Source organism: Nonomuraea soli (assembly GCF_013761175.1).
GTDB classification, from domain to species: domain Bacteria; phylum Actinomycetota; class Actinomycetes; order Streptosporangiales; family Streptosporangiaceae; genus Nonomuraea; species Nonomuraea soli.
Map to the genome: position 1 here is coordinate 153719 of NZ_JACDUR010000005.1, position 228718 is coordinate 382436.

Annotated in this window: 208 protein-coding genes, 2 tRNA genes, 1 pseudogene and 1 riboswitch (1 of these 212 only partly in view); of the genes and pseudogenes, 93 read left to right on the plus strand and 118 right to left on the minus strand. The window is 70.8% G+C overall.

Annotation, left to right across the window (positions count from 1 at the left end):
* Window positions 1–379: 379 nt before the first annotated feature.
* A tRNA-Arg gene (locus HNR30_RS24305) sits at window positions 380–453 on the minus strand.
* Window positions 454–569: 116 nt separating this feature from the next.
* Here HNR30_RS24305 and HNR30_RS24310 point away from each other — a divergent pair.
* The 5 genes from HNR30_RS24310 (at window position 570) to HNR30_RS24330 (ending at window position 4853) form a co-directional block, all read left to right on the plus strand.
* Window positions 570–1172 (plus strand): PadR family transcriptional regulator, encoded by a 603-nt coding sequence (locus HNR30_RS24310; RefSeq protein ID WP_181612344.1) that lies wholly within the window; start codon window positions 570–572, stop codon window positions 1170–1172.
* Between the two features lie 130 nt (window positions 1173–1302).
* Window positions 1303–2247, plus strand: coding sequence for an ATP-binding cassette domain-containing protein (locus HNR30_RS24315; protein WP_181612345.1), 945 nt, complete (start codon window positions 1303–1305; stop codon window positions 2245–2247).
* Window positions 2244–3035 carry an ABC transporter permease gene (locus tag HNR30_RS24320; protein WP_181612346.1) on the plus strand — a complete coding sequence of 264 codons (792 nt, stop codon included), beginning with the start codon at window positions 2244–2246 and terminating at the stop codon, window positions 3033–3035. The genes HNR30_RS24315 and HNR30_RS24320 overlap by 4 nt, the downstream gene beginning before the upstream one ends.
* Before the next feature lie 80 nt (window positions 3036–3115).
* A complete protein-coding gene (locus HNR30_RS24325; protein ID WP_181612347.1) occupies window positions 3116–3898 on the plus strand; it encodes a phosphotransferase in 783 nt (260 codons plus the stop codon).
* On the plus strand, window positions 3873–4853 hold the full coding sequence (locus tag HNR30_RS24330; protein ID WP_181613024.1) for a cobalamin biosynthesis protein: 981 nt from the start codon (window positions 3873–3875) through the stop codon (window positions 4851–4853). Before HNR30_RS24325 ends, HNR30_RS24330 begins: the two co-directional genes overlap by 26 nt.
* Here HNR30_RS24330 and HNR30_RS24335 read toward each other — a convergent pair.
* Window positions 4831–5574 (minus strand): SAM-dependent methyltransferase, encoded by a 744-nt coding sequence (locus HNR30_RS24335; protein ID WP_181612348.1) that lies wholly within the window; start codon window positions 5572–5574, stop codon window positions 4831–4833. The genes HNR30_RS24330 and HNR30_RS24335 overlap by 23 nt on opposite strands.
* Window positions 5561–6412 (minus strand): helix-turn-helix domain-containing protein, encoded by an 852-nt coding sequence (locus tag HNR30_RS24340; protein ID WP_181612349.1) that lies wholly within the window; start codon window positions 6410–6412, stop codon window positions 5561–5563. Before HNR30_RS24340 ends, HNR30_RS24335 begins: the two co-directional genes overlap by 14 nt.
* Before the next feature lie 94 nt (window positions 6413–6506).
* Between HNR30_RS24340 and HNR30_RS24345 the strand changes: the two genes are divergently transcribed.
* From HNR30_RS24345 to HNR30_RS24355, 3 genes are all read left to right on the plus strand, one after another.
* A complete protein-coding gene (locus tag HNR30_RS24345) occupies window positions 6507–6908 on the plus strand; it encodes a DnaJ family domain-containing protein (RefSeq protein WP_181612350.1) in 402 nt (133 codons plus the stop codon).
* A 175-nt stretch (window positions 6909–7083) separates the two neighbouring features.
* Window positions 7084–7431, plus strand: a complete 348-nt coding sequence (locus HNR30_RS24350) for an RNHCP domain-containing protein (RefSeq protein ID WP_181612351.1) — start codon at window positions 7084–7086, stop codon at window positions 7429–7431.
* A complete protein-coding gene (locus HNR30_RS24355; protein ID WP_181612352.1) occupies window positions 7431–7796 on the plus strand; it encodes an RNHCP domain-containing protein in 366 nt (121 codons plus the stop codon). Before HNR30_RS24350 ends, HNR30_RS24355 begins: the two co-directional genes overlap by 1 nt.
* 24 nt (window positions 7797–7820) lie before the next feature.
* Here HNR30_RS24355 and HNR30_RS24360 read toward each other — a convergent pair whose 3' ends face one another.
* Window positions 7821–8852 carry a phosphotransferase gene (locus HNR30_RS24360; RefSeq protein ID WP_181612353.1) on the minus strand — a complete coding sequence of 344 codons (1032 nt, stop codon included), beginning with the start codon at window positions 8850–8852 and terminating at the stop codon, window positions 7821–7823.
* Window positions 8853–8973: 121 nt separating this feature from the next.
* Here HNR30_RS24360 and HNR30_RS50270 point away from each other — a divergent pair, with 121 nt between their 5' ends.
* Window positions 8974–11430: a helix-turn-helix transcriptional regulator gene (locus HNR30_RS50270; protein WP_181612354.1), complete on the plus strand. Its 2457-nt coding sequence runs from the start codon at window positions 8974–8976 to the stop codon at window positions 11428–11430.
* Between the two features lie 7 nt (window positions 11431–11437).
* Here the strand turns inward: HNR30_RS50270 and HNR30_RS24370 are convergent, their stop codons facing one another.
* A complete protein-coding gene (locus tag HNR30_RS24370; RefSeq protein ID WP_220134040.1) occupies window positions 11438–12076 on the minus strand; it encodes a hypothetical protein in 639 nt (212 codons plus the stop codon).
* Window positions 12077–12096: 20 nt separating this feature from the next.
* Between HNR30_RS24370 and HNR30_RS24375 the strand changes: the two genes are divergently transcribed.
* Window positions 12097–12273, plus strand: coding sequence for a hypothetical protein (locus tag HNR30_RS24375; RefSeq protein WP_181612356.1), 177 nt, complete (start codon window positions 12097–12099; stop codon window positions 12271–12273).
* Here HNR30_RS24375 and HNR30_RS24380 read toward each other — a convergent pair.
* Window positions 12256–13809, minus strand: a complete 1554-nt coding sequence (locus tag HNR30_RS24380) for an ABC transporter substrate-binding protein (protein WP_181612357.1) — start codon at window positions 13807–13809, stop codon at window positions 12256–12258. The two genes, HNR30_RS24375 and HNR30_RS24380, sit on opposite strands and share 18 nt — an antisense overlap.
* Window positions 13810–13940: 131 nt before the next feature.
* Between HNR30_RS24380 and HNR30_RS24385 the strand changes: the two genes are divergently transcribed.
* Together HNR30_RS24385 and HNR30_RS24390 are read left to right on the plus strand one after the other, a co-directional pair.
* Window positions 13941–15764 (plus strand): sensor histidine kinase, encoded by a 1824-nt coding sequence (locus tag HNR30_RS24385; RefSeq protein WP_246379140.1) that lies wholly within the window; start codon window positions 13941–13943, stop codon window positions 15762–15764.
* Window positions 15757–16113, plus strand: a complete 357-nt coding sequence (locus tag HNR30_RS24390) for a DUF742 domain-containing protein (protein WP_181612359.1) — start codon at window positions 15757–15759, stop codon at window positions 16111–16113. The genes HNR30_RS24385 and HNR30_RS24390 overlap by 8 nt, the downstream gene beginning before the upstream one ends.
* Here the strand turns inward: HNR30_RS24390 and HNR30_RS24395 are convergent.
* The 7 genes from HNR30_RS24395 to HNR30_RS24425 are packed head-to-tail and all read right to left on the minus strand — an operon-like array spanning window position 16100 to window position 23640.
* Window positions 16100–16939 carry an ABC transporter ATP-binding protein gene (locus tag HNR30_RS24395; protein ID WP_181612360.1) on the minus strand — a complete coding sequence of 280 codons (840 nt, stop codon included), beginning with the start codon at window positions 16937–16939 and terminating at the stop codon, window positions 16100–16102. The genes HNR30_RS24390 and HNR30_RS24395 overlap by 14 nt on opposite strands.
* Window positions 16926–17630 carry an ATP-binding cassette domain-containing protein gene (locus HNR30_RS24400; protein ID WP_181612361.1) on the minus strand — a complete coding sequence of 235 codons (705 nt, stop codon included), beginning with the start codon at window positions 17628–17630 and terminating at the stop codon, window positions 16926–16928. The genes HNR30_RS24395 and HNR30_RS24400 overlap by 14 nt, the downstream gene beginning before the upstream one ends.
* On the minus strand, window positions 17627–18427 hold the full coding sequence (locus HNR30_RS24405) for an ABC transporter permease (protein ID WP_181612362.1): 801 nt from the start codon (window positions 18425–18427) through the stop codon (window positions 17627–17629). Before HNR30_RS24405 ends, HNR30_RS24400 begins: the two co-directional genes overlap by 4 nt.
* On the minus strand, window positions 18424–19440 hold the full coding sequence (locus tag HNR30_RS24410; protein WP_181612363.1) for an ABC transporter permease: 1017 nt from the start codon (window positions 19438–19440) through the stop codon (window positions 18424–18426). The genes HNR30_RS24405 and HNR30_RS24410 overlap by 4 nt, the downstream gene beginning before the upstream one ends.
* The gene (locus tag HNR30_RS24415) at window positions 19440–21056 is read right to left on the minus strand and encodes an ABC transporter substrate-binding protein (protein ID WP_181612364.1); all 1617 of its coding nucleotides are present in this window, start codon (window positions 21054–21056) and stop codon (window positions 19440–19442) included. Before HNR30_RS24415 ends, HNR30_RS24410 begins: the two co-directional genes overlap by 1 nt.
* 11 nt (window positions 21057–21067) lie before the next feature.
* A complete protein-coding gene (locus HNR30_RS24420; RefSeq protein ID WP_181612365.1) occupies window positions 21068–22597 on the minus strand; it encodes a hydantoinase/oxoprolinase family protein in 1530 nt (509 codons plus the stop codon).
* Complete coding sequence (locus HNR30_RS24425; protein WP_181612366.1) at window positions 22594–23640, minus strand: S-methyl thiohydantoin desulfurase family protein; 1047 nt, start codon at window positions 23638–23640, stop codon at window positions 22594–22596. The genes HNR30_RS24420 and HNR30_RS24425 overlap by 4 nt, the downstream gene beginning before the upstream one ends.
* 121 nt (window positions 23641–23761) lie before the next feature.
* Between HNR30_RS24425 and HNR30_RS24430 the strand changes: the two genes are divergently transcribed.
* The gene (locus HNR30_RS24430; protein ID WP_181612367.1) at window positions 23762–25465 is read left to right on the plus strand and encodes an alpha/beta hydrolase; all 1704 of its coding nucleotides are present in this window, start codon (window positions 23762–23764) and stop codon (window positions 25463–25465) included.
* Between the two features lie 65 nt (window positions 25466–25530).
* Window positions 25531–25911 (plus strand): hypothetical protein, encoded by a 381-nt coding sequence (locus tag HNR30_RS24435; protein WP_181612368.1) that lies wholly within the window; start codon window positions 25531–25533, stop codon window positions 25909–25911.
* Here HNR30_RS24435 and HNR30_RS24440 read toward each other — a convergent pair.
* Window positions 25881–26756, minus strand: a complete 876-nt coding sequence (locus tag HNR30_RS24440; protein WP_181612369.1) for a DNA-3-methyladenine glycosylase family protein — start codon at window positions 26754–26756, stop codon at window positions 25881–25883. The genes HNR30_RS24435 and HNR30_RS24440 overlap by 31 nt on opposite strands.
* Before the next feature lie 550 nt (window positions 26757–27306).
* Between HNR30_RS24440 and HNR30_RS24445 the strand changes: the two genes are divergently transcribed.
* Both HNR30_RS24445 and HNR30_RS24450 read left to right on the plus strand, forming a co-directional pair.
* A complete protein-coding gene (locus HNR30_RS24445) occupies window positions 27307–28488 on the plus strand; it encodes an amidohydrolase (RefSeq protein ID WP_181612370.1) in 1182 nt (393 codons plus the stop codon).
* Between the two features lie 57 nt (window positions 28489–28545).
* On the plus strand, window positions 28546–31188 hold the full coding sequence (locus tag HNR30_RS24450) for a Tex-like N-terminal domain-containing protein (protein ID WP_181612371.1): 2643 nt from the start codon (window positions 28546–28548) through the stop codon (window positions 31186–31188).
* 662 nt (window positions 31189–31850) lie between these two features.
* Here HNR30_RS24450 and HNR30_RS24455 read toward each other — a convergent pair.
* From HNR30_RS24455 to HNR30_RS24510, 12 genes are all read right to left on the minus strand, one after another.
* Window positions 31851–33632 (minus strand): hypothetical protein, encoded by a 1782-nt coding sequence (locus HNR30_RS24455; protein ID WP_181612372.1) that lies wholly within the window; start codon window positions 33630–33632, stop codon window positions 31851–31853.
* A 427-nt stretch (window positions 33633–34059) separates the two neighbouring features.
* Complete coding sequence (locus tag HNR30_RS24460) at window positions 34060–34644, minus strand: dihydrofolate reductase family protein (RefSeq protein ID WP_181612373.1); 585 nt, start codon at window positions 34642–34644, stop codon at window positions 34060–34062.
* A 123-nt stretch (window positions 34645–34767) separates the two neighbouring features.
* Window positions 34768–35922, minus strand: a complete 1155-nt coding sequence (locus HNR30_RS24465; RefSeq protein WP_181612374.1) for an ROK family transcriptional regulator — start codon at window positions 35920–35922, stop codon at window positions 34768–34770.
* Window positions 35923–36165: 243 nt separating this feature from the next.
* Entirely contained in the window at window positions 36166–36588 is a 423-nt protein-coding gene (locus HNR30_RS24470; RefSeq protein WP_181612375.1) for a hypothetical protein, read from the minus strand.
* Window positions 36589–36659: 71 nt separating this feature from the next.
* On the minus strand, window positions 36660–37541 hold the full coding sequence (locus tag HNR30_RS24475) for a sigma-70 family RNA polymerase sigma factor (protein WP_181613025.1): 882 nt from the start codon (window positions 37539–37541) through the stop codon (window positions 36660–36662).
* Between the two features lie 10 nt (window positions 37542–37551).
* The gene (locus HNR30_RS24480) at window positions 37552–37941 is read right to left on the minus strand and encodes an STAS domain-containing protein (RefSeq protein WP_181612376.1); all 390 of its coding nucleotides are present in this window, start codon (window positions 37939–37941) and stop codon (window positions 37552–37554) included.
* Between the two features lie 17 nt (window positions 37942–37958).
* The gene (locus HNR30_RS24485; RefSeq protein WP_181612377.1) at window positions 37959–38936 is read right to left on the minus strand and encodes a phosphotriesterase family protein; all 978 of its coding nucleotides are present in this window, start codon (window positions 38934–38936) and stop codon (window positions 37959–37961) included.
* A 43-nt stretch (window positions 38937–38979) separates the two neighbouring features.
* Complete coding sequence (locus HNR30_RS24490; protein WP_181612378.1) at window positions 38980–40359, minus strand: methionine--tRNA ligase; 1380 nt, start codon at window positions 40357–40359, stop codon at window positions 38980–38982.
* A gap of 114 nt (window positions 40360–40473) precedes the next feature.
* The gene (locus tag HNR30_RS24495; protein WP_181612379.1) at window positions 40474–40875 is read right to left on the minus strand and encodes a nitroreductase family deazaflavin-dependent oxidoreductase; all 402 of its coding nucleotides are present in this window, start codon (window positions 40873–40875) and stop codon (window positions 40474–40476) included.
* 26 nt (window positions 40876–40901) lie between these two features.
* A complete protein-coding gene (locus HNR30_RS24500; RefSeq protein ID WP_181612380.1) occupies window positions 40902–41414 on the minus strand; it encodes a TrmH family RNA methyltransferase in 513 nt (170 codons plus the stop codon).
* A 58-nt stretch (window positions 41415–41472) separates the two neighbouring features.
* Window positions 41473–42711 (minus strand): APC family permease, encoded by a 1239-nt coding sequence (locus HNR30_RS24505; RefSeq protein WP_181612381.1) that lies wholly within the window; start codon window positions 42709–42711, stop codon window positions 41473–41475.
* A 37-nt stretch (window positions 42712–42748) separates the two neighbouring features.
* Window positions 42749–43204 (minus strand): universal stress protein, encoded by a 456-nt coding sequence (locus HNR30_RS24510; RefSeq protein ID WP_181612382.1) that lies wholly within the window; start codon window positions 43202–43204, stop codon window positions 42749–42751.
* A 60-nt stretch (window positions 43205–43264) separates the two neighbouring features.
* Here HNR30_RS24510 and HNR30_RS24515 point away from each other — a divergent pair, with 60 nt between their 5' ends.
* On the plus strand, window positions 43265–43600 hold the full coding sequence (locus HNR30_RS24515) for a hypothetical protein (protein ID WP_246379141.1): 336 nt from the start codon (window positions 43265–43267) through the stop codon (window positions 43598–43600).
* Here the strand turns inward: HNR30_RS24515 and HNR30_RS24520 are convergent.
* From HNR30_RS24520 to HNR30_RS24530, 3 genes are all read right to left on the minus strand, one after another.
* On the minus strand, window positions 43561–44181 hold the full coding sequence (locus HNR30_RS24520) for a DUF998 domain-containing protein (RefSeq protein WP_181612384.1): 621 nt from the start codon (window positions 44179–44181) through the stop codon (window positions 43561–43563). The genes HNR30_RS24515 and HNR30_RS24520 overlap by 40 nt on opposite strands.
* Window positions 44182–44317: 136 nt before the next feature.
* Window positions 44318–45439 carry a low temperature requirement protein A gene (locus HNR30_RS24525; protein ID WP_181612385.1) on the minus strand — a complete coding sequence of 374 codons (1122 nt, stop codon included), beginning with the start codon at window positions 45437–45439 and terminating at the stop codon, window positions 44318–44320.
* Window positions 45436–46365: an anti-sigma factor RsbA family regulatory protein gene (locus HNR30_RS24530; protein WP_181612386.1), complete on the minus strand. Its 930-nt coding sequence runs from the start codon at window positions 46363–46365 to the stop codon at window positions 45436–45438. The genes HNR30_RS24525 and HNR30_RS24530 overlap by 4 nt, the downstream gene beginning before the upstream one ends.
* Before the next feature lie 204 nt (window positions 46366–46569).
* On the opposite strand from HNR30_RS24530, the gene HNR30_RS24535 reads away from it, so the two are divergent.
* The gene (locus HNR30_RS24535) at window positions 46570–47091 is read left to right on the plus strand and encodes a DUF1707 SHOCT-like domain-containing protein (protein ID WP_181612387.1); all 522 of its coding nucleotides are present in this window, start codon (window positions 46570–46572) and stop codon (window positions 47089–47091) included.
* On the opposite strand, the gene HNR30_RS24540 is transcribed toward HNR30_RS24535, so the two are convergent.
* Both HNR30_RS24540 and HNR30_RS24545 read right to left on the minus strand, forming a co-directional pair.
* Entirely contained in the window at window positions 47058–48155 is a 1098-nt protein-coding gene (locus HNR30_RS24540) for an aromatic ring-hydroxylating oxygenase subunit alpha (RefSeq protein ID WP_312894609.1), read from the minus strand. The two genes, HNR30_RS24535 and HNR30_RS24540, sit on opposite strands and share 34 nt — an antisense overlap.
* Window positions 48156–48209: 54 nt before the next feature.
* Window positions 48210–49361 carry an FAD-dependent oxidoreductase gene (locus HNR30_RS24545; protein WP_181612388.1) on the minus strand — a complete coding sequence of 384 codons (1152 nt, stop codon included), beginning with the start codon at window positions 49359–49361 and terminating at the stop codon, window positions 48210–48212.
* A 25-nt stretch (window positions 49362–49386) separates the two neighbouring features.
* On the opposite strand from HNR30_RS24545, the gene HNR30_RS24550 reads away from it, so the two are divergent.
* Window positions 49387–49935 carry a TetR/AcrR family transcriptional regulator gene (locus HNR30_RS24550; protein ID WP_181612389.1) on the plus strand — a complete coding sequence of 183 codons (549 nt, stop codon included), beginning with the start codon at window positions 49387–49389 and terminating at the stop codon, window positions 49933–49935.
* Window positions 49936–49971: 36 nt separating this feature from the next.
* On the opposite strand, the gene HNR30_RS24555 is transcribed toward HNR30_RS24550, so the two are convergent.
* Complete coding sequence (locus tag HNR30_RS24555; protein ID WP_246379142.1) at window positions 49972–51291, minus strand: APC family permease; 1320 nt, start codon at window positions 51289–51291, stop codon at window positions 49972–49974.
* Between the two features lie 131 nt (window positions 51292–51422).
* On the opposite strand from HNR30_RS24555, the gene HNR30_RS24560 reads away from it, so the two are divergent.
* The 3 genes from HNR30_RS24560 (at window position 51423) to HNR30_RS24570 (ending at window position 55574) form a co-directional block, all read left to right on the plus strand.
* On the plus strand, window positions 51423–51788 hold the full coding sequence (locus HNR30_RS24560; protein WP_181612391.1) for a DUF8711 family protein: 366 nt from the start codon (window positions 51423–51425) through the stop codon (window positions 51786–51788).
* A gap of 306 nt (window positions 51789–52094) precedes the next feature.
* Entirely contained in the window at window positions 52095–53552 is a 1458-nt protein-coding gene (locus HNR30_RS24565) for a DUF2079 domain-containing protein (protein WP_312894610.1), read from the plus strand.
* A gap of 606 nt (window positions 53553–54158) precedes the next feature.
* Window positions 54159–55574 carry a DUF2079 domain-containing protein gene (locus HNR30_RS24570; RefSeq protein ID WP_312894611.1) on the plus strand — a complete coding sequence of 472 codons (1416 nt, stop codon included), beginning with the start codon at window positions 54159–54161 and terminating at the stop codon, window positions 55572–55574.
* Window positions 55575–55683: 109 nt separating this feature from the next.
* Here the strand turns inward: HNR30_RS24570 and HNR30_RS24575 are convergent, their stop codons facing one another.
* Window positions 55684–56796, minus strand: a complete 1113-nt coding sequence (locus HNR30_RS24575; RefSeq protein ID WP_312894612.1) for a glycosyltransferase family 4 protein — start codon at window positions 56794–56796, stop codon at window positions 55684–55686.
* Window positions 56797–56835: 39 nt separating this feature from the next.
* Between HNR30_RS24575 and HNR30_RS24580 the strand changes: the two genes are divergently transcribed.
* Window positions 56836–57648: a PIG-L deacetylase family protein gene (locus tag HNR30_RS24580; RefSeq protein WP_312894613.1), complete on the plus strand. Its 813-nt coding sequence runs from the start codon at window positions 56836–56838 to the stop codon at window positions 57646–57648.
* A 68-nt stretch (window positions 57649–57716) separates the two neighbouring features.
* On the opposite strand, the gene HNR30_RS24585 is transcribed toward HNR30_RS24580, so the two are convergent.
* The 8 genes from HNR30_RS24585 to HNR30_RS24620 are packed head-to-tail and all read right to left on the minus strand — an operon-like array spanning window position 57717 to window position 68000.
* The gene (locus HNR30_RS24585; protein ID WP_181612393.1) at window positions 57717–59750 is read right to left on the minus strand and encodes an ATP-binding protein; all 2034 of its coding nucleotides are present in this window, start codon (window positions 59748–59750) and stop codon (window positions 57717–57719) included.
* Window positions 59751–59795: 45 nt separating this feature from the next.
* On the minus strand, window positions 59796–60083 hold the full coding sequence (locus HNR30_RS24590; RefSeq protein ID WP_181612394.1) for a DUF2218 domain-containing protein: 288 nt from the start codon (window positions 60081–60083) through the stop codon (window positions 59796–59798).
* Window positions 60077–63841 carry an AMP-binding protein gene (locus HNR30_RS24595; protein ID WP_181612395.1) on the minus strand — a complete coding sequence of 1255 codons (3765 nt, stop codon included), beginning with the start codon at window positions 63839–63841 and terminating at the stop codon, window positions 60077–60079. Before HNR30_RS24595 ends, HNR30_RS24590 begins: the two co-directional genes overlap by 7 nt.
* Window positions 63834–64016 carry a phosphopantetheine-binding protein gene (locus HNR30_RS24600; RefSeq protein WP_181612396.1) on the minus strand — a complete coding sequence of 61 codons (183 nt, stop codon included), beginning with the start codon at window positions 64014–64016 and terminating at the stop codon, window positions 63834–63836. The genes HNR30_RS24595 and HNR30_RS24600 overlap by 8 nt, the downstream gene beginning before the upstream one ends.
* A complete protein-coding gene (locus HNR30_RS24605; protein WP_181612397.1) occupies window positions 64013–64627 on the minus strand; it encodes an isochorismatase family protein in 615 nt (204 codons plus the stop codon). The genes HNR30_RS24600 and HNR30_RS24605 overlap by 4 nt, the downstream gene beginning before the upstream one ends.
* Before the next feature lie 2 nt (window positions 64628–64629).
* Complete coding sequence (locus HNR30_RS24610) at window positions 64630–66153, minus strand: (2,3-dihydroxybenzoyl)adenylate synthase (protein ID WP_181612398.1); 1524 nt, start codon at window positions 66151–66153, stop codon at window positions 64630–64632.
* Complete coding sequence (locus HNR30_RS24615; RefSeq protein ID WP_181612399.1) at window positions 66146–67291, minus strand: isochorismate synthase; 1146 nt, start codon at window positions 67289–67291, stop codon at window positions 66146–66148. Before HNR30_RS24615 ends, HNR30_RS24610 begins: the two co-directional genes overlap by 8 nt.
* Window positions 67292–67307: 16 nt before the next feature.
* The gene (locus HNR30_RS24620; RefSeq protein WP_376771758.1) at window positions 67308–68000 is read right to left on the minus strand and encodes an SDR family oxidoreductase; all 693 of its coding nucleotides are present in this window, start codon (window positions 67998–68000) and stop codon (window positions 67308–67310) included.
* Between the two features lie 98 nt (window positions 68001–68098).
* Between HNR30_RS24620 and HNR30_RS24625 the strand changes: the two genes are divergently transcribed.
* On the plus strand, window positions 68099–69055 hold the full coding sequence (locus tag HNR30_RS24625) for a FecCD family ABC transporter permease (protein WP_181612401.1): 957 nt from the start codon (window positions 68099–68101) through the stop codon (window positions 69053–69055).
* Entirely contained in the window at window positions 69052–70077 is a 1026-nt protein-coding gene (locus HNR30_RS24630; RefSeq protein ID WP_181612402.1) for a FecCD family ABC transporter permease, read from the plus strand. The genes HNR30_RS24625 and HNR30_RS24630 overlap by 4 nt, the downstream gene beginning before the upstream one ends.
* Here HNR30_RS24630 and fepB read toward each other — a convergent pair.
* Window positions 70031–70993: a Fe2+-enterobactin ABC transporter substrate-binding protein gene (gene fepB, locus HNR30_RS24635; RefSeq protein ID WP_181612403.1), complete on the minus strand. Its 963-nt coding sequence runs from the start codon at window positions 70991–70993 to the stop codon at window positions 70031–70033. The genes HNR30_RS24630 and fepB overlap by 47 nt on opposite strands.
* A gap of 89 nt (window positions 70994–71082) precedes the next feature.
* Between fepB and HNR30_RS24640 the strand changes: the two genes are divergently transcribed.
* Window positions 71083–72120, plus strand: coding sequence for a lysylphosphatidylglycerol synthase transmembrane domain-containing protein (locus tag HNR30_RS24640; protein WP_181612404.1), 1038 nt, complete (start codon window positions 71083–71085; stop codon window positions 72118–72120).
* An 81-nt stretch (window positions 72121–72201) separates the two neighbouring features.
* Entirely contained in the window at window positions 72202–75618 is a 3417-nt protein-coding gene (locus HNR30_RS24645) for an ATP-binding protein (RefSeq protein WP_312894614.1), read from the plus strand.
* Here the strand turns inward: HNR30_RS24645 and HNR30_RS24650 are convergent.
* Entirely contained in the window at window positions 75615–76562 is a 948-nt protein-coding gene (locus tag HNR30_RS24650; RefSeq protein WP_181612406.1) for a CU044_5270 family protein, read from the minus strand. The two genes, HNR30_RS24645 and HNR30_RS24650, sit on opposite strands and share 4 nt — an antisense overlap.
* A complete protein-coding gene (locus tag HNR30_RS24655) occupies window positions 76555–77142 on the minus strand; it encodes an RNA polymerase sigma factor (protein ID WP_246379143.1) in 588 nt (195 codons plus the stop codon). The genes HNR30_RS24650 and HNR30_RS24655 overlap by 8 nt, the downstream gene beginning before the upstream one ends.
* Window positions 77143–77226: 84 nt before the next feature.
* Here HNR30_RS24655 and HNR30_RS24660 point away from each other — a divergent pair, with 84 nt between their 5' ends.
* Together HNR30_RS24660 and helR are read left to right on the plus strand one after the other, a co-directional pair.
* A complete protein-coding gene (locus HNR30_RS24660) occupies window positions 77227–77730 on the plus strand; it encodes a GNAT family N-acetyltransferase (protein WP_181612408.1) in 504 nt (167 codons plus the stop codon).
* 198 nt (window positions 77731–77928) lie between these two features.
* The gene (gene helR / locus HNR30_RS24665) at window positions 77929–80064 is read left to right on the plus strand and encodes an RNA polymerase recycling motor ATPase HelR (protein ID WP_246379145.1); all 2136 of its coding nucleotides are present in this window, start codon (window positions 77929–77931) and stop codon (window positions 80062–80064) included.
* Between the two features lie 21 nt (window positions 80065–80085).
* On the opposite strand, the gene HNR30_RS24670 is transcribed toward helR, so the two are convergent.
* Window positions 80086–80598: a hypothetical protein gene (locus HNR30_RS24670; protein ID WP_181612409.1), complete on the minus strand. Its 513-nt coding sequence runs from the start codon at window positions 80596–80598 to the stop codon at window positions 80086–80088.
* A gap of 166 nt (window positions 80599–80764) precedes the next feature.
* On the opposite strand from HNR30_RS24670, the gene HNR30_RS24675 reads away from it, so the two are divergent.
* Entirely contained in the window at window positions 80765–81271 is a 507-nt protein-coding gene (locus tag HNR30_RS24675; protein WP_181612410.1) for a DedA family protein, read from the plus strand.
* Window positions 81272–81293: 22 nt separating this feature from the next.
* On the opposite strand, the gene HNR30_RS24680 is transcribed toward HNR30_RS24675, so the two are convergent.
* On the minus strand, window positions 81294–81485 hold the full coding sequence (locus HNR30_RS24680) for a YegP family protein (protein WP_181612411.1): 192 nt from the start codon (window positions 81483–81485) through the stop codon (window positions 81294–81296).
* A gap of 85 nt (window positions 81486–81570) precedes the next feature.
* Here HNR30_RS24680 and HNR30_RS24685 point away from each other — a divergent pair, with 85 nt between their 5' ends.
* Entirely contained in the window at window positions 81571–82389 is an 819-nt protein-coding gene (locus tag HNR30_RS24685) for a D-alanyl-D-alanine carboxypeptidase family protein (RefSeq protein ID WP_246379147.1), read from the plus strand.
* Between the two features lie 48 nt (window positions 82390–82437).
* Here HNR30_RS24685 and HNR30_RS24690 read toward each other — a convergent pair whose 3' ends face one another.
* A complete protein-coding gene (locus tag HNR30_RS24690) occupies window positions 82438–83250 on the minus strand; it encodes a TrmH family RNA methyltransferase (protein WP_181612412.1) in 813 nt (270 codons plus the stop codon).
* Window positions 83243–84010 carry a DUF4184 family protein gene (locus tag HNR30_RS24695; RefSeq protein ID WP_181612413.1) on the minus strand — a complete coding sequence of 256 codons (768 nt, stop codon included), beginning with the start codon at window positions 84008–84010 and terminating at the stop codon, window positions 83243–83245. The genes HNR30_RS24690 and HNR30_RS24695 overlap by 8 nt, the downstream gene beginning before the upstream one ends.
* Window positions 84011–84079: 69 nt before the next feature.
* On the opposite strand from HNR30_RS24695, the gene HNR30_RS24700 reads away from it, so the two are divergent.
* The 10 genes from HNR30_RS24700 to HNR30_RS24745 all read left to right on the plus strand — a co-directional run bounded on the left by HNR30_RS24700 (window position 84080) and on the right by HNR30_RS24745 (window position 97687).
* Complete coding sequence (locus HNR30_RS24700) at window positions 84080–84700, plus strand: cation efflux transmembrane domain-containing protein (protein ID WP_181612414.1); 621 nt, start codon at window positions 84080–84082, stop codon at window positions 84698–84700.
* A gap of 225 nt (window positions 84701–84925) precedes the next feature.
* Complete coding sequence (locus HNR30_RS24705) at window positions 84926–86605, plus strand: substrate-binding domain-containing protein (protein ID WP_312894615.1); 1680 nt, start codon at window positions 84926–84928, stop codon at window positions 86603–86605.
* An 84-nt stretch (window positions 86606–86689) separates the two neighbouring features.
* Window positions 86690–88648 carry an RNA polymerase sigma factor gene (locus HNR30_RS24710; RefSeq protein WP_181612416.1) on the plus strand — a complete coding sequence of 653 codons (1959 nt, stop codon included), beginning with the start codon at window positions 86690–86692 and terminating at the stop codon, window positions 88646–88648.
* A 308-nt stretch (window positions 88649–88956) separates the two neighbouring features.
* Window positions 88957–89370, plus strand: coding sequence for a hypothetical protein (locus HNR30_RS24715; protein WP_246379156.1), 414 nt, complete (start codon window positions 88957–88959; stop codon window positions 89368–89370).
* Entirely contained in the window at window positions 89367–90479 is a 1113-nt protein-coding gene (locus tag HNR30_RS24720; protein WP_181612417.1) for a GNAT family N-acetyltransferase, read from the plus strand. Before HNR30_RS24715 ends, HNR30_RS24720 begins: the two co-directional genes overlap by 4 nt.
* Before the next feature lie 127 nt (window positions 90480–90606).
* On the plus strand, window positions 90607–91440 hold the full coding sequence (locus HNR30_RS24725) for a glycosyltransferase family 2 protein (protein WP_181612418.1): 834 nt from the start codon (window positions 90607–90609) through the stop codon (window positions 91438–91440).
* A gap of 16 nt (window positions 91441–91456) precedes the next feature.
* The gene (locus HNR30_RS24730; RefSeq protein WP_181612419.1) at window positions 91457–92389 is read left to right on the plus strand and encodes a glycosyltransferase family 2 protein; all 933 of its coding nucleotides are present in this window, start codon (window positions 91457–91459) and stop codon (window positions 92387–92389) included.
* Entirely contained in the window at window positions 92386–93180 is a 795-nt protein-coding gene (locus HNR30_RS24735; RefSeq protein WP_181612420.1) for a polysaccharide deacetylase family protein, read from the plus strand. The genes HNR30_RS24730 and HNR30_RS24735 overlap by 4 nt, the downstream gene beginning before the upstream one ends.
* 10 nt (window positions 93181–93190) lie before the next feature.
* Window positions 93191–94477, plus strand: a complete 1287-nt coding sequence (locus tag HNR30_RS24740) for a lipopolysaccharide biosynthesis protein (RefSeq protein WP_181612421.1) — start codon at window positions 93191–93193, stop codon at window positions 94475–94477.
* Window positions 94478–94522: 45 nt separating this feature from the next.
* Window positions 94523–97687 carry an ICP22 family protein gene (locus tag HNR30_RS24745; RefSeq protein WP_181612422.1) on the plus strand — a complete coding sequence of 1055 codons (3165 nt, stop codon included), beginning with the start codon at window positions 94523–94525 and terminating at the stop codon, window positions 97685–97687.
* 6 nt (window positions 97688–97693) lie between these two features.
* On the opposite strand, the gene HNR30_RS24750 is transcribed toward HNR30_RS24745, so the two are convergent.
* Entirely contained in the window at window positions 97694–98152 is a 459-nt protein-coding gene (locus tag HNR30_RS24750) for a pyridoxamine 5'-phosphate oxidase family protein (protein WP_181612423.1), read from the minus strand.
* 122 nt (window positions 98153–98274) lie between these two features.
* Between HNR30_RS24750 and HNR30_RS24755 the strand changes: the two genes are divergently transcribed.
* Complete coding sequence (locus HNR30_RS24755; RefSeq protein WP_181612424.1) at window positions 98275–99336, plus strand: NAD(P)-dependent alcohol dehydrogenase; 1062 nt, start codon at window positions 98275–98277, stop codon at window positions 99334–99336.
* Here HNR30_RS24755 and HNR30_RS24760 read toward each other — a convergent pair.
* From HNR30_RS24760 to HNR30_RS24775, 4 genes are all read right to left on the minus strand, one after another.
* Window positions 99314–100081, minus strand: a complete 768-nt coding sequence (locus tag HNR30_RS24760; RefSeq protein ID WP_181612425.1) for a pentapeptide repeat-containing protein — start codon at window positions 100079–100081, stop codon at window positions 99314–99316. The genes HNR30_RS24755 and HNR30_RS24760 overlap by 23 nt on opposite strands.
* 142 nt (window positions 100082–100223) lie before the next feature.
* Window positions 100224–101597: a xylan 1,4-beta-xylosidase gene (locus tag HNR30_RS24765; protein ID WP_312894616.1), complete on the minus strand. Its 1374-nt coding sequence runs from the start codon at window positions 101595–101597 to the stop codon at window positions 100224–100226.
* A gap of 66 nt (window positions 101598–101663) precedes the next feature.
* Window positions 101664–102416, minus strand: a complete 753-nt coding sequence (locus HNR30_RS24770) for an SDR family oxidoreductase (RefSeq protein WP_181612426.1) — start codon at window positions 102414–102416, stop codon at window positions 101664–101666.
* A gap of 1 nt (window position 102417) precedes the next feature.
* Window positions 102418–103437 carry a phosphotransferase family protein gene (locus tag HNR30_RS24775; RefSeq protein ID WP_181612427.1) on the minus strand — a complete coding sequence of 340 codons (1020 nt, stop codon included), beginning with the start codon at window positions 103435–103437 and terminating at the stop codon, window positions 102418–102420.
* Window positions 103438–103521: 84 nt separating this feature from the next.
* Between HNR30_RS24775 and HNR30_RS24780 the strand changes: the two genes are divergently transcribed.
* Both HNR30_RS24780 and HNR30_RS24785 read left to right on the plus strand, forming a co-directional pair.
* Entirely contained in the window at window positions 103522–104589 is a 1068-nt protein-coding gene (locus tag HNR30_RS24780) for a GNAT family N-acetyltransferase (RefSeq protein WP_181612428.1), read from the plus strand.
* Entirely contained in the window at window positions 104586–105782 is a 1197-nt protein-coding gene (locus HNR30_RS24785; RefSeq protein ID WP_220133973.1) for a DegT/DnrJ/EryC1/StrS family aminotransferase, read from the plus strand. Before HNR30_RS24780 ends, HNR30_RS24785 begins: the two co-directional genes overlap by 4 nt.
* Here HNR30_RS24785 and pdxR read toward each other — a convergent pair.
* A complete protein-coding gene (gene pdxR / locus HNR30_RS24790) occupies window positions 105709–107148 on the minus strand; it encodes a MocR-like pyridoxine biosynthesis transcription factor PdxR (RefSeq protein ID WP_181612429.1) in 1440 nt (479 codons plus the stop codon). The genes HNR30_RS24785 and pdxR overlap by 74 nt on opposite strands.
* A 68-nt stretch (window positions 107149–107216) precedes the next feature.
* Here pdxR and HNR30_RS24795 point away from each other — a divergent pair, with 68 nt between their 5' ends.
* The 9 genes from HNR30_RS24795 (at window position 107217) to HNR30_RS24835 (ending at window position 116437) form a co-directional block, all read left to right on the plus strand.
* The gene (locus HNR30_RS24795) at window positions 107217–107855 is read left to right on the plus strand and encodes a pyridoxamine 5'-phosphate oxidase family protein (protein ID WP_181612430.1); all 639 of its coding nucleotides are present in this window, start codon (window positions 107217–107219) and stop codon (window positions 107853–107855) included.
* A gap of 60 nt (window positions 107856–107915) precedes the next feature.
* Complete coding sequence (locus HNR30_RS24800) at window positions 107916–110210, plus strand: protein kinase domain-containing protein (protein WP_181612431.1); 2295 nt, start codon at window positions 107916–107918, stop codon at window positions 110208–110210.
* A gap of 137 nt (window positions 110211–110347) precedes the next feature.
* A complete protein-coding gene (locus HNR30_RS24805) occupies window positions 110348–110905 on the plus strand; it encodes a hypothetical protein (RefSeq protein ID WP_181612432.1) in 558 nt (185 codons plus the stop codon).
* Window positions 110906–111016: 111 nt separating this feature from the next.
* A complete protein-coding gene (locus HNR30_RS24810) occupies window positions 111017–112723 on the plus strand; it encodes a serine/threonine-protein kinase (protein ID WP_181612433.1) in 1707 nt (568 codons plus the stop codon).
* A gap of 19 nt (window positions 112724–112742) precedes the next feature.
* Complete coding sequence (locus HNR30_RS24815) at window positions 112743–114065, plus strand: protein kinase family protein (RefSeq protein ID WP_181612434.1); 1323 nt, start codon at window positions 112743–112745, stop codon at window positions 114063–114065.
* 59 nt (window positions 114066–114124) lie between these two features.
* Window positions 114125–115225 carry a DUF2510 domain-containing protein gene (locus HNR30_RS24820; RefSeq protein ID WP_181612435.1) on the plus strand — a complete coding sequence of 367 codons (1101 nt, stop codon included), beginning with the start codon at window positions 114125–114127 and terminating at the stop codon, window positions 115223–115225.
* Between the two features lie 62 nt (window positions 115226–115287).
* On the plus strand, window positions 115288–115905 hold the full coding sequence (orn, locus tag HNR30_RS24825; RefSeq protein WP_181612436.1) for an oligoribonuclease: 618 nt from the start codon (window positions 115288–115290) through the stop codon (window positions 115903–115905).
* Window positions 115906–115972: 67 nt separating this feature from the next.
* Window positions 115973–116045: transfer RNA gene (locus HNR30_RS24830), tRNA-His, on the plus strand.
* 161 nt (window positions 116046–116206) lie between these two features.
* Window positions 116207–116437 (plus strand): helix-turn-helix domain-containing protein, encoded by a 231-nt coding sequence (locus tag HNR30_RS24835; protein ID WP_181612437.1) that lies wholly within the window; start codon window positions 116207–116209, stop codon window positions 116435–116437.
* Here HNR30_RS24835 and lat read toward each other — a convergent pair.
* Genes lat through HNR30_RS24850 form a run of 3 tightly spaced genes read right to left on the minus strand, consistent with a single transcriptional unit; the run spans window position 116434 to window position 119864 of the window.
* Complete coding sequence (gene lat / locus HNR30_RS24840) at window positions 116434–117696, minus strand: L-lysine 6-transaminase (protein ID WP_181612438.1); 1263 nt, start codon at window positions 117694–117696, stop codon at window positions 116434–116436. The two genes, HNR30_RS24835 and lat, sit on opposite strands and share 4 nt — an antisense overlap.
* 60 nt (window positions 117697–117756) lie before the next feature.
* On the minus strand, window positions 117757–118302 hold the full coding sequence (locus HNR30_RS24845) for an HdeD family acid-resistance protein (protein WP_312894617.1): 546 nt from the start codon (window positions 118300–118302) through the stop codon (window positions 117757–117759).
* A gap of 17 nt (window positions 118303–118319) precedes the next feature.
* Window positions 118320–119864, minus strand: a complete 1545-nt coding sequence (locus tag HNR30_RS24850; protein WP_181612439.1) for a penicillin-binding transpeptidase domain-containing protein — start codon at window positions 119862–119864, stop codon at window positions 118320–118322.
* Between the two features lie 35 nt (window positions 119865–119899).
* Here HNR30_RS24850 and HNR30_RS24855 point away from each other — a divergent pair, with 35 nt between their 5' ends.
* On the plus strand, window positions 119900–120721 hold the full coding sequence (locus tag HNR30_RS24855) for a spermidine synthase (RefSeq protein ID WP_181613036.1): 822 nt from the start codon (window positions 119900–119902) through the stop codon (window positions 120719–120721).
* A gap of 8 nt (window positions 120722–120729) precedes the next feature.
* Here HNR30_RS24855 and HNR30_RS24860 read toward each other — a convergent pair whose 3' ends face one another.
* The 12 genes from HNR30_RS24860 to HNR30_RS24915 all read right to left on the minus strand — a co-directional run bounded on the left by HNR30_RS24860 (window position 120730) and on the right by HNR30_RS24915 (window position 134648).
* Complete coding sequence (locus HNR30_RS24860; RefSeq protein ID WP_181612440.1) at window positions 120730–121131, minus strand: hypothetical protein; 402 nt, start codon at window positions 121129–121131, stop codon at window positions 120730–120732.
* A 78-nt stretch (window positions 121132–121209) separates the two neighbouring features.
* A complete protein-coding gene (locus HNR30_RS24865) occupies window positions 121210–122088 on the minus strand; it encodes a hypothetical protein (protein WP_181612441.1) in 879 nt (292 codons plus the stop codon).
* Window positions 122089–122150: 62 nt separating this feature from the next.
* Window positions 122151–123413, minus strand: a complete 1263-nt coding sequence (locus tag HNR30_RS24870; RefSeq protein WP_181612442.1) for a proprotein convertase P-domain-containing protein — start codon at window positions 123411–123413, stop codon at window positions 122151–122153.
* Between the two features lie 137 nt (window positions 123414–123550).
* Window positions 123551–125038: an amylo-alpha-1,6-glucosidase gene (locus HNR30_RS24875; protein ID WP_181612443.1), complete on the minus strand. Its 1488-nt coding sequence runs from the start codon at window positions 125036–125038 to the stop codon at window positions 123551–123553.
* Window positions 125038–125859 (minus strand): carbohydrate ABC transporter permease, encoded by an 822-nt coding sequence (locus tag HNR30_RS24880; protein ID WP_181612444.1) that lies wholly within the window; start codon window positions 125857–125859, stop codon window positions 125038–125040. The genes HNR30_RS24875 and HNR30_RS24880 overlap by 1 nt, the downstream gene beginning before the upstream one ends.
* Entirely contained in the window at window positions 125849–126778 is a 930-nt protein-coding gene (locus HNR30_RS24885; protein ID WP_181612445.1) for a carbohydrate ABC transporter permease, read from the minus strand. Before HNR30_RS24885 ends, HNR30_RS24880 begins: the two co-directional genes overlap by 11 nt.
* Before the next feature lie 2 nt (window positions 126779–126780).
* On the minus strand, window positions 126781–128055 hold the full coding sequence (locus tag HNR30_RS24890; RefSeq protein WP_181612446.1) for an ABC transporter substrate-binding protein: 1275 nt from the start codon (window positions 128053–128055) through the stop codon (window positions 126781–126783).
* 15 nt (window positions 128056–128070) lie between these two features.
* A complete protein-coding gene (locus HNR30_RS24895) occupies window positions 128071–128802 on the minus strand; it encodes an SDR family NAD(P)-dependent oxidoreductase (RefSeq protein ID WP_312894618.1) in 732 nt (243 codons plus the stop codon).
* On the minus strand, window positions 128799–129875 hold the full coding sequence (locus HNR30_RS24900) for an ATP-NAD kinase family protein (protein ID WP_181612448.1): 1077 nt from the start codon (window positions 129873–129875) through the stop codon (window positions 128799–128801). The genes HNR30_RS24895 and HNR30_RS24900 overlap by 4 nt, the downstream gene beginning before the upstream one ends.
* Window positions 129872–131413, minus strand: coding sequence for an aminomethyl-transferring glycine dehydrogenase subunit GcvPB (gcvPB, locus tag HNR30_RS24905; RefSeq protein ID WP_181612449.1), 1542 nt, complete (start codon window positions 131411–131413; stop codon window positions 129872–129874). The genes HNR30_RS24900 and gcvPB overlap by 4 nt, the downstream gene beginning before the upstream one ends.
* Window positions 131410–132720, minus strand: a complete 1311-nt coding sequence (gene gcvPA / locus HNR30_RS24910) for an aminomethyl-transferring glycine dehydrogenase subunit GcvPA (RefSeq protein ID WP_181612450.1) — start codon at window positions 132718–132720, stop codon at window positions 131410–131412. Before gcvPA ends, gcvPB begins: the two co-directional genes overlap by 4 nt.
* A complete protein-coding gene (locus HNR30_RS24915) occupies window positions 132717–134648 on the minus strand; it encodes a beta-galactosidase (RefSeq protein WP_312894619.1) in 1932 nt (643 codons plus the stop codon). The genes gcvPA and HNR30_RS24915 overlap by 4 nt, the downstream gene beginning before the upstream one ends.
* 81 nt (window positions 134649–134729) lie before the next feature.
* On the opposite strand from HNR30_RS24915, the gene HNR30_RS24920 reads away from it, so the two are divergent.
* Together HNR30_RS24920 and HNR30_RS24925 are read left to right on the plus strand one after the other, a co-directional pair.
* Complete coding sequence (locus HNR30_RS24920; protein WP_181612451.1) at window positions 134730–135371, plus strand: GntR family transcriptional regulator; 642 nt, start codon at window positions 134730–134732, stop codon at window positions 135369–135371.
* Between the two features lie 45 nt (window positions 135372–135416).
* On the plus strand, window positions 135417–136379 hold the full coding sequence (locus HNR30_RS24925; protein ID WP_181612452.1) for a pirin family protein: 963 nt from the start codon (window positions 135417–135419) through the stop codon (window positions 136377–136379).
* Window positions 136380–136467: 88 nt separating this feature from the next.
* Here the strand turns inward: HNR30_RS24925 and HNR30_RS24930 are convergent, their stop codons facing one another.
* On the minus strand, window positions 136468–137226 hold the full coding sequence (locus HNR30_RS24930; RefSeq protein ID WP_181612453.1) for a TetR/AcrR family transcriptional regulator: 759 nt from the start codon (window positions 137224–137226) through the stop codon (window positions 136468–136470).
* A gap of 69 nt (window positions 137227–137295) precedes the next feature.
* Between HNR30_RS24930 and HNR30_RS24935 the strand changes: the two genes are divergently transcribed.
* Window positions 137296–138225 carry an ATP-binding cassette domain-containing protein gene (locus HNR30_RS24935; protein WP_220133974.1) on the plus strand — a complete coding sequence of 310 codons (930 nt, stop codon included), beginning with the start codon at window positions 137296–137298 and terminating at the stop codon, window positions 138223–138225.
* A complete protein-coding gene (locus HNR30_RS24940) occupies window positions 138222–139013 on the plus strand; it encodes an ABC transporter permease (protein ID WP_181612455.1) in 792 nt (263 codons plus the stop codon). The genes HNR30_RS24935 and HNR30_RS24940 overlap by 4 nt, the downstream gene beginning before the upstream one ends.
* Here HNR30_RS24940 and HNR30_RS24945 read toward each other — a convergent pair.
* The 9 genes from HNR30_RS24945 to HNR30_RS24985 form a co-directional block, all read right to left on the minus strand.
* Window positions 139002–139322: a nuclear transport factor 2 family protein gene (locus HNR30_RS24945; RefSeq protein WP_181612456.1), complete on the minus strand. Its 321-nt coding sequence runs from the start codon at window positions 139320–139322 to the stop codon at window positions 139002–139004. The two genes, HNR30_RS24940 and HNR30_RS24945, sit on opposite strands and share 12 nt — an antisense overlap.
* Window positions 139319–140245 (minus strand): low temperature requirement protein A, encoded by a 927-nt coding sequence (locus tag HNR30_RS24950; protein ID WP_181612457.1) that lies wholly within the window; start codon window positions 140243–140245, stop codon window positions 139319–139321. Before HNR30_RS24950 ends, HNR30_RS24945 begins: the two co-directional genes overlap by 4 nt.
* Before the next feature lie 29 nt (window positions 140246–140274).
* The gene (locus HNR30_RS50275) at window positions 140275–140787 is read right to left on the minus strand and encodes a superoxide dismutase family protein (RefSeq protein WP_220133975.1); all 513 of its coding nucleotides are present in this window, start codon (window positions 140785–140787) and stop codon (window positions 140275–140277) included.
* Window positions 140788–140804: 17 nt separating this feature from the next.
* A complete protein-coding gene (locus tag HNR30_RS24960) occupies window positions 140805–141047 on the minus strand; it encodes a 4a-hydroxytetrahydrobiopterin dehydratase (RefSeq protein WP_181612458.1) in 243 nt (80 codons plus the stop codon).
* Between the two features lie 5 nt (window positions 141048–141052).
* Window positions 141053–141886 carry a carbohydrate ABC transporter permease gene (locus tag HNR30_RS24965; protein WP_181612459.1) on the minus strand — a complete coding sequence of 278 codons (834 nt, stop codon included), beginning with the start codon at window positions 141884–141886 and terminating at the stop codon, window positions 141053–141055.
* Window position 141887: 1 nt separating this feature from the next.
* On the minus strand, window positions 141888–142802 hold the full coding sequence (locus HNR30_RS24970; RefSeq protein WP_181612460.1) for a carbohydrate ABC transporter permease: 915 nt from the start codon (window positions 142800–142802) through the stop codon (window positions 141888–141890).
* A 6-nt stretch (window positions 142803–142808) separates the two neighbouring features.
* The gene (gene ngcE / locus HNR30_RS24975; RefSeq protein WP_181612461.1) at window positions 142809–144260 is read right to left on the minus strand and encodes an N-acetylglucosamine/diacetylchitobiose ABC transporter substrate-binding protein; all 1452 of its coding nucleotides are present in this window, start codon (window positions 144258–144260) and stop codon (window positions 142809–142811) included.
* 188 nt (window positions 144261–144448) lie between these two features.
* Window positions 144449–145663, minus strand: a complete 1215-nt coding sequence (locus tag HNR30_RS24980; protein ID WP_312894620.1) for an aminotransferase class III-fold pyridoxal phosphate-dependent enzyme — start codon at window positions 145661–145663, stop codon at window positions 144449–144451.
* Window positions 145660–146535, minus strand: a complete 876-nt coding sequence (locus tag HNR30_RS24985) for a carbohydrate kinase family protein (protein WP_181612462.1) — start codon at window positions 146533–146535, stop codon at window positions 145660–145662. Before HNR30_RS24985 ends, HNR30_RS24980 begins: the two co-directional genes overlap by 4 nt.
* Before the next feature lie 49 nt (window positions 146536–146584).
* Here HNR30_RS24985 and HNR30_RS24990 point away from each other — a divergent pair, with 49 nt between their 5' ends.
* The 4 genes from HNR30_RS24990 to HNR30_RS25005 all read left to right on the plus strand — a co-directional run bounded on the left by HNR30_RS24990 (window position 146585) and on the right by HNR30_RS25005 (window position 150049).
* Window positions 146585–147175, plus strand: coding sequence for a TetR/AcrR family transcriptional regulator (locus HNR30_RS24990; protein WP_181612463.1), 591 nt, complete (start codon window positions 146585–146587; stop codon window positions 147173–147175).
* Entirely contained in the window at window positions 147172–147801 is a 630-nt protein-coding gene (locus HNR30_RS24995; RefSeq protein WP_181612464.1) for a class II aldolase/adducin family protein, read from the plus strand. The genes HNR30_RS24990 and HNR30_RS24995 overlap by 4 nt, the downstream gene beginning before the upstream one ends.
* 26 nt (window positions 147802–147827) lie before the next feature.
* On the plus strand, window positions 147828–148730 hold the full coding sequence (locus HNR30_RS25000) for a phosphotransferase (protein ID WP_181612465.1): 903 nt from the start codon (window positions 147828–147830) through the stop codon (window positions 148728–148730).
* Window positions 148731–148804: 74 nt separating this feature from the next.
* Window positions 148805–150049: an ATP-binding protein gene (locus HNR30_RS25005; RefSeq protein ID WP_181612466.1), complete on the plus strand. Its 1245-nt coding sequence runs from the start codon at window positions 148805–148807 to the stop codon at window positions 150047–150049.
* 93 nt (window positions 150050–150142) lie between these two features.
* Here HNR30_RS25005 and HNR30_RS25010 read toward each other — a convergent pair whose 3' ends face one another.
* Window positions 150143–151711: a DUF885 domain-containing protein gene (locus HNR30_RS25010; RefSeq protein ID WP_312894622.1), complete on the minus strand. Its 1569-nt coding sequence runs from the start codon at window positions 151709–151711 to the stop codon at window positions 150143–150145.
* Window positions 151712–151733: 22 nt separating this feature from the next.
* Here HNR30_RS25010 and HNR30_RS25015 point away from each other — a divergent pair, with 22 nt between their 5' ends.
* The 5 genes from HNR30_RS25015 to HNR30_RS25035 all read left to right on the plus strand — a co-directional run bounded on the left by HNR30_RS25015 (window position 151734) and on the right by HNR30_RS25035 (window position 154953).
* The gene (locus tag HNR30_RS25015; protein ID WP_181612468.1) at window positions 151734–152930 is read left to right on the plus strand and encodes a DUF4032 domain-containing protein; all 1197 of its coding nucleotides are present in this window, start codon (window positions 151734–151736) and stop codon (window positions 152928–152930) included.
* Between the two features lie 111 nt (window positions 152931–153041).
* Entirely contained in the window at window positions 153042–153413 is a 372-nt protein-coding gene (locus HNR30_RS25020; protein ID WP_181612469.1) for a roadblock/LC7 domain-containing protein, read from the plus strand.
* A 3-nt stretch (window positions 153414–153416) separates the two neighbouring features.
* Window positions 153417–154172 carry a transcriptional regulator gene (locus HNR30_RS25025; RefSeq protein WP_181612470.1) on the plus strand — a complete coding sequence of 252 codons (756 nt, stop codon included), beginning with the start codon at window positions 153417–153419 and terminating at the stop codon, window positions 154170–154172.
* Between the two features lie 29 nt (window positions 154173–154201).
* Window positions 154202–154582: a roadblock/LC7 domain-containing protein gene (locus HNR30_RS25030; protein ID WP_181612471.1), complete on the plus strand. Its 381-nt coding sequence runs from the start codon at window positions 154202–154204 to the stop codon at window positions 154580–154582.
* On the plus strand, window positions 154582–154953 hold the full coding sequence (locus HNR30_RS25035; protein WP_181612472.1) for a hypothetical protein: 372 nt from the start codon (window positions 154582–154584) through the stop codon (window positions 154951–154953). The genes HNR30_RS25030 and HNR30_RS25035 overlap by 1 nt, the downstream gene beginning before the upstream one ends.
* Before the next feature lies 1 nt (window position 154954).
* On the opposite strand, the gene HNR30_RS25040 is transcribed toward HNR30_RS25035, so the two are convergent.
* Window positions 154955–155809, minus strand: a complete 855-nt coding sequence (locus tag HNR30_RS25040; RefSeq protein ID WP_181613040.1) for an alpha/beta fold hydrolase — start codon at window positions 155807–155809, stop codon at window positions 154955–154957.
* A 98-nt stretch (window positions 155810–155907) separates the two neighbouring features.
* Window positions 155908–156741, minus strand: a complete 834-nt coding sequence (locus HNR30_RS48080) for a hypothetical protein (protein WP_246379161.1) — start codon at window positions 156739–156741, stop codon at window positions 155908–155910.
* 178 nt (window positions 156742–156919) lie between these two features.
* Window positions 156920–157056, minus strand: a riboswitch (cyclic di-AMP (ydaO/yuaA leader).
* Between the two features lie 141 nt (window positions 157057–157197).
* On the opposite strand from HNR30_RS48080, the gene HNR30_RS25050 reads away from it, so the two are divergent.
* A complete protein-coding gene (locus tag HNR30_RS25050; protein ID WP_181612473.1) occupies window positions 157198–158142 on the plus strand; it encodes an NADP-dependent oxidoreductase in 945 nt (314 codons plus the stop codon).
* Between the two features lie 6 nt (window positions 158143–158148).
* On the opposite strand, the gene sigJ is transcribed toward HNR30_RS25050, so the two are convergent.
* The 10 genes from sigJ to HNR30_RS25100 all read right to left on the minus strand — a co-directional run bounded on the left by sigJ (window position 158149) and on the right by HNR30_RS25100 (window position 166259).
* On the minus strand, window positions 158149–159069 hold the full coding sequence (sigJ, locus tag HNR30_RS25055; protein WP_312894623.1) for an RNA polymerase sigma factor SigJ: 921 nt from the start codon (window positions 159067–159069) through the stop codon (window positions 158149–158151).
* A 4-nt stretch (window positions 159070–159073) separates the two neighbouring features.
* Window positions 159074–159454: a hypothetical protein gene (locus HNR30_RS25060; protein ID WP_220133976.1), complete on the minus strand. Its 381-nt coding sequence runs from the start codon at window positions 159452–159454 to the stop codon at window positions 159074–159076.
* A 90-nt stretch (window positions 159455–159544) separates the two neighbouring features.
* On the minus strand, window positions 159545–161341 hold the full coding sequence (locus HNR30_RS25065; protein WP_181612476.1) for an FtsX-like permease family protein: 1797 nt from the start codon (window positions 161339–161341) through the stop codon (window positions 159545–159547).
* Window positions 161342–161345: 4 nt separating this feature from the next.
* The gene (locus tag HNR30_RS25070) at window positions 161346–162092 is read right to left on the minus strand and encodes an ABC transporter ATP-binding protein (RefSeq protein WP_312894624.1); all 747 of its coding nucleotides are present in this window, start codon (window positions 162090–162092) and stop codon (window positions 161346–161348) included.
* On the minus strand, window positions 162089–162616 hold the full coding sequence (locus HNR30_RS25075; RefSeq protein WP_246379163.1) for a PadR family transcriptional regulator: 528 nt from the start codon (window positions 162614–162616) through the stop codon (window positions 162089–162091). The genes HNR30_RS25070 and HNR30_RS25075 overlap by 4 nt, the downstream gene beginning before the upstream one ends.
* A gap of 270 nt (window positions 162617–162886) precedes the next feature.
* Entirely contained in the window at window positions 162887–163090 is a 204-nt protein-coding gene (locus HNR30_RS25080; RefSeq protein ID WP_181612477.1) for a DUF5302 domain-containing protein, read from the minus strand.
* A gap of 72 nt (window positions 163091–163162) precedes the next feature.
* Window positions 163163–163861, minus strand: a complete 699-nt coding sequence (locus tag HNR30_RS25085; RefSeq protein ID WP_181612478.1) for a class I SAM-dependent methyltransferase — start codon at window positions 163859–163861, stop codon at window positions 163163–163165.
* Entirely contained in the window at window positions 163854–164795 is a 942-nt protein-coding gene (locus HNR30_RS48085; protein WP_246379331.1) for an NUDIX hydrolase, read from the minus strand. The genes HNR30_RS25085 and HNR30_RS48085 overlap by 8 nt, the downstream gene beginning before the upstream one ends.
* A gap of 1 nt (window position 164796) precedes the next feature.
* Window positions 164797–165942: an alpha-hydroxy-acid oxidizing protein gene (locus HNR30_RS25095; RefSeq protein WP_181612479.1), complete on the minus strand. Its 1146-nt coding sequence runs from the start codon at window positions 165940–165942 to the stop codon at window positions 164797–164799.
* Window positions 165939–166259 carry a nucleotide pyrophosphohydrolase gene (locus HNR30_RS25100; protein ID WP_181613044.1) on the minus strand — a complete coding sequence of 107 codons (321 nt, stop codon included), beginning with the start codon at window positions 166257–166259 and terminating at the stop codon, window positions 165939–165941. Before HNR30_RS25100 ends, HNR30_RS25095 begins: the two co-directional genes overlap by 4 nt.
* A gap of 92 nt (window positions 166260–166351) precedes the next feature.
* Between HNR30_RS25100 and HNR30_RS25105 the strand changes: the two genes are divergently transcribed.
* Complete coding sequence (locus HNR30_RS25105; protein WP_181612480.1) at window positions 166352–167722, plus strand: MFS transporter; 1371 nt, start codon at window positions 166352–166354, stop codon at window positions 167720–167722.
* On the plus strand, window positions 167722–168315 hold the full coding sequence (locus HNR30_RS25110) for a TetR/AcrR family transcriptional regulator (protein WP_181612481.1): 594 nt from the start codon (window positions 167722–167724) through the stop codon (window positions 168313–168315). The genes HNR30_RS25105 and HNR30_RS25110 overlap by 1 nt, the downstream gene beginning before the upstream one ends.
* Here HNR30_RS25110 and HNR30_RS25115 read toward each other — a convergent pair.
* Window positions 168306–170114, minus strand: coding sequence for an ABC transporter ATP-binding protein (locus tag HNR30_RS25115; RefSeq protein ID WP_181612482.1), 1809 nt, complete (start codon window positions 170112–170114; stop codon window positions 168306–168308). The genes HNR30_RS25110 and HNR30_RS25115 overlap by 10 nt on opposite strands.
* A gap of 99 nt (window positions 170115–170213) precedes the next feature.
* On the opposite strand from HNR30_RS25115, the gene HNR30_RS25120 reads away from it, so the two are divergent.
* The 7 genes from HNR30_RS25120 to HNR30_RS25150 are packed head-to-tail and all read left to right on the plus strand — an operon-like array spanning window position 170214 to window position 176206.
* On the plus strand, window positions 170214–171455 hold the full coding sequence (locus HNR30_RS25120; protein WP_181612483.1) for a rod shape-determining protein: 1242 nt from the start codon (window positions 170214–170216) through the stop codon (window positions 171453–171455).
* Complete coding sequence (gene mreC / locus HNR30_RS48090; RefSeq protein ID WP_181612484.1) at window positions 171452–172189, plus strand: rod shape-determining protein MreC; 738 nt, start codon at window positions 171452–171454, stop codon at window positions 172187–172189. Before HNR30_RS25120 ends, mreC begins: the two co-directional genes overlap by 4 nt.
* Window positions 172186–172656: a rod shape-determining protein MreD gene (locus tag HNR30_RS25130; RefSeq protein WP_181612485.1), complete on the plus strand. Its 471-nt coding sequence runs from the start codon at window positions 172186–172188 to the stop codon at window positions 172654–172656. The genes mreC and HNR30_RS25130 overlap by 4 nt, the downstream gene beginning before the upstream one ends.
* Window positions 172649–174466: a penicillin-binding transpeptidase domain-containing protein gene (locus tag HNR30_RS25135; protein ID WP_181612486.1), complete on the plus strand. Its 1818-nt coding sequence runs from the start codon at window positions 172649–172651 to the stop codon at window positions 174464–174466. Before HNR30_RS25130 ends, HNR30_RS25135 begins: the two co-directional genes overlap by 8 nt.
* Window positions 174463–175554: a rod shape-determining protein RodA gene (rodA, locus tag HNR30_RS25140; protein WP_181612487.1), complete on the plus strand. Its 1092-nt coding sequence runs from the start codon at window positions 174463–174465 to the stop codon at window positions 175552–175554. Before HNR30_RS25135 ends, rodA begins: the two co-directional genes overlap by 4 nt.
* Entirely contained in the window at window positions 175533–175856 is a 324-nt protein-coding gene (locus HNR30_RS25145) for a fluoride efflux transporter FluC (protein WP_181612488.1), read from the plus strand. The genes rodA and HNR30_RS25145 overlap by 22 nt, the downstream gene beginning before the upstream one ends.
* Window positions 175853–176206 (plus strand): fluoride efflux transporter FluC, encoded by a 354-nt coding sequence (locus HNR30_RS25150; RefSeq protein WP_181612489.1) that lies wholly within the window; start codon window positions 175853–175855, stop codon window positions 176204–176206. The genes HNR30_RS25145 and HNR30_RS25150 overlap by 4 nt, the downstream gene beginning before the upstream one ends.
* 5 nt (window positions 176207–176211) lie before the next feature.
* Here HNR30_RS25150 and HNR30_RS25155 read toward each other — a convergent pair whose 3' ends face one another.
* From HNR30_RS25155 to HNR30_RS25180, 6 genes are all read right to left on the minus strand, one after another.
* Window positions 176212–177552 carry a sulfatase family protein gene (locus HNR30_RS25155; RefSeq protein ID WP_181612490.1) on the minus strand — a complete coding sequence of 447 codons (1341 nt, stop codon included), beginning with the start codon at window positions 177550–177552 and terminating at the stop codon, window positions 176212–176214.
* An 8-nt stretch (window positions 177553–177560) separates the two neighbouring features.
* The gene (locus HNR30_RS25160; protein WP_181612491.1) at window positions 177561–178367 is read right to left on the minus strand and encodes a carbohydrate ABC transporter permease; all 807 of its coding nucleotides are present in this window, start codon (window positions 178365–178367) and stop codon (window positions 177561–177563) included.
* On the minus strand, window positions 178367–179215 hold the full coding sequence (locus tag HNR30_RS25165) for a carbohydrate ABC transporter permease (RefSeq protein ID WP_181612492.1): 849 nt from the start codon (window positions 179213–179215) through the stop codon (window positions 178367–178369). Before HNR30_RS25165 ends, HNR30_RS25160 begins: the two co-directional genes overlap by 1 nt.
* A complete protein-coding gene (locus HNR30_RS25170) occupies window positions 179212–180468 on the minus strand; it encodes an ABC transporter substrate-binding protein (protein ID WP_220133977.1) in 1257 nt (418 codons plus the stop codon). Before HNR30_RS25170 ends, HNR30_RS25165 begins: the two co-directional genes overlap by 4 nt.
* A 46-nt stretch (window positions 180469–180514) precedes the next feature.
* Complete coding sequence (locus HNR30_RS25175; RefSeq protein ID WP_181612493.1) at window positions 180515–181495, minus strand: LacI family DNA-binding transcriptional regulator; 981 nt, start codon at window positions 181493–181495, stop codon at window positions 180515–180517.
* Between the two features lie 165 nt (window positions 181496–181660).
* Window positions 181661–184591, minus strand: a complete 2931-nt coding sequence (locus HNR30_RS25180) for an AfsR/SARP family transcriptional regulator (protein ID WP_181612494.1) — start codon at window positions 184589–184591, stop codon at window positions 181661–181663.
* A gap of 95 nt (window positions 184592–184686) precedes the next feature.
* On the opposite strand from HNR30_RS25180, the gene HNR30_RS25185 reads away from it, so the two are divergent.
* Window positions 184687–185595, plus strand: coding sequence for a M23 family metallopeptidase (locus HNR30_RS25185; RefSeq protein WP_181612495.1), 909 nt, complete (start codon window positions 184687–184689; stop codon window positions 185593–185595).
* Between the two features lie 11 nt (window positions 185596–185606).
* Entirely contained in the window at window positions 185607–186653 is a 1047-nt protein-coding gene (locus HNR30_RS25190) for a hypothetical protein (protein WP_181612496.1), read from the plus strand.
* On the opposite strand, the gene HNR30_RS25195 is transcribed toward HNR30_RS25190, so the two are convergent.
* Complete coding sequence (locus HNR30_RS25195; protein ID WP_181612497.1) at window positions 186589–187131, minus strand: RNA 2'-phosphotransferase; 543 nt, start codon at window positions 187129–187131, stop codon at window positions 186589–186591. The genes HNR30_RS25190 and HNR30_RS25195 overlap by 65 nt on opposite strands.
* A 170-nt stretch (window positions 187132–187301) precedes the next feature.
* Between HNR30_RS25195 and HNR30_RS25200 the strand changes: the two genes are divergently transcribed.
* Window positions 187302–187721: a winged helix-turn-helix transcriptional regulator gene (locus HNR30_RS25200; RefSeq protein ID WP_181612498.1), complete on the plus strand. Its 420-nt coding sequence runs from the start codon at window positions 187302–187304 to the stop codon at window positions 187719–187721.
* 88 nt (window positions 187722–187809) lie between these two features.
* Complete coding sequence (locus HNR30_RS25205; RefSeq protein WP_181612499.1) at window positions 187810–189675, plus strand: primary-amine oxidase; 1866 nt, start codon at window positions 187810–187812, stop codon at window positions 189673–189675.
* Between the two features lie 8 nt (window positions 189676–189683).
* Here HNR30_RS25205 and HNR30_RS25210 read toward each other — a convergent pair whose 3' ends face one another.
* From HNR30_RS25210 to HNR30_RS25230, 5 genes are all read right to left on the minus strand, one after another.
* Window positions 189684–190076, minus strand: coding sequence for a hypothetical protein (locus HNR30_RS25210; RefSeq protein WP_181612500.1), 393 nt, complete (start codon window positions 190074–190076; stop codon window positions 189684–189686).
* A 97-nt stretch (window positions 190077–190173) separates the two neighbouring features.
* Window positions 190174–191112 (minus strand): hypothetical protein, encoded by a 939-nt coding sequence (locus tag HNR30_RS25215; protein WP_312894627.1) that lies wholly within the window; start codon window positions 191110–191112, stop codon window positions 190174–190176.
* Entirely contained in the window at window positions 191109–194489 is a 3381-nt protein-coding gene (locus HNR30_RS49440) for an AAA family ATPase (protein ID WP_181612501.1), read from the minus strand. Before HNR30_RS49440 ends, HNR30_RS25215 begins: the two co-directional genes overlap by 4 nt.
* On the minus strand, window positions 194486–195616 hold the full coding sequence (locus tag HNR30_RS25225; protein ID WP_181612502.1) for an exonuclease SbcCD subunit D: 1131 nt from the start codon (window positions 195614–195616) through the stop codon (window positions 194486–194488). The genes HNR30_RS49440 and HNR30_RS25225 overlap by 4 nt, the downstream gene beginning before the upstream one ends.
* Before the next feature lie 17 nt (window positions 195617–195633).
* Window positions 195634–197379, minus strand: coding sequence for an ATP-binding protein (locus tag HNR30_RS25230; protein ID WP_312894628.1), 1746 nt, complete (start codon window positions 197377–197379; stop codon window positions 195634–195636).
* A gap of 158 nt (window positions 197380–197537) precedes the next feature.
* On the opposite strand from HNR30_RS25230, the gene HNR30_RS25235 reads away from it, so the two are divergent.
* The 5 genes from HNR30_RS25235 (at window position 197538) to HNR30_RS25255 (ending at window position 204444) form a co-directional block, all read left to right on the plus strand.
* Window positions 197538–199502, plus strand: a complete 1965-nt coding sequence (locus HNR30_RS25235) for a prolyl oligopeptidase family serine peptidase (protein WP_312894629.1) — start codon at window positions 197538–197540, stop codon at window positions 199500–199502.
* Between the two features lie 60 nt (window positions 199503–199562).
* On the plus strand, window positions 199563–200645 hold the full coding sequence (locus HNR30_RS25240; RefSeq protein WP_181612504.1) for a hypothetical protein: 1083 nt from the start codon (window positions 199563–199565) through the stop codon (window positions 200643–200645).
* Between the two features lie 61 nt (window positions 200646–200706).
* On the plus strand, window positions 200707–201435 hold the full coding sequence (locus HNR30_RS25245; RefSeq protein ID WP_181612505.1) for a peptidylprolyl isomerase: 729 nt from the start codon (window positions 200707–200709) through the stop codon (window positions 201433–201435).
* Between the two features lie 136 nt (window positions 201436–201571).
* Window positions 201572–202750: a cytochrome P450 gene (locus HNR30_RS48105; protein WP_181612506.1), complete on the plus strand. Its 1179-nt coding sequence runs from the start codon at window positions 201572–201574 to the stop codon at window positions 202748–202750.
* Entirely contained in the window at window positions 202747–204444 is a 1698-nt protein-coding gene (locus HNR30_RS25255) for an IlvD/Edd family dehydratase (protein ID WP_181612507.1), read from the plus strand. Before HNR30_RS48105 ends, HNR30_RS25255 begins: the two co-directional genes overlap by 4 nt.
* On the opposite strand, the gene HNR30_RS25260 is transcribed toward HNR30_RS25255, so the two are convergent.
* Entirely contained in the window at window positions 204441–205403 is a 963-nt protein-coding gene (locus tag HNR30_RS25260) for a nucleoside hydrolase (RefSeq protein WP_181612508.1), read from the minus strand. The genes HNR30_RS25255 and HNR30_RS25260 overlap by 4 nt on opposite strands.
* Window positions 205404–205450: 47 nt before the next feature.
* On the opposite strand from HNR30_RS25260, the gene HNR30_RS25265 reads away from it, so the two are divergent.
* From HNR30_RS25265 to HNR30_RS25275, 4 genes and pseudogenes are all read left to right on the plus strand, one after another.
* Window positions 205451–206356, plus strand: a complete 906-nt coding sequence (locus HNR30_RS25265; RefSeq protein WP_181612509.1) for a ribokinase — start codon at window positions 205451–205453, stop codon at window positions 206354–206356.
* The gene (gene deoC, locus HNR30_RS25270; RefSeq protein WP_181612510.1) at window positions 206353–207012 is read left to right on the plus strand and encodes a deoxyribose-phosphate aldolase; all 660 of its coding nucleotides are present in this window, start codon (window positions 206353–206355) and stop codon (window positions 207010–207012) included. The genes HNR30_RS25265 and deoC overlap by 4 nt, the downstream gene beginning before the upstream one ends.
* Window positions 207013–207070: 58 nt before the next feature.
* Window positions 207071–207238, plus strand: a pseudogene (locus HNR30_RS50280) (GntR family transcriptional regulator); the annotation flags it as partial.
* A gap of 9 nt (window positions 207239–207247) precedes the next feature.
* The gene (locus HNR30_RS25275) at window positions 207248–207760 is read left to right on the plus strand and encodes a GntR family transcriptional regulator (protein WP_312894630.1); all 513 of its coding nucleotides are present in this window, start codon (window positions 207248–207250) and stop codon (window positions 207758–207760) included.
* On the opposite strand, the gene HNR30_RS25280 is transcribed toward HNR30_RS25275, so the two are convergent.
* Genes HNR30_RS25280 through HNR30_RS25300 form a run of 5 tightly spaced genes read right to left on the minus strand, consistent with a single transcriptional unit; the run spans window position 207738 to window position 214462 of the window.
* Window positions 207738–209648, minus strand: a complete 1911-nt coding sequence (locus HNR30_RS25280; protein ID WP_220133978.1) for an Ig domain-containing protein — start codon at window positions 209646–209648, stop codon at window positions 207738–207740. The two genes, HNR30_RS25275 and HNR30_RS25280, sit on opposite strands and share 23 nt — an antisense overlap.
* 6 nt (window positions 209649–209654) lie before the next feature.
* Complete coding sequence (locus HNR30_RS25285) at window positions 209655–210473, minus strand: carbohydrate ABC transporter permease (protein ID WP_181612511.1); 819 nt, start codon at window positions 210471–210473, stop codon at window positions 209655–209657.
* Window positions 210470–211354, minus strand: a complete 885-nt coding sequence (locus HNR30_RS25290; protein ID WP_181612512.1) for a carbohydrate ABC transporter permease — start codon at window positions 211352–211354, stop codon at window positions 210470–210472. Before HNR30_RS25290 ends, HNR30_RS25285 begins: the two co-directional genes overlap by 4 nt.
* Window positions 211355–212707, minus strand: coding sequence for an ABC transporter substrate-binding protein (locus HNR30_RS25295; RefSeq protein WP_181612513.1), 1353 nt, complete (start codon window positions 212705–212707; stop codon window positions 211355–211357).
* A gap of 12 nt (window positions 212708–212719) precedes the next feature.
* A complete protein-coding gene (locus HNR30_RS25300) occupies window positions 212720–214462 on the minus strand; it encodes a glycoside hydrolase family 127 protein (RefSeq protein ID WP_220133979.1) in 1743 nt (580 codons plus the stop codon).
* A 140-nt stretch (window positions 214463–214602) separates the two neighbouring features.
* On the opposite strand from HNR30_RS25300, the gene HNR30_RS25305 reads away from it, so the two are divergent.
* On the plus strand, window positions 214603–215595 hold the full coding sequence (locus HNR30_RS25305) for a LacI family DNA-binding transcriptional regulator (RefSeq protein WP_246379165.1): 993 nt from the start codon (window positions 214603–214605) through the stop codon (window positions 215593–215595).
* On the opposite strand, the gene HNR30_RS25310 is transcribed toward HNR30_RS25305, so the two are convergent.
* Window positions 215583–218807 (minus strand): discoidin domain-containing protein, encoded by a 3225-nt coding sequence (locus HNR30_RS25310; protein WP_181612516.1) that lies wholly within the window; start codon window positions 218805–218807, stop codon window positions 215583–215585. The two genes, HNR30_RS25305 and HNR30_RS25310, sit on opposite strands and share 13 nt — an antisense overlap.
* Window positions 218804–220183, minus strand: a complete 1380-nt coding sequence (locus tag HNR30_RS25315; RefSeq protein WP_181612517.1) for a glycoside hydrolase family 43 protein — start codon at window positions 220181–220183, stop codon at window positions 218804–218806. Before HNR30_RS25315 ends, HNR30_RS25310 begins: the two co-directional genes overlap by 4 nt.
* 221 nt (window positions 220184–220404) lie before the next feature.
* On the opposite strand from HNR30_RS25315, the gene HNR30_RS25320 reads away from it, so the two are divergent.
* Entirely contained in the window at window positions 220405–222417 is a 2013-nt protein-coding gene (locus HNR30_RS25320; protein ID WP_181612518.1) for a cellulose binding domain-containing protein, read from the plus strand.
* Here the strand turns inward: HNR30_RS25320 and HNR30_RS25325 are convergent.
* The 4 genes from HNR30_RS25325 to HNR30_RS25340 form a co-directional block, all read right to left on the minus strand.
* Window positions 222298–223653 carry an MFS transporter gene (locus HNR30_RS25325; RefSeq protein WP_181612519.1) on the minus strand — a complete coding sequence of 452 codons (1356 nt, stop codon included), beginning with the start codon at window positions 223651–223653 and terminating at the stop codon, window positions 222298–222300. The genes HNR30_RS25320 and HNR30_RS25325 overlap by 120 nt on opposite strands.
* Window positions 223650–224504 carry a polysaccharide deacetylase family protein gene (locus HNR30_RS25330; RefSeq protein ID WP_220133980.1) on the minus strand — a complete coding sequence of 285 codons (855 nt, stop codon included), beginning with the start codon at window positions 224502–224504 and terminating at the stop codon, window positions 223650–223652. The genes HNR30_RS25325 and HNR30_RS25330 overlap by 4 nt, the downstream gene beginning before the upstream one ends.
* 9 nt (window positions 224505–224513) lie before the next feature.
* Window positions 224514–225746, minus strand: a complete 1233-nt coding sequence (locus tag HNR30_RS25335; RefSeq protein ID WP_220133981.1) for an ROK family transcriptional regulator — start codon at window positions 225744–225746, stop codon at window positions 224514–224516.
* 83 nt (window positions 225747–225829) lie between these two features.
* On the minus strand, window positions 225830–227062 hold the full coding sequence (locus HNR30_RS25340) for an MFS transporter (RefSeq protein ID WP_181612521.1): 1233 nt from the start codon (window positions 227060–227062) through the stop codon (window positions 225830–225832).
* Between the two features lie 87 nt (window positions 227063–227149).
* Between HNR30_RS25340 and HNR30_RS25345 the strand changes: the two genes are divergently transcribed.
* Window positions 227150–228028: a LysR family transcriptional regulator gene (locus HNR30_RS25345; protein WP_181612522.1), complete on the plus strand. Its 879-nt coding sequence runs from the start codon at window positions 227150–227152 to the stop codon at window positions 228026–228028.
* A gap of 141 nt (window positions 228029–228169) precedes the next feature.
* On the opposite strand, the gene HNR30_RS49445 is transcribed toward HNR30_RS25345, so the two are convergent.
* Window positions 228170–228718, minus strand: partial view of a M28 family peptidase gene (locus HNR30_RS49445; protein WP_181612523.1) — the final stretch only. The gene runs 948 nt beyond the window's last position; 549 of the gene's 1497 nt are visible here — the last part of the coding sequence; the start codon falls outside the window, past its right edge — the gene reads right to left on this strand; it ends in the stop codon at window positions 228170–228172.

The window sequence follows — 228718 nt, forward strand, 5'->3', positions numbered from 1 at the left end:
CTGACCCTACTGCCAGGCATGACCGCCTTCCCGCTCCGCTCGTACGTTCTCGGCGAGCGAGCACAGGCGCCGAGATCCCCATCTCACCCGTCCGCACGAGAAAGGCACCTGGCCGCATGCCGGCGACCCGACCCCGCAACCAGACCGCCACCGCGCCACCCGACCGGCAGCGACCGGTCTGTCACAACATCCGCTGCATAGCGTTGCTGACCGACTTCTCCAGAGTCACCGCAGCCGTTCCTGACTCCCCAACTGCGGGCGGACATTGGGCGAAGGCACTCGAAAACGATCATTGCCAGCCGTAGACGGCCGGATGCACGAAATCCCCACTCGACCACGAAGCAGCAGGCCAGTGGGATTCCCAGTGCTCACACAAAAGCGCGCCCTGCAGGATTCGAACCTGCGACCGTCGGATTAGAAGTCCGATGCTCTATCCAGCTGAGCTAAGGGCGCCCACGCATCATTGTGCATGATCCCACACCTAGCCACGAACTCGATTACCCATCCATCTTGCGATGTATCGCGTCTCCGTACATACTCGAAGTCGAGTATTCGACCAGGAGGCGCCCATGCGATCCAGGAGCAACCCCCTCGCCCTGGCCGTACTGGCCCTGCTGTTCGAAGGTCCGATGCATCCGTACGAGCTGGCCACCACCATGCGGGAGCGCCACAAGGAAGAGAGCATCAAGCTCAACTACGGCACCCTCTACTCCGTCATGCAGAGCCTCGACAAGCGGGGGCTGGTCAGGGTGAAGGAGGTGGTCCGCGAGGGCAGGAGGCCCGAGCGGACGATCTACGAGATCACCGAGGCGGGGCGCGTCGAGATGATCGACTGGCTGAGTTCCCTCATCGCGACGCCCGCTCAGGAGTTCACCGACTTCGAGGCCGGGCTGTCGCTGATCGGGGTGCTGGAGCCGGAGATCGTGCTGCGGCTCCTGGAGGAGCGGCTGATGCGGCTGACCCAGCAGGTCCAGGGGCAGGAGGCGATGTACGAGTCGGCGCTCAAGGACGGGCTGGCCAGGCTGCTCCTGATCGAGATGGAGTACGTGATCACGCTGCGCCGGGCGGAGCTGGCCTGGCTGCGTGAGCTGGTCGGGCAGTTGCGCGACGGCACGCTGGAGGGGCTGGAGCTCTGGCGGGAGTGGCATCGGGAGTCGGGCGAAACACCCTGACACACACGAAAGAAGAGCCCCGGCGCCGGTGTTGCAGCACCGGTGCCGGGGCGGAAGGTTCCGCGTGGAGGCGAAACCCTCGGGCAACCTCAGGATAGCTCTCCACGCCCTGACACCAGGAAGGGCGACCATGCCGGCGATTGCGGCACGGGGGCTGGTCAAGACGTACGGGAAGCAGCGTGCGCTTGACGGCCTGACCATCGAGGTGCCCGAGGGCACCGTGTTCGGCCTGCTTGGCCCCAACGGGGCGGGCAAGTCGACGACCATCAAGATCCTCACCACCCTGACCGCGCCCGACTCGGGCACGGCGCACGTGGTGGGGCACGACGTGACGAGGAACCCGGGCCGGGTACGGCTGGCGATCGGCTGCGTCTCGCAGAAGATCAGCGTCGACCCGTGGGCGACCGGCAGGGAGAACCTGGTCCTGCACGGCGGGCTGTACGGCATGCGCCCGCGTGACCTGAGGCGGCGGGCGGACGAGCTGCTGGAGCGCTTCGATCTCAAGGCGGCGGCCGACCGGCTGACCAGGACCTACTCCGGCGGCATGCAGCGCAAGCTCGACGTGGCGATGGGGCTGATCCATCGCCCGAAGGTGCTCTTCCTCGACGAGCCGACGACCGGGCTGGACCCGGAGGCGCGGGCGGCGATGTGGACGGAGATCGCGGCGCTCTCGCGTGACGAGGGGCTGACGATCCTGCTCACCACGCACTACCTGGAGGAGGCCGACAAGCTGGCCAGCACGCTGGCGATCGTCGACCGGGGCCGGGTGGTGGCGCTGGGCACCCCGGAGGGGCTCAAGAGCGAGCTGCGCGGCGATGCCGTACAGGTAGAGCTGGCCGAGGCCGGCGACGCGATGCGGGCTCAGCGGGCGCTGGAGCGGCTGACGACGGAGATCACCGCGGCGGGCAGGTCGCTGCGGGCCAGGGCGGACGACGGGGCCGCTGCCGTGCCCGCCGTGCTGGCGGCGCTCGACGCGGCCGGGGTGGCGGTGCTCTCGGTGACGGTCGCCAGGCCGTCGCTGGACGACGTGTATCTGCGCCACGCGGGCCGCGTCTTCGAGGAGGTGGCGGCATGAGCACGATCACTGCACGGCCCGAGCCGATGGTGCGAGGGCAGTTCGTGCGTCACGCCGGATATTTCATGACCAGGGGGTTGCGTGCCCTCCTGCGCCAGCCGATGTTCGTCGTCATCACCCTCATCCAGCCGATGATCTGGCTCCTGCTCTTCGGCCAGCTCTTCCGCCGCATCGTCGAGCTGCCCGGCTTCGGCGCCGGCGACTACCTCGACTTCCTCCTCCCCGGGGTCCTCATCATGACGGCCCTGTTCAGCAGCGGCTGGAGCGGGGCGGCGTTCGTCGACGACATGGAGCGCGGCATCATGGACCGCGTCCTGACCACCCCGGTCAGGCGCGGCGCGCTGATCACCGGCTCGATCCTCCACAACGCGATCGTCTACGTGGTCCAGGCGTGCATCGTCCTGGTCACCGCGTGGCTGATGGGCGCGACGATCGGTCCTGGTGTCCTGCTGGCGCTGGTCGCGGCGATCCTGATGGTGGCCGGGTTCGCGAGCCTGTCGAACGCGATCGCGCTGCTGGCCAGGACCACCGAGGCGCTCATCGGCGCCACGCAGTTGCTGGTGCTGCCGCTGATGTTCCTGTCGTCGACGATGATGGCGGAGCAGGTCATGCCCGGCTGGATCGCGACGGTGGCGGCCTACAACCCGGTGAACTGGGCGGTGGTGGCCGCCCGTGAGGCGATGGCGGGCACCGTCGACTGGCTCCACCTGGGCCTGCTCGCGGCGCTCACGCTGCTGCTGGGATTCGCCAGCACGCGGGCATTCAGGGCATACAACCGGTCTCTGTAGCAAAAGATAGATAACAACGGCTCGCGTCTGGCGGAAAACGCCAGGCGCGAGTCCCTGAGATGGCTTTATGCTCTTCTGCCATGGTCACGGCGCTCGTGCACGAGATCCCGCTGCGAGGCGGAGACGTGACGGACGGCGTGGTGCGGATCGGCGACACCGTCCGCAGACCGGCCTGCCCGTCGACCCCCAACGTGCACGCCCTGCTGGGCCACCTCCACCGCGCCGGCTTCGACGGCGCTCCGCGCGTGCTCGGCTTCGACTCGCGCGGCCGTGAGGTCGTCACCTACGTCGAGGGCGTGGCGGGCCTGACCGACGACGCCGCGAGCGACGAGGCGCTCAAGGGGCTGGCCGTCCTGCTGCGCGAGTTCCACGACGCGACCGCCTCGTTCCCGCTGACGTTCGACGGCTGGGAGGGCGGCTCCAACGACGACGGGCCGCCCGAGGTCATCGGCCACTGCGACCTCACGCCCGACAACGTGATCCTGCGCGGCGCGACCCCGGTGGCCTTCGTCGACTTCGACCTGGCCCGCCCCACGACCCGGCTGTTCGACGTCGTCACCACCCTGCGGCACTGGGCTCCGATCGCCGACCCCGTCGACCGGCCCGCCGTCCTGCGGGACATCGATCCCGGTCCTCGCATCAGGCTGTTCTGCGACGCGTACGGCCTGCTGCCCCGCGAGCGGCGCCGCCTCATCGAGCTGTCGCGCCTGCGTTTCCACCGCTCCTACGCGGTCATGCGCGAGCGGGCCGCGCGGGGCGGGGCCTGGGCCACGATGTGGTCGTCGGGCGCGGGCCAGCGCATCAGGCGGGCCGCCGCATGGCTGGATGTACACGAAGATGAACTTCGTGCACATCTCGTCTAGAGCACTCAGCGTCACGCAACACCCCGTTTCTTCCAGAGCGCTCGGCCTGGCCCTGGGGGTCGCGCTCGACGCCGCCTTCGCCGACCCGCGCCGCGGCCACCCGGTCGCCTTCTTCGGGCGCGCCGCCGCCGCTCTGGAGCGCAGGCTGTACGGCGACGCGCGCGCCAACGGCGTGGCCCATGTCGCGATCCTCGTCGGCTCGGCCACCGCCCTGGGGGTCGCCGCGGAGAAGGCCCCGCCGGTGGCCAGGACCCTGCTGACCGCCGCCGCGACGTGGGCGGTGCTCGGCGGCACGTCGCTGGCGCGTGAGGGCGAGCACATGGCGGGCCACCTGGAGTCGGGCGACCTCGGTGCGGCCCGCGAGCGCCTGCCGCACCTGTGCGGGCGGGACCCCTCGCACCTGGAGGCTCCGGAGCTGGCCAGGGCGACCATCGAGTCCGTCGCCGAGAACACCTCCGACGCCGTCGTCGCCCCCCTGTTCTGGGGCGCGGTCGCGGGCGTGCCCGGGCTGCTGGCCTACCGCGCGATCAACACGCTCGACGCCATGGTCGGGCACCGCTCCCCCAGGTACGAACGGTTCGGCTGGGCCGCCGCCAGGACCGACGACGTGGCCAACTACCTTCCCGCCCGCCTGACGGGGTTGATCACCGTCGCCGCCGCCCCCGATCGCCGCAACGCGCTGGCCGTACTGCGCAGGGACGGCCACCGCCACCCCAGCCCCAACTCGGGCCGCTGCGAGGCCGCCTTCGCCGGCGGGCTGGGCATCACGCTGGGCGGGACCAACGTGTACGGCACGCGCGTCGAGCACCGTCCGGAGCTGGGCGACGGCCGCAAGCCCGAGGTGGGCGACATCAGGCGGGCGGTACGGCTGGCGCGCAGGGTCTGCCTGGGCGCCGCCGCGGTGGCCGTGACGGTGGCGGCGCTTCGCGGGCTCACAAACGCGCGACGGCGGTGAGCCAGCCGCAGTGCTCGGGCACGATCGCCGGCCCGGTCCCGTCGGGCCGCCACTGGCTGACCCAGGCCAGCCCGGGTTCGACCAGCTCCAGCCCGTCGAGCAGCTCCTGGCACTCCCGCACGGTCCTGAAGGTCAGCCCGAGCCGCATGTCGCGCACCGTCGCCCGCACCTCCTGAGGGAAACCGTCCAGGGAGCAGAGCGTGAGCCACAGGAAGCTGCCCGGCGCGAGGGCGGCCCGGTAGGCGGGGACCGGGGAGTGGGCGACCTCGTGCATCGACAGCACCGCCGCGGCGACGGGCCGGTCCCAGTCGAGGAAGGGGTGGCCGAGGGCGTCCTCCGGGTGGCTGATGTCGCAGTCGGCGATGCGCACCCGGTCGGAGGTGAACAGGGCGCGGGCGTGGCCGAGGGCGAGCGGGTCGCGGTCGGCGTAGACGACGCGGGCCAGGGGGTTGAGCGGGAGGATGGTCGCGTGCGGCGGCAGGGCGCTGGGCAGGCCGCTGCCGACGAGCAGGAACTGGTCGATTCCCTGGACCGCCAGATAGCGCACCACCCGGTGCACCTGCTGGTGGTGGGCGATGAGCGCCTGCGCGGTCGTCGGGCTCAGCGCGCGGGTGCTGGCCAGGGCGGCACGATCGGCGCCGAGGTTCTGCTTGCCGCCGAGCGCGGCGTCGTAGATGCGTGCCGAGCTGGGCCGTGACAGCAGGTCCTCAGGTCTGTCCACTGAGCTGCTCCCTGATCTCGGTCAGCACCTCGACGGTGACGTCGGCCGGGTGGGCGGAGATGTAGAGGCGGGCGAAGGCGACGTGGTAGTCCTCGACCTGCTGACGGTCGGAGACCATCCGGGGTCCGTGCATCATGTGCAGCGTGAGCAGGTCGGCGCGCTGTGCCTCGGGGAAGCGGGTGAGGGTGAAGGGGGCGCCCTGGTAGAGGTACTGGGTGACGGCGCTGGGCCGGGTGATCTGCAGGGTGACGCGCGGCTCCTTGGCGGCCGCGATGAGGTGGTCGATCTGGGCCAGCCGTGCCTCCACGCCTGCCAGGGGCGGGTCGAGCAGGGTCTTGCGGTCGAGCACCACCCAGAGGGTCGGCGGCTCGTCGCGGCGCAGCACCTGCTGGCGCTTCATGATGAGATCGGCGCCGCCGCGGATCTTCTCGGGGGACGTGCCGGGATGCTGGAAGGCGCGTACCGCGGCCTCGGCGTAGGCGCGGGTGTGCAGCAGGGACGGCAGGTAGTGGGGGCCGTAGCTGTAGATGAGGCTGGCCCGGTCCTCCGCGTCGAGCGCGGCGGCCATCCAGAGCGGGATGGGCGGCTCGTCGAACCAACCGGGCGATCGTTCGCCGCGCACCAGCGACTGCAGGTGCTGCGCCTCGTGCCAATCGTGCACGCCGTACAGGGCCAGGAGCCTGCCCACCTCCTGCTCCCCCAGCGGGTGGCGGCCGTGCTCGGCGGCGGACAGCTGGGCCAGCGTCAGCCCCACGGCCGTGGCGGCCTCCTCCATCCGCAGGCCGCGGCGCGTGCGTAACAGCGCCAGGTGGCGGCCGACCAGTGTCTCTGCTTTCACTTCAACCTCCGCTGGACGAGCCATCGCAGCGTACGGCAGGCGCCACACAATAACCCGAGAATCCTTCAGTTTCCTGACTTTGTAAGCTGACCCCATGACGGACCGCAAGCCCCTGGGCATGCCTTTCGAAAGCTGGATCGACAAGCAGATACGTGAAGCGACCGAGCGCGGCGAGTTCGACGACCTGCCTGGCACGGGCAAGCCGCTGCCAGGGGCCGGTGAGCCGCTCGACGACCTGTGGTGGGTCAAGCAGAAGGTCCGCGACGAGGGGCTGAAGCTGCCCCTGCCCCCGACTCTCCAGCTGCGCAAGGACGCCGAGGTGGCGCGCGAGGAGGCGCTCGGCGCCCGCTCGGAGACCCAGGCGCGGCAGATCGTCGAGGAGATCAACGCGCGCATCTCCAAGGCGCTCAGGACCGCGATGTCCGGTCCCCCGCTCAACCTGATGCCCTTCGACGCCGACGAGATCGTCAGGGAGTGGCGGGCCCGCCGCAAATAATGGTTGGCCTCGCGCTCGGCCCGCTTGTTACGCTCCCGGCGTCCCTGCCGGAGCCGAAACGAGGAATGGTCTATGACCCAGCCCGCGCCGAGCGCGCCTTTCCACCACAGCTGAGAAACGCACGCTCGGCCTTCCTTGCCCCCTTTCTTCTTTCAGAGAGCAAGGAGCTCCGGCGTTGTCTGCCCATCTCATCGACACCTTCGTCTGCGAACGTTGCGGCCTGACCGTCTCGGCCGGCGCGCCCGGCGGAGGGCGTCGCGATCACTGCCCCACCTGCCTGCACTCCCTGCACGTCCTGGACCGGGTCCAGGGCGGCGCCTCGGAGTGCCGCTCGCGCATGGCACCCATCTCCATCGCGGTGCTGCGGGGCGGCGAATGGATGATCATCCATCGTTGTTCGCGTTGCGGAGAGCTGACGTCCTCGCCGGTCCGCGACGACGACAACCAGCTCATCCTGCTGCGCATGGCCGTACGGCCGCTGTCGAACCCGCCCTTCCCGCTCGAAGCGCTGGGCAGGTTGTGATGCCGCGCCGTAAGGACCGCGAACGGCGGCCGCAACGCAGCAAGATCAGTACGGGTCCCGACACCTTCAGGTGCGTCAGCTGCCGGCTGGACGTGCCGTTCGAGGCGCCGGGCACCGCACATCGCAACCACTGCCCGAACTGCCTGACCAGCCTGCACCTGGACCGCCGGGTGCCGGGCGACCGCCAGGCGGCCTGCCGGGGGCGCATGCACCCGCTGAGCCTGTCGGTACGGCACGACGGCGAGTGGATGCTCATCCACGAGTGCGTCTCGTGCGGCGAGCTCAGCGCCAACCGGATCGCGGGCGACGACAACGCGCTCGCGCTGGTGCGCATGGCCGTGGCCCCGCTGATGGCCAAACGCTGACCGTCAGACGCTGATGGCCAAACGCTAGAGCCCGCGCCCGAGATCCACGATGAACCTCGCCAGACCCGCGCGGCGGCGGAAGAACTCGTGGAGCTCGGGCGTGGGTGGCTCGCCGAGCCGGTCCAGGGGCAGCGCCATCCAGGCGCTGCGCAGGACCAGCGAGGCGACGTAGCCCTCATAGACCTCCTTGTCCGGAAATATCGCGGAATAGGAGTCGAGGATCGCCTCGTGGATCGCGGGCAGCTCCGCCGGATCGACCAGGCCGTCATTGGCCTGCCCGACCAGCAACTGCCCTAGATCGAAGCCGATCACCGTGGCGTACGGCCAGCTCCAGTCGATGGCCACGAACTCGGCCGACCCGTCCGACGGCACCAGCAGGTTCTGCGGGCAGGCGTCGCCGTGCGCGCGGAAGTGCGGCAGCCGCTCCGACAGGGCCAGCAGGTCGGGGATGCGGTCGGCCAGCGCCAGCAGGTCGGCGTGCAGCAGCGGATCGACCGCGGAGGCGACCAGCGGATGCCGCCAGAACCCCGGATCGCGCAACGCCGGCAGGCAGGCGTTCTCGACGGGACCGGACAGGTAGTACCGCATGCCCAGGTCGGCCTCCCCGGCCGGGCTGAGCGCGGCGAGCTCGGCCAGCAGCCGCGCCGCCCGGCGATATCGCGGCAGGTCCCACCCATCGGACGCCTGCTCCACGTCCTCCATCCAGATCCGCAACCGGTCGTCGCCCAGGTCCTCGATCAGATAGATCTCGGGCAGCCTGAGCCCCGGCGGCAGCGGCGGCGGATCCAGATACAGGTCGGCGTCGGCACGCCACGGGTAGTGCGCGACCGCCCTCTCCCGCTCCTCCACCGGGATCTGCCGCAACAGCGGGGCATGCTTCATCGACTCGATCGTCTTGGACATCACCGACCACGGCCGGCCGCCTGCGGTCACGCCGCTGAAGCGCAGCAGCTCCCGCGTTGACAACGCCGCGAACGGCAACGACTCCCGGTGGTGCCCGGCGATCTCCGCGCCAGGATCCCCCACGCACACCCTGACCACATCCCGCAGGCTCATGATCTGACGATCCCGTTTCTCGGCGTGCCCGCGCATGAGTAAGCCATACTCAAGTGTGTGGCCATTCTGCGGGCGTAGCAGCCAGGTCTCGGCGATCAGGTCGGCATCTCACGGCATCGTCGTGGCCGGTCCGCCCGGCGCGGGCAAGAGCCGTCTGGTCTCCCACGCGCTCGGACAGGCTCCCGTCCCCGCCGCCTGGGTGCGCGCCACCGAGGCCGCCGCCGCGCTGCCGCTGGGCGCCTTCGCCACGCTCCTGCCCGCCGAACCACCGCGGGGCAACCCTCTGGGATGGGCCGCCGCCGCGATCAAGGCGCCCCTCGTGGTCGTCGACGACGCCCACCTGCTCGACTCCGCCTCCGCCGCTCTGCTGCACCACCTCGTCGTGCACCGCCGTACGAAAGTCGTGGTGACCGTACGCACCGAGACGCCCGCCCCCGACGCGGTGCAGGCGTTGTGGAAGGACGACCTGCTGCCCCGCCTCGACCTGAGCCCGCTCACCGAGGAGGAGACCGCCGAGCTGCTGGCCGCGGCCCTGCGCGGCCCCGTCGAGCCCACGGCAGTCTCGCGGCTGTGGCGCGCCAGCGACGGCAACACGCTGTGGCTGCGCGAACTGGTGCTGTCAGGGCTGCTGGCCTGCGACGGCGGCGTGTGGCGCTGGCGCGGCGAGGCCACCATGACCCCGTCGCTGCGCGAGGCCATCGCCGGCCGCATCGGCGAGCTGACCGGCGACGAGCGCGAGGTGCTGGAGTTCCTCGCGTACGGCGAGCCGCTCGGCGCCGACCTGCTGGCCGACCTGGCTTCCGAGGCCGCGGTGGAGCGCCTGGAGGACCGGTCGCTCGTGGCCGTCGACCGCGACGGCAAACGCCTGCAGGTACGCCTCGCGCACCCGCTCTACGGCGAGGTGATCCGCTCGGGATGCGGGCTGCTGCGCGCTCGCGGCCTGATGCGCCGCCTGGCCGACGCCGTCGCGGCGGCCGGGCAGCGGCGACGTGAAGACGTGCTGCGCGTGGCCGTCTGGCGCCTCGACAGCGGCGCACCCGCCGACCCCGGCCTGCTGCTCGCCGGATGCGACAGGGCGCGGGTGACACGCGACCTGCGGCTGGCCCTGCGCCTGGCCCGGGCCGCCGTCGAGGCGGGAGGCGGAGCCGCGGCCGGCCTCGCCCTGGCCACCGTGCTCTTCTACAGCGACAAGTACGACGAGTCCGAGCAGGTCTTCGCCTCAGCCGACCGCCTCGGCCTCTCCCCCGAGCAGCGCATCGACTGCACCGTGCACCGGGCCTTCAACCTCTTCTTCGGCCTCGGCCGCGTCGACGACGCCTTCGCCCTCATCGACAGCGTGCGCCCCGGCGACCCCGAACTGGCCCTCGGCCTGCTCGGCACCCGCGCCTCCCTCACCGCCGCCGCCGGCGACCTGGCGGGCGCCGAGACCCTCATGCGGCGCATCATCGCCTACGACCTCGCCCACGGCTCGCGCGGCGCCCGCGCCCACGGCGTCACGCGCGCCGCGATCCTCCTCTACCAGGCGCGCCCGTCCGAGTGCCTGGAGCAGTCCGCCGCGACCGCCGCCGACATCGCCCGCGAGCCGCACGGTCTGCCCAGCCTCACCTCCAGCCTCCTCGACAGCGTCGCCCAGGCGCACCTCGTGCTCGGCGACCTCCAAGCCGCCGCCCGCGCCGCCGACGAAGGCCTGCGGCTCGGCGGCGAGTTCGGCGCCTGGCCCCGCGTGATCCACCAGTTCGGCGCCCAGCAGGCCCGCGTCCTGCGCATGCGCGGCCGGGTCCGCGAAGCGCACGACCGTGCCCGCGAGGTCTGCGCCTCCCTGCCCGAACGCGGTCCGCTCGCCGGACCCTGCCTCGGCGAACTCGCCCACGCCCAGGCCCTGCTCGGCGACGCCGCCGGCGCCGCGGAAACCCTCGAACGCGCCGACGCGATGGCCCTGCCCGTCGGGCCGCCGTACGTCTTCCCCCTGGAGAGCGCCCGCGTGTGGTCCCTGGCCGCACGCGGCGACCTGTCGGGCGCGGTGTCGGCGTCGCTGGCGCTCGCCTCCACAACCCTGCCGTGCTACGAGGCGTTCGCCCTGCACGACGTCGTACGGCTCGGGCAGCCGGCACTCGTCGCGGCCCGCCTGGACGCCTCGCGCGCCGAAGGGCCGCTGCTGTCCGCCTTCGTCCGGCACGCCCACGCGCGAGACGGCGGCGCCCTGGTGGAGGTCGGAGGAGAGTTCGAGCGGCTCGGCTGCGTGCTGTACGCCGCCGAGGCGTACGCCCAGGCGGCCGTCGCCTACCGCCGCGCCGGCGCCACCCGCGCCGCCCGCGCCGCCGAAACCCGCGCCTGGCAGGTGGCGCAGGCATGCCAGGGCGTGCGGACGCCCGCCCTGATGGGGCTGGAGCTGCCGGACCTCACGCCACGGCAGCGGGAGATGGCCCTGCTGGCGGCGCAGGGGCTGAGCAACCGGGAGATCGCCGAGCGGCTGGTGCTGTCGGTGCGGACGGTGGCCAACACCCTGGGGGCGGTGTACGAGCGGACGGGGGCGCGGGATCGGAGGGAACTGGCGGAGTTGTTGATGGGGAGGGAGTGAGTTCCTTTTACCGGGGAGGGACCATGCTGTGGGGGACGCCCACGGTGATCTCGTTGCCCAGCTTGTAGCCCCCCGTCAGTTCCAGGTCGTCTCCGCTCCAGAAGCGCCCCGGGTCGTACCAGTTGGCCTTGCGCCCGCCCTCGAGCAGCCCCATCGCCTCGTACGTCACCGCCACCACCTCCGCGCAGTAGGCGCTTTCCAGCACCCGCTCGCGCGGCGGGCGCCGGAGCTGGGGGAGGCGGCCGCGGGCCCAGCGGGTGGCGAGGCGGGCGGTGGAGGGGAACGGGGTGCCGTCGAGCCGGGCGACGGTGCGCAGCGCCGCGTCCTCCATCTCGGCGGTGGCGAGCGGTTCCAGTTGCCGCAGCCACGCGCGCTGGCCGTACCTGTTGCCCCACACGAGCACCGCCGAGCGCAGGTCGTGGAGTTGCACGCCGCGGTGGTGGGTGCCCGACCACAGGTCGAGCAGCGACTTGCCGAGCTCCGCATGCCACATCATGGGTGGCAGGTCCTCGACGACGATGGCCATGCCGACGTGGTTGACCGGGCTGTTGGTCATCGTCTGGATGGCGCGGTCGGGCACGGAGCGGCCACGGAAGATCCAAAGATCGCCGGTGCGGGTCTCGTTGACGGCTTCGTCGAGTGTCAGCACACCGCTAGCCTAAGCAGATGCGAGGTCGTTGGTGGAAGATACTCGGGCTGGCGGGGGTCGCGGGCGTGGCGGCGACCGGGGTGGTGATCGCGCGGGCCGAGCGGCGGCGCCGGGCGTACACCCCTGAGGAGATCCGGCTCAAGCTGCGTGAGCGGGCCGCGGACGATGCGCGGGAGTCAGGCGGAGGGGCGTAGGTCGTAGACGAAGACCACGTCCGGGTAGGCGGGGTTGTCGTGGTAGCCCTGCACTCCTGCGGCGTAGGACCGGTTGTAGGTGACGACCCAGGGCACGACGGCGACCGCTTTCACGTCGAGCAGCAGCCGTGTGAGCTCGGCGTAGGCGCGCTCGGCCGAGGCGGCGTCGACGGCGGTGAGTTCCGGAAGCGAGTCGATGAGCGCGTCGATCTGCGGGTCCTGCAGGTAGGTGAGGTTGAACACGGGCGGGTCGGCGCTGCGGAAGACAGGCCCGAAGTAGGAGTAGGCGTCGGCGTAGTCGGGCCACCAGTACATGACGAAGATGTCCTGCCCGCCCTGCTTGCCCTGTTCCCATTGTTCGAGCCAGGGCATGGCGCGGGCGTCGAGGGTGACGTTGAGTGCGCGCATTGTGCGGCGCAGCGAGGTGACGAGCTGCTGCTGGTCTTCGTCGCCTTCCGCGTAGGTGAGTGAGAGGGTGAGGGGTCGCCCGCCCGGCCCGTAGCCCGCGGCGGTGAGCAGCCGGGTGGCGGCCTGGAGGTTCTGGCGTGGTGCGCGGCGCTTGACGTGGCCGGGCAGGCCTTCGGGGATGATGCCGCTGGCCGGGGTGACGGCGCCGGCGAGTTTGCGTGTCAGGCCGGAGTAGTCGATGGCCCGCTGGAGCGCCTTGCGGATGCGCACATCGGTGAGCGGGCCGAGGCGGGTGTTGAACAGCAGCGTGAGCACCTGGTAGGAGGGCGCGCGGGAGGTGCGCAGGCCGCCCATGCGCGCGGCTCTGCCGTACCTGAATCTGTTGATGCGCGGCACGAAGGTGACTTCGCCGGTGAGCAGCCCGGTCCACTGGTCCTGGGTGCTGGGCACGACGCGGAAGGTGATCTTGCGGTAGTGGGGCCGCTCCCAGCCTCCCCAGTAGCCGTCGAAGGCGGTCAGGACGAGTTCGTCGGCGGCGCCCTTGGTCCAGGTGGAGACGGTGTAGGGCCCGGTGCCGCCGTCCTTCTTGCCTGCCGGGTCGATGCCGGCGGGGTCGTAGATGTAGGCGGCGTAGGTGGAGGCGACGACGAGGTCGAACGGCACGGCGTACTTGAGGACGAAGGTGACGGTGAGCGGGTCGTCGACGACGACGGAGGAGACGGGGCCCCAGATGTAGCCGGGTTCGCCGTTGCTCGACATGGTGCGTTCGACGGCTTCCTTGACGGCGGCGGCGTCGAGCGCTCTGCCGGTGTGGAAGCGTACGCCGGGGCGGAGTTTGAAGGACCAGGTCTTGCCGTCGGTGCTGGCCTTCCACGAGGTGGCCAGGCGGGGTGCGGCCTTCTTGGAGACGGGGTTCCAGAGGGTGAGCGTCTCGTAGATGTTCTGGAAGGCCACGATCTCGTTGGAGTAGGCGGTGGCGGGGTCCCAGTCGCTGATCACGTCGACGTTCTCGACGTACACGAAGGCGGGCGTGCGTGCGGTGGGTCGCCGCTGCGGCTCCACGGTGGGGGCGGCGCTGCAGCCGGCCATGAGGAGGGCGAGCACGAGGGCGACGAGGCGGGCCTTCATGATGTGCCGCAACCTACCGCACAAGTGCCGAAAAATCGGGACTTCTGGTGATCAACTTGCTATTCTCGTGAGGTCCAAAACTGGGGGTGCCCATGGGCCGTAGCCGAACGATCAGAACGAAGATCGTCGGCTTGCTCTTGGTCCCGATCGTTTCGATGCTCGTCCTGTGGGGTGTCCTGTCAGCGGTGAGCGCGCACGAGAGCCTGGAGCTGAGGGCCTACCAGACGCTCTGGAGCAACCTGCGCCACCCGGCCTACCGGCTGGGGGCCGAGCTCCAGCGTGAGCGCCTGGCCGCCGTCCGTCTCCTGCGCACCGGCCAGCCCGCCGCCCGCCAGGCCTTCCTGCTGCAGCACAGCGCCACCGACGAGGCCCGCGAGCGTTTCCTCACCCGCTCGGCGGAGTCCAGGAGCGCGTACGCCGCCGAGGTCGACGAGGTACTCATCCAGGTCGCCCGGCTCGACGTGCTGCGCGGCGAGGTGTCGGAGCGCCTCATCGGCAGGTACGCGGCGGTCGAGTCCTACAGCGACATGGTCGACGCGCTGTTCGGGCTGCACCGCAGCGTCGCGTTGATCAACGACATCCCCATCTACGAGCAGTCTCGGCTGGTCATCAACCTCGGGTTCGCCAAGGAGCTGCTCACCCGTGAGCAGGCGATCGGGGCGGGCCCGACGAGCGAGCAGGAGCGCACCGCCTTCACCCAGATCGTCGGCAACCGGCGGTTCCTCATCGACCAGTCGCTGGCCGAGCTCGACCCGGAGCTGCGCGACATCCAGGTGGGCATCATCGCCTCGCCGGAGTACCTGCGGCTGCGGGTCATGGAGGAGCAGATCATCGACGGGCGGGTGCCCGTCGACTGGCCGGTGGTCAGCAAGGAGCTGGTGGAGGCGTTCGGCGAGGCCGAGATGCACGCCAGCTCGCTGCTGGCCGGCCGCGCGGTGCCGGTGGCCGACGCCGTGATGATGCGCGCCTTCCTGCTGGGCGGCATCGGGGCCGTGCTCGTCATGCTCTCGATCTTCATCTCGCTGCGGCAGGCGAGCCGGCTGTCCAAGGAGCTGGCCGAGCTGCGCAGGGCCGCCCTGGAGGTGGCCGAGGAGCGGCTGCCGCAGGTCGTGGCCAGGCTCCGCGAGGGCGCCGAGGTGGAGGCGCCCGCGATCACGGTGCGCAGCACGACGACGGAGATCAAGGACGTCGGTACGGCTTTCGCCACCGTGCAGAGCACGGCCGTGGAGGCGGCCGTCGGCCAGGCGCAGCTGCGCGAGGGGGTGCGCCAGGTCTTCCGCAACCTGTCGCGCCGCAGCCAGGCGCTGCTGCACCGCCAGCGCATCCAGCTGGAGAGCATGCAGCACCGCGCCACGGAGCCTGGCACGCTCGACGACCTGTTCCGTCTCGATCACCTGACGACGCGGATGCGCAGGCACGCCGAGAGCCTGATCATCCTGTCGGGCGCCACCCCGGGCCGCGGCTGGAGCAAGCCGGTGCGGCTGCTCGACGTGGTGCGCGGCGCCACCGCCGAGGTCGAGGACTACCCGAGGGTCAACGTCGAGGAGATGCCAGGGCTGTGCCTCGACGGCGCGGTCGTGGCCGACACCATCCACCTCATCGCCGAGCTGATCGAGAACGCCACCGTCTTCTCCCCGCCGACCGCGCCCGTGACCGTCCGGGGCGAGAACGCCGCCCACGGATTCGCCGTCGTGGTCGAGGATCGCGGGCTGGGGATGGGCGAGGCGGAACTCGCCCATCACAACGCCCTGCTGGCCGCGCCGCCGGAGTTCGACGCTTTGCACGACGGCGACCAGCTGGGGCTGTTCGTGGTCGGCCGGTTGGCCGCCAGACACGATATCCGCGTGACGTTGCGCGGTTCACCATATGGAGGGACCACCGCCATCGTGCTGATCCCCGCTGCACATGTGATCATCCCCGTCCCCACCGAGGTCGAGGTGGTGGTCCATGAGTGACGAACGCTGGCTGGACGAGGACGCGGGTCCGATCGTCCCTGCCTACCTGCTGACGCGCGGCCGTACGGTACCGGCCACCGCCGCCATCGACCTCATCGCCGTGATCACGACGGTGGGCGGTTTCGCGCCGCCCGGAGGGCTCGGGCCTGAGCACCACATCATCCTGCAGAAGTGCATCAGGCCGACGCGGCTGGTCGACGTGGCCGCCGAGCTCGGCCTGCCCATCGGGGTCGTGCGCGTGCTGGTGGGGGATCTGCACGCCCAGGAACTGGTCAAGGTCGAGCTGCCCGCTCCCATGTCGGACCCGCACATCCTGCTCGACGTGATCAGCGGGCTCAGAGCTCTGTAGCCCGGTGGCAGGCGACCCGCCTGTCACCGATCGCGACCGGCTCCGGCCGTTCCTCGCAGGCGGGTACGGCCAGCGGGCAGCGCAGCCGGTAGGCGCATCCCGTGGCGGCGGTCACCGGCTCGGCCCCGGTGGCCGCGGGCGGGCTGCCGCCGAGCTCCGGCACGGCCTCGCGCAGCGCCCTGGTGTACGGGTGCATCGGCCGCGCCAGCAGCTCCGCGGTGGGCCCCGACTCCACCACGCGACCGGCGAACAGCACGTGGGAGGTACGGCACAGCCGTGAGACCACGGCCAGGTTGTGGGTGATCAGCAGCCGCTCGGTTTCCAGCCCGGCGAGCAGCTCCAGGATCCTGGCCTGGACGGTGACGTCAAGGGCGCTGGTCGGCTCGTCGAGGATGAGCAGCCTCGGCTCGACGGCCAGGGCCCTGGCGATCACCACGCGCTGCCGCTGCCCGCCTGACAGCTCGTGGGGGCGGCGGCCGGCCAGGGCGGGGTCGAGGCCGACGGCCTCCATCAGCGAGGCCACGGGCATCGCCGGGCGGGCCTCGGCGATGCTGCGGCCGACCCTCATGCGGGGGTCGAGCGATTCGGCCTGGAAGACCGGCTGCACCTCACGGCGAAAGGCGCGCAGGTCCGTCAACGGTCGCCCGCCGTACAGGATCACGCCCTTGACCGGCTTGAGCAGGCCCAGGAAGGCACGCGCGAGGGTCGTCTTGCCCGAGCCGCTCTCGCCGATGAGCCCGACGCCGCCCGGGGTGATCTCCAGGGTGACGTCATGGACCACGGGCGTACGGCCGTAGGCCAGGGTGACGTTCTCAGCCTTGAGCACCGAACACCGCCTCCAGCTCCTGTCGGGTGTAGGGGTGGGTGAGCGTGCCGACGACCTGCCCGTCCTTCATCACCACGATGCGGTCGGCGATCGTGGAGACCAGGGCCAGGTCGTGGGAGACCATCAGCACCGCCAGGTCCCGCTCGGCGCGCAGGCGCTGCAGCACGGCGATCACCTCGGCCTGGACGGTCACGTCGAGGGCGCTGGTCGGCTCGTCGGCGAGGATCACCTCGGCGCCGAGCGCGATGGCCAGGGCGATGGCGAACCGTTGCGCCTGGCCGCCGGAGATCTCGTGCGGGTAGCGCCTCAGCAGCGCGGGGTCCAGGAGTACGGCACGCATGGCCTCCTCCATCGACGCCCGCACGCCGTGCAGTTTGAGCGCGCGGCGCATGAAGGCGCCCAGGCGGGTGGTGGGCGGCAGGGCGGCCTGGGGCGACTGCATGACGAGGGCGGCCTTGGAGCCTCTGAGCCGCCGCAGCTCCCTGGGGCCCGCCCTGAGCACGTCGACGCCGCAGATCGTGACGTTCCCCGACGCCTCGGCCAGGCCGAGCAGGGCCATGAGGGTGGAGCTCTTTCCCGAGCCGCTCTCCCCCACGATCGCCACGCATTCGCCGGGCCGTACGGTCAGAGCGGGCACGCTGGCGGCCACGTGCGTGCCGTACCTGACCTCCAGGTCGCTGACCTCGATCATTTGATCACCGTCCTGCGCGGGTCGAGGGCGTTGCGCAGGCCTTCGCCCAGCACGTTGAAGGCGAAGGCGGTCAGCACGATCGCCAGGCCGGGGAAGGTGACCACCCACCAGTTCGTGGAGATGAGCGACTGGCCCTGCTCGACCATCAGCCCCCATTCCGCGATCGGGTCCTGGGCGCCCAGGCCCAGGTACGACAGGGCGGCGGCGGTCAGGATGACCCCTCCGGCGTCGAGCGAGAGCTGGACCAGGACGGGGGTGAGGGAGTTGGGCAGGACGTGCCGTACGACGATCAGCGGGGCGGGCACGCCCAGGCAGCGGGCGGCGTCGACGTACGGGCGGGTGGAGACGGAGGCGGCCACCGACATCGAGAGCCGGGCGTACCAGGGCCACCAGGTCGCGGCGATGGCCACGATCACCGTGGTCACGGTGGGGTCCAGGACGACGGCGAGCGCGACCGACAGCAGCAGCGCGGGGAAGGCGAGGAAGATGTCCGTGACACGCATGATCACGTCGCGCAGCCAGCCGCCCGCGTATCCGGCGGTCATGCCGAGCGCGACCCCGACCAGGGCGGAGCTGCCCAGGACGGCGATGGCGATCAGCAGGGAGGTCTGCCCGCCGTACAGCACGCGCGAGAAGATGTCGCGCCCGGCCTGGTCGGTGCCGAACCAGTGCTCAGGGCTGGGCGGCAGGAGGCTGCTGAGCGGGTCGACGGCGTCCTCGGGGTAGGGCGCCAGCCAGGGCGCGGCGAGGGAGGCCAGCACGATCAGGGCGAGCAGGAACGCTCCGAGCCGCCTCATCGCGCACGCGCCCGCGGGTCGACGACGCCTTGCAGGAGGTCCACCACCAGGTTGGCCAGCACGTAGACGACGGCCACCAGCAGCGTGACCCCCGCGATGGCCGGGGTGTCGTGGGAGCGAATGGAGGTGGTGGCGTAGCGGCCGAGCCCCGGCCAGTTGAAGATCGCCTCGACCAGGAAGCCGTTGACGATCGAGTAGGCGAAGACCAGGGCGATCAGCGCGAGCACCGGGTTGAGCGCGGCGCGTAAGGAGAAGCGGGTCAGGATCGTGCTCTCGCGGAAGCCCAGCGCGCGGGCGAGCCTGGCGTGGTCCTGCGTCGACTCCTCGATGAGGGCGGCCCTGGTCAGCTGGGCGATGACCCCGGCGGGGTAGGCGGCGACCACGAGGGCGGGCAGCACGAGGTGCCACAGGGTGCTGGTGAGAATCGGCCAGTTCCCGGTGATCAGGGCGTCGACGACGGTGATGTTGGTCCAGAGGGTGAGCGGGCTGGCGGTGTCGAGGTCGCCGTCGTACTCCCCCGCCACGGGGAACCAGCCGAGGCCGGTCGCGAAGATCGTCTGGACGGCCAGGGCGAGCCAGAAGACGGGGAAGGAGACGGCGAGCATCGAGCCCACCCGCACCACGAAGTCAGGAAATCTCGTCTTGAAGCGGGCGGCGAGCACGCCCACGGGCAACCCCACCGCGACGGCGATCACCAGCGCGGTCCCGACCAGTTCGAGCGAGGCGGGAAAGGCCAGCGCCAGGTCATCGAGCACCGGCTGCCGCGAGTGCAGGCTGGTCCCCCAGTCACCGGTCAGCAGGTCGCGCAGATAGGCGACCAGCTGGACGGCCAGCGGATCGTCCAGCCCGAACCGCTCGCGGGCGGCCGCGAGCTGCTCGGGCGTGGCCTTGGGGCCGGCGTAGGCGACCGCGGGATCGCCCGGCACCAGCCTCATGATCACGAAGGTGAGCGTGACCACGCCGGCCACGACCAGGAGGGCCTGGCCGAGCCGGCGGATCAGGTAACCGACCATCAGGGGGAGGTCACGTCGTAGAAGAACACCACGTTCGGATAGGCCGGGTTGTCCACGTACCCCTTCACGTCCGCGCCCAGCGCCCGCTGGTAGGTCTGCACGTACGGCACGGCCGCGGCGGCCTGCTCGTCGAGGATCCTGCGCTGCAGGTCGGCATAGGCCTCGTGCGCCTTGACCTGGTCGACAGCGGTCAGCGCGGGCAACCCCGCGATGAGCTTGTCGATCTCCTTGTCCTTCAGGTACGAGAGGTTGAAGCTGGTCTCCTTCTCCGTCCTGAACATGTTGTAGAACCACGAGTAGGCGTCGGCGTAGTCGGGGTACCAGTACATGACGAAGATGTCCTGGCCGCCCTTCTTGCCCTGGTCCCACTGGGCGCTCCACTGCATCGGCTTGGCCTTCACGGTCACGTTGACCTTCTTGAGCGCCGACGTCAGCAGGGTGACCAGCAGCTTCTGGTCGTCGTCGCCCTGGGCGTAGGTGAGGCTGAGCTCCAGCTCCGTGCCGTCGACGCCGAAGCCGCGCTTCTGCAGCAGCTCGTGCGCCTTGTCCATGTCGTACACCGGCTCCTTGCCGGGCGTGTGGCCCAGCAGGCCGGGCGGCACCAGGCCGCTCGCCTTGACCCCGGCGCCCTTCAGCGCCGCGACCAGGCCGTCGTAGTCGATGGCGTGCTGGAGCGCCTGCCGTACCTCCGGGTCGAGCTTCTCGGTGTTGAACAGCAGGAGCAGGTTCTGGAACGACGGCGTCGAGGCGGTCTGCACCCCCTGCGTGCCGGAGGCCTGCTGGAACAGCTGCGGGTTGAGGCGCGGCACGAAGCTGACCTCTCCGCTCTGCAGCAGCTGCCAGGCGGTGTTGACCTGCTCGGTGACCCGGAAGGCGACCTTCCTGTACTGCTCGGGCTTCCAGCCGCCCCAGTAGCCGTCGTAGGCCTTGAGGGTGAGCTCGGTCTCCTTGCCCTTGGCCCACTGGTCGATCGTGTAGGGGCCGCTGCCGCCGTCCTTGTCGCCGTCGGGCGAGACGCCGTCGGGGTCGTAGATGTAGGAGGCGTAGCCGGAGGAGGCGACCAGGTCCAGCGGGGCCGCGTACTTCAGGGAGAAGGTGAGCGTGAGCGGGTCGGGCGCCGCGATCGTCTTGACCGGCGCCCAGATGTACGCGGCGCCGCCGTTGAGCTTGATCGTGCGCTCGATGGCCTGCTTGGCGACCTCGGCGGTCAGCGGCTTGCCGGTGTGGAACGTCACGCCCTCGCGGAGCTTGAAGGTCCACTCCTTGCCGTCGGCCGACGCGGTCCACTCGGTCGCGAGTTTCGGCTCGGCCTTCTGGGTCTGGGCGTTGTACCTGGTCAGGCTCTCGTAGATGTTCGCCATGGCGATGATCTCGTTGGAGTACGAGGTCGCCGGGTCCCAGTCGGTGACGACGTCGAGGTTGGGGGCGTAGACGAAGGTCTTGTCGTTGGCCTGAGCCGCCGGGGTCGTCTGGGCGTTCTGGGTCGTCTGGGCCGTCGGCGCGGTGGTGTCGGCCGCGGGTTGGGGGCTCCGGTCGGCACCGCGCACCTGGCCGCCCGCGCACGCGGACAGGGTTAAGGCGACGACGCCGACGAGCAGTCCCTGGTGCCAGCGCATCGGGGGTCCTTTCACCGGTTCGGTTTCAGCGGGCCTGCCGCTTTCACGTGCAGGCGCACCGCGGGCTCCGACAGATAGCTGAGCGGGATCTCGTACAGGTCCACGATCTCGACCCCTCCGGGGTCGGCACCCGCCTGTACGGCTCTCGCGGCAGCTTCGGTTTTTGCCGCTTCGATGCGTTCTGCTCTGTTTTGGCCCGCAGGCAAGATCGTATCGACTCTCCCGCTCGCCAGGGCGATCGCCGCTCCGACGGCATTGGCCACTTCGGCGTGCCGCGGGCGGAGCACATCACTGACACCCGGGATCGACGCGGGCAGCAGGAACGCGCCGCCGCCGACCGCGACCAGCGGCCTGCCGGTACGGCCCAGCGTCATGCGGTCCACGGCGTCCTCGACCATGGCGTCGGAGATCTTGAGCGCCTCGGACAGGAGGAGTTCGAACTCCCCCGCCTTCCAAGCGCCTCCCAGCTCCTGGGCACGCCCGGCCAGGATGCCCGCGTCCGTCAACGTCGGCACGCCGCCGCCGAAGGCCAGGGCCAGCTCCGCGATCCGGTAGCCCACCGACTCCGGCCCCACGCTCGGGCCTGGGCCGACGATGCTGCCGCCGCCGAGGGCGATCGCCAGGATGTCGGGCATGCGGAAGTTGGTGAGCACGCCGCCGATCTCCGTCGCCGCGGTCGACTCTCGCGGGAACCCGCCGACGAGCACACCCAGGTCGGTCGAGGTGCCGCCCACGTCGGCCACGATCGCGTCCTGCGCGCCCGACAGGAACGCCGCGCCGCGCAGGGAGTTGGCGGGGCCCGAGCCGATCGTGGAGACCGGCAGCCTCCTGGCCTGCTCCAGCGTCATCAGCGTGCCGTCGTTCTGCGCCAGGTACGGCAGGGCCGACAGGCCCCTGGACTCCAGCGCGGAGGTCAGGGCGCCGGTCACCCGCTCCGCCACGCCGTACAGGGCGGCGTTGAGGACCGTGGCGTTCTCGCGCTCCAGGAGGCCGAGGGAGCCCAGCTCGTGGCTGAGGCTGACCGGCAGGCCGTACTCACGCGTCACGAGCTCGGCCACGGCCTGCTCCTGCTCGGCGCTCGCGGGGCTGAACACGCCGGTCACCGCGACCGCGCCGGCGTCACGGCCGTCGAGGAAACGGCGCACGGCGCCGAGGTCGAGCGCGCTGATCGGGTAGCCGTCCACGAAGTGGCCGCCCGGCAGCACCGCCTCGCCCGCCGAGACCGTCGCGCGCAGGTCGTCCGGCCAGTCCGACAGAGGCGGCACCGAGGTGGTCGCGGGGGCGCCCAGCCGGATCACCGCCACCCTGCCCAGGCCGCGGCGCTCCAGGATCGCGTTGGTGGCGTGAGTGGTGCCGAGCATGATCCGGGTGACCGCCGCCGGCTCGACCGCGCCCAGGACCGCGTCGAGGGCGGCGAGCAGGCCGACTGTCACGTCGGGGGTCGTGGGACGCTTGGCCTTGGCGACCAGGCGGTCCTCGTGGTCGAGCACGACCGCGTCGGTGTTGGTGCCACCCACGTCCAGGCCGATTCTGAGACTCATGCGCCGGCCCCCACGGGTCGATACTCCAGGTCGTAGCCGAACGCGCGTGGCCCGGCGACCTCCAGGCCGCGTGCCGTACGCCAGATCGGGTCGCACGCCCACGCCAGCACGGTCACCCGCTGGCCGTATCGCAGCGCCTCGGTCTGGATCGCGGCGGCGGTCTCGGTGTCGACCACCGCGATCAGGTCGGGGACCATCGCCCTGACCTCGCCGTCCTCGATGGCCACCAGGTTCTCGTTCTGCAGCTCCAGCAGCAGGCCGCGGCCCCTGTCGGCGCCGGTGCCCTCGATCGTGGCCGAGCCGCGCACGAACCCGCCCTCCGTGCGCCGCTCGATGTCGGTCAGCTTGCCGGTGATCAGCCTGATGGCGCCGAGCTCCTCCTGGAGCGCCTCCAGCACCTGGTGGCGGCCGATCCGCAGCGCCCTGCCGATCGTGCCCTCGATGACCGCGCCGCGCGCCCGCGCGGCGGTGAGCACGTAGTCGGCCATCAGCGCGCTGGACCCGGCGGCCACGCAGACCGCGCGGGCGATACGTTCCGACCACAGGCCGTCGACCGGGCGGATCGTCGTGACGTTCCCGACCACGTCCGCCATGATCACGAGGTCGGCGGGCAGGCCCTTCACGTACATCGACACCATCTGGACCTCGGGGAAGGCCCGGCCCATGGCGTCGGCGTCGAGCAGCGGCAGGCCCAGCTGCGCGGCCCAGGCCACCGGCGCGACCCCGTTGGAGCCGCCGATCTCGCTGGACATGATCGCGGCCGGGCGCCTTCCGAAGATCTTCTCGACCTCCTCGACGATCCGATGCGCCTCCGCCTCGCCGTGCGGCATCTCATGGCTCACCGTGGGCGCGCCGATGCCCGACAGCGGCACGATCAGCTCGTCATCGGCCAGATCCTGGATCCGCACGACCCGCACCGGCCCGTGCTCGCGGATCGCCCTGGTCGCGGCCAGCGCGCCCACGCGCACATCACCGCCGCCGCCCGTCCCCAGGACGGCACAACCACGCGCGAGGGCGGGAATATCACTCTCGTTGAGCTCCATATAGCTGCAAAACCAAGCACATCACCCACGCTTTCCGCTAGATCACATTCCCCCACGAACCGCCGTTCCGCTGCCCGGCCCGCGGACGCTTTGCGATGCTGAAGCGACCATGTCAGATGCTATGGAGGCCTTTCGAGCGGTTGCCGCGCTCGCCACCGAGCACGCCGCCGACCTCGACGCCGCGACCCGTGTCATGGCCGCCAGCGCGTGGGTGGGCGGCGGCGCGCCCCACTTCACCGCCTCGCTCGCCACCCATCGCACCTCGATCCAGTCCGCCTTCACGATGGCGCTCGCCGCCCTCGCCGGCGAAGTCGTACGGCGCGGCGGACCCACACCCGCCGCCCCCTCGATCGCCACCCAGGTCTCCATCGTCTCCGCCACCCACGGACCCTTCCGCGGCATCGACACCCAGGCCATGCGCGGCCTCGTCACCATGCTCGACCAGGCCGCAGAACGCCTGCCCGCCGCCGGAGCCCGCGTCCGCGCCCTGCTGTCCGCCACCGGCCAGCCCGCCTCACCCGGCTGGACCATCGCCGCGGCCGGCCAATGGTCCGGCACCCAGGCGCCCGACCTGCGCCGCCGCCTGGCCCGCATCCAGCGCGACACACCCTGGCTGCCCCCAGACTCCGTCGCCTTCGACCTGTTCGGCGGCTACGCCACCGCGACCGACCCCGACACCCTCCTGGCCAAGGTCGCCTCCGGCGACCCCGCCGCCCTCACCCAGCTCCTGGCCCGCCGCGACCCCGGCCTCGCCGCCCGCGTCCACGCCTGGTGGCACCGCCTGCCCGCCGCCGTCCAGGAACGCCTCACTCGCCTGCCGGGAATCGGCTCACTCAACGGCCTGCCCGCCGCCACCCGCGACCAGGCCAACCGCGCCTTCCTCGCCGCCGAGAAACGACGCCTCGAAGCAGAGCTGGAGCAGCTCACCGGCATCCTCGAAGACCTGTCGGCCCTAGCCGCCCCCCGCTCCCTGATCACCCGCGACCAGGCCGGCAGGCTCCTGCGCAACATCGCCATGATCGAACGGGCACTCGCCGCCGGCGGACGCGACGGCCACCCGCCCGCCCTCCTGCTCGCCTTCGACCTCCACGGCACCGGCCGGCTCGTCGTCTCCTGGGGCGACCCCGACGCCGCCGACACCATCGTCACCTACGTGCCAGGGCTGAACACCGAACTCGGCGGCTTCGCCGGCGACATCGACCGCGCCCGCGTCCTGTGGCAGCAAGCCCAGGCCACCGCCGGGAAACGGGCGATCGCCTCGATCGCCTGGCTCGGCTACGACCCGCCACAACTGGAGAACCTCCTGGACCCACCCGCCTCCGTCGCCTCCGACGCACCCGCCGAAAGGGGAGCCGTGGAGCTGGCGGCGTTCTCCGACGGCCTGCGTGCCACCGGGGGTGAGGGGGCGCGGTACGTGGTGCTCGGGCATTCGTACGGGTCCCTGGTGTCGGGCAAGGCCGCGCTGCTGCGGCCAGGGAGGCTCGCCGACGAGTTCGTGTTCGTGGGCAGCCCGGGGGTGGGGGTGGAGCATGCGCGGGATCTGAAGGTGGGAGCGGAGCGGGTATGGGTGGGGGAGGACCCCAACGATCCGGTGGCGATGCTGGGGCGATTCACCCGGGATCCGGGGGATGCGGGGTTCGGGGGGCGGGTGTTTTCGGCGGGGAGCCGGCACGTGGTGCAGGCTCATTCGGGGTATTGGGACCTGCACTCCCCCTCATTGCGAAATCTGGCCCGCATCACCAATGGGCAATACGACGCAATCATCGAGCCTCACCTGGACATCAAGCCGCAGTTGCTCATGCCCCAGATCCGGAGCTCCTCGTGATGTTCCGGTGGACTCTGGCTGCCTGCCTCACCATCGCGCTCGTCAGTTGCACCTCGGAGAATCCCATGACGACCCAGGCCGAAGCCGTCAACCGTGTCGAAGAGCTCATCCGCAAGACAGCGGACACCCTTCGCCCTCCGCCGAAGCTCGAGCTCATCCCCTACACCGTGACGCCCAACCCATGCGCCTTCTCCGCGGACGGTGTTCCGGAGCGCTACACCGTCAACCGTGCCTATTGGCTTCGAGGTGTCCCCACCGATCAGCTCAAACGCGTCGCTGACCAGGTGAAGGCCCATTGGCTGGCCGAAGGCCACGTGATCACAGCGAGCGGCCGTGCAGGACATCCCGACCTCGCCGGCGTCTCCCACCCCGACAACTACACCCTCGCCCTCGTCTGGGCCGAAGGCGGCTCCCTCTACCTGGCCGCCACCTCCCCCTGCCTGTAACCCAACGCCCGAAACAAAAACGCCCCCCAACTCCGATAAGGCCTCCACCCTTCCATCACCCCCCGATAAACCCCCACCCCCGCATCCTCCCGAATCCCATAAGCCCCCCGAAGCACCCCGAACAACCGCGGCTCCTCCCCCACGAACGCGTCCGGCGCCCCCGCTCCCCGGGTGAGTATCAGCCCCGCGGAAAACCCGCCCACCCCCGGCAGCCGCCGCAGTTCCGCGAGCGCCTCCTCCGGCTCCACCGACCGCAGGTACTCCCCCGTCAAAACCCCGTCCAGCGCCGCCCGGGCGAGCCCTCGCACCCATTCCTCCTTCCGTTCGGGCAGTCCGAATCCTCCCGCGTCCGCCAGCGCGGCGGGCGGTGGGAACGCGAAGTAGGGCCGCCCGTCCACCTCCACCTCGGCCCCGTATTTCTCGGCGATCCTCTGCTTGATCCGCGCCGCGATGTACATCGACGACCGCTGCACGATCACCGCCCAGCACGCCGCCTCCCACGCGCTCCAGAAGCACAGCGGCCGCAGCCCTGGCCGTTGCCGCTGCAGCTCTCCCAGCACCGGGTCCTGCTCGCCCACGGCCGCGAATCCGCTCCCGTCCACGTCGAGCGAGAGGATCCGCGCCACTTCCCCGCTCCGCACGGCTCGCGTGGTGGTTACCTCGACCCCGCCGGGTGCCGCGGTCACCGTCACGCCGACCGGCCGCCAGTCGGCTTCGGCGGCGTACGCGAACCGCAGCGCCCGCCCGTCGCTGTGCTCCAGCGCCCCGGTGACCGGCCAGTCCTCGACGAACCGCAGCGTGGCGTCGAAGTCGTAGGGCCCTTGGGCGGCGAGCGTGAATCTCATGCGTGCATCGTATGAACCCCCGCCTAGGATCGCTGGATGAAGGCGGCTTACCTCGACCTGGCGTCCCAGGTGATCTCCGGCGCCGTGACGGGCGACGCTCTCGTCGAGCTCGCCTGCGTCCTGTCGGATCTGGACCACGACACTCCGGCCGTCCGGGAGCTGCTCGAACGTCCGGCCGCCGACCTGACTCCCGAGGACGTGTCCCGCCTAGCGGAGGAGCTGACCGCCCCCTACCGAGCGTGGCGGGCGGCCATCGACCGGGTGGAGCACGACATGCGTGTCACCGGTGCGACGGGCGAGGTGGCGCTTGCCGTACCGGACTGGGATCCCGACGGCGTCCGCCTGCAGGTCGACGACCACTTCTCCCACGACCGCCTCCCCTTCGCGGGCGACGCTGCGACCTATGTCGCCGATGCCGTACAGGAGGCGGTCATGGAGGCGTCTTTCACCGTGTGGCCCCTCTGCCCCGTTCACGACCTGGGCCTGCCGTCGTGGTCACGTCGTCGCCAGGATCGGCCACCTGGGCACCCCATCGGATTAGGGTGCTTTCATGACAGAGGTGTTATTGCGTGGCGGCACCCCTTGGGGCGCCGACGGACCGGCCGATGTTCTCGTGCGCGACGGCCGCATCGCCACCGATCCCGTCGACCCGGCCGTCATCGACATCTCCGGCCAGTTCGTCCTGCCCGCCCTGGTCGAGGCGCACTGCCATCTCGACAAGACCCTGTACGGCGGCCCGTGGATCCCGCATTCCGCTGACGACACCCTGGCCGGCCGCATCGGCAACGACCTGTCGCGTCGCGCCGAGCTGGGCGTGCCGAGCGAGGCCAGGATCGCCGCGCTCCTGCGCACGATGCGCTCGTACGGCACGGCGCACGTCAGGTCGCACACCGACATCGACCCGGAGGTCGGCCTGCGGGGCGTCGAAGCGGTCAGTGCCGCGGCGGCCGAGGTGGGCATGCCCGTGCAGCAGGTCGCCTTCCCGCAGCACGGCGTCCTGACCAATCCGGGCACGCTCGACCTCTTGGAGGAGGCGCTGAAGAGCGGCGTCGCGGCGATCGGCGGCCTGGATCCCGCGGGCATCGACCGCGACCCGGTGCGCCACCTCGACCTGATCTTCGCTCTCGCGGACCGCTACGGCGCCTTCCTCGACATCCACCTGCACGACGGCGGCACCCTGGGCGCCTGGGAACTGGAGCTGATCGCCGAGCGCACCCGCGCTCTCGGCCTGGGCGGCAGGGTGACGGTCAGCCACGCGTACGCGCTGGGCCAGGTCGACGACGCCCACCAGGACCGCCTGGCCGCGGTTCTCGCCGACGCCGGGGTGGCGCTGGCGACGGCCGCCGTCTACAGCTTCCCCGTCCCGCCGCTGAAGCGGGTACTCGACGCGGGCGTGGTCGTGGCCTGCGGCCACGACGGCATCCGCGACCTGTGGGGGCCGTACGGCAGCGGCGACATGCTGGAGCGGGCGATGCACCTGGCCTACCGCAGCACCTTCCGCCGCGACGAGGACATCGCGCTCGCGCTCCGGGCCGCCACGTACGGCGGAGCCGAGGTGCTGGGCCTGGCTGATTACGGACTTTCCGTGGGCTGCCGCGCCGATCTCGTGGTCGTGCCCGTGAGCAGCGCGGCCGAGGCCGTGGTCACCCGTCCGCCGCGCACACTGGTCATGATCAGCGGGAAGGTTGTCCACAGCCTGGTCTCGGAGGGCGGCGGGGTCCTGCACAATTGACCGGGCAGGACCGTCGGGAGACCGTCGGGGGTCCTTCGAAGTCCTTCGAAAGGCGGAGTGGTGCTCTCTATCCAGCAGCGGATCGCGGACGAGCTCGGCGTGCGCGAGGGGCAGGTGAGCGCGGCCGTCGACCTGCTCGACGGCGGCTCGACCGTGCCGTTCATCGCCCGTTACCGTAAGGAGGTGACGGGCGCGCTCGACGACGCCCAGCTGCGCACCCTGGAAGAGCGGCTGCGCTACCTGCGCGACATGGAGGAGCGCCGCGCGGCGATCCTCGAGTCCATCGAGTCGCAGGGCAAGCTGACCGACGAGCTGCGCGAGCAGATCCTGGCCGCGGAGACCAAGGCGCGGCTGGAAGACATCTACCTTCCTTACAAGCCCAAGCGCCGCACCAAGGCTCAGATCGCCCGCGAGCTGGGCCTCGAGCCGCTGGCCGACGCCCTGCTGGCCGATCCGTCGCTCGACCCCGTCGCGACCGCCGGGCCGTACGTCGTGGAAGGCCTTGCCGACGCGGCCGCGGCCCTCGAGGGCGCCCGCGCGATCCTCATCGAGCGGTTCGCGGAAGACGCCGACCTGATCGGGTCGCTGCGCGAGCGCATGTGGTCCTACGGTCAGGTGTCCTCGCGCGTCAAGGAGGGCAAGGAGGAGGCGGGCGCCAAGTTCAGCGACTACTTCGAGTTCGCCGAGCCGTTCACCAAGCTGCCCTCCCACCGCATCCTGGCCATCTTCCGCGGCGAGAAGGAAGACGTCCTGTCGGTCGCGCTGGAGCCGGAGGAGGGCGACGAGTACGAACTCCGCATCGCCTCCCGTTTCGGCGTCTCCGACCAGGGGCGGCCCGCCGACAAGTGGCTGAACGAGACCGTGCGCTGGGCCTGGCGCACCCGCATCCTCGTGCACCTGGGCATCGACCTGCGCACGCGCCTGTGGCAGGCGGCCGAGGACGAAGCCGTGCGCGTGTTCGCCGCCAACCTCAAGGACCTCCTGCTCGCCGCCCCGGCCGGTGCCCGCACCACCATGGGTCTCGACCCGGGCCTGCGCACCGGCGTCAAGGTCGCCGTGGTCGACAAGACCGGCAAGGTCGTCGAGACCGCCACCATCTACCCCCATGAGCCCAAGCGCCAGTGGGACCAGTCGCTGGCCGTCCTCGGGGCGCTGTGCCAGCGCCACGGCGTCGAGCTGATCGCCATCGGCAACGGCACCGCCTCGCGCGAGACCGACAGGCTCGCCGCCGAGCTGGTCAAGCACATGCCCGGCATCACCAAGATCGTGGTCAGCGAGGCGGGCGCCTCCGTCTACTCCGCCTCGGAGTACGCCTCCAAGGAGCTGCCCGAGCTCGACGTCTCCCTGCGCGGGGCCGTCTCCATCGCCCGCCGCCTGCAGGACCCCCTGGCCGAACTCGTCAAGATCGACCCCAAGTCGATCGGCGTCGGCCAGTACCAGCACGACGTGTCGGAGACCAAGCTCTCGCGCTCGCTCGACGCCGTCGTCGAAGACGCCGTCAACGCCGTCGGCGTCGACGTCAACACCGCCTCGGCGCCGCTGCTCACCCGCGTCTCCGGCATCGGCTCCACCCTGGCGGCCAGCATCGTCGCCCACCGCGACGGCAACGGTCCCTTCCGCAGCCGCACCGCGCTCAAGGACGTCCCCCGCCTCGGCCCCAAGGCCTTCGAGCAGTGCGCGGGCTTCCTGCGCATCCCGGGCGGCGACGACCCGCTCGACTCCTCCGCCGTCCACCCCGAGGCCTACCCGGTCGTCCGCCGCATCCTGACGTCGGCCGCCACCGACCTCAAGACCCTGATCGGCAACACGGCCGCCCTGCGCTCGCTCAAGCCCGCCGACTACGTCGACGACACCTTCGGCCTGCCCACCGTCACCGACATCCTCGGCGAGCTCGAGAAGCCCGGCCGCGACCCACGTCCCGCCTTCAAGACCGCCACCTTCAAGGAGGGCGTCGAGAAGATCTCCGACCTGGCGCCGGGGATGATCCTCGAAGGCGTCGTCACCAACGTCGCCGCCTTCGGCGCCTTCGTCGACGTCGGCGTCCACCAGGACGGCCTCGTCCACGTGTCGGCCATGTCCCGCACCTTCGTCAAGGACCCGCGCGACGTGGCCAAGCCGGGCGACATCGTGCGCGTGAAGGTGCTCGACGTCGACATCCCGCGCAAGCGCATCTCCCTCACGATGCGCCTGGAGGACGAGACCGAGCAGCCGACCTCGGGCGGCGCAGCGGGCGGCGGCTCCGGCCGGGGCCCGCGCCAGTCCGGCGGCCGCCCAGGCGGCCCGCGCCCGGCCTCCCAGGACGGCCGCAGCACCGACACCCGCCCGGCCCGCGATGGCGCGGGTGGAGACGCCTCCGGTCGTGGAGGCTCGCGTGACGGCTCAGCACGGCAGGGCGCAGGCAGCGGCGGCGCAGGCAGCGGCTCCGGCCGCGACGGCGCGCGCGGCAACCGTGACAACCGCGGCCAGCGCGGTGACCGCTCCGGTGACCGCGCAGGTGACCGTTCCGGTGACCGCGCAGGTGACCGTTCCGGTGACCGCGCAGGTGACCGTTCCGGCGACCGCGGCAACGATCGCGGCAACGACCGTCGCGGCGGCCAGCGCTCGGGCGGCGACCGTCGCCAGGACCGGTCCGCCCCCTCCGGCGCCATGGCCGAAGCCCTCCGCAAGGCAGGCCTCGGCGGCGGCTCGGACACTCGCTGACACCCCACTGGGCTCCAGCTCACAAAGCTGGAGCCCAGCCCGTCGCCCGTCGCCCGTCGCCCGTCGCCCGTCGCCCGTCGCCCGTCGCCCGTCGCCCGTCGCCCGTCGCCCGTCGCCCGTCGCCCGTCGCCCGTCGCAAGGTCTTCACACGCGGGCGCTTCGCGCAACCCGGTTCAGGCCGTCTCCCAGTCGCGCCACAGCCGCGACCCCTGGCGGCCCTCGCTCCGCGAGGACGTCTTCCCGAGGCGCGGGCTGCGCCCGCGCACCCCATGGTCCTCCGCCTCGCCTCGAAAATTGGTCGCCAGGGAACGCCGCTCATCGAACCACCCAGGCTGAGCCGAGACGCGTCGAAGGGTTTCGTGGAGGGACTACAGGCCCTCGCTGCCGCTCATCGCCTTCGGTCTGTTCGGCATGGGGCTTCGTGCTGGTCGACGGCGCGCCCTTCATCTGCCGACGGCAGGCAACCCACGAAGGCGTCCGCCATCTCCACAAGGTCAGCCCGAGAAGACAGGCGGCCCTCTCGATGGGGTGAGGCACGGGAAGGCAACCCACCTGCTCGACAGGGTGACTGCTAAGAATGCCGCCCCACCCTCGACAAGGTGAGGCCGCGCCCGACAAAGCCGGAGACTCACCCACGACACCCTGTGCGCCACCACCCGCCCTCAGCCCTTCAACGTCACCCTCTTCCGCGACGCCCCAGGGAAGACAACAATCAGGTGCTCCTCCTCGCCCGCCTCGTCGACCCGCACGTAGACGCGGAGCCGGTAGCGGCCCTTGCCGGCGATGGCCAGGTTCGGCATCGGGGCGCCCGCGCCCACCTCTCCGCCCTCACCCATGTACGGCACGGTCAGGTCCCCGCTGCGGCTGAGGATCGGCACCTCGTTGACCTGGTCCCATCCGGCGGTACGAGCTGGTGGCGCGGTGCGGAAGGCCTTCACGGTGAGGCACAGATTGCTGACGTCAGCGACGTGCCCGATGAGCGCCCCGCTGCCGTCCACCCCGATGCCGGAAGGATCCTTGAAGACCTTGTCCATCAGCTCCTCGTCCGAGCCGCCGGTGGTCTCGTCGTTGGGGTCGTGGACCAGGTAGCCGGGGTCGCCGTCGACGAACAGGAAGTAGTTCGCCGTGGCCTGACGGACGCCCTTGGTGCGTGGCCAGGGGTCACGGCATCTGGCGTTCTGCTCGGCGATGTAGTCGGTCTCCGCTGCCTGCGATTCGGCGGTCGATCGCAGCAGTTCGGGCTGGGTCGCGCCGATGATCTCCGGGCAGATGTAGACGAGGTCCCACGCCTCGGCGCCCTGGGCGGCACGCTCGCTCCCGGCCCGCGTCAGGATCGCCTTCTGTTCATCGCGGTCTTTCGCACGGCACAACGCCCGGCCGTACGAGAGGACCTGCTGGTCCGACAGCGTGTCCGGGAACATGGGCGGGACACCGGCGAAGGTACGCCGTGCGAGGCACAGGAATTCGGCCTCCCGCTCGTGGGGTTTCAGGTCTCCGAAGGAGGATCGGCTGTAGCAGCCCGCGAACCGGCCGGTGAAGGTGAGGTGCGGGGACTGTTCCGGCTCGATCAGTCCGATGATCGGCAGGATGACTATGGCCGCCACCGTGACGCGGACAGCGCGCCGCGGTGCGCGTGGCGGGTCGGTCGGGTGGCCGCCGATCGACGACAGTTCACGGGCGGTCGCCGCGAGCCAGAGGGTGCCGATGAGTCCTACCGCGTCCATGACGATCGCCGGCATGGGGTTGGCGTGTCCGAGCAGGCCAGCGAGAAGGTTGTACGGGATCACCAGCAAGAAGACGCTCAGCGACAGCCACCCGGAGACGAGCGTGCCCCGGCTCCACCGGCCGTCGCGCCGCTGGCCGACGATGGTGAGGATGATCGCTGTCAGCGCGCAGAGTGTCAGGCCGGTGGCGAGGGCCTCGCTCATGGGAAGTTCCAGGACGTCGAGTTCGTCGAGCAGGTCGTTGGCCATGGCGGCCAGCCCGATCGCGAACATCGCTCCGGCCGCGGCGCGCAGCACGCGGGACCGCCAGCGGATGACGGTCAGGTAAAGGGCGTAGATGGCGGCCCACAGCACGAGGTTGAAGGCGCTGTCGCCCGCGTCTGGGAACAGTGCGATGGGGATCCACAGCACCAGGGCGTACGCCACCGCGAGATACAGCAGCCATCGCAGCAGCTTCGTTCTGCGGTTCAGGGCTCCTCGGGCAGGGGGACGCAGGATCAGCCACAGGAGTGCGGCCTTCACCAGGGCGGCTGCGAGGAGGGCCGCGGTGGTGAGGGTGTCGAATCCGTTCTGGGCGAAGAAGCTTGCGTGGGCTGGTGGCGCCCATTCGACGGCTACCCAGAGCCAGGCGTCGCCGAGCGCCAGGCCCGCGACGGTCGCGGCGAGGGCCAGACCTACTGATGCGATCCTGAAAAGTCGCCATAAGGTGTCCGCGGGCATGGGTCGCGATCTTAGCGTGACGCGGTTCGGGGAGGACGGGGTGAGATGTATCGGCTCGCGCCGGCTCCACCGACCGGGGGCGACCGATGCCCGCCCCGCCGTCCCGAGGGCGACGAGCGGTGGGAGGGCGACGAGCCATCGGAGGGCGATGTGACCGGCTCACCGATGACCGGTGGGCGATCCGGCGAGCTCACCCAGGACCGGCGGGCGACGCGGTGGGCTCATCCACGACCAAGGGCAGAGCCATACGCGCCCAGCGACCCGGGACGGTGGGATGGCGCACCGCATGCCGCCACGAGCAGCAGGGCTCGTGGACAAGGAGGCGGTCGCCCACCGGCCTCCGCCGCCCGCCGTACGACAAGCACGGCACGTACGGCGAGCGCCGGAAGAACGGCGGGCAGCGCGGCGCGGGCTCTACGGCGAGGGCTCAGGCGTGCAGGGTGGGCCGGTAGGTGAGTTCCTGGATGTGCCCGTCGAGCGTCCGGCTCTCGATCAGCTCCAGGTCGAAGTCCACCGCCCCCCGGAAGATGGGATCCGCCCCCGTTCGACCACTGATGACCGGAAAGACCGTCACCTGGACCCTGTCGACCAGCCCGGCGGCCATCAGTGCCCGGTTCATCGCCAGGCTGCCATGGGAGCGCAACGGCACCGCGGACTCCTGCTTGAGCCGGGCCACGACGTCGACGGCGTCGCTGCTGGCGAGGGTGCTGTCGGGCCAGGTGAGGGGGGCTTGGAGGGTCGTCGACACGACGGTGGTCGGCAGGTTCCTGAGCCGGGTGTTCACCGGGTCGTTGACCTGCGACTCCTCGTCGCTGGGCCCCAGTACCTCGACGAACTGCCGGAAGGTGTTGGCGCCGAGCACGAGCCGCTGCTTCTCGCTGTACAGGGCCAGGCGGCGGGCGAGGAACTCCGGGCCCTGCTTGCCCCAGTAGCCGCCCCAGTCACCGTCGCTGGTGTACGAGCCGTAGCCGTCGAGGGTGGAGAAGACGTCGAAGGTGTAGGTCGCGGTCATGCTGATCTCCTGGAGTGCTGTGGAGCGCCGGTCGGAGGGACAGACCGGCGGGCGGGGTGAAACTCATCGCCGTGCGCCGCCTCGTTCGGAAGCGCCGCGCGCAGCCCGGGTGCTGGGCGACCTCTAGGCGCCGGAAGTCAGCGGCGCCGGCATGCCGTCGGTGAACAGCACGGAGTCGACCTGGTCGAGCGCCACTCTCAACGCTCCCAGGGCGACGCTGTCGGCTCCTAAGGTCGAGGCCCTGATCTCCGGCACGCGCAGGCACAGCCGGTCGAGCTCGTGTGCGAGCGGGTCGACGATGAGGTCGGCCGAGCGCGACCATCCGCCGCCGAGGACGACGACCTGCGGGTCGAGGGCCAGGACCAGCGCCGCGGCGCCGATCGCGAGGTCCTTGACGTACCGGCGCAACGCGGCCCTGGCCTCGCGGTCACCGGCGCGGACCTGATCGAACACCCAGGCCGCCCGGTCGTCGGGGTGCACCTCGGGGGGCATGCCCGGGCAGTTGTCCAGGTGGGAGGGCGCGCTCAGCCACCGGACCGCCTTCAGGGCGCCGATCTCGCCCGCGGCCCCGCCGTACCCTCGGCGCAGCGTGCCGTCGAGGATGAGCCCGGCGCCGATCCGCATGCCGGCCAGCACGTAGACGATGTCGTCGGCGTCCTGGGCCACGCCTTTCCAGCGTTCGGCGACGGCGCCGAGCTTGCAGTCGTTCTCGACGAGGATCGGGCAGGAGAACCTGGTCGACAGGTGGTCGGCGGGCGACACGCTCGCCCAGCCGGGTAGCGGGGTGAACAGGGTGGTGCGCCCGGTGGCGTCGACCGGTCCCGTCACGCCGACGGTCACGGCCCAGATCCGGTCGTGGCGCATGCCCGCCGCGTCGAGGCACTCGGTGATCGCGGTGTCGACGGCGGCGAGCCGTACGGCCGGGTCGGCCTCGGGCTCGACGGGCACCCGGTGGCTGCGGACGACCTCGCCCTCGAGGTCGGCGAGCAGGACGAGGATCTTGTGCGCGCCGACGTCGACGCCGAGTACGTGGCCCGCGTCGGCGTTGAAGCGGTAGCGGCGGGCCGGGCGCCCCACGGTGCTGCCGTCGGGCTCGACGACCTTGACCCACCCGTCGGTGACCAGGCCGCGCACGACGACGTCGGTGCCGGGCCGCGACAGGCCCGTACGGCCGGCGAGTTCGGTGACGGTGGCGGGAGGCTGTCCGCGCATCGCCCTGACGATGCTGAGAGAGTTGTGCTCGCGGAGCTTGCTGACGTCCGCTCCAGCCCCATCCATGGCCACGGAACCCCCATTTTGTCAAAGGCTCATCATATATAAGCATCGTCCGGCACGCACTATGCTGCACTCTGACACCCGTGCGCCCTGAGGGAGTATTCGACGATGTACAAGGAATTCGCCGCCGAGGCCGTGGTCTGGCTGCTTCCCGTGGTGGTCCTCATCGGCCTGGCACTGATGATCACTGCCTGATCGTCGAATGGGCGGCCCCCGCGAGGAGAGCCGCCCATCATCGATGGCCTGTCAGCTGTAGTAGGTGTAGCTCACCACCGTACGCACGTCGGTGTACCAACGGCTGAGGTCCCCGTATTCCCAGCGGTCCCAGTAGCCGTCGAGCTTGTCCGTGCGGATCGTGCACCCGCCCCACTTCACGCGGCGCGCCCGGATGTCGCCGATGTGGTCGCGGCAGGTCCCCATCTTGTGGCCGTTGACCCGCAGCGTGACGGTGAGCCTGGCCCGGTAGAGGTTCGTGCGGGAGATGTTGGTGACGCGGACCCTGATCTTGCAGGTGTCCTTGCACCGGCCGATGTAGATCTTCTGGCGAAGGTGCTTGGGCGCCGACACCTCGGCGCTCTCGGAAACGGTTGCGGATGACGGCTGGCCTGCCAGCCCTAACGAGGTCGCCGCGCTGAGCGCGACGAGGACGCCGGCGAGACGTCGGTTCATGCGACATTGCCCCCAGATATGTGTGGCCCCCACCCTCGATTGACCTCCACGGCCGGGCCGAAGTCAACCGGTTATGACGCCCAGGCGAGCAAATCCCGGCGCTCGCGTAACCGCTTCAACGCCTGCTTCTCCAGTTGCCTGATCCGTTCGCGGGTCAGCCCCAGATGTTCGCCGATCTCGCGGTAGGTCTGGACCGGCCGGCCCGCCAGGCCGTAGCGGGCGTTGACGATGTAGGCCTCCCGGTACGGCAGGCGCTCGACCCAGCCGCGGATGGAGTCGCCGAGCACCCGCTGCTCCATGAAGTCCTGCACGTGCAGCCCGTCCTCCTCGACGATGAGGTCGCCGATGCTGCCCTCGCCGTCGGCGCCCACCGCGATGTCGAGGCTGACGGTGTCCTGGCCGAAGCGCCGCAGCTCGGCGATCTGCTCCGCCGTACGCCCCACCGCCTCGGCCAGTTCCTCCGGTCTCGGCTCGCGGCCGAGGTCCACCAGCAGCCTGCGCTCGGCGCGCAGCAGCCGGGTCAGCTCCTCCCCCACGTGCACGGGCAGGCGAACCGTTCTGGATTTGTCGTTGAGCCCGCGCTCGATCGCCTGGCGGATCCACCACATGGCGTAGGTGGAGAACTTGTAGCCGCGCGCGTAGTCGAACTTCTCGACGGCGCGGATCAGCCCGAGGTTGCCCTCCTGGATGACGTCGAGCAGCGGCAGACCGCGGTTGGCGAAGCGTTTGGCCGCCGAGACGACGAGCCGGAGGTTGGAGCGGATCAGCCGCTCGCGGGCGCGCAGCCCGTCGAGCCTGATGGCCTCCAGCGACGGATCGGGCGGGCCGCCTTCGATCAGGTGCGTGGCGTAGAGCCCGGCCTCGATGCGCCGGGCCAGCTCGACCTCCTCATCGGCGGTGAGCAGACGGGTGCGGCCAATCTCCGCCAGATAGGCGCCCAGCGAGTCCGACATGCATCGCCGACTACCCCGCAAAGGGCGGCGAATGCCCCGATTCGCCAAGTTCCGCGATGGCCAGCTCGGCGGTCGGCCTGAGGTCGAAGAACTTGTCGAGCGCGGTCAGCTCGAACAGGTGCTTGACCCGCCCGTGCAGGCCCGTGAGCAACAGCCGGCCGCCGGAGGCGGTCACCGCCTTGTGGAGGTAGACCAGGACCGACAGGCCGGAGCTGTCGCAGACGTCGACCGCCTGCAGGTCGATGACGAGCAGCGGCGGCTGGGTGAGGTCGAGGGCCTTGGTGACCCGTTCGCGCACCTCGGCGGCGGAGGCGAAGTCGAAGTCTCCGGAGAGCCTGGCGATGACGCTCGGCCCTTGCAGGCCAAGGCTGATCGACAGAGCTTGTTGCTCCGAATTCACCGACTCTCCTCCAGGGTTTAGGAGAAATAGTTCCGCGGGGTGTGCACCAGCATCTGCTCTATCTGCCCATCGCTCACGCCCGCGACACGCAGAGCAGGCAAGACGTCGTCGTGAATGTGATCGTAGCGCCAGTTCGGTGCCGCTGTCTGGAGTGCTTCGTCCCAGGAGCCGCCGAAGTAATCCATGAAACAGGCGCTGTCATGACTTAGCACCATACGGTCCGAGTACCCGCGGGCGCAAAGGGCCGCGACGGTCTCCACCCGCTGCGAGGTGGGGTTGTACAGGTCGAGCCCGAACCGGTCCATGCCCAGGATCGCCCCCTGGTCGGCCAGCTTCATCAGATAGTCGAGATCGTTGCTGTCACCGGCGTGTCCCACCACCACCTTGGTCAGGTCGACGCCCTCCTTGGCGAACAGGTCGAGGGCGAGCAGCCCGCTCTGGGTGAAGGAGTTGGTGTGCACGGTGATCGGCGCGCCGGTGCGCACGTGCGCCTGGGCGGCCGCCCGGCAGATGCGCTCGACGCCGGGCGTGAGCCCCTTCTGCTCCACCACGCACTTGATGAAGGCGGCCTTGACCCCGGTGTCGGCGATGCCCACGGTCAGGTCGCGCACGAAGTCGTCGACCATCGGGTCGGGGATGTCGAACAGCAGCCCCGGCCCCCGGTGCTCGTACTGGTGCGGGATCTCGTCATAGCTGTAGAGCCCCGTCGCCGGGATGATGGTGAGCTCGGGCACCTGCTCGTTGATGCGCTGGATACGCGGGATGTAGCGCCCGAGCCCCCACACCGTGGGGTCGGCGATCGTGGTGACCCCCTTGGCGACGAGGCCCCTCAGCTTGGTGACGGCGTCGGCGACCCGGAACTCCTCATCCCACCAGGAGCCCTGGCCGTAGTTGTCGAGATGCTCGGTGGCCACCACGAAGACGTGCTCGTGCATGAGCGTCTGCCCGAGCGAGTCGACGTCGACGGGTCCGCGGACGGAGTTGACGAAAGGCATGGCGAGTCCTCCATACCGGCTGGTCGGTGTGCCACACCGTACGTCACCGTCCCAGGCGAGGGAAGAGGGGCTCGGGCGTCAGCACCTCCAGCTGGGCCGCCACCCGCGCCGCCGCACGGGGCAGGAACGGCTCCAGCTGTACGGCAAGCGTGCGCAGGGCGTGCAGCAGCGTGCCCAGGCAGGCCGTGGGATCGGAGAGCTTCCACGGCTGCTCGCGCTCGATGAAGGCGTTGGCCTCGTCCACGATCGCCCACACGGCGGCGGCCGCCTGGCGGAAGTCGAAGTCCTCCAGGGCGGCGTGCACCCGCTCCCCCACGACCAGGCACGACTCCAGCGGCGCGGCCTCCTCGGCGAAGCCGTACCTCTTGATCAGCGTGAGCACCCGGTTGACGAGGTTGCCGAGCCCGTTGGCCAGGTCGATGTCGTGCCGGGCGACGAGCCGCTCCTCCGTGAAGTCGACGTCACCCACCCTCGGCACCTCGCGCAGCAGCCACCAGCGCAGCGCGTCGGCGCCGTAGCGGCCGACCACCTCGGCGGGGTCGGCGGTGAAGTCGCCGGACTTGCTGATCTTCCTGCCGCCGAAGGTCAGGTAGTCGTGGACGAAGATCTCCGTGGGCAGCGGCAGCCCCGCCGACAGCAGCATGGCCGGCCAGTAGACCGCGTGGAAGCGGATGACGCCCTTGCCGAGCAGGTGCGTCTTGCGCGGCTCGCGCACCCACCAGCGCTCGTAGTCCTCCAGCGCGGTCACGTAGTTGGCCAGGGCGTCCCACCACACGTAGACGACCTGACCGGGATCGCCGGGCACCGGGATGCCCCAGCCGCGCGCCCGTTCGGCGGAACGGGAGATCGAGATGTCCTCGATCCCGCCTCGCAGGAACGACAGCACCTCGTTGCGCCTGGCGACCGGCTCGATCCGCAGCCCGCCGCTCTCGATCAGCTCGATGAGCTGATCCTGGTAGCGCGAGAGCCGGAAGAACCAGTTGTGCTCCGACACGTGCTGCAGCGGCGCGCTGTGCTCGGCGCACGTGCCTTCGGGGTAGAACTGCTCGCACCCGACGCAGTACAGGCCCTCGTAGTGCTTCTGGTAGAGATCGTGCCCGGTCGCCGCCCACAGGCGCTCCATACCCTCGCGGTGCCGGGGGTCGGCGCTCGTCCTGATGAAGGAGTCGAACGACAGGTCGAGGACGGATCGCAGCTCGGCGAAGGCCGCGGCGTTGCGGTCCACCAGCTCGCGCACCGGCACTCCCGCGGCCTCGGCCGCCAGCACGTTCTTCAGCGAGTTGTCGTCGGTGCCGGTCTGGAACCTGACCTGCTCGCCGCGCGCCCGGTGATGTCGTGCGAGCACGTCGGCCTGCACGATCTCCAGCGCGAAGCCCAGATGGGGCCGGGCGTTGACGTAGGGGATCGTCGTGGTGATGTACATCGGGTGCCTCCCAGTGGGGCCCCGGCACGATGAGAGGCCCCGGTTCGCAGGGCCTCGTCGTCGAAGACGCGTCAGTGGAAGCCCCCTACGGGGCCATCATCACCTGATACGTCGTCATGCCTCCATGCTAGCGCGAGTCAGGCGAAAGACTCGCATCTCGCGCTCCACCTGGGGCTCGTACTTCTCGTAGACCTTGTTGCCCGCCTTGAGCGCCGGCCAGACGGCCGCCCGCTCCTCGCCGGAGAGCAGCTCGGCGGCCACCGGGAAGCGGTCGCCCGCGAAGCGCACCTGAGCCCCGGGGTTCTTTAGCAGGTTCGCGCTCCAGTCCGGGTGCCTGTCCTTGCCGAAGTTGCTGCCCACGACGAGCAGGCTGCCGCCCGGCTCCTCGTGGACGGCGAGCACCGTGGAGCGCGGCAGCCCGCTGCGCGCTCCCGTGCTGGTGAGCTCGGCCACCCGACGGGTCCACCCGGCCCCTATCAGGCGGCGGGCCACCCAGTCCATCGCCCTCATGATCATGGCGGGACTTTAGCGTGCCGGGCCGCTCAACTGAACCCCGCGAGCTTGTAGAGAACCAGCGATCCCGCGACGGCCACGTTGAGGCTGGCCGCCGTGCCGATCATGGGGATCTCGACGACGCCGTCGAGCAGGTCGAGCGCCTCGGGCGGGATGCCCTGCGCCTCGTGGCCGAGCACGACGACGGTCGGCTGCCTGGCCATGGGCAGGTCGGCCAGCCGTACCGACTCCTCGGCCAGCTCCACGCCCAGCACCCGATGGCCAGAGGCGCGGCACTCGGCCAGCCAGCGCAGCGGCCGTACCCAGTGCACGCAGGCGCCCGCGCGCAGGGTGTTGCCCTTGGCCAGCGCCTCGGGCACCCAGGGCAGGCGGGGTACGGCCAGGCACGCGCCGACGGCGTCGCAGGTACGCAGGAGCGTGCCCAGGTTGACGCCGTGCATCGGCCACAGCGGGGCGGCGATCAGGTGGCCCAGGCAGCGAGGCGGGCGGCGGCGCCGGGCGGAGCGGAGTTCTCGGTGGGTGCGGACCGTGATCCCGCTCATCGGCGGGGGCGGATTCCTTCCGCGGAAGTCTTCATGCGAGGTGACGCTTCGCGGTGCGTCAGGACCATCGTCGAAGGGACGAACCCATCATACGCAGCACGATGCCGACGGCGAAGACCACGAGCCCGGCCACCACCGACTGCCACGGCAGGGTGGCCGCCAGGACCAGGCAGAGCACGAATCCGGCGGCGGGCACGAGCTTGACCGGCCCGCCCTCCTCGCGGCTCATCGTGAAGGCCGCGGCGTCGGCGACCGCGTAGTAGACCAGCACGCCGAAGGAGGAGAACCCGATCGCGCCACGCAGGTCGGCGACGAGGGTGAGCACGATCACCGTGGCCCCCACCGCCAGCTCCGCCCGGTACGGCACCTGCCGTACCGGATGGACCGCGGCCAGGACGGACGGCAGGTCGCGCTCGCGCGCCATGGCCAGGACGGTGCGCGAGACGCCGAGGATGAGGGCGAGCAGCGCGCCCAGCGAGGCCACGGCGGCGGCGGCGACCACGACGGGCACGAGCCATCCGGCCTGGGCCGCGCGGGCGACGTCGGCCAGCGGCATCGCGGAGCCGGCGAGCACGACCGGGCCGAGCGTCGTCAGGGCGGCGGCCGCCACGAGGGCGTAGACGGTCAGGGTGACGGCCAGCGAGATGTTGATCGCGCGCGGGATCGCCTGCGGCTCGCGCACCTCCTCGCCGAGGGTGGCGATGCGGGCGTATCCGGCGAAGGCGAAGAACAGCAGGCCCGCGCCCTGGAGGACACCGGCGAACCCGGGGCCCGGGACCGGCCGCGCGTCCGTCACGGCCGGCGCTCCGAGGAAGGCGGCGGTGACGACGCAGGCCAGGACGGCCAGCACGAAGGCGACCAGGACCCGCGCGACCCGCGCCGACCGCTCGATGCCGAACAGGTTCAGCACCGTCAGGGCGACCACCGCGCCCACCGCCAGCGGCCGGGCCAGTGCGGGCGCGACGTAGGCGCCGAAGGTCAGGGCCATGGCCGCGCAGGAGGCGGTCTTGCCCACCACGAACCCCCACCCGGCCAGGTAGCCCCAGAAGTCGCCCAGCCGCTTCCTGCCGTACACGTAGGTTCCGCCGGAGGCCGGGTAGAGCGCGGCCAGCCTGGCAGAGGAGGTGGCGTTGCAGTAGGCCACCACCGCCGCCAGGGCCAGCGCTGCCGGCATCCAGGAGCCGGCCGCGCCCGCCGCCGGAGCGAACGCGGCGAAGACGCCGGCCCCGATCATCGCGGACAGGCCGACCGTCACCGCGTCGGAGGTGTTCAGCCGGCGGGCCAGGGCGTCAGACATGGGGGCGATTGTGGCGGAGGAAGATGAACGGCGGGGGTCAGCTGCCCGTATCGGGCGAGGGCACCACCAGCACCGGGCGCTTGGCGTGGTGCAGCACCCGGTCGGAGGTGCTGCCCAGCAGGAGCGAGCGCACCCCGCCCAGGCCACGGGTACCGGTCACGATCATGGTCGCGTCGATCTCGTCGGCCACGTCGACAATCGCCGACCAGACCGCCAGCGAGTCGCCCTCGTATCGGGGGGTGGCATCGAGACCGGCCTGCCTGGCCAGCTCGGCGCCCTGCTCGGCCAGCTCCTTCATGGCCTGCCGCAGCGCCTCGTCCTCGGCGGAGGTGTCGGCGACCGGCATCATGCCGATCGTGGTGCGCATCGAGACGGTGGACAACCGCTCCCAGACCGTAAGAACCACGGCCGACTGCCCCTTGAGCAGCGCACCGGTGAAGGCGATCGCGGCCTTGGAGTCGTCGGAACCGTCATAGGCAATCAGAATGCTCATAGTGCCCACCTACCCGGGTAGGGGCATGGAATGACTGTTACCCGATTCCAAGATCTGCCCATGGCCGATCGCGACCGCGAGTGGGACGCCGAAGCGGCCGACAAGCGTGTCCGCAAGTGGGCGGGGGCCGAGGACGGGCCGAACGCCCGCTACCGCGAGGCGCACGTCTGGTACAACGCCGACGAGGCCGACGAATGGGGCTCCTACAAGCTGCCCATCGCCGACATCGTCAACGGCGAACTCAAGGTGGTGCCCAGAGCCGTCATGGCCGCGGGCGGCGTCATGCAGGGCGCCCGCGGCGGGGTCGACATTCCCAAGGGCGACGTCGATCGGGTCAAGTCGCACCTGGCCAAGTACTACGCCAAGATCGGCGACACCGCTCCCTGGGAGCGCTGACGCAGCAGCGACAACCCGGCCAGGGCGAGCACGGCCACCTCGGTCACCACGACCACGCGCTGCGTGACCCCCGCGGGGATGTCGTCGTTGGTGAGGTCGATGCCGAACATCCTGATCACGTACGGCACGACCACGGCCAGGAGCGCGGCCAGCGCCACACCGCTCAGGGCCCGCAACGCCCCCGCGTAGCGGGTCCTGGCCCTGGCGAGCAGCAGGCCCGCCACGGGCATCACCAGGAAGGCCACGAACGCCGCGTAACGGTGGATGCCGCCCGACAACGACAGCGGCACACCCGGCCGATCGGTCGGAAAGGCTCCGATCAGGAACATCGAGACGCCCCACGCCACCATCAGCAACACCACGCGCCGGTCCGCCCCGGCCCGCGCCAATGCCCCGGCGATCAGCGCGGAGCCGACGGCGAACAACGTCAGGGAGAGCGGCAGCAGCCAGCCGATCGACTGGAAGGCGTACTCACTGATCACGCTGTGCACCGGGTCGAGCCCCGCTCCCGCGTGCAAGGTGAGCATGGAACCCGTTCCGGCGGCGATGGCCGTGAATCCGCTGATCAGCAATCCCTTCATGCTTCAACGGTGTCGAAAACGCCGCCTGAGCAGTATCGGAGATCGACCCTGGAAGTTCCTTGCCCGACCCTTACTCCCAAAGTCGGACCGCCCGCGCTGACCTGCGGGGAGACGGACCCTGGTAGGGCTGACCCCATCAGGGTCGGGTGGTTGACGCCACCAGACCGATCATGACGACGCCGATGGCGAGCGACTGGAACTGCGTGGGAAGCGGGGCCGTGGCGAGGATGAGCGCCGCGGCGAGCGGGAAGGCGATCCTGCCGTAGCCGTGCGGCCTGACCTGGACCACCCAGATCGACAACACCGCCAGCGCCACCGGGACGGCCAGCGCCAGCCCGGCGGTCAGCAGCGAGATGTGCGCGTGGCCGCTCTCGTAGCTGACGGCCGACTCAAGACCGGCGCCGATCGCGGCGATCGAGGCCAGGACCACGTAATGTCCGTATCCCCAGACGAAGGCGCTGCGACGGTTCTCCAGCGCGTGCGCGGTGTCGGGGCGGAAGTACAGCCACCAGATCGAGAACACGATCACCAGCCCGCCCGCAGCCAGCCAGAGCGGTCCCGAATGCAGCTCGTGCTCGGCCGTGCCCTCCCGCACGGCGTTGACCACGGCCAGGGCGTTCTCGCCCATGACGATGATGGTGAACAGGCCGTGCCGCTCGGCGATGTGGTGCGGATGCCACGGGGTACGGCCGGCCCGCTCGGCGAAGGCGGGCACGGTCATGTCGGCCAGGATGCCCACGATCAGCCACGGCAGCTTCAGCGGCTCGGGCACGAACAGGAAGCTCACCCACACGCACTGCGCCAGCGTGGTGCCGACGGCGTACCTGATCGCCGTCGGCCGCCGCTCCGGATCGCTGCGCGCCACCCGTACCCAGAAGGCCACCAGGGCCAGGCGCATCACCACGTAGCCCGTGACGCCGAGGGTGAAGTCCTGCTCGAACATGCGCGGGATGCCGGCGGCCAGGATCACCACCCCGGCCATGACGACCAGGGTCAGCAGCTTGAAGACGATGTCGCCGGTGTCGTAGGCCGAGGCGAACCAGGTGTACTGCAGCCAGGCCAGGAAGATGGCGTAGAAGACCAGCGCGTACCCCAGCACCCCGGCCAGGACGTGGTTCTCGGCGATGCGCTCGTGCAGCTGCACCCCGGCGGCGGCCACCGCGACGACGAAGAACAGGTCGAAGAAGAGCTCCAGCGTCGTCGCCACCCGATGGGACTCGGCGACATCGCGCGGCCGCATCGGGCGCAACCAGGTCATGCCGACAGGATGCCCGAGGGAACCTCAAAATAGGCGCGGATGGTGGTCAAGCCCTCACGGGTGTGCACCCTGACCAGGTCGCTGAGCAGGTTGACGATCAGCAGGCCGCGCGAGCCCGCGGTGCGGGGGTCGACAGGGCGGCGGCCGACCAGCGGGTCGACGATGTGGCCGGTGTCGGCGACCTCGCACACCATGCGGTCGTCGTCGATCCACAGCCGCAGCTCGCCCGCGCCGCCGCCGTGGTCGAGGCTGTTGGCGCCGAGCTCGGCCATCACCAGGCGGACGTCATGGAGCCGGGGTTCGGAGAAGCCCAGCCGTACGGCCAGCTCCGCGGCCAGTTGCCTGGCCTCGCCCAGGTTCGAGCGGTCGAAGCGCAGCCTGGTCGCGTCGTCAGGCACAGGGAGCGGCCGGTTGTGGCGGGCGACGACCTCGTCGGGCGCGTAGGGAGCGGTGCGCTCGCGCCCCCAGAGCACGGGATGGTTGCGCTCGGCGTCGGCGAGCATCTCGGGGGTGAGCACGTCGGCGTCGTACGGGCACAGGATCGTGGCGCGCCTGCCCGCGAAGGCGCGGTTGATCAGCGCCTCGTGCTGCGCGCAGGCGGGATACTCGCTGTCGCTGCGCCCCGCCCACACCGGCTCGCCGATGATGCGCACGCGCATACCCCGGTGACGGTCGGCGAAGTCGCGCAGCACGGCGGGGATGATCCGGCCCGGATTGCGGCCCGCGACCGTCATGTCGATCAGCTCGACCCGTTCGGCCTGCGGCCCCAGCTCGTGTTCGAGCAGCTTGAGATTGGCCGGCGGCACCGCGACGGCCACCGGCTCACCGGCTGTCAGCCCGGCGCGGACGAAGGGCACCGTGACAGCGGCGTACTCCCGGCCGCCTCGGTAGAAGAACGCCGGGTGCACGAAAGGGTCGGCCAGCATCACTGCCCACGTTACCTTTCCTACGGCGTGTCGAGACCGGTGACATTCATCTGTCGTGTCCGGGTATACAGGAGGCAATCCCTCAAACGGAGGTCCCCGGTGAAGAGAGTCCAGGTCATCCAGCGGCCCCGGCCCCCGCGGCGCCCCCCGCCCATCGACCTTCGCACACCTTCAGGGCGTGTGCTGCCGTATTAGTCTGAAAGTGTGCGCGCCTCCGATCACGACCGCGATCTGACCGTCGAGCGCCTGCAGGTGGCCTTCACCGAAGGGCGGCTCACACCGGTCGAGATGGATCAGCGCCTGGAGCGGGCCCTGGCGGCCCGGACGCACGACGAGTTGGAGGGACTGCTCGCCGATCTCCCGGCGCCGGCCAAGCTGGTCCATCTGGAGTCCAAGAACGGCTCGCTGCAGCGCGCCGGAGACTGGGAGGTGCCCAGGACGCTGCGGGTCGTGTCCAAGTACGGCAGCGCGGACCTGGACATGTCCGAGGCCCGCTGCCTCCATCCCATCGTCGAGGTGCGGTTCGAGCTGGCGTACGGCTCGGCGAAGATCGTGCTTCCGGTGGGCGCCTCCGCCGACGCCGACGAGTTGCGCACCGGGTGGGGATCCGTCTCACTGGAGGTGTCCCAGCATTCCGGGATGCCGCACGTGCGCGTGACCGGGGAGTTGTCGTACGGGAACCTGGTCGTGCGCTATCCGCGCAAGCGCTGGTTCACCCAGTCATGAAATTTCTGGATGTGGTGCTCGCTCGGGACGAGCACGCCGCCGTCGCGGTAGGCCCGTGACGACATGCCCGGCTGGGTCTGTTCGCAGGCTTCGAAGTCCTGCTCGTTGACGCGGTGGAAGAGCTCCACCGACTTGTCCAGATTTTTACTGACAACGTCGGGGTGGTAGAGCCAGTCGCACTCCACGATCGTGCGGTCGGCCTCCAGCGGGAACATGCGGTGCAGGATGACGTGGTCGGGCACCAGGTTGATGAAGACCTGCGGCTTGACGGTGATGGCGTAGTAGCGGCGGTCCTGCTCGTCGCTCACGTCGGGGAGCTTGGCGAAGCCCCTGGAACCGTCGATGGTGAAGCCCTCGGCCTTCTCGGCGAACAGGGCGCCGTGGCCGACGTAGTACTGCGCCGCGAAGCCGCCCGCGAACTCCGGCAGCACCGCCGTCAGCTCGGGGTGGATCGTGGCGCAGTGGTAGCACTCCATGAAGTTCTCGACGATCAGCTTCCAGTTGGCCTTCACGTCGTAGACGATGCGCCTGCCCAGGGCGAGCTTGTCGACGTGGTATCGGTCGATGGCCGCCGGGTCGCCCAGGCGCTCGGTGGCGGCGCCCTTGACGCTCTCCTCGAAGTCCGGCGGCTCGTCGGCCAGGCAGAGCCAGGTGTAGCCGAGCCACTCGCGCAGGTGCACGGGGAGCATGCCGTACCTGACCCGGTCGATGTCGGGCATCTTGACGAGGTTGGGCGCGGCGACCAGGGTGCCGTCGAGGTCGTAGGCCCAGGCGTGGTAGCTGCACCTGATGGTCCGCTTGACCTCGCCCGACTCCTCGGGGCACAGGCGCGCGCCGCGGTGGCGGCAGACGTTGAGGAAGGCGCGTAAACGATCGTCGCGGCCCCTGACGACGATCACGCTCTCGCGGCCGATTCTGACGGTCTTGAAGGCTCCTGGCCTGGTCAGCTCGTCGGATCTGACGGCGCAGTGCCAGAGGGATTCGAAGATCCTGCGCTGTTCCTCGGCGAAGATCTCGGGGTCGGTGTAGGAGCGGCCGGGCAGGGTGGGGATCAGACTCGACACAGATGGCTCCACAGTTTGTTGCGTAATACGCACTGCGTTGCTCAATATGCGTCTTTACCGGGACGTGGTCAAGAGGTAGGTGCTCGACCTGCGCAGGAACGTGGTGAACACCGAGCTCATCACGGCATCCGGCATGGGAGGAGCCGGATAGTTCGACATCTCCAGGCCCGCCATGAGCGCGGGCAGGCGCACCACCTTCGTGCGCTCGCGCTCGTAGCGGCGCAGGTCGCCGATGCCGCGGGCCAGGGCCCAGGCGTCCTCCAGCGCCTGGTTGGCGCCCATCGCCATCGCCGGCGGCATGCTGTGCGCGGCGTCGCCGGCCAGCGTCGTCGGCCCCCTGCCCCAGACCTTCGGCACACGATGCTTGACGTGCGCGAACGACGGAGGCGCCGAGACCAGGCCCAGCAGCGTGGAGACCGGGTCGGCCCAGCCGCCGAACAGGCCCTTCAGCGCGGGCATCGGGTCGGTCTCGTCGGTCCAGAGCCGGCGGCCGGGCCTGGAACGCACATCGAACCACCACAGCAGGCGGCCGGAGCCGGCGGGCGCCAGACCGAACAGGCCGGCGCGGCCGACCATCATGGTGACCGTGTGCTGGACGCCCTCGCCGAGACGGCCCCTGACCTTCGGGCCGGCCACGCCGTCGAGGAAACGCCACCTCGGCTCTCCTTGCAGGTAGCCCTGCCAGGTCACCCAGCCGCTGGGACGCGCGGGATCCTCGTCCCGCAACGCCCGCCGTACGACAGAGCGGCGGCCGTCGGCGCCCACCAGCACGTCGCCGCCGACCGTCGTGCCGTCGGCGAGCCGCACCTGCGCCCTGTCGGGGTCGGCCGAGGCGATGGTGGCGCCGTAGGTGACCTCGACGTCCTCGGCGAGCAGCTCCACGAGGTCCTGGCGGGCGATGTGCCAGGAGGGGGCGCCCAGGCGCCGCTCCGCCACGGCGAGGTCGACGCCGGCGCGGCGGGGGCCGCGTGGCGAGAGGGTCTGCATCTCGCGCAGCCTGCTGCCCTTGCGGCCGGGGTCGACGCCCAGACGCTCCAGGATCGTGCTCGCTCCCGGCCAGATGCTGATCGACCCGCCCGTGGCGCGCGGCTCGGGGGCCTCCTCGAAGACCTCGACATGGTGGCCCTCGGATCTCAGGGCCCTGGCCGTGGCGAGTCCCGCGACTCCGGCGCCGATGACGACTACTCTCTTTGTTTTGATACCCACAGTATCTGATACTAGGAGTCTCACTATGCCTCGTCAACCCGACCCGGACGTGGATCAGCGGATCCGGCGCGCGGCCGTGGCGATGTTGTTGTCGCGCGGGCTGGACTTCACGATGGACGAGGTGGCGCTGGCGGCCGGGGTCGGCAGGGCCAGCGTCTTCCGCCGGTACGCCACCAAACGTGACCTGCTGCTGGAGGCGATGCGAGGGCTGACCGACTCCTCCGTCGCCACGCCCGACACCGGCTCGTTCCGCGGCGACCTGCTGGCCATCGTGCGCGAGACCATGACCGCGTGGAGCGCCATGGGGGCGGTCTCACTCCAGATGTACGGCGCTGCCGGGCAGGATCCGGAGGTGGCCGAGATCATGCGCACGATGATGCGGGACCGGCTGCGTCACGACTGGGGCATCTTCGACCGGGCCCTGGCCAGGGGGGAGCTGCGGCCCGACGTCGACCCGTGGCTGTTGACCGACCTGAGCGTCGGGTTCATCACCTATCGGGGCATGCTGCGCATCGACTTCCCGACCCCGGAGGAGGTCGTCGACGTGCTGATCGCCGGATTCGGAGTGCATTGATGGGTGACGATCGCCGGGCCGTTGTCATCGCGGGGCTCAGTCGGTGATCTTCGTCGGGTCGATCTCCTTGACTCTGCCGACGAACATCCAGTTGATCACCCAGAGCACCACACCCACGCCGACCAGCACGGCCGCACGCAGGTAGACGTCACCGGCGCGCCCGGTGACGGGCAGCGCCAGGAACAGGCACACCACAGCGCCCAGCACCGGCGCCCAGGTCGGCGCCCGGTAGTGCTGGTGCTCCACGTCCTCACGACGCAGGGCCAGCACGCACACGTTCACCAGCGCGAACACGCACAGCAGCAGAAGCACCGTCGTGTCGGCCAGCGGAGTGATGTCACTGGCCGAGGCGACCAGGATGGCCGCGATGCCGATCGTGAACACGATGGCCACCCATGGCGTGCTGCGCGTCGGATGCACCGCCCCGAAGAACGGCGGAATGATCTTCTGCCGGGCCATGCCGTACACCAGCCTGGAGGCCATCAGCATGTTGATCAGCGCCGTGTTGCCCACGGCGAGCAGCGCGATCGCCGCGAACACCTTCGGCGGGAACGCCAGGCCCGCCACCTTGACCACCTCCAGCAGCGGCCCCGACGACGACACCAGCGTCTTGGTGTCGACCAGCATCGTCGCCGTGAAGGCCACCGCCATGTAGATCAGAGCCGCCGCCACCAGGCCGCCGAACAGCGCACGCGGGAAGTCACGCTGCGGATCCTTCGCCTCCTCGGCCAGGTTGACCGAGTCCTCGAAGCCCAGCAGCGCGTAGAAGGCCAGAGCCGTACCGCCCAGAACGCCCAGGAACGCGCCGTTGGCCGGATGGAACTCGATCGCCCGCGCCGGCTCCCCGTCGCCCGTGATCAGGGCCCAGACACCGATCGCGACGATCACCAGCAGGCCGAACGCCTCGATGATCGTCAGCACGACGTTGACCTTGACCGACTCCGAGATGCCCGCGAAGTTCACCAGCGCCACCAGGGCGAGGAAGATGAACGCGCCCACGAGCACCGGCAGCGTCACGAACTCCGCCAGATACCGCCCGCCGAACGCCCGCGCCGCGGCACTGGCCGAGGTGATGCCGCTCATCATGACGGTGAACGCGACGATAAAGGTCAGGAACGGGATGTTGAACGCTTTGTTCGTGTAGAGCGCCGCACCTGCCGCGTGAGGGTACTTGCCGACGAGCTCGGCATAGGAGGTCGCCGTCAGCGCGGCGAGGACGAACGCGACGATGAACGGCAGCCACAACGCCCCGCCGACGTGCCCGGCCACCTTTCCGACCAGCGCGTAGATGCCCGCGCCGAGGATGTCGCCGATCACGAAGAGCAGCAGGACCTTACGCCCGATGACGCGCTTCAACGACGGCTGTTGGGCAGCCTCACCAGTGACCATAACGATCCCCTACCCGATGTTGGCGAAGTGAAAGCGGGCCTCAAGCGGTGGTCCATAATGTCCGCTTGTCGCAAATCCGAATCGAAGGAACGCACCCCATGAAGACCAAGATCGGAGTCGGCCTCGCCGGACTCGTTCTGATCGGCCTGACCACCTCGTGTGGCGCCGTCGGCCAGGCAGTCGACTGCAACGCCGCCGTCACCGAGGCCAACAAGATCGTCACCACGTGGAGTGGCAGCGTCGCCAGCATCGCCACGGACCCGGCCGCCTTCGAGAAGTCCACGAAGGAGGCGGCCTCCCAGCTGAAGACCCTCGCCGGGAAGTACGACGGCGACCTGGCCGGCGGCATCAACGACCTGGCCGCGATCGTCGAGAGCGTCGACGCCTCCAACCCCGCGGGGATGGCCGACATCGCGACCAAGTCCCAGAGCGCCCAGACCAAGCTCGCCGCGGCCTGCTCCTGACCCTGTGACCTGCGGCCGCCGTACCGCCTGTGGGGGGCAGAGCGGTGCGGCGGCCGCACCCACGCAGAGCGGCTCGCCGACCGCGGCCGTCGCACCCGCACAGAGCGGGACGGCGAACGCAGCGGTCGCACCGCCCGATCGGCCCGCGTGTCCTCCTGGAGGGACGCGGGCCTTTCGCTGTCCCCACCGCCCACCCTTCACAGGGCTACATCGACCGCGTAGGCGCCGCTCACCCCGTCCCCACTTATCCACAACCCGCCGCGCGGCCAGTCCCACAGCTGGACACCCCCATATACCCTTCTGCCCGTGGCAACCGACACCCTGGTCCGCGCGACCCCGAAGCTCAGCCTCCAGCAGCGCCACCCGATCTGGCTCGGGACCATCAGCGTGCTGGCAGCGGCGATCTACGCGGTCCTCGGCCTCGTCAAGCTCGGCATCTTCCGCGCCACCACCTTCGACCTGGTCATCGTCGACCAGGCCGTGCGCAACTACGCGAAATTCCTCCCCGGCTACATCCCGTCGATCGGCATCTGGCACGGCAGAGGGCTCGACTATCCGCAGATAGCCGACCACTTCTCCCCCATCTACGCCCTGCTGGCGCCCTTCTACTGGATCCACGACGGCCCCACGACGCTGATCATCGCCCAGGCGGTGCTGTTCGCCTCGGCGATCCCCTTCATCTGGCTGTTCACCCGCCGCCTGCTCGGCACCGGCCCCGCCTACCTGGTGGCGGTGGCCTACGCCCTGTCATGGCCGGTCGCCCAGGCGGTCAACTTCGACGTGCACGAGGTGATGTTCGTCCCGCTCCTGACGGCCATCGTCATCGAGCGCTACCAGGCGGGCCGACTCCTGCCCTGCTACCTGGCCCTCTTCGGCCTCCTCCTCGTCAAGGAGGACATGGGCCTGATGGTGGCGGGCTTCGGCCTCTACGTCCTGACCCGGCGCGAGTGGGCCCACGGGACCATCATGATCCTCTCCGGCTTCACCGCGGCGGTCCTCACACGTGGCGTCATCATGCCCGCGGTCGGCGGACAGCTGAGCGACTTCTGGGCCTACAGCCAGTTCGGTCCCACTCCCGGCAGCGCCGCCATCGGCATGATCACCCACCCGTTCCAGGTGATCGACACCCTGTTCGCCACCGAGGGCAAAACCGGCACGATCTTCTTCCTGCTGTGGCCGACGCTCCTGCTCTGTCTGCTGTCCCCGTTGACGCTGATGGCGCTCCCCCACCTGCTGGAGCGCTTCCTCGGCAGCTGGACCCAGTGGCACGCGGCCGACTACCAGTACAACGCCTTCACCGTGGTCGTCCTGCTGCTCGCCGGCGTCGACGGCTTCGCCCGGCTGCTGCGGTGGCTCAAGCGCGGCGACGACCGAGCCTGGAAGCTGGCCTGGTCACTCGGCGTCCTCGCCGTCGCTCTCACCCTCGTCCCCCGCTTCGCCTTCGGCCAACTGCTGTCCCCGGCCTTCTACCGCGGCGACCCCCTCAAGACCGCCGCCGCTGCGGAGGCGGCCGGCCGCGTACCCGACGGCGTGACGGTCGCCACGGTCAACTACATGGGTCCCGCCCTCACCGACCGCACCACCGTGCTGCTCCTGCGCCCCGGCTTCAGCTACCCGGCCCCATGGATCGTGGCCGACACCCAACGCTGGGAGTTCCCGTACGGCTCCGCGGCCCAGCAGGCGGCGCAGGTGGAGGAACTGGTGGCCGCCGGGTACGAGCGCGTCTTCGAGCGCAACGGCGTGGTGGTGCTCCGGCGCCCGTGAGGTGTCGTGGCTACGCCACGCACGGCACGCAGGGAGTGGCGGGCGCTCGCAGCCCTCGCGGCTTCATGGCACGGCACGCCTGGCACGGCGCGCCTGGCACGGCGTGCCTGGTGCGGCGCCCCGCCGTCACAGCAGCCGTCGTCACAACACCCCGCCACCACAGCACCCCGTCACCACAACACCCCCGTCGCCACAGCACCCCGCCACCACAGAAGCCGTCGCCACAGCACCCCGTCGCCACAGCACCCCGTCACCACAACACCCCGCCACCACAACACCCCATCGCCACAACAACCCCGCCGCCGCAGAAGCCGTCGCCACAGCACCCCGTCACCACAGTGCCCCGCCGCCGCGGAAGCGGCCCCAGACGCAGCAACGTCAGCTCACCACCCCTCTCCCCCGCCACCTCGGCGCTTCGTGTGCGGTGTGTCGTGGGCAGCGGATGCGGTCGTTGGCGAGCAGGGACCTGTTGTTGGCGTGCAGGGGCCAGTTGGCGCCATAAGTCAACGACCCGCGCCTGAACTGGCATAGGGTGCTCGGCACCTACAAATCCCTTCTAACCCCCTCCTATACATGCCACTGCCTCGCCTCCTACCCTTGTCCGCCGTGCGTCTGGTCAGAAAACACCACACATGGGTGAGCCTGCTCGCCCTGCTCTCGTGCTGCCTCTACGCCTTTCTGGGGCTGGTCAGGCTGGCCACCTACCGGGCCACGACCTTCGACCTGGTGATCTTCGATCAGACGGTGCGCGCTTATGCGGACTTCTCCGCCCCGCACACCGCCGCCGTCGGGGCCTTTCGCGATCGCGGCTTGGAGTATCTCCAGCTCGCCGATCATTTCTCCCCCATCTGGGCGTTGCTGGCGCCGTTCTATTGGGTGCATGACAGTCCGGCGACGCTGATCGTCGCGCAGGCGTTGTTGCTGGCGGCGGCTGTTCCGTTCATCTGGGTGTTCACGCGGCGGCAGCTCGGGCGGGCGGCCGCCTATTGCGTCAGCGTGGCGTATGCGTTGTCCTGGCCCATCGCGCAAATGGTGAACTTCGACGTGCACGAGGTCATGTTCGTGCCCGTGTTGTCGGCGATCGCCATCGAGCGTTATCAGGTGCGCAGCTATCTCGGGTTCTACGCGGCGATCTTCGGGCTGCTCCTGGTCAAGGAGGACATGGGGCTGATCGTCGTGGGGTTCGGGCTGTATCTGCTGACCCGGCGCGACTGGTTTCATGCGTGCAACACGATCGGGCTGGGGCTGCTGCATTTCGGGCTCGTACGGGCGGTGCTCATTCCGGCCGCCGGTGGGGATCCGACGGATTACTGGGCGTACGGACACCTCGGGGAAGGGGTGTCCCAGATGGTGGCCGCGGTGTTTTCCGATCCGTTCTCCGCGCTGTTCGGTAACGGTGCCGAGGCCAAGGTCGACACGATGGTGTTGCTGGTGTGGCCGACATTGTTGTTGTGCTTGCTTTCGCCTTTGACTCTGGCCGCCTTGCCCAATCTGTTCGAGCGGCTGTTGTCCGATCGGGAGCCCTGGTGGCAGGCGGACTTTCACTACAACGCGTTCATCGTCGTCATTCTGCTGTGTGCTGGGGTCGATGGGTTGGTGCGGTTGTTGCGGTGGGTCAAGCGGCCCGGGGATCGGTCACTACAGCTGTTGTGGGCGGGAGCGGTGGCGGTGGTGGCCCTGACGCTGGTGCCTCGGTTCGCCTTTGACCAGCTCGTCTCGCCCGACTTCTACAAGGGGGACGAGGGTAGGGCGGCGGCGTTGGAGCCGGCGTTGGAGCAGGTGCCGGACGGGGTGGTGGTGGAGGCCGTCAACTATGCGGGGCCGGCGCTGACGGACCGCACCACCGTGCTGCTGTGGCGGCCTGAGCCCAGTGGAGCGCCATGGATTGTGGCTGACACTGTGCGGTGGGATTTTCCGTTCGGGTCGCTTGAGGATCAGGCGGGGACGGTGACCAGGCTGGAGAGTGAGGGGTATCGGCGGGTGTTCGAGAAGGACGGGGTGGTAGTGCTGCACCGGCCGTGAGGCGGAGCCGTCGGCTTCTGGGTGTTGGGGCTCGGCGCGCAGGACGTAGACCTCAGCGTGGCAGGGGTGCGCGTGGCGGAGGTACGCCCCGGCAGGGGGCGTGGACCGATCAGCGGGAGCGGGCCTGGGCGTAGCACTGGTCGAAGCCGTCGAGGACGATCGGCCAGGAACCGGCCACCGGGTCCACGGCGCGGTTGTGAGCGGCGATCGCGGTTCGCAGCGACGGGTCGGTGCTCAGGCGGACGACCGCGTCCACCAGTTCGTCGAAGGTACGGCCGAGCAGGCCCTCCTTGCCGTGCCGTACGAAATCCGCCACACCGCTCTGGGCGCGGGCGACGACGGGGAGGCCTGCGGCGCGGGCTTCGAGGGCGGCGATGCCGAAGGACTCGCGGGGGGCGGGGGCGATGAAGAGATCGGCCGAGGTGAGGGTTTTGGCGATCTGCTCCCGGGAGTAGCGGCCGGGCAGGGAGACCCAGGAGGTCATGCCGTGCTTGGCCAGGTAGCGCTCCATGGAGGAGCGGGCCGGGCCGTCGCCGATGACCGTGACGCGGAGGGGGACGCTGGCGGGGATGCGGGAGCGGGCCTGGTGGAGGAGGCGGAGGAGGCGGACGGGTTGTTTGCGGGGGGCCAGGCGGCCCACGGCGACGATGTGGATCTCGCCCGAGTTGGAGCGAGCGGTGGCGCCGGATTCGGCGTGAGCGCCCCCCGTGGGCCGGGTGCGCCAGCCCGACAGGTCGAGGCCGTTGGACACCACGTGCACCGGCACCCCCCGCCCCGCCACCGCCCGGATCGGGACCGCGGCCGCCGTGCTGACCGTGGTGGCGACCAGCCCCCACCTCTGCCACTCGAAAACCAGCCGAAGCGCCCGATACAGCCCCCTCGTCACCGGGTCCCACATCGAGTGCACCGTGACCACCACGGGCAGCCCGACGCGGACGGCGGCGCGGACGCCCTGCCAGGCGAACGGGGAGACGGCGCCCGTGTGGACGTGCACCACGTCCGGGCGCCGTGAGGTCATGAGGCGGGTGAGGTGCTTCACGCCGGCGGGGTGTACGGGCAGGTCGAAGGGCATGCGGGCGACGATGCGCCGGATCCCGGGCATGGGCTCTCCGCGGGTCGCGGTGGCCACCTCGACCTCGTGCCCGGCTTCGCGCTGTTTGCCGACCAGATCGGCCACCTGTACCTCGATGCCGCCGAGCCTGGGCAGGTAACAGTCACTCACGTGAAGGATCCGCACTCGTCCCACACTAATCTGGGGCTTGTGCCTCCACGTACAGCCGTGTTCTTCCATGCTCATCCCGACGACGAGGCCCTGCTGACGGCGGGAACGATGGCGATGCTCGCCGCCGAGGGTCATCGGGTCGTCCTGGTCGTGGCCACCGCGGGTGAGCGCGGCCTGTCCGATCTGGAGCCCGGTGACGAGCTGGGCATGACCCGGTTGAAGGAGCTCTACGAGTCGGCGGCGGTGCTGGGCTGTGCCCGGGTGGAGTGTCTGGGGTACGGGGATTCGGGGCTGAGCCCGTCGGGTGGGATCGCGGCGGATCGGCCTGACAACGCGTTCATCGACGCCGATTCCGAGGAGGCCGCGGAGAAGCTGGCGGCGATCCTGCGGGAGGAGCGGGCGGATCTGGTGGCGATCTACGATCCGGCGGGCGGGTACGGGCATCCCGACCATGTGCAGGTGCACCGGGTGGGGCGGCGGGCGGCCGAGCTGGCGGGCACGCCGATCGTGCTGGAGGCGACGGTCAACCGGGATCCGCTGGTGAAGCTGCTGCGGATGGCGGGGAAGGTGTATCGGTTCCCGCCGGAGTTCGATCCGCGGACGTTCGAGAGCGCGTACACGGCTGGGGCGGACATCACGCATCGGGTGAATGTCAGGCGGTATGCGAAGCAGAAGCGGGCGTCGATGGCCGCGCATGCGTCTCAGGCTTCGGGGGGCGAGAGTGATCGGACGCTGGCGGTGATGCTCAAGGTTCCTGGGCCGTTGTATCGGCAGGTGTTCGGGACCGAATGGTTCGTACGGCGGGGCCTGCCGCCTGGCACGCGGCTCAAGCACCCGTTCGACGAGCCCTGAGAGGAGGACTGGGGGCGGGTGGAGGTGGGTGACCGGGCAACCCACGTGACCGTGCCGACAGCGGGCGATCACTTCCCGGCCAGCAGTGCCCCGATGGCCTCCCCCAGATTCACCTCTCTCCCCTCCCCGTAAAGCGCCTCGAATCCCTCGTCCCCCACCAGCTCCCGCGCCGCGCTCACGCACTGCTCCCGCGGTGACGACAGCTGCGCCGACCCCATCGCCACCGCCTCCGCCCCCTGGTCGCTCCACACCTGCTGCGACAGCCCCAGCAGCCGTGCCGCCGTCCGCCCGTCGCCTCGGGCGACGGCGATGCGGGCCAGGAGGTCGAGGACCAGCGCCGTGCCGACGGTGTCGTGCAGCCGCCATTTGGTCTCCAGGCAGCGCAGCGCCAGTTCCTCGGCCCCGTCGGGGTCGCCCTGCGCGAGCCGTACGCCGCTGAGGTGGTGGTCGGCGTAGGAGCGCACCCATCGCCCGCCGAAGGTGTCGGAGATCTGCCACATCTCCTCGACGATCCCTGTCGCCGTGGTCAGGTCGCGGCCTTCGAGCATGAGGGAGAGCGCGTGCACCGACAGCGACAGCAGCACGCCGAAGCCGGTGTCGCCGAGCCCGCGGTGGATGTCGGCGGCGTCGGTGGCGAGGATGACGGCGTCGTCGAGGGCGCCGCGCAGCATCGCGAGCATCGCGCGCATGGTGAGGACGTAGGCGCCGGCGAGGGCGTCGTCCTGCCATGCGGCGGCGACGCCGGCCTCGTCGAGCATCCGCTGGGCGGCGTGGTGGTCGCCCTGGGTCATGGCGACGAACGCGCACGCCCACAGCGCCGCCGTACGCTCGTAGGACGGCTGGGGGCAGCGGGACAGCGCCCGGTCGAGCTGGTGGCGTCCCTCGCGGACGTGCCCGCAGGCGACCCAGAAGTAGACGAGCGAGGCGGCCAGGTCGAGGCCGGTGGGGAAGTCGTCGGGGTGCGACCAGCAGTAGTCGAAGGCGATGCGGAGGTTGGCCAGTTCTCCGGCCATGCGGTCGGCCCATTCGAACTGCTCGGGGCCGCGCCAGTCGGCGTTGAACCACCGGGCCAGGCCCAGGTAGTAGTCGCGGTGTCTGCGCCGTAGCTGTTGCTCGTCGCCCAGGTGCCCGAGCCATTCGCGGCCGTAGGCGCGGATCGTGTCGAGCATCCGGTAGCGGCCGCCGGGCAGGCGCTGCACGATCGACTTGTCGACGAGGCCGCGTAGGGTCCGCAGGGCGCTCTCCGGCGTGAGGGGCCGGTGCGAGCAGACGGTGATCACGCCGTCCTGGGCGAAGCTTCCGACGAACACCGACAGCCGCGCCCAGAGCAGCCGTTCCAGCGGCTCGCACAGCTCGTGGCTCCACCCGACGGTCGTGCGCATGCTCTGGTGGCGCGGTACGCCGGTGCGGGTGAGGCCGTCGAGTCGCCGCGACTCGAGCTCCGAGAGGATCTCCTCCACCGTCAGCGACCCGGTCTGGGCGGCGGCCAGCTCGATGGCCAGCGGCAGCCCTTGAAGCCGGTCGCACAGCTCCAGCACCGGGCCGGTGACGTCGAGGCCGGCGTGTACGGCACGCGCCCGCTCGGTGAACAGGCGGACCGCCTCCTGCTCGATGCGCAGGGGCTCGACGGGCAGGATGTGCTCGCCGGGCAGCCCGAGCGGTTGCCTGCTGGTGGCGAGGATGCGCAGCCCGGGGGCGGAGCGCAGGAGGTAGGCCGACAGGGCGGCGCAGTGGTCGACGAGGTGCTCGCAGGTGTCGAGCAGCAGCAGGACCTGCTTGTCCGCCAGGTGGTCGGCCAGTACCTGGACCTGCTGCCTGGCCGTCTGGTCGCGTACGCCGAGCACGCCGCACACCTCGTGGGCCAGGAGTTCGGGGTCCTGCAGCTCGGACAGTTCGACCAGCCAGACCCCGTCGGCGAAGCGCCCTGCCGTACGTTTGGCAGCCCGCAGCGCGAGGCGGGTCTTGCCCACTCCTCCCGTCCCGGTGAGGGTGACCAGGCGGGCCGAGCGCAACAGTTTGACCACTCCGCCCTGCTCGGCGATCCGGCCGACGAAGCTGGTCATGTCCGCGGGGAGGTTTCCGCGGCTCCGGACAACGGCCATCACCCGCATGGTAAGGCGGGCGACGGCCGTTGGAGAAGGTCGTGCCTACATGCGGGGGCTCCATGTCACGACCAGGCTGTCGCGCGTGCCGAAGCGTTCCAGATGGTCGGTCACCACGTAGCGCACGCGTCCCAGGCTCTCCTCGTCCGGCGCGCTCACCTCCAGGTGGAGGGCGCCTCCGGAGGCTCGCATGACGCAGGTGCCCCAGTCGAAACGCGCCGTGCCCTCCTCGTCGGTCCACTCGGCGGGTACCTTGTGCGCGAAGTGTTTGCACAGCTGCACCAGGTAGCGCGCGGCGCGCTCGGTCTCCACGGTGGACGTGATCGTCAGCACAGAACCTCCTTGTAGATGATCGGCGGGCACTCGAAGGCCGAGGCCCGCTCGCAACGCACCTCGCCGAGCGCCTCGGGTGCGCCGGCGGCCAGGTCGAAGAAGAGCGCCAGCGCGGGGTCCAGCGCCCTGATCCGCTCCACCCAGGCGGGCAGGGGGATGCGCGGCACGCCCAGGAGCTCGGCCAGGACCTCGCCGAGCCGTACGGGCGGGCGGGGCGCGAGGTTGAACACGCCGGTCGCGCCGGTCGCGGACAGGCCCACGATCGCCTGGGCGGCGTAGCCGACCGGCGTCCACGGCTCGACGACGTCCAGCTCCGGGCGCGCGCCGGTCTGCTCGCAGGCGCGCAGGATGCGCCAGAACAGGTCCTGAGGGTTGGGCTCGCCGACGACCCTGCCGAGGCGGTAGACGGCGGCGGGCAGACCGCGGTCAAGCGCCTGCCGTACGAGCTCCTCGGCGGCCCATTTGCTGCGCTGGTAGCCGTCGCGCAGGCCGTCGTGGGCGGGGACGAAGTCCTCGGGGATCGGCCGGCCGGGCGGGGCGACGGCGAGGGTCGACACGTGGTGAACGGGGACGCCCAGGCGCAGGACGTCGATGGTGGCGCCGACGTTCACGGGGCTCAGGCTCGCGTAGCCGCGGGTCACGTTGACGACGGCGGCGTTGTGGTAGACCGCGTCGACGCGCGGCAGGCCGGCGGTCCAGCCGGGGGTGGTCAGGTCGGTGGGTACGGCCAGCACGCGCGGGTGGCCGGGCAGGCGGCTCGGGTCGCGCACGGGGCACACGACGCGGGCGTCGGTGGCGGCGAGCAGTTCGGCCAGCAGGTGCCGGCCGACGAAGCCGGTCGCGCCGGTGAGCAGGACGGCTCCGGCGTGTGGCGTACGGCGGGGCCGGACGTCGTCGGGGAGGCGCGCGTCCCTTTCCCAGGGGGCGTCGGCGGCTGCGTCTCCTTGCAGGGCGGCGGCGAGGGTGGTGGGGGTGGGGTGGCGGAAGACGAGGGTGCCGGGGATCTGGCGGCCGAGGAGGACGGAGAGGCGGTTGACGACCTGGATGGTCTGGAGTGAGGTGCCGCCGAGGAGGAAGAAGTCGGCGTCGGGGGATATTTCGGGAATGCCGAGCACCTCCCGCCACACGTCGAGCACGGCCGCGAAGACGGGCGAGACGGCGAGCGAGGAGGCAGGCGCACCAGCAGGCGCACCAGCAGGCGATACGGCGGGCGATACGGCGGATCCGCCGACGGACGCGGGCGCGGCGGTGAGCGAGTCCCGCAGGGCCGCGCGATCGATCTTGCCCGACCCGGTCCTCGGCAGCCGCCCCACGTAGGCGATGTGCCCCGGGATCAGCGCCGCCGGCAACACCCCCCGCAAGTGCTCCCGCAGGTCGGCCGCCTCTCCCACCACGAAGGCCGCCAGGTGCCGCACCCCGCCGCTCCCGACCCGCCCCACCACGGCCGCCTCCCGCACCGAGGGATGCGCGAGCAGGGCCGCCTCCACCTCCCCCGGATCGACCCGATGCCCGCTGATCTTGAACTGGTCGTCCACCCGCCCCAGGTGGACCAGTTGCCCGTCCCTCCTGACCCGCACCCGGTCCCCGGTCCGATACACCCGGTCGAACCCGGCGCCGCCCACGTACCCCCGGGCCACCCCGTCCCCCTTGATCACCAGCTCCCCCCGCGAGACGGCCAGCCGTACCCCCGGCAGCGGCCGCCCGATGGGCGCCTCGGCGTCGCCGGGCTCGAGGTCGGCCGCGGTGGCGACCACGGTGGCCTCGGTGGGCCCGTAGGTGTTGATCAGCCGCACGCCCGCACCCACGGCGGCGTGCCAGTCGGCGACGCGCGCGGGCTGGGCCGCCTCTCCCCCGATGATCACCGTGCGCAGCCCGGAGGGCAGCGAGCACAGTCCCGCCGCCAGGGCGTGGGCGACCTCGTGCCAGTAGGCGGTCGGCAGGTCGAGCACGGTGATGCCGAGATCGGCACACGCCTGCAGCAGCCGCGGCACCGACGCGATCATGTCGTCGGTCCGCAGCACCAGGCACCCGCCCGCGCACAGCGTGAGGAAGATCTCCTCCACGGACGCGTCGAAGTGCAGCGGCGCGAACTGCAGCACCCGGTCCTCGCCGGTGATCCCGTAGCGGGCGCTCGCCCCGGCCACGAACTGCGCCAGCGCCTCGTTCCCTACCGCCACCCCCTTGGGCCGTCCGGTGGAGCCGGAGGTGTACATGACGTAGGCCAGGCCGGAGGGCGAGCCGGTGGAGAGCCGTCGCACGCCTGACGGGGTGACGAGCACGTCGGGCCGGGCGTCGGCGAGCACCGCGTCCAGCCGCGCCTTCGGCCAGGTGGGGTCGAGCGGCAGGTAGGCGACGCCGGCCAGGGCGCAGCCGACGATGGCGACGATCGCCTCGACGCCGCGCGGCAGCATGACACCGGCGAGCCCGGCCCGGCCGGCCTGGGTCCCGAAGGCGTGTTCGCCGAAGGCCTGGGCCGCCTTCATCAGCTCCCGATACGTCATCCGCCGCCCGCCCAGCTCCACGGCTCCCTCGAAGGGACGCTCCGCCGCCCGTGCCCGCAGCAGGCAGGCGACCGGCACCGCGGGTGCGGGAAGCGGCCCGCCGTCGAGCGGGCTGCCGTGCCGTACGGGACGGCCCGACAGGAGCCCGCCGAAGTGCTCCAGCCAGCTCTGCAGGTGCCCTTCGACCTCGTCGGCGGAGTAGGCGGCCGCGTTGGCCTCCAGGACGACCCGGTCGGAGACGGTCACCGACAGGTCCTCCACGGGCCCGGCCGACAGGGTGCGCACGGTGCCGGTCGCCTCCCCGAAGGCCAGGGGCCGGCGGAAGGGCAGCAGGTTGACGACGGGCCCGAACAGCCGCCGCTCCCCGCCCACCAGCCGCAGGTCGCGGCGCAGCCATTCGTAGCGGTAGCCGTGGTGCGGCCTGCTGTCGCGGACCACGCCGGCGACCTGGCCGCACAGGGCGTCGAAGGCCCCGCCGTACGGCACGCGCAGGCGCAACGGCACGATGTTCATCGCCATGCACGGCACCCGCAGCAGGTCCGTGCCGAGCCTGCCCATCACGGGCAGGCCGAGCACGACCTCGTCCGCGCCGGTCCAGGCGGCCAGGTGGCTCGCGGTGGCCGCGATCACCCGCTCGGCCAGGTCGGGTCCCCGGTACGGCAGGGCGGCGGTCGAGCGCACGACGCCGCCCAGGGGCGCGGGCGCGGCGAGCGAGACGGGTTCCGGCGCGCCGTCCAGGTGGCCGAGCCAGAATGACCGGTCCCGTTCGGCGCCGGTGGAGGCGGCGGGCACGAAGGGCGCGAGTTCGGCCGGGGCGCCGTTGTAGACGGCGGCGACCCGCCTGGCCAGCAGCGAGAAGGCGTAGCCGTCGGCGGCGATGTGGTGGATCTGCTGGTACCACACGTGGTGCCGCTCGCCCAGGACGAAGAGCGCCTGGGTGAACAGCGGCCCGGCTGCCAGGTCCACGGGACGCTCCAGCGAGGCCCGCATCCAGCCGAGCGCTTCGTCGAGCCCGGCGGGGGCGGCCACGTGCAGCGACCACGGCTCGCGGCGGAAGACCTGCGCTCCCGCGCCGAACCTGGCGTGCAGGGCGTCGGCCGCATCGACGACGGTCCGCAGCGCCGCCGAGAACCGCTCCACGTCGAGCGGCCCGACGATCTCGACGTATTCGCCGGCGTTGTAGATCGGCGACAGCGGATCGAGGGCCTGCCCGGTCCAGATGCCTTCCTGCGCGGGCGTCAGCGGTGACTCACTCACCCGCCAGCTCCACCCAGGCGCGCAGCGTGGGCCGCTCGGCCAGGTCGGCGAAGTCGACCTCGAGCCGCTCGGCGACGATCATCAGCCGGACGGAGTCGAGCCCGTGGTCGAACAGGTTCTCGTCGTCGCCCGGCACGGTGCCGTCGAGCAGGGAGGCCACGTATTCGCGCATCATCGCGGCACCGCCGACAGCTCCTTGGCCGAGACGACCTGGGCGCAGCGTTGCGCCACGTACTCCAGCGCGCCCACGTGGTGCTCCAGCGAGAAGTCGGCGACCGCGTCGCCCACCACGAAGGGCTGGATGTCGCGCATGAACGCGTCGAGTGCGGTGGCCTGCACGCCGATGTGGGCGTAGATGCCGGTGATCAGGAGCTGGTCGCGGCTGCCCAGCCGGTCGGCCAGGTCGGTGCGGACGAACGCGCTGTAGCGCCATTTGGTGAGCACGCAGGCGGGATCCTGCGGCCGCAGCGCGTCGACGATCGCGGCGCCGTACGGGTCGCCGAGTCCCCGGCCCCAGAAGTCGGTCAGGAGCCCGCGCTGGCGAGGTGTCTGGGAGCCGGGCTGGGCGGAGTAGAAGACCGGGATGCCGGCCGCCTCGCACATCTCGCGCAGCCCGAGGATGTTGTCGATCACCGACGGGATGGGCTCGGACTCGAAGGGCGCCAGGAAGTGGTTCTGCATGTCGTGGATCAGCAGCGCGGCGCGCGCGGGCTCGACCCGCCAGGCGACCCGGTTGTCCGGCAGGGCGGTGGGCAGCTCGTAGGCGGGGATCGCGGGCAGTGCCATGGTCAGACCTCTCCTCGCAGGCCAGCGCGCAACGCGGCGCGCAGTTCCTTCTTGCTGGTCTTGCCGACCCCGGTGGTGGGGAAGGCGGTGACGAACTCCACCCGGTCGGGCACCTTGTAGGCGGCCAGTCCCTGTTCGCGGACGAACGCCCGGATCTCGGCGGCCGTCGGGGGCGTGCCACCGGGCAGGACGAACGCGCAGCTGCGTTCGCCGAGGTAGGGGTCGAGCAGCGAGACGACGGCCGCGTCCAGGACGGCCGGGTGGGTGAGCAGGCAGGCTTCGACCTCCTCGGGCGAGACCTTCTCGCCGCCGCGGTTGATCAGGTCCTTGACGCGGCCCTCGACGACCAGGTGGCCGCTCGGCGTGCGCCGTACCAGGTCTCCGGTGCGGTAGTAGCCGTCGTCGGTGAAGGCCGACGGGTCGGCGTCGCGGTAGTAGCCGCGGATCGTGTAGGGCCCTCGGGTGAGCAGTTCGCCGGTCTCGGCGGGCCTGCCGTCCTCGTCGACGATCAGCACCTCGTCGTGGGGCGAGATCGGGCGCCCCTGCGTGGTGTGCACGATCTCGTCGGGGTCGTCGGCACGCGTGTAGTTGACCAGCCCCTCGGCCATGCCGAACACCTGCTGCAGGCGGCACCCGAGCTCGGGGCCGACCCGCCGCGCCGTCTCGGCGGGGAACGGGGCGCCGCCCACCTGGAGCACCCGCAGGCCGGACAGGTCGTGCTTCCTGCGCGCGGCCATCCACACCAGCGCCAGGGGCGGCACCAGGGCGGTCATCGTCACCCCCTCCTTCTCGATCAGGGGGAAGGCGACGTCGGGGGTGGGCGCGGGCGCCATCACCACCCGGCCGCCGGCGTGCAGCACGCCGAGCACGCCGGGCGAGCTGAGCGGGAAGTTGTGCGCCACCGGCAGCGCGCACAGGTAGACGCTCTCCTCGGACAGCTCGCAGATCTCGGCGCTGGCGCGCACGCTGTACAGATAGTCGTCGTGGGTGCGCGGGATCAGCTTGGGCAGGCCGGTGCTCCCGCCCGACAGCTGCAGGAAGGCGACGTCGGAGGCGTCGGGCCCGTCCAGCTCGCGCGGTTCGGCGTACGGCAGGGCGTCGGCGTACAGCGTGGGCACCGGGGATTCGACGGCCAGGTCGCGCGCCGTCACGTAGGCGGTGGCGCCGCTCTGCCCGGCCAGGTGGGCGATCTCGGCGCCGCGGTGCGCGGGCAGCGCGAACACGGGCAGGGCGCCCAGCCGGAACAGGGCGAAGACCACCTCGAAGAAGGCGGCGTCGTTCGGCAGGTGCACCACCACCCGCTCTCCCTTGCGCAGCCCGTGATCGGCCAGCCCCGCGGCCAGCCGGTCGGCGGCGTGGTCGAGCCCGGCGTAGGTCAGGCGCACGTCACCCGCGACGACGGCCTCCCGCGTCCCGTGGCGCCGGGCCAGCTCGCGCAGCCACTGCCCGAAGGTCTCACCGCGCCAGTAACCCAGCGCCCGGTAGGCGGAGGCGAACTCCTCGGGCCAGGGAGTGTGGTCAGACATCGGCCAGGCCCATCGCGCGCAGGGCGGTGGCGAACTTGGCGCTCGTCTCGGCCAGCTCCGCCTCGGGGTCGGAGCCGGTGACGATGCCCGCCCCGGCGAAGAGGGTGATCGTGGCGCCGTCGGCGACCGCGCAGCGGAGCGTCACCGCCCACTCGCCGTCGCCCGAGGCGTCCTCCCAGCCGACCATCCCGGCGTAGAAGCCGCGGTCGAAGGGCTCCAGCTCGCCGATGACGCGCAGGGCGTCGTCGGTCGGCACGCCGCCGACGGCGGGCGTGGGGTGCAGGGCGGCGGCCAGCGTGAGCGAGGTGGTCTCGGGGCCGGCCAGCTCGCCGGTGACGGTGGTGGCCAGGTGCCACATGGTCGCGGTGGCGGTCAGGCTCGGCTCGGCGGGCACCGTCAGCGAGCGGCAGTGGGGCCGCAGCGCCTCGGCGACGGCCGCGACGACGAGGGCGTGCTCGTGGCGGTCCTTCCTGGAGCCGAGCAGCGGGGCGGGGTCGCAGGAGCGGGGCAGCGAGCCGGCCATCGGGGTGGCGACCACGCGGGTGCCGGTGCGGGAGACGAGCAGCTCGGGGCTGGCGCCGAGCAGGGTGCGGTCGCCGGGCAGGGGCACGGAGTAGGCGTATCCGGAGGGGTCGTGGGCGGCCAGGGCGGACAGCACCGCGGCCAGGTCGCCGTGGAAGGGCAGGCGCAGGGTGCGGGCGAGCACGACCTTCTCCAGGCGGCCGGCGCGCAGGTCGGCGACCGCTCCGGCGACGGCACGCCGGTAGGCGTCGGGGGTGGGGAAGGGTTCGGCTCGCTGGAGGCGGTCAGGAGGCGGTGCCGCCTGTCGTACGGCCGCGGAGGGTGCGGGCGCCTGCCGTACGGAGACGGGGACGGCGAGGCACGCGGCGGCCTCGGGCGCGAACGGGACCGCGCCCACCACGATGGGCCGCTCGTGCCCGGCCGCCAGCGCGACCCGCAGCGAGCCGCTGACCCGCGCGGGCAGGTCGGCCAGCCCGGCCGGCCGCACCGAGTGCGGCACGGCGAAGTAGACGCCCTCGGCCAGCAGCGTGCCGCGCGAGGTGGAGAAGACGAAGGTGGAGTCGGGCCGGTAGGCGGACAGCACGCCGCCGGCCGGGGCGAGCCCGGGTGAAGACATTCAAGGGGTCCAATCGTCAGAGAGAAGCGCCGCCGTCGACGTAGAGCTCGTGCATGGTGATGTGCCTGGCCCGGTCGGAGGCCAGGAAGAGCACGGCTTCCGCGACGTCGGCGGGCTGGGCGACGCGGCCCAGCGGGATGCCGATGCGGAAGCGCCCGGGCGAGCCGTTCACGGGGTCGCCCGGCAGCGCGCGCAGCATCTCGGTGTCGGTCGAGCCGGGGGCCACGACGTTGCAGCGGATGCCGAGCGGCGCCAGCTCCAGCCCCAGGCACTTGGTGAACATCGTGGCCGCGGCCTTGGCGGCGGCGTAGGCGGAAAGGTGCGCGCGCGGCACTCCCGCGGCGTTGGAGGAGACGGTGATGATGGCGCCGCTCCGCCGCGGGATCATGTGCCGGGCCACGGCCCGGCAGGTGTGGAAGACGCCGTCGGCGTTGACGGCGAAGGCGCGGCGCCACTCGGCGTCGGTGAGCGCGGTCACCGGTCCGTGGCACAGGACGCCGGCGACGTTGACGAGGATGTCGATCGGGCCCGTCGCCAGCTCCGCGGCTTCGACGGCACGATCCACCTGGGCGGAGTCGGTGACGTCGACCGAGGTGTCGAGGTCGAGCACGGTGACCCTGCTGCCGGCCGCGCGCAGGGCGATGTCGACCGCCTTGCCGATGCCGCCCGCGCCGCCGGTGACTAAGGCATGCCTGCCTTGGAGATCCAATCCAGCTCCCCGAGTCATTAGGTAAGGCTTGCCTAAGTTAGATCGACCATGACGCCTTGGTCAAGCTAAGGTAAGCCTTACCTAAAAGAGAGGACGTTATGCGCTGGACGGGACTCGGTCTCTGCCTCGCCGCGCTGGCGCTGGTAGCTGGGCTCAGCATCGCCGTCGGGGCCCAGTCCCTCGATCCGGCGACGGTCTGGCAGGTGCTCTGGCACCCCGACGCGGGCCAGGCGTCCTCGATCGTCCACGACCTGCGCATCCCCCGCACGCTGCTGGGCCTGTGCGTCGGCGCCGCCCTGGGGCTGTCGGGAGCGATCATGCAGGCGCTGACCCGCAACCCCCTGGCCGACCCCGGACTGCTCGGCGTGAACATGGGCGCCTCCCTCGCGGTGGTCTGCGCGATCATGTTCTTCGGAGTCGAGGACCTGACCGTCTGGGTCTGGTTCTCGATGGCGGGCGCGCTGCTGGCCGCCGTCGCGGTCCACCTGATCGGCTCCGACCACCTCGTGCTCGCGGGCGCGGCCATCAGCGCCTGCCTGCTGGGCGCGGTCAACGCGGCGCTCTCGCTCGACGCCGGGGTCTTCGACCAGTGGCGCTACTGGGACGTGGGGGCGCTCAACGGCCGCTCGATGGAGATCGTGGTCCAGGTCGCCCCCTTCGTGGCCGCCGGGACCCTGCTCGCCCTGGCCCTGGGAGGCGGGCTGAACGCCCTGTCGCTCGGCGAGGACGTGGGCAGGAGCCTCGGGCTCCGTCCGGGCCGTACGAAGATCCTGGCCGCGCTGGCGGTGACGCTGCTGTGCGGCGCCGCCACGGCCGCCGCCGGGCCGATCGGGTTCGTCGGCCTGATGGCCCCGCACGCCGTGCGCGCCTTCACCGGCGCCGACCACCGCTGGGTGCTCGCCTTCTCCGCCGTCGTCGCTCCCGCCCTGCTGCTGGCCGCCGACGTGCTGGGCCGCGTGATCGTACGGCCGGCGGAGCTGGAGAGCGGCATCGTCACCGCCTTCGTGGGCGCCCCGATCTTCATCTACCTGCTGCGCCGCAGGAGGTTCGCGTGAGAACCCTGCGCCTGGCGACCTGGTCGCTGCGCGTCCACGTACGCGGGGCCGCAGTGGTGGCGATCCTGCTCCTGCTGCTCGCCGTCGTGTCGGTCCTGGCGATGTCGACCGGCTCCGCCCTGAGCCCCGGCCGGGCCCTGGCCTCGCTGCTCGGGTACGGCGACGCCACCGCCGACCTGGTGGTACACGGCTTCCGCGCTCCCAGGGTGCTGCTCGGCCTGCTCGTGGGGACGGCACTCGGCGCGAGCGGGGCGATCGTGCAGAGCCTGACCCGCAACCCGCTCGGCACCCCCGACCTCATCGGGGTCAACGCGGGAGCCGCGGCGGGAGCGGTCTTCATGATCCTCGTCGGCGGCGCGGTGCTGCCCGGCGCCCTGGGCTGCGGGTTGCTGGCCGGGGTGCTGGTCTACGCGCTCGCCTTCAAGCGCGGGGTCGGCGGGACCAGGCTGGTGCTGGTCGGCATCGGGGTCAACGCGATGCTGCACTCGGCCATCGCCTACCTGCTCACCCGCGCCGATCTCTACGACGCCCAGAACGCCAAGATGTGGCTGATCGGCAGCCTCGCGGGAGCCGGCTGGGACCGGGTCTGGCCGCTGGCCCTCACCCTGGGCGCGGCGTTGCCGGCCGCGCTGGTGCTGAGCCGGTCGTTGTCGATGCTGGAGCTGGGCGAGGAGGTCGCGAGCGGGCTGGGCCTGCGCGTGGAACGGCTGCGCCTGGCCCTGCTGGTCGTGGCGGTCGCGCTGTCGGGCGTGGCCGTCTCGGTCTCCGGCCCGATCACCTTCGTCGCCCTGGCGGCTCCCCAGCTGGCCAGGCGCCTGACCAGGTCGCCTGGCCCCGGCGTGGCCGCCTCGGCCGCCACGGGGGCGCTCCTGCTCACGACGGCCGACCTGCTGGCGCAGCGCCTGCCCACCGCCGGCCAGCTGCCCGTGGGCGTGCTGACCGGCGTGCTGGGCGGCCTCTACCTGGCCTGGCTGCTCAGGCGAGCTGCTGCTGGATCCGGTCGAGGATGGCGCTCGCGCTGAAGTAGTCGATGCGGAAGGACTCCAGCCCCAGGTCGTAGACGCGCTTGTCGGCGACGGCGGGCAGGTCCTTCCACAGCGGCTTGGCCTGGGTTGCGGAGATCTGCTCGGCGCTGTGCCCGGCGAAGAAGACCGAGCTGTCGCCGAAGGCCTTCACCACGTTCTCCTGGGCGACGTTGACGATGTCCTTGCGGTTGCCGCCCTCCTTGCTGGAGGCGGCGGCCAGCGACGGGTCGATGGCGTGCAGGGTGAACCCGAGCGAGGCCAGCAGGGCGCCCTGGGCCGACTCGGCGGTGAAGACGGGGATGTCGGTGTTGTTGTCGCGCACCACGACGGCCTCCTTGCCGCCGGTCCGCACGGCCCCCTTGACCTGGGCCACCTTCTGGTCGTAGGCGGCGATGGCCTTGCTCGCGTTCGCCTCCAGCCCGAGTGCCCGGCCGAGCTTGGTGGTCAGGTCCTGCCAGGTGGTGTTGTCGTAGCGGTAGAGCACGGTCGGCGCGATGGCCTTGAGCTGGTCGTAGATCTTGGCGCTGCTGTCCTGGCCGGAGGCGGAGCCGACGATCAGGTCGGGCCTGAACTCCACCACCTTCTCCAGGTCCGCCTCGAAGCCCTGGTAGAGCACCTGCACGCCGCGCTGGGAGGCCACCTGGCCCCACTGCTTGAAGAAGCCGCCGGCGTCGGTCATCGGGCTGGGCGGGGTGGCCTGCGAGGCCACGACGGGGGCCTCGCAGGCCAGCAGGTGACCGGTCATCGTCACGCTCATCGAGACGATGCGCTTGGGCGCCACGGGCACCTCGGTGGTGCCCGCGTCGTGCTGTACGGCGCGGGTCTCACCTGACGCGCCCGCGGTTTCCTGGGCCGATCCGCAGGCCGTCAGCACGGCCGCGGCGACCAGTGCCGCGAGTACGGCACGCAACATGGAGCTCTCCTTTAGGTAAGGCTTACCTTAATTAGGGCAGGCTTACCTTATAACGAGGTATCGGGCGGAACCAGGCACACTAGGTCCCGATGAAGAAGACCTGGCTCCAGATCGCGCTCTCGGTGCTGTCGCTCGCGCTGGCGACGACGCTCGTGGTGTTCCTGCCGCAGATCATCGGCTGGCTCACCGGCCGGCCCGTCTCATGGGCCCAGATCGGCGCGCAGTTCGCCGGACTCGGGTTCGGCACGATCGCCCTCATGACCGCGACCTGGCTGGCCAGCCTGATCGCCTACACCTTCGTGCTGACCAACTCGATGCCCGGCCTCAACCACACCCAGGCGCTGACGCTCAACGCGGCGGGCAGCGCGGTGAGCAACGTCCTGCCCTTCGGCGGCGCGGCGGGCGTGGCACTGACGTTCGCGATGGCCAGGGGCTGGGGTTTCGCCAACCGGCCGATCGTGACCATGACGCTGGTCAGCGGCGTGTGGAACACCCTGTTCAGGTTCATCCTGCCCGCGGTGGGCATCATCGCCCTGCTCAGCGCCGGGCAGGTGCCCAATCCGGCCGTCGCCAGGGCGGGCTGGACGGGAGCGCTGTCCATCCTGGGGATCGTGGTGGTGCTGGCCGCCGCGCTCTACTGGGACCGCGCGGCCCTCCTGCTGGGCAGGGCGCTCGACAAGATCACACCGGCGAGATGGAACGCCTCCCAGGCGCTCGACAACCTCCGGCGCGACATCGCCGGCCTGGTGCGGACCAGGGGCGTCGGACTCTCACTCGGAATGATCGCCTTCCTGGCCCTCCAATGGCTCATCATGGTCGAGTGCATGAAGGCGACGGGAGCTTATCCGGGCCTGGCCCAGTCGATCGCGGTCTTCGCGTTGTCGAGGGTGCTGACCAGTGCCGTGATCACGCCCAGCGGGGCGGGGTTCATGGAGGCCGGCATCGCCGGAGCCATGGTCTATTTCGGCGTCGACAACGCCTCCGCGGCGGCCACCGCGCTGCTGTTCGGCTTCTGGACCTACACTATCGAGATCCCCTTCGGAGGGCTGGCACTCGGAGCCTGGGCACTGCTGCGCAGGCGCGAAGGCCGGACCTCCACGAGCGAACCGGTGAAGGCCGAGCAGTGACGCGTTATCCGAACAGAACAAAGACCTTGTGCGCTCTTCGGATGCGCGCATAGCGTGGCGGCTGACATGGTGACTGGTTCAGTGGCGTTCCGGGTTCTGGGGCCGGTCGAGGCCTACAACGACAACGGCGACGAACTCGATCTCGGCGGGTTGCGGCAACGGGCCGTCCTCGCCCGATTGCTCGTGGCCAGGGGCCAGGTCGTCCCGGTCGACACCCTGCTCTACGACCTGTGGTCCGACGACACCGCCAAGGGCGCGCAGTCGGGACTCCAGGTCTACATCTCACGGCTGCGCCGCGTGCTCGAGCCCGGCCGTCCCCGCGGCGGGCCCAACCGCCTGCTCATCACCGTCGCCAGCGGCTACGCGCTGCGGGTGGCCGCCGAGCAGGTCGACGCGCTCCGCTTCGAGCAACTGGTCCGCGCGGCGGGCGAGCACCTCGACCAGGACGACCCGTCGAGCGCCCGTGCCCGGCTGGAGAAGGCGCTGGGCCTGTGGCGCGGCACGCCGTACTCCGACTTCGCCGACCAGCCGTGGGCGGAGGCCGAGGTCAACCGCCTCACCGAGCTGCGCCTGGTGGCCCGCGAGCGCCACGCCGACACCGGGCTGCGCCTGGGCATGCACGCCGAGACCGTGCCCGACCTCGAGGCGATGACGACCGAGAACCCCCTGCGCGAGGAGGGGTGGCGGCTGCTGGGCCTGGGCCTGTACCGCTGCGGCCGCCAGGGCGACTCGCTGGCCGCGCTGCGCCGTGCCCGCACCATCCTCGCCGACGAGCTGGGCATCGACCCCGGGCCCGCGCTGCGCAAGCTCGAGTCCGACATCCTCGCCCAGTCGCCCGAGCTGGAGCTGGTGCTGCCCCAGCGCCAGGCCGCCAAGCCGCCGGTCACCGACACCTGGCCGCCGCGTCCCGCCACGCCCGTCGAGCCCCCGCCGCTGGAGCCCGAGCCGTTCGTGGGCCGCGACGCGGAGCTGACCAGGCTGACCACCGCCGCCGCCCGCACCGGCCGCTTCGAGGTGGCCATCGTCACCGGCGACGCGGGCGCGGGCAAGACCACCCTGGTGCGCCAGGTCGAGACCCGGCTCACCCGCGACGGCTGGCGCACCGCCAACGGCGCCTGCCCCGACTCCAGCGCGACCCCGCCCGGCTGGGGCTGGGTGCAGATCCTGCGCAAGCTGATCGACCAGACAGGACCGGGCGAGTACGGCACGCTGCTGGCGCCCATGCTCGCCGACGCCGACCCCGATCCCGACGACGACGAGGTCTCCGGCGGCTTCCGCATGCACCGCGCGGTGGGCGGCTACCTGGCCGGGGTGGCGCGCAGCGCTCCCGTCCTGCTGACCCTCGAAGACCTGCACTGGGCCGACGACCAGACCCTGGCCCTGCTGCGCGCGCTGCCCAGCCTGCTGGCCACCAGCCGGGTCTTCCTCGTGGTGACCTGCCGCGACAGCGAGCTCGACGACCGCCAGGCCGACGTGCTGGCCGCGCTGGCCAGGCTGAGCCCGGTCCGGGTGGCGCTGAGCGGGCTCGACCCGAAGGCCGCCGCCGAGCTGGTCCGCGCCACCTGCGTGCGCGAGATCGACAGCCAGGCGATCGAGTCGATCGTCGAGCGCACCGGCGGCAACCCGTTCTTCGTGCGCGAGACCGTGCGCCTGCTCGACGCCGAGCGCGCCGACGCCGCCGAGGTGCTCTCCGCGGTGCCCTCTGGGGTGCGCGACGTGCTGCGCCGCCGGATCTCCCGCCTGCCGCAGGGAGCCCAGCAGATCCTGCTCCAGGCCGCGGTGATCGGGCGTGACGTCGACGTCGACGTGCTGGTCGACGTCGCGGGCGGCGACGAGGACGCCGTCGTGGAGGCGGTCGAGGCCGCCCTGCTGGCGGGCCTGGTCACCGAGCCGGGGCCCGGCATGCTGCGCTTCGACCACGACCTGGTGCGCGACACGATCTACTCCGACGCCTCCCGCCTGCGCCGCACCAGGCTGCACGCGGCCGTCGCCTCGGTGATCGAGCGGCGCAACCGGGGCGACGTGCCCGCGCTGGCCCATCACTACTTCGCCGCCGACGCCACCGACCAGGCGGTCAAGTACACCAAGCTCGCCGCGGAGCAGGCCGAGCGCCGCTGGGCCTACCGCGAGGCGGCACAGCTGTGGGAGCAGTCCCTGGCGGCCTTCGAGCGCAAGAGCTCGCGACGAGAGAGCGAGGCTCACCCCGATGCCAGCGAGGAGCGAAGCGGGCGCGACCATGAGCACGAGAGGTCGGGTAGCGACGACACCCGCGAGCGGCTGCTGATCATGCTGCGCCAGATCAGGGCGCTGGCCCTGTGCGGCGACATGACAGCGGCCCGCCAGCTGCGCCGCCAGGCGATGGACCTGGCGCTGCCGCTGAAGGACCTGGAGATCACCGCGCGCGTCGCGGCGTCGCTGGCCGTCCCGCACAAGGGCATGGCGCGCGACTTCACCCGCACCGCGTGGGACGTCGTCGACGTCACCGAGAAGGCGCTCATCGAGCTGCCTGCCGGCGAGCAGACCCTGCGCGCCAGCCTGCTCACCACGCTCGCCCTGGAGCTGGAGGGCTCCTCCTCGCCCGAGCGCGGCCGCCAGGCCTCGCTGGAGGCGCTGGAGCTGGCCCGCCAGAGCGGCGACCCCGCCCTGCTGGCGGCGGCGCTCAGCGGGCGCCTGCGGCAGTCCTACGACATCCCCGCCGTCGACATGCGCGAGACCATCGGGCGCGAGCTGCTGGAGGTCGCCCGCAGCTCGGGGCAGATGGCCGTGCAGGCGCTGGCCCACCTGGTGCTGCTGGAGTGCGCGGCGGCGCGCGGCGAGTTCGCCGAGTCCGACCGGCACGCCCGCGCGGCCGAGCAGCTGGCCAAGCAGTACGACCTGTCGGCGCCCGCCGCGGTCGTCGCCTGGTACGCCGGCCAGAAGCTCATGATCGCCGGCGACTACCCGTCGGCCGAGAAGGCCTACCGCGAGGCGGCCCGCATGACCGCCCGCGCCGGCATGCTCGAAGGCCGCCAGGACCTGCCGCTGATCACCACGTTCTGCCTGCACCTGGTCGAGGGACGCGCCGCCGACATGGTCGACGTGCTCGCCGAGGCCCACCAGCGCGGCGCCAAGTGGACCCTCGACGCCTACGCCCTGGCCCTGGCCTCCGCCGGGCACGAGAAGGACGCCCGCGCCGTGGCCGCCACCAGGCCGCCGGTCAGGCCCGACTACCTCTACGAGCTCGCCATGACCTGGCGGGCGCTGGCCGGCATGCTGCTCGACGACCGCGAGCGCATGGTCGACTGCTACGACAAGCTGGTGCCCTTCTCCGACCGCATCGCCGGAGCGGGCACCGGGGTGGTCGCCCTGTGGCCGGTGGCGCTGACCCTCGGCGACCTGGCCGTACGGCTCGGCCAGCCCGACGAGGCGCGCCGCCACTACGAGAAGGCGCTGGAGGTGGCCGAGCGGGTCGGCGTGGCCCGATGGGTCGAGGCCGCCCGCCAGGCCAGGGCCCGCTAGGGAACGTCGCCGGGCTTGTCGACGATGCCGGTGGCGAGCTTCGTGACGGAGAAGACCGAGCCCTTCCTGAAGGCGACCTCTCCCCCGATCGAGTAGTCCTGCAGGTAGACCGTCTGGTCGGCAAGGACGCGGTAGGTGGCCGGGTCGAAGATGCGATAGCGGCGGGAGACCGCGGGATCGTAGCCCGCCTCGGGGCGGTACATGCCCAGCCCCGCCCGGCCCGCCGCGTCGGCGACCCCCTGCTCGATGGTCACGCCGGGAATCCTGGCCAGCGCGCGGAAGATCGCCGCCTCCAGCTTGGGCGGCATGATCGCCTGCTGGTCGAGGTAGACACCCAGGACCCGGTAGGCGCGGTCGGCCGGGTCCTCCTCTCCCTTGGAGCCCTCCTCCTTGGGCAGGTCGATCCAGTGCCGGTCACCGGTGACGTGACGGATCAGGTCGTCCGGGTCGGTGGGCAGCGCGTTCAGCTTGCGCCAGTAGCCCTGGGGCGGCAGGTCGTCGTCGCCGGGGTCCGGGGGCACATCGACCACGCGGACGGTCCCGTCCGGGCGCCGCGAGGCGGTCTGCCTGCCGTCGTAGCGGATCCACGACTCCTGCTCCCTGCGCTCCCCCGTCGACGGCTGGACGACGAGGGACCTGGTGTACTGCCACTGGCCGGCTCGCGGCTCGGAGGGCGCCGCCCGCCTCTCCACGGTCCTGGCCGCCTGCTCCAGCGCGCTCTCCGCGTTCAGCAGCACCGTGCGCTGAGCGGGCTGCGTGACCTGGGGCCGCTCGGCCGTCGCCACGACGACGGCGGCCGCCGCCAGCGCCACGACGAGGACCGAGGGCATCACCGGCCATCGCCGCCCTCGTCGCAGCGCCCGCTTGCGCAGCGCGCGCATCCTGTCGGCGTCGGGCTCCGGCACGCCGGCCCGCATCTCCCGCAGGAGCTTCAGGTCATCCATGGTCCTCCTCCTGCTCCGCGGTCGGGTCCACGCCGCCCAGCGCCTCTCGTGTCTTCTTCCTGGCCCGGTGCAGGCGCGAGCGGACGGTTCCGATCGGGACGCCCAGGGCCGCGGCGGTCTCCTCGTAGCTCAGGTCCGCCCAGGCGATGAGCAGCAGCACCTCACGGTCCTCAGGTGACAGCACCGCCAGCGCCCCCGCCAGATCGCGCTGTGCCGCCGAGGCCGTGACCCGCTCCTCCACCCTGTCGGTGTGGCTCTCGGCCACCTCGTCGACGCCCGTCCTGGCCAGCGCCAGGTAGAAGCGCACCTCCGTACGGCGGTGCCTGCCGATCAGGTTGGCCGCGATGCCGTACAGCCAGGGCCGGGCGTCGGGGTAGGTGACGTCGTACTTCGCCCTGCGCCTGAAGGCGGCCAGGAACGTCTCGGCCACCACGTCGTCGGCCAGCTGGTCGCCCAGCCGCCTGGTCACGTAGCGGTGCAGCGCTGGAGCGTGCCTGTCGAACAGCGCCGCGAAGTGCGCGGGATCTCGCCTGGACCGCTGGATCAGCTCCGCGTCCGCCAGGCTCACATCGACGGTCAAGCCTCGGCTCCGTTCCTCGGGTGTCATCCTCTTTCACCCGAAGGCGGGAATCGAGTTCTCGGTCCGTGCGGTAGAACTGTGCCGGTGACCGACTTGCGGGCTTTCGAGCCGACCGACGCTCCCCTTGTGGCCTCCTGGATCGACAGCGAGGAGTCCCTGGTCGTGTGGTCGGGCAAGGCCGCGTTCACCTGGCCGTTCGATCCGCGCCAGCTCGTCGCCTTCCATGCCGCCGACCCCACCCGCCGGCCGTACACCGCCGTGGACCGGGGCGGCGCCCCGGTCGGCCATCTGATGCTGCGCTCCACGGGAGGGGCGGTACGGCTCGGCATGGTGCTCGTGTCGCCGGGCGCGCGCGGGCACGGGCACGGCGAGGCCATGATCGTGGCCGGGCTGGCCGAGGCGTTCGCGTCGCCGGAGGCCGACAGCGTGGAGCTCGGGGTCTACGCCCACAACGCCCGCGCGATGCGGCTGTACGAGCGGCTGGGTTTCCGCCCGGAGCGGGTGGACGAGCGGTCGGTGTCGGTCGCCGGGCAGTGGTGGGACTCGGTCACCATGAGGCTGACGCGCCAGGAGTGGCTGGAGTCGTGAGGGAGGCGGAAAGGGGAACACCACACCTTTCCACTCTCAACGTATAGCGCAGCGGGGGGCTTGCGGCAAGACCCCGGTCATGCCGCACAATCGACCACCGAGCCCACAACCTGCGAAAACGGGGGACGCAGGTGCGGCCGTGCCCGATCGGCACGCGCGCCGCGCCCCCTGACGCGACCCAGATCGGAGCATCACCTGTTGACCATCAGCGCGTTTGATCTTCCCGCCCGCCTGTCCCAGAAGGCCGACCCGGCCCTCATCGCCGCTGACGAGCAGCACTTCGCGGCCATCGCGCGGAGCCTCGAGGAATCGATCGCCGAGCTGGAGGCCCGGCTCGACGCCGAGCGCAAGGCTCCTGGTGGCAAGGGCCGCCAGGCGCTGGACCGCGACCTGGAGATCCACCGGCTGACCGCACGCCTGCGCGCCCTGCGGCGCTTCGGCCTGGACCTGTGCCTGGGCCGCATCGTCTCCGCCGACGACCCCGAGCCCGTCTACATCGGACGGCTCGGCCTCACCGACACCACCGGCCGCCGGTTGCTGGTCGACTGGCGCTCGCCGGCCGCCGAGCCGTTCTTCGGCGCGACCCACGGCAATCCGATGGGCCTGACCAGCCGCCGCCGCTACCGGTGGACCCGCGGCCTGATCAGCGACTACTGGGACGAGGTGTTCACCGCCGACGGCTTCGAGGGCCATGCCGCGCTCGACGACCAGTCGGCCTTCATCGCCAGCCTGGGCGCCAACCGTTCGCCCCGGATGCGTGACGTGCTCGGCACCATCCAGGCCGACCAGGACGCCGTCATCCGCGCGGGATCGAGCGGCGCCCTCGTCGTCGACGGCGGTCCTGGGACCGGCAAGACCGTCGTCGCGCTGCACCGCAGCGCCTACCTGCTCTATTCGGAGCCCCGGCTCGGCCACCACGGCGGCGTGCTGTTCGTCGGCCCGCACCAGCCGTACCTGGCCTACGTGGCCGACGTCCTGCCCAGCCTGGGCGAGGACGGCGTGCGGACCTGCACGCTGCGCGACCTGGTGCCCGAGGGCGCGAAGGCGGTGCCCGAGCCCGATCCGGAGGTGGCGGCGCTGAAGTCGTCGGCCGGCATGGTCAGGGCGATCGAACCTGCCGTGCGGTTCTACGAGAACCCGCCCACCAAGGGCATGACGGTCACCACCCCCTGGGAGGACGTCCGGCTGAGCGTGGAGGACTGGGCCGAGGCGTTCGACGCGCCGGAGCCCGGCACCCCGCACAACGACGCCCGCGACCAGATCTGGGAGGCGCTCGTCACGATCCTCATGGACAAGCACGAGGGCGACGTCTCGGCCGAGCTGTTGCGCAAGTCGCTGCTGCGTGACCGCGAGCTGGTGACGGCCTTCAACCGGGCCTGGCCGGTGATCGAGGCGACCGACCTCGTCGGCGACCTGTGGACCGTCCCCGCCTACCTGCGGATGTGCGCTCCGTGGCTGAGCGTCGAGGAGATCCGCAGGCTGCAGCGCGCCGACGCCCAGGCCTGGACGGTCTCCGACCTGCCGCTGCTCGACGCGGCCAGGCAGCGGCTCGGCGACCCCGAGACCTCGCGCCGCAAGCGCAGGCAGGAGGCCGCGCTGGCGACCCAGCGCGAGCGCATGGCCCAGGTCGTCGACAACCTCATCGAGGCCGACGACGACGGCGAAGGGCTGGTGACGCAGTTGCGCAGGGCCGACCTGCAGCGGAACCTGGTCGACGAGTCCGAGCTGCCCACCGCCGACCCCGACGTGCTCGCCGGGCCGTTCGCGCACATCGTCGTCGACGAGGCCCAGGAACTGACCGACGCGGAGTGGCAGATGCTCCTGCTGCGCTGCCCGTCGAGGAGCTTCACCATCGTCGGCGACCGCGCCCAGGCACGCCACGGCTTCACCGAGTCGTGGCAGGAGCGACTGGAGCGGGTCGGGATCGACCGGATGACGCTCGCCTCGCTGAGCGTCAACTACCGCACGCCGGAGGAGGTCATGGCCGAGGCCGAGCCGGTCATCAGGGCGGCGCTGCCCGACGCCAACGTCCCGGCCTCGATCCGCAGCAGCGGCATTCCCGTCACCCGGGGTGCGGTGTCGGAGCTGGAGCCGATCCTCGGCTCGTGGCTCGCCGAACACGCCGAAGGGGTGGCGTGCGTGATCGGCGATCCCTCGTTCGAGGAGACGGGCCGCGTCAGGTCGCTGACGCCCGAGCTGGCCAAGGGACTCGAGTTCGACCTGGTCGTCATCGTCGATCCCGAGTCGTTCGGCGACGGCGTCGAAGGAGCGGTCGACCGCTACGTCGCCATGACCCGGGCGACACGGCAGCTCGTCATCCTCACGAGCTCCTGATCACGCCCGGAGGGCGGGGCCTCAGCAGGTGACCTGGAAGCGGTCGCTCTTGACGGTGGTCCCGCCCTTGACGGTCAGGTCGATCCGGTACCAGCCGGGGTTGTCGACGACGCGGGTCTCCCAGGCGACGGTGCGCTTGGGACCGGAGAAGCCGGCGTGCTCGGCCAGGTGGGCGTGCCACTTCTTGGAGGTGGGGCTCCACCGCATCAGGCGCCAGCTGTAGAGCAGCGTCGAGGACGGGTCGGCGTTGACCGCGACGGTGGAGGCGGTCAGGTCGCTGCGGCACGCGCCGGAGCGCAGCACGCTGACGGCGATGGAGCCGGGGGCGCTGGTCTCGGAGGTCACCGGCGTGGCGACCGGGGTGGCGACCTCGGCGGTCTGCGAGGCCAGGGAGAGGGTCTGGGTGGGCGCCGAGCTGGCGGTGTCGTAGGCCGAGAAGCCGACGTATGCTCCGGTGAAGACCAGCGCGGTGACGAACAGCTTGGCGGTGTGGGCTGTGCCGGTGGCCAGAACCGCTGCGCTTCTCGAAGTCATGATCAACACCCTTTCCTTCTCTCCTACAGGTGTAAGGGAAGGCGATTGACCCCGGCTTGACCCCAGCTTGCAAGCCGCTGAGGTGGGGTGGCCGATGTGGCACCGGCCACGGCGATAAAATAAGGTAAGGCTGACCTAACGCGTGATCAAGGGGTGGGAAAACTCGATGCCGATACGTATCGCCATCCCTGATCCGACCGCGGCCTCCTGGCTCGGCCTTCCGCTGTGGCTGTGGGTGACGCTCGGCGCGATCGCCCTCTTCGGCGCCTTCCAGGCCTACTACTGGATCGGCTACAAGCTGGGCGAGAAGCTCTACGACTCCCGCTTCGGGCGACGCCTGCCACGGGAGCAGATCCAGCGGGTCGAGCGTGTGGTGGAGAAGTGGGGAGCCCTGGCCGTCTACGGGTGTTTCTGGGTGCCCGTGCTGCGCCACACCCTCCCCTGGGTGGCGGGCGTGCTGCGGGTCTCCTACCCCTGGTACGTGGTGGCCAGCGCGCTGGGCTGCCTGACGTGGGTGCCGGTCACCTCCTTCGCCCTCTACAGCGTGATCTGGGGCTGGCTGAAGATCGCCGCCGGCTCGCCGTTGATCGCGGGACTGATCCTGCTGGCGGCCGTGGCCGCGTTCGTCCTGTGGCGCAGGCACCGCAACGCGAAGAAGGCCCTCGCCGCCTGACGAGAGCCTTCCGAGTTCAGGATCAGACGGCCGCGAGCGTCTCGTCGACGACGGTCGCCTCCGCCGCGTGCTTGCGCACGGACTCGACACCGTTCACGCAGGCCGCCTTCGTGGTGTAGGCCTCGCTGACCGCGATCGTCTGCCCGTTGGCCGCGACGAGCTTGAAGCGGAACTCTCCCCGCTTGTCCTTGCTGATGATGAACTTCCCAGCCATGATGATCTCCCCCGTTTTACGGCCGATAACGATCATTTACCCAGGTCACGGCCGCGTTTCCCCGAAATGGGGTCAAGTTCCTGTCATGCTGCTGGCCATGCGCATCGGGGGTACTTTCGGCTCGGCCGTGCTGATCATGACCATGTTGTCCACGGCGCCGGCGACGGCGGCGACGCAACCGGAGGTGGCCGCCAGGGCGGCCTACGTCGTCGACTCCGCCAGGACCGTCCACTACTCCAAGCGGGCCACCAGACGGGCGCCCGTCGCCAGCCTCGTGAAGATCATGACCGCCTACGTGGTCCTGCGCGAGGCGAGGCTCAGCGACGTCGTCACGATCAAGAAGGCCGACGTACGGCACGCGATCGTCAACGGCGCCACCAGCGCCTCCCTGGTCAAGGGCGAACGCCGCACGGTCGAGGACCTGCTCCACGGCCTCATGCTGCCCTCGGGCGCCGACGCCTCCAACGCCCTGGCCCGCGCCTACGGCCCCGGCAGGAGCGCCTTCGTCGCCAAGATGAACGCCGCCGCCAAACGCCTGGGCATGGCCGACACGTTCTACACCAACGCCGACGGCCTGCCGTCGCGCGCCTACTCCACCGCAGCCGACCAGGCCACCCTGACCATGGCCGCGCTGGCGAACCCGACGTTCCGCGCGATCGTGTCGCGGCGCACGTACAAGATCCCCGGGCACACCTGGCGCAACAGCAACCTGCTGCTGGGCTCGGAGGGGGTGATCGGGGTGAAGACCGGGTTCACCACCGCCGCGGGCTTCTGCCTGGCCTTCGCCGCCGACCGGGGCGGGCGGCGCATCGTGGGGGTGCTCCTGGGCGACCAGGACCAGCGCCGCTTCCGCACCGCCGGGGAACTGCTCGACTACGCCGAGAGCCGGATCACCGGCTCCTAGCGGCCCTCTCCACGCGTCGCCGTAGGCCACCAGCTCAGCGCGGCCTTCCTACGCGTCGCCGTAGGTCACGAGTTCGTAGCAGGCGATGGCGGCCGCCGCGACCACGTTGAGCGAGTCGACCCCGCGCGCCATCGCGCCCGGGTCCATCTTGATGCGCACCGCGTGGTCGGCCTCGTGCAGCCACCGCGACGACAACCCGTGCCCCTCCGACCCGAGCAACAGCGCCGCCCGCTCCCCCAGCACCACCTCGCGCAGCGGGACCGCGTCGGCGGCGGGCGTGAGCGCCAGCGTCTGGAACCCCGCCGCCCGCAACAGCGCCAGGCCGTCGAACCAGTCGTCGAGCCTGGCGTACGGCACGGCGAACACGGCGCCCATGGAGACCTTGACCGCGCGCCGGTAGAGCGGGTCGGCGCAGCGCGGCGACAACACCACGGCGTCGACCCCGAGCGCGGCGGCGCTGCGGAACAGGGCGCCCACGTTGGTGTGGTCGACGATGTCCTCCAGCACCACGACCCGCCGCGCCTTCTCTATCACCTCGGCCACGCTGGGCAGCTCCAGGCGCTCCATCGAGGCCAGCGCTCCCCTGTGCACCTGAAAGCCGGCGATGCCCGACATCACTTCGTCGGCGACCACGTAGACGGTGGCCTCCTCCGGCACATCGTCGAGCGTGCGCAGCCAGCGTTCCGTGGTCAGCACCGAGCGCACCGGGTGGCCGGCGGCGATCGCCCGCCTGATGACCTTCTCCCCCTCGGCGAGGAACAGCCCGCGCTCGGCCTCCAGGCTCTTGCGCAGCTCCACGTCGCGCAGCCCGGTGTAATCGGTCAGGCGCGGATCGCCGAGGTCGTCCACATACTCAAGCACGCCTTGCAGTCTGCCAGTGCCACAGGGCCACGTAGCCGACCAGGACGAACATCAGGCCGACGAGCGTGCCCGCGCCGACCTTGGTGAGCACGCTGGGCAGGCCCAGCCAGGGCGTGGGCTCGTCGATCATCGGCCAGACGAAGGCGCCCGCGACCATGCCGGCGCCACTCGCGCCCAGCACCGCCCAGCGTGCCCGCCTGCTGATCACCAGCCGCTCCGGAGTGTCGGCCGCCGCCATGCGGTTGAGCGCCCGCCAGGCCCACCAGGCGACGATCGCCAGGCCCACGACCGACGAGCCGTACTGCAGCAGCCTGAAGACCCTGATCACTCCGAAGACCTCGTGGTCGAGCCAGGTCCAGCCCCAGATCTCCAGGCTGTAGGTGTGGGTGAAGGAGTCCCAGAACACGTGGGTGAAGGCCCCCACCATGGCGCCGAAGACCACGGGCAGCGGGCGGAAGCTCGGCCGCAGGGTCGCCGCCCTGCCCGCCAGCGCGGGCGGCAGCAGCGAGATCAGCGGCTCCCTGAACACCTCCTGGAACAGGCCCAGCACCAGGATGACCGCGACCACGTCGATGGTCAGCACGCCGTAGAGGCTGTGCCAGTGCCCGTACTCCGGCAGGATCGGCAGGAAGGGCAGGAAGATCGGCAGGTCCGGGATCATCGTGCCCACGGCCAGGGCCCAGGGGTCCAGCCACCGCCTGATGCGGGGTGAGGAGATCAACGGCACCACGGCGGCGATGTGGCTGGGAGTGAATGGCACGTTTCAATCTTGGCCGGTTTTCGGCAGGACGCGCCATTGTCGCGTTACGTGACCAGTAACGTACTTAGGGTGCTTGACATCCATGAACGCCCGGCCGCCTGGTTGCGTGACGCGCGGCGGGCGCGCGCCCTGTCCGTGCTCACCCTCGCCTGGCTGTCGGTGGAGGCCGTCCTCGGCCTGGCCGCGGGATTTCGCGCGCACTCGGTCGCACTGATCGGCTGGGGCCTGTCCGCTCTGGTGGAGGCGCTGGCCAGCCTGATCGTGGTGTGGCGCTTCACCGGCGGGCGCACCTTCAGCGAACAGGCCGAGCATCGGGCGCAGCGGGCGGTGGCGGTCAGCTTCTGGCTGCTGGCGCCGTACCTGGTCGTGCACGTCTGGCACGACCTCGACGCCGGGCACCGGGCGACGCCGACGCTGCTCGGCGTCGTGGTGACCGCAATCAGCCTCGTGAGCATGCCGGTGCTGGGCGTGGCCAAGCGGCGGCTGGGCAGGCGGCTGGGCTCGCCGGCGACGGCGGGCGAGGGCACCCAGAACCTCATCTGCGCCGCCTCGGCGGCGGGCGTCCTCGTGGGCCTGGCGGCCGGTTCCAGGGGATGGTGGTGGGTCGACCCCGCCGTGGCGCTGGCCCTCGCGGCGGTCGCCGTACGCGAGGGTTTTCGTGCCTGGCGCGGTCACGGATGCTGCCACTGATGGACACCGAGGGTAATCGATGCACCAAAAGGATGGTTTTGCCACGTAAAGCGCAGCGAGTATCGTTCCTCAAGCATTGCGGAGTATCTGCCGCCAGGATCTCCCAAAGGGAACAGCGAAGAGGACACCGTGGGGCGACACCGCACAGACGAGCGAGACGACGGATACCGTGGCTACCAGGCCACTCCGAGCCGGCGGCGCAGCCGTGGCAGGGGCAGGGTACTGGTGCCACTGGCCGGTGCGGTCGCGCTCGCCGTGCTGCTCGGCGTCGCCGCCTTCGTGATCTTCAACAAGGAGCAGGGCTGCTCCGGTGAGAAGGTCACCCTGCGCGTGGTGGCCACCCCCGACATCCAGCCGGTGATCTCCAAGGCCGCCGACACCTTCACCAAGGCCAACCACGACGTCGACGGCCGGTGCATCTCCGTCACCGTGGCCAAGGAGAGCGCCGCCAAGACCGCGGGCGCGCTCCAGGCGGGCAAGCCCCCGGCCGAGGTGTGGGTCGCCGACTCCGGCCTGTGGATCTCCCAGCTGCGCGCCAGCGCGGAAGGCGCCTCCCTGCCCGAGACCACCGCCACCATCGCCAGCTCCCCGATCGTGCTGGCCGCCTCCGCCGCCTCGGCCAAGAAGCTCGAAGGCACCCTCCAGCCGAGCTGGGAGGGCATGATCAGCGCGGCCAACGTCGCCAGCACCGAGGGCGCGGCCAAGAAGATCCGCGTCCTGGCGCTCGACCCCGCCAAGAACTCCGCCGGGCTCACCGCCCTGCTGGCCGCCGCCGGCGCCGCCCAGGCCGCGGGCACCGACCAGAAGGCGCTGCTCGGCGCGATGAAGAAACTCTCGCGCGAGATGGCCGCCGACCCCAGCGCCCTGCTGGCCAGCCTCACCGTGCGCTCCGGCGCCAAGGTGCCGATCGGCGTCTCCAGCGAGCAGGCCATCTGGGCCCACAACGACAAGAAGCCCGACGCCCCCGTCGTGCCGCTCTACCCCACCGAGGGCACGCTGAGCCTCGACTACCCGTACGTGGTGCTCTCGCCCGACGCCACCATGCGCAAGGCCGCCGAGTCCTTCGCCAAGGAGCTCGGCACCGACGCCACCAAGAAGCAGCTGCGCGACCTCGGCTTCCGCACCCCCGACGGCAAGGGCGGCGCCGCGCTGGCCAAGGACAAGGGCTTCAGCCCCGCCGCTCCGCAGGCCCTCGACGCGCCCGACGCCAAGACGGTGGCGAGCATGGCCCAGTCGTGGACTCGCCTGAACCTCGGCACCCGCATGCTCGCCCTGCTCGACGTCTCCGGCACCATGGCGCTGCCGGTGCCCGGCACCGGGCTGACCCGCATGCAGGTCATCGCCCAGACCGCGCTCGGCGGCCTCGGCATCTACGACGCCAAGGCCGAGATCGGCGCCTGGTCCTTCTCCACCCACCTCGACGGGCAGGGCACCGACTACAAGGAGCTCGTCCCCGTCGGACCGCTCGGCGAGCCCGTCAACGGAGTGCTCCGCAAGGACCTGCTCGGCGCCACCCTGACCAACATCCAGGCCAAGGCGACCGGCGACACCGGACTCAACGACACCCTCAAGGCCGCCTACGGCAAGATGGTCGAGGAGTACGCCGAGGACAAGATCAACGTCCTGCTGGTGCTGACCGACGGCGCCGGCAACGACGACCCCGACGGCGGCGTGAACAACACCGAGATCCTTCAGTACCTGAAGGAGACCTACGACCCCAAGCGCCCGGTCAACCTGCTGCTGATCGCCTTCGGGCCCGACGCCCCTCCCGGCAAGTCGCGCATGGACGCGCTGGCCAAGGCCACCGGCGGCGAGGCGTTCATCGTGAAGAACCCGCTCGACGTGAAGAACGTCTTCCTCGAAGGCATGGCGCGCAGGCTCTGCGCACCCAACTGCGACGGCTGATACCCACTGGTTATCGGCCGCCATCCGGGTACGGCCAAGCGGCGTCCCTCAGACGTAGCACACGTTCTGCGGGGAGGAACTTCCGTGCCCGGATGGCCCAAGGTCGACGCCGACGACAGACAGCTCATGGACGCGCTGCGGCGCGGCGACCGTCAGGCCCCCGCCGACCTGTACGACGCCTACGCGGAGCGGCTGCACGACTACGCCTGCTCGCTGCTGGCCGAACGGGAGGCCACGGCGCAGGCCGTACACGACGCGCTGGTCACCGCGCAGGGCTGCGTCTCCCAGCTCAAGGAGAGCCCCCGGCTGCGATCGTGGCTGTACGCGCTGACCCGGTTCCAGTGCGCCACCCGCTTCACGGGCAACACCTCCGCGCCGCCGCCGGTGCTGGACGACCCCGACGACGCGGAACTGGCCGAACTGGTCCACGAGGCGCTGGGCGAGCTGAGCCGCAACGAGCGTGAGGTGCTCGAACTCTCGCTGCGGCACGGGCTGAGCCCGGCAGAGGTGGGCGCGGTGCTCGGCCTGACCTCCCGTCAGGCCACCACCCGGTTGGGCCGGGCCCGCGACCATCTCGAGAACGGCGCCGCGGCCGTGGTGCTGGCCCGCACCGGGCGCGCGCACTGCCCCGACCTGTCGGCGATGGTGGACTCCTGGGAGGGGCCGCTCACGCCGCTGCTGCGCCGGCGGCTCTCCGGGCACATCGGCGGGTGCGAGGTGTGCACCGAGGGCAAACACCGCAAGGTGTCGGCGGCGCGGCTGCTCGACATGGTGCCGGTGGCCTTTCCGCCGATCTCGCTCAGGCGGCGCGTCATCGAGACGTCCGTCACGCCGGAGCGGCGGGCCGCGGTGATGGAGGGCGTGGGGGGCTTCGACAAGAGCGGGTTCCCGGTGGCGGTGAGCGAGCGCGGGCGCCGGGGGCGGAGGGCGCGCCGCGAGCGTACGGCCCAGCCGTACGCCGCCCCGGTGGTCGCCCCCGCCGACTCCGCCGCCCCGGCCACGGGCGCCCACCGCGACACCGGCCCGGCCACGGGTTCGATGATGGGACCGGCAACCGAAGCGATGACGGGACCGGCCACCAGGGCGATGACAGGATCGTCCGCCGGGGCCATGACGGGGGCGGCCGCCGGGCCTACGGCGGGACCGGACACGGGCGTGACATCGACCTCCGGCCCGCGCCAGGAGGGCACGGGCACGACGCGGGACACCGCCGGATTCCGCCGTGAGACCACCCAACGCGACGCGCCTCCTCGGGACAGCGCCCATCGCGACGGTGAGACGGTGGCCTTCGGGCGGCGGGACGACGCGGGTGGTGGCCATGCCAGGCGCCGCCCGCGCAAGCTCGCCCCCGTCCTGATCGCGGCGGCCTGCATCCTGCTGGGCACCGGCGCCGTCGCCTGGCTGGGCGGCGGCGAGGAGAGCCGCCCGACCGCGATGCAGATGGTCCCGACCAGTTCACCCACCGACGGTCTCGTCGTGCCCGAGGAGCAGCTCACCACCGAGGAGCCCACCGAGGACCCGACGGATCTCGCCGGCGACCCCGATCCGACCGCCACGCCCGACCCGGTGCCGAGTGTGCAGCGACGTCCGGCCGACCAGGGCCGCCCCAGCTCCAGGCCGGTGTCCAAGCCGACGGCGACCCGCAAGCCCGCGCCGCCCGCCGTACGGCTCACGGTCGGCTGTCCCGGCGCCATCGACGGCGCGGGGGCCGTACGACTGGCCGCCAAGGGCGGGACGCTCACCTGGACGGCGGCGACCTCCGCCGGGCTCACCATCTCCCCCGCGACGGGTACCCTCCGGGACGGCGCGTCGGTGACGCTCTCCGTGAGCGTGGACGATCCGACCTCCAGCGGATCGGGCACGGTGGCGGTCAGCTCTAACGGCGGCAGCGGCGGATGCTCGGTGTCGTGGGACGGCGCGGACCCGCCTCCCACCGACGCTCCCGGGACGCAGGCGCCCACGCCCAGCCCGGGTCCGAGCGAGTCGGTCGAGACGTCGGCGACCGAGGTGCCCGAGACCTCCGATGACGCGGTGGGACTCTGAGGCACCAGGAGACCGCGGGCCCCTCGCGAGCAGCACGGAGGGCCGTGGCCGATCTTCAGGTGAGCTCAGGTTGCCTTCAGCCGCCACTCGGTATCTTCGTCACATAATTATGACAAATCACCCTAAATCGGACTTGGGGTCGATGTTACAGGAGTGCATAGGGCATGCTGGGGTGCTTGGGGCCCTTACCCGGCCACGGGGGATATTTGACAGTGTGGTGAAGGACACACCAAAAATCTTGCTCACCGGGTAAACCTGGAGCGCTCGCCAAGCGTCGGCATTGACGTGCCCGAGCGAGCATTGGTCCCATGAAAGTGGATCTACTACGTCTTTACCCAGGAGTCAGCCGGCAGATGAGGTATCAGCGGAGAGCGCTCACGTGGGTGATCGCCCTCGCCTGTGTCGCGGGGGCAGTGATCGCGCTCGCCGATCTGCAGACCCCGCTCCGCCCACTTCTGATCTCCGTGTTCCTTCTGGTGGTTCCTGGTGCCGCCGTAGTCGGACTGTTGCGCGATCGTGATCCACTCGCCGCACTATCTGTCGGCGCTGCGGCAAGTCTCGTTCTTAACGTCCTCCTGGCGGAGGCCATGGTGCTCTTCAACGTGTGGTCTCCCCGCGCGGGAGTGGCCACCGTCGCCGTCCTGGGGGCGTTCATGTGGGTGCTACGAGTGCTCTACCGGGGCAGGAACACTCCGGCCGAACAGGGGGCGAGGTCGCGGTGAGGATCGAAGTGACCCGCCCGCACGAGCTGGGCGAGAACGAGCGATCACGATGGCGCGCGTTGCAGAAGGCCGACAAGAGCCTCGACAACCCGTTCCTGTCGGTCGAGTTCGCCGTCGCGATGTCCCGCCTGCGCGACTATGTCAACGTCGCGGTGGTCCACGAGGGTGACAGGATCGTGGGCTTCTTCCCCTTCGAACGGCACGCGTTCGGCATCGGCAAGCCGCTGGGCGGCTTCCTGACCACCTGCCACGGCCTGATCGGCGAGCCCGGGCTCAAGCTCGACGCCAAGGCCCTGCTCAAGGCCTGCCGCCTGACCGTCTACGAGTTCGACCACCTGGTCGCGGGCCAGCCCACCTTCGCCGAGTTCGAGACCGATGTGCGTCCCGCGCACGTGATGGACTTCACCGCCGGCCACGAAGCCTGGCTGGCGCAGGTGAAGGAGAACTCCCCCAAGAACCTCAAGACCGTGCGCTACAAGGAACGCAAGTTCGGCCGCGAACACGGCGAGCTGCGCCTTGAGTACGGCACGCGCGATCCCCAGACGCTCCAGCGGCTCCTGAGCTGGAAGTCCGACCAGTATCGGCGCACCGGCCGGGTCGACCGTTTCGCCCAGCCGTGGATCGTCGAGCTCACCGAGGCCATGCACGCCGAGCAGGGCGACGACTTCGCCGGCGTGCTGACGATGCTCTACGCAGGGGACGTGCCCGTGGCCGGCCATTTCGGCCTGCGCACGGCGACCACGCTCGTCGGCTGGTTCCCCGCCTACGACACCGAGTTCGCCCGCTACTCCCCCGGCCTGATCCACCACTTCCACATGGCCGAGCACGCCGCCAAGTCCGGCGTCCACCAGCTCGACATGGGCAAGGGCGGCAAGGAGTACAAGGACTGGCTGCGCAGCGGCAGCGTCTACGTGAGCGAGGGCAGGGTCTCCCGCCCCTCCGCCGCGGCGGCCGTTCACTGGGCCGGGCGAACTCCTTTCAACAAGGCACGAACAATCGTCCTCGATCGACCGTCTCTCTATAAGGCGGCGGATCGAGTACTCAAAGGATTCGGTCGGCTACGCGGCCATACGCAGCCCGAACGAGAAGAACCCTCGGGGGCGCGCTGAGCGCGTCCCCGGCACCTCCCTCAACACCGCATCACCTGTCCCCAGCACAGAGCACACCCTCATCCCACTGGATCCGCCGCCGTCTCCGGCCCAGACGGCAACGGGTCCCGGAAGGACTTTCGCAACCATGAGTCCCGAACTCTCCAAGTACAACGGCAAGGTGCAGGTCGCGCCCCTGCGCTCGATGCCGCCGCTTGAGCGATTCACGCCCATCACGCCACATCTGGCCATCGCGCCGACGGTCAGTGTGGTCGTCCCAGCCATGAACGAGGCCGAGAACCTGCCGCACGTCTTCGCGACGCTGCCGCAGTGGATCGACGAGATCGTCCTCGTCGACGGCAACTCGGTGGACGACACGGTCGCCGTGGCCAGGCGACTGCGGCCGAATGTGAAGATCGTCACGCAGACCGGCAGGGGCAAGGGCGACGCCCTCGCCGCCGGGTTCGCCGCCGCCACGGGCGACATCATCGTCATGATCGACGCCGACGGCTCCACCGACGGGCACGAGATCATCACCTTCGTGGGCGCCCTCGTGACCGGCGCCGACTTCGTGAAGGGCTCGCGCTACGCCTCCGGGGGCAACAGCGATGACCTGACCTTCAGCCGTCGTTTCGGCAATTTGGTTCTGACAAAGATGGTCAATGTCCTGTATCGGACGCAGTACACCGATCTGTGCTACGGCTACAACGCCTTCTGGTCCCGCCACCTCAACGTGCTCGACCTCGACTGCGACGGCTTCGAGGTGGAGACGCTGATGAACGTGCGTGCCGCCAAGGCCGGGCTGAAGGTCGTCGAGGTGCCCAGCCACGAGCGTTGCCGCATCCACGGCGAGAGCAACCTGCGCGCGATCCGCGACGGTCTCCGGGTGCTGCGCACGATCCTGCGCGAGTGGCGCCGCGAGGTCGCCGCTCCGCTCCCCGAGCCCGCCACCACGCCGGCCGCCGACCGGGGTGTCGCGTAGATCAGGAAGTTCTGAAGTGCGTACGTCAGTCGTGATCTGCGTCTATACGGAAGAGCGCTGGGAGGACATCAGGCAGGCCGTGGAGTCGGTCGGCGCCCAGCGGCGCCAGCCGTACGAGCTGATCCTCTCGGTCGACTACAACCCCGGCCTGCAGGAGAAGCTCGCACGCGCCTACCCTCAGGCGATCGTCGTGGCCAACAACCACGACAAGGGCCTGTCGGGCGGCAAGAACACCGGCGCCGACGTGGCCACCGGTGACATCGTGGCCTACCTCGACGACGACGCGGTGGCCGACCCGGGGTGGCTGGAGGCACTGGAGGAGGGCTTCCAGGACCCGCGGGTGGTCGGCGTCGGCGGGCGCACGGATCCGATCTGGGCTTCGGGACGGCGTCCGCGCTGGTTCCCGTACGAGTTCGACTGGACCGTGGGATGCACCTACCGGGGCATCCCACCCGTCAAGGCGCCGATCCGCAACGTCATGGGCGGCAACGCCGCCTTCGTACGGACGGCCGTCGCCGAGGTCGGCGGCTTCCGCAGCGGCATCGGACGCAGCGTGCAAGGACGCAAGAGCAGGCCGCTGGGCTGCGAGGAGACCGAGTTCTGCATCCGGCTCAGCCAGCGCAAGCCCGGCGCGGTGATGTTGTACCAGCCGGCCGCGGTCATCGGGCACAAGGTCTCGCGCCAGCGCGAGAGCTTCCGATACTTCCGTTCCCGCTGCTTCGCAGAAGGCCTGTCGAAGGCGCTGGTGACACAGTTCGTCGGCACCCAGGACGGACTGGCCAGCGAGCGGGCGCACGCGTTCAAGACCCTGCCGCTCGGCGTGCTGAGAGGCGTGGGCCAGACGCTGCGCGGAGACGTCGGCGGGCTGGGCAAGGCCGCCGCCATCGTCATCGGACTGGCCTGGACCACCTGGGGATACGTGCTGGGCCGCTGGAGGATCAAACGATGATCAGAGTGCCGATCCTGATGTACCACTCGGTCACCGACCGGCCGAACCCCCAGACCGCGCCGCTGGCCGTACGGATCGGGGACTTCACCGACCAGCTCAGCTATCTCAAGGAGACCGGGTTCACCCCGATGACCGCCTCCGACCTGGTCGCGGCCTTCAACAAGAACCAGGTGCCCGCCAAACCCGTCGTGGTCACCTTCGACGACGGCTACGCCGACTTCCACAGCAACGCCCTGCCGGTGCTCGACCGCCTCAACTTCCCCGCCACCGTCTTCCTGACCAGCGGCTGGGTCTCCGACGCGGGCAAGGACGCCGCGGGCGACCCCCTCGACGAGATGCTCACCTGGAGCCAGGCACGGGAGGCTGCCGCCACCGGCATCGAGATCGGCGGGCACAGCCACAGCCACCCCCAGCTCGACCAGCTCCCCGACCCCGAGCTCCGGCAGGAGCTGCGCAAGAACAAGGCGCTCCTCGAGGACAACATCGGCCGCCCGGTCGCCACCATGGCCTACCCGTACGGCTACAGCAGCGCCCGCGTGCGCCGCGAGGTCTACAAGGCCGGATACTTCGCCGGATACGCGGTCGCCAACGCCATCGCCGCCGACAAGCACGACATGCTCGCCATCCCCCGCCTGACCGTGGCCAGGCACACGAGCATGAGCATGTTCACCCGCGCCGTGGAGGGCAATGCCGTCCCCCTGATCTACCTGCGCGAACGCGTCCTCACCAAGGGCTATGCGATCGTCAGGCGCACGAGGTACGGCATGCGACGGGCCATGCGCAATGTCTAGCCTCCGGCGGATGATCCTCAGGGATCTCCGCAACCCGCTGCTGCGCAACGGCTACGCGCTCATGGCCAACACCGGCATCACCGCCGTGCTGGGCATGGGCTACTGGCTGCTGGCCGAACACCTGTACACCCCGGAGGAGTTCGGCCGCGGCCAGGCGCTCATCACCGTCATGCGGCTGTTCTCGTCGCTGACCGCGCTGAGCATGGCCGGGGCGCTGGCGAAGTTCATCCCGATCTCGGGCAGGCGCATCCCCGAGCTGATCCTTCGCGGGTACGGCCTGGCGGGCGCCGTCGGGTGCACCGCCGCGGTGGGCTTCCTGCTCACCCTGCCGCTGTGGGGCGAGACCTACTCGTGGCTCGGCGGGCTCGGGCCCGACCTGTTCTTCCTGGGCGCCGTGCTGGTCTGGACGGTCTTCACCCTGCAGGACGTGGTCCTCACCGGGCTGCGCCAGGCCGTGTGGGTGCCCGCCAACAGCCTGGTGTTCGGCCTGGTCAAGATGGGACTGCTGGTCGCACTGGCCGGGGCGCTGCCGCACGGCGGCATCTTCGTGTCGTGGGTCATCCCGACGGCGCTGGCGCTCATCCCGATCAACTGGTTCATCTTCGGCTACGTCGTGCCGCGCCACCAGCGCAACAACCCCACCAACGAACGCCCGCCCCGGCTCAGGGAGATCGGGCGTTTCCTCGCAGGCGACTACCCGGGGGCGCTGTCCATCCTGGCGATCATCTACCTGGTGCCCACCCTGGTCTCGACCCAGGTGGGGCCGGCGGTGTTCGGGCGCTTCTCGATGGCGCACACGCTCGGCTGCCTGATCGAGGGGCTGGCGCTGAACATGGCGGTGTCGCTCACCGTCGAGGGCTCCCTCAAGCCGGGCGAACTGGCCGACAACTGCCGCAGGGCGCTGAGGCGGGCCTACACGATCCTCGTCCCGGTCATCGCGATCACCCTGCTGGCGGCGCCGCTCATCTTGATGATCTTCGGCCAGGAGTTCGCCGACGAGGGCACCACGCTGCTGCGGCTGATGGCGCTGGCGGTGTTGCCTAGGGTGCTGATCGAGGTCTACCTGAGCGCCCTGAGAGCTCAGGGGCAGGCGCGGCGGCTGGCATTCGTGCAGATCGGGCTGGCCGTGCTCATCCTCGGCTCCATCCTGGCGCTCTTCCCCATCGCGGGGGTGGAGGCCGTCGGATGGGGGTTGCTGGTGAGTGAGCTTCTGGTGGCGGCGTTGATATACGGAGAGCTACGTAAAATCCTCAGAGTTGGTCAATCCGAACAGCCGATTGTCACGCAGAGGTCTTGAGAGACCGCATGATGGGTCAGTGTGCAGCAACGGCGAGGCGATGAGATGACAGCGGGCACCACCGGCTCCTCCGACGTGGAGAAGTTCGATCCCGACGCCACCGGCGAGATCCCCAGGATCGACGCCGACCTCGCCACGCCCGCCGACCTCGCCGAGGAGGCCGCCGACGAGCCGGACCCGTCGGAGACTACGGCTGTGATCGACCTGCGCGCACTGAACGAGGCGGTGCAGGAGGCCGAACGCGCCGAGCAGGGCGGGCGCGCCGAGCTCGGCGCCGAGGCCGAGGACTTGGAAGACACCGAGGACACGGAGTCTGAGGACGCGGGGTCCGAGGACACAGGCCCCGAGGACGCGGGGTCCGACGACGACGCGGGGTCGCGTGAGACCGACGACGAGGACACCACGCCAAGGGCGATGGTCGCCCCCGCCGCCAAGACCGCCCCAGACGCCGACGGCGCCGACGCCGACACCGCTCCTGGCGGGGCCACCGTTGACGGAGCGGCCGCTGACAAGCCCGCCTCGGGCGGAGCCGCCGCTAGCGGAGCCGCCGCTAGCGGAGCCGCCTCTGACGAGGCCGCCTCTGGCAAGGCCGCCCACGAGGTCGCTGACGGCTTCGACGACGGCGGCGAGGAGGACACCGAGCTGACGCGGCCCGGCAGGTTGCCGTCGGCGGCCGTCGTGGTGGAGGACGACGAGCCCGACACCGGCGCCACGGTGACTCACCGGATCCGGCCCTCCGCCAGCGTGCACATCGGGCAGCCGCCCACCGTCGAGGGCGCCAGCGACACCGTCACCGTCCGGGCGCCTCACGCCATCCCCGGCCTGCCCGCCGTACCGGAGGAGGACGGCGCCGAGCCGGTCGACGCGCCCGGCACGGGGGTCGCCCCGAAGAGCGCAGCCGCCGAGACCGTAGCCCCCGACGCCGTGGCCCCCGGCGCGGCGACCGCCAGAAGCGCAGCGTCCACCACCACGGACCCGAGCAGCGCGGCCGCCAAGGCCGCCGCCGCGTCGCCCGTCGCAGTCCCCAGGAAGACCGCCGTTCAGCAGGTCGCGGCGCGGCCGGGGCGGATGGCGGCGATCATGCAGGCGGCGCCGAGCTGGCTGCCCGCGGTGCTGATGATCGAGGGCCTGGTGATGTACATCCTGGCCCTCAAGCTCGACCCCGGCCCCCTGCGCGGCGTGCGCCCGCAGGACATCGACGGCCTGGGCCTGATCTCGGCTCTCCCGCTGAGCGCCTTCGCCGCGATCCTCATCCTGATCGTCTCATTCTTCATCACGGTCAACCAGAGCGTCGACCGCAAGTTCCTGCTGCTGTTCCAGATCGCCGCGATCACGTTCGCCCTGCACGGGGCGGGGTCGCTGGTGGCCGACGAGCCGCGTTTCCCCACCGCCTACGTGCACGCGGGCTTCGTCGACTTCATCAACAGGACCGGCGAGTCCTCCATCAACATCGACGCCCGCATGGGCTGGCCGGGCTTCTTCGTCTTGTTCGCCTTCGTGGCCAGGACGGCGGGCATCACGGACCTGACGACGATCCTGCAGTGGACGCCGCTGGTCATGAACCTGCTCTACCTGCTGCCGTTCGTGCTGATCCTGCGCCAGGTGGTAGCCACGACGAGGGCCCGCTGGTACGCCGCGCTGCTCTTCGTCATCGTGCAGTGGATCGCCCAGGACTACTTCTCGCCGCAGGGCTTCACCTTCGCGATCTACCTGGTGTTCGTGGCGGTCCTGCTGCGCTGGTTCGGCAAGGTGGAGCCGAGGGTCAGGCCGCTGCCCAAGAAGAGGGGCCTGCGCAGGCTCCTGGCCAAGCTCGACGCGATGACGCCGGGCGAGCTGGCCAACACCGGCACCTACCGCGCCGACCGGCTGCTGATGCTGCTGATGCTCATCGCGCTGTTCGTGGCGGCGGTGGCCTCGCACCAGATCACCCCGTTCATGATGCTGGGCGTGCTGACGGCGTTCCTGCTGTTCAAGCGCACGAAGCTGAGCTGGGCGCTGCCGTTCTTCTTCGGCCTGATGGTGCTGGGCTGGATCAGCTATCAGACGGTCGGTTTCTGGGCCGGCAACATCGACTCGATCTTCGGCAGTCTCGGCCGCATCCTGACGAACCTGCAGAGCAACACCGGTGACCGGATCGCGGGCAGCGACCCGGAGCACGCGCTGGTCCTGCAGGTGCGGCTGGGCATCCTGGCCGCGGTGCTGAGCCTGGCGGCGATCGGGCTGCTGCGGCGGCTGCGGCGCGGGGTGTTCGACCGGGCTGCGCTGATCCTGATGTGCGTGCCGGTGATCGCGCTGGGGTTGCAGAGTTACGGCGGCGAGATCGGCCTGCGCATCTACATGTTCGCGCTGCCGGGCGCCTGCCTGCTGGCGGCGTACGCGTTCTTCCCGAACCTGCCGGCCGACAGCGAGGACGCCCGCGACGAGACGATCCCGATCAAGCGCGGGGCGCCCCGGTTCAACCCGCGTATCACCAGGGCGATCTCGCTGACGATGGCCCTGGTGGTGGCGATGGGCCTGTCGATGGCCTTCCTGGTCGCCCGCTACGGCAACGAGAAGTTCGAGCGGGTGACCAGTGGCGAGGTCGCCGCGATGCGCTACATCTACGAGAACGACAAGCCCAGCGCCCGGGTCATGTACCTGGTGCCCAAGGAGGGCCAGGAGAGCACGCCGATCCTGCCGTGGGCGGAGCGCGACCTGGAGTACATCAACTGGAACCTCCAGGCCGCGGTCAAGCCCGACCCCACCCAGATCGGCGACGTGGTGGCCAAGCTGAAGGCCAGCCCGCGCAACACCTTCCTGGTGGCGACCTCGGCGCAGTACGCCTACCTGCAGCTCAACGAGGGTTTCCCGGCTGACTGGGGTCCGCGGTTCATCGCGGCGCTCGACGCCTCCAAGGATCTGAAGAAGGTCTACTCCAACAAGGACGCGGCCGTCTACACGTGGGCGAACTTCGTCAAGGGCACCGAGATCCCCGATCCGATCCCCTACGCGGGGCAGTCGGATCCGAGCTCGCCGTGGACGCCCGTGGGCCTGGTGGCGCTGGCCGTCACCTGGATCACGCTGTTCGCCTACGAGCTGATCAGGCTGAACGGCTCGGAGCGGGCGCAGCGTCGTCGCAGGTGGCTGCTCTGGGTGGCGGTGCCGGCCTTCGTGGTGTCGATCGCGGTGATCGTCGAGCGGTTCGTCTACATCGCCTCGCAGAACGGCTAGGCGGGGTCATTCGGCCCAGCGGCCGTCCCTCATGATCACGCGGCCCTTCAGCTCGTTGACCTCGCGCCAGGCCATGATGCGGCCGGGCCGGATCCTGAAGTAGACGTAGGGGGTCGTCTGCTCGCGCGGGTCGAAGCCGGTCTTGACGGCGAAGGCGTCGCCGGTCGGGGCGGGGATGTCGGCTGCCGGGACGGCTTCCGCCGTACCCGTGATCATGATCACGTCGCGGGTGTGGCCCAGGCTGAGGTGGACGGTCCTTCCTCCGGCGAGGTTGCGTGCCGTACGGCTGGCGGCGTCGGTGCCGAGCAGGAGCGTCCCGTCCTCCCAGAGGAAGCTCAGGGGGATGAGGTACGGCTCGGCGCTGCCGGGGTCGGCCGTGGCCACCCAGACGTCGACGTCGTCCGTCAGGCGCTGGAGGGTGTCGTGCTTGCGCTGGTCGAGGGTTCTGGCTTCCGGCAGGGACATGGTGATGCTTCCTCCTGGTTCGATCCGCTGCTGCCCAGCATGCCGGATCACGTTGATAGATCCGCTTCACATCCGCTATGCACCTGCGGAGCTCTCAAGGCGGTCGCGTAACCTCGGGAAATATGTTGACCGTCAACGCCTACGGCGCCACCTCGGCCACCGAGCCACTCGTCCCGATGACGATCGAGCGCCGCGAGCCCGGCCCCACCGACGTGCTCATCGAGATCAAATATGCCGGCATCTGCCATTCCGACATTCACACGGTCCGCGAGGAGTGGGGTGACATCCCGTTCCCGCTGGTCCCTGGCCACGAGATCGCCGGGGTGGTGGCCGCGGTCGGCGACCGGGTGACCAGGCACCGGGTCGGAGACAGGGTCGGGGTGGGCTGCATGGTCGACTCCTGCCGTGAGTGCGCCAGCTGCCGCAAGGGCCTGGAGCAGTACTGCCTCAAGGGCGCCACGATGACCTACGGCGGCCGCGACAGGGACGGCAACGTCACCCACGGCGGCTACTCCACCCACGTCGTGGTGGACCAGGACTTCGTGCTGGGCATCCCCGAGGGCATCGGGCTCGACGAGGCGGCGCCGCTGCTGTGCGCGGGCATCACGCTCTACTCCCCGCTGCACCACTGGGGCGCGGGGCCCGGCAAGAAGGTGGCGATCGTGGGCCTGGGCGGCCTCGGCCACATGGGCGTCAAGATCGCTCACGCGATGGGCGCCGACGTGACCGTGCTGTCGCAGTCGCTCAAGAAGCGCGAGGACGGCCTGCGCCTGGGCGCCGACCACTACTACGCCACCAGCGACCCGGCGACCTTCGAGCTGCTCGCGGGCACGTTCGACCTCATCGTCAACACCGTCAGCGCCCGCGTGGACCTCAACGCCTACCTGTCGCTGCTGGCGCCCGACGGCGTCATGGTCTGCGTGGGCGCGCCGCCTGAGCCGCTCGAGGTGCAGGTGTTCTCCCTGATCTCGGCACGCAGGTCGGTGGCGGGCTCGAACATCGGCGGCATCGCCGAGACCCAGGAGATGCTCGACTTCTGCGCCGCGCACGGCTTCGGCGCCGACATCGAGACCATCCCCGCCGACAAGATCAACGAGGCGTACGAGCGGGTGCTGGCCTCGGACGTGCGCTACCGCTTCGTCATCGACGTCTCGACGCTGGTCACCAGTGGGCAGGACGGCTGAGCGAGGCGGGCAGCCGGGTGGACCCGTCGCCGCGCGCGGAGTCGAGCTGCGACTGGACGAGGAAGACGCTGCCTGTCAGGTCGGCGCCTGACAGGTCGGCTCCGCGCAGGTCGGCCCCGATGAGGTCGCAGTCACGCAGATCGGCTCCGCGCAGGTCGGCGCCGATCAGGTAGGCGCCGCGGAAGCTCGCCCCGCGAAGGCGGGCTCCGCGCAGCCGGGCACCCATGAGCATGGCGCCACGGTGGTCCTTCTTCTTGCCAGGTACGGCCGCGCGGACCCGCTCTCCCGCGGCCTGCAGGAGCGGGTTGACGCTCGCCCTCAGCTCCGCGACGTCGAGCGCCAGCAGGGCCTCGGGCGTCTCGGAGGACAACCCGGCGAGCCGGTCACGCGCGTCGCGCAGTTCGGGCGACGGGAACCGCTCCAGCGCCTCGGTGACGTAGTAGAGCAGCTCGTGCACGTCACGCACGACCGGGAAGACCTCCTGCATCTCGGGAGCCCGCACCCCGGAGAAGGTCACCTGGGAGACCTGCTGCCCGGCCCCGAAGCAGTCGTAGACCGTACAGCCGGGAAACCCGCGCGAGCGCAGCTCGCGGTGGATGCCGCAGCGGTGGTCGTCGCGCAGGTTGGGGCAGGGCGTGCCGGCCGGCTTGTCGATGGCGAAGTCGGACGACGCGGTGAAGGCCGGGACCACGCAACACAGGGCGAAGCAGCGTGAGCAGTCGGCGCGCAGGGCCGGGGACGTCATCGAGCTTCGGGTCGCCCGCGCGTCAGGGACCGGTAGAGCGGCCGCTTGATCGGGCCCACGGGCTGTTCGGGCAGCGGCGAGGTGACCGGCTGCACGAGCTCGCGCTTCAACGGCCGGTAGAGAGGGCGGTGGCTGGATCGGCTCACGGCTGGCGAGGGCTCCACTGGATCTCGTAGGACTTCAGGCTGACCTGCTTGCCATCGACAGTAGCCGACAACGGCGCGTCGGTGGTGTTGACCATGACGAGCATGCGTTCCTGAGCAAGCACCTTGACCTGGGGATCAGACACCTCGACCGGCACCACGGCGGTGCCGTTGGGGAACCACTTGGTGAATCCGCTGATCAGCCCGGCCATGGGCAGCTCGCGTCCGGTGCCCGGCTCCCAGAGGCAGCCGACGCACTCCTCGCCCTCCTTGCGCTGGGGATTCCAGTACAGGGCGGTGTCGACGCCGCTGGAGGCGAACTCCATCATGGCCGCGGCCTGCACGGCCATGCGCTTGGCGTCGTTCCATCCGGAGTTCTCCGGCTCGACGTACCACTCGGCCCACCACACCGGCAGGCCGCCGCTCTTCTGCTTGAGCCATGCGGTGATGGCGCTGAACTTGCGCACCGCGCCGAAGTCGTCGGGGGTGGCCTGGTTCTCGATGGAGGTGGACCAGGCGTCGACGACGATGAAGTCGGCGCCCTTCTTCTCGGACAGCCAGTAGGAGATGGCGTCGAGGCCGCGCTGGTCGATGCTGCCCCAGTCGCCCGACAGCTCGGCGTCGGCGTCGCGGCGCGAGGTGCTGCCGAGCGATACGTACGGCCCGCCGACCTGGATCTGCGGGTCGTGTGCCTTCAGCGCGTCGTACACCTTGTTGTACATCTCGGTGTAGGCCTCGGCGTCCCAGCGGTTGTTGGCGTCGTCCCAGAATCCCTTGAGCTCGTTCCAGACCATGAAGTGCTTGACCGTGGGGTACTGCTTGGCGATCTTCACCGCGAGCTTGGCGTAGTCGTCGAAGTGCTTGCGGTCGGGTCTGACGGTGGCGTTCTTGGCCCAGTCGGTGCGTCCTGGTTCGCCGCCCTTCATCCAGTCGGGCGCGCAGCACAGCGTGATGACCGGGATCGACTTCGACGACGACATGAACTTCAGGCGGCTGTTGAGCGTGCGCAGGTTGTACTTGCCCGGCGAGGGCTCGGGGTTGTCGGCGCCCCAGCCCATGATGTGCTGGTTCTGGATGAGCGGCTCGCGGCCGAGCAGGTGGCGTGCGGAGTCCTTGGCCTCGCCGTCCTCGTTGTCGGCGGAGTACTGCGTGTGCGTGACGCCCCACCGCGGCCAGTCCTTCACCGCGGGCGGAGCGTCGAGCGAGGGCGGCGGCTCCTGGGCGCTGGGCACCACGGCGGCCTCGCCGCGCGGCTGCTCGCGCTCGCCCGACATCACCAGGATGACCGCGATGAGCACGAGCGCGACGACGCCGGCCGCGGCGGCGATGCCCCAGCTGGGTGACCGGGCGTGACGCCCGCTCGATGGCACCACCGCGGCCTCCTGGAACGCTTCTGGAAGGGACCGCCCCAGGTTATAGGCCAATTCTTAAAGGATGCTTTACGACGCTGTGGGAGGGCGCTCTCCTCCGACCGGCCCCGGCACGCCCGCGTAGCGGTAGGGCACCGGCTGGCGCCCCGGCTGCACGACGAGCAGGGAGCCGGGCTCCACCGAGTAGAAGCCGCTCTCGACGGCGGCGGCGACGTCGTCGGCGGTGAGCAGGGGGAAGCCGGCGTCGACGAAGACCTGCTTCATGCCGGCGACCAGCGGGGTGTCGGTGAAGCCCGGGCACACGGCGCTGATGCGGATCTTCTGCGCCGCCAGCGGCTGGGCCAGGGCGCGGACCAGGCCGACGACGGCGTGCTTGGTCAGCGTGTAGATGGGGTCGCCGTCGAAGCCGACGAGGCCGGCCAGGGAGGCGGTGACCACGATCGCGCCGCCGCCCGAGCGCCGCAGCAGCGGCACGGCGGCGTTGACGCCGAAGACCACGGCGTCGACGTTGACGCCCATCACCTTGCGGTACTGCGCCAGGTCGAAGGCGGCCAGGTCGACGCCGCTGGAGATGCCCGCGTTGAGGTGGACCAGGTCGAGCCTGCCGTACTGCTCCTCGGCCAGCGCGACGGCCCGCTCGGAGGCCTCGGGGGTGCTGACGTCGGCGGCCAGGGCCACGCCGCCGACCTCCTTGGCGATGCGCTCGGCGCCCGCCTCGTCGAGGTCGGCCACGACGCAGCGTACGCCGCGTGCGGCAAGGCGCCGCGCGACGGACGCGCCGATGCCGCTGGCCGCGCCGGTGATCAGGGCAACTGTGCTCACGTCAGACCTCCTGGTCGAGCATGCGGTGGGCGCGGGCGATGAGGGTCGGTACGGCGGAGCCGATGCGGTCGAATCCCTCACCCACGGTCTTACCTTGGCGGAAGCGTGCGGCGATACCCTCCACGATGACCGCCAGCTTGAAGTTGCCGAAGGCGATGTAGAAGGGCAGGTCGGTGATATCGCGCCCGGAGGCCTTGGCGTAGTGGGCGGCGAACTCGGCGGTGTTGAGGAATCCGGGGGCGAGGGTGACGTCGCCGGCGACCGGGATGCCGGCCCGCTCGTCGTCGCCCGGGTCGTGCCAGTAGGTGAGGGTGAGTCCGAGGTCGGCCATGGGGTCGCCGAGGGTCGACATCTCCCAGTCGACGACCGCCCGGATCTCGCCCTGCCGTACCAGGGTGTTGTCCAGCCGGTAGTCGCCGTGGACCAGGGTCGCGGCGGAGTGGGCGGGCATGCGGTCGCGCAGGCGGCCGACGAGCCTGGCGAACTCGGGCACCTCGCGGTCCGCCGAGCGTTCCCACTGCTGGCACCAGCGGTCGAGCTGCCTGGCCAGGTAGCCGTCGGGCCGTCCGAAGTCCTCGAGCCCGACGGCCCGGTAGTCGACGGCGTGGATGGCCGCGAGGATCTCGGCCAGCCGCTCCGACAGCTGCCTGGTCTCCTCGGGGCCGGTCTCCAGCTCGTCACGTGAACGGACGGCGACGCCGTCGACCAGGCCCATCAGGTAGAAGGGCGCGCCGATGACCTCCTCGTCGGGGCAGAAGCCCACCGGGTCGGGCACCGGCACAGGGGTGTCCGCCAGGGCCGAGATGACCCGCCATTCGCGCCGCATGTCGTGCGCGGTGGGCAGCACGTGGCCCAGGGGTGGACGGCGCAGGACCACGTCGCGCTCGCCGGCCTCGATCCGGTAGGTCAGGTTCGACCTGCCGCCGGAGATCAGCGATGCGGACAGCGGTTCGCCAACGTCGGGCACGTGCGTGGTCATCCAGGCGACCAGGCGGGGCCAATCAATGCCGGGTACGGTCATGGAACCACATTAGAACGTCGTTCTGGAGAAAACGCCAGGCAATGTTCAGGTCCCGGACATCGGCGATCACCTAGCGTGAGCGCCATGCGTCTGACGGTAGTGCGACCACGCGAGCTGGGCGAGACGGAGATCGCCCGGTGGCGCGCCCTGCAGCAGGCCGATCCGGCGCTCGACACCCCGTTCCTGTCACCCGAGTTCACCGTCACCGTCGGTGAACTCCGCGACCAGGTCAGGGTGTCGGTGGTCGAGGACGACGGGAAGATCGTGGCGTTCTTCCCGTTCGAGCGCCACCCCCTGGGCATCGGCCGCCCGGTCGCCGCGGGCCTGACCGACGCGCAGGGCTTGGTCGGCACGATCGACGGCGACGCCCGCGCGCTGCTGAAGCTCAGCGGCCTGGGCGTCTACGAGTTCGACCACCTCGTCGCGGGCCAGCCGTTCCTGCAAGGGCGGCACGAGCTGTTCCCCTCGCCGATCATCGACCTGCGTGCCGGATACGACGCCTTCACCCGGCAGGTCGGCGCCAAGACGTACAAGTCCACCCTGGCCAAGGCCCGCAGGCTCGAACGCGACTTCGGCCAGGTGCGCCACGACTACGCGGTGCACGACCCCGAGCCGCTGCGCACCCTGCTGGCGTGGAAGACCGCGCAGTACCGCCGCACCGGGCGCAGCGACCGCTTCTCCCACCCGTGGATCGTGGAGCTCGTCGATCGGCTGGCCGCCATCGAGAGCGAGAGCTTCGCGGGCGTGCTCGACATGGTCTACGTCGACGGCGTGCCGATGGCCGGGCACTTCGGCCTGCGCACCGCCACCACGCTGGCCGGCTGGTTCCCCGCCTACGACCCGGCCTTCGCCAAGTACTCCCCCGGCCTGGTGCACCACCTGGCCATGGCCGAGCAGGCGGCCGCGCACGGCATCGAGGTGATCGACCTGGGGCGCGGCGAGAAGGAGTACAAGGACAAGCTGAAGAACGGCGAGCTGCGGGTGGCGGAGGGCAGGGTCGCCAGGCCCGGCCCCGCCTCCGCTGCGCACTGGGTGACGCGCGTGCCGCTGCGCACGGCGCGCAACACGGTCCTGGCCAACCCGTTCCTGTCGCGCGTGGCCGACAGGGCGCTGAAAACCCTGGGACGGGTGCGCACTACGGTTCATCCGTGAGTCCAGAGGAGCTGATCGCCCGCCGCACCGGTCGCCGCTGCCTGCCGCTGCCCTCCAACCGGCTCGGCCTCTACCTCGCGCTGCGCCACTGGACCAGCCCCGGCCAGCGGCTCCTCATGTCGCCGATCTCGGCCGACGAGATCCTCTTCCTGGTGCTCGCCGCCGGCCTGCTGCCGGTGATCGCGCCGCTGTCACGGCGCGACGGCAACCTCGACCTGTCCAGGACCGACCTGTCATCCGTCGACGCGGTGCTCACCACCAACCTGTACGGCCTGCCCGACCCGGTCGCCGGGCTGGCGGGCAAGGTGGTCATCGAGGACGTCGCGCACGCCCTGGAGACGACGGTCGGCGGCCGCCCGCTGGGCACCTTCGGCCAGGCCGGGGTGTTCAGCCTCTCCAAGCACGCGGGCGCCGGGTCGGGCGGCGTGCTGGCGGTGGAGTCTGGGGCGGACCTCAAGGCGCTGGAGCGGGCCCGCGACAGGCTCCTGCTGCCCGGCGCGTTCGCCGCCGACCTGGCGGCCGTGGGCGCCTCGATCGCGCGCCATGCGGTGACCACGCTGGAGCTGGTACGGCCGGCCCTGCGGCTGGTACGGGCGCTCGGGCTGGTGGAGCCGCGGCAGGGCTACCGCATCCCGCTGCGCGAGCGCGAGCTGAAGTCGGCCCTGGCGGCCGGGAGCGCCCTCCGCGGCCGGGCATCGCAGGGCTCGTCCCTGACCGACCCGCCGGACGATCGCCTGGCCGATCCGCTGGCCGCCCTGGATTCGTGGATCCGCGCCGACCTGCACCACTACCGGTCGCGGTACGGCCGCCTGTCCCGCCGCTACCAGGCGCACCGCCTCGGCCGCGTCCCCAGGGACCGCGCGGCCAGGCTGGCCGGGATCGCGATGCTGGCCGAGCTGCCGAGCGTGGCGCCCGCCGTGCTGGACAACCTCGACCAGCCGCTCTTCCGTGTCCCGCTCCTGGTGAGCGAGCGCGACCCGGCCATCGCCGAGCTGGAGCGGCACGGCGTGGCGACCGGCTACCTGTACGACCCGCCCTTCGACGACTACGCCGCCGCCTTCACCGAGGCCTCGCCGTATCCCGGCGACGCCCGGTGGTGGGCGCGGCACGTGCTGCCGGTCAACCCGCTGCGCGCCCACCGGGCCTGGGAGGTGCTGAAGGGGCTGAGCCCTGCCCCGTCGCCAGCTCGGTGATCAGCTCGGCCACGATCCTGCAGCCGCGCCGTACGTCGGCCAGCGACGCCGAGCCGTACCCGATCACCAGGCCGTGCACCCGTGCGGGCCCGAGGTGGTAACGCTCGCGGCCGACCGCGTCGAGGCTCACGCCGCGCTCGGCGGCGGCCGCAACCACGCGAGGCACCAGGCGGGCGGGCAGCTCGGCGAGCACGTGCAGCCCGGCCGTGTCGCCGCGCAGGGAGCAGACCGGGCCGAGCAGCTCGACGACGGCCGCCCGCCGCCGCGCGTACTCCAGCCGCATTCGCCGCAGGTGGCGCTCCAGGTCGCCGCGCTCCAGCAGGTTGACCACGGCCTGCTGGACCGGGCCGCTGGTGCGGTCGGAGACCTCCTCGCGCTTGACGGCGATGGCGTCGACGAGTTCCTCCGACCCGACCAGCCAGCCGACGCCGATGTCGGGCGCGAGCGTCTTGGAGAGCGTGCCCAGCAGCACCACGCGCGAGGGGTCGAGTCCGTACAGGGCGGGCAGCGGCGCCACGTCGTAGCGGAACTCGGCGTCGTAGTCGTCCTCGACGATCATCGCTCCGGTCCTGCGCGCCCAGGCCAGCAGCCGCTCCCTGCGCGGAATCGGCAGCCTGCCGCCCAGGGGGTACTGGTGGGCGGGCGTGGTGTAGAGCACGTCGAGGTCGTCGGGCAGTGCCTCGACGATCACCCCGTCCTCGTCGACCGGACAGGGCACCACCTCGGCGCCGCGCGCCTTGAAGACGTTGCGCGCCACCCGGTAGCCCGGCTCCTCCACGCCCGCGCGGGTTCCGTGGCCCAGCAGGGCCAGCGCCACCAGGTCGAGCCCGTTGCCGGTGCCGCGGGTGACCAGGATGTTCTCGGGCCCCGCGGGAACCGCGCGGGCGCGGCGCAGGTGCGCGGCGAGCAGGTCTCTGAGGTAGGGCAGGCCGTGCGGGTCGGGGTCGTTGCCCGGCGGCAGGTCGGCCGCCTTGCGCCAGGCACGTTTCCACGCGGCGATGTCGTAGTCGTGCACCCAGGGCTCGCCGGGGGTGAGGTTGATCCTGGGCTTCTCCTGCGGCCTGGCGGCGACCTGCCCGGGAACGGGCCGCGCGGGCTCGGGCGGCGCCTCCAGGTCGGCCACGAACGTGCCCGACCCGTGGCGCCCGTCGAGCCAGCCCTCCGCGTACAGCTGCTGGTAGGCCTCGGTCACGACCGTACGGCTGACGCCGAGCTGGTCGGCCAGCCCCCGGCTCGACGGCAGCCGCTCACCCGCCGCCAGCGTGCCGTTGAGCATCGCCGAGCGCAGCCAGTCGCTCAGCTGCGTGGTGAGCGGGACCTCCGACTCCCTGGTCAACGAGACGGGAAGATCGACGATGGCGCGCAAGTGGCTCCTAGGAATGCCGTGTTAGTGGCCATGTTCTACCAGTCCACTATCTCACTAGGGTCCTGAACATGCTCAGCGCCACCCCTCGAACCCGGCTCGGCCGCTCCAAGGAGCGTGCCTCCCACGACCGCGACGACCTCCACGAGATCCTCGACAGCGGCCTGATCTGCCACCTGGGCGTGGTGCGCGACGGCTATCCGATGGTCGTCCCGACCGGCTACGGCCGCATCGGCGACACCCTCTACCTGCACGGCTCCACCGGCGCCCGCTCGCTGCGGCTGGGCGACGGCACCCAGGTCTGCGTGACCGTCACCCACCTCGACGCCATCGTCTACTCCCGCTCGGTCTTCGACCACTCCGTCAACTACCGCTCGGCGATGATCTACGGCGTGGCCCGCCTGGTGACCGACGAGGACGAGCGGCTGGCCGGGCTGAAGGCGCTCACCGAGCAGCTGGCTCCCGGGCAGTGGGACTACGCCAGGCCTCCCAGCCGCAAGGAGATGGCGGCGACCGCCGTCCTGGCCCTGTCGCTGGAGGAGTCGTCGGTCAAGATCCGCACCGGGATGCCGAAGGACGAGGAGGAGGACTATGCCCTTCCGGTATGGGCCGGGGTACTTCCGCTGGTGACGTCATGGGGGCGGCCCACGACCGATCCGCTGGTTCTGGACGGGGTGGACATACCCATTCACATCGCTTCAAGAAAGTGAAAACCTGAGCGGGAGATCACGCGTCTCATCGGGTGGGCCATTCCTGATGAGGAGAGCGCCATGGACTGGACGGCGCCTGGATATACGGAGATCAAACCGCTCGGCGCGGGCGGTAGCGGCAGGGTGGTCCTCGCCGTGCACAACGAGACCGGCGTGCGCGTCGCGATCAAGTATCTCTCCGACGAATTACGGCGCGACCCCGTGGCGGTGGGGCGTTTCCAGTCGGAGGCCCGCCTCCTGACCACGCTGCAGGACCAGCACATCGCCCGGTTGTGGGAGTACGTGCAGGACTCGGGTGGCGCCGCCATCGTGATGGAGCTGGTCAACGGGGTGTCACTGCGCGCCCTGTTACGCGAGCACGGCGCCACCACGCCCGAGTCCGCCCTCGTGGTCCTCAAGGGCTCACTGCTGGGCCTGTCGCGGGCCCACCAGTCCGGCGTCGTGCACCGCGACTACAAGCCGGAGAACGTCATCGTCCGCGACGACGGCGTGAGCAAGCTCGTCGACTTCGGCATCGCCGTACGTCAGGGCACCACCATGCGGGCCGAGGGCACCCCGCCCTACATGGCGCCCGAGATGTGGTCGGGAGAGACCGCCTCCCCCGCCACCGACGTCTACGCGGCCACCGCGGTCTTCTTCGAGTGCCTCACCGGGCACCGGCCCTACCGCTCCACCGAGCCCAGCGTCCTGGGCTACCAGCACCTGCACGCGCCCATCCCCCTGCAGGACCTGCCCGCCGGACTGCACGCCCTGGTCAGGCGGGGCCTGGCCAAGGACCCGACCGACCGGCCGCCCGGCGCGCTGACCTTCGTCCGCGAACTGGAGGCGGCGGCCCTGGCCGCCTACGGCGAGGAGTGGGAGGAGCGCGGACGCCGTCGTCTGGCCGCGCTCGTCGCGCTCCTGCCGCTGCTGATGCCGCAGCCGCCCGCCGCCGTCGCGCCGGTGCAGACGGGCACGACGCTCTTCCGCACGGTGCTGCGCGGCATGCGGCACAACGCCGTCAAGCTCGCGGCCGGGGTCACCACCGTGCTGGTGGCCGGCGGGGTCGCCTGGGTCGCCCTCGCCTCCCGCGACCAGCCGCCCGTCAAGCCGGTGGACGTCGTGGTGGCGGGACCCACCTCGCCCTCGCCCGTCCAGCAGGCGGGCACGCCCTCGCAGATCGACCCGCCCGAGGTGACCACCACGCCGGTGGAGGCGCTCTCGCCCGATCCCACCCCGACCGTGTCGTCCGCCGTGACGCCCGAGGTACAGGTCACCCCGTCGGCCGGGACGACGCCCACCGCCGAGCCGCCGACCGTGAAACCGACGGTCAAGCCCACGGTGAAACCCACCGTGAAGCCGACGGTGAAGCCGACCGTCACGACCAAGCCCACGGTCAAGCCCACCGTGAAGCCCACGGTGAAACCGACCGTGAAGCCCACCGTGACGTCCAAGCCCACGGTCACCCCCACGCCCACCGTCACGCCGAAGACCGAGGTCGCGGCGCTGGCCGTCGCCGGGCTGCGCGTCGGCGGGAACGGCACCGCCACCGCCACCGTCCGGGTCAGGACCACCGGCCTGGCACCGATCCCCGTCACCGCCCGCTTCGCCGTCGGCGGCGAGGTCGTCAGGACCCAGACCGTACGGCTGCGCGGCGCCACCACCTACAGCCGTTCACTCTCCCGCGACCTGGGCGACCATCCCTGCGGCAAGCGGGTCACCCTGACCGTCGCCGCCCCGGGGTTCACCCGCAGCACCAGCGTCGACGTGCCCAAGTGCCCCACCAGGGTCACGGGCCTGCGGGCCGCCGTCCAGATCAGCCCGAGCGGTTCGGTCATCGGCCGGATCGACGTGCAGGCCACCGGCACCGAGGCCGTCGAGCTGGACGCCGAGATCCTCCTCGGCGGCGAGCGGGTCAACGGCGGCACCACCACGCTGAGCGGCCGGACGACCTACGAGCGCACGGTACGGCACGCCTTCCGCCAGCGCCCCTGCGGATCCACCGTCACCCTCGTCGCCCGCGCCGGAGGACGGCGCGCCACCGACTCCGTCGAGGTGACCTGTCCCGCGGCCGTGCGGAGCATCACGCTGAGCAACGCCGACCTGAACGCCGACGGCCTGTTCAGCGCCGCCGTCTCCGTCGTGACGGCCAACACCCAGCCGGTGACCCTCACGGTCGCCTACCGGATCGGCGAGTCGACGGTCGGCACCGAGACCTTCGAACTGTCGGGCGACACGACCTACACCCGCAAGCTCGGCTTCGCGCAACGCGACGTCAAGTGCGGGACCACCTGGTCCATCGTCGCCTCGACCCGCCCCGCCTCGGCCGACGGCCCGGCCAGCGCCTCGGGCAGGACGGGCGGCTGCATCGACTGACCTGGGCGGATGACAGGTGTCACACGCACAGGTGACATCGCCACGCCGCTCCCTGCGGTTTCGGCCCTACTGACGCTCTTTCGCGTGCGTGAAGGTGGATCCATCGATACCCCCTCCTCGTACCGAAGGAGCTCGGCATGACGAAGAACCGCACCCGCTGGAGCTGGCTGAAGGACCGCTGGCCGACCGCCCTGGCCCTGGGCATGGAGGCCCTGACCTTCGGAGGGGCGGCGAGCGACGGCGGCGTGACCACCTTCGCCCACATCCTGCCCCTGCTCCCGCTGCTCTACCTGGTGATGGCCAAGGTGAGGCGCCGCTCGCTCACCTGGCCCGCCCTGTTCGCCGGCTTCGCCCTCGTGTTCGGCCTGCGGGCGCTCGACGTGATCCCGCCGTCGGCGGTGTTCGCCGCGATCGCCCTGATCGTGTTCGTCTGGTCGGGCATCGACGGGCAACTGCGCCGCGACGGCGCCTTCCAGGCGCAGGCGGTCGGCATGCTCGTGTTCGGCGGGCTGGCCCTGGCCGGGCTGATCGTCGACCCCGACCTGAGCCGCTACCTGGTGGCCGCGGGCTGGTTCTTCCACGGGGTCTGGGACTTCGTGCACCTGAAGCTGGACAAGGTCGTGGCCCGCTCGTTCGCCGAGTGGTGCGGCGTCGTGGACGTCCTGATCGCGGTCCAGCTGGTCTTCATGCTGTAACCGCGATTTGCGTCACAGGTAGGCAGATTGGACGACATATGACCGCCAGATGCACTACCGTACGGTCCGTCTGTTGTGGGTGGGGGCCCAGGTGACCTTGAGGAGACCGTGATGTACGGCATTCCCGACGGGCAGTGGGAGGTCCCCGGCTACACCACAGTCAGGGAACTGGGTGCCGGCGCCTCGGGGCGGGTGGTGCTGGCCACGGCCGACCATGACGGGTCGGAAGTGGCGATCAAGTACCTGTCCGAGGAACTACGGGCGGACGTCGGGTTCGTCGCCCGCTTCCGCCATGAGGCGAGGCTGCTGACCACGGTCCGCAGCCCGTACAACGCCAGGTTCATCGACTACGTCGAGAGCGGCCACGGCGCGGCGATCGTGATGGAACTCGTCGACGGCGTCCCGCTGCGCGACATCCTGAGCTCGGAGGGCCCCACCGGGCCCGAGGCGGCGCTGGCCGTACTGAAGGGCTCGCTGCAGGGCCTCGCGGCGGCGCACGCCGTCGGGGTCGTGCACCGCGACTACAAGCCCGAGAACGTGGTCGTCCAGGCCGACGGCACGAGCAAGCTGGTCGACTTCGGCATCGCCGTACGGGCCGGCGCCGGCGCGAGCGCGGCGGGCACGCCGTCGTACATGGCGCCCGAGCAGTGGTCGGGCGCCTCCGCCGCCCCCGCCACCGACGTGTACGCGGCGACCGCGGTGTTCTTCGAGTGCCTGACCGGCACCCGCCCCTACCGGGCCGCCAACATCGCCGCGCTCGCGCACATGCACCACAGCGCCCCGCCGCCCATCGAGCACGTGCCGGAGGCCCTGCAGGGCCTGGTCGAGCGGGGGCTGGCCAAGAACTCCACCGACCGGCCGCCGTCGGCTGAGGCGTTCCTGACCGAGCTCGAGGCCGTGGCCGCCGGAGCGTACGGCGAGCGATGGGAGGAGCGCGGCAGGCGGCGCCTGGCGGGCCTGGCCGGGCTGCTGCCGCTGCTGTTCCCGAGCGGCATCCAGGAAGCCCCCATCGAGACGGGCACGTCGCTGGCGCACTCCCGGGTGGGAGAGTCGGCGACCAAGCGCGTGATGACCGAGAGCCGCTCGCTGATCGGCAAGCTGGGCGTGAAGGTGGCCGTCGGCGTGGTGGCCACCGGGGTCGTGGTGGGCGCGATCGCGATCGTGCTGACCGGGCAGGAGGACCCGCCGAAGATCCAGACGCAGGCGGCGCAGGGCTCGCCCTCGCCGTTGACGCCCGCCGCGATCGAGCCGGTGGAGACTCCGACGGAGGAACCGACCGAGGAGCCGACCGCGGAACCGACGGAGACGGCCGAACCCAGCCAGGAGCCCTCCCAGCAGCCGAGCGGGCAGCCGACCGTGGCGCCGCCGTCGGCGACGCCGAGCGCCTCGCCCTCGGTCAAGCCGCCGAAGCCGAGCACGAGCCCGACCGCCAAGCCGAGCGCCAGCGCGACCGACGATCCGCCCGGCAAGCAGCCGGAGTATTCGGGAGGCACCAAGTCGCCGGCCCCCAAGCCGCCCACACCGACGACGAGGCCGCCCGCGCCGACCTCCGAGCCGCAGCCGACCAGGACCACCTCGCGGCCGACGACGCCGCCCACGACGCCGACGCCGAGCGAGACCGGCGAACCGGAACCGACCAGGACCTCCACCAACGAGCCGACCATCGATTCGCCGGGAGTCACCAGCACGCCCACGGGGGAACCGACTCCGCCGCGCAAGGAGGGAGTCGCCGGGGCATTGCTGGGTCTGGGTCTGGTGACGTCAGGGACCATGTCGGTCACACTTGCCGTGAAGGGCCGGCACCGGAGAAAGCGCTAGATCATTGGGGGAATCGGCGATGAACGCCAGGAGTGGAATCGCCGGCTTCCAGCTCACCGAGCGGACCCGGGTGACCGAGTTGGGCACCTGGGTGGACGCTGTGGGACCGGATGGCCATCGGGGCGGGGCGCTGCGATTCGATCCCGCGGTGATGGGCCTGCCCGGCGTGCGCGATCGGGTGGTGGCGACGGTGCTCGCCGACCGGCAGCTGGCGCAGGCGGGCATCGGGGGGCTGGTGCCGGTGGACGACGTGGTCGCGGCGGGCGAGGAGGTCTGGCTGCTGACGCGCCAGCCCACCACGCCGTCGCTGGCCGATCTGATCAGCAGGCACGGGCTGGATCCCGCCTCGGCGGCGGCGGTGCTCGTGGAGACGGCGCAGATCCTGTTGGGCCTGCACGCGTCGGGGCTGGCGCATGGGTCGGTGCATCCGGGCACCGTCGTGATCGCGGCCGACGGCGGCACGCTGTTGTCGGAGCGCGGGCTGGCCGACGCGGTGCGCGGGCAGTACCCGTCTCCGCAGCGGGACGTGACCGCGTGGGCGTCGCTGGCCAGGGGGCTGGCGGCCATGTGGGGCGGCTCGCATCCGCGGGCGACCGAGCTGTTCGAACGCGCCGCGGCGACGGCGACGACGCGCGGGCTCGCCGCGGCGCGTGACGCGCTGCTGGCCGGGCGCGACGCCCTGGGCCAGATCACCCGTGACCGGCTGTCGGAGGCCGCCCGCACCTGGTCGGCGCCTCCTGTGGCGCCGATGGGCCGCGCGGGCGTGCAGGACGAGGGCGAGATCGTCACGCTGCTCCACGTGCCCGGCGCGGCCCAGCAGTTCGGGCCGGGGGTGCCCACCGAGCACGCCGAGCAGCGCAGCACGGTGGAGCAGATCTGGCAGGACGGCAGGAACAGGCAGCCGCCGCCGCGCAAGAAGAAGCGGCCGGTCAGGACCATCGTCGCGGCGGTCCTGTTCGCGGTGATCGTCGGTGGCGCGATCCTCGTCTGGACGATGGGCGGCAAGCTCGTCGGCTCCTCGACGCCGATCGCGGTCAGCAAGGTGGACGTGATCGTCCCCAAGAAGGCGCAGCGCTGCACCGAGCCGGTGAAGGTTCAGGGCAAGCTGTCCACCAACGGCAAGGCGGGCACGGTCGTCTACGAGTGGGAGCAGAGCGACTCGGGCCAGCGCATCCGCAAGACGCAGGCGATCTCCGAGGGCGCCACGTCGTGGACGGTCACGTTGTTGTGGACCATCGACGGCAGCGGCAAGGGCAAGCTCACGGCGACGCTCAGGATCATCTCGCCGGTGCCGGAGGGCAAGCGGGTGGAGGACAAGGCGACCTTCTCCTTCAACTGCTGAGGCGTAAATCGGGCAGAAGCAACTCGCGCGAAAAAACGCCCACTTATACGCTGACCACCATGACGTCGCAAACCCCCGCAGGTTGGTACCCCGACCCCTACGGATCTCCCCTACTCCGCTGGTGGGACGGCAACCAGTGGACCGACGCCACGCACCCGCTGGAACAGCCCGCGGCGGGTGCGGCGCAACAGCCCTCCGGCCCGCAGCAGCACCAGCAGCCGCAGCACCAGCCGCAGCCGCAGTCCGGCGGGCCGTACGAGAGCGTCAACCCGGCCAACCCCACCCAGCAGTACGGCCAGCCGATGTACGGGCAGAACCAGTACGGCCCGTACGGCCAGGGCGGCAGCCAGCCGAACTGGGGCACCGCCCAGCTGCCCCAGCCGTCCTTCGGCGGCCAGCAGCCGCCCAAGCGCAGCGTGCTGCCCTGGGTCCTGGGCGGGGTGGCGGCGCTGCTGCTCGTCGGCCTGATCGCCACGGTCGCGATCTTCCTGGTGAACAGGGAGGAGCCGAGCCGGGCGCTTCCGGAGCCGCAGCGCACCGAGGAGCCTCAGCCCCAGCCCACCGAGGAGCCGTCCGCGCAGCCGACCGATCCTCCTCAGCAGGGCGCGGTGGAACTCCCGGAGCCGGCCGACGGCCGCATCACCGACACCCGGACGGGCCTGTCGTACGAGGTGCCGGAAGGCTGGCAGGTGCCCGCGGCCGACGAGGTCAACGGCAGCGACCCGCGCATGCAGAGCTGGACGAGCGCGGTCCAGGCCATATCGCAGGAGAAGTACGACGGCGAGAGCGACTGGGTGGGCAACATCTACACCGGGACGCTCAACCAGCTCTACCCCTACTCCGGGGCCGACAGCCTGAAGGGCACCGCGGCCACGGTCTTCGTCGACTTCTCGCGCTTCTACAGCAGCGTGAAGAATACCCACAAGATCCTCAAGAACGAGTCGATGAAGGTCGGCGACCGCGAGGCGTGGCTGGTGGAGTTCGAGTTCGACTTCACCGAGGAGTCGGAGGCCAAGGGCTACAAGTGGAAGAAGGAGCACGGCGCGCTGGTCCTCGTCGACAAGCCCGGCTCCGAGCCCAGCCTGGTCTACATCTCCGTGCCCGACAATCTCGGCACCGACGTGGTCGCCAAGGTTCTGAGTTCACTCAAGACCTCCTAAGCGCGTAGGGGGTGCGCTGCGTTACCGACCCCCTACGCTTGTCCTTAAAGCAAGGAGAACCAATGAGTGACTTCCTGGTCTGGATCGACTGCGAGATGACCGGGCTGGATCTCGGCCGCGACGCCCTCATCGAAGTGGCGTGCGTCGTCACCGACAGCGAGCTCAACCAGCTCGACGCCGGCGTCGACGTGATCATCAAGCCCCCGGCCGAGTCCCTCGAGCAGATGTCGCAGGTGGTGCGCGAGATGCACACGGCCTCCGGCCTGCTGCCCGAGCTGGGAGAGGGTGTGACGTTGGCCGAGGCGGAGTCGCTCGTCCTCGACTACATCCGCGGCCACGTGGGCGAGCCGAAGAAGGCGCCGCTGTGCGGCAACTCGATCGGCACCGACCGCACCTTCCTGGCGCGCGACATGCCCGCGGTCGACGCGTTCCTGCACTACCGCATGATCGACGTCTCCTCCATCAAGGAGCTGGTGCGCCGCTGGTACCCACGGGTGTACTTCGCCGCTCCGGAGAAGCAGGGCGGTCACCGCGCCCTGGCCGACATCACCGAGAGCGTGCGGGAGCTGCGTTACTACCGCGCCGCGGTCTTCGTGGAGCAGCCGGGTCCCGACTCGGCGACCGCCCGCGCGCTGGCCGAGGGGGTCACGAACGGGTCCGGCACGACAGGCGCGCGGTAATCGGGTGGCGTAAAGACTCCCGAACCCCGCTACACTTTTCCTGTGCCGCCAACGCGCGGCGCACATGGTGGGCGTAGCTCAGTTGGCAGAGCGCCAGGTTGTGGTCCTGGATGTCGGGGGTTCAAGTCCCCTCGCTCACCCTCTCGAGGGCCCGGTCGCTTCGGCGGCCGGGCCCTTTCGCGTCTGCCCCCTACGTTTTCTCCGTAACGTCCCAAAATCATGACAATGCGAGTTATGCTCGCTTAGGCCGGAAGAAGCGGGGGCATCGGCATAGAACCGCCATCGCCGCCCCGGAGGCCGGATGAGAGTCGACGACGCAGCGTACGAGCACGTGACCCTGTCCTTAAGCAAGCGTGAGGCAGAGGTCATGGAGCTGATCGCCCTCGGGCAGTCCAACGGTCAGATCGCCGAAAGGTTGTTTCTGAGCGAGAAGACTGTCAAGAACCACGTCAACCGCATCTACTCCAAACTCGGCGTCGACTCCCGGATCACGGCCATAGATCTGTGGAAGCGCCGGGTGGGAGACCGCTAGGACAACACCCGCTCGAAGGCCGCCAGGCCCGCCTCCAGATCCTCTTCCGAGATGTTGAGCGCGGGCCGCAGGCGGACCGAGCGTTCGCCGCAGGGCAGGACCACCACTCCCTCGTCCTCGCGCAGCCGGACGACCACGCCGTCGCGCGTTGAGGGGTCGGGCAGGTCGAAGGCGCACATGAGGCCGCGCCCCCTGGCGTTGGAGACGGTCGCGGGATGCTCGGCCTGGAGTTTGGCCAGGCGTTCCAGGACCCGCTGGCCGAGGGTCAGTGCCCGCGGGATCAGCCCGTCGCGCTCCACGATCTCCAGCAGCGCCTGCGAACGCACCATGTCGACCAGGCCGCCGCCCCAGGTGGAGTTGATGCGGCCGCTGACGGTGAAGACGTTGTCGGGCACCAGGTCGACCCTGCGCCCGGCCATGATGCCGCCGACCTGGACCTTCTTGGCGAAGGCCACGATGTCGGGGGAAAGGCCGAGCTGCTGGTAGGCCCACGGGGTTCCGGTCGCGCCGCCGCCGGTCTGCACCTCGTCGAGGACGAAGAGCGCGTCGAACTCGTGGCACAGCGCCTGCATGGCCTGCAGGAACTGGGGGCGCATGTGGTTGTCGCCCCCCTCGCCCTGGATGGGCTCGGCGATGAAGCAGGCGATGTCGTGGGGGTGACGCTCGAAGGCGGACCTGGCCTGCGCCAGCGCTTCGGCCTCGCGCCGCTCGACGTCGCCGAAGTGGGTGGCGGGCACCGGGATGCGGGGCCAGTCGAACTTCGGGAACCGGTCGGTCTTGCCGGGGTCGGTGTTGGTCAGCGACAGGGTGTAGCCGCTGCGTCCGTGGAAGGCGCGGGTCAGGTGCATGACGCGCGTGCCCAGGGCGGGCGAGCGGCCGGCCGCCTCGTTGCGGCGGCTCTTCCAGTCGAAGGCGGTCTTGAGCGCGTTCTCGACCGCCAGGGCCCCGCCCTCGACGAAGAACAGGTGGGGCAGGTCGGGGTCGCCCAGCACGCGGGTGAAGGTGTCGACGAAGTCGGCCAGCTGCACCGTGTACATGTCGGGGTTGGCCGGTTTGTTGGCCGCGACCCCGGCCAGGCGGCCGGGGTCGATGGGAGGGTTCACGCCCAGCGGAGCGGAGGCGAAGAACGTGTAGAAGTCCAGGTATCTCCGGCCTGTTCGGGCGTCAACGAGCCAGGAGCCCTGGCTGCGTTCGAGATCGAGGACGAGCCGATAGCCATCGACGAGCAGGTGCCGGGAGAGCCTCTCCAGTACGTCCATGCCCGCGTACATTCCCCGTCAGGACGGGTATCTACCCGAAAACTTTGCGCTATCTACGCGCTACTGCGCGAGGTTCTTCACCTTGAAGGAGAGAACGACCAGAGCGATGCCGTAGATCAGCGAGAACAGGCCGAGCAGCCACACGAGCGAGAGCGCGCCCGACAGCGGCCAGATCACCAGCAGGATGCCGAACAGCAGCGTGAGCGCGCCGCTGACGATGAACATCCACTCGTTCGTGATGACCTTGCGCATCCTGATACCGGCCACGATGCCGGTGACCCCGGTGAAGATGGCCCAGAAGGCGACGATGTACAGCAGGGTGAGCCCCGCCAGGCCGGGCCTGATGAAGGCGACGATTCCGGCGATGACGCCGACGATGCCGATGAAGATCAGCCACCCTCGGTTGTAGGTATCGCCGCTGAAGCCCCGATACAGCGCGAAGGCGCCTTCGACGAGGGCGAAGGCACCGAAGACGAAGATCAGCGCGAGGAGGGCATTCTCCGTCCAAATTAGCGCGATAAGTCCGAAAATGATGCCAAAGATGCCCCTAATGAGCACCAGCCACCAGACGCTCGACAATTGCTCCATAGCGGCTGACTGCCCCACCGCGCCTCTCGGCAAGGTCAAGACCTGGCGATGGTTGACTCCAGTCCGCGCAGGAACCGGTCGGCGATGGGAACCGCGACCTTCGCGCCGGAGCCGCCGTGCCGTACGAACACGCAGAAGGCCACGTCGTTGCGATAACCGATGAACCAGGCGTGGTCGCCGCCGCCGTAGCTCTCGGCCGTGCCGGTCTTGCCCGCCGTATTCTCCGGAAGCCCGCCCTCGCTGGCGGTCCCGCCGATGACGACGGTCAGCATCATCTCCCGCAGCTGCGCCACGATGCCCGGGTCCAGCGCGACCGGCTCGGGCGCCCGGCCGTCGATGCGCTCCACCTCCTTGAGCGGCAGCAGCCGCGGCGGCCGCCAGGTGCCGCTCTCCACGGCCGCGGCGACGGCCGCCATGCACAGCGGGGTCGCCTCGACCGAACCCTGGCCGATGAGGGCCAGCATGAGCTGGTCGGAGTTGGCCGGCTCGTTCATGCGCCCGCACGCGCCGCCGTTGCCCGTGGGCAGGCCGTTGCCGGTGAAGCCCCACTCCTGGGCGGTGGTGAGCAGCGCGGTCTCCGGGAGACGCGTGGTGCCCAGCTGGACGAACGTGGTGTTGCACGAGTGGGCGAAGGCCTGGCCGAAGGTGAGCGCTCCCCTGTCGATGTCGCCGGCGTTGCGGACCTGGCTGTGGTAGGGGATCTGGTAGAAGGCCGGGCAGTCGACCGGGGTGTCGGCGGTGAGGCCCGACTTGAGCAGTGCCGCCGCGCTGATGACCTTGAACGTCGAGCCGGGCGGGAAGTAGTCGCGGAAGGCGTTGGCCTCCTCCAGCCGGTCGGCGACCCCCAGAACCGCGCCGGTGCTCGACTGCACGGCCACGATCGCCGCGTCGTTCACGCCGTCGAGGGCCCGCGCGGCCGCGGCCTGCACCTGCCGCGAGATGGTCGTGGTCACCTTGGGCTGCTTGGGCGGGATCTCCTTGATCTTCTTGCCGTTGGCCATCAGCGCCCAGCCCTGGCTGTGGCCCTCGAAGTTGCTCCTGAGCCCGTCGAGGTAGGTGTCGTTGTAACCCTTGCGCGGCATCGTCTCGCCCTCCGCGGTGACGAGTTCCACCCCCTCGACCTCGATCGGGAGCACCTCCAGGACGCCGCCCTCCTTCAGCAGCGGGTGCAGGGTCTCGGGCGTCCACACCACCTTCCACTGCCCGTCGCGTACGGCAAGGCGCAGGATGCTCTCGTACGGCCAGTCGCCGAACTCCTTCAGCCTCATCGTGGCGGAGAAGGGCGCCTCGGCCGTCTGCGGACCGGTGGAGCGCGGCAGGGAGGGGTCGAGCACGATCTCCTCCAGGTGCAGCGATTCGGCCAGGGTCAGGTGCCTGAGCGTGAAATCCTGCGGCGGATGGTCGACCAGCCGCTTCATGGCCGTCACGTCGCGCTCGGCCCACGCGCGGAAGTAGGCCGTCGCGGTCTGCCCGGCGCTGCCGAGCACGCCCGGGCTGCCCGCCATGGCGATCGCGAAGGCGCTCGCGCAGACGACGGCCAGGATCGCGATCCCGAGCGCGATCAACCTGCGGCGTCGCATACGGTTTCTCCATGAAGAGGGGACTTCGTGAGCCGATGCCAGGTACGTACCAGACGACCTTCGGCGAGGTCGAGCTGCTGCGGGATCTGGACCGGCAGGACGGATGGGTGTTGTCCAAGGAAGGCGTACCCCAGTCCTATATAGACCTTCAAGACCCCACATATCTGGATTTTGAGTATGTGAGGCTTATGGCCGATGTCATAGACCTCCTCGACGAAGGTCCCCTCAACTGCGTGCACGTCGGCGGCGGCGCCTGCACGATCCCCCGCTACGTCGCCGCCACCCGGCCGGGCTCTCGCCACATCGTGATCGAGCCCGACGGCCTGCTCGTCAACCTGATCCGCGAGCAGCTCGACCTGAAGGCGGTGCCGAAGCTCAAGGTACGCGTCGCCGGGGGCAGGGAGGGCACGCAGGGGCTCTGGGACGGCTCGGCCGACCTGTTCGTGCTCGACGCCTTCACGGGAGCCACCATGCCCGTGGAGCTGGCCACCGCGGAGTACATGGCCGACATCGCCCGGGTGCTCAAGCCCACCGGCACCCTGCTGATCAACCTCGCCGACGGCAAGGGGCTCGCCTTCGCCCGGCGGCTGACCGCGACCGTGCGCGAGCGCTTCGGGCACGTCGCCCTGATGGCCGAGCCCGGGATCCTGCGCGGGCGTCGCTTCGGCAACCTGATCCTGGCCGCCTCGCCGTACCGGCTGCCGGTCGACCTGCTGACGCGGGCGGCGGCGGGCGGCCTCACGCAGGCCAGGTGCATGTACGGCGAGACGCTGACGAAGTTCGTGGCCGGCGCCCCGCCGATCAAGGACGGCGACCCGGTCCTGGCGCCGGTGCCGCCACCCGCCGTGTTCGGCTGAGCCCTGGCTCAGCCTCCCTGGGTGTAGATGGTCTTCCAGCGCGAGCACGAGCCGGTCGGCCTTGTCGCGGTGCCACGGCAGACCTGCACCCTGATCTGCAGGACGGCGCCGTAGTCCTTGCGGAAGGTGCCGACGCCCGGCTTGCAGTAGTAGAAGCCGTGGGACTTCCACTTGCCGTTGGTGGCGCTCTGGGCCTTCAGCACCGCCCACGCGCAGCCCTTGCCGCGGGTGTCGGCGACGTTGCCGTAGACGACGAAGCCGTGCTGGCTGATGGCGACCTCGCCCCAGGCGCTGGCCTTGGCGTCGGCCGAGTGGAGCTTGCGCCACTTCCAGATGGCCGGATCGGCGTGGGCGGGGGCCGCCGCGAGCAACGGCAGGGCGACGGCGGCGGCGAGCGCGAGCATGCGCATGGGGAACACTCCGGTGAAAGGTCGATCGGGACCCTCCATGGATAACGATCCGCTCTTGTGGACGGCTTGCAAGCGTCTCTAGCTCCACTCCCAGCGGATGCCGTGCACGCCGGGCTCGACGGCCACGCCGGCGATGTGCGCCGTGTTCCAGCCGCCCAGCCGCAGCTCGCTCACCTCGTCGGGGGCACGGCGCACGTTGGCCTGCCGTACGCTCGTCACCCTGGCGGGCGGCGCGGCGCGGTCGAACTGCACGGTCAGCAGGTAGGAGTGCGCAGGGAAGCGGAACCAGCGTTCGTAGTAGTGGGCCGGCGGCCCCGGAGGGTCGAAGCGCACCTCGTACTCCACCACGTACGTCTCGCCGGCCGACAGCGGGCGGTCGAAGAGCAGCTCGACCACGGCGATGCCCTTCTCGGCGTCGGTGCGGGTGCGTCCGGCACGGCAGCAGGAGGCGGTGATCTCGTCGGGCAGGCGGCCGCGCTCGTTGTGGTAGACGGCCACGTGCCGGTCCACGCCGTCCGACCTGGCCTGGAAGACCGCCCGCGTGCGCACGGAGCGCTCGTCGCGGTCGGGGCCGAGGGTGACGTGATCGTGGTAGCTGAGAGTGTCGAGCTGGCCGTCGCGCTCGTGCCTGACCTCGGAGAGCAGGCGCTGGATGCTGCCGCCGACCAGGCACAGATCCTGGTACGGCAGGGCGCCGCCGAGCCGGCGCCCGCGCGGTTTGGGCGGGCCGAGCCTGGCCACGAGGCTGTCGCCCGGCAGCGCCAGGATCTCCTCCAGCGCGTGCACCGCCCGCAGCGAGTGGGAGCGTTCCGGACGGCATTTGCCTCGCTGCCAGTTCGACAGGCTGGCCAGGCTGACGTCGATCCCGCGCTGCCTGAGCCGGGCGTGGAGGCGCTCCAGGCTCAGGCCGCGGGCGTCGATGGCGGCTTTCAACAGCTGGTCGAAGGTCTGTTGCATCGCGGGGCTCCTGGGCCACAGGAGTGAACTGCCCCGAATTTACAACGACCTTGACAGGGCGTCTAGAAGGTCATTCTCCAGGCGTCGATGTAACCGGAATGGTTGCTGTCGACATCGGTGGCGCGCAGCTTCCACACCCCGTTGGCCGGGGAGGCGCTCGCGTCCCTGACGTAGGTCTCGTGGATGATCGTGCCGTTGTCGGAGGGGGCGGGCGAGCGCAGCAGGTAGACGCGCCCGTCGGGGGCGATCAGGTCCAGTCGCAGGTCACCGCGCCAGCCGTGGTGCACGTCGGCGTAGATCTCCAGCGTCGCCGGGGCGTTGCCCGAGACGCCGCTGACCGTGATCGGCGACTCGGCGCTGCCCAGGTCGGCGACGGGGTGATCGGCGTCGTTGGCGAACTGCCTGCCGTTCTCCGGTCCGTAGTTGTGGAACCAGCCGCCCACGTATCGGCAGTCGTTGCCTCGGCAGCCGCCGCCGTCGTAGGCCTGTCCGCCCTCGAACCAGCGCCAGCCGCCGATGACCTTGTCCTGCACCGGCGTCCACGAGCTGCCGCTCTTGAGCGCGAAGTGCACGTGGTTGCTGCCCGCCGAGCCGCCGCACGGGATCCTGGTGCTGGTGCGGCCCAGATAGGCGCCCATCGCGACGCGCTCGCCGTTAGGGCGGATCTCGTCGAGCAGGTGGTAGTACTCCGTGGTCCAGCCGTTGTCGTGGATGACGCGGATGTGACCGCCGTTGGAGCACATCCAGTAGGCCCGGCCCGACTGCGCGGCCAGCACGTCGCGGTTGGTGGCGCGGCTGTCGAGGTCCAGCGAGCTCCACGGCCGCGGCTGGCCCGACCAGCCGTGCGGCCCGCCGATCAGCCGCCAGGAGGCCCCCACCGCGTACGGCAGGGCCAGCCCGGTGTCGACCTGCTGCACCGCGTGCCTGGCGTTGCTGGAGAAGGTCTGCTTCTCGCCCTTGCTCACCACCTGCTCGGGGGCCGCCGCGGCGAGGTCGGCGAACGGCGTGCCGCCGTCGAGCGCGACCTGCCAGGCCCCGCCGTCGTCCAGGCGCGCCAGGAACAGCGCCGCCTCGGGGTAGGCGCCCTCCCGCCTGGGTGCCTTGATGACGGTGGAGCCGAAGGCCCAGCCGTCGGCCTGGCGCTGCACGTTGACCTCCACGCCCGCGCCGGCGTCGGCCAGCGAGGAGCCCAGGGCACGGCTCTGCCCGGTCATCGCGGCGGCCACCGCCTCCTGGAGGGTGGGAGCGACCGCCGTGGCTGTGGTGCCGGCTGTGGTGGCCGCGAGGAGGAGCGCTGCGATGGTCGCGCGTAGGAATCGGTTCATGGCCGGAGGGTGTCCCGGCGGTCACGGCGCTTCAAGCGACCGTGACCGGCGCCGGGGCCCCAACGCTGAAATTTCCGTTCCGGCCGGTGAACATGGCCCTGGTCTGCGGCTTCACCAGGGCGACCGATACTGAAATTTCAGAGAATGGCCGCCAGGTCCAGGAAGAGCGCCGCCGACCATCCGAAGCCCGTCGTCGCGCGTTGCGACCCCTGGCCCGTGAGCGGGTTCCAGTACTCGTAGAAGCCGTACCCCACCAGTTCCAGCACCTTCTCGGTGAGCTCGGAGGCGACCTCGGGGTAACCGGAACGCCTCAGCCCGTCGATCAGCAGGTAGTTGATGTTGAGCCACACCGGCCCGCGCCACATCGCCTCGGGGTCGAACAGCGGGTCGTCGTAGGCCACCGACGGAACCGGCGCCCAGAAGCTCTTCGAGGTGAGGTCGGCCACCAGCCGGTCGGCGATCTCGCGCGGGAGCCTGCCGGTGAACAGCGGCATCAGCTCCAGCGGGGTGCGGGTCGGCACCGGGCGGGTCAGGAACCGCTCGCCGTCCCAGCGTTCGGCGATCATCAGGTCGACCAGTGCCTGCGCCTGGTCCCGCCACGAGTGCTCGATGCCGAGGGCGTCGGCGATGTCGGCCAGCCGGTCGTACTGCAGGGCGAGGTAGGAGTTGAGGTCGGGCGGCTCGGCGCGCGGTCCGTGGTCCCAGATGGGCGAGTCGTCCAGCCCCGACGAGTACGGGTGCAGGTATTCGGCCAGCCCGTCCCCGTCCGGGTCGGAGTGCTTGAACCACCACTCCTGCGAGGCGACCAGGCGGTCGTAGACCTCCTCCAGGAAGGCGAGGTCGGGCGCGGCCTCGTGCAGCTTCCACACCGCCCACGCGGTCAGCGGGGGCTTGGTGACCGGCACCACCTCGCGCGGTGCTCCACCGCCGACGTGCTGGTCCATGCGGTCGATGTCGGAGCGCGGCAGGTCGGTGGTCTCGGCGAGCACCCCGTGGTCGTGCACCACGTCGGGGATCAGCCCGTCGGGGCGCTGGTTGTCGAGCAGGATGCGGATCTGCTCGCGCGCCAGCTCGATGTCGCCGTGCCGCAGGCCGATGGCGTGGAAGTAGGAGTCCCAGTTCCACAGGCCGACGTAGCCGTACTTGGAGGGGATGACCGAGGTGCGGCCCCGGATGTCGATCTGGTTGATCCCCAGCGTCCACCAGGCCAGCTCGGCCCGCTCCCGGAGGTTGTCCGCCACCGGCGGCATGCGCTCCAGCCAGGCGTGCCAGCGCGCCTCGGCGGCGCCCGGCACCAGGGTGCCGGTGCCGGTGAGGGTGACGGGCAGGATGGCGGAGCCGCCCTCCCAGACCGCCTCGCCCTGCCCGGTGAGCACGAGCGTGTCGGCGTCGGCGAACTCCAGGGCGACGCCGTCGTCGAACTCCACCCGGTACGGCGACGCGTGCCGTACCCGGAGCTCGCGGGGGCCGGAGAAGACCCGCAGGCCGCTCATGATGGTGGTCTTGGTCAGCCGGGTCTCGTATTCTGCGCGGCCGATCCACAGTCCGCGGTCGTCGTCCTTGATGACCAGCAGCCGCGAGCCGCGCTCGGTGAAGGGTCGTTCGTCCAGGTCGAGCTCGACCATCAGCGTCCTCCCAGGCCGGACATGGCCATGCTGTTGAGAATGCGGCGCTGGCCCACCAGGAACGCGACGATCATCGGGACGATGGACAGAGCGGTGACGGCCATCGTCAGACCGTAGTTGACCGCGCCGTGGTCGCCGGCGAAGCGGGCGACCAGGAGCGGTACGGTGGCCAGCTCCTCGGAGTTGAGGAAGATCAGGGGGAAGAAGTAGCTGTTCCAGGAGCCGAGGAAGGCGATGATCGCGTAGGCCCCGAGCCCCGGCTTGATGTTGGGCAGCACGATGCGCCAGAACAGCGTCCACCGGTTGGCCCCGTCGAGCTTGGCCGCCTCCTCCAGCTCGATCGGCACCGCCCTGATGAACTGGCGCAGCAGGAACACCGCGAACGGGTTGACGATGCTCGGCACGATCAGCGACAGGTGCGAGTCGACCCAGCCCAGCTCCGACAACATCAGGTACAGCGGCACGATGGTGACCTGCGAGGGCACCATCTGGGTGGCCAGGAACAGCACGAACAGCACGCCGGAGCCGCGGAAGCGGATACGGGCGAAGGCGTAGGCGGCCATGGCCGAGGTGGCCAGGGTCAGCACCACGTTGATCACGGCGATGTAGAAGCTGTTCCAGAACGCGCGGCCGAACGGCATGGCCGACAGCGCGTCGGTGTAGTTCTCGGGGCGCCAGGGGGCGGGCAGCCAGTCGAGGGGCGAGTTGAGCATCTGCGTCTCGCCCTTGAAGGAGGTCAGCACCATCCACACGAACGGGAAGAGCATCAGCAGTCCGCCCAGGATGAGGGCGGCGTGCAGGCTGAACTGCCTAAGAGTCATAGTGCACGAACCTCTTCTGCGCGCCGAACTGCACCAGCGTGACGACCAGCGTCAGCACCAGCAGGATCAGGGCGGCGGCCGAGCTGAGCCCGAACTCGAACTTCTTGAAGCCGAGCTCGTAGACCTGGTAGACGATGGTCCTGGCGCCGTCGTTGTGCTGCGGGTCGACGAGCACGTAGATCTGGTCGAAGGCCTGCAGCGAGCTGATCAGCGAGACGATCAGGGTGAAGAAGATCGTCGGCGAGATCAGCGGCAGCGTGACGCTGCGGAAGATCCTCACCGGGCTCGCGCCGTCGATGCGTGCCGCCTCCACGAGCTGCGGCGGGATCGTCTGCAGGCCCGCCAGGAAGATCACGACGTTGAGGCCGAGCGACGACCAGATGGTCACCACGGCGATCGCCACCTGCACCCAGACGGGGTCCTCCAGCCACGCCGGAAGGGTGATCCCCCACTTCAGGAAGGTGTTGTTGAGGATGCCGTAGTCGCCGGAGGCGAGGATGACCTGCCACATCAGCGCCACGGCCACGGAGCTGGTGACCACCGGCAGGAAGTAGAGCACCCGGTAGAAGCCCTTGCCCTTGACGGTGTTGAGCGCCACCGCGATGACCAGGGCCAGGCCCAGGCCGACGGGGATCGTCATCAGGGCGAGCTTGAAGGTGTTCCAGATGGCGATGCCGAAGTCCTGGTCCGCCAGCATGGTGGTGAAGTTGTCGAACCCGACCCAGCTCTTGTCGCCGAGGCCGTCCCACTTCATGAAGGCCAGCGCGACGGCGAAGCCCAGCGGGAAGATCAGGAAGACGAAGAGCCCGGCCACCTGGGGCGCGAGGAAGAAGGCGGCCCACCAGCCGTCCCGGTGCCGGATCTTGGAGACCGGCGCCGGGGCGGCCTGGCGGGGCCTGCTCTTGGCGAGCACGGCCATGGCTAGCCCAGCTTGCTCTCGACGAGCTGCTGCAGCTCGGTCATGCCCTGCTCGAAGGCGACCTTGCCGGACCAGACCTTCATCAGGTGCTCGTTGATCGAGGCGGTCAGGCCGGGCACCGAGACCTCCTCCGCGTAGTTGGCGAAGCCGGTGTCGCGCACGTCGAGGAAGGTCTGGGCGTGGGCCGGGTAGCCGTCGAGCACGATCTGCTCGGCGCCCTTGACCGACGGCACCGCGCCGCCGCCCTTGAGCCTGACGAGCTGGCCCTCCTTGCTGACGAACTCGGTGAGGAAGGTGAAGGCCTCCTTGGGCGCCTTGCTCTCCTTGTTGATCGACAGGTAGGAGGCGGCGACCGCGCCGGACATGGGCGCGCCGGTCTCCGACGGGAAGGGCACGATGTCGTAGCTGGCCGGGTCGCCGCCCTTCTTCACGGTGTCGACGAGCCAGCGTCCGCCGGCGTAGAAGCCGACCTTGTGCTTGACGAACTGGGTACTGGCGCCGTTGCCGCTGGGCAGCACGTCGGCCGACAGGAACGTCTTGTCGGCGTAGCCCTTGGCCAGGGTCTCCAGGGCCTGGCGGGACTTGGGGTCGGTGGTGGCGACGAACCTGCCGCCGTCCCAGACCTTGCCGCCGAAGCCGTTGATGACGCTGTAGGTGGAGCCGTACCAGTTCCAGAAGATGGAGCCGGCCTTGCCCGCGCTCTTGAGCTTGGCGTTCATGTCGAGGTACTTGGCCATGGTCCACTGGCCGGCCGCGTGCAGCGTCGCGGGGTCCTCGGTGATGCCGGCGGCCTGCAGCGCCTTCTTGTCGTACCAGAGCACTTCCGGGTTGACGTCGTTGGGCATGCCGTAGATCTGGCCGTCCTTCTTGGCCCCGCCGTACACGCCCTCGAAGAAGTCCTCGGGCTTGCTCTTGGAGTCGGGACCGGCGAGCTGGTCGTTGAGCGGCTGGAGCACGCCCGCCGACACGAACTTGCCGATGTTGTCGTCGCCCACGAAGAAGACGTCGGGCGCGGTCTTGCTGGTGAGCTGGGTGAGCAGCTTGGGGTGGTAGTCCCCGTACTCCGGCACCGACTCCATCTTCAGCACGATGTTGGGGTGCTTCTTCATGAAGGCGTCGTTGAACTCCTTGTAGAAGGCGACGTCCTCGGCCGAGCCCCAGGTGGCCCAGCGGATGGTGACCTTGCCGTCGGCCTGCTTGACGCCGGAGCCGGCGTTACTGCCGCTGCACGCGGTGACCGCCAGGGCCAGCGCGGCGAGGACTGCGAGTTTCTTCATTGGGGGGCAACCTTCCTAGGCCAGTCCGCCGCCGTCGACGACGAGGGCGGATCCGGTGATGTAGCTGGCGGCGTCACTCGCCAGGAAGAGCACGGCCTGAGCGATCTCGTCAGGCGTGCCGGAGCGGCCCATCGGCCGGTCTGCGGCGTCCTTCTCGAACGCCGCCCAGTCCTCCCGCAGCTGCCGGGCTTCCTCCCGCAGCATCGGGGTGTCGGTGTCGCCGGGGTTCACGGAGTTCACCCGGATCCCGGCCTTCGCGTGGTCGATCGCCAGCGCGCGGGTCATGTTGACGACCGCCGCCTTGGAGGCGCAGTAGGAGATGGCGTTGCCGCCGCCCTTGAGCCCCCAGCCGGAGCCGGTGTTGACGATCGAGCCGCCCTCGGTCATGGCCGGGATGGCGTACTTGCACATCAGGAACACCGAGCGCACGTTGACCGCCATGACGCGGTCCCACTCCTCGACGTCCAGGTCGAGGACGGTGGTGCGCCGGATGATCCCGGCGTTGTTGAACAGCACGTGGAGCCCCCCGAAGCGCTCCACCGCCGTGTCGACGACCCGCCGGCAGTCCTCCGGGCTGGAGACGTCGGCCTGGACGGCGAGCCCGCCGATCTCCTCGGCGACCTTCGCCGCGCCCTCACCGTCGATGTCCACGACGACGACGTGGGCGCCGTCCTTGGCGAACAGGCGGGCGGTCGCCTGGCCGATGCCCGAGGCTCCGCCGGTGACGATGGCGACCTTGTTCTTCACGTGCACTCCATCCGGTAGATCACGCTCTCGCGGTATCCGGTGATCACCCGGACGTGGCCGCTGAGCCTGCTGTCTGTCTCCTCCTCGCCCGTGTCCACGAGCAGGGGCCTGCCGTTGAGTGCGGCGAGTTTCTGCTGGGTGGCCAGCACGAGGAGGTCTTTGGTACGGCCCAGCACCCGGGGGGAGATCTGCTGGTTGCCGCGGCCGAGGACGAAGCCCTGGCCGCCGATCGCCGACAGCACCACCACGGCGTCCTGGGCGAGCTCGTACAGGTCCCGTTCGGTGACGTCGGCCGCGACCAGGGAGCCGTTCTCGACCACGTCCACGCCGAGCAGGGTGGTGGCCAGGCCCAGCTGCCTGCCGACCTGCTGGGTGGTGGCTCCCGGGCCGAGGACGTAAGGGGTGCCCGGCTCCATGCGGGCGACGACCTCGCGGGCGATCGCCTCGACGGAGCCCGGCGGGGTGCTCGCCTTCCTGCCCGACAGGCGGTGCCTGGCGGCCGGGACCCTGAGCGTGCCGTACAGCCTGGGGCTCACCCTGCCCTGGCGGTACAGCTCCTCGTCGAGGTCGACCACGTCGGCCTCGGCGTACTCGTCGTGGTCCTCGGCCGCCAGGAGTCCTGCGGCGGCGGGGCTGAGGGCGAAGCAGCCGGAGTAGACCTTGACGCCCGCGGGGATGCCGAGCACCGGCGGCGCCTGGCAGCCGAGCTCTGCGAGCTCCCTGACCGCGTCGAGCACGTCGCGGGCGGTGCCGTCGCCTCCGGCGAACAGCAGGAGGCCGACGTCGCGCAGCGCGTGGACGGCGGCGCGGGTGTCCGCCGCCGTCGTGAGGGCCGCCGAGGGCGCCTCGCCCGCGAGGAGGTCCTCCCCCATCGGGCCGGGGGCCGCGACGATCTCGACGTCCGGCCGGGCCGCGCGCAGGGTCCGTACGGCCAGCGCCGCACGCTCACCCGCTCGCGGGGTGGCGCCCCTGGCCAGGGCGGCGCGCTGGACCTCGGGCCCGTCGCTGCCCTTGAGCCCCGCCGGGCCGCCGATCCCGGCGACGGGGTTGACCACCAGCCCGACCCTGGTCACGACAGGTGCTTCCGAACGTAGGCACGCCAGGTGGGGGCCCACTGCTTGGGGTCGTCGAGCGGCGTCATGTCGATCTTGTGGACCGTGGAGTTGTACGGCGCGCCCTTGACGAAGGCCGGGTCCCGGCGCGCCTCGTCGGCCACGTGGGCGAGGATCGCCGCATACTCGTCCAGGTCCTCCTTGGAGTACGACTCGGTCGGCTCCAGCGTGAAGGGCTCGGGCACGACGTACGGGTGGTGCGAGGTCCAGTAGTGCACGCCGAAGTCGGCCGCCCGCACGCCGATCTCCTCGGAGTGCACGCCGGTCTCCTCCGACAGCTCCTGCCAGGAGTAACGCACCTGCTCGACGCGGCGCTTGTCCCACGGCGCGGAGGCACCGGGGATTTGCAGGATCTTGTGCATCAGGTAGTTGTTGTTGAGCACCGCGGTCTCGGCGACGGTGCGCAGGCCCTCGGCGCCGAGCGACATGATCCACGCGTAGGCGCGCACGATGTTCGGCGTGACGCCCAGGCCGGGGCGGATCTTGCCGATCGACTTCTCCGGCGTGGTCAGGACGTATCCGGAGCCGTCGAAGTCGACGACCGGTCCCGGCAGGAACGGGATCAGCTTCTCCGACACCCCGCACGCCCCGGCGGCGGGGCCGCCGCAGGCGTGCGGCGTGGAGAAGGTCTTGTGCAGGTTGAAGTGACCCAGGTCGAACCCGGCGTCGGCGGCGCGGGTGATGCCCAGGATGCCGTTGGCGTTGGCCTGGTCGTAGCAGGCCAGGCCGCCCACCGAGTGCACCAGCTCGACGAACTCCGCGATGCGCGGGTTGAAGATGCCGGTGTCCTCCGGGTTGGTGATCATCAGCGCGGCGGTGCGCGGGCCGACGGCGGCGCGCAGCGCCTCGATGTCCGGCAGGCCCTCGGCGTCGGGCATCAGCGTGATGATCTCGTAGCCCGCCGTCTTGGCGCAGGCCGCGTTGGAGGGGTGCGAGAACATCGTGGTGATGACCTGGTCGCGGTGACCTTCGCCGTTGGCCTCGTGGTAGGCGCGGATCATCGCGATGTTGGCGTAGATCGCCGCCGAACCAGAGCCCGGCTGCAGCGAGACGCGGGCCATGCCCGAGATCTCCGCCAGCATGCGCTCCAGGGTGTGGTAGATCTCCAGCACGCCCTGGGCGCTCTCGACCGGCTGCTCGGGGTGCAGGTCGGCGATGTCGGCCATGAAGGTGTCGTTGACCTTGGGGCTGTACTTCATCGTGCAGGTGCCCTGGCCGACGTCGATGTTGAGGTCGACGCCGAGGTTCTCCTGCGACAGGCGCAGGTAGTGGCGCAGCACGTGCAGCTGGGAGAGCTCGGGCAGGGCGGGCTTGGACGCCCGCCGCACGGAGTCGGGCAGCTCGACCTTCGGCGCGCCGGGCTCGGGTACGGCGATGCCGCGACGGCCTGGCTGCGACAGCTCGAAGATGATCGGCTCGTCCCAGCGGGCCTGGTGGAATCTCCTGATGGCGGGCTTGGGCTTGACCGGCAGCTCGGCGAAGGACTCGGCGCTGTTCACAGGATCTCCTTGATGGCGGCGGCGAGCCGGTCGATGTCGGCGATGGAGTGGCGCTCGGTCACGCAGACCAGGACCGTGCGCTCGTCCAGCTGGACCCCGCCGAAGATGCCCCGCTCGCGCAGCCCGGCCAGCAGGCCCGCCGCGTCGGGCACCTCGATGGCGAACTCGCGGAAGTGGATGGCGCCCGCGTGCTTCACGATGGATCCGAGCGCGTCCATGGCGTAGCGGGTGCGGGCCAGGATCGTCTCGCCCAGCTCGCGCATGCCCTCGGGGCCCATGAGGGCCAGGTAGACGCCTGCCGTGATGCCCCACAGGGCGGCGGCGGTGCCGACCCATTCCTTGCCCTCCTCGCGGTGGGCGAAGGAGGTGCGGTCGTAGTAGACGTCGCCGAAGCCGTACTCGCCCTCGACGGCCGTGGGGGCGATGCCGAACAGGCGGGAGGGGAACTCGGCGACCAGCGGCTCGTGGTCCTGGGTGGCGATGTAGCCGGCGTGGCCTCCGCCGTACGACTGGTGCATGCCCAGGGACTGGATGTCGCCGCAGGCGATGTCGGCGCCGTAGGCGGCGGGCGGGGCCAGGACGCCCAGCGAGATCGGGTCGGTGCCGACGACGAGCAGCGCGCCGTGCGCGTGCGCCAGCTCGGCCAGCTCGCGGCCCCTGGTCTCGACGACGCCGTAGAGGTTCGGGGTCTCCAGGTAGATCGCGGCGTAGGAGTCGTCGATCTCGACGTCGCCGAACTCGCCGTTGTCCTTGACCGGAGCCAGCTCGATCTCGGTGTCGTGGCTGAGGAAGTCGCGCAGCTTGCTCAGCTTGTCGCGGTTGATCGCGCTCGTCACCAGGACCTTGCCGCGCCCGGTGTAGCGGCAGGCCATCCTGATCGCGGTGCCCGCGGCCTGGTAGCCGTCGTAGGTGGGGACGTTGACGACGTCCATCTCGAGCAGCTCGCCCATCTGGCTGACGTACTCGAACAGCGACTGGAAACGGCCGTGGTCCTCGTACGGTTCGCCCGCGTAGGCGGTGAGGAACTCGCTGCGGGTGTTGACCTCGTCGCACACGGCCGGGACGTAGTGCGGGTAGGTCCCGTGACCCAGGAAGCTCAGGGCCTCGACGTTCTTGGCGAACAGGCCGCGCATGTGGCGGACCAGGTCCTGCTCGGCCGTGAAGGGCGCGGGCAGGTCGAGGGGGCGGGCCAGGCGCAGGCCGGCGGGGATGTCGGCGTAGAACTCCTCCACGCTGTCGACGCCGATCTCGGCGAGCATCCGCGCCCTGACGCCCGGTTCGGCGTTGGGGATGTAGGGGTGTGTCACTGGTGTCCTTCGACTCTGAGCACGACGGCGCCGCGTGGGGGGAGCTCGGCGTGGCCGTGCATGGGGGTCCGGGTGAGGAGGTCGGTGCCTGCTGACGCGAGTGCCAGGCGCTGCGGAGAGGCGGTGTGGTTGAGGAGGAACAGGTAGCCGGCGCGCCTGACCGCCTCGACGCCCTCCGGCAGGTCCATCGGCTCGACGCCGGCGCGCGCGAGCAGGTCGAGCAGGAGCGGGGTGGTGTCGTCGAGGCGGCAGCCGACGTAGGTCGCCGCGCCCTTGCGGGTGACCGCGGGCCGGCCGTCGAGCTCGCCGCCCTGGTAGAGCGCCACGGGCTCGGCGTCGTGGAGCCTCAGCCACTCCGTCCACGTGCGGGCCGCGCCCAGGCCGGTCTGCTGCCGCACCCCGTCGTGCAGCGGCCAGAACTCCTCGGCGCTCACGCCCAGCAGTTCGCGCAGCGGTCCAGGAGCGCCGCCCTCGTGCACCTGGTCGGCGGGGTCGACGACGCCGCTGAAGGGGCCGACGACGACCTGGCCGGGCGCGGTGGCCAGCCATTTCGCCGTCTCCTCCGTGCACAGGTAGAGGTTGGGCGCGATCACCAGCCGGTAGCCGGTCAGGTCGCGGCCCGGGGGCACGAGGTCGACGCCGATACCGCGGGCGTGCAGCGGCGTGTACCAGTCGAGCAGGAGTTCCTTGAGCTTGAGCCGGTTCGACGGCATCGACTCCGGCGCCTCCAGGCCCCACCAGCTGTCCCAGTCGAGCACGAGGGCGACCTCGGCCTGCTCGTAGCTGCCCGCGACCTCCGCCAGCGCGGTGAGCGCCTGGCCGAGCTGGAGCGTCTCGCGCCAGGTGCGGGTGTCGGTGCCGCCGTGCGGCAGGAGCGCGGAGTGGAACTTCTCCGGCCCGTAGCGTGCCTGCCGCCACTGGAAGAACATGACGCCGTCGGAGCCGTGCGCCAGCGCCTGGAGGCTGTGCAGGAGCATCATGCCGGGCGGCTTGGGCGCGTTGACCGCGCGCCAGGAGACGGCCGAGGGAGCCGACTCCAGCAGGAGCCACGGCTGCCGCTTGAGCGAGCGCATGAGGTCGTAGCTGAGCGCGATGGCCACGTGCGAGGAGGGGTCGGCCGGGTCGGGGTAGGCGTCGTCGGTGACGAGGTCCTCGGCTGCCGACCACTTCCAGTAGTCCAGGCCGTGCAGGATGCTCATGAAGTTGGTGGTCACCGGCAGGCCGGGCGTGACCTCGCGCAGGGCGGCCTTCTCCGCCTCGAACAGCTCAAGCAGGGCGTCGCTGCAGAAGCGCCGCCAGTCGAGCAGCTGGGAGGGGTTGACCGGGCCTGGCGCGGTGCGGGGCGGCTCGACCTGGTCGAAGCCGGTGTAGTGCTGGCCCCAGCACGAGGTGCCCCAGGCGGCGTTGAGGCCGTCGATCGTGGCGTAGCGGTGCTCCAGCCAGGCGCGGAAGTGCGCGGCGGAGACGTCGCAGAAACACTCGAGGGTGTGGTCGGCGTACTCGTTGCCGATGTGCCACATCTTCAGCGCGGGATGCTCGCGGTAGCGCAGCGCGATCGTGCGCGCCAGCCGTACGGCATGCGCGCGGTAGATCGGCGAGCTGGGGCAGTACCCCTGCCGGGAGCCGAACTCCAGCCGCACCCCGTCGGCGTTGACCGGCATCATCTCCGGGTGGCGCCGCACCAGCCACGGGGGCGGGGTGGCGGTGGCGGTGGCCAGGTCGGCGTCTATGCCATGGGCGTGGAGCAGGTCCATGACGCGATCGAGCCAGCCGAAGTCGTGCACGCCCTCATCGGGCTCCAGCCGCGACCAGGAGAAGACCGCGATCGTGGCCATGTTGACCCCGGCCTCGGCCATGAGGCGCATGTCCTCGGCCCAGACCTCCTCCGGCCACTGCTCGGGGTTGTAGTCCCCGCCGAACCTGAGCACCGCACCTCCAACGCTATGACATGTAATATTTTGTATTCATAGTGCAGAATAATGAATGACGTCAACCAGTAAGGTGAGGGCATGCCGATCGAGCGACGACCGTTGCGCGAGCAGATCCGCGACGAACTGCTACGCAAGCTGGACCGGGGCGACTTCGCCGCAGGCACCGACATCAACGAGGTGGCCCTCGCCTCCGAGCTGGGCGTCAGCCGCACTCCCCTGCGCGAGGCCCTCATCACGCTGGCCGGCGAGGGCGTGCTGGAGAGCAACCAGGGCCGCGGCTTCCGCTTCGCGCCGGTCAGCCGCAAGGAGTTCCGCGAGCTGTGCGAGATCGTGGGCGCGCTGGAGTCGCTCGCCCTGCAGCTGTCCGACGCCGGCTACCTGCGCAGGCTCGGACCCAAGCTGCTACGCCTGGCCCGCGACTTCCCCGACCAGGTAGCCGAGCAGCAGGAGATCGAGCGCCACGACGACGAGTGGCACGACCTGCTGCTCAGCGGCTGCCCGAACGAGCGGCTGCTCGACCTCATCACCAGCGTCAAGGCGGGCATGCGCCGCTACGCGCACCTGCAGGCGGGCGACGACGCGCCCCTCGAACGCGAGGCCGCCGAGCACTGCCGCATCGCCGAGGCCCTGGTGGAGGGGGACCTGCCCGCGGCCACCGCGGCCCTGCGCGACAATTGGGTCAACGGGATGGAACGCATGATGTCCCGGCTCACGGAATAGTTGAAATATAAACTTGGTTGTGTCCCCCGGAAGGGAGACCACGAGATGCCCGCCGTAACCGTCGACAACGTCCTGGCCCTGCCGCGCATCCCAGAAGACCTGGGGACCGGCCGCAAGGTGCTCGCCGTCGAGACCGCTCCCAGCGGCTTCGAGGGCGAGGGATTCCCCGTGCGCAAGGCACTGGCCACCATCAAGCCGTCCTACCTCGACCCGTTCATCATGATGGACCAGATGGGAGAGGTCGACTACGCGCCGGGCGAGCCCAAGGGCACGCCCTGGCACCCGCACCGCGGCTTCGAGACCGTCACGTACATGATCGACGGAGTCTTCGAGCACTCCGACTCGCACGGAGGCGGCGGCACGATCACCAACGGCGACACCCAGTGGATGACCGCCGGCTCCGGCATCCTCCACATCGAGACGCCGCCCGAGTGGCTCGTCCAGCAGGGCGGCCTCTTCCACGGCATCCAGCTGTGGGTGAACCTGCCCGCCAAGGACAAGATGCTCGACCCGAAGTACCAGGACATCGGGCGCGACAACGTCAAGCTGCTCAGCAGCCACGACGGCGGCGCCCTGGTGCGGCTGATCGCCGGCGACGTGGCGGGCTTCAACGGGCCCGGCTCCACGTTCACGCCGATCACGCTCATCCACGCCTCGGTCTCGCCCGGCGCCGAGCTCACGATGCCGTGGCGCAAGGACTTCAACGCGCTGGCCTACGTGCTGTCGGGCAAGGGTACGGCCGGGCGCGACAAGGCCGCGCTGTCCGCGGGACAGCTGGCCGTGTTCGAGGGCTTCGGCAACCGTCCCGGGCTGGCCACCGAGGCGGAGACCATCACGGTCGGCGCGTCGGGCAAGCAGGGACTCGAGGTGATCATCCTGGGCGGGCAGCCCATCGGCGAGCCGGTGGCGCACTACGGGCCGTTCGTGATGAACACGCGGGCCGAGCTGGTGCAGGCCTTCGAGGACTACCAGTCGGGCCGCTTCGGCTCGATCCCCGCGGGCCACTGACGAACGACGCGGGCGCGGGGCGGCATCACGCCGTCCCGCGCTTTTTCATGTGCGGCATCACGCCGTCCCGCGCTTTTCATGTGCGGCATCACGCCAGCCCGCGCTTTCTCATGTCCTGCTCGAACCCGTCGAGCAGCGCCCGCAGGCCCGCCCGCATGATCTCGATCGGCGGCGTGGCCCAGGCGTCGTCGTCGAGGGTGCCCAGGATCGGGAAGCGGCCCTCGCCGATCGCCCTCATCATGTAGGGCTCCTGGGCCTTCCAGAACTCCTCGTCGGACACGCCCGTCTGGCCCGCCGACTCCTGGGCCAGGACGGCCTCGCGGGCGCACCCGTTCACGAAGTGGCCGATCGCGGTGAGAATGACGACCTTCTCGCGGTCCTTCAGCCCGAGCCCCTCGAAGGCGCCCAGGATGAGCTCGACGCCCTCCATGGCACTCGGCCCGAGCAGTGGGCGCGACTGGTTGACCTGCAGCAGCCAGGGATGTTCCGTGGCGAGCAGCCAGGTACCCTCGGCCAGGTCCTCCATCGCGGCCCGCCACTCCCCCCGCTGCCACCCGGAGAAGTTGCCCGGAGTGTTGAGCTTGTCGACCATGAGGTCGACCAGCTCGCTCTTGCCGGGCACGTAGCGGTAGAGCGACATGGTCCCCACGCCGAGCTCGTCGGCGACGGCTCGCATGGTCAGCCCGGCGAGACCGTCGCGGTCGGCGACCGCGATTCCGGCGACGATGACGTCGTCCAGCGTGAACTTGGGCCGAGGTCCCGGCTTGACCTCGTCTTCACCGGCGCGCCACAGCAGCCGAAGGATCTTCGCGGGGTCTGCCCCGCCGCCCACGTGTTCGGTCGTCACAGTTGCCCATTCTATCTGAGTACGAAGTACGCTATTATTTGGGTACAACGTACACAGATAAGGATGCCCATGGACTACTCGATCTACGCCGAAGGACTGCGCAAGCGCTACGGCGACAAGGTGGCCCTCGACGGCCTCGACCTCGCGGTGGCCCCCGGCACCGTCCTCGGGCTGCTCGGCCCCAACGGCGCCGGCAAGACCACCAGCGTGCGCATTCTGGCCACCTTGCTCCGCTTCGACTCGGGAACGGCCAGGGTGGCCGGGCTCGACGTGCGCTCCAACGCCCGCCAGGTACGGCAGCGCATCGGCCTGACCGGCCAGTCGATGGCGGTCGACGACGTGCTGACCGCCCGCGAGAACCTGGTGATGTTCGGCAAGCTCTTCCACATCGGCAAGTCCGCCGCCCGCCAGCGGGCCGACGAGTTGCTGGCGCAGTTCGGGCTGACCGACGTCGCGGGCAAGCCGCCGCAGACCTTCAGCGGCGGCATGCGACGGCGGCTCGACCTGGCGGCCAGCATGATCCTCGCGCCCCAGGTGCTCTTCCTCGACGAGCCGACCACCGGCCTGGATCCGCGCGGCCGCATGGAGGTGTGGGACGCGGTCAGGTCGCTGACCGCCCAGGGCACGACCGTCTTGCTGACCACCCACTACCTGGACGAGGCCGACCAGCTCTCCGACCGCATCGTCGTCATCGACCACGGCAGGGCCATCGCCGACGACACCCCAGCCGGGGTCAAGCGGGCCATCGGCGGCGACCGCGTCGAGGTGGTGGCGCTGCGCCCCGACGACGTCGACGCGATCGCGTCGGTGGTCGCCCGGGTCGGCGAGCCGGTGGTGGAGGAACTGCGGGTGCACGCGGCCGTCACCGACCGGGTGGGCTCCCTCACCACGGTCGCCCGCGACCTGCAGGAGAAGGGACTGGACGTGGAGGACATCGGGGTTCGGCGCCCCACGCTCGACGAGGCATTCCTCAAGCTGACGGAGAAGGTGACCGTATGAGCCAGATGCGCTGGGCGCTGAGCGACTACCAGACCATCGTGCAGCAGGAGCTGACCCATCTGGTCCGCCAGCCCTCCCTGATCGCCTGGCAGCTCGGCTCGCCGATCGTGATGGTGCTGCTGTTCGTGTTCGTCTTCGGCAGCGCGATGGACATCGGAGGAGGCGCCGACTTCACCTCCTTCGCGATGCCCGGCATGTTCGCGATGACCATGGCCTTCGGCTTCATGAACACCGCGATGTCGGTGGCGATCTACAAGGAGAAGGGTTTCATCGACCGGTTCCGCTCGATGCCGATGGCCCCGTCCGCGGTCGTCACGGGACGGGGCGTCTCCGACCTCATCCACGCGGCCCTGGACCTGGTGGTCCTGGCGCTGATCGCGCTGGCGATCGGCTGGCGGTCCGACGGCGGGCTCGCGGCGACGCTGTTCGCCTTCGGACTGCTGCTGTGGCTGCGGTTCGCGCTGATCTGGATCGGCGTCTGGATCGGGCTGAAGGTCAAGAACCAGGAGGCCGCGGGCAACCTGTTCGCCCTGGCCTTCCCGTTCGGCATGATCTCCAGCGTCTTCACCCCGCCCTCGCTCATGCCCGACTGGCTGGGGGCGATCGCGATGTGGAACCCGGTCTCGTCCACGGCCAACGCGGTCCGCGAGCTGTTCGGCAACCCGGTCCCGCTGGGCGGGTCGTGGATCGAGCAGAACGCGATGCTGATGGCCGTGACGTGGCCGGCGCTGATCACGCTGGTCTTCCTGCCGCTGGCCGTACGGAAGTACCAGTCGCTAGGCCGGTAGGGCGACCGCGGTCTGGCGCCAGATGAGGCCGTCGTTCAGCACGAAGGTGCCGAAGGTGGTGAACCTCTGGCCGTCGACCACCATGGTGGCTCGATACAGGAGGGTGTCACCCGCCTCCTGCAGGCCCCCGAGCTCTTCGAGCTTGGGGGCCTTGGCCAGGTAGGCGGCGAACAGGGCGCGGATCTCCTCCCGGCCGCGGGCGACCAGGTCCAGGCGGGTGACCACCGCGTCGGGGTGGTACTGCCGCAGCAGTCCTTCGAGGTCGCCGCTCTCGATGGCGGCGATCTGGCGGGCGAGCACGTCGTTCACAGTTTCCTCACGGTCCAGAGCAGGGCGGCGGCACCGGCCGCCGAGACACCGGTCAGCCCGGTCGCCCAGGCGCCGGGGTGCACGATGAGCTGCTCGACCCCGACGCCGAAGGCGACCAGGGCGAGCGAGAGCGGCAGGTGGGCGTAGACCCAGACCTGGCCGGCCAGGCGGGTGCGGCCGACCACCTCCTCGTTGAGGCGGCTGAAGTAGGCCCACCAGAAGGCGGCGGCCACGGCGATCCCGGCCAGGCCGATCGGGAAGTCCTCCGGCTGCTGCTTGAGTCCGAGGACGATGGCGGCGACCACCTCGCCGAGCACGATCACGACGAACAGGCCGAACCGCTCGGGCAGGTGCTCGTGCTGGGGCGGGATGGCCGCCTGGTACCTGCGGGCCAGGAACGGCGTCGCCAGGTCGATCAGTACGGCCACGGCCCACAGCGGATAGCGCACCGGCTCGGGAACCAGCGGCGAGACCAGCCACAACGCCGCCGCGACGGAGAAGCCCGCGACGTAGCGCAGGGCCAGCGGCCTGGCCTGCGGGATGTGCCTGGCCACCCGCAGGTACGCGGCGATGAGCAGGACCCGGGCGGCCACGTAGGCCAGGGCGAACAGCGTGGAGCGGCCGGCCGGATCGCTCAGACTGGCCGCCATGAGCGCGATGGCGGGGATCTGGGCCAGGCCGATCAGGCGGCTGCTGAGGTCGTCGGTGTCGAACCGGTTGGCGTAGAAGACGTAGCCGGCCCAGGCCCACCAGACGGGGACGAACAATCCGGCGAAGACGCCGACCTGGTGGTCGGCGAGGGTGCCTGCGAGCTCGGCGACCGCCACGACGAAGGCGAGGTCGTAGAAGAGCTCCAGCCAGGTGGCGCGACGCTGGCCGGATTCGAGCAGCCGCAGGCGTGGGGGGAGAAGAATGCTTGCCACGTAAGCATGTAAGCCGCCCGTTTGCGCCCTTATTCCAGGCTGAGACAGGCGACTCTCGGCCCTGCCGTGCCGTCGGCCTTGGTGGCCTGAGCATGCACCACCAGCGACTTGGGAGCGTGGCCCGGTGTCAGTGCCCAGCCGTGGCGCGCGCTGGCACTTCCGGCGCCCTCGGCATCGGTCTTCACGTCGAGCCAGACCTCGCTGTCCTTGCTGACCTGGCCGTGGTCGTGCTGGAAGTGGGGGCCTGCGTCGTCGGGCTTGGCGCCGCAGGCGTTGGTGTGCAGGTGGGCGCCGTAGATCCGGTTGGGCAGGAAGCCCTCGACGTTGAGCGAGGAGAGCGTGCCGTCCGCGGTGGAGTCGACGGTGGCGCTGGCCTGGGCTCCGGCGGGGGCGAGCGCGCGGTCGTAGACGACCAGCTCGCCGGCGCCGGAGATGCGCACCCCGCTCTGCGCCGAGGGCGAGGGGGTGCTGTGGGCTTCCTGCTGCGCGCAACCGGCGGCGAGCAGGACGAGAACCAGGGCGGGCAGGGGCTTGAATGTCACCCTGCCCACATTAGTGATTACGCCCCGTGTTTGGCGGCGATGCCGTCGATGATCTCGGCCAGCCGGTAGTCGAGATCGGTCAGCCCGCCCGCGTCGTGCGTCGTCAGGACGAGATGGAGCTTGCGCCAGCGGATGTCGATGTCGGGGTGGTGGTTGAGGCGCTCGGCCTCGACCGCGATCTCGTCCACGATCCTGATGGCGGTGAGGAAATCCGGCGCCTCGACGGTGCGCCGGATCTCGTTGTCATGCTGGGTCCACATGGACCCTATTTAACCGCTCCCGCTCCCAGACCCGACTGGATCTGGCGCTGGAAGATGATGTAGACGATCAGCACCGGCAGGATCGCCAGGTTCATCGCGGCGAACAGGGCGGGCCAGTCGGCCTCGTAGCCCGCGATCGTCGAGATGTCGGCGATGCCCTGGGTGATCACGTACTTGTCCCGGTCGGTGATCAGCGCCAGCGGCAGCAGGTACTGGTTCCACTGGCCGAGCACGTTGAAGATCGTGATGCTGACCAGGCCGGGCTTGGCCATCGGCAGCATGACCTGGAAGAACGTGCGGGTGTGCGAAGCGCCGTCGATCTTCGCGGCCTCGGCGATCGCCTCCGGCAGCGTGCGGAAGAACGCCGCCAGGAAGAAGACCGTGAACGGCATCGAGTACGCGATGTACACGACGATGAGGCCGAAGAGCGAGTCGTGCAGCCCGACCTGCTTGACCACGAAGAACAGCGGAGTGATCGCCAGGAAGACCGGGAAGGCCATGCCGGAGACGAACAGCAGGTAGATGAGCTTGCTGCCGATGAACTTGTAGCGCGCCAGCACGTAGGCGGCCATGGAGCCGAACAACATCGTGCCCAGGGTGCCGAAGAACACCACGATCACGGTGTTGACCATGTACCTGCCGACCTGGGCCTTCTCCCACGCCCGCACCCAGTTGTCCCAGCGGATCTCGCCGGGCAGCTGGAGCGCGTCACCGAAGATCTCGGTGTTGTTCTTGAAGGCCGCCAGGAACGTCCAGAGCAGCGGCAGGATGATCAGCAGCGCCCAGACGATGAGGGCGAGGTGCGACAGGGCTCCGAAAGGACTGCGATTTCTTCTCATCTCAGAGCTCGATCTTCTCTCGCCGCGTGACGCGGAGGGTCAGCACCGCGAAGGTGATCGTCAGGAAGAACAGGGCCACGCCCATCGCGGAGGCGTAACCCACCTTGCTGTAGGTGAAGGCGGTCTTGAAGATCTCCACCGGCAGCACGGTCGTGACGCCGTCAGGGCCGCCCGCGTCCAGCGTCAGCACGTTGACCAGGGCGAAGCAGTCGAAGGCCGCGATGCCCAGGTAGACCCAGCCGACCTGGAGCGTGTCGCGCAGCAGCGGCAGGGTGATGCGGAAGAACAGCGTGAACCGCCCGGCGCCGTCGAGGGCCGCGGCCTCGAAGTAGTCCTTCGGGATGGCCGACATGCCCGCCGAGAACAGCACCACGTAGAAGCCGACCGCCTGCCAGCACATGACCGCGATCAGCGACCACAGCGCCAGGTCGGGGTCGCTCATCCACCCGATCGGTTCGCCGCCCAGCTTCATGACGACGCCGTTGATCACACCGGCCTCGTCGGGCCGGTAGATCGCCTTCCACAACACACCGACGATGGCGACGGCGAGCACCTGGGGCGCGAAGAAGACGACCTTGTAGAAGGTCGAGCCGGTCACGCCCCGCATCCCCGCCCCGCGCGAGCCTCCTCCCAGGTTGAGCAGGAAGGAGAAGACCAGCGCGAGGGCGAGCACCACGAGCGGCATCACGAGCAGGACGATCCCGTGGGTCCGCAGCGCGTTCCAGAAGACCTCGTCCTTGAAGAGCCTGGTGAAGTTCTCCAGTCCGACGAAGTTCGGCACCGCCTGGTAGCCGTTCCAGCTCGTCAGCGACAGCTGGAAAGCCTGGATGTACGGGCTGATCACGAACACCACGTAGAGGGTCACCGGGACGATGAGGAACCCGATGACGAATCCGTACTTGCGTAGCCGCTCCATTGTCAGTTACGCGTCCCGGGTCTGCTTGGCGATCGAGGAGTCGGCCTTGACGTCGTCGGCCTTCTTCTGCACCTTGTCCAGGTACTCCTCGACCGTCATGCGGCCGCCCATGAGGATGTTCTGCTGCGCCCAGGCGTAGTCGAACAGCTCCTTGTACCAGCCCTCGAAGCGGGCGCTGGTGATGACGTTCGGGCCGGCGGCGTCGGTCGCCTTGGCCGCGGAGGCCAGGCCCGGAGGCAGCTCGACGCCGTCCGCGGAGCCGTTGACGATGGTGAGGCTGCCGGTCTTCTCGACGAAGCCCTTCGCGCCCTCCTTGGAGAGCATGATGCGCAGGTACTCCAGCGCGCCCTGCGGGTTCTGGCCCTTGGCGGTGGCGAAGAAGACCTCGCCGGAGCCGACCTGGATCGCGCCGTACGGCATGGCGTCGGCGGTCGTGACGCTGGGGAAGGGGGCGATGGCGTACTCGAAGGTCTCCGGCTTGTCCTTGGCCATCTCACCCTCCAGCCAGGAGCCGGTCGGGTAGAACAGGAACTTGTTCTGCAGGTGCTTGACCTGGGTCTGGGTGTGGTCGAGGCCCAGGTAGGACTTGTCGCTGTACTTGGTGAAGATCTCGTGCCACGCGGTGACGGAGGCCTTCATCGCGTCGGACTTCCAGGCGTTGTCGACCAGGTTGTCGATGTCGATGATCGCCTTGTTGCCGCCGATCTTCGCGGCGGTGTACAGCATGTTCCACAGCATGTAGTACGGGCCCTTCTGGCCCGGGTAGGCGAACAGGTGGATGCCCTCGGCCTTGGCCTTGTCGCCCAGCGCCTTGAACTCCTCCATGGTCGTCGGGAGGGTCCAGCCCTTCTCCTGGAAGAGCTTGGCGTTGTACCAGAGCGCGCGCTGCGACACGACGTAGTTGAGCGTCATGTCCTTGCCGTTGAGCTTGCCCTCTTCGAGCGCGGCCGGGGTGACGGTGTCGCGGACCTTCTTGCTGGGGTCGTCGAAGGAGGGAGCGTCCCACAGGGCGGTGAGCTCGGCGACGTGACCCTCGGCGGCCAGAGCGGCCACGTCCATGGCCTCGGGGCCGGAGTTGTTGACGACGTCGGGAACCTCGCCGGAGAGGAAGCGCGGGCGCAGCATGGTGCCGACGTTCTGGGTGCCGGTGTGCTTGATCGTCGCACCCGCGTGCGCCTTGGTGTACATGGGCTGGTGCAGGCCCGTGGCGTAGTCGTCCTTGAAGCCGCCGGTGAAGATGACGACCTCGAGGCCCTTCTTCGCGTCGACGGCGAAGGGGTTCTTGGGGTCGAACGCGGCGCTGGTGGCGGGCGCGGGGGCGGAGGCGGAGGGCGATGCGGCGGTGCCGCCGCCGGTGGCGCAGGCGGACAGCAGGCCCGCGCCGGGGCCGACGACGACAGCGGTCAGGCCGATCCGGCGCAGCAGATCGCGCCGAGTGATCTCTCCCGGGTGGGACATGCGGGCTCCCGTAGATCTGGATCAAATAGGAAAGTTTCCTAATCGTTTGCCCGCAAGGTACGGACGGACCCCGAGCAGCGTCAAGAGGCCGCAACACAGACGTGACCTACCGGTGCCCTCTTGTGATCCGCACAGCAAGGAGCCCGCCCGTTCCTGACAGAACCGGCGGGCTCACGTGAGCACCGATGTCAGCCGAAATGGGCGCGCGTCTCGGCGAAGGCGCGGTCGGTGCCCTCCAGCGCCTCGTCCACGTCAGCCTCGGTATGGGCGGCCGACAGGAACCAGTTGTGCCACGGGTGGATGTAGACGCCGTTGCGCAGGCAGGCGTCGCTCCAGTACAGCGCTCTCGACAGGTCGGCGTCGCCCTCGAAGCTCAGCCACGGGATGGCCACCGGGCCCGTCTGGTTCACGCCGAAGCCGTGCGCGAGCGCCTGGCGGGCCAGGCCGTCCCTGAGGCGGGAGCCGGCGAGCTCCATCTGCTTGATGCCGTTCTCGTCGCGCAGGGTCTCGATGGTGGCCTTGGCCGCGGCCATCGCCACGGCCGAGAACCAGAAGGAGCCGGTCGAGTAGAGGGTCTGGGCCGCGCTCCTGAGCGCGTCCGTGCCGGTGACCGCGGCGATCGGGTAGCCGTTCGCCATCGCCTTGGACCAGGCCGTCAGATCCGGGCGCACGCCGTACGGCTCCCACGAGCCGCGCAGGTCGATGCGGAAGCCCGCGCGCACGTCGTCGATGACCAGCGCCGCCCCGATCCGGTCGGCCAGGGCGCGGGCGCCGCGGGCGAACTCCGGCTCAACGAGCTCCTGGTCCTCGAAGGAGTCGTGCTTGAAGGGGGTGACGATGATCGCGGCGACCTCGCCGTCGTGCTCGGCGGCGACGGCCTCCAGCGACTCCAGCGAGTTGTAGGCGAACTCGATCATGTCGGCCCGCTGGTTCGGGGTGACGCCCATCATCGAGGGCGTGCACCAGGGGTCGGCCCCGTGGTAGGCGCCGTGCGCCATCAGCACCTTGTGGCGCCCGGTGGCCGCGCGGGCCACCATGAGCGCCTGGGTGGTGGCGTCGGTGCCGTTCTTGGAGAACATCGCCCAGTCGGCGCTCGGCACCGTGTCGACCAGCAGCTCGGCCAGCTCCACCATGATCGGCCCCGGGCCGTTGAGCGTGTCACCCTTGGCGAGCTGCCGCTGGGCGGCCTCCTCGACCTTGGGATGGCGGTGGCCCAGCACGATCGGGCCCCAGGAGCACATGAAGTCGATGTACTCCCTGCCGTTGGCGTCGGTCTGCCTGCACCCGCTGCCGCTCTCGAAGAACTGCGGATAGCCGGGGGCGAAGATGGCCGCGTTCAGGTGCCCGTACATGCCGCCGGGGACGACCTTGGCCGCGCGCTCGCGGAGTTCGTTGTCTTTCACTTCAGTCCTTCCAGATCTCCGGCGTCCGAGCCGAGCCCCGTCGCCACCTGCGCGGCCGCGGCGGTGCCCAGGCGGGCCGCCTCAAGAACGTCGTCGCCGCGCAGCAGGCCGGTGATGAACCCGGCGCAGTAGGCGTCGCCGCAGCCGGTCGTGTCGCTCACCTCGACCGGCAGGGCCGGGACGATCTCGCCGTTCACCAGGCTGCCCCGGCCGCCGAGAGTGACGATCACATTTGGTCCCAGCAGGGCGGCCGCCCGCGCCGCGTCGTCGGCGCCGGCCATGATCTTGGCCTGCTCCTCGTTGGGCAGGACGTAGTCGACGTGCGGCAGGAAGGCCTTGGCCATCTGCAGCAGGTCGGGCATCTCCGACAGCAGGTCCATGGTCACGATCGTGCCGCCGGCCCTGACCTCGTCGAGCAGGGCGAAGAAGGCGGGGTCGCCCAGGCCGAAGGTGACGTCCATGCCGCCCAGGTGGATGGCCTTCGCCGAGCGGATCACCTCGGGGTCCAGGTCGGCGAGGGTGACGCTCAGGTTGGCGCCGGGCACGTGGAAGCTGGGCCGGCCGCCGTCGGGCCTGATCGGCAGGATCGAGGCGGAGGTCTGCTCCCCTGTACGGCGGCGCAGGCCGGAGACGTCGACGCCGTGCCTGGACATGACCATGATGAGGAAGTCGCCGAGCTCGTCGTCGCCGATCGCGCCCAGCGAGACGACCTCGTGGCCCAGCCGTACCAGATCGACCGCGGTGCCCGCCGCGGAGCCCGCGGCGGTCAGGCGGATCTGGTCGACCAGGACCGTGTCCTGACCTTCGGGAATGTGCGACACCGGCCTGGTCAGGATGTCCACGATGTGCACGCCAACTGTGACGACGGTCATAACCGGAATATAGTCGCTCGTCCGACTAAAAAGTCAATACACTGGTCGCATGCCAAAGATCGTGGACCACGACGAACGACGACGTGACGTCGTCACCGCCGCCACCCGCGTGATCGTCCGCGACGGCATCGACGCCGCGACCTCCCGCGCCATCGCCCGGGAGGCGGGCCTGTCGAACGGCGTCCTGTCGCACTACTTCTCCGACAAGGACACCATCCTGCTCTCGGCCCTGCGCCAGTCGCACGCCCGCATCCGCGATCGCATCCTGTCGAAGGTCTCGGGCCTGGAAGGCCTGGCCGCGCTCCGCGAGGTCCTGCTCGACAACCTGCCCCTCGACGACGAGCGCGACGGCGAGACCCGGCTGGAGGTGAGCTTCTGGAGCCGCAGCCTGGCCTCCCCCGACCTGGCCGCCGTCCAGCGGGCCGAGGCCGACGACCTGCGCTCCGCCGTACGAGCCCTGCTGGCACGCGCGGCCGACGCCGGAGAGATCCGCGCGGACACCGACCTCGACGACACCACCGAGCACCTGCTCGCCCTGGTCGACGGGCTCAGCCTGCACCTGCTGCTCTACCCGTCGCGACTGGCGGCCGACGACGCCCGTCGCCTGATGCTCACCGCGCTTGAGAGGCTTGCCCCATGATGCGTGACACTCTGGTGGAGTACGGCAGGCGGGCGGTCGAGCTCGGCCTGGTGCTCGGCACTTCGGGAAACCTCAGCGTTCGATCCGGCGATCTGGTTGCGGTCACCCCGGCAGGGGTCGCGCTCGACCGGCTGGAGCCGGAGATGTGCCCCATCGTCGACATCGACGGACATCTGGTGGAAGGCGAGCTGCAGCCGTCGTCGGAGACGCCGATGCACCTGGCGATCTACCGCACCACCTTCGCGCAGGCCGTCTGCCACACCCACTCGACCTTCGCCACCGTGGTCGCCACCACCCAGAGCTCGCTGCCGCCGGTGCACTACAACGCGCTGCAGCTGGGCGGCGAGGTGCTGGTCGCCGACTACGCCTGCTACGGCACCGACGAGCTGGCCGCCAACGTGAAGGCGGCGATGGAGGGCAAGAGCGCGGCGCTGATGGCCAACCACGGCGGCGTCACCGTCGGCGCCACGATGGAGCAGGCCTTCGAGGCCAACCGGCTGCTGGAGTGGCTCTGCGAGGTCTACGTGCGCGGGCTGTCGATCGGCAAGCCGACGGTGCTGACGCAGGACCAGCTGGCCGCCGTCGTCGAGCGGTCGCTCAACCCTCCGCACTTCCCGCGCCGCTGACCGCGGGGATCGTGAGAGACTCCCGCGTGGATCTTTTCACCCCCTTCGTCCCCGGCATCGTCGCGACCACCCGCCTGCGCGGCGGCAGCAAGAAGGGCGTCTACCGGCTCACGCTCGACTCGGGCGCGACGCTGATCGCCTACCGCTGGGACCCCGAGGAGGACTACTGGCCGACCGCCGACGCTCCCGGCGACGGCCCCTTCGCCCACGCGTCCGCCCTGGACCTCTTCCTCGCCGCCCACGACCGCCTCACCGCGCTCGGCGTCAGGTGCCCGCGCCTGCTCGACGTCTTCCCCGACGCGGGCCTGGCCCTCGTGGAGGACCTCCAGGGCGGCACCCTGGAAGCCCTGATGGAAGCCGACCCCGCCGGGGCCGAGCCGGTCCTCGCGCGGCTGCGCGAGTCCCTCGTCAAGCTGCACGCCGACCGCCGACCGGAACCCGGCAAGCTCACCCAGCCCACCGCCCTGTCGTGCCCCGAGATCGTCCTCGGCCGCGCGCTGGGCGACCTGTCAGAAGCCGCCTCCCGCGACCCCCGGATGCGCGCCGCCCACGACTCGCTGCGGGCGCGCCTCCACACCCTCACCGCCGCCGTCGCGCCTCGTGCCGGCCACCGGCTCATCCACGGGGAACTGGGCCCCGACCACGTGCTGCTGGATTCGGAGGGGGAGCCGGCACTGATCGACATCGAGGGGCTCATGTACTTCGACGTCGAGTGGGAGCACGTGTTCCTGCGGCTGCGCTTCGGCGACCGGTACGGGGCGCTGGAGGTGGAAGGGCTGGACGTTGAGCGGATGGAGCTGTACACGCTGGCGATGCGGCTGTCGCTGGTGGCAGGGCCGCTGCGGCTGCTGGACGGGGACTTCCCGGACCGGGAGGTGATGAAGGGGATCGCCGAACACAACCTGCGCGAGGCACTGCGGTGGGCTTGAGATGGTTCGGCAGATCGCAGGTGGGTCTTTCGGCAGATCGCAGGTGTGATCTTCGGCAGATGTAAAGTGAGAACATGCGCGAGGCGATCGACTACCTGCCCCGGCGTGCCGCTTCTCTCGCCTGCGAAGCCCTTGAAGACACCCGTGTGGTCATCCTCAACGGTGCCCGGCAGGTGGGCAAGAGCACGCTGGCCGAACGAGTGCTGCGCCAGCACGACGGCGGCATGGCGCGCTACCTGGACGAACCCGGGACCAGACTCGCCGCGGACCGCGACCCCAACGGCTTCCTCGATCACGAGGGCCTGATGCTGATCGACGAGGTCCAGCGGGTGCCTGAGCTCTGGCTGGCCATCAAGCACGCCGTCGACCGCGATCCCCGCCCCGGCAGGTTCCTGCTGACGGGCTCGGCTCGGCTGCTCTCCCTGAGCAGCATTCCCGACGCTCTTCCCGGCCGCTCCGAGACCATCGAACTGTGGCCGCTCTCTCAGGGCGAGATCGACGGCGACGACGACGGATTCGTCGACGCCGTCTTCGCGCGCGGGCCCCAGCTCCGGGCCAAACCGCTGGACCTGCGGAAGAAGGACTATCTCGACCGCGCCCTGCGAGGCGGATATCCGGAGGCTGTCAAGCGCACGGCGTCGAAACGACGGGCGAGGTTCTTCGACAGCTATCTCGCCGACCTCATTGCGCGCGACATCAAGCAGGTCGCCGACATCAGTCGGATCGCCGAGATGCGTCGGCTGATCTCCTTGCTCGCGGCACAGACCTCCGGACTGCTGAACACCGCGCGGCTCGCCGGTGAGCTCGGCGTCAGCCGGCCGACCGTCGCCTCCTGGATCGGCCTGCTGGAGACCGTCTTCCTCGTGCGCCGGATCCCGGCCTGGTCCGCGAACAGCACCACCAGGGCCGTCGCCACGCCCAAGGTCATCTTTACCGACTCCGGGCTCGCGGCGCACCTCACCGTCGGCGCCGTGGAGCATGGTGCGCTGTTCGAGAACTTCGTCCTCGGCGAACTGGCCAGGCAACTGTCGTGGGCGGACACCTACGCCCGGCTTTACCACTACCGCGACCGCGACCAGTACGAGGTCGACGCGATCCTCGAGAACGATGCGGGGGAGATCGTCGCGATCGAGGTGAAGTCCGCTCAGACGGTGCGGGACGACGATCTTCGCGGGCTCCGCCACCTCAAGCGGCGGCTGGGGCCGAGGATGATCGCCGGCTTCGTGCTCTATTGCGGGACCGAGTCGCTGGGCTTGGGCGAGGGCTTCGCCTGCCTGCCACTTTCGGCCCTGTGGACGTCGCGGTCCGAAGGGCGTTGAAGCCCGCCCACGAACGGACGGTCACTGCCAGAGGCCCCCGGCCCGAGCAGGACCGGGGGCGGGCGGGTGGGCGGGTGGGGGAAGAACGGCCGCTTAGGCGAGCGCCGCCTGTTCTGCGAGGCCGAGGGGCAGGCCGCCGGAGCCGGCGATCCGGTCGTGGAACTCCTTCAGCGACCCCTTGAACGAGCCGCGGATCCGCTCGATCTCCAGTGCCCCCGTGAGGTACGACGGCGCCTGGGTGGGCCACGCGCAGTACCGGTTGACCTCGCCCTTGGCCGTCTCCTCCGTCAGTCCCGAGTGGGCGAGCATGTACGACTCCGCCTCCTCCACGGACATGTCCTCGCAGTGCAGCGCGGTGTCGACGACGATGCGGGCCGCGCGGAAGATGCGGGCGTCGAGGTAGCCGAGCTCGGTGGCCGGGGTGTCGAAGTAGCCGTGCTCGTGCGCCACCTTCTCCACGTACAGCGCCCAGCCCTCGCTGAAGTAGGGGGTGCGGAAGACCTTGCGCACGGTGCGCGGGTTGCCCGCCATGTACGACAGGTGCCAGTGGTGTCCCGGGTAGGCCTCGTGGACGGCGACGGAGGGCATCATGGCCCTGGCGTTGGTGCGCAGGCGCTGCCGTACCTGCTCGGGGGTGAAGCCGTCGGGCGTGTAGGGCACGAAGAAGTAGCCCACGCGCGAGCTGGTGAGCGGCGGCGGCGAGACGTAGTGGGCGACGGCGAGGATCGGCCGGTTGTACTCCGCCGAGGGCAGCACGTGGCACTCCTCCCCCTCGGCGAAGGTGACCAGGTCGTTGGCGCGCACCCACGCGCGGGCGCGCTGGGTCTCGGCGTCGTATTCGGCCCTCATGGCCTCGAGGGTGGGCGGGTGGTCGTCGGCGAGGGCGTTGAGGGCGGCGTGCCAGTCGGGCGAGCCGTTGAAACGCCGGGAGACCTCACGCATCTCGCCGTCGAGGAGGGCGACCTGCTCGCGGCCCTTGGCGTGCAGGTCGGCGGCGCCGTACCCGAGCATCTCCCTTTCCAGGAGGAGCGTGGAGTAGAGCTTCTCGCCCATGCGCCACGATCCGCGCGCCTCGAAGCCCTCCAGGAAGGCCACGAAGGAGTCGAAGGCGTCGGCGGCGGGTTCCGCCGCCTTGAGGAAGCGGGCGCGCAGGTCGTCGGAGGTGATCATCGCGGGGATGGTCGAGGTGACGAGGCCGCGGCCGGTGCGTGCCTGGCCGAGGGCGCGCTTGACGTACAGGTCGGCGGCGAGCTCGGGGTCGAGGTTGGTACGGCAGGCGGCCAGGACGCCGGGGATCTCGGCGAGCTGGGCGACGGCGGCGTCGACGAGGACGGCCTCGGGCTGCAGCGCCCGCTGGAAGGGCACGAAGAGCGAGGAGAAGATCCCACCGAGGTAGGCCGTGGGGTCGCGGCGCCACCAGGGCCAGCTCGACAGGGCCAGGTCGCCGCGCAGTTGCGACATGACGAGGCCGCGGTCGATCCGGTCGTCGAGGGTGCCGCCTTCGACGGCCGTCAGGCGCTCCAGCCAGCCGGCCTGCTCGCGCTCGTAGGCGGTCAGACCCTCGGCGGAGTAGTCACCCAGGGTGTGGGAGTGACCTTCGGCGCCCAGCAGAGTCGCGGCGATGGGGTTACGAGAGAAGTACCAGGTGAGAAACTCGTCCACTTTCGCACAATATCCTGATGCAATGGCCCTCCAGATCACCGGCGCGCTGGGTGAACCCGACCTGATCCGCCTGCCGTGGCACCTGCCCCTGGCCGAATGGCCCGACCACCACCTCGTGGACCTGCCGCGCGGCATCTCTCGGCACGTCGTGCGGTTCGCCAGGGTGGGCGGCACGGTGTACGCGATCAAGGAGATCAGCGAACGCTTCGCCAAGCGGGAGTACGGCCTGCTGTGGGACCTGGCCAGGCTCGACGCCCCGGCCGTGGAGCCGGTCGCGTACGTGACGGGACGCGACGAGGGCCTCGACGCCGCCCTGATCACCAGGCACCTGCAGTTCAGCCTGCCGTACCGCGCGGTCATGTCGGGCACGCTGCGCCCCGACACCCTCACCAGGCTGCTCGATGCGCTGGCCGTCCTGCTGGTCCGCCTGCATCTGGTGGGCTTCTACTGGGGCGACTGCTCGCTGTCGAACACGTTGTTCCGCCGGGACGCGGGCGCCTTCGCCGCCTACCTGGTCGACGCGGAGACCGGCGAGGAGCATCCGATGATCAGCGAGGGCCAGCGCCTGCACGACATCGAGATCGCGCATCTGAACATCTTCGGCGAGATGCTCGACCTGGAGGCGGGCGGGCTGCTGCACAAGGAGATCGACCCCGAGCAGACCGCCGACGACATCGTCAACCGCTACCACCGGCTGTGGGGCGAGCTGACCAACGACGAGATCATCGAAGAGGTCGACTGGCACAAGGTCGAGCAGCGCATCCGCCGCCTGAACCTGCTCGGCTTCGACGTGGCGGAGATGATGGTGCGCCGCAAGGTCGGCACCGGCCGGCTGATCGTGCGGCCCAAGGTCGTCGACGCCGGCCACCACCAGCGCCGCCTGCTGCGCCTGACCGGGCTCGACACCGAGGAGAACCAGGCCAGGCGGCTGCTCAACGACCTGGACGGCTTCCGGGTGGCCCAGGGGCTGCGGCACGAGGACGAGGCCGTGGTGGCCCACCGCTGGCTGGCGGAGGTGTTCCAGCCGACGATCACCGCGATCCCGGTGGAGCTGCGCAGGAAGCTCGATTCCGCCCAGCTCTTCCACGAGGTTCTCGATCACCGCTGGTACCTGTCGGAGGCGAACGGCGGAGACGTCGGCCTGGATGAAGCGGTCAAGTCCTATGTGGACAACGTGCTCGTCCATAAGCCTGACGAGAAGGCACTTATCCAGGAATAGCTTCCACGCGGTGGATATTTCCTTCTATCCAGGGAGAAGTACCTTATCCACCGCGTAGCTTCTGTCCCTGAGGCCGAGAAGGATCACTCCGGTCACTCCTACGCTGACCCGGTGCTTGGACTTGATGACTGCCTCACCGAGGTGATGGCGATCCCGGGCGCCATAGACGCGCTCGTCCTGGACCACAACAGCGGCATGGCCGTGGCCGCCGGTGGTTCAGGCACCGATCCCGAGTACTCCGCGGCCGCCCTGAGCGAGACCTTACGTGTCATGACCGACGGCATCGCCCAATCGTCGGCGGGCGGCACCGTACGCATAGACGACATGATCGTCGTCAGCGACCAGGGGTATCACCTGTTCCGGCCGCTGGAGACCCGATTCGACGGCCCCCTGGTCATCTACCTGCATCTGGACCTGGAGCGATCCAACCTGGCACTGGCCAGGCACCTGCTGCACGCGATCTCCGCGCGGCTGGACCTCTGATCGATGCCCGCCCTCGACAGCCTGCTGACCGGTCTGGCCATGGAAGGTGCCTCCGGCGTGCTCCGGATCGGCCGCCAGGGCGCGGTCTACCTGGCCCGAGGCCGGGTGACCTTCATGGAGTGCGCGAGCGCGACCCGGTTCGAGGAGATCCTGACCGCCAGTGGGCGCGTCAGCGAGGTCGAGCTGCGCAGCGCGCAGAAGGACGGCGGTCAGCGCCTGGTCGACGACGGCGTGCTGAGCAGGGCCGAGCTGCAGTACTGCGCGCTGACGGCGACGCTCGACGCCGCCTTCTTCCTCTTACCCGTCAAGAGCCCGCGGCCCAAGTTCGTGCCCGACGCCGAGCACTGGCTGGGGGCGCAGTGGTTCTTCGAGGTGTCCACGCTGATCAGAGAGTCCGGCAGGAGGCGAGCGGAGTTGGAGCGGGCCTGGTCTTCGGCGGAGCTCGACGCCGCACCGGTCGTCCCGGTACGGCGGCTGCCGGGCGACAGGGTGATGATCACCTCCCTCCAGTGGGAGGTGCTGCTGAACGCCGACGGCGAGGCGACACCGCTGACGCTGGCCAGGCTGCTGGGGCGCCCGGCGGCCAAGGTGCTGCTCGCCGTACGGCAACTGGCCGCGGCCGGACTGCTGGCGCACGAGGTCCAGACGAGCGCGTCCCTGCCCAGGCGTGTGCGGACGGACCTGCCCGCCGAGCCGCACGTCCCCACCGACCTGGATGTGCTGCTACGGCTCAGGAAGGCGTTGGAGGAGCTGGCGTGAGGTTCCTCCCCTTCAGAAGGAGACCACCGATGGAGCTGCGCGAAGAGGTGCTGAAGGAGCTCATCCTCCTGCGCGAGCGCACTCCTGGGATAGGCAGCGGCATCGCCTGCTCGGTCGACGGACTGGTGCTGGCCTGCGAGTCGGGATTCCAGAGCGCCGAGCAGACGGCCGCGCTCTCCTCGGCCCTGCTCGCGCTCAGCAGGCGCATGCTCAGCCTCATCGGCAAGGGCGCTCTCGAGGAGACGGTGGTCTCCGGGAGCGCAGGCTTCGCCGCGTTCTACGCGGCGGGCCCCACGATCGTCCTCGCAGTCGTCGCCGAGCCCGGGGCCAATCTCGGGCTGCTGCGACTGGAGGGCAGGAAGACGGCGGCGAAGCTGGCCGCCATCGCATCCGAATCTGGAGGAAAGTGATGGCAAGCATGGACGTCTCCCTCAAGGAGATGATGGCCATCGACGGCGCACTGGGAGCGTGCGTGGTCGACTACGGCAGCGGCATGGCTCTCGGCGTGCTGGGCGGCTCGAAGGAGCTGGACCTGCAGGTCGCGGCGGCCGGCAACACCGAGGTCGTCAAGGCCAAGATGCGGACGATGGACACGCTCGGGCTCAAGGACGCCATCGAGGACATCCTCATCACGCTGTCGACGCACTACCACATCATCCGGCCGATGACCGGCCGCGGAGGCAAGGGCCTGTTCCTCTACCTGGCCCTCGACCGCGGCCGGGCCAACCTCGCCCTCGCCCGTCACCAGCTCAAGGTGATCGAGGAGAAGCTCGAGATCTGACCTATCCGCGGGTCAGCCGGGTGATCTCCGTGACGAACCGCTCCCAGAGCGGACGCGGCAGATCATGGCCCATGCCGGGGAAGGTGATCAGCCGCGCTCCCGGGACGGCGGCGGCGGTGGCCTTGCCGCCGTCCACCTGGATCAGCGGATCGGCCTCGCCGTGGAGGACGAGGGTGGGCTTGTCCACCGCGGCGAGGCGCTCGGTCCGGTCGCCGGAGGCCAGGATGGCCACCAGCTGGCGGGTGGTGCCGGCCGGGTCGTAGGCGCGGTCGTAGGCGAGGCCGGACAGCTTGGCGATGCGTTCGTGGTCGGGCTCGTAGCCGGGCGATCCGATCACCGACCAGACGGCCAGCGCGCGCTCGACGGCGGTGGCGCGGTCGGGGGCCGGCGGGGAGAACAGCGCGGCGCTCGCCTCGGGGGTGGGCGGTCCCGCCTTGCCGGGCGTGGACATGATCGAGGTGAGGGAGAGCACACGGTCGGGGTGGTTGATCGTGAGTTCCTGGGCGATCATGCCGCCCATGGAGACGCCCACCACGTGGGCGGCGGGCCAGCCCAGCGCGTCGAGCAGGCCGACGGTGTCGAGCGCCAGGTCGGCGAGCAGGTACGGGGCCTGCGCGTCGCCCGCGAGCGCGGCGCCCAGGTCGGGGACGCCCGCCTCGTGCAGGTGGGTCGACAGGCCCACGTCGCGGTTGTCGAAACGCACCACGTGATGGCCCTGCTCGGCCAGCAGCTCGCAGAAGGCCTCGTCCCACATGATCATCTGGGAGCCGAGTCCCATGATGAGCAGGAGAGGGCGGTCGCCGGGGGTGCCGAAGCTGTCGTAGGCCAGTTCCAGGCCGTTGGCTTTCGCGCTCATGGTCACGCGAACAGAATGACATTCTGTTCGCACGAGGTAAAGGGGACGGCCCGCTGAAAGGGGGATTCAGCGGGACGTCCCCTTTGGACCGTGGAGGCTCAGCGCTGGGCGAGCTTCTTGATGCGGTCGCGGCCCAGGAAGAGGCCACCGCCCAGCACCGCCAGCCCGCCCACCAGCACGAGGCCGGCGGCGTTGGTGTCGGAGGAGCCGTCGATGTTCTCCTTGGCGGCCATGTTCGACACCGGGGGCGCCTCGGCCGCGGCCGCGGCCTTGGTGCCCTCGTCGGCCTTCTCGGCCGGCTTGGGAGCGGCGGCCTTGGCGGCGTCGGCCTTCTTGCCCGCCTCGGCGGCGGCCTTGGCGGCGGTCTGCGCGGCGCTCAGCGGCAGCGGCTTGGCCGGGCTGCTGTCCTTGCGGCCGTAGGCGCCGGTGGAGAAGGCCACCGGGTGGTTCTTCTTGCCGACACCGTTGCCCCACTTGGTGATGACGTACTCCACCTTCGCGTGGCCCTCGCCGCCGACACCGCTGACGCTCAGGCTGCTGGTGTTGAAGCTGCCGCCCAGCAGGTAGGCGAAGGTCTTGGCGTCCAGGTCGAGCATGATGCCGCGGTTGGAGGGGGTGCCGGGGCCGCGGTCGCCGACGAAGAACGGCGCCTTCTTGCCCTTGTAGATCACGTAGCCCTCGGTCATGAGCGGCCAGCTGGGGCTCGCGGCGAGGCCCTTCTGCATGGGGTGGCCACTGGCGGGCAGACCCGTGTCGCCGTTGCGGCCGGAGCCGTCGTCCCAGTAGTACGAGGCGGTGGTGGAGCCCTTGAGCAGGATCTGCTTCTGCTCCTGCTTCGCCACCGGCGTCATCTCGACGTCGGCGTGAGCGGGGACAGAAAGGGTCATGAGACCGGCCAGGACGCCGGAGGTGAGCAGGGTGAACGTACGCATGCCAAAGCGGGGTGCCATGAAAAGCTGAATCCTTCGTGCGGGGATGGGGAAAGGCGCCTGATCAGATGGGCGTAGCCGGGCTCGATGCCGGACGGTCGCTACGCGAGGCGCATAAGATCGTTAAAAGGCGGGACTCAGTTCCCGGATACCGCTGCGACCGGAATGTGATGCACGGGCGTGATCCTCTCCATCTCGCCTACCGGGTTAGCTGACGGGTTCGGGCGTGGAGATGCCCTACCGACTCGCTGGTCGGATTCACCCCAGATAAGTGGGTCCCCGGCTCCCGCTCGGTGCGGGACTCGGCGTCTGCCTGACTCCATGGACATTAGGCCAAGAAACGGTCAATTGCCAAACTAATCCCATAAATGGGGCAAAAGATCTACCTGTAATGGTGATGAAACGCCAGGTCCAACCCGCCTTTCCGGACGCTGGATCCCCTTTGTTTTCATGGGAAGCATGAAAGCTGTCGCCGTGTCCCGCTTCGGGGCGAGCCCAGAGCTGATGGAACTGCCGACGCCCGCCCCTGGCCCAGGTCAGGTCCTCGTACGGCTCGCCGGCGCCGGGCTCAACCCGTTCGACTGGAAGGTCGCCGACGGGATGCTCAAGGACTCCGCGCCCCACCACTTCCCGCTGATCATGGGCGTCGACGGGTCCGGGGTGGTCGAGGCCGTGGGCGAAGGGGTGGAGCTCGTACGGCCCGGCGACTCCGTCTACGGCCAGTTCATGGACCTGGCCTCCGGCGGAGGCTCCTATGCCGAGTACGCCGTCACCAAGGCCGGTTCCATCGCGCTCGCGCCCCGCTCCATGCCGCTGCCGAGCGCCGCCGCCATCCCGATCGCCTCCATGACCGCCTACAACCTCGTGGAGAGCGCCCGCGTCACGGCGGGCCAGAAAATACTGATCATCGGCGCCACCGGCGGGGTCGGCCAGGGAGTCACGCAGTTCGCCTCGACGCTCGGCGCCCACGTGATCGTCACCGCTGGTGCCGACATGGCTCCCCTCATGCGGGAGTACGGCGCGGCCGAGACCGTGGACCACCTCGCGGGCCCCGTGGTCGCCTCCGTGCGCGCCCTGCACCCCGAGGGCGTCGACGTCCTCGTCGACCTCGTCCAGGACGCCACGGGTTTCGCCGCCGCCGCCGACCTCGTCAGACCGGGCGGCGCGGCGCTGACCACCCAGGGGGTCGCGGACGTGGGCTCGCTGGCCGAACGCTCCATCAGAGCGGTCAACTTCAACAACACCGCCAGCGCCTCGCTCCTGGAGACGCTCGCCTCGCTCATCGACGCGGGGCTGTACGGGGTGCGGATCGACGCGGAGGTGTCACTGGAGCAGGCCACCGCCGCCATCGCACGCAACCGCGCGGGCGGGGCCAGGGGCAAGACGATCATCAGGATCGCCTGAACGCCCTCACTCCGGCCGTCTGGCTCCCCGTGTCCACGCGCGGAGCTTGTCGGGGTTGCGGATCGCCCACATGCGGATCACCTGGTCGTCGGCGACCTCGAAGGCGATCACCGCCACCGTGACCCCGTCGTTCTGCGCCACCAGGCCGGGCTGACCGTTGACCGTACTCTCCACCAGGGTCATGCCCGGCACGCGCCCGGCCAGGCCCAGGGCGAAGCGCACCACCTGGTCTCGTCCCTCGATCGGATGGAGCGCGGCGCTGACCAGGCCGCCGCCGTCGGCGACCACGGTCGCGTCGGGGTCGAGCAGGCCGACGAGCGCCTCGATGTTCTTGGCCTCCCAGGCCTGCTTGAAGTCCCTGACGACGGCTGCGCGCCGGGCCGTGGGGGCGGAGGAGGCGACCTGGGCGTCGCGCAGCCGCCGCCGGGCGGAGGTGGCGAGCTGGCGGCAGGCGGCGTCGCTGCGCCCGACGATGTCGGCGACCTCGGCGAAGGAGTAGCGGAAGACGTCGTGGAGGATGAAGGCCACCCGTTCCGCCGGGGTCATCGAGTCGAGCACGACGAGCAGGGCCATGTTGATCGACTCGTCGAGGGTGATGCGGTCGGCCGGGTCGGCGACGGTCTCGCCCGACGGCGCCCCGGCCCACTCCGCGGGCGCCGGCACCGGTTCCGGGATCCACTCCCCCACATAGCGCTCGCGCCTGGCGCGGGCCGACCCGAGCATGTCGAGGCAGATCCGCCCGGCGACCTTCATCAGCCAGGCGCCCGGCGTCCCGATGGCCTCGCGCTTGTCGTCGGGCAGGGCGTACCAGCGGATGTAGGTCTCCTGGACGACGTCCTCCGCGTCGGCGAGGGAGCCGAGCAGCCGGTAGGCGAGGTTGGTGAGCTGGCGCCGCTCGGCGATGATCGGGTCGTACGGGGTGTTCACGGGATCAGCCACGCGACGCCGCCGGAGTGCGCACGTCGACGGCGGGGAGCGCGGCGGGCTCACGCCGCGGCCAGAGCCGGCTGGCCTGGACGAGGCTGACGCCGAACAGCAGCACTCCCAGGGGGACGTGGACGGCCGTCGCACCCGCGAGGCCCAGCGCCACCTGCGCCGACACGATCAGCAGGAAGCCGGCCGCGTGCAGGATCGGCTTGGGCGAGCCGCCACCGGGACGCCACGCCAGGACCGCGGCGATGACGTGGACGACGGCCACGACGAAAATCGTGTACGAGGCCATGCTGTGCAAGGTGTGCCCGTGGGGGGTGGTGAGCAGCAGCCCGGCGGTGATCGGTGCGGCGAAGAGGACCAGGGTCTGCAGAACGATCATGATACGCAACATCTCAGGTGACTCCGTCTTCGGGTGTGGACCGTCATCCATACGACGACGCTGCCGCCCGGAATGTGAGGTCTGCTCCGTTCAGCCGCGCAGGGATTCTGCCACGGGACGCCGCGATCCCAGGAGAGCGGGGGCGCCGGTGAGCAGCGCCACCGCCAGCACCGCCGCCGCCACCAGGGCGAACAGCTCGGGGGCCGAGGGCATCGTGACCCTGGCGCCGTCGCCTCCGGTGATCAGATTGATCACGCCGAAGAGGGCGAACCCTCCGGGGAAGACCCCCAGCGCCGCGCCGACGAGAGCCGGGAGCACCTGCGCGGCCGCCACCGCCGTACTGACGTCCCGAGGGGTCGCGCCCAGCGCGCGGGCCAGGGCCGAGGAGCGGCGGTTGTCGAGGACGGTCGCCCAGGTGATGACGAGCGTGTTGACGGCCGCCAGGCAGAGCAGGACGACCGTCCACACGAGCAGCACCTCGCGCAGCACCTCCACCTGCGCCTGGCCGTACGCCGGCGTGCCGGACCGCGAGGCGAGGAAGGCGTCGAGCACCAGCAGGACGAACAGCCCGCTGACGGTGACCGCGACGCTGACGGCGCCGAGGACGACCCGCCGGGGACGGCGGGCGGCGACGCGTACGGCCAGAAGCAACGAGGCGGGCAGCCGCGCCGAGATCGCGATCAGCCAGCCGACCCGGCGCGGCGGGCGCGGGGCGTCGGCCAGCGCCCCCACCGTGCTGGAACGGGCGGCGCGCAGCGACGGAATCCCGGTCGCGACCACGGCCACGCCGAGAGCGGCGGCGACCACCCAGGCCGCCGTCGCCACGGTCGGCACCGGCGTGGACGCCTGGCCGAGCAACCCGGCTCCCGGCCCGGTCAGCAGGGGCGCGGCCAGCGTTCCCAGCGCCAGGCCGCCCACCGCCGCGGCCAGCGCCACCAGGACGTACTCGGCGAGCATCACGGCGGCCACCAGTCCCGGCGTGCCGCCGACGGCCTTGAGCAGCCCGACCCGCCTGGTCTGGTCGGCGATCCGGCCGCCGACCAGCACCGCAAGCCCCGCCACCGCGAGCAGGCCGAGCAGCCAGGCGCCGATCAGCAGGAGGATCTGGGAGTCTCGCGCCAGCTCCGTGGCCTCCTCCTGGACGGTCTGCCACGTGTGCGTGATCACCGACGGATGAGCGTCCGCGAAACTCCGGGCCTGGGCGGGATCCGACAGCCTCAGGTTCAGCACGTAGGAGACGTCGTCGCTTAGGGCACGCGTGTCGGCCTGGGTGAGCCAGACCAGCCCGGGGTCACGCAGCAGACCGGCGGGCAGGTTCGTGCCCTCCGGCACCTCGCCGCTGGCACAGCCGGCGGTGACGTAGCAGGACCCGCCGGGATAGGGCGCCGTCGCGGCGGTGACCGCGAGGCCGGACACCACGAACGCACGACCGCCGAGGGTGACCTGATCGCCGACGCCGACGCCCAGCGCCCGGGCGAAGGCCGCCTCGAGCACCGCGCCGCCGTCGCCGGCCCACCCGCCCTCGACCACCGCCGGCCGGTCGACCGCCGCCGACGCGGTGTCGCGCCCGACGACCTGCACGTCGGAGGTGCGCCCCGCCGCCCGGAGCTCGGACGGCACGACCGGGTAGGGCCCGCTGTATGCGGCGACGCCACTCGCCGTCGCCAGCTTCTCGAGGGTGGCGAGCTGCGCGGAGGCGACCACGTCGGGCCCCGCCGTCGCCTCCCTGGTGCTCTGGTACGGCCCGGCGGCGGCCTCACGCAGGACCAGCCCCAGCGTCAGCGTCGTGGTCGCCGCCAGGACGGCCAGCAGCAGGAGCGCGGTCTCGACGCGCCGCCGCCGCAGGTCGCGTACGGCCAGCCGGGCCACGAGCACCATGCGGCCCATCGCGTCAGTCCTCCAGCCCGGCGAAGGCGCCGAGCCGGCCCGAGGTGCCGCCGGTGAGCCTGGTCTCGTCGACGAACACCCCGTCGCGCATCGTGATCAGCCGGTCGGCGGTCGCGGCGATCCGCGCGTCGTGCGTGACGATGACCATCGTGTGCCCCGCCCCGTGCAGGCTGTCGAACAGCTGCAGCACCTCCAGGGTGGCGGCGCTGTCCAGGTTGCCTGTCGGCTCGTCGGCGAGCACCAGCGACGGCTCGTTGACCAGGGCACGCGCGACCGCGACCCGCTGCCGCTGGCCGCCGGACAGCGCCGACGGCAGGAAACGTGCCCGGTCGGCGAGCCCGACCCGCTCCAGCAGCCGCTCCGCCCGGCGCCTGGCCGCCCGCGGCGAGCGCCCCGCCAGCAGCGCGGGCAGCTCGACGTTCTCGACGGCGGTGAGCTCCTCCATGAGGTGGAAGGCCTGGAAGACGAAACCGATGTCCGTCCTGCGCAGGCGGGCCAGCGACTTCTCGCCGATGCCGTCGACGCGGCCGCCGTTGAGCCACACCTCGCCGCCCGAGGGCCGGTCGAGGCCGCCCAGCAGGTGGAGCAGCGTCGACTTGCCGCACCCGCTCGGGCCCATCACCGCGACGGTCTCCCCCGCGCCCACGTCGAGGTCGACGTCGTCGACGGCACGCACCAGTCCTTCGCCCGTGCCGTACTCGCGCCTCAGTCGGCGGGCACGGAGCACGGGAATGTCGACGGCGTCGTTCACGATGCACTCCTTCTGCTGGTCCAGTTCGTCTCGCAGGCCTCGAGCCAGCGCAGGTCCGCCTGCAGGCGGAGCACGATGCCCTCGAGCAGCAGGCCCGCGTCGGAGCCCGGCGGCTCCGCCATCGCGGCACGCTGGGCGTCGCGCAACCGGCGCAGCAGCTCGCGGCGCTGGGTGTCGACGATGGTGATCGGGTCGGCCAGGCGGGCGGCCGCCGCGGCGACGAGCTTGAGATGGAACTCGGCCAGATCGGGCCGGGGCCAGCTCACCTCGGCGATCCAGTCGGCGACCCGCTGCTGGCCCTCGGGGGTCAGGGAGTACACCTTCCGGTCGGAGCGGTCGGCCGTGTCGGCCAGCCGCTCGACCGCCACCAGGCCGGCCTTCTCCAGGCGGGTCAGCGTGACGTAGATGTGGCCGGCGTTCATCGCGTCGCCGAGCGGGCCGAGGGCATCGCGCAGCCGCGCACGCAGCTGGTAGCCGTGTGCCGGCTCCTTGGCCAGCATCGCGAGCACCACTTCTTGCTGCAACGGGCCCTCCTGTATAACCGTTAGCCCCTACGTCTAACCGTTATACCTCGCGAAGGCCGAACGCGCGCGAAACGCGGAAAACGGGGAACCGGGAGCGGGGAACGGGGAGGTGCGGAACCCCGCAGACGCGGACCGTGGGCGGCGACGCGTGGCCCAGAAGCGACGGAATGTGGGCGCGACGCGTGGCCCAGAAGAAGCGATCGCAGAAGGCGCGGAACGCAGAAGAGGGGGCGCGGTCAAGGAAACCGCACCCCCTCCTGGTGTCTGGCGTCAGCCGCTCTTGCGCCGGAACGAGCGCTTGTTGGCGGCAGGCCCGTGAGCCCCGTGGATCTTCGACGGGTCCTTGCCCCTGCCACCGGCCTCCGCGCTGGCGTGCTGGCTGCGCTTGGCCTCCAGCGCCTCGCGGAACTTGCGCTTCATCTCATCCTCTGGCGCTTCCTGAGTCGTCTCGGGCTCCGCCGGTGAATCAGTCATGAGGACCTCCTGGTGTAGGGGACACCCAAAGTTTCCCACGAGTGCCCATGCGGTGCGACATCGGGACAGGGCTCATCCGCGCAGGGCGAACGCCAGAATCCTGTAGACCGGATCGGTGCGCGGCACGTCCTGGCCAGGCAGATCGGCGATGGCGGAGTAGAGCGAGGCGGGCGGCGAGAAGCGCCAGCCTCCCTTGCGCAGGCTCGCCGCCAGCCCGGCGGGCGAACGCGCCTGTCCGTGGCCGACGAAGCGCGCCTCGCCGGAGGAGACCAGGCCGTGGCGGGCCGCCTCGGCGGTGACGAGCGCGGCGTCGTCGGTGGCGGTGGGCTCACGGAAGGGTGCGAGCAACGGCTCCAGGTCGTCGTCGAAGCAGCGGGCCTTGTCGACGGTCGTCAGGAACATCCCGCCGGGGCGCAGCACGCGGGCACATTCGGCGATGACGGGCCGGGCGTCGTTGAGGAGGTGGAGCAGCCAGATGACGCTGACGGCGTCGACCGACGCGTCGGGCAGCGGCAGCCGGGCGGCCTCGCCGACGGCCACGGGGATGCGCCCCCGCGCCACGCCCGCCATGCCGGGCGAGGCGTCGACGCCGAACACGCGCAGGCCGTGGCGGACCAGCTCGCCACGGACCAGCCCGGTGCCACACGCCACGTCGAGCAGCACCGCCCCGGGAGCGACCAGGGACCGGACCGCATCGGCCGCAACCACAGCACGGGGCAGCCCGCCACGGGTCGCGTCGTATCGGGCCGCCTCACGGTCGTAGTCAAGCATGGCCGGACCGCCCAGAGGCAGGGGCAGGGGCGGGGGCTGAGAGGGAGACAGCGGCGGGCACGTCCGTAGAGGCGTCGGTGGGGGCGGCGGTGGGCCAGCCGAAGGTGCTGAAGGCACGATGCTCCGCTGCCTGCCGTACGGCCGAGGCGGCGTAGGTCACCGTGTCGGGCGGCAGGGCGGAGACCTCCCACCAGGCCAGCTCCGAGCACTTGTCGGGCTCGGCCACGACGGGCTCCCCCACCCACTGCTCGGCCGCGAAGAACAGGTGGACCCAGTCGTCGGCCATGTGCATGACGTGGGCGAACCGCAGGTCGGCCGGAGCGACATCCACCCCGAGTTCCTCGCGGATCTCGCGGACCAGCGTCGTGACGGCGTCCTCGCCCGCCTCGACGTGGCCGGAGGGCAGGTGCCACATGCCGTCGGCGAAGCCGGTGCCGGCGCGGCGGCCCAACAGGACGCGGGCGTCGCGGAGCAGCAGGGCGTGGACGGAGACGCGGGCGCGATGACGTGCGGGCGCGGCGTCGTGGCCCATGCGCCGCAGTTCGGGCACGGCGTCGTCCCCATGCCCGCGAGCGGACGCCGGGTCGTGGGCGGCGGGCAGTGGTTCGGGTGCGGTGGCGCGGGACGTGCGTTTGTCGAGCAGCTGCACCCACTTGACCGCGACCGCCGCGACCTGGACGAGCTCGTTGCGGAGCGAGGTGGGTGAGGTCTCGGCGAAGGCCTCGAGCACCTCCTCGTGAAGGATGTGGCGCCGGGTCAGCATCCCGGCGGAGGCCGCCTCGGCGACGAGGGCCTTGGCCTCGTCGGCCAGGGGCGTCCAGGAGGGGCCGGTGCCGTCGGGTAGTTCCTCCTGGGGGCCGAAGAGGGCGTCCTGTGCGGCGCGTTCGGCTTTGACGTCGTCGAGAACCCTGGCCAGTGAGCCAGGCACACCCATGTCAGTCACGGGGCCCAACGGTAGAGGACGCCACCGACACAAGTCCGCGCAGATCGTGGGCGTCGGAGTGGCCGGACAGCGCCAGCGTGATGTCGAGTTCGCCGAGCAGGCATCGCAGCACGTGGTCGACGCCAGCCTGTCCGCCGAGGGCCAGGCCGTACAGGACGGGCCGGCCGATGAGGACGGCGCGGGCGCCGAGGGCCAGGGCCTTGACCGCGTCGGCGCCGTTGCGCACGCCGGAGTCGAAGAGCACGGTGAGCCGGTCGCCGACGAGGTCGGCGATGCCTGGCAGGGCGTCGAGGGCGGCGATGCCGCCGTCGACCTGGCGTCCGCCGTGGTTGGAGACGATGACGCCGTCCATGCCGTACTCCGCCGCCAGCACGGCGTCTTCGCGCGAGACGATGCCCTTGAGCACGATGGGCCCGTCCCAGTGGCGGCGCAGGAACGGCAGGTCGTCCCAGCTCAGCCCGGGGTTGGGGAACATCTGCGCCCAGTGCAGGACCGGGTTGTCGACGCCTTCGAAGTTCGGGTCGGTGAGGTAGTTGGCCAGGCCCACGCCGTTGAGGAACGGCAGGAAGGCCCGGTCGAGGTCGGCGGGCCGCCAGCCGAGCAAGCCGGTGTCGAGGGTGAGGACGAGCGCGGAGAAGCCGGCGGCCTTGGCGCGGGCCAGGAAGCTGAGGCAGACCTGCTCGGAGGTGGGCCAGTAGAGCTGGTACCAGCGGGGCGCGTCACCGCCGGCCTGCGCGACCTCCTCGAAGGAGTGCGTGGCGGCGGTGGAGTGCACGTACGGCACGCCGAGGGCGGCGGCGGCGCGGACGGTGGCCAGTTCGCCTTCGGGGTGGGCGAGCTTCTGCACGCCCATGGGCGCGACCATGAGCGGGGCGGGCATGCGGGTGCCGAGGATCTCGCATGACAGGTCGCGTTCGCGGGCGACGCCGCGCAGCATGCGGGGCACGATGCGGTAGCGGTCGAAGGCGGCCCGGTTGGCGCGGGCGGTGGCGCCGCTGCCGGCGCTGGGCACGATGTAGCCGAGCGCCTCGGGCGAGAGCACCTGGCGGGCGTGCTCTTCCAGCCCGGCCAGGTCGGTGGTGATCTCGGGAGCCTTGCCGCCCAGGTAGATGCCGAGCTGCTGGTCGCTGAAGTTCATCGCACGCTCCGCGGAAACCGAAGTTCGTTCTGGTCGAGCTTAGCGTGGGAGGTCTCGACGAGGTCCACTCCCAGGACGTCGGCGAGCCGTACCAGGTAGATCGTGACGTCGGCGAGCTCGCCGCGGATGCGGTCGGCCGCCTCCTGGTCCTCCATGACGGCGCCGGCTTCCTCCGGCGTGAGCCACTGCAACTCGGCCAGCAGCTCGCCGACCTCTCCTGCCAGGGCCATCGCGAGGTTCTTGGGTGTGTGGTAGACGCCCCAGTCACGGGCGTCGGCGAAGGCTCGGATGCGGGCGGTCAGCTCATTCACAGAAATCGAACCTAGTGCGACGGGTGTGATTTATGGCACTCTCTGAAAACTAGAACCAAATTTTAGAACTAGGTTCTGGTCGCACAAGGGAGTAGAGCATGGCTGTCACCATGGGGGCACCGCCGAGCCGGGGGATCAGCGCGAAAGACCTGGCGCCCTACGGATGGGCTCCCCTCGTAGTCCTGTTCATCGTCGGTCTCGTCGACCGGGTGGAAGCCTCGCTGATGACCGGCATGCTGCCGCTCATCCAGGAGGAGTTCGGCCTCAGCGACACCGCGGCGGGCGCCATCCCGACCGCCGCCGCGATCGCCGCGGCGCTCGTGGCACTGCCCGCCGGATGGCTGGCCGACCGCTACAACCGCACGAGGATCATCGCGATCGTCGTCTTCCTCTGGGGCCTGACGACGCTCGGATCCGGCCTGGCCACCGGCTTCGGCATCTTCTTCCTCATGCGCGTGCTGCTCGCCACGGCCGAGAACATCGACAACCCGGCCTCCGGCAGCCTGCTGGCCGACTACTACCCGCCGGCCAACCGCCCGAAGGCCTACGGATTCGTCCGTATCACCACCTATCTGGGCGGACTGGGCACCGCGCTCGGCGGCGTCATGGCCTCCTTCATCGGCTGGCGCGAGACGTTCATGGTCATGGCCATCCCCGGCGTGCTCACCGCGCTGCTGGTGTGGTGGCTGAAGGAGCCTGCGCGCGGCTTCCTCGACAAGGTCGTCGCCCAGGGCGGCGACGAGCCGATGCCGGTTCCCGCCACCTCGGAGCCGCGCCAGGTCGAGGGCATCGGCGAGCGCCTGAGCAGCAAGGTCAAGTTCGGCAAGCAGTTCGGCGCCATGCTGCGCATCCCCACCCTCAGCGTCGTCAGCCTCGGCCTCGGCCTGCTCACCCTGGGCCTGTCCGGCATCCACTTCTGGCTGCCGTCGCTGATGTACCGCACCTTCCAGGTCGAGCTGAAGACCGCCTCGTCGCTGGCCGGGCTGCTGAGCATCGTGGGCGTCGTGGTCGGCACCCTCGTCGGGGCGTGGCTGGGCAAGCGCATGCACGGCCGCATGAAGGGCGCCCGCCTGCTCATCGGAGGCATCGGCATCACCCTCGGCTCGATCGTGCAGGGCCTGGCGTTCATGGTCGGCAGCTACGGCGCCTTCATCGGCCTGCTGCTGCTGGCGATGACGCTTTCGGCGCTGGCCATCCCGAACATGACCGCCTCCCTGGCCGACGTCGTCGGCTCCTCCTCGCGAGGCCTGGCCTTCGCCGTGCTGCAGCTCTTCCTGGCGGCAGGCTCGGCCTTCGGCCCGCTGGCGGTCGGGGCCATCTCCGACGCGACCAGCAGCCTGCACACCGGCATGTACCTGCTGATCATCCCGATGGTTCTCGGCGGCCTGCTGTGCCTGATGGCCCGAGGGTTCTTCGACCGTGACCACAACCGCGTCCTGGATGAGGCCCGCGAGGCTACGATTCACTAATGCCCCGCACAGGGTCCTGGGAGTGGAGCCGCTCCGCACGGACGCGCCAGAGCATGCTGGTCGCCGCCCGCGAGGTGTTCACGGCGTACGGCTTCGCCGACGCCGGCATCGCGGAGGTGGTCTCGCGCGCGGGGTGCAGTGTGGGCAGCCTCTACCACCATTTCGGCAACAAGGCCGAGCTCTTCCTGGCGCTCTGGGACGAACACCAGAGCGCCTACGAGGAGGGTTCGGCCTCCGCCGTCTCCGCGGCCAAGGCCGAGGGCGTGAGCGAGCCGCTCGACCTGTTCGCCGTCGGCACCCACGCCTACCTCCAGGGCTGCTGGGAGCGGCGCGACCTGATCAGGCTCTTCACCGACGGCGGCGGCCCGGCCGGCTTCGAGCAGCTGCGGCGCACCCGCGGCCGTGACTGGCTGCGGCGCAACTCGCTGCTCCTGCGGGCGGGCGACAGCCCCGCCGACCGGCTCAAGGTGGCCATGCTCACCAGCGCCATCGGCGAGGCGGGGCGCGAGGTGGCGCTGTGCGAGACGCGGGAGCAGGCCGAGGAGGTCATCGAGGCGGCGCTCACGCTGATCCGCCGCCTCGGTCAGGTGTAGCTGGCGGCCTGAAGGGTGAACAGTTCGGCGTAGCGGCCGTGCTGGGCCATCAGGTCGTCGTGGTCGCCGTGCTCGACGATCTCGCCCTGGTGCAGCACGTAGATGTGGTCGGCGGAGCGCACCGTGGAGAAGCGGTGCGAGATGAGCAGGACGGTCCTGCCGCGGAACAGCTCGCGGATGCGCTGGAAGAGCTCGTGCTCGGCACGGGCGTCCAGTGCGGCGGTCGGCTCGTCGAGCACGATGAAGGGCGCCTTGCGGAAGAAGGCCCTGGCCAGGGCGACGCGCTGCCACTGGCCGATCGACAGGTCGGTGCCGCCGAGGAACTCCTTGCCCAGGATCGTCTCGTAGCCGTCCTGCAGGCCGGACAGGAAGGTGTCGGCGTCGGCCTCGCGGGCCGCCTGCCGTACGGCGTCGAGGTCGTCGGCGCGGCTGAGGCCGATGTTCTCGCGGGCGGTGAGCTGATACTGCATGAAGTCCTGGAAGATCAGGGTGATCTGCTCGTGCTGGGGGCTCTGCGCCGTGTCGGCCCCGTCCCAGGTGATCTTGCCGTCGGTCGGCCGGTAGAGGTGGGCCAGCAGCTTGGCCAGGGTGGTCTTGCCCGAGCCGTTCTCCCCCACCAGCGCGATGACGTCGCCCGCCCTGAGGGTGAGGTCCACGCCTTTGAGAGCGGGTACGGCGGAGCCTGGGTAGGAGAAGGCGACGCCCTCGGCCCTGATCTGCTCGAACGGCGGGAGCACCCGCCCGTCGTCGCGGACCTGGTGCCCCTCCCCCAGCTTGAGGAAGTCGTCGTAGTCGCGCACGAACAGCGCGGCCTCGTACAGCTGCGCCACCCCCACGCCGACCGAGCCGACCGTCGCGGTGAGCTGCATCAGCGCCGCCGCGGCGATGCCCGCCGAGGCCAGGTCGAGCCGTCCTGTCAGGAACATCCACGCCAGCGCCCCGAAGGTGGCCACCGCGAGCACCGCCGAGGCCGCCGAGCCCGCCATGGAGCGCTTCATCATGGCCCTGGTGGTCTTGCGCAGTTCCTCGATGCGCCGCTCGCCGAGCTCCTCGTAGCGGGCACGAAGGTAGGGCGCCAGGGTGAAGGCCCGCACCTCCTTGGCCGAGTCGCGCTCGGTGAACAGGCCCACGATGTAGTCACGGGCACGGTCGAGCGGGGTCGCGCCGACGAAGAACCTGAAGCTCGCGCGGCTGTTGCGCTTGGTCACCAGCCACAGCGGCAGCGCGGTCAGCGCCAACAGCGGCAGGAGCAGCGGCTGCAGCAGGACCAGCACGACGAGCGAGCCGACGGCCGCGGCGGAGGACCTGGCCAGCATGACGATTCCCTGGACGAGCTGCATGGTCCGCATGCCTGAGCCCATGGTGGCGCGCCTGAGCCGGTTGAAGAACTCGGCCGACTCGAACTCCTCCAGCGCGATCCTGGCGGTGACGTCGATGATCCTTCCCTGGGCGTGCTGCTGGACCAGCTCCCTGAGGATGGTGCTCTGCTCCTGCTCGGCGAAGGCGGCGAACCGCATCAGCGTGGCGAGTGCCAGGGCCGCGGCCACCCACGGCGCCAGGCTCGCCAGCGTGGCGCCCTCGGCGAACAGCGCCGTCAGCAGCTCCCTGCCGATGAGCAGCTGGCCCGCCATCGCCACGCCGCTGAAGATCTGCAGGGTGGTGGTGAGGACGAACTCCCGCCGCGCCGCCCGCCACACCAGGCGGAAGGAGGCCCTCATGAGCCTGGGGAACTGGCGCCAGTCCTTCGGCTCCTCGTCGGACTTGATGAGGTCCTCAATGGTTAAGGGCTTTTCCGCCATGCCTGAGAGGGTGGTACAAGTTCGTCACCAAAGCTACGAGTTTCATGGGAAATGTGACGGGCACACCCGCCGCCGACACCGTCGAAAGGCTGGTCGGCGATGGGATTCGGGTTACTTGGCCGCGATCTGGCGGTCGATCTGGGCACGGCGAACACACTGGTCTACCTACGGCGCAAGGGCATCGTCCTGAACGAGCCCTCGGTGGTCGCGATAGACCTCCGGATAGACAAGATCGTCGCGGTCGGCAAGGCCGCCAAGAAGATGGAGGGCAGGACCCCTCCGCACATCTCGGTCATCCGCCCGCTCAAGGACGGCGTCATCGCCGACCTCGACGCGGCCGAGCGCATGCTGCGCTACTTCATCCAGAAGACCCACAGGAACAGGTACCTGGCCAAGCCCCGCGTGGTGGTCGCGGTGCCGAGCGGCACCACCGGCATCGAGCAGCGGGCGGTCAAGGAGGCCGCCTACGACGCGGGCGCCAGGCGGGTGCACCTGATCGAGGAGCCGATGGCCGCGGCCATCGGCTGCGGCCTGCGGATCGGGGAGCCCACCGGCAACATGGTCGTCGACATCGGCGGCGGCACCACCGAGGTCGCGATCGTCTCGATGAGCGGCTCCGTCGTGGCCAAGTCGCTGCGGGTGGGCGGCGACGAGCTCGACGAGGCGATCATCACCTACGCCAAGAAAGAGCACGCGATGCTGCTCGGCGAGCGTACGGCGGAGCGGGTGAAGATCGTGCTGGGCTCGGTCTGGCCGAGCAAGGCCGAGGCGCGCGACCACCTGCGCCGCAAGGAGGGCAGCCTCGCCGAGCTGGAGCTGGAGCCGCGCGGGCGGCACCGGGTGAGCGAGGCGGCGGTGGAGGCCCCGGCCGACAGCGAGGTGGTGGGCGAGCCCCAGGTGCCGGGGAAGGGGGGCATCTGGGCCAGGTTGCGTCCCCGTCCTCCGGAGCCCGCTCAGCAGGAACGGCAGGAGCCTCCGCCTCCGGAGGAGCTCGAGGTGCGCGGGCGCGATCTGGTGAGCGGGCTGCCCAAGACGGTCGTGCTGACCACCGCGAACATCAGGGAGGCGGTCGAGGAACCGGTCCAGTCGATCATCGACGCGGTGCAGACGACGCTGGACCAGTGCCCGGCCGAGCTGGCGGGCGACCTGATCGACAACGGCATCACGCTGACCGGCGGCGGAGCCCTGCTCAGGGGCCTGGCCGGGCGGATGCGGCTGGAGACGGGCATGCCGGTGCACCTGGTCGACAAGCCGCTGTACTCCGTCGCTCTCGGAGCGGGGCGCTGCATCGAGCGCTTCGCCGCGATGCAGGGTGTCCTGCTGCCAGAAGCACGGCGGTGAGGCGGCCGGTGGTCCTCGTGGCCGGGCTGGTCCTGGCCGCGGGGGCGGTCGCCGTGCTCGACCGCGTGACGCCGCTGCGCGAGGCGGTGTCGGCGGTGTACGGCACGGCGGAGAGCCTCGTGCGCGTGCCCGGCGACCTGCGGCCGGTGGAGGAGGAGAACGCCAGGCTGCGCGCCGAGGTGCTGGCGCTGCGCCAGGCGGCCCAGGACGGCGCCGGCGGCAGCACCGGGAGCGGGGCAGGCAAGAGCGCCGGAGTCGGCACGCATGTCGTCGGGTTCGGCGACGGCGGCAGGACGGTCACCATCGACGCGGGCGGCCTGCCGACCGACGTGACCGTGGTCGACCGCCACGGCCTGTTCGGCCGCGTCACCTGGTCCGGCCCGGCGACCGCCACCGTGACCCTGCTGACGGACGACGCCACCTCCTTCGGCGTCCGCATGACCGGCTCCCGCGAGATCGGCGTCGCCTCCGGGGTCGTCTCCGGTGTGCCGGGACGGCGGCTGCTGCGCATGCGCCTGCTCAACGCCCACGCGCCGCTCCGCGCGGGAGACCTGGTGGAGACCCTCGGCTCGGCCGGTCGCCGCCCCTGGGAGCCCGGCGTGCCGGTGGGCAGGGTGCTCAGCGTCGAGGACACCCCTGGTGCCCCGACCAGGATCGCGCTGGTGGAACCCCTGGCCGGCCTGACCGCGCCCGGCCTGCTGACGGTGATCGCTCCGGCGGGCGGCCGCCCATGAGGTACGCCCTCCTCGTGATCGTCGTCCCCCTCCTCCAGGTCACGGTGGTCAACCGGTTCGGCGGACCCGACCTGGCGGTGCTGGTCACCGCGTGGCTGGCCATCGGGCTGAGCCCGCCCAGGGCGGCCGTGTTCGGGTTCGCCGCCGGGCTGCTGGCCGACCTGGTGCCGCCCGCGGCCGAGGTGGTCGGGCCGACGGCGGCGATCCTGTGCCTGACCGGATACCTGTGCGCCCGCCTGTCGATGGCCAGGGAGCCGCGGCCCGGGCGCAAGGTGATCGTGGTGGCGGTGGTCGTGCCCGCGGCGCTGCTCGCCCGCGAGCTGGTCTCGCTCGCCTGGCGTCAACCGGCCGACTGGGTCTCCGGCGGGCTGGCCGCGCTGGCGGTGAACCTGGCCTGGACGCTGCCGCTCGCCCTGCTGCTGTCACTGACCCGGCGAGCGCAGACGTCACGGACCCGTCGTGGTTAGGCTCCGCGTTCTCCGGGTGCTGATCGCCGCGCTCATGGTCACCCTGCTGGGCAGGCTCTGGTTGCTGCAGGTGGTCGAGGGCGGCACCTATACCAAGGCCGCCGCCGACACCCGCACCAGGACGGTCCCCGTGCCCGCCACCCGCGGCCAGATCCTCGACGTGCACCTGCGGCCCCTGGTGGCCAACCGCAGCAGGCCCGTCGTCACGGTCGACCACGTCACGCTGGGCCTGCAGCCCGGCGGCGGGAGAGCCGTCCTGACCAGGCTCGCTGGGCTGCTGCGCGTGCCGTACGGGGAACTGGAGGCCAAGACCCGGCTGTGCGGTCCCGAGGTGGCCCAGCCGTGCTGGCCGGGCTCGCCGTACTCGCCCATCCCCGTCGCCGAGCAGGTCGAGGTGGCGCGGGCCCTGCGCATCGCCGAGCACCCGCGCGACTTTCCCGGCGTGAGCGTCGAGCTGCGCCCGGTGCGCTGGTACCCGCTCGGCTCCGGGGCCGCGCACACGCTCGGCTACCTGCAGGGCGAGCACGGCCAGGCCGGGCTGGAGTCCGCCTACGACCGGGAGCTGGCCGGGCGTCCCGGATCGCGGAACGTCGCCGTCGACAACACCGGCAAGGTCGTGCGCACGGTCGAGGAGCGGGCGCCCGCGCCCGGCGACACCCTGGTCACCAGCATCGACGCGCGCGTCCAGGGGATCGCCGAGCGGGCGCTGGCCGGGGCGGTGTCACGGCCGGGCGGCAAGGGCGCGGCCGTGGTGCTGGAGTCGGCGACCGGCCGTGTGGTGGCGCTGGCCTCGCAGCCCACCTACGACCCCGGCGTGTGGACCGACGGCGTCAGCGCCGCCGAGTACCGCGGCCTGCCGCTGCACTCCAGCGCCCTGCAGGGCCAGTGGGCGCCCGGCTCGACGTGGAAGGTCGTCTCGGTGGCGGGAGCGGCCGCGGCCGGATACCGGCTGGAGGCCGCCTACGACTGCCCGAGCTCCTACACCGTCGGCAACCGGGCCTTCCGCAACTTCGCCTCCGCCGACCTGGGCGAGCTGACGATGCACGGCGCGCTGGTGAAGTCGTGCGACACGATCTTCTACCGGCTCGCCGACGAGCTGTGGCGCAAGGGTGACCAGGCGCTGGAGCGGGCGGCGAAGGGCTTCGCGTTCGGCACGGCGACCGGCGTCGACCTGCCGGGCGAGGGGGCGGGGCTGGTCCCCGACCGCCGCTGGAAGGCCGCCACCGGAGCCGCCAGCTGCAAGCGTGCCGAGAGCGGCTACCCGGAGGAGAAGGACTCCGCCCGCGCCGCCTACCTCACGCGGCTGGCCAAGGACAACTGCAGCTCCGGCGGCGCCTGGCAGGCGGGCGACGCGGCCAACCTCTCGATCGGTCAGGGCGACGTGCTGGTGACCCCGCTCCAGCTCGCCAGGGCCTACGCGGCCGTGGCCAACGGCGGCACGCTCTTCAGCCCGCGCGTCGGCCTCAGGGTGCTCCGCCCGGACGGCGAGGTGGCGCGGACGATCACCCCTCCGGTGACCGGCAGGCTGCCCGCCTCGGCCCCGACGCTCGCCTTCATCCGCGCCGCCCTCGCCGACGTCCCGCGTACCGGCACCGCCTCGGGTGCCTTCGAGGGCTTCCCGTTCGACCGGGCCGCCGTGGCGGGCAAGACCGGCACGGCCGAGGCGTACGGCAGGCAGGACACCTCGTGGTTCGCCTCCTTCGCCCCCGATCCCGGCTACACCGTCGTGGTGGTCGTCTCGGAGGGCGGCAGAGGAGCCGAGGTGGCGGCGCCCGCGGCCAGGGAGATCTGGGAGGGCATCCTGTCATGATCGTTCCCGGGCTCGCGGTCGCCCTGTCCGGCACCGGACTCCTGCTCGTCTGGTCGGCCACCCGCACCCAGCCCGACCAGTCGCTGCTGGTCCGGCAGGCGGTCGCGGTCGGGATCGGCCTGGCGCTGATGTGGCTGGTCTCCCGGCTGGACCTGCGGGTTCTGCGCGCCTACGTGCCGCTCGGCTACGCGATCGCCGTCGGCTCGCTGGTCGGGGTGCTCACCCCGCTCGGCGTGCGGGTCAACGGCCAGCACTCGTGGATCGTGCTCGCCCCGGGCGTGCAGTTCCAGCCCGCCGAATTCGCCAAGCTCGCCCTGGTGCTGGCGCTGGCGATGCCCCTGGGCGAACTGCGCGAAGGCGAACGCCGCCCCGGCTTCGGCGCGGTGCTGACCGCGCTGGCACTGGCGGCGATCCCGATGGCGCTCATCGTGCTGCAGCCCGACCCGGGTACGCTCATCGTCTTCTGCGCGATCCTGGCCGGGGTCATCCTCGTCTCCGGCGCGCGGCTGCGCTGGCTGGCCGTCCTGGCCTTCGGCGCCGCCGCGACGGTCGTGGCCGCCTGGCAGGCCGGGCTGGTCAGGCCGCACCACGTGGAGCGGCTGATGGTGCTGGCCGACCCGGCCTCCTACGCCTCCGGCATCGGCTACAACGCCGCCCAGGCCCGCATCGCCATCGGCTCCGGAGGGCTGGCGGGCAAGGGGCTGTTCAACGGGGAGCAGACGGCCGGGCACTTCGTTCCCGAGCAGCACACCGACTTCATCTTCACGGTGGCGGGCGAGGAGCTCGGCTTCGCCGGGGGCGCGGCGATCGTGGTCCTGCTCGGCGTGCTGCTGTGGCGGGGCGTGGGCATCGCCGCGCGCAGCGGCTCGCCGTACGGGAGGGTCGTGGCGGGAGGGGTGGTCTGCTGGCTGGCGGCGCAGAGCTTCGTCAACGTCGGAATGACGCTGGGGCTGCTGCCGATCATCGGGGTGCCGCTGCCGCTCGTCTCCTACGGCGGCTCCTCGACCGTCGCGTGCCTCGTCGCGGTGGGTCTGCTGGAGGCGGTCCGCCGTGGTAGAGCTTCCGCATGGGCAAGAGACTTGCGGTGATCTCCGCGGGCGGTGTGATCGGCGCGCTCGGCCGCTACGGCCTGGGGTCGCTGGTGCCGGGCATCTGGACGACCTTCGCGATCAACGTCGTGGGCTGCTTCCTCATCGGGGTCGTCATGGCGCGGCTGCCGCGTGAGCTGCCCCGGCTGTTCCTGGCCACGGGGGTGCTCGGAGGGTTCACCACGTTCTCGGCCTACACCGTCGACGTGCTGCGCGGCGGGCAGTGGCTGTACCTGGCGGCCACGCTGGTGTGCGCGCTGTTGGCCGTCCAGGGCGGCCTGGTGCTGGGGGCGCGGCGGTGAACGTCCTGCTCGTGATCGTGGGGGCCGCGGTGGGCGCGCCGCTGCGCTATCTGGCCGACCAGGCGGTCAGGGCTCGCTACTCGGGCTCCTTTCCCTTCGGGACGCTGCTGGTCAACGTGGTGGGCTCCGGGTTGCTGGGATTCCTGGTGGGGCTGCCCGCGCCGACGCCGGTCATGGCGGCGCTGGGCAGCGGGTTGTGCGGGGCGCTGACCACCTACTCGACGTTCGGCCACGAGACCGTACGGCTGGCGCAGGGCAGGCAGGGCGGCCGGGCGACGCTGTACGCACTGGGCAGCGTCGCCCTCGGCCTGGCAGCGGCGTGGGGCGGCCTTCAGCTAGGGAGCTGGTGAGTCCTTCAGCTCGGGCGCTGGTGGCCGAACCGTTTGGGGGTCAGGGGCGTCGCCCTCGCCGTCGTGTCGCTCGACTGGCGGCCCTGCGCCCACGGCGCGGCGAGGATGCGCGGCTCCGCCTCCCCCGCCTGGACCATCCGGCGCAGCAACCTGCCGCGCAGCTCGGCCGCCACGGCTGCGTGCGAGGCCATCCCGGCCAGGTTCACCAGCTCGTGCGGGTCGCTGTCGAGGTCGTAGAGCGCCTGCTCGCGGTAGCTGTCGGCCGACGGGTCGTCCCAGGCGTCCGCCTCGTCGGCGACCACGTAGTACTTCCACCGCGACGTGCGGATGCCGCGCCCCACCTCTGACTCGCTGACCTGGAAGAACACCTCGTCCGGCGCCTGCGGAGAACGAAGCGGCGTGCCCTGCATCTCCTGCGGCACCTCCACCCCGGCCGCCTGGAGCAGGGTGGGCGGCAGGTCGATGGTGCTGACCGGCCGGGTGATCGCGCCCCCGCCGTCGAAGCCGGGACCGCGCAGCACCAGCGGCACCCTGAGCGAGGCGTCATGGCAGGACCGTTTGTACTCCCCGTTGCGGGTCTTGAAATGGCTGCCGTGGTCGGCGGTGTAGGCGACGATCGTGTCGTCGAGCAGGTCCATGCTCCTCAGCGCGTCGAGGAGCCTGCCCAGCCCCTCGTCGAGGCGCTTGATCTGCCCCAGGTAGCCGCCCAGGTGCTGCGCGGCGGTGCCGCCGAGCGCGGCCAGGTCGGGCGGGAGCCAGCGCCCCTGGTACCGCTCCTCGTAGCCGTCGGGCGCCGGGTAGTTGTCGAGCTCGTTCTGGTGGTGCGGCTCCAGGAAGGAGAGGAACAGGAAGAACGGCTCGTCGTGGTGGTCGGCGACGAACCGGATGGCCGCGTCGACCAGCGCGTCGGAACGGTAGCCCGGCAGCATGACCGGCTCGCCCGACTCGTCGAACATGACCGTGCGGTAGGCGTCGGAGGTGAACTCCAGGATGTTGGCGCCCAGCCACGACTGGTAGCCGCCCCGCTCCTCAGGCGGCACCGGCTCCTGGGAGGCCAGGTGCCACTTGCCGATGTACCCGGTCGCGTAGCCCGCGCGGTCGAAGTGGTGGGCCAGGGTGCGCTCGGACTCCGGGAGCACGCGGTCGTTGCGGTAGACCCCTGTCGTCGTGGGGTAACGACCGGTCTGCAGAGCCGCCCTGGCCGGGGCGCAGACCGGCTGCGGGGTGAGCGCGACCGTGGCCTGCGTGCCGTACCTGGCCATGCGGTCGAGCGTCGGGGTGAACTCCGGGCCGACGGTGTCCCACCGTTGCTGGTCGGTGAGCAGCACGATGACGTTGGGTGACAAACGTTCTCCTAGCGAAGGCCGGTCAGGGTGATGCCGCGCACGAAGTAGCGCTGGCTGACCAGGAACAGGATGGCAGTCGGGACGAAAAGGATCACCGAACCGGCGGCGGTGAGATGCCAGAGGGTGAAGTACTCCTGGTTGAACAGGGTCAGGCCGACCGGGATGGTGCGCATCTCCGGCGTGGTGGTGGCCACCAGCGGCCAGAGGAACTCGTTCCACTGGAAGACGAACGTGAACAGGCCCAGGACGGCCAGCGCGGGCTTCGTCTGCGGCAGGATGATCTTCCGGTAGATCGTGAACTCCGAGGCGCCGTCCACCCGCGCCGCGCTGATCAGGTCGTCGGGGATCGGCTGGATGAACTGGCGCATCAGGAAGATGCCGAAGGCGTCCATCAGGAACGGGGTGATCAGCCCCTGGAAGGTGTTCAGCCAGCCGAGCTGCGCCATCAGCACGTAGAGCGGGATCATCCGCACGAAGAACGGCACCATCAGCGTGGCCAGCAGCGCCACGAACAACGTGTTGCGCAGCGGGAAGCGGAACTTGGCGAACACGTAGCCGACCAGCGGGTCGAACAGCAGGTGTGCCAGGGTGATCCCGCCCGCCACCACGAAGCTGTTGACGATGAAGTCGCCGAAGGGCGCCTTGACGAACAGCTCCGCGTAGTTGCCCCACTGCGGGTTCTCCGGCCAGAGCACCGCCTGCGCCGACAACGTCTCCGCCTCGGTCTGCAGCGACAGCGACACCATGTAGACCAGCGGGGCGACCATGACCACCGACATCACGCCGAGCAGCGTGTAGAGGGCGACGCGCACCATCAGTAGGTCACCTCCCCGCGCTTGCCCGCCCGCAGCTGCATCAGCGTGAACAGCACGATCACCACCAGGAGCAGCACCGACTGCGCCGAGGAGTAGCCGAAGTCGCGCGTCTTGAAGGCGGTGGCGTAGATGTGGAAGACCGACAGGTCGGTGGCGTCGCCCGGACCGCCGTTGGTGATGATGTAGGCCTGGCCGAAGGCCTGCAGGCCCGAGATCACCGCCATCACGCTGACGAACAGCGTCGTCGGCGCGAGCAGCGGCAGCGTGATCCGCCAGAACCGCTGCCACGCGCTCGCGCCGTCGATCCTGGCCGCCTCCTGGTAGGTCTCCGGGATGCCCTGCAGGCCCGCCAGGAACAGCACCATCGTGTAGCCGACCGTCTGCCACAGCGTGACGCCGACGATCGTGGCCAGCGGATGCTCGTTGAGCCACTGCTGGTCCAGGCCGAGCCGGTTGAGGATGCCGAGCTGCGGGTCGAGGATGTTGCGCCACAGCAGGCCGACGATGGCGACCGAGGTCAGGTACGGCACCAGCAGCATGGCGCGGAAGGTGACGCGGCCCTTCAGGGGCTGGTCCAGCACCAGCGCCAGGAGCAGGCCGAACACCAGCGACCCGGCGACCACGCCGCCCGAGAAGCCGAGCGTCACCAGGAAGGAGTGGCGCACGGACGGATCGGCCAGGGCGTCGGCGTAGTTCGACAGGCCCGCGAAGACGTCGGCCTGGGGGCCGGTGTGCAGGCTGGTGGCGATGACGTTGGCGATCGGGACGTAGAAGAAGGCGGTGAAGAAGACGAGCGCGGGCAGGAGGAAGAGGTAGGCCGTCCTCGCGTACCTCGCCGAGAGGCTCACTTCAGGAACCCGGCGGCCGTTTCGCGGAGCTTGGCGACGGCCTGGTCGGCGGGCTCGTTCTGGATGACGACCGACTGGTACATCACCTTCAGCGCCTCGTCGTACCTGCCGCTCTGCCCCGTCAGCCGGATCTCCTCGGTGGAGTCCCGCGCCACCGCCAGCGCCTCGCTGAACGCCTTGGTGATCGGGTCGTTCTTCACCTCGGGCAGCTCGGCCCACGACTTGCGCGGCATGAGCATGCCCACCTCCTTGGTGGCGGCCTGCTCGACCTCCAGGGCGGTGACACGCTTGATGAAGTCCCACGACAACTCGGGCCTGGCGGCCTTCGACGGCACGAAGAGGCTGACGCCCGCGGCATTGGTGGCCAGCTCCTTGCCGGTCAGCGGCGCGGCGACGCCGATCTCGATGTCGGGGCTGGTCTGCCGGATCGGGCCCAGGTCCCACGGTCCCGTGATGATCATCGCGGCGCGTTTGGCGGAGAAGAGCTTCTGCGGGCCCGAGTAGTCGGTGCTGGAGACCGGGACAGGGGCGACCTTGTGCTTGTGCACGAGGTCGGCCTGGAACCGCATCGCCTCGACCGCCTGGTCGACCGGGGTGAGCACCTCCTTGGTGGCCGGGTCGTAGACGCGTACGCCGTTCTGCATCAGCCACGGGTTCACGTAGCCGTGGTCCTGGTTGAGCGCCGTGCCGTAGACGCCGTCCTTGGTCAGCTTCCTGGCCGCGTCGAGGAACTCCTGCCACGTGGTGGGCGGCTCGACGCCGGCCTCGGCGAGCATCTGCTTGTTGTAGACGAGGAGGGTCGCCGTGAAGTGCAGCTGCACGCCGTACACCTGGCCGTTGTAGGAGTTGCGGCTGACCGTGGCCTCGCGCCAGTCGGCGGGGAAGCCCATCGCGGCGCCGTCCTTGTCGACGAAGTCCTGCAGCGAGCGGGCGTTGCCACTGATCGCGAACTCCTGCACCCAGCCGCCCGGCTCCTCCACCAGGTCGGGCACGGTGCCCGAGGCGAAGTCGGCCAGCAGGCGGGTGCGCAGGTCGGGCCACTGATACTTCTGGAAGTTGACCGTGACCTTGTGCGCGGCCTCGAACTCGGCGATCACCTTGCGGTAGGCCTGGTAGTCGTGGCCGGCGTTCCAGTAGACGGTGAACGTGCCCGGGCCCTGGCCCTGCGAGGCGGCGGGAGGCGCCCCGGCGCAGGCGGTCAGGACGGCCGAGGCTCCGAGGAGCTGGAGCATTTCACGGCGGGAGAGGGTCATGGGGGCTCCTTGACGTCTGAGGGATCCGCGCTCGGTGAAGGTCGTCCTAGGACGAACCGCGCTGGATGAAGGTCCAGGAACGGACGATCTGCCGGGGAGGCGGTGGCCGCTCGGCCAGCAGCCGGTCGAACAGCAGCCGCGCCACGTCGCTGTAGTCGTGACGCAGCGGGCCGACGGTGCTGAGCTGCGGCTTGGCGATGAGACCCTCGTCGATGTTGCCGACGCCGACGACCGCCACGTCGTACGGCACGCGCAGGCCCGCGTCCCTGACCGCCCAGATCGCGCTGATGGCAGCCCGGTCGGAGGCCGCGAAGATCGCGTCGGGCCGGTCGGGACCCGACAGCAGCTCCGCGGTGGCCTGGTAGGCCGCCACGCGGTCCTCGGCCCCGGCGACCACGGTGGGTTCGCGGCCGGCCAGCGCCTTGAGATAGCCGAGCATGCGGCCGGTGGGCTGCTCCCGGTAGAGCTCGTAGCGGTGCGACAGATAGACGATCTTGCTTCGGCCCTGCGCCACGAGGTGCCTGACGGCCTGCTCGCAGGGCTCCTCCTCGGGCGTGCGCACCACGTCGCACCCTTCCGGCACGTCGCCGTCGCGCATCACGACCATCGGCAGGCGGATCCCGGCCAGCATCTCGCCGGTCAGGTGCTCGCCGCCGTTGACCAGGACGCCATCGGCGATGCCGCTGCGCAGCAGCTCGACCGCCGCCTCGGCGCGCTCGCGGGAGTAGACGGCCAGGGTGAGCACGGAGTAGCCGTGGCTGTCGGCCATCTCGTGCAGGTCCCTGGCCAGCCGGTCCTCGGTCGGCACGCCGCCCGCGGTGGGCTGGAGCAGGCAGACCCGCTGGGTGCGCTGCTTGCGCAGGCTCCTGGCGGCCTGGTTGGGGGTGTAGCCCAGCTCCTTGGCCGCGTCGAGGACCCGCTTGCGGGTCTCGGCGGCCACCGGGCGGTCCCGGCCGCTCAGGACGTACGACACCGTGGCGACCGAGACACCGGCGCGCTCGGCGACATGCTTGGCCGTTGGTCTCATGCTATACGAATAACATACTTAAACCTACCTGCAAAGTTGGGAATCATTTCGCCTCCGAGCTGGTACTGAATCCTGACGCTCGCGCCGCTGTCCAACAGCAGGTCGACGCCATATCTAATCGTTTAACATCATCAGCGGCTTGTCCAGACTCACCTGGCGCCAGGTTCAGCCGCGAGGCAACCGGCCCAGAAGCTCCGTCGACGCCGCCGCGCCGCTGCGGTCCCCCAGCTCCTTGAAGATCGCCCGAGCCCGCTCCAGCCGCGCCGACGCCACCGCCCACTCCCCGCGCGCGGCATGCAGCCCGGCCAGTCCCTGCAGCGCGTAGGCGCCGCAGTGCCGGTCACCCAGCCCGTCGAACAGGTCCAAAGCCCGCGACTGCAACGTCATCGCCTGATCCGGCTCGGCACGCAACTCGTGCAGGCGGCCCGCCTGGATCGAGACGCAGCCCTCCCGATGCGGGTCCCCCAGCTCCCGCGCCAGGCGCATGGCCTGCCCCAGCCAGGCCGACGCCTGATCGAGGTCACCTGAGCCGAGCCAGACCCGCCCGATCGCCTGCCGCGCGTAAGCCTCCGCGCCCAGATCGCCGAGCGACAGGAACATCCCCAGAGCGCTGCCGAAATGCCCCAGCGCGAGCGCCGGGCGCCCCCGGAACTGGCTGACCGCGCCCAGGCCGCAGATGGAGATGGCCTCGGCCCGCCGGTCCCCCACCTCCTGGAAGATCCGTCGCGCCTCGGCGAACCGGCCCTCCGCCTCGTCGTACCTGTCCTGGTAGAGGCTCACCTGGCCGAGCCCGCGCAACATCGCCGCCTCGCCGTACAGATCTCCGGCCGCCCGCGCCGCATCCAGCGCCACCGCGTGACTGTCGTGCCAGCAGCGCAGATGGCAGCGCAGGTCGTAGTACGGCACCAGCGCGGCGGCCAGCGCCCACGCCGAGCCCGGCGGCCCCGCCGCGGCCGCCAGCCGCACCGTCTCGGCCAGCGTCTCGCGCTCCGCCTCGAACCAGGCCACCGGATCGGCGGTCAGCCTGCCCAGCATCGCGCCGGGCAGCCTCCAGGCGGGGGTGGCGGCGGGGGTGAGGGTGAAGACCGTCGTGGGGAGGCGGGCGGTGGCGCTCTGGGTGGCGGCGGTCCAGCCGGAGATCACGCGGGCGATGGTGAGGCGGTCGGGCGGGAGCGTGGCGGCGTGTCGGCGCACCAGGTCGGGGAGGCGGTAGCGGGGGTGCCCGAGGGGGTCGGCACCGGCGGGGTCGAGGAGACCGGCGTCGACGAGCAGGTCGGCCAGGTGATCGGCACGGTGGTCTTCGCGGTGGACTTCGCGGTGGACTTCCCGGTGGACTTCCCGGTGATCGACGCGCTGGTCGGACCGCTGGTCGGACCGGTGATCGGGCGCGAGCAGGGTGGCGAGCAGCCAGCCGGGCAGCGGGCGGTCGCCGAGCAGGCTCAGGGTGGCGAAGGGCCGCGCGATCTCCTCGGGGAGGCGGCGGTAGGTCTGGCCGAGGACCGCGCGGACCTGCCTCAGCTCGGTCAGCGGGTGATCGTCGAGGCGCTGGGCGAGCATCTCCAGCGTCCACCCGGGGCGGGCCAGCAGGCGCGCACCGGCGTCACGGATCGCCAGCGGTAATCGCCCGCACGCCGCAACCACCGCCCGCGCCGCCGTCTCGGCCCGCGCTGCCTCCGCGTGCGGCGGGGTGTCGCTGGGGTGCAGGTACTCGTCGCCGACGATGCGGCCAAGCAGTTCCACCGCGTCCGGCTCCGGCAGCGGTCCCAGGTGCAGGAGGCGCGCGCCGGGGAGGGTGGTGATCCGCTGACGGCTGGTGACGATCACGACGGTGCCGTTGCCGGGCAGCAGCGGCTCGACCTGAGCGGCGTCCCGGGCGTCGTCGAGGAGCAGGAGCACGGGCCGCTCGGCGAGCTGCGACCGTAGCAGGGCGGCGCGCTCGTGCAGGTCTCCCGCCGGGATGAGGCCCAGCGCCCTGAGCGCCTGGGCGAGCAGGTCCTCCGGCTCCTTCTCGCCCAGCGTGAGGTGCACCTGGCCGCCGGGGAAGGCGTGCTTGAGGCGGTGCGCCAGCCGTACGGCCAGGGCCGACTTGCCGACGCCTGGTGGGCCGGAGACGACGGTCAGGGGGTGGGGCGGCGCGAGCGCTTCGAGCTCGGCCGCGCGCCCGACGAAGTCGGCGATGTCGGGCGGAAGCTGGCGAGGCGCGGGCCAGGCGGGGGCGGGGAGGGAGAGGGGGGCTCGCTCGGGGAAGGCCGGGGCGAGGCCGGCCCGCTCGCGGGAGACGAGGGGGACGGGAAGCGGCCCAGGCCTGTTGGAGCCGGTGGTGGGACGCGGTCCGCCTATGCCGGAGTCGGTGGCGCCGGTGATGGGAAGCGGGCGTGCCGCGCGCTCCGCGTCACCCGCGTCACCCGAACGCGACTCCTCCCCCACGATCGCCTGGTAGCACCGCCGCAGCTCCGCCCCCGGCTCCACCCCCAGCTCCCCCACCAACTGCTCGCGCACCTCGTGGAACGCCCGCAGGGCCTCCGCCTTCCTCCCCGCCGCGTGGAGGGCGACCATGAGCCGCCGCCACAGATCCTCCCGATACGGGTGCTCCCCGATCAGGACCCGTACCTCCGCCGCCGCCTCCCCATGACGCCCCGCCCCCATGAGACGCGTGATCACCTCGTCCGCCACGCGGAGCCGTACGGCCTGGAGGTGGTCCAGGCGGCGCGACCAGACGGCGCATTCGGGCAGGTCGGCGAGGGGGGTGCCGCGCCAGAGAGCCAGGGCCGCCTCGGGCTCGCCGAGGGCGGCGAGGTCCTCGAAGACCTGGAGGTCGAGGGCGCCGTCGGGGACGTCGATGGCGTAGCCGCTGCCCTCGGCGCGGATGGCGCCGATGACGGGGCGCAGGGAGCTGACGTAGGTGCGGATGTTGGCGTGGGCGGAGCGGGGCGGGCAGTCGGGCCAGAGCGCCTCGACGAGGCGGTCGGCGGGGACGACGTGGCCGGCGTCGAGGAGCAGGGAGGCCAGCAGCATGCGTGGCTTGCGGCCCGAGACGCGGACCGGCCGGCCGCCGGATCGTACTTCCAGCGGGCCGAGCACGTGGAAGGTGAGCATCTGTGCCCCCTTGGAGGACCTGACAGCCCTTTGTATCGGTTCTGGACGATCCTTGTGCGCCTTCTGGTGATCCTGATTTCCAGAAAGGAGCACCCATGAAACTCAGAGTCGTCGCTCTCGCCGTCTTCCTTGCTCTGGGTACGGCCACGTCCGCGGCCGCCGACCCGGAACCCGCGGCGCCGGAGGAGGAGGTCTCCGTCCTGGCCACCAACTTCCAGCTCCCCTTCCCCTGCGGCCAGAGCTGGACGGGCAACTCCAGCGGCAGCTCCGCCCACCAGTCCTGGGAGATCGACTTCAACCGGGGCGGCAGCCCCGACGCCGATCTCGGTGACCCGGTGGTGGCCGCGGCCTCCGGCACGGTGGTGATCTCGGCTCACCAGGGTTCCACGAACGGCTTCGGCAACCTGGTCAAGATCGACCACGGCAGCGGCTGGGCGACCTACTACGCCCACCTCAACACCCGCTCGGTCACCGCGGGCCAGTCCGTGTCGCAGGGCCAGCAGATCGGCACGGTCGGCAAGACCAGCAGGCCGGGCAACAACATCAGCGCGCATCTGCACTACGAGGTACGGCAGGGCGACGGCTACCCGGGCAACATCCGCAAGGCCGTCTTCAACGGCGCCACCTTCGGCTACCCCATCCAGACGGTCACCTCGAACAACTGCGGCGGCAGCACCAACCCCTACACCCCGACCGAGGTGTGCGGCAGCGGCTACAGCGTGGTCGACTCGGCGGGCCTGGGCACGGCGGGCACGGTCTACCTGCTGTACAACAACTCCAACGGCTACAACTGCGTGGTCACGCTGAAGCGCACCTCGCTGGGCACCCCGACGGCCGTCACGGCCTATCTGGAGGTGCAGGGCAGTACGCGGATCACCGACAGCGGCAGTTTCGGCTACTACGCGGGACCGGTGCGCGCGGCGGCTCCCGGCAAGTGCGTGAAGTGGGGCGGCAAGGCGGGCTCCTCCGTCTACGACAGCCCGTTCGAGCACTGCGGTAGCTAACGTGGTGGTTTGTGAAGATCGGTGAAGCACGGGCGGTGGCCGCGGACTGGGTCCTTGGCCACCGCCACACCCTTGCGGACTACGGCGGCGCCTACCTCAGCGGCTCGGCCGTCTGGGCGGGCGACGACGAGGAGTTGCCCGCGTCGTCCGATGTCGATGTCATGGTGCTGACGCCCGACAAGCTGGGCAAGTTCCGCCACCGTGGCGTGCTGATCGAGGTCAGCGCGATGGACTGGGGGCGGCTGGGCTCGGCCGAGCAGGTGCTGGGGTCGTATCACGTGGCCGGGGCGTTCCGCCCCGCCGCAGGGCCGGGCACCGTCATCGACGATCCGACCGGGCGGTTGACGGCGTTGCGGCTGGCCGTCGCTCCGCTGTACGGCCAGGCGCACTGGATACGGCGGCGCTGCTCGAACGCGGAGGAGGGGGTGGTGGCCTTCGCCTCACGGGCCGCCGAGGGCGCCGGGCCGTGGCCGCAGCTGGTCACCTCGTGGTTGTTCGGCTGCGGGGTGACGACGCACGTGCTGCTGACGGCGGGTCTGCGTAATCCCACGGTGCGCAAGCGCTACAGCGCGGTTCTCGACCTGCTGCGCGCGCACGGCATGGAAGGCTTCCACACCGACCTGCTGGACCTGCTGGGCTGCGCGGACTGGACCCCGGCGCGGGCACGCCACCACCTGGACGCGCTCACGGAGGTCTTCGACCGGACGGCGCTGCTGCGCGAGCGGGACTTCCCCTTCGCCGCCGACCTGACCGCCGAGGCCAGGCCCGTCGCCATCGACGGCAGCCGCGAGCTCATCGAGCGGGGCGAGCACCGGGAGTCCGTCTTCTGGATCGTGGCCACCTACTCCCGATGCCTTCAGGCGCTGGGGCTCGACTCCGACCCCGGGTTCGAGGCGCTGCTGGCCGATCTGGGGGTGGATCGGGAGCGGCTGCCGGGCCGGGCGCGTGCCGTACTGGACTTCCTTCCCCGGCTCAGGGAACGGGCCGAGGCGATCATCCGGGAAAGCGCAGATACTCCGCCGGAACCAGGTCGGTCAGCCACACGCCGTTCGCACTGAGGTAGAAGGGGTGGCCGGCGGCGTGCATGGCGCCGGCGTCGACGACCAGGACGACCGCGACTCCGCGCCGGGAGCCGACACGGACCGCGGTCTCGCGGTCGGGCGACAGGTGCACGTGGTGGCGCGACATGGCTCGCAGGCCCTCGTCGCGGATGGCGGGCAGGCTGCGGCCCACCGTGCCGTGGTAGAGGATCGCGGGCGGCCGTACCGCCTCCAGGCCGAGCTCGACCTCGACGCTGTGGCCCTGGCTGGCTCTGATGCGCTCGCCGGTGATGATGTAGCGGCGTTTGTCGTTGGTGTTCACGACGTGGTCGAGCTCGTCGCGGGTGATCGGGAAGCCGTGTGCCCCGGCGGCTTCGAGGAGGGTGTCGACCGTGACCCAGCCGCCTTCGTCGAGGGTGAGGCCGATGCGTTCGGGCTCGTGGCGTAGGTGTTTGGCGAGATATTTCGATATCCGCACCATGCGCTGCTCTTCCATCGCGCCAGCCTAGAGCGGGCGCCTGACGATGATCCAGGTGACGCGGGAGGCCGGCGGGGTGGGAAACTCGTGGGGTGAGGGGTGGTGGGCCGTGACGGTGCCCATCACCCCTCCGCGCGCGGACGCTCTCCCAAGGGTTGGGTTTTCAAACTCGCCCTACCATGGAACACATGACCGTTCCCCGCCCCTGCTCGATCGCCGACACCCTCGCCGTCGTGGGCGAGAAGTACTCCCTTCTGGTCCTTCGTGAGGTCTTCCTCGGGGTCCGGCGCTTCGACGCGATGGTGCGCGGCATCGGCGCCCCGCGCGACGTGCTCGCCGCCCGGCTGAAGCACCTGGTCGAGGCGGGGGTGCTGGAGAAGGTCGCCTACAGCGAGCGGCCGCCGCGCCACGAGTACGTACCGACGGCGGCGGGGCTGGAGCTGCAGGGGGTGTTGCACCTCCTGCGGCAGTGGGGCGACCGGCACCTGGCCGAGCGGCCACCGCTGGTACTCGGCCACGACTGCGGTGCGGCGCTCGACCCGCTGGTGGTGTGCGCGCACTGCCGGCAGCCGGTCACGCCGCAGTCGGTGAGCCTGCCGCCGTCATAGCCGCCCTGCGAAGTCGAGCGCCTCCGAGACAGTCCCCGGTGGAGTTTCCATCTATCTGAATTGGCAGCATTCGTCGTAGTTTGATCCGGTGACGCATCCCCTTGATCGGCTGACCGCCGACGAGTTCACGGCCGCGCTGGAGTTACTCACACGCGAAGGGCTCGTCGGGGAAACCACCCGCCTGCCGTACCTGGGCCTGGAGGAACCGGCCAAGGAGCAGGTGCTCGGCCACAAGGACGGCGACCCGGTGGACCGGCGGGTGCGCGCGGTGCTGCTCGACCTGGACACCGGCCGGGCGCGGACCGTACTGGCCTCGCTGACCCGCTCGGCGGTCGACCACGTGGCCGACATCGCCGCCGGGCAGCCGCCGGTGCTGCTGGAGGAGTACCCGCTGGTCGAGGAGATCGTCAAGGCCGACCCCCGGTTCGAGCAGGCCATGGCCGCCCGCGGCATCACGGACCTCGACCTCGTGCGGGTGGCGCCCCTGTCCGCGGGCGACTACGGCATCGAGGGCGAGCGCGGGCGCCGCATGCTGCGCTCACTCATGTTCCTGCAGCACCGGCCCGACGACCACGCCTGGGCGCACCCCATCGACGGGATCGTCGCCTACGTGGACCTCATCGGCCGGCGGGTCGCCGAGTTCCACGACCACCAGGTCTTCCCCGTGCCGGTCGAGGAAGGCAACTACGACCGGCCCACGCACACGCGCGACACCCTGAAGCCGATCGAGATCACCCAGCCGGACGGCCCCTCCTTCGCCGTCGAAGGCGACGTGGTGAGCTGGGAGAACTGGCGCCTCCGCATCGGATTCGACGCCCGCGAAGGGCTCATCCTGCACCAGCTCTCCTTCCACGAGCGGCCCATCGTCTACCGCGCCTCGATCGCCGAGATGGTCGTGCCGTACGGCGACCCCAGCCCGACGCGCTTCTGGCAGAACTACTTCGACGCCGGCGAATACCTGCTCGGCGCCGCGGTCAACTCGCTCAGGCTCGGCTGCGACTGCCTCGGCGAGATCCGCTACTTCGACGCCGTACTCCCCGAGGGCGACGGCACGCCCCGCGTCGTGGAGAACGCCATCTGCCTGCACGAGGAGGACCACGGCATCCTCTGGAAGCACACCGACCTCTACACCGAGGCCGCCGAGACCCGGCGCCAGCGCCGCCTGGTCATCTCCTTCTTCGTCACCGTCGGCAACTACGACTACGGCTTCTACTGGTACCTCTACCTCGACGGCACCATCCAGCTGGAGGTCAAGGCCACCGGGGTGCTCTTCACCGCCGCCCACGTCGAGGACAGCCCGTACGCCACGCCGATCGCCCCCGGCCTGGCCGCGCCGTACCACCAGCACCTGTACTGCGCCCGCCTCGACATGATGCTCGACGGCACCGCCAACACCGTCGTCGAGCAGGAGGTCGAGCGCCTGCCGATCGGGCCCGCCAACCCGTACGGCAACGCCTTCACGCGCAGGCTCACCCCGCTCCGCACCGAATCGCAGGCACAACGGGACGCCGACCCCCTGCGCGACCGCGTCTGGCGCATCACCAACCCCGGCTCGCTCAACCGGCTCGGCCAGCCCGTCTCCTACGTGCTGCACCCGCAGGGACGGCCGGTCCTGCTGGCCTCCGACGAGTCGTCCATCAGCGGCCGGGCCGCCTTCGCCACCCACCACCTGTGGGTCACCCGCTACCACCCCGACGAGCGGTATCCGGCCGGCGAGTTCGTCAACCAGAGCTCACCCGGCGAGGGCCTGCCGTCGTACGCCGCCGCCGACCGGCCGCTGGAAGGGGAGGACCTGGTGGTGTGGCACACGTTCGGCAGCACCCACCTGCCCCGGCCGGAGGACTGGCCGATCATGCCGGTCGACACCTGCGGCTTCACGCTCAAGCCGTCGGGCTTCTTCGACCGCAACCCGACGCTCGACGTGCCTGCCTCGGCCGCGCGCCACTGCCACTGAGGCGGGGCCTACGCGTCATCGATCACGCACTTGCCGCCGCTCCAACCCGTGAACCACTCGAGATTGGCGGCCGACATCCAGCCCTTGTAGTAGTTGTCGCCGTACCTCGCCCAGCCGTAGTACCACTTGTTGCCGTAGTCGTTGTACATGTAGCAGTTCAGCTCCAGCTTGTCCCCGCCCCACATGAGCACCGAGTTCCCGCAGTGGGAGTAGGGCGCCTTCTTGAGGTTGAACTTGGACGACCACTGGTCGCCCTTGATGAAGGCGTAGCCGTCGGTGGTGTCCGGGGGCCATTCGGGCGCGGTGCACGCGGGGGCGGCGTCGGCGGGGGCGGCGGTCACGCAGAGCCCGGCGAGCACCATCGCCGCGGCGGTGGAGAGATGGGAGATCGTTCGCTTCATGGGCCTCAATGGTTCGGCATCGAACGTGAGCGCGCATACCGCGAAAGGTTGATTCTTCCTACCGCATCGCGGTGAAGTTCACCGCGCGGGGCGCTCCTCACCCCCGGGCGGCCGACCGCAGGGCCCGATACATCAGCTGCGGGTCGCCCAGGTAGTGGCGCAGCAGCTTCTCCAGCCCGCCGATCGGCACCAGGTTCTGGGGTGCACGAGGATCCTTGTACGGCACGCCCGCCAGCGGCAGCAGCGCCAGCGTGATCGCGTCGGCGAGCCGTACGACCTGCTCCGAGCTCAGATCGGCCCCCGCCTCGCACCGCGCGATGCCCGCCCACGGCGCCGTCGAGGTGACGGGCAGGCGCAGATACCACGCGTGGCGCCGCCAGCTGGTGCCCATGAGGAAGACCGGGGTGCGCTGGCCCGAGGCGAGCGCGCCCACCACGGCCGACTGGGGCGCGGGCAGGTAGGAGATGTGGTGCGTCTTGATGTAGCCCACCGTGTCGGCCAGCTGAGTGCGGCCGCGCAGGGGGCCGTCGACCAGCAGCAGGTCGCTGCCATCGCGGCGGTGGCGCACGGACAGTTCGAGCTCCAGCTGCGTCACCTGGCGTTGCAGGGCCAGCGAGAGCGACTCCATGCTGGAATCGGTCGCCTGGGCGGGCTGGAAGGTGGCGTGCCGGGTCTTGACCTCGGGAGTGTCGGGCGCGGCGCTGATCAGCGAGCGGCGCACCTCGATCTCGGCCAGATCGGCGCCGTCGGGGCCGCAGCGCACGATCCCCGCCGCGTAGGAGGCGGCGATGCCCGGCAGCGGCATCGGCTCGCCGTGCACCCAGACGCGCGCGTCGATGCGGCGCACACCGTCGGCGACCAGGAGCGTCTCGGGGGCGCCGCCGCGCGGGGTGACCGGGGACCAGTCGCCGGGCGCCGCCTCGACGCCCAGCTCCAGCTCCGCGCTGGTGGAACCGCGCTCGGTCAACGCCTCCACCGACATGGCGGCGGCGTAGCCGGGATCCCAGGGGTCGATGCTGAACTCGCTCACGCTCACGTGTCAATTCTCCGCAGATGGGAGCCGGTGGTGTCGCGATGGACGGCGAAGCGCACCGGCACCCGGTCGGCCAGCGCCTGCACGTGGGTCACCACGCCGACCATACGCTCCTGACCGGCGGCCAGGCGTTCGAGCGTGGCCGCCACCGTGTCGAGGGTGGCCGGGTCGAGGGTGCCGAAGCCCTCGTCGAGGAAGATCGAGTCGAGGCCCCTGGCGACCGTGCCCGACAGGGCCAGCGCCAGGGCGAGGGCCGCCTGGAAGGTCTCGCCGCCGCTCAGGGTGCGGGCGCTGCGGCGCATGCCGGCCTCGGCGTGGTCGATGACCTCGATCTCGCTCTTGTCGCCCAGCTCCAGTTCGTACTGGCCGTCGGAGAGCTCGCGCAGCGTCTCGGAGGCGGTGGCGACCAGGACCGCGAGAGCCTCGGCGCAGAGCCAGCGTTCGAAGGCGTTGGCGCGCAGGCGCAGGGCCAGCTCGTGCGCCACGCCGGCTTCGCGCTCCTTGTCGGCGATCATGCGGTCCAGCTCGGCGATCTTGGCCAGGTCTTCGCGCAGCCGCTCCAGCAGCCCCTCGGCCCGCGCCAACGCGGTCGCGACGGCAGCGGCCAGCTGATCGGGGTGACCACCGGCGAGGACGAAGGAGCCGGGCTGCCCCCCGGCACGCCCGTCGGCGCCGGGATGGCCGTCTGCGGGGACGGCGGCGGGGTGGTCGCCCGCTGGGACGGCGTGGTCGTCGAGGCGGGCGCGGAGGTGTTTGACCTGCTGCTCGCGCAGCTCCGCCAGGGCCGACAGCGACTGCTCCGTCTCGTCGGCCTTGGCGCGCGCGGCGGTGCCGACCCGGTTGCGCCAGGTGATCAGGTCCTGCCACGCGGCGTGCAGGTCGGCCCGGTCGACCGGCGGCGCCGCCTCGTCGCCCAGGCCGAGGACCATCAGCTTGTCGCGTGCCGTACCGAGCGCCGCCCACGCCTCCTCCGCGCGCCGCGACACCAGGGCGGCCGCCTTGCGCAGCTCTTCGAGCTCGGCGCGGCACGCGCGCGCGGCCTTCCTGGCCTCGGCGGCCCGCCTGTCGGCCTCGACCACGGCGGCCAGGCGCGAGGTCAGGTCGGCGCGGTCGGCGCCGTCAGGCAGGGCGGAACGGTGCTGGGCCAGCTCGGCCTCCAGCCTGGCGACCTGGGCTGCCAGCTCGGAGGCGAGGCGCGCCGCCTGGTCGGTCAGGTCCTGCTCGCGGCGGGCGAGCTGGGAGGTCAGCTCCTGCTCGCGGCGCGTCAGCTGCTCGGCCACCTCGCGCTCGCGCCGGGCGAGGCGTTCCGCGGTCTCGGTTTCGAGCTTGGCGTGCTGCCGGCCGGTCTCGGTCGTCAGCCTGGCGAGCCGGTCGGCCTGCTCGCGCTCCTGCCTTGCGAGGTGTTCGGCCAGGTCGCGGGCGGAGCGGCCGGCCTGCTCGGCCAGCTCGCCCTCCAGCCGGGCGGCGCGGTCGGCGAGCATGGCGGCGGCGGTCTGGGCCTGGCTGAGCGCGCTCCTGGCCCGGTCGTCGTCGGTGCGCGCCTTCTTCAGCGCCCGCTCGGCGGCGGCCAGCGCCGTCCGCCCGCCGTCCCCGGCCGGCGCCGAGGAGCCGTCGTCGCCCCCCTCCCGCCCACCCCTGGCGCCGGGGGCTCGTGCCACGCCCGGGGCCGCCTGGGCGGCGACTCCGGCGGCCCCGGGCATCCGGCCTCGCGCGACGCCGGGGGCCGAGGCGGCGGAAGCCGAGGTGGCAGGGGCCGGGGCGGCGGAAGCCGAGGCGGCGGAAGAGGAGGTGGCGGGAGCCGAGACGGCGGGAGCCGAGGTGGCGGGGGCCGAGGTGGCGGGGGCCGGGGTGGCGGGGGCCGGGGTGGCCTTGCCCGTGTCGGTGGCTGCGGGCAGGTCCTTTACCGGCTGGCGGCAGACCGGGCACGGTTCGCCCACCACCAGCCGGCCGGTGAGGTCGGCCGCGGCGTGGGCGTGGCGCAGCTCGTCGTAGGCGGCCTGCGCCCGCTCCAGCGCCTCCGCCGCCCCCCGCGCCGCCGCCGTCAGCCGTTCCAGCGACGCGTCCGCGGCCGCCGCCTGGGTGCGGGCCTCGGCGAGTGACCGCTCCCCCTGGCGGCGGGCCTGCGAGGCGGCGCGTTCCCCGTGGGTGCGGGCCTCGGCCAGCGCCCGCTCCGCGGCCGTGCGCGCGTCGGCCAGCGACCGCTGCCCGTCGGCGCGTGACGACGCCAGCGAGCCTTCGGCCTGCGACTTCTCCTGGGTGAGGGTCTGGGCCGCCCGCGCGCGGGTTTCCTCCAGCGCGGAGGCGGTGTCGCGGCGAGCCTGCTCCAGTGTGGCCCGCGCCGACTCGCGTGCCTGCGCCAGCGACCGCTCGGACGTCGCCCGCGCCTCGGCCGCGGCGACGGCGAGCCGTTCGACGGTGTCGAGCGCCGCCAGCGCGGCGGTGAGCTCGGCCCGGTCGCCCAGTCCCGCCAGGGCGGCCTCGGCGTCGTGCTCGGCCCGGGTCACCTCGGCCAGCCGTGTTTCGGTCGTGGCCACGTCGGCCGCGTGTTGCTTGGCGGAGGCGGCCAGGGTGGGCACCTCGGGGGGCATGGTCAGCGCCCGGAGTTCGGCCAGCCGCCCGGTGAGCTCGGTCAGCTCGCGCTTGGTGCGTTCGAGTTCGGCGTCGCGGGCGCGCAGCAGCTCCAGCTCGGTGGCGATGTCGCGTTGCAGGTCGCGCAGCGCGGTGACCTTGGCCGCCGCCTCCTCCTCGGCCTGCGGGGTGGCGGTGAACTCGGCGCGCTGCTCGCGCGCGTGGTGGGCGGCCTGGCGTGAGGAGTCTTCCTCGCGGGTGGCCTTCATGCGGATCTCGTTGTAGACCTCGGCGTCGAGCAGCTGCACCAGCAGGTCCTGGCGCTCGTTGGGCTTGGCGTGCAGGAACTCGGCGAAGCGTCCCTGCGGCAGCACGACGCACTGGGTGAAGAACTTGTATTCGAGCCCGGTCAGCCGCTGCACCTCGGCGGTGACGTTCTCGCCCTCGGCCAGGGAGCGCACGACGTCGTCCCAGTCGTCGCGCAGCTCTTCGAGGCGGGCCTCCCTGGTGCGCACGACTCCCTTGGCGTCGCGGGCCATCGCCCTGACCACGCCGTAGCGTTTGCCGGCGCTCTCGAAGATCAGCCCCACCTTGCCGCCGGTGGCCGAGGGGGCGAGCGCGTGGGCGATGGCGTTCTCGCGCCCCCAGCGCGGCACGGTGCCGTACAGGGCGAAGCAGATCGCGTCGATGACCGTGCTCTTGCCCGCGCCGGTGGGCCCGACGAGGGCGAAGTATTCGACGTCGGAGAAGTCGACGGTCAGCGGCTCGCGGAAGCTGCCGAAGTTGTCGAGGGTGAGCAGGAGTGGCCTCATGCGCCTGTCACCTCGTCGTGCAGCAGGTCGAACAGGGTGGCGACCTGCTCGTCGTAGCGTTTGGTCGCGGTCAGGTAGTCGCGGAACAGCTCGCCGGGCGGCTTGGCGGTGGCCCCGGCCTGCCGTACGGCACGCACGGGGCGGAAACGTTCGTCGAGCACCACGTCGATGGCGTTGGGCAGCAGCTCGCGCACCTGGTCGGCCAGTCCGACGCGGGGCTGCTCGGCCACGACCACGCGCAGCCAGTCGTCGCCCGTCTCGAGTGCCTCGAGCTCGGCCAGGCTGCCCTTGACGGTGCGTAGGCGGCGGGCCTGCTCGAAGAGCAGCTCGCTGACCACGGCGGGACGCCCGGGTTGCACGTCGACCAGCAGCGCGCCGGGCAGGTTGCCCTCTTCGCCGAAGTCGACGGCGATGGGCGAGCCGGAGTACCAGATCGGGCAGGGTCCGGGGATCTGCTGGCGGCGGTGCAGGTGGCCGAGCGCGGCGTACTGGGTGGTGGAGGGGAAGACGGTGGGTTCGAAGTAGTAGGAGAAGACGGACTGCGCCTCGCGCTCGCCGCCGCCGAACCGGCCGCCGGGCAGGGTGCCGTGGGTGGTGACCAGGTTGACGGTGTCGCCGCCGAATCCTGCGGTGAGCGCGCCGATCAGCTCGCCGATGCGCGCGGCGTAGTCGCGGTTGTGCTCGATGGCGGTGCCGCTCAGCACCTCGGCGGCCCGCACCACGTAGCGGTGGGAGAGGAAGGGCAGGACGGCCAGGCGCACGGGTTCGCCGGTGCGGGCGGTGAACTCGACGGGGGTGCGGCGGAAGGAGCCGACGACGTGCACGCCGAGCGCGCCGAGCAGCGGCCGGTAGACCTCGAACAGCTGCGGGTTGTCGTGGTTGCCCGCCAGGACGACCACGTCGCGGCCGTCTTCGTGGAGCGCCATGAGCGCGGGCAGCACCAGCGACTGGGCTTCGGGGGTGGGCGCGGAGGTGTCGAACAGGTCGCCGGCCACGATGACGGCGTCGACGTCGTGCTCGCGGGCGGCGCCCACCAGCTCGCGCAGCACCGCCCGGTGCTCGTCGGCCCGGGAGCGGCCCTTGAGCACCTTGCCCACGTGCCAGTCGGCGGTGTGCAGGATCTTCACGAACGATGCTCCTGTGGTCAGAAGGGCGGGATGTCGTCCTCTTCGGGCAGTCCGGCGAAGGGATTGCCCGTGAGCTTGGCTGGTTCTGCCGCCTCGGAAGGCCGGGTGGCCCAGGCGGGGAAGGGGAAGGCCACGGCGAGCGGCACCGGGATCTCCGGCTGGGCCACGAACATGGTGCCCGGTTTGGCGATGGTGGCCCGGTCGCGGACCGTGGGCGGCAGCCAGCCGTACTCCGACCTGGCCGCCTCGGCGGGGTCGAGGCGGCCGGCGACGCGGATCGCGCTGTTGGAGACGATGCGCCGCTCGACCTCGGAGGCGGTCTGCTGGGCGCCGATGAGGATCACACCGAGGGAGCGTCCGCGCTCGGCGACGTCGAGGAGGATCTCCTTGATGGGCGAGTCGCCCTCGCGCGGAGCGTACTTGTTGAGCTCGTCGAGCACGACGAACAGCAGCGGCTTGGCGGTGCCGGAGGACTCCTTGCGGTGGAACTCGCCGCGCAGCACCACGCCCACGACGAACCGTTGGGCCCGCTCGGGCAGGTTGTGCAGGTCGACGATGGAGACCTGGGCGTCGGAGGTGCGGATGGAGTGGCCGCGGTAGAACGGCAGGTCGCCGCGGACGATCGGCGACAGGGGCCGCACGGCGCTGCGCAGGCGGCGCAGGAAGGCGTTGACGGTGCCGAGCGGGGTGGTGGCGCCGGTCCACTCGCGTCGTTCGTCTTCGTCCTGGAGCTGGTCGGAGATGAGCTCGACGAGGTCGGAGAAGGTGCGGCACGAGGTGCCCCTGACGCGGACGGCGCCGCCGTCGCCGACCGGCTCCGCCCAGCTCTGCAGCCGGGCGGCGATCTGGCCGACGAGCAGGGAGTAGCCGGCGCGCTCGTCGTCGGAGTCGGCGAAGACGAAGCGCAGCAGCTCTTCCTGGCAGAACTCCACGAGGGTCCAGTAGAAGGCGCTGACGCCGTGGGTGCGCGCCGAGACGTGGGGCACGCCGTTGGGGTCGTTGGGCCGCGGCGGGGCGAAGACGTGGACGCTGCCGAAGGGCTGGGCGGGCAGGCCGAGCCTGGTGTAGTCGCCGGGGCCGGTCAGCTTGGTGTTGGGGTGGTCGAGGAAGAGCAGGTCTTCGCCCTTGACGGAGAAGATCAGTGCCTTGGTGTTGGCCGACTCTCCGCCGAGCACTCCGGAGTTGAAGATGGAGTAGAGCAGGAAGGTTGCGAAGGAGGTCTTGGTCGCCACGCCCGAGACGCCCGAGATCGAGACGTGGGCCCCGCGGGTGCCGTCCATGAAGTCGAAGTTGAGGTAGAGGGGGCGCCCGTCGCGGCCGCTGCCGATGGGGATGCGCCGGTCCATGACGTCGAAGTAGAGCGCCTGGTCGCGGTCGGCGCTCTCGGCCAGGAACACCTTCTCGCCGGGCAGCGGCGGCACGAACACCTCGGGCTCGACCCGGGTGACGCGCACCTCGGCGACCTCCACGACCGCCGCGGGCAGGGCGCCGTCGGCGATGAGGAAGACGTCGCTGTCGAACGCGGCGCCCTCGTGCCTGGCCTCGACGGTGGTCACCACCCCGGCGACCAGGATGGGTCCGTGTCCGGGCACGTCGCGCCTGGTCACCACCACGTCGTCGAGTTGCACGACCTTGCCCGGCTCCAGGCCGATCCAGAACGACAGGGGCGAGGCGGCCTGGGTGCCGAGCACCCTGCCCACGGCCACGCCGATGGTGGCGCGCCCATCGGCTCCCTCATGTCGCTCGGTCACATCAGCTGTCACAGGTCGCAGCGTAACCGGTGCTCCCGACGATTCCCGGTCGCGCAATGCCAGGCGGGTATGCCCGAAGGGTCCCCAGATCGTTGTCAATTCTTCCTTGACTGGCCGTCGCCACTCTGAGTAAATGACATTTCACTCCATCGAGGATGGAGGGCGCAAAAGTGCAGGACTATCCCTATCCCGAGGCCCCCCGGTCCGATGCGGTCGAGCGCCTCCACGGCAAGACGCTCAGCGATCCCTACCGGTGGCTCGAAGATCCGGAATCCGCCGAGTCACGCGGCTGGCTGGCGGCGCAGGAGTCGTTGTGGCGCCGCCACGCCGCGACGATCCCCCTTGACTCGCCCGTCCTGACAAGGATCGGCCAGGCGGCCGGCGCGGGCCTGGTCACCTCCCCGAGATGGCGCGGCCGTCACCGGTTTCACCTGCGGCGTACGGCGGGGCAGGCCCATCCCGTGTTGTTCCGCGACGGCCATCCGCTCCTCGATCCGAACCTGCTCGACCCCGACGGCAGGGTGTCGCTGCTCGCCTGGCATCCCGATGCCGAGGGTCGCAGGGTCGCCTGCCAGTTCGCCCGCTCCACCGCGGCCCAGCCCGCGCTCTACATCGTCGACGCCGACACCGGCCAGGTGATCGACGGGCCCATGCTCGGGTGCGGGCCGTCGCTGGCCTGGCCGCCCGGCGGCGCCTGCTTCTTCTACACGCGGGCGGGCCACGTCCTGCGCCACCGGATCGGCGCTCCCGCGCGCGACGACGTGCGCATCACCGGCGAGCCGGGCGACTACCGCCTTGCCGCCTCCGACGACGGGCGCTGGGTGATCCTGACCTGCGTCACCGCGGCGGGCGACGACGTCTGGCTGGTCGATCCGCTCGAACCCGGCGTGCCGCGTGCCGTACACGTGGGCCTGGACGCCCGCGCCACGGTCTCGGTCGGCCCCGACGGGCGGGTCTACGTCATGACCACGATGGGGGCGGAGCGCGGCAGGCTCTGCGTCGCCGACGCGGCCACGCCCGGCCAGTGGCGCGAGCTGGTCGCCGAGGATCCGCTCGCGACGCTGACCGGGTTCGCCGTCCTGGACGGCCCGGCGCTCGGGCGCCCGGTGCTGCTGGTGAGCCACACCCGCGACGCGATCTCCGAGCTGGCCCTGCACGACCTGCTGACCGGCACCCGCCTGCGGCCCGTCTCCCTGCCGGGCGCCGGCAGCACCGGGCCGCTCGTCACCCGCGCCCGGCCTGCCTACGAGGCGTTCTTCACCTACACCGACCACGTCACGCCGCCCGCCATCCTGCGCTTCGACGCCCGCGACCGGGGCGTCGAGACCTGGATGCAGGCGCCGGGCACCGTCGGCCACGAGCCCGTGACCGGCCATCGGGTCACCTGCACCTCGCGCGACGGCACGCGGATCCCGCTGACCATCCTGGCCAGGCGCGACCTGCGCGGCCCGCGACCGGCCATCCTGTACGGCTTCGGCGCCTTCGGCATCCCGCTCACCCCGGCCTACTCCAGCCACGTGCTCCCGTGGCTGGACGCGGGCGGCGTCTTCGCCCTGGCCGGGGTGCGAGGGGGCGGCGAGGGCGGCCCCGGCTGGCACGAGGCGGCGCGGCGGGGGACGAAACAGCGCTCCTTCGACGACCTGATCGCCGCCGCCCAGGCCCTGGTCGAGCTGGGCTGGACCACGCCCGACCGGCTGGGCCTGTGCGGCGAGTCCCACGGCGGGCTGCTGGTCGGCGCGGTGATCACCCAGCGGCCCGAGCTGTGCGCCGCCGCGGTGCTGGTCGAGCCGGTGCTCGACATGGTCAGGTACGAGCACTCGCCGCCGGCCGCCGAGTGGCGCGAGGAGTACGGCAGCGCCGACGACCCGGTGGAGCTGTCGTGGCTGCTGTCCTACTCCCCCTACCACCACGTCAAGCCGGGTGTGGCCTACCCGGCGACGCTCTTCGTCGTCCAGCGCGACGGGGCGCGGGCCGACGCCATGCACGCCCGCAAGATGTGCGCGGCGATGCAGGCGGCCACCACGAGCCGCCGTCCGGTCCTGTTGCGGCACGAGCGCGGGCGCGGCTCCGACTGCCTCGCCCGTGACCTGCTGTCGTTCATGGGCGTGCACACCGGGCTGATCTCCCCGGCGTGAGGGAGCCGCCTCCCCCGCGCGGGGGAGGTCCGGCCCGGGCGGCCACGCGAGGCTGGGGCCATGACGATCGACAGCACCCCACGGCCGAAGGTGAAGGATCGGGCCGCGCCCGGACGGCGGTGGCCCGCGCGGGTCACCTCCCTGGCGGCCCTGTGGTCCCTGGCCTACGGCGCGCTCGGCCTCTGGTGGACCTTCGGCGGCGACGGTTTCCCCTTCGGCGTCGGCGACCGGGAGGCCGAGCTGTCGCTCCTGGCCGGGCTGACCCCCCAGATCGGCGGCCCCGTCATCGCCGCCCTCGGTCTCGGCGGCGCGCTCGTGGCGCTGCTGATGGCGCGCGGCGCCGGGCCGCGCCCGCTCGTGATCGGCTTCGCGGCGATCATGGCCGTCGGGCTGGCCGTGGTGATCCCCGACTACCGGGTGCTGATGCTGGTCGCCTACGCGCCCATCCTCCTCGTCGCCCTCCCTCTCGGCCTGCTCCCCATCGACCCCGCCATGGCTCTGGCCTGGCCCAGGATCAACCTGCTGATCGTGACCGCGGGCGGCATCCTGTGGGGCGTCGCCGCCTTGGCCTACCACCGGCGTACGGCGGGCGCCTGCGTCAGCTGCGGCCGCCGCGACACCCTGACCCACCGCCACTGGACCACGCCCGAGTCCGCCCGCCGCTGGGGCTTCTGGGCCGTGCACGTGGCCGCGCTCGTCCCCGAGATCTACGGCGTCACCCGCTACGCCTGGGCCCTGGGCATCCCCCTGGGCATGGACGCGCAGACGCACGCCGAGGGAGCCGAGAGCGGCCTGTGGCTGGTGGGCGCCTTTCTCGGCGTGCTGGGCACGCTCGGCGCGATCCTCACCATCGGGCTGAACCGTCCGTGGAGCGAGATCTGGCCGCGATGGGTGCCGCGGCTGCGCGGCAGGCGGGTGCCGACCATGTTCCCGGTGATCTTCGCGGGCATCGTCAGCGTCGTGGTGTTGTCGGCCGGGCTGATGTTCTGGTGGCAGACCCTGCGCACCGGCTTCGACTGGGCGAACTGGGCCATGGGAGGTCCGCAGATGTTGTGGCCGCTGTGGGGCGTGGCCCTGGCCGTCGCCGCCTACGGTTACTACCTGCGCACCAGGGGCACCTGCCGTACCTGCGGCCGCTCTTGACGCCCACAGCGAGATCGACTAGATGTCAGAGGGCCCCCGACTCACCCCCTCCGGAGGACTTATGCGACTCGCCCTGGCAGCGTTGACCACAGCCTCGCTGCTCACGGCCGGCGCCCTGCCCGCCTCGGCCACCACCCCGGCCGCCGAGCGACCGCCGAAGACCACCAAGGGCCCCTGCGCCTACACCGAGACCCCTGACGACCCCGCGGTGCGCAAGGTGCACCTGCCGCCGGATCCGCGCCGCACCCCGGCCAAGCCGGTCAAGGTGGTCCTGGAGACCAACCACGGCGACATCACCCTCTCGCTCGACCCGGCCAAGGCGCCCTGCACCGTGCAGAGCTTCGTGCACCTGGTGCGCCACCGCTTCTACGACCGCACCTCCTGCCACCGCCTGACGGCCTACGACCGGCTCAAGGTGCTGCAGTGCGGCGACCCGAGCTTCACCGGCTCCGGCGGTCCCGGCTATCGCTACAAGGACGAGCTGCCGACCGACCTGCCACCGTGGCCGGGCGACCCGACGGGCGAGCGCCGCACCTACGCCCGAGGCCTGCTGGCCATGGCCAACGCGGGGCCCGACACCAACGGCAGCCAGTTCTTCCTCGTCTACGGCGACTCCGGCCTGCGGCCCGCCTACACCGTGTTCGGCACCGTCGACGCCGAGGGGCTGGCGGTGCTCGACCGCATCGCCGCCGGCGGTATCCAGCCGGTCCCCGACGGTCCCACGCCGCCGGTCGACGGCCTGCCGGTGCTGCCCGCCGACATCCGCGACGCACGGATCAGCCACCGCTGACCGCGCGAGGTGACGCGGGCGGCCGCGGGCCGCCCGCGTCCGGTCCCGGACGGTGACGAAGGCCGGACGGTTACGAATGCGCGGGGAATGCTTAACCTCGAGGAGAGATGCCGCATCCACCCGCGATGGGAGCATGATGAGCGCCGAGATCGTGCCCGGCCCCCTGGGAACCCCCTGTCCCGACTTCGTCAGGCGCCGGGAGTCGGCGCCCCTGGACCCGGCGCTCCTGCCGAGCGGTCATCTCGTGCCGCTGGCGGTGCGATACTCCGACGTCCGGGCGCTGCTCGGCTCGCCCGTCTCCAGCCGCAACCTGCGCTTACCCGGGCTGCCCCGGCTGGTCAGCGGGCGTTCCATCGACGACGACCCCGACTCCCTGATCAACCAGGATCCGCCCGAGCACACCCGATACCGGCGGATCATGTTCGGCGCGTTCACCCCTCAGCAGGCGGAGCGCTGGCGCCCCCAGGTCGCGGAGCTGGCCGAGGAACTGCTCGACGGCCTCGGCACGAGGTTCGACCTGATGCGCGACTTCGGCATCCAGCTGACGATCCGGATGATCTGCCGGGTGCTGGGCGTCTCGGAGGAGCACCGCGACCGGTTCATCGAGTACACGGCCCTGTTCCTGTCGACCTCCACCGCGTCGCAGGAGTCGCGGATGCGCGGCTACCAGGAGTTCATCGCCTTCTGCGCCGAGCTCGTGGCGCGGCATCGCGCCGAGCCCGGTGACGACCTCATCGACCTGCTCATCCAGGCGCGCGACGAGGGCGACAGGCTCACCGAGGGCGAGCTGGTCAACACCGTCCAGGCGCTGATCGCGGCAGGCTACGAGACGACCGCTTCGATGATCTCCAAGGGCGTGCTGCGCCTGCTGACCCATCCGGACCAGTGGGCCGAGCTGGTGGCCGACCCGAAGCTCGCGGCGGCCGCGGCCGAGGAGGTGCTGCGCTACGACGGCCCGCCCGCCAGCGCGTTCATGCGCCGCATGACCGCCGACGTCGAGATCCCCAGCGGGAAGCTGGCCGCGGGCGCGGTGGTGCTGCCGCACATCAACGCCGCCAACCACGACCCGGAGGTCTTCGCCGAGCCCGAGCGGTTCGACATCCACCGTTTCGGCGCCGGACCGCCCAACCACCTGGCCTTCGGGTACGGCGCGCACCGCTGCCTGGCCGCGGCCCTGGCCAGGGTGGAGCTGGTGGAGGCGCTGCGCGCGCTGGCCACCAAGCGCCCCGGGCTGCGCCTGGCCGTCGCGCCCGAGGAGATCCGGTGGACCGACGGCCTGGTCCACGCCCCGCTCATGCTCCCGGTCGACTCGTGAGAAGCGCCCACTGGTACGGCGGCGCCGACCGCAACGGCTACATCCACCGGGCCTGGATGCGTCGCGGCCTGCCCGGTCACGCCTTCGACGGCCGCCCGCACATCGCGATCGCCAACACCGCCTCCGCGTTCACCCCCTGCAACGCCCATCTGGGCGAGGTGGCGGCGAGCGTGGCCAACGGCGTCTACGAGGCCGGCGGCATCCCCCTGGAGCTGCCGGTGCTGTCGCTGGGCGAGACCAACGTGCGCCCCACCGCGATGCTGTGGCGCAACCTGGCCGCGATGGCGGCCGAGGAGATGTTCCGCGCCAACCCGATCGACGGCCTGGTCCTGCTCGGCGGCTGCGACAAGACGATCCCCTCCCTGCTCATGGCGGCCGCCTCGGTCGATCTGCCCGCCGTGGTGGTGCCGGGCGGGCCGATGCTGACCGGCACCTTCCGAGGGGTGCCGCTGGGCTGCGGCACGGACGTGTGGCGGCTCAGCGAGGAGGTCCGCGCGGGCACCCTCTCGCAGGCGCAGTTCAGCGCCTCGGAGTCGTCGATGATCCGCAGCCGGGGACACTGCAACACGATGGGCACCGCCTCGACCATGGCCTTCATGGCCGAGGCTCTCGGCATGACCGTGCCGGGCATGGCCGGGACCCCGGCGCCCGACTCGCGGCTGCTGGAGGGCGCCCACGCGAGCGGCCGGCTGGCCGTGGAGCTGGTGGCGCGGGACAGGACGCCGAGCCGGATCATGACCCGCGCGTCGTTCCTCAACGCCGTCGTCGCGCTGGCCGCGATCGGCGGATCCACCAACGCGGTCGTGCACCTGCTGGCCGTCGCTGGGCGGCTGGGCGTACGGCTGTCGCTGGACGACTTCGACCGCACGGGTTCCGGCGTGCCCCTCCTGGTGGACCTGCAGCCCGCCGGGCGGCACCTGATGGAGGACCTGCACAGGGCGGGCGGATTCCTCGCGGTGCTGCGCGAGGTGCGCGACCTGCTCGACCCCGCCCCGATCACGGTGACGGGCGCGCCCCTGACCGAGTACCTGGACGAGGCGGCCATCTGGGACGAGGAGGTCATCAGGCCCAGGAACCGGCCGCTGCTCGACGACGCGGGCATCGCCGTCCTGAGAGGCAACCTGGCCCCTGACGGCGCGGTCATCAAGCCCGCGGCGGCCTCCCCGTCGTTGTTGCGCCACCGGGGGCGCGCCGTCGTCTTCGACAGCGTCGAGGACGTGCGCGCCCGCCTCAACGACCCCGCGCTCGACGTCGACGAGAGCTCGGTGCTGGTGCTGCGCGGCTGCGGGCCGCGCGGCTATCCCGGCATGCCCGAGGTCGCCAACCTGCCGCTGCCTCCCAAGCTGCTGGCCAAGGGGGTGCGCGACATGGTCCGCGTGTGCGATGGGCGCATGAGCGGCACCGCCTACGGCACGGTCGTGTTGCACGTCGCGCCGGAGGCGGCGGCGGGCGGGCCGCTCGCGCTGGTGCGCGAGGGCGACCCGATCGTCCTCGACGTCGAGGCGCGCCGCATCGACGTGGACGTGCCCGACGCCGAGCTCCTGGCGCGCAAGCCCGTGCAGCAGGGTTTCGCCTCGCCCGTGCGCGGCTGGCAGCGCCTCTACATCGATCACGTCACCCAGGCCGACACCGGCTGCGACCTCGACTTCCTCATCGGCTCCAGCGGGCACGCCGTCGACAGGGAGTCACACTAGAAGGAGATTGTCCTGTTGGGCTTGGTCTCGACGGCGAGCAGGCCCTTCAGGTAGGAGTAGAAGCCCTCGGCGTCGATCTCCTCCACGACCGTGGCGTTGGCGGTCAGGCCGTGCACGCCCCACGACATCGCCGAGTAGCCGCGCGTCAGCTCGCCGCCCGTCTCGACGTCGACGTGGTAGCGCGCGGCCCGCCGTACGAGCTCGGGGTGGAAGAGCACGGCGGAGGTCAGCGAGTCGGGGTGGGTGGTGCCGTCGATGCCGACGCTGCGGTCGAACTCGAGGGTGGCGGCGCACACGCGGATGAAGAAGTCCGACAGCGGGGTGCCGAGCGCGGCGATCGCGTCGAGGCGCTCCTGGCCGAAGACGGCCTGGCGCAGCGTGAGCGGGTCCCACGGGATGACGGTGACGTCGAAGCCCGCCGCGAAGACGGTCTTGGCCGCCTCGGGGTCGACGTAGAAGTTGAACTCGGCGGCGGCGGTGATGTTGCCGCGGCCGTTGTTGGAGCCGCCCATGACGTACAGCGTCTTGACGTTCCGCGCGAAGCCGGGGTCCTTGACGACGGCCATGGCGATGTTGGTGAGGGGCCCGATGGCCACGACCGACAGCTCGCCCGGCGACTCGGCGGCCAGGCGGACCAGGGCGTCGACGGCGTGCTCGGCCTCCGGCGCCAGGCCGGACACGTCCATGTCGAGACCGCCCGCGCCGTCACCGTGCACGTTCTCCGCGCTCTCCCACTCGCGCACCATCGGCCGGCGGCAGCCCAGGTGGATCGGGATCTCGCCCAGGCGGCCCGTCACGTTGAGCGTCAGGTAGGCGTTGCGGACCTGGCGGTCGAAGCCGACGTTCCCGGCGACCATCGTGATGGCGCGCAGGTCCGCCACGGGGTCGAGCAGCGCGGTGATCAACGCGACGCAGTCGTCCTGCGCGGTGTCGGTATCGATGATCAAAGGGACAGTCATATGCGCTCCATTTTCACTATTTGTCTATCTATGTCTACCATATGTCTATGCGACTAGCTGTGGTGGGGAGTTACGGTGCCGGGCTGACCATGCGCGTGCCCCGCATGCCCGAGGCCGGGGAGACGCTGCCGGGCGGCCTCTTCGCCGCGGGACCCGGCGGCAAGGGCTCCAACCAGGCCATCGGCGCCGCCCGCCTGGGCGCCGAGGTCTCCTTCCTCACCGCCGTCGGCCCCGACGCCTTCGGACAGGAGGCCAGGCGGCTGTGGGAGGCCGAGAGCGTCGACGCGACCGTGGTCGAGGCCCGCGCCGCCACCATGGTCGGCGTCATCCTGGTCGAGGAGGGCGGCGAGAACCGCATCGTCATCGCCCCGGGGGCCCTCGACGAGCTGCGGCCCGAGCACGTGGCCGCCTTCGCCCCGCGGATCGCCGCCGCCGACCTCGTGCTGGTGTGCAACGAGATCCCGCAGGACGTGGTCTCGGCGACCCTGCGCACCGCCCGCGCCCACGGCGTGCGCACCCTGCTCAACCCCGCCCCGGCGCGCGAGCTGCCCGCCGGGGACCGCGCGCTCGTCGACGTCCTGACTCCGAACCTCGGCGAGGCCCGTGTCCTGACCGGCCTGACCGGCTCGGAGCCCGGCGAGCTCCTCGACGCCCTGCGCGCCGCCTTCCCCGCCACCACCATCGTCCTGACCTGCGGCCCGGCCGGAGCCTACGTCGACGACGGCGCCGAGAGGTTCCACGTCGGCCCGGTTCCGCCCGGCCGCGTCGTCGACACGACGGGCGCGGGCGACGCCTTCACGGCCGCCCTGGCCGTCTCGATCGACCGGCCGCTGCGCGAAGCCGTGCGCTTCGCGGCGGCGGGCGGCGCCCACGCCGTCTCCCAGCACGAAGCGATCCCCGGACTCGGCAGGATCGCCGACCTCGAAGCCCTTCTGAAAGGCGCAGACTCGTGAACCTCGCTCCCTACATCCAGCACACGGCCATCGAGGCCGGACTCACCAGGGACGACATCGTCCGGCACTGCGAGGAGGCCGCGCAGTACGGCTTCAACGCCGCGATGATCCCCGCCTCCTGGGTGCCGCTGGCCGCCGAGGTGCTGCGCGGCACCGGCGTCGCGGTCGCCTCCGCGCTGGACTTCCCGATCGTGGGCGTCATGACCTCGGCGGGCAAGGCCGCCGAGGCGCGGGCCATCGCCGAGGCCGGAGCCGACCAGCTCGACATGGGCGTGCAGGTGGGCTGGCTGCGCAGCGGCATGGACAAGGAGTTCCACGACGACATCGCCGGCGTCGTGGCCGCGGGCATCCCGGTGAAGGTGATGCTGGAGCTGCCGCTGCTCACCGAGGCCGAGAAGGAGCGCGCCGTCGAGCTGTCCATGGAGGCGGGCGCCGCCTACCTGAAGAACGCAAGTAGCGGTTCGGTGGAAATCGCCAATACGGGTAGCATCTCCTGGCTGGCCGCCCGCGTGCGCGACGGCGTGCAGGTGAAGGCCTCCGGCGGCATCAAGAGCGCCGAGCAGGCCCGCGAGCTGCTGGCGGCCGGCGCGACCCTGCTGGGCACCAGCGCCGGGATCAGCATCGTCAAGGGCGAGAGCGCGGAGGGCTCCTATTAACGACACGGGCCTGAGCACGGAGATCTCGCGGGGGTCAGGAGAGCCGCTCCACCTGCAGATCGAGCGGGCCATCCGCGAGCGCATCGTCTCCGGCCGCTGGCCGGCGCGCTTCAAGCTGCCCGCGGAGCCCGCCCTGGCCGCCGAGCTGGGCGTCAACCGCGGCACGGTCCGCAAGGCGCTGGCCGTCCTGACCGAGGACGGCCTGCTCACCCAGACCCGCGGCCGCGGAACGTTCGTGGCGGCCGGCGCGGCCGAGCCGGGCATCGCCCAGCGGTTGCGCTCGCTCACCGAGGACTTCCGCGACCAGGGCTACGTGCTCACCCCCGAGGTGCTCAGCTCCCGGCTGGAGCGCCTGCCGCTCCCGGTCGCGGCCATCCTCGGCGTCCCGGCCAACGCCCCCGCGCTGCGCCTGGTCCGCGTCTTCCACTGCCAGGACGGGCCGCTGGCCTACCTGGTCAACTACGTGCGCGCCGACCTGTGCCCGGGCATCGAGAACGTCGACTTCACCTCCTCCTCGCTCTTCGACACCCTGGAGAGCGTGTACCGCCTGCGCATAGCCGAGGGCCGGCGCACCTTCAGCGCGGAACCCGCCCGCGAGGAGGTGGCCGACGCCCTCGGCCTGTCGCCCGGCTTCCCCGTGCTCTACCTGGAACAGGTGACCTACGCGGCCGACGGCCGCGCGGTGGAGTACTCAGAGGTGTGGATCAACAGCGTCCACGCCAAGATCACGTCCCACCTCGAACGCTGACCTCCAGGAGCCCGACGGAGGAGCTCCCCGTGCTGTTCAGCACGACGCGCAGCCTCGTGGTGCTCACCGGGGAGAACGCGACGGTGTTGTACTGGTTCTTGGCCAGCGGATAGCCGCCGGGGATGTCGGCGTAGGCGCTGCCGTTCCAGTACTGCAGCTTCCACGACGCGGGCATGTCGATGCCCTGCTCGTCGTCGAAGAAGTAGACGTCGGCGCGGTTGACGCTCTGAGCCGACGGCCAGGTCAGCTCGGCCCACTGCTGGCCTGACTGCGGCCAGGTGCCCCACCGCGTCCCCTGGTTGGCGCCAGGGATGTTGGAACCGGCGGGGTCGCCTCCGGTGTTGATCGCCGCGCAGCTCTCCCACGCCGAGGTGTAGGAGCAGGCCGGCGTGGCCGACAGCGCGAGGTTGGGACTGCCGCCGCCGAACGTGAACGTCCTGGTCACCGGGGTGCTCCTGCGGTCGTAGTCGCGCAGTTCCACCGTGAAGGTGCCCGACGCGGCCGTGGGGGTGCCGCTGATGACGCCGGTGAACCGGTCGAGCGTGAGCCCGGCGGGCAGCGCGCCGCTCGTGACGCGCCAGTCGTAGAACGGCACGCCGCCGCGCGCGGTCAGGGTCTGGCTGTACGGCTGACCGGCGACGGGAGCCGGCAGCGAGGTGGTCACGATCGAGGGCGCCAGGAACGGCGTCAGGTTCTTGTTGACCTTCCATCCCGCGTTCTCCGCCACCAGCAGCGCCAGCTTGGTCAGCATCCACCGGCGGGTCGGGAACATGTGGTTCCATCCGCCGCTCTGCCCGCTGAGCCGGTCCCAGTAGGGCTGGGTGCCGGGGATGTGATAGCTGCTGTCGAGCGGTACGGCGGAGCCGTGATAGCCGATCACCTCCTGGTCGTTGGCGCCGGAGGTGCTGACGTAGGTGCGCATGCCCGCCCAGTCGCTGTGGAAGGCGACCGCGTGGCCGTACTCATGCATGACCAGCCCGTGCACGTCGAGCACCGGCCCGGCGATGTCGGTCCGCCACCAGTCCTCGTCGGCGAGCGAGGTGAACAGCTGCTTGCCCGCCTCGTCGTATTCGAAGATCATCGCCGTGGAGCGGTGGATCGGCCCGGGATCCTGCACGCCGTTGTGCTTGTGGTAGGTGCCGTTGCCGGCCGGGTACCCCGTGGAGTAGGGCGTCTGGATGCCGCGGAAGAACACGTACATCCCGTTGTAGGCCTGGTTGTTGGTGACGTTGACGGTGTTCTGCCAGTCGTTGCCCGGCAGGTGGTTCGACTCGGCCCCCGAGGCGACGGTGTCGTACGGGGTGAGCTCGAAGAAGCGGAACCAGTCCTTGACGGCCTCCTCCGCCGCGGTGCGGAAGGCGGCATTGTTGAAGTAGCCGGTGATGGTGTCGTAGCGGTAGTCGAAGACGATCGGGATCGTGGGCTGGATCGCCGTCTTCTCGTCCTGCTGGACCCTGATCGGCATCGACTGGGCGAAGGTGGCGCCGGCGTTGTCGCGGATGTTGAGCCGCAACGTGTACTGCTCGTCGTTGCCGGGGCCGCGCTTGGAGTGGATGGCCAGCCGGAAGAGCCTGGACTCCGAGGCGTTGGCGAAGGTCAGCGTCTTCGTCGCGCCGGTCGCCGTGAGCTGGCTGGGCAGGTCCATCATCAGCCGGGAGGTGCCCTCGGCCTTCAGGTCGACGGTCACCGGGAAGACGGCGTCCTGCGGCGGGCGGACGGTCAGCTCGACGTAGGGGTTGGCCAGGTAGCCCTGCCAGTCGACGAGCTTGACGCCGTAGGAGTTGACGGTGCGGCCGAAGATGTCGACGACCTGGGCCGCCGAGATGGCGTGCGCGGGCCTCGCCAGGGTGCATAAGACGAGGAGGAGTGCCATGAGCAGGCGTTTCACGTGACCTCAATTCTTGATGCCGGTGAGGGTGACCCCTTCGATGAAGTAGCGCTGCAGGAAGAAGAAGAGCGCGATGATCGGGGCGATGACCGCCGCCGAGGCGGCCATGAGGTAGCCCCACTGGGTGATGTACATGCTCTGGAAGGAGGCCAGGCCGATGGAGAGGGTGTAGCTCTCCTCGTCGGTGAGGTAGAGCAGCGGCCCCAGGAAGTCGTTCCAGGTGCCGATGAAGGTGAAGATCGTGACCACGATCAGCGCCGGCCGTGACAGGGGCATGACGACGGTCCAGAAGACCCGCCACGGACTGGCGCCGTCGATGTAGGCGGCCTCGTCCAGCTCGAAGGGGATGGTCAGGAAGAACTGCCGGAGCAGGAAGACGTTGAGCACGCCTCCCCCGGCTCCGGCGAACCAGCTCGGCACGGTGAGCGGGATGATCGTGTCGAGCGCGCCGAGCTCCTGCCACATGACGAAGGTCGGGATCAGGGTGACGGCGTAGGGCAGCATGATGCTGCTGAGCAGCACCGCGAAGACCGCGTCCCGGCCCCTCCAGCGCAACCTGGAGAAGCTGAAGGCGGCGATGGAGCAGGTCACCACCGTGCCGAGCACGCTGATCACGGCGATGACCACGGTGTTGACGAAGTAGCGGCCGAACGGCTGGGCGGTGAGCGCCTCGGTGAAGTTCGACCACTGGAACGGATCGGGGATCCATTCCGGCGGCGCGACGAACATCTGGGCGTCCTGCATCAGGGCGCTGCGGATCAGCCAGACGAAGGGCACCAGGGTGACCGCCGCCCCGAGTCCGAGCGCCACGTAGACCCATCTCATCGGGCTGCCGCCATCTCGTAGTAGACCCAGCGCCTGGCGTTGCGGAACAGCAGGAAGGTGACCAGCACGATCACCATGAACAGCACCCAGGCCAGCGCGCTGGCGTAGCCCATCTCGCTCTCGCGGAAGGCCTTGCGGAACAGGTAGTAGACGTAGAAGAGGGTGGCGTTGCCGGGTCCTCCCTCGGTCATGACGTAGGCCTGGTTGAAGACCTGGAAGGTGCCGACCACCCCGACGACCAGGTTGTAGAAGATCGTCGGGGTCATCATCGGCAGGGTGACGTGCCAGAACCTGCGCAGGGGCCCGCCGCCGTCGATCGAGACCGCCTCGTAGAGGTGCCGGGGCACTCCCTGGAGCCCGGCCAGGAAGATCACCATGGTGTTGCCGAATCCCCAGGTGCTCATGATGATCAGCGAAGGCACCGCCGTACCCTCGTCGTAGATCCACATCCCGTGCTGGCGCAGCAGGGAGTTGAGCAGCCCGAAATCGGGATTGAAGATCCAGATCCAGAGCACCACGTTGGCGATGGAGGGCACCAGGGTCGGCAGGTAGAAGATCGTGCGCCAGATCGCCAGGCCCCGCACCCGCTGGTTGAGCAGCATCGCGACCGCGAAGGCCACGATGAGCGCGACCGGCACCGAGCCGAGCGTGTAGTAGGTGGTGACCGACAACGACTGCCAGAACAGCTCGTCCCGCACCAGGTCCTGGTAGTTCTGGACGCCGACGAACGACGGCGTCCCGCCGATCTGCCAGTCGGTCAGGCTGAAGGCCAGCGACGCCACCATCGGCCCTGCGGTGAAGATCAGGAAGCCGAGGATCGCGGGGACCGCCAGGATCCAGCCCCAGCGGCGCTCCATGCGCTTCTGGCCCGACAGCGCCATCTACAGCTCCTGCGTGTGCTGCCAACCCTGGAGCAGCCCCGTGACCTTGGGCGTGACCTCCTTGAGCACCTCGGCGGCTGGTCGCTTGCCCGTCTCGATCTCCTGCAGCGCCGGGGTGAGCACGTCGGCGCTGATCGCCGACAGGTTCTTCAGCCGCCCCCGGATGTCGGGCACGCCGTGGTCGCGCGCGTAGTCGACGACCGCCGTGCGGAACTCGGGCGGGTGGCCGTCGTTCTTCGTCCACGAGTCGATCGCCGTTTGGTCCTCGTAGTACTTGCGCTCCTGCGGCATCCACAGGCCCTGCTTGTAGAGGTCGACGTAGCGGGGATCGATGTGGAAGGCGAACAGCTCGACGGCCTCCTCCGGGTGCTTGGTGCCGGCGAACACCGCCGAGGCGCCCGCGACCTGGCTGGTGGTGTACGGCTCGCCGTACTTGGGCAGCACGCCGATGCCGTAGTCGACCTTGCTCTCGTTCATGTCGAGCAGGCTCCAGTGCCCGTCGACGACCATGGCCACGCGCTTGGTCTTGAGCAGGATGTTGGTGCCCGGCACGTCGTCGCCGGTGGCGGCGAGCTGGCCCGGCCCCGGCATGACGCGGTGCTTGTAGATGAGGTCCTGGAGGTTCTGGAAGACCTGGACCGCCTCGGGCGAGTCGAGCAGGCACCTGGTTCCCGCCCGGTCGGCGAAGTCGGCGCCGTTGCTGCGCAGGAAGCCGTACCAGGCGGCGGCGTAGGTGATGCTGCAGGAGATGCCGAACTGCCTGACCCGCCTGGGGTCGAAGCCGGACTCGTCGGGGTGCTTGCCGTTCTGGTCGACGGTGAGCCTGTAGGCGTTCTGGATCAGGTCGTCCCAGCTCCAGGCGCTCGACGCGACGGCGGGCGGGGTGACCCCGGCCTCGGCGACGGCCGACCTGCTGTACCAGAGCAGCTCGATCTCGTTGGCGGTGGCGACGCCGTGCAGCTTGTCGGCTCCGTACCAGAGGTAGGCGTCGTCCAGATACCCCGTCAGCTGCGGGTATTTCGACAGGTAGGGGAAGAGGTTGACGAGCTTGCCCTGCTCCGCCAGCCGGAACGACATCGCCATCGGCACGTAGCCGACGTCGGGCACCTTCCCGCTGGCGACCAGGGTGTTCAGCTTCACGTCGTACTCATCGGGCGTGAACAGCGGCTTGACCGTCACGCCCGGCTTGCTCTGCTCGAAGGCCTTGAGCATCTTGTCCACGGCCTTCTGCTCGAACGTCGAGCCCCAGTACATGAACTGCAGCGGCACGTCGCGGCCCGCCTGCTGAGTACTGCTGCCGCACGCCCCGGTCAGGGCCAGCGCGCCTAACTTGAGCAGATCACGTCGTCTCATCGGAGTCGTCCTTTACGCGAGGGGGACCCAGACCCGCATCGCGCCGCCGTCCCGGTTGTCCCACTGGAAGTAGGGGATGGCCGTCGCGGTCGTGCCGGTGCTGGTCGCGAGGTGGTGGGGCGTGTACGGCAGGCCTTGCGAGGCCTCGGTGACGCGCAGCGCGTCGGTCTCGATCAGCACGGTCCTGCCGATGCCGGGAAGCTCGGCGTGGACCACGCGCAACTGCGCGTCCTCGGCCAGGGCCAGGTCCTCGACGTCCTGGTCGGCCTGTTCGAAGCAGTAGACGAGCGGCCCGCGCTCGATCGCCGCGCACCCCCGCAGCGCGTCGATCCGGTGGTGTGGGAAGACCAGCCGGGGCGTCATGTCGAGCTCCAGCTCGGCCTGCTCGCCCACCTGCCAGGTGCGCGGGTGCCCGGTGTAGCCCTCACCGGGCACCCGCAGCATGAGCGACCACGGCGTGGCGGGCGCCCTGGTCACGGTGATCATGACCCGCCCGTCCCACGGGTAGTCGGTCTCGACCGACACCGCGAACTCCCCGGCGTCGATCGTCCCCGGCATGTACTGGTGCACGTAGAGGGCGTTGTCGCGGGCGGTGGCCACGTAGTGCCCGAGCGAGGAGAGCAGCCGCATGATGTTGGGCGGGCAGCACGCGCACGCGAACCAGCCGCGCCGCCGTCCGAGGTAGGCGTCCTCGACCAGGTCGGCCCGCCGCTGCAGCGGGTTGACGTAGAAGAAGCGCTCCCCGTCGGCCGAGGTCGAGGCGGCGAAGGCGTTGTAGAGCGTGCGCTCGATCAGGTCGGCGTAGCGCACGTCGCCGGTGGCCAGCAGCAGCCGCCAGTTCCAGTGGATGCTCGCGATAGCGGCGCAGCTCTCGTTGTAGGCGCGGTCGGGCGGCAGCTCGTAGCGCTCGCCGAACGCCTCGCCGTCGTGCCGGGATCCCAGCCCGCCGGTGATCGCGGTCTTGGTGGCGACCATGTCCTCCCAGCGTCTGACGGAGCACTCCATCAGCGACTCGTCGTCGGTCTCCAGGGCGACGTCGACGACCCCGGCCTCCAGGTAGAGCTGGCGGACCGCGTGCCCGACGGCGGTGTCGGCCTCGCGTACCGGCAGGTGGTCCTGCGCGTACAGCGGGCCCAGCCCGGTCTCGGGGATCAGCCCCTTGCCCCGGTTGTCGATCAGCTTGGCGGCCAGCTCCAGGTAGGAGCGCTCGCCGGTCAGCCGGTAGAGCTCGACCAGCGCGGTCTCCACCTCGGCGTGCCCGTCGACGCCGTCGTGGCCGCCGTCGAGGAAGACCCGCACCATCTGGTCGGCGAACCTCCTGGCGACCTCGACGAGCTGCGGCGCGAGCCCGGCCCGCGCCGCCGCCACGGCCGCCTGGAACAGGTGGCCCGCGCAGTACATCTCGTGGCTCCACTCCAGCTCGGCGTAGACGCGGTCCGGCTTGACGAGCTGGTAGTGGGAGTTCAGGTAGCCGTCGGGACGCTGCGCGCGGGCCAGCAGCGCCGCCGCCTGCTCGGCGAAGGTCTGGTACGGCTCGCCCGGCTGCCTGGCGTGCTCCCAGGCGACGGCCTCCAGCTGCTTGTACAGGTCGGAGTCCTGGAACCGGTATCCCTGGAAGTCGCCGGAGGCCTCCCCGGCGGCGATGCGCAGGTTGGACAGGACACCCGAGCGTTCCATCTGCTCCAGGCCCAGCGGGATGGTCGCCTGCCGGTTGATCTCCTGACGCAGGCCCCAGAGCCCACCGGTGATCCGCACATCCTGGACGCCGAGCGGCCGATGTGCTGATTTAGTCGGTACGGCAGGCCCGCTCATAGAGCTCCTTCGGTGATGAGAAAACCTTTGCTCAAACCGTAGGGTGTAATATTTCACGCGTCAACGCATTGAAAGGCAAACGATTGCCCACAACGATCAAGGACGTCGCCGCCGCGGCGGGCGTCTCCGTCGGCACGGCGTCGAAGGCGCTCAACGGCCTGGGCAGGATGCGCGAGGACACCCGGGCCCGGGTGCTGGCCGCCGCCCGGCAGCTCGGCTTCCGGCCCAATCCCCTCGCGCAGGGGCTGCTGGCCGGGCGCACGTTCACCGTCGGCCTGGTCAGCAGCGACAGCTTCGGCCGCTTCAGCATCCCGGTGATGCTCGGCGCCGAGGACGCCCTGGGCGCCGGGCAGATCTCGGTGTTCATGTGCGACACCCGCGACGACCCCATCCGCGAGCGCCACTACATCGAACGCCTGCTGGCCAGGCGGGTCGAGGGCATCATCGTCACCGGCCGCCGCACCGAGCCGCGTGCCGGCATCGGCCAGAACCTGCCGGTGCCCGTCGTCTACGCGATGACGCAGTCGGTCGACGAGCGCGATCTGTCGATCATCCCCGACGACCGCGGCGGTGGCGAGCAGGCCGCGCGCCACCTGCTGGCCACCGGGCGCGAGAAGATCGGGCACATCACGGGGCCAGAACGGTTCCAGGCCGCCAGGCTGCGCGCGCAGGGGCTGCGCGACGTGGTGGAGCCCGCGGGCGAGGTGCTGTTCGGCGAGTGGAGCGAGGAGTGGGGGCGCCAGGGCGCCGACATCCTCCTGCGTGCCGTACCCGACGTGGAGGCGATCTTCTGCGGGAGCGACCAGATCGCCCGCGGGGTCGCCGAGACCCTGCGGGAACGAGGCAGGCGGGTGCCGGACGACGTGGCGCTGGTCGGGTTCGACAACTGGGAGCCGATGGCGCTGGCCTGCCGTCCGCCGCTGACCACGATCGACATGAGCCTCGGCGACATCGGCAGGATGGCCGCCGAGCACCTGCTCAACGTGATGGCGGGCCAGCCGGCCGAGAGCGGTGTGCGCACCGTCCCGGCCGGTCTGGTGATCCGTGAGTCCACGCGGGTGGCTCAACTGCCGTAGACCTTCACTTCGAGCAGGCCCACGGAGGCCGTGCCGTTGGCGGTCAGCGCCACCCTGAGCCGGGTGGTGTTCACCGCGGGGAAGGTGACGGTGTTGTACTGGTTCTTGTTCAGCGTGTACGTGCCGGGGACATCGACGTAGGAGCTGCCGTTCCAGTACTGCAGCTTCCACGACGCGGGCATGTCGATGCCCTGCTCGTCGTCGAAGAAGTAGACGTCGGCGCGGTTGACGTTCTGCGCCGACGGCCACGTCAGCTCCGCCCACTGCTGGCCGGTCTCCGGCCAGGTGCCCCACCGCGTCCCCTGGTTGGCGCCCGGGATGTTGGAACTGGCCGGATCGTCACCCGTCCTGATCGCCGCGCAGCTCTCCCACGCCGAGGTGTAGGAGCAGGCCGGTGTGGCCGACAGGGCGAGGTTCGACGGTGGTTGCACGCCTCCCCGGTTGTAGATCTTGATCTCGGTCAGGCCGGTCTTCGCGCTGTTCGTCGCGAGCACCCTGACCCGCTGCGCGGTGACGGCGGGGAAGGTCACCTTGTTGAGGTTGGCGCGCGGGGTGCCGGGCGCTTTGACCTGGCTCGGGACGTTCACCCACGCCGTGCCGTTGTGGTACTGCACCTCGTAGGCCGTCGGGGCCCGGTAGGTGGTGCTGGCCGGTCTCGAGTCGCGGAAGTGCAGCCAGACCTCGCTGAAGGTCTGCGCCGAGCCGAAGTTGATCTCGTACCAGTCCTGGGCGTTGGGCGATCCTCCCGCACCCCAGAACGGCTCGTTGGTCGGGAAGCCGTCACGCGCCCCCGCCACGGTGGTGCCGGAGCCGGTGAACGACGCGCTGGCCGTCCCCATGGTCGCCAGGTTCGTGAGGTTGGCGGTCAGGTCGACGCCCGCCTTGCCCAGCAGGTCGACCATCTGGGCGCTGGTGTGGGTGACCTGGCCGGGCGCCTGGATGCCGCCGGCCGCGCTGTTGTGCATCACGGTCGCGTTCGTGGTGACCGCGCCGGTGGCCGGGTTGTAGGTCATCGGCGCGAGCTGGTTGATCGTGGCCCGCCTGGTGCCGTTGAGGAAGATCGAGTAGCCCTCGGGCACGCCGGGGTAGCGCACCACGCCGTCGGCCGGGTCGTCCCAGACGATGGTCAGGTCGGCGTTGCGGTAGCGCAGGTTGTTGACGGTGAAGTGGGTCCAGCCGATGTTGATCGGGCTGAGCTCCACCTGGGCGTCGCTGCGCGGGCGCAGGCCCGCCACGTCCTCGACGATGGTCCAGTTGCTGCTGCCCAGGATGTTGTGGTGGATCCACGAGCGGTAGGCGATGCTGCTGCCGTTCCAGTCGGCCCAGAACTCGTTGGCGTCGGGCCACTGGGTGTTGCCGTTGACGTACTGCGCCCAGGCGTTCCAGTAGAGCAGCTTCTTGTACCAGGTGGCGTCGAGCCACTCGTTGGGGTAGTTGCGCAGCACCGAGGAGAGCAGGCGGAACTGCACGGTGGAGTTGATCGTGGAGAAGTTGTTGCTGCCGGTGCCGCTGGCCGCCTTGTCGGCCTGGTTGGCGGTGTAGAACGGGAAGATCGGATACTGCGCCGGGTCGTCGAAGAGCCTCAGCGCCTGCTTGTACGCCGTGGTGTTGGGGATCGCCCCGACCGCGAACGGGTAGTAGTTGTTGATCTCCTTCCACGGGTTGAAGGTCCCGTCGGGGTAACGGTGCTCGAACAGCTGCCTGCCGGGGTTCCACAGGACCGTGGTCAGCGCGTTGCCGATCTCGGTGGCCAGGGTGTTCATCTCGTTGGCCTTGGCGGTGTTGCCGATCGCCGCGTAGGCCTGCGCGGCGGCCCGCGCCCCGCTGTACTGGTAGGCGCCCTCGGCGCGGTCCATCCGGCCGGCCCGGTAGTGGAAGGAGACGGCGTCGGCGTCGTTGCCGGTCAGCGCGCCCCAGTCGTACTCGATGATCCGGTTGCTGTTGGTGTCGTAGAAGGACAGCTGGCCCTTGACGTCCTGCTCGGCGTACCTGGCCAGGTTGGCGACGATGCCGGGCTGGCCACCGTGGATCTGGTAGCTCTTCCAGGCCGCCTCTGAGACGTACTGGGTGTAGCTGTTGGACCAGTTCTCCGGGTCGCCGGGGTTGTCGACGAACCTGCCGTTCCTGGAGGTCTGGCCGATCGAGAGCCACGGGCCGTAGGACCACGCCGGATTGCGCAGGTACTTCAGGTCGTCGATGTGCATGGGCTGGGTGAGCACGATCGCGTTGTTGTAGCCCAGCACGCCCTCCATCGAGGTGGGGAACTGGAAGGTCTGGCCGGGGATGTCGGCGTCGAGGTGGTTGAAGCGCATCAGCCACCAGCGGTAGTAGATGTTCTTCTTGATCGCCGGTTCCGGGACGTCGATGTAGGGCACGTTCTGCGCCCACCACAGGTTGTAGGCGCGCACGTGGGTGGCGAAGGCGGTGGCCGGGGTGTGGGCGCGGTAGGCGTTGTACTCCGTCAGCGAGTCGGGGATCTCGCCGGCGACGAAGCCCATCTGCACCTTGACCGTGACCGTCTGGCCGGCGTTGACGGTGACGCTCCTGTTGAGGCCGCCGGAGCTGACCGTGAAGCTGTCGCCCGACAGTCTCGGGTACAGGGTGGTCAGGTTGTTGTAGGCGTTGACCTGGCCGGTCAGCTCGGTCCCGCTGGCCGTCGTGGCGTAGGGGGAGGTCGCGCGGAGGGTCAGCGTCGTGGCCGAGCCGCCGTTGTTGGTGATCGCGACGTTGGTGACCGCCACGTTGTTGTGGGTGATGAACTTGCTGACGTTGGCGGTCAGCGAGCCGCTGGTGTGCACGCTCTTCCAGTGGCTGGGGGCCTGCCAGCGCTGGCCGGCCTGCTCGGTCCAGGTGCCGGGGCTGATGGCGACGGCGTAGGCGTTCTGGTTGCTGATGCTCTCCCAGTAGGCGACCTGGCCGCCGAAGCCGATGACGGAAGGGGTGTGGGTCTTCATGAACAGGGCGCGGCCCCGCGTCATCAGCCAGGTGCCCGCGGGGTCGTTGCCGGGTCTGGCCAGGAGGCGGTCCATCCAGAAGTCGGTGCCGGAGCTCTCGGCGTCGTAGATGGCCTGCATCATGTTGCCGGTCGTGTAGCCGACCGGCGCGTTCGGTACGGCGGGGCCGCTGAAGGTGGGGTAGCCGATCGTCTGGTCGGCCTGCGCGGGGGAGGCCATGGCCACGATGAGGAGGAGGGCGAGGAGGATGCGTTTCATGGCAGGACCCGCCATTCGAGCACGCCGGTGGAGTGGGTGGTCTTGGAGGTGATGGCCAGCCTCAGCCGCGTGGTGCTGACCTGGGGGAAGGCGGAGACGTTGAAAGTGTTAGCGTTAACACCACAGGCCGATGAAAGCGGCACGTAGGCGCTTCCGTTCCAGTACTGCAGCTGGCACGAGGCGGGCAGGTCGATGCCCTGGTTGTCGTCGAACCAGTAGACCTCCGACCGGCCGATGGTCTGGGCGGTCGGCCACCGGTACTCGATCCACTCGGTGCCCCGGCGGTCCCAGTTGCCGTAGGCGCCGTGGCTGCGGTCCTGCGAGCCGGCCGGGGTGAAACCGTCCTTGATCGCCCCGAGCGTCTCCCAGGGCGAGACGTACGAGGTGTACGGCGTGGCGGACAGGGCCAGGTTGCCCGTGGCGGGCCCGGTGGTCTGCACGACCTTCTGCATCGTGCCGTCGGCGTTGAAGGTGAGCTTGTCGAGCGTCACCGACCTGCGGAAGTTCCCTCCCCCAGGGGCGCCGGCGTTGTGGTAGACCATGTACCACTGACCCTTGAACTCGATGATCGCCGGATGGTTGGTCGTCGAGGTCACCTGGTCGAGCACGACTCCGCGGTGGGTCCACGGACCGAGCGGGTTGCTCGCGGTGGCGTAGCGCACACAGGCGTAGTTCGGCTGCGAGCAGGCCGAGTCGTTGGCGGCGTAGGCGAGGTAGTAGACGCCGTTGCGCTTGAACATCCAGGGGGCCTCCCAGAAGTTGGAGACGCCCTGCGGGGTGACCACCGAGCCGCTGATCGAGGTCATGGTGCTGTTGAGGCGGGCGGCGCGCAGCCCGTAGTAGGAGCCCCAGTACATGTAGACCTGGCCGTCGTCGTCGCGGAAGACCGTGGGGTCGATGTTGAGCGGCGAGGAGTTGGGTGTGCTGTCGCTCACCAGCGGCCCGCCGATCGCGTCGGTGAAGGGCCCCGTCGGGCTGTCGCCGACGGCGACGCCGATGTTCATCCAGCCGGGACCGTTGCCGTTGATCGAGACGAACCAGTAGTAGCGGCCGTCGGCTCCCCGCTCGACCTCGGAGGCCCAGGCGTCGGCGCCCGCCCAGGGGAAGGTGCTCAGGGAGAGCCTGGCGCCCTGGCCGGTGAAGGTGGTGGCGTCGGTGGAGGAGAAGACGTGCCAGTCACGCATGACGAAGTTGGTGCCGCCCGCGGGCGCCTCGTCGTGCCCGGTGTAGACGTAGAGGGTGTCACCGACGACCAGGGCGGCGGGGTCGGCGGTGTAGATCGCGGTCGTGATGGGCGCCGCCGCGGAGGCGGGGGCCGCCGACACCAGCATCAGGCCGACGGCGGCGACCGCGGCCCAGGCTCGTAATCGGATCATGCTGGAGCTCCTCCTCGAAATTATCTAAAAGGTTTTCGGAAACGTAAGCGCAACATGAGGGCCTGTCAATGGCCTGTCAGGGCAGGGTGCCTTTCAACGGTTTACAGCAGCCCGTGAAACTTTCATCCCGCATTGACCGCCGACGCCGTGACATCGCATGATCAGGACGTCTTCTGGTCAGGAGGAGGCGCCGAACCGGTACTCCATGACGAGGTGCGTCGATGCGCAAAGCTGTGCTGGCAGCGATCCTGACCCTGACCTCCCTCACCCTCCCCGCGGCCGCCCAGGCCTCGGCCGCCCCGGCGGAGGTGGTGGTCAACGCGCGTGCGGCCCTGGCCACCGTGTCCGACACGGCGATCGGGACCAACCATGCGATCTGGGACAGCCAGCTGGGCTCGGACCAGACGGCCGACCTGCTCAAGGCGGCGGGGGTGAAGCTGCTGCGCTACCCCGGCGGCTCCTATTCGGACATCTACCACTGGGCCGATCACACCGCCCCCGGCGGCTACGTCGCGCCCGACACCGATTTCGACACCTTCATGCGCGGCGTGCGGCGCACGGGCGCCCAGCCGATGGTGACCGCCAACTACGGCACCGGCACCCCGGAGGAGGCCGCGGCCTGGGTACGGCATGCCAACGTCACCAAGGGCTACGGCGTCAAGCTGTGGGAGATCGGCAACGAGAACTACGGCAACGGCCACTACGGCGCCGCCTGGGAGGCCGACAACCACGCCGACAAGAGCCCCGCCGAGTACGCCCGCCACGTGGTCGCCTACGCCGACGCCATGAAGGCCGTCGATCCCACCATCAAGATCGGAGCCGTGCTGACCACCCCGGCCAACTGGCCCGACGGCGTGGTGGGCTCGGGCGACGCGGGCACCTGGAACCAGGTCGTGCTCTCCACCGCGGGAGCCAAGATCGACTTCGTCATCCTGCACTGGTACCCGGGCGCCCTGGACAAGGCCGGGCAGATCCCCGACCTGGTCCAGCTGACCCGCGAGCAGATCGCCAGGCACGCGGGGCCGGGATCCGAGCGCATCGGCATCGCGATGACCGAGTTCAACACCGGCTCCAGCAGCGCGGGCACCACCACCCAGCCCGGCGCGCTGGCCGCCGCGGACGCCTACGCCTCGCTGCTGGCCAACGGCGTCTTCACCGTCGACTGGTGGAACGTGCACAACGGCATCGGGCCGGTGACCGAGGTCGCCGGGCACACCGACTACGGCGACTTCGGGCTGCTGTCGAGCGCCGGATGCTCCGGCGACGTCTGCGAGCCCGCCTTCAACACCCCGTTCGCGCCCTACTACGCGCTGCAGATGGTCGGCCGGTTCGCCCGCGCCGGTGACCAGTTCGTCCGTGCCTCCAGCTCGGGGCCCGCCGCGCACACCGTACGGAGGAAGGACGGCTCGGTCGCGGTGATGCTGGTCAACGCCTCGTCCGAGCCGGTGCCGGTGACCATCGACTACTCCGGCTTCGACCCGGCCTCGGGCGCGCCCACGGTGCTGTCGCACACCAACGGCGCCACCTCCATCACCGAGAGCACCTCGGGCAGCGCCACCGCGCAGACCCTGCCGCCGCTGTCGCTCACCACGCTCGTCGTGCGCCCCGCCGCGGTCCCGTCCGGCCTGCCCGGCGCGCCCGGCCTGCCCGTCGCCTCCGCCGTGACCGACGGCGCCGCGACCCTCACCTGGCCCGCCGCCGCCCCCGGCGCCCGGCCGATCGCCAAGTACGAGGTGTACCGGCAGAACGGCGCGATCAGCGAGCAGTACGGCGAGACCACCGGTACCTCGCTGCGGGTGACGAACCTGCGTCCCGGCACCCGCTACACCTTCAACGTGCTCGCCCGCGACACCGGCGGCGGCCAGTCCTGGGGATCGGCGCCGGTGACCTTCACCACCGTCACGCCGGCGTCCAGCTCGTGCTCGGTGAAGCTGACCAACCAGAGCGACTGGGGCAGCGGCTACGTCGGCGCCCTGGAGATCACCAACACCGGGGCGGCGATGAACGGATGGAGCCTGGTGTTCGGCTGGCCGCGCACGTGGCAGAGCCTGGGCAGCGGATGGAGCGGCGTCTGGACCCAGACCGGGTCCGAGGTGAAGGTCGTCAACGAGCCGTCAGGCGGATCCTTGGCCACCGGCGCCTCGGTCACCGTCGGCTACGTGGGCAACTACAGCGGCCCCAACGTGCTGCCGTCCGTCTTCACCCTGAACGGCAGGGTCTGCACGACCCGTTAGCCGGATCGGGTAGATCACGAAACACAGGAAGGCCAGCGCCAGGACCACCAGCGGGACGCCGCCGAGCAGCAGGCGCACGCCGGTGACCACGCTCTCCGGCTGCTGGGCGGCACCCGCCCGGTAGCCGGAGGCCGACAACACCACGGCCAGCAGCACCGCCTGCAGCGAGGCCGACCAGCGCACGATGAAGCCGTTCATGCCCATGTACATGCCCTCGCGCCGCAGCCCGGTGCGCCGCTCGTCGTCGTCGATCACCTCGGCGAGCAGGATCTCCAGCAGCACCATCATGCCCGCGATGCCCGCGCCGACGGCGACGCCCGTCGCGACGGCCAGCGGCAGCGAGCCGACCATCAGGAACGGCGCCAGGCCCAGACCGTAGACCACGATCGCCGCCAGGACGGCCCTGCGCGGGCCGACCCTGGTGGTGACGCGGCTCCAGACGTAGACGAGCGGGATGGCCGTCACGAAGACCGCGCCGAGGATGAGCGTGTTGGCGCTGTCGGGCTGGCCGAGCGCGTACTTCGTGAAGAACGGAATCCCCGCCTGCAGCAGCGCGAACGTGACCTGGAGCAGGAAGCCGCCCGCCACGTAGGCGAGGAAGGCCCGGTTGGTCAGCGTGTAGCGCACCGCCTTCATGAAGCCGAAGTGCTCGCGGGCATCCTGGACCCGTTCCTTCGACCCGGTCAGCGACAACGCGAAGAACACCAGTGCCACGACGGCGAACGCCGCTCCCATCGCGGGCCAGCCGATCGCCGGATAGAGCATCGGCGCGGCCGCCACCCCGACGATCATGCCGATGATGCCGAAGAGCTGACGCCACGAGGCCGCCTTCGCCCGCTCGGCGATCGTCACGAACATCTCCGGGAACAATGCGACGTAGTTGAGCACGACTACCACGTGCAGCACGTCGTAGACGAGCACCACGACCAGGAAGTACCAGAACCGCGCCGTCGAGCCGTCCACCAGCGGCACCCAGATGAGGGCGAAGGTCGCCGCCAGCGGCGCCATCCCGACCGTGATGTACGGCACGCGCCTGCCCCACCGCGAGCGCGTCCTGTCGGACAGGTGCCCGACCAGCGGGTTCAGGACGGCGTTGAGCGCGCCGTGAACGACCATGGCCAGGCCGATCAGCGCCGGGTCCACGCCCAGATGATCGATGTAGTAGAAGGTGGCGAAGGTCGCGAACGCCTGCGTGAGGAGGTTGACGGCCAGGTTGCCGGAGCCGTACCTGATCAACGCGACCTCTGCACGTCACGCAGGTCACGCCAGCCGATCAGGGCGATCTCCTCGTCCGCCAGCGCCTGCTGCACCTCGGGATCGGTGAAGACCCGCAGCTCCATGGCGCGCTTCTCGTAGTCCGGCATGATGTGGCGCAGCTCGTCGGTGTCCTCGAAGGGGTGGACGTAGATCTCCGTGACACCCGGCTTCAGCGCGCGGATCAGCGCGATCATGTCGGCCTTGAAGCTCTCGTACGTCTCGCCCTCGCGCTTGTGGAAGGGCAGGGTCCAGAGCCGGTCCAGGATCACCACGCCCGCCGCGTCCGCCCGTGCCGCCGCAGCCTCGGCGAACGGCTCCAGCTCCGGCGGCAGGCCCATGCCGTCGAGGGTGCGCGGCAGGCGGAACGGCAGGCCGTACTCCGCGCACACCCCCAGCGCCTCGGTGAGGAAGTCACGGCCGGTGGCCAGGCCGTACAGGCTGCCCATGTGATTGTCGGCGTGCGAAGGGTCCAGGCCGAGGGCGACGGCGCGGTCGATCTGCGCCTTGATCTCGGCGCGGATCTCCTCCGGATCCGCCTGCTCCTCGACGGTCTTGGACTCGTGCGGGAAGTACCCCGCGGCGTCGCGCAGGCTCGCGCCGCCGGTGAGCGGGCTCCAGCGGTAGCCGTTCCACTCGCTGGTCAGCGTCAGGTGCACGCCCACGTCCCAGCCGTGACGGGCGGCCGTGGCGATCGCGTCCGGCGCCCACGGGCACGGCGTCATCACCGTGGCGGAACTGATCGCACCCGCCCTGAGCAGGGAGGTGATGCCGGTGTTGGCCGCGCGGCACATGCCGTAGTCGTCGGCGTTGATGATCAGCTGTCTGGTCACGGGGGCCTCTCAGGTGGTCGCTTCGGTGAAGACGCGCTCGCGGACGTGCTCGTGGGCCACCAGCGCGGCCCCCTGCAGGACGGCGTCGCCGGGCACGCCCGACCCGGTGACGCCGACGACCAGATCGGGAGCGTCGGCGGCCAGATGGCGGCGCACCGGCTCCAGCAGCACCTCGGTGCCCGGACCCCCGACGACGAACAGCTCCGGCTCGATCACCAGCGCGATCGCGCCGATCACGTGCGCCAGCCGCCGCGCGACCGCCCCGGCCACGGCCAGCGCGGACGCCTCCCCCGCCGCCGCGCGGGCGAACAGCTCGGCCGGACTGCCCTCGACGCCCAGCTCCCTGGCCACCTGGCCGATCTGCCGCGCACCCAGCACCTCGCCGCCCAGCGCGGTGGCCGGGTGCGGCAGGAAACCCACCTCTCCGGCGCCACCGGCGAAACCCCTGTGCAGGCGACCGCCGATCACCACCCCGGCGCCCAGACCGGTGCCGACCCTGAGGAGCACGAAGTCGTCGACCCCGCGACCGGCGCCCCTGCGCTGCTCGGCCACGGCCGCCAGGTTGACGTCGTTCTCGAGCAGGACCGGGTACGGCAGGAGCGTCTGGAGTTCGGCGCCCAGGTGGGCGGCGCCGGGCAGGCCGCGGGAGGCGCGGATGCTGCGGCCGTCGCGCGCGACCAGGGCGGGAACCCCGATCACCACCTGCCCGACCCGCACCCCGTCGACCGGGGCGGTCACCAGCTCGGCGTCTGGCGCGGTGACCAGCTCGGTGACCAGCTCGGTGGCTGGCTCGGTGACCAGCTCGGTGACCAGCTCGGTGACCAGCTCGGTGGCTGGCTCGGTGACCAGCTCGCTGACCACTTCGGCGACCACTTCGGCGACCACTTGGGCCACCCCTTGGGCCACCCCCGTCGTCGGGCGGCTCGCTCTCGCGACCTCCGCACCTGCCAGATCGACCAGCACCGCGGTGACCCGCTCCACCTCCACATCGACCCCGATGGCATAACCACCACCCGGATCCGTCCCGTAAAGGGTCGCCGCCGGCCCGCGCCGCTCGGTGTCGAGCCCCGCCTCGCGCACCACCCCACGCGCCAGCAACTCCTGCAGCGCCTGAGCCACGGTGGTCTTCGACAACCCCGTCTCCTGGACGAGCTCGGGACGTCCGGTGGGCCCCAGCGTGTCGACGGCCTCCAGCACGGCGCGCGCGTTGATCGACCACAACAGCGCCTGCGGGCCCGCCATCATCCCCCACTCAAGATCAGTAGGTCGGAAAGTTTCCTACTGCCGCATTCCTATCCCAACCTGGGCGAACCTGACAAGAGGCCTCACGCCACCCGCACCCTCCGAGGCGCCACCAGCGGCACCACCGCCAGCACCACCGCACCCGCCAGCACGAAGGCCCACCCGGGCGGCAGGCTGCCCATCGACGCCACCCCCAGCGCCGCGCCCACCTGCCGGGAGGCGTTCAACATGCCGCCCGCCTCCCCCGCCCTGGCAGCCGGCACCGCAGACGTGACCGCCGCCACCAGCGGAGGAAACGTGAACGCGATCCCCACCCCCACGACGAACAACCCGACCGCCGGCAGCACCGAAGCCCTCTCCCCCGCCGCCGCCAGGACCGCCGCGCCCACCACCAGCAACGGCACCCCGATCACCATCGCCCTCCGCACCCGGGTCGTGAAGAGCGGCAACACCATGATCGGCACGGTCAGCGGCAGAAACGCCACCCCCGTCTCCACAGGCGTGAGCATCCGCGCCTCCTGCAACACCAGCGCACCCACGAAGAGCAGCCCCGCGAACAGGAACTGCACCGCCCCGCCCACCACGAACCACCGCACCAGCCCCGCCTCACCCAAGATCGAGAAGGCCGTCCGCTGCGAACCCGCCAGCCAGGCCAGCACCACCACACCCACCCCCAGCGCGATCACCGACCGGCCGGTGATCGCCTCCGCCAGGCAGGCCACCAGCACCGCCGCCCCCACCTGCGGCACCCAGCGCACCCTCACCGGCGAAGCGGGCAACCTCACCCCTCGCACGAGCCACCACGTCACCAGCCCGATCGGCACGTTGACCAGGAACGTGGCCCGCCACCCGGCCAGCTCGACCAGCCCGCCGCCGAGCAACGGCCCCGCGGCGACCGACACCCCGGCCGTCATCGCCCACACCCCCAGCATCCTGACCCGCTCCGGCCCGGCCGGGATCAGCCGCGAGATGATCGCCAGGGACGCGGGCACCATCACCGCGCCCGCCAGTCCCAGCACCGCCCGGCTGACGACGAGCACCTCCAGCGAAGGCGCCGCGGCGCACAGCCCCGACACCGCCGCGAAGGCCGCCGTGCCGTACCGGAAGACCCTCCCCGGCCCGAACCGGTCGGCCACCGCCCCGCCGCCGATCAGCGCCGCGGCGAACGCGACCGTGTACCCGTTGACCACCCACCCGAGCGCCGCCGTCCCGCTCCCGAAATCACGCCTGAGATCAGGAAGCGCCACCCCCAGGATCGTCGTGTCGAGGAGCACCATGAAGTAGCCGAGCGAAATCCCGAAAAACCGTAGCCTCATGGCCGCAAACCCTGCCGACCAGCACCGGCCCTCCTCCACAGCCACCGCCGAACGACCCGTTCGGATCAACCGAATACCCTGGTCACCATGGACTTGCGGCACCTGCCCACCTTCCTGGCGGTCGCCCGCGCGGGCACCGTCGGCCAGGCCGCCCTGGCACTCGACCTCGCCCCCTCCTCCGTCTCAGAACAGCTCAAGGCGCTGGAACGAGCGATCGGCGCCGACCTGTTCGTCCGCACCCCCACCGGCATGCGCCTCACCCCGGCCGGCGACCGCCTCAGGCACCTGGCCCCGTCCCTCCTGGACCACGTCGACCGGGTCCGCACCGAGGTGGCCGGCACCGGTGCCCGGCTCACCATCGGCACCCTCGAAACCCTGGCCGCCACCCACGTCCCGGCCCTGCTCGCCGCGCTCGAATCGAGGCGCCCCGACCTGCGCCTCACCGTCAAGCTGCTCAACCGCCCCCAGCTCCTGGCCGGTGTCGCCGACGGCGCCCTCGACGCCGCCCTCCTGCTCGACCACGGCGACGAGCTCGGCTCCCTCGGATTCGCCCCCGTCCCCGCCGGCCTCACCCACGCCGACGTCGACGAGATCCCCATCGTCCTCGCCGCCTCCCCCAGCCACCCCCTCGCCGACCACGCCACCGTCGGCCCCGCCGACGTCCTCGCCCACAACCTGCTCGTCAGCGAGGGCCAGTGCTCCTACCGCCTGCTCGCCGACCGCATCACCCTCGGCCAGGGCACCCGCACCGAGGTCGGCTCCATCGCGGTCTCCAAGGCGTGGGCGGCCAACGGCATGGGCATGGCGCTGCTGCCTCGGTTCGCCGTCGAGGAGGGCCTGTCCCAGGGCACCCTGGTCGCGCTCCCCCTGCACCCGGCGCCCCCGTCGCTGCGGCTGCGCCTGGTCTGGCGCACCACCCGCGACGACGACCTCGACCTCAGAGCGGTGCTGTACGCGGCCTGCTGAAACTCGATCATCGTGCCGTGATCGAAGAGCCGCGCGCCTCGTCAGCCCGCGGAGGGCGACCTGTGGAGGCCGCCGATGGGCGGGCTGGAGGGCTGGGCGTGCGTCCGACACCGCTCCGGGCGGCATCGGACGCACGACCGGTCAGCGAGTGATCTTCACGTCGTCCACGCCCGCCTCGACCAGGCTGGCCCCGGAGGCGTCGGCCGCCTCGATGAGGATCGTGACCGTCTGGCCGGCGAAGGACGAGAGGTTCGCGCTGGCCGTGGCCCAGGCCCCGTCGCGGTCGGACGCGGCGCCGAGCTGCTGGAAGACGGTCGTGCCGTTGACCTTCACGCGGAAGAAGTCCGTGCTGGAGGCGTTGGAGCCGTGCGCCAGGTACCACGACAACGACAGGGTGAGCGTGGCCCCGGACGGCAGGCTGATCGGCGGTGACTGCACGGAGGTGACGCCACCGTCGATGTCGTGGTCGCCCGCGGCCGCCCCGGCCAGGCGGCCCGTCACCAGGTCGTTGACGCCGCTGACCGTGGTGCCGAGCTGCTTGGCGCCGCTGGAGGTGGTGGCCGCGGGGTCGCCGCGCTCCCACTGCCCGGTGGTGGCGGTGTCGGTGCCGGACGGGTTGACGGTCCAGCCGGTGGCCGCCTCGAAGTCGTCGGACCAGACGGTCACCGGCGGGGTGGCGGTGCTGATCGT

Bases quoted from the DNA above. Each gene is read 5' to 3' on its own strand.
- HNR30_RS24310 (WP_181612344.1), top strand. From the start codon at position 570: ATGCGATCCAGGAGCAACCCCCTCGCCCTGGCCGTACTGGCCCTGCTG.
- HNR30_RS24315 (WP_181612345.1), top strand. From the start codon at position 1,303: ATGCCGGCGATTGCGGCACGGGGGCTGGTCAAGACGTACGGGAAGCAG.
- HNR30_RS24320 (WP_181612346.1), top strand. From the start codon at position 2,244: ATGAGCACGATCACTGCACGGCCCGAGCCGATGGTGCGAGGGCAGTTC.
- HNR30_RS24325 (WP_181612347.1), top strand. From the start codon at position 3,116: ATGGTCACGGCGCTCGTGCACGAGATCCCGCTGCGAGGCGGAGACGTG.
- HNR30_RS24330 (WP_181613024.1), top strand. From the start codon at position 3,873: ATGAACTTCGTGCACATCTCGTCTAGAGCACTCAGCGTCACGCAACAC.
- HNR30_RS24345 (WP_181612350.1), top strand. From the start codon at position 6,507: ATGACGGACCGCAAGCCCCTGGGCATGCCTTTCGAAAGCTGGATCGAC.
- HNR30_RS24355 (WP_181612352.1), top strand. From the start codon at position 7,431: ATGCCGCGCCGTAAGGACCGCGAACGGCGGCCGCAACGCAGCAAGATC.
- HNR30_RS24360 (WP_181612353.1), bottom strand. From the start codon at position 8,852: ATGAGCCTGCGGGATGTGGTCAGGGTGTGCGTGGGGGATCCTGGCGCG.
- HNR30_RS24375 (WP_181612356.1), top strand. From the start codon at position 12,097: ATGCGAGGTCGTTGGTGGAAGATACTCGGGCTGGCGGGGGTCGCGGGC.
- HNR30_RS24380 (WP_181612357.1), bottom strand. From the start codon at position 13,809: ATGAAGGCCCGCCTCGTCGCCCTCGTGCTCGCCCTCCTCATGGCCGGC.
- HNR30_RS24390 (WP_181612359.1), top strand. From the start codon at position 15,757: ATGAGTGACGAACGCTGGCTGGACGAGGACGCGGGTCCGATCGTCCCT.
- HNR30_RS24400 (WP_181612361.1), bottom strand. From the start codon at position 17,630: ATGATCGAGGTCAGCGACCTGGAGGTCAGGTACGGCACGCACGTGGCC.
- HNR30_RS24405 (WP_181612362.1), bottom strand. From the start codon at position 18,427: ATGAGGCGGCTCGGAGCGTTCCTGCTCGCCCTGATCGTGCTGGCCTCC.
- HNR30_RS24410 (WP_181612363.1), bottom strand. From the start codon at position 19,440: ATGGTCGGTTACCTGATCCGCCGGCTCGGCCAGGCCCTCCTGGTCGTG.
- HNR30_RS24415 (WP_181612364.1), bottom strand. From the start codon at position 21,056: ATGCGCTGGCACCAGGGACTGCTCGTCGGCGTCGTCGCCTTAACCCTG.
- HNR30_RS24420 (WP_181612365.1), bottom strand. From the start codon at position 22,597: ATGAGTCTCAGAATCGGCCTGGACGTGGGTGGCACCAACACCGACGCG.
- HNR30_RS24425 (WP_181612366.1), bottom strand. From the start codon at position 23,640: ATGGAGCTCAACGAGAGTGATATTCCCGCCCTCGCGCGTGGTTGTGCC.
- HNR30_RS24430 (WP_181612367.1), top strand. From the start codon at position 23,762: ATGGAGGCCTTTCGAGCGGTTGCCGCGCTCGCCACCGAGCACGCCGCC.
- HNR30_RS24435 (WP_181612368.1), top strand. From the start codon at position 25,531: ATGACGACCCAGGCCGAAGCCGTCAACCGTGTCGAAGAGCTCATCCGC.
- HNR30_RS24440 (WP_181612369.1), bottom strand. From the start codon at position 26,756: ATGAGATTCACGCTCGCCGCCCAAGGGCCCTACGACTTCGACGCCACG.
- HNR30_RS24445 (WP_181612370.1), top strand. From the start codon at position 27,307: ATGACAGAGGTGTTATTGCGTGGCGGCACCCCTTGGGGCGCCGACGGA.
- HNR30_RS24455 (WP_181612372.1), bottom strand. From the start codon at position 33,632: ATGCCCGCGGACACCTTATGGCGACTTTTCAGGATCGCATCAGTAGGT.
- HNR30_RS24460 (WP_181612373.1), bottom strand. From the start codon at position 34,644: ATGACCGCGACCTACACCTTCGACGTCTTCTCCACCCTCGACGGCTAC.
- HNR30_RS24465 (WP_181612374.1), bottom strand. From the start codon at position 35,922: ATGGATGGGGCTGGAGCGGACGTCAGCAAGCTCCGCGAGCACAACTCT.
- HNR30_RS24470 (WP_181612375.1), bottom strand. From the start codon at position 36,588: ATGAACCGACGTCTCGCCGGCGTCCTCGTCGCGCTCAGCGCGGCGACC.
- HNR30_RS24475 (WP_181613025.1), bottom strand. From the start codon at position 37,541: ATGTCGGACTCGCTGGGCGCCTATCTGGCGGAGATTGGCCGCACCCGT.
- HNR30_RS24485 (WP_181612377.1), bottom strand. From the start codon at position 38,936: ATGCCTTTCGTCAACTCCGTCCGCGGACCCGTCGACGTCGACTCGCTC.
- HNR30_RS24490 (WP_181612378.1), bottom strand. From the start codon at position 40,359: ATGTACATCACCACGACGATCCCCTACGTCAACGCCCGGCCCCATCTG.
- HNR30_RS24495 (WP_181612379.1), bottom strand. From the start codon at position 40,875: ATGATCATGAGGGCGATGGACTGGGTGGCCCGCCGCCTGATAGGGGCC.
- HNR30_RS24500 (WP_181612380.1), bottom strand. From the start codon at position 41,414: ATGAGCGGGATCACGGTCCGCACCCACCGAGAACTCCGCTCCGCCCGG.
- HNR30_RS24505 (WP_181612381.1), bottom strand. From the start codon at position 42,711: ATGTCTGACGCCCTGGCCCGCCGGCTGAACACCTCCGACGCGGTGACG.
- HNR30_RS24510 (WP_181612382.1), bottom strand. From the start codon at position 43,204: ATGAGCATTCTGATTGCCTATGACGGTTCCGACGACTCCAAGGCCGCG.
- HNR30_RS24515 (WP_246379141.1), top strand. From the start codon at position 43,265: ATGGCCGATCGCGACCGCGAGTGGGACGCCGAAGCGGCCGACAAGCGT.
- HNR30_RS24520 (WP_181612384.1), bottom strand. From the start codon at position 44,181: ATGAAGGGATTGCTGATCAGCGGATTCACGGCCATCGCCGCCGGAACG.
- HNR30_RS24525 (WP_181612385.1), bottom strand. From the start codon at position 45,439: ATGACCTGGTTGCGCCCGATGCGGCCGCGCGATGTCGCCGAGTCCCAT.
- HNR30_RS24530 (WP_181612386.1), bottom strand. From the start codon at position 46,365: ATGCTGGCCGACCCTTTCGTGCACCCGGCGTTCTTCTACCGAGGCGGC.
- HNR30_RS24550 (WP_181612389.1), top strand. From the start codon at position 49,387: ATGCCTCGTCAACCCGACCCGGACGTGGATCAGCGGATCCGGCGCGCG.
- HNR30_RS24560 (WP_181612391.1), top strand. From the start codon at position 51,423: ATGAAGACCAAGATCGGAGTCGGCCTCGCCGGACTCGTTCTGATCGGC.
- HNR30_RS24585 (WP_181612393.1), bottom strand. From the start codon at position 59,750: ATGGCCGTTGTCCGGAGCCGCGGAAACCTCCCCGCGGACATGACCAGC.
- HNR30_RS24600 (WP_181612396.1), bottom strand. From the start codon at position 64,016: ATGATGCGCGAATACGTGGCCTCCCTGCTCGACGGCACCGTGCCGGGC.
- HNR30_RS24605 (WP_181612397.1), bottom strand. From the start codon at position 64,627: ATGGCACTGCCCGCGATCCCCGCCTACGAGCTGCCCACCGCCCTGCCG.
- HNR30_RS24610 (WP_181612398.1), bottom strand. From the start codon at position 66,153: ATGTCTGACCACACTCCCTGGCCCGAGGAGTTCGCCTCCGCCTACCGG.
- HNR30_RS24615 (WP_181612399.1), bottom strand. From the start codon at position 67,291: ATGTCTTCACCCGGGCTCGCCCCGGCCGGCGGCGTGCTGTCCGCCTAC.
- HNR30_RS24625 (WP_181612401.1), top strand. From the start codon at position 68,099: ATGCGCTGGACGGGACTCGGTCTCTGCCTCGCCGCGCTGGCGCTGGTA.
- fepB (WP_181612403.1), bottom strand. From the start codon at position 70,993: ATGTTGCGTGCCGTACTCGCGGCACTGGTCGCCGCGGCCGTGCTGACG.
- HNR30_RS24640 (WP_181612404.1), top strand. From the start codon at position 71,083: ATGAAGAAGACCTGGCTCCAGATCGCGCTCTCGGTGCTGTCGCTCGCG.
- HNR30_RS24650 (WP_181612406.1), bottom strand. From the start codon at position 76,562: ATGGATGACCTGAAGCTCCTGCGGGAGATGCGGGCCGGCGTGCCGGAG.
- HNR30_RS24670 (WP_181612409.1), bottom strand. From the start codon at position 80,598: ATGACTTCGAGAAGCGCAGCGGTTCTGGCCACCGGCACAGCCCACACC.
- HNR30_RS24675 (WP_181612410.1), top strand. From the start codon at position 80,765: ATGCCGATACGTATCGCCATCCCTGATCCGACCGCGGCCTCCTGGCTC.
- HNR30_RS24680 (WP_181612411.1), bottom strand. From the start codon at position 81,485: ATGGCTGGGAAGTTCATCATCAGCAAGGACAAGCGGGGAGAGTTCCGC.
- HNR30_RS24685 (WP_246379147.1), top strand. From the start codon at position 81,571: ATGCTGCTGGCCATGCGCATCGGGGGTACTTTCGGCTCGGCCGTGCTG.
- HNR30_RS24715 (WP_246379156.1), top strand. From the start codon at position 88,957: ATGAAAGTGGATCTACTACGTCTTTACCCAGGAGTCAGCCGGCAGATG.
- HNR30_RS24725 (WP_181612418.1), top strand. From the start codon at position 90,607: ATGAGTCCCGAACTCTCCAAGTACAACGGCAAGGTGCAGGTCGCGCCC.
- HNR30_RS24735 (WP_181612420.1), top strand. From the start codon at position 92,386: ATGATCAGAGTGCCGATCCTGATGTACCACTCGGTCACCGACCGGCCG.
- HNR30_RS24740 (WP_181612421.1), top strand. From the start codon at position 93,191: ATGATCCTCAGGGATCTCCGCAACCCGCTGCTGCGCAACGGCTACGCG.
- HNR30_RS24745 (WP_181612422.1), top strand. From the start codon at position 94,523: ATGACAGCGGGCACCACCGGCTCCTCCGACGTGGAGAAGTTCGATCCC.
- HNR30_RS24750 (WP_181612423.1), bottom strand. From the start codon at position 98,152: ATGTCCCTGCCGGAAGCCAGAACCCTCGACCAGCGCAAGCACGACACC.
- HNR30_RS24755 (WP_181612424.1), top strand. From the start codon at position 98,275: ATGTTGACCGTCAACGCCTACGGCGCCACCTCGGCCACCGAGCCACTC.
- HNR30_RS24760 (WP_181612425.1), bottom strand. From the start codon at position 100,081: ATGACGTCCCCGGCCCTGCGCGCCGACTGCTCACGCTGCTTCGCCCTG.
- HNR30_RS24775 (WP_181612427.1), bottom strand. From the start codon at position 103,437: ATGACCGTACCCGGCATTGATTGGCCCCGCCTGGTCGCCTGGATGACC.
- HNR30_RS24780 (WP_181612428.1), top strand. From the start codon at position 103,522: ATGCGTCTGACGGTAGTGCGACCACGCGAGCTGGGCGAGACGGAGATC.
- HNR30_RS24795 (WP_181612430.1), top strand. From the start codon at position 107,217: ATGCTCAGCGCCACCCCTCGAACCCGGCTCGGCCGCTCCAAGGAGCGT.
- HNR30_RS24800 (WP_181612431.1), top strand. From the start codon at position 107,916: ATGGACTGGACGGCGCCTGGATATACGGAGATCAAACCGCTCGGCGCG.
- HNR30_RS24805 (WP_181612432.1), top strand. From the start codon at position 110,348: ATGACGAAGAACCGCACCCGCTGGAGCTGGCTGAAGGACCGCTGGCCG.
- HNR30_RS24810 (WP_181612433.1), top strand. From the start codon at position 111,017: ATGTACGGCATTCCCGACGGGCAGTGGGAGGTCCCCGGCTACACCACA.
- HNR30_RS24815 (WP_181612434.1), top strand. From the start codon at position 112,743: ATGAACGCCAGGAGTGGAATCGCCGGCTTCCAGCTCACCGAGCGGACC.
- HNR30_RS24820 (WP_181612435.1), top strand. From the start codon at position 114,125: ATGACGTCGCAAACCCCCGCAGGTTGGTACCCCGACCCCTACGGATCT.
- orn (WP_181612436.1), top strand. From the start codon at position 115,288: ATGAGTGACTTCCTGGTCTGGATCGACTGCGAGATGACCGGGCTGGAT.
- HNR30_RS24835 (WP_181612437.1), top strand. From the start codon at position 116,207: ATGAGAGTCGACGACGCAGCGTACGAGCACGTGACCCTGTCCTTAAGC.
- lat (WP_181612438.1), bottom strand. From the start codon at position 117,696: ATGGACGTACTGGAGAGGCTCTCCCGGCACCTGCTCGTCGATGGCTAT.
- HNR30_RS24850 (WP_181612439.1), bottom strand. From the start codon at position 119,864: ATGCGACGCCGCAGGTTGATCGCGCTCGGGATCGCGATCCTGGCCGTC.
- HNR30_RS24855 (WP_181613036.1), top strand. From the start codon at position 119,900: ATGCCAGGTACGTACCAGACGACCTTCGGCGAGGTCGAGCTGCTGCGG.
- HNR30_RS24860 (WP_181612440.1), bottom strand. From the start codon at position 121,131: ATGCGCATGCTCGCGCTCGCCGCCGCCGTCGCCCTGCCGTTGCTCGCG.
- HNR30_RS24865 (WP_181612441.1), bottom strand. From the start codon at position 122,088: ATGCAACAGACCTTCGACCAGCTGTTGAAAGCCGCCATCGACGCCCGC.
- HNR30_RS24870 (WP_181612442.1), bottom strand. From the start codon at position 123,413: ATGAACCGATTCCTACGCGCGACCATCGCAGCGCTCCTCCTCGCGGCC.
- HNR30_RS24875 (WP_181612443.1), bottom strand. From the start codon at position 125,038: ATGGTCGAGCTCGACCTGGACGAACGACCCTTCACCGAGCGCGGCTCG.
- HNR30_RS24880 (WP_181612444.1), bottom strand. From the start codon at position 125,859: ATGACTCTTAGGCAGTTCAGCCTGCACGCCGCCCTCATCCTGGGCGGA.
- HNR30_RS24885 (WP_181612445.1), bottom strand. From the start codon at position 126,778: ATGGCCGTGCTCGCCAAGAGCAGGCCCCGCCAGGCCGCCCCGGCGCCG.
- HNR30_RS24890 (WP_181612446.1), bottom strand. From the start codon at position 128,055: ATGAAGAAACTCGCAGTCCTCGCCGCGCTGGCCCTGGCGGTCACCGCG.
- HNR30_RS24920 (WP_181612451.1), top strand. From the start codon at position 134,730: ATGCCGATCGAGCGACGACCGTTGCGCGAGCAGATCCGCGACGAACTG.
- HNR30_RS24925 (WP_181612452.1), top strand. From the start codon at position 135,417: ATGCCCGCCGTAACCGTCGACAACGTCCTGGCCCTGCCGCGCATCCCA.
- HNR30_RS24935 (WP_220133974.1), top strand. From the start codon at position 137,296: ATGGACTACTCGATCTACGCCGAAGGACTGCGCAAGCGCTACGGCGAC.
- HNR30_RS24940 (WP_181612455.1), top strand. From the start codon at position 138,222: ATGAGCCAGATGCGCTGGGCGCTGAGCGACTACCAGACCATCGTGCAG.
- HNR30_RS24960 (WP_181612458.1), bottom strand. From the start codon at position 141,047: ATGTGGACCCAGCATGACAACGAGATCCGGCGCACCGTCGAGGCGCCG.
- HNR30_RS24965 (WP_181612459.1), bottom strand. From the start codon at position 141,886: ATGAGAAGAAATCGCAGTCCTTTCGGAGCCCTGTCGCACCTCGCCCTC.
- HNR30_RS24970 (WP_181612460.1), bottom strand. From the start codon at position 142,802: ATGGAGCGGCTACGCAAGTACGGATTCGTCATCGGGTTCCTCATCGTC.
- ngcE (WP_181612461.1), bottom strand. From the start codon at position 144,260: ATGTCCCACCCGGGAGAGATCACTCGGCGCGATCTGCTGCGCCGGATC.
- HNR30_RS24985 (WP_181612462.1), bottom strand. From the start codon at position 146,535: ATGACCGTCGTCACAGTTGGCGTGCACATCGTGGACATCCTGACCAGG.
- HNR30_RS24990 (WP_181612463.1), top strand. From the start codon at position 146,585: ATGCCAAAGATCGTGGACCACGACGAACGACGACGTGACGTCGTCACC.
- HNR30_RS24995 (WP_181612464.1), top strand. From the start codon at position 147,172: ATGATGCGTGACACTCTGGTGGAGTACGGCAGGCGGGCGGTCGAGCTC.
- HNR30_RS25005 (WP_181612466.1), top strand. From the start codon at position 148,805: ATGCGCGAGGCGATCGACTACCTGCCCCGGCGTGCCGCTTCTCTCGCC.
- HNR30_RS25015 (WP_181612468.1), top strand. From the start codon at position 151,734: ATGGCCCTCCAGATCACCGGCGCGCTGGGTGAACCCGACCTGATCCGC.
- HNR30_RS25025 (WP_181612470.1), top strand. From the start codon at position 153,417: ATGCCCGCCCTCGACAGCCTGCTGACCGGTCTGGCCATGGAAGGTGCC.
- HNR30_RS25030 (WP_181612471.1), top strand. From the start codon at position 154,202: ATGGAGCTGCGCGAAGAGGTGCTGAAGGAGCTCATCCTCCTGCGCGAG.
- HNR30_RS25035 (WP_181612472.1), top strand. From the start codon at position 154,582: ATGGCAAGCATGGACGTCTCCCTCAAGGAGATGATGGCCATCGACGGC.
- HNR30_RS25040 (WP_181613040.1), bottom strand. From the start codon at position 155,809: ATGAGCGCGAAAGCCAACGGCCTGGAACTGGCCTACGACAGCTTCGGC.
- HNR30_RS48080 (WP_246379161.1), bottom strand. From the start codon at position 156,741: ATGCGTACGTTCACCCTGCTCACCTCCGGCGTCCTGGCCGGTCTCATG.
- HNR30_RS25050 (WP_181612473.1), top strand. From the start codon at position 157,198: ATGAAAGCTGTCGCCGTGTCCCGCTTCGGGGCGAGCCCAGAGCTGATG.
- HNR30_RS25060 (WP_220133976.1), bottom strand. From the start codon at position 159,454: ATGATCGTTCTGCAGACCCTGGTCCTCTTCGCCGCACCGATCACCGCC.
- HNR30_RS25065 (WP_181612476.1), bottom strand. From the start codon at position 161,341: ATGGGCCGCATGGTGCTCGTGGCCCGGCTGGCCGTACGCGACCTGCGG.
- HNR30_RS25080 (WP_181612477.1), bottom strand. From the start codon at position 163,090: ATGACTGATTCACCGGCGGAGCCCGAGACGACTCAGGAAGCGCCAGAG.
- HNR30_RS25085 (WP_181612478.1), bottom strand. From the start codon at position 163,861: ATGCTTGACTACGACCGTGAGGCGGCCCGATACGACGCGACCCGTGGC.
- HNR30_RS48085 (WP_246379331.1), bottom strand. From the start codon at position 164,795: ATGGGTGTGCCTGGCTCACTGGCCAGGGTTCTCGACGACGTCAAAGCC.
- HNR30_RS25095 (WP_181612479.1), bottom strand. From the start codon at position 165,942: ATGAACTTCAGCGACCAGCAGCTCGGCATCTACCTGGGCGGCAAGGCT.
- HNR30_RS25105 (WP_181612480.1), top strand. From the start codon at position 166,352: ATGGCTGTCACCATGGGGGCACCGCCGAGCCGGGGGATCAGCGCGAAA.
- HNR30_RS25110 (WP_181612481.1), top strand. From the start codon at position 167,722: ATGCCCCGCACAGGGTCCTGGGAGTGGAGCCGCTCCGCACGGACGCGC.
- HNR30_RS25115 (WP_181612482.1), bottom strand. From the start codon at position 170,114: ATGGCGGAAAAGCCCTTAACCATTGAGGACCTCATCAAGTCCGACGAG.
- HNR30_RS25120 (WP_181612483.1), top strand. From the start codon at position 170,214: ATGGGATTCGGGTTACTTGGCCGCGATCTGGCGGTCGATCTGGGCACG.
- HNR30_RS25130 (WP_181612485.1), top strand. From the start codon at position 172,186: ATGAGGTACGCCCTCCTCGTGATCGTCGTCCCCCTCCTCCAGGTCACG.
- rodA (WP_181612487.1), top strand. From the start codon at position 174,463: ATGATCGTTCCCGGGCTCGCGGTCGCCCTGTCCGGCACCGGACTCCTG.
- HNR30_RS25145 (WP_181612488.1), top strand. From the start codon at position 175,533: ATGGGCAAGAGACTTGCGGTGATCTCCGCGGGCGGTGTGATCGGCGCG.
- HNR30_RS25160 (WP_181612491.1), bottom strand. From the start codon at position 178,367: ATGGTGCGCGTCGCCCTCTACACGCTGCTCGGCGTGATGTCGGTGGTC.
- HNR30_RS25170 (WP_220133977.1), bottom strand. From the start codon at position 180,468: ATGACCCTCTCCCGCCGTGAAATGCTCCAGCTCCTCGGAGCCTCGGCC.
- HNR30_RS25175 (WP_181612493.1), bottom strand. From the start codon at position 181,495: ATGAGACCAACGGCCAAGCATGTCGCCGAGCGCGCCGGTGTCTCGGTC.
- HNR30_RS25180 (WP_181612494.1), bottom strand. From the start codon at position 184,591: ATGCTCACCTTCCACGTGCTCGGCCCGCTGGAAGTACGATCCGGCGGC.
- HNR30_RS25185 (WP_181612495.1), top strand. From the start codon at position 184,687: ATGAAACTCAGAGTCGTCGCTCTCGCCGTCTTCCTTGCTCTGGGTACG.
- HNR30_RS25195 (WP_181612497.1), bottom strand. From the start codon at position 187,131: ATGGAAGAGCAGCGCATGGTGCGGATATCGAAATATCTCGCCAAACAC.
- HNR30_RS25200 (WP_181612498.1), top strand. From the start codon at position 187,302: ATGACCGTTCCCCGCCCCTGCTCGATCGCCGACACCCTCGCCGTCGTG.
- HNR30_RS25210 (WP_181612500.1), bottom strand. From the start codon at position 190,076: ATGAAGCGAACGATCTCCCATCTCTCCACCGCCGCGGCGATGGTGCTC.
- HNR30_RS49440 (WP_181612501.1), bottom strand. From the start codon at position 194,489: ATGAGGCCACTCCTGCTCACCCTCGACAACTTCGGCAGCTTCCGCGAG.
- HNR30_RS25240 (WP_181612504.1), top strand. From the start codon at position 199,563: ATGACGATCGACAGCACCCCACGGCCGAAGGTGAAGGATCGGGCCGCG.
- HNR30_RS25245 (WP_181612505.1), top strand. From the start codon at position 200,707: ATGCGACTCGCCCTGGCAGCGTTGACCACAGCCTCGCTGCTCACGGCC.
- HNR30_RS48105 (WP_181612506.1), top strand. From the start codon at position 201,572: ATGAGCGCCGAGATCGTGCCCGGCCCCCTGGGAACCCCCTGTCCCGAC.
- HNR30_RS25260 (WP_181612508.1), bottom strand. From the start codon at position 205,403: ATGACTGTCCCTTTGATCATCGATACCGACACCGCGCAGGACGACTGC.
- HNR30_RS25265 (WP_181612509.1), top strand. From the start codon at position 205,451: ATGCGACTAGCTGTGGTGGGGAGTTACGGTGCCGGGCTGACCATGCGC.
- HNR30_RS25285 (WP_181612511.1), bottom strand. From the start codon at position 210,473: ATGAGATGGGTCTACGTGGCGCTCGGACTCGGGGCGGCGGTCACCCTG.
- HNR30_RS25290 (WP_181612512.1), bottom strand. From the start codon at position 211,354: ATGGCGCTGTCGGGCCAGAAGCGCATGGAGCGCCGCTGGGGCTGGATC.
- HNR30_RS25295 (WP_181612513.1), bottom strand. From the start codon at position 212,707: ATGAGACGACGTGATCTGCTCAAGTTAGGCGCGCTGGCCCTGACCGGG.
- HNR30_RS25310 (WP_181612516.1), bottom strand. From the start codon at position 218,807: ATGAAACGCATCCTCCTCGCCCTCCTCCTCATCGTGGCCATGGCCTCC.
- HNR30_RS25315 (WP_181612517.1), bottom strand. From the start codon at position 220,183: ATGATCCGATTACGAGCCTGGGCCGCGGTCGCCGCCGTCGGCCTGATG.
- HNR30_RS25320 (WP_181612518.1), top strand. From the start codon at position 220,405: ATGCGCAAAGCTGTGCTGGCAGCGATCCTGACCCTGACCTCCCTCACC.
- HNR30_RS25335 (WP_220133981.1), bottom strand. From the start codon at position 225,746: ATGGCGGGCCCGCAGGCGCTGTTGTGGTCGATCAACGCGCGCGCCGTG.
- HNR30_RS25340 (WP_181612521.1), bottom strand. From the start codon at position 227,062: ATGAGGCTACGGTTTTTCGGGATTTCGCTCGGCTACTTCATGGTGCTC.
- HNR30_RS25345 (WP_181612522.1), top strand. From the start codon at position 227,150: ATGGACTTGCGGCACCTGCCCACCTTCCTGGCGGTCGCCCGCGCGGGC.